Source organism: Cedecea davisae (assembly GCF_044095835.1).
Taxonomy (GTDB): Bacteria; Pseudomonadota; Gammaproteobacteria; order Enterobacterales; family Enterobacteriaceae; genus Cedecea; species Cedecea davisae.
Genome location: NZ_CP172054.1, coordinates 851411 through 1076490 on the forward strand (window position 1 = coordinate 851411; position 225080 = coordinate 1076490).

Genomic DNA, 225080 nt, shown 5'->3' on the forward strand with positions numbered 1-225080 from the left:
AAGCGTCACGCTGAAGTGACCCGTAGCGTCTGCCGTCGCGGTGCCAAGTACGGTGCCGCTGGCGTTGGTGATGGTCACTTTACTGTTGGCTTCTGCTGTCCCGGTGAGCGTTGTGCCGTCGTTGGAGACGCTAAGCCCGGTTGGCGGCAGAGGAGCCGCGGTATCAACCACTACGCCAAACGGTGAAGAGATGCCGCTGTCGCCCAGGCCGTTGTTGGCGCTCACGGTGAAGGAATGCGGACCATCAAGCAGCGGCAACGTTGGGGTGAAACTCCAGCTGCCGTCAGGATTAACCGCAGTAAAACCAATAGGCAGGCCGTTATCAAAGACAGCGATGATGGAACCCACTTCAGCTGTGCCGCTGAGGGTAGGGCGGTTGTCATCCGTTGCCTGGCCGTTGGTTAACGTCCCTTTAATTGCGCCGACATCATCGGTCACTGAAATAAGAACAGGGACGGTTGGGAAGCCGGAATTTGAGGCCTCGAATGGCGTATTCGGCCCCTGGTTTCCAGCTGCATCGCTAATCTTCGCGATAAGGTCTTCACCGTGGGTTTGCGCAGGCGTCAGGGTGACGGAGAAGTTGCCGCTGCCATCAACTTGAGCGGTGCCTAATACGACCCCAGAGAGGGTGGTAATGGTGACTGTTGCGCCAATTTCCCCTGTGCCGGTCACGGTTGTCCCGTCCGGGTCGCGCGGATTAAGCGTAACGGCGTTCGGTGGTGTGAAATCAATGGTAAAGGTTGGGCCGACGGTGACGGTACTGAGGTTACCTGCCGGATCGGTCTGTTGCAGCGTTATTGCATGTGAGCCTTCACCCATCGCGTTGGTTGGGGTAAATGTCCATTTACCGTCATTGCCGACGGTGACCATGCCAATTGGAAGGCCATTATCAAAGATGGTCAGCGAGCTGCCCGGTTCACCGGTGCCGCTGAAGACGGGTTTTGTCTCATCGGTAACGCCGTTGTTGCCGATAGGGCCAGTGATGGAGCCAGTATTATCTTCAACCAGGCTGAGTACCGGTGCATCGACAACGGTATCAACCGTAACGCTGTAGCCCGCAGAGCTGCCGCTGTCGCCGCGAATGTTAGAGGCGGTGGCGGTGAAGTTGTGCGGGCCGTCGAGCAGATTGGCACCGGGTGTAAAGCTCCATGTGCCACCGGCTCCCACTACCGTAGTGCCAATCTCAAGCCCGTTATCAAAGATATGAATAGTTTCGCCAATAATGCCCGTCCCCTGAATCGTCGGGGTCTGGTCATTGGTTGACTGGTTGTTCGGAACCGTGCCCACGTTGGGTAACGCGTTATCGATTATCGCCGTGATAACCGGAATAGTCGGCAGCGGGTAGAACGGCGCGGTTACTGCACCAGGATTCCCGGTATTGCCTGCCGGATCGCTGGCAACGGCGCTAAGGTTGGTGCCGTCCAGCTGCGGCGTGGTCAGGGTAACGGTGAATGCGCCGGTAGTTGGGTCGGCGGTAGCTGTACCAATAACGTTGCCATTAGCGTCTTTGATGGTGACGGTGCTGCCCGCTTCCGCTGTACCGGTTAAGGTTGTACCGTCAGGAGAAACCAGTAAGCCATTTGGTGCATCAGGCCCTGTGGTATCGACGGTAACGGTATAGCTGCCGGAAACGCTGCTATCGCCCCGGACGTTGGAGGCTGAAGCTGTAAAGGTGTAGGTGCCCTCACCCAACGGGGTGGATGGGGTAAAGCTCCACGTTCCGTTGACATCAACCTTCACGCTACCAATTTCCCCCCCGTTAGAGAGAATATGGATGGTGTCGCCGGGCTGGCCTGTCCCCTGAAGCGTTGGGGTGCTGTCATTGGTGGTGTGGTTATTCCCTATGTTCCCGGTGTTTGGGGCTACATCGTCAATGATTGCGGTGATGACTGGCTCTACTGGCGGCAGAACGTTGGGGGCGGTGACGGTTTCTGGAGGGCTGATGTTGCCCGCCGGATCGGTGACCACAGCGGTCAAGGTTTCGCCATCTACCTGAGGCGTTGTCAGAGTGATGGTGATGTTACCGTTGTTATCGGCAGTGCCGGTACCCACGATCGTGCCATTCGGATCTTTAATGGTTATCGAGCTACCGGCTTCTGCATGCCCGGTAAGAACTTCGCCATCCGGGCTGACGACCAGCCCGGTTGCTACAGCTGGTGGCACAGTATCAATGGTGACGGTGTACGCCGGGGAAGTGGCGCTTTCGCCTCTTTCATTGGTCGCGATGACGGTGAAGGCATGAGAGCCGTCCGGCAGAGCGCTGCCAGGCGTAAAGCTCCATGTACCGTTAGAGCCGACAACGACGGTGCCAATTTGCACGCCATTATCATAGATATGCACGGTTGTCCCGGCCTGGCCTTTACCCTGCAAGGTTGGGGTATTGTCATTGGTGGCCTGGTTATTATTTACGGTCCCGCCGTTTGTGGTATTGCCATTATCATTGGTCACGCCGGTAATGCTTGGTTCGCCCGGCAGCGGAATATTGGGGGCGATAACCGTAGTGCCTGGCCCGGTATTGCCGGACGGATCGGTGGCAGTTGCGGTGAGCGTTTCACCGCCGAGTTGTGGAGTGTTCAGGGGGATAGTGAAGCTGCCGTCGCTGCCTGCGGTGCCAGAGCCAATCACATTCCCGTTTGCGTCCTTGATGGTTACCGTACTGCCCGCTTCGGCGTTGCCGGTAATGGTTTTCCCGTCGGCCGATACGGTAAGGCCTGTTGGCGCGGCTGGTGGAGTAACATCTGGTCTGCCGGGATTGCCCGGATTACTACCGTTGTCTGAGCTTCCACCTCCGCCCCCGCTGGATGCTGCGGCAATCGCGCCCCCCGCGGCAACTGCCAGCCCGCCTAACACCCACGGCCACGCGGCTCCGCCCTCGGAATGTGCGCCGGTAGCGGCCATCACCTCATCAATATTGGCAATTTGCTCGTAGTGGAGAGCGGTTTCCGGATCCTGTACCCACCACAGCACGCCATCTTTGCCCTCCAGTACCAGCTGGTTTCCGCCCTGATCGGCGAAGGCATAGTAATTTTTAACGGTGATGGTTTCGCCGGAATTGAGCTTGATGACCAGGTCCTGTCCGGAGCGCGTGAAATTGGCAATCTCATCGCGCTCGATTTTTAGCTCGACAATTGATGGACCTTTTAACGTGATTTCAGAGGCTTCGACGTTGTTTTTTACGCCGGTTAATTTAGAAATAATTGTCATTGCACGCATTTTTATCACTCCATTCGCGATGAACGTGGTGGTAGTCTGATGCCCGGTATAATTAATTACCGAAAGCAAAAATTTAAGTAAGCGGGTTCCTTCGCGCTGAAAGCAGGCGAAAGGGGACCTTTCATCAAAAATTGATGGCAGTGATTATTAATAAGTAACGGTGTTTCCGTTGCGGAATCGAAAATTAGTTAATTCTCAGGCTCGTATACTCGTCGTTTATTGATAAGGGGCTATTGATGATATAGACAGGAAAAAATGAATGCGCAACTTAAGCCATATTTAACCCAATGTAAGTAGTTCTTAAGTACCAGTGAAATTTTATGACTCACCCGGACAATACAGGTAAACCCTTTGTCTTCCTGGAAGTTGACGGCTTGTTAATATAATTGATTTTAATATGTTTTTATTGATGCTATAGAAGCGGTTGGCTGTTTTTTGCAGAGATGAATAGTGACTAAAACCCTGTGTGGAGAAGGGTTGATGAGGCGTTAAGGCTGGCAGGATCTCTGCGCGTAGTGAAAAATTAACAGAATGTATTTTTGATTTTGTGAGAGCGGCAGGAATAATCGGCTGGAATAATAAAGAAATATTATATATCAGATGAAGGCGGTTTTTATCTTTTCGCGTAATGAATGTGGAGAAATTAACATATATCCTTTAGTGCTGCTTAATTAAGGCTGAAGTGACTTTTGGCGGAACACCATATTAGCTGATAAATAAAAAAGCGTGGATGTTTTTTTATGATGGCTCTCCCGAAGAAGAGCCACAGGCGGATAAATTATTGTTTGGCGCTTAACGGCCCGCGTGTTTCATAATTCGTGCCTTATCCAGCGCCCACTCGCGATCCTTCACGTCGGTACGCTTGTCGTGCTGCTTCTTACCTTTGGCAAGGCCAATTTTTACCTTGCACCAGGCGTTCTTCCAGTACAGCGATAAAGCCACAATGGTGTAACCGTCGCGGCTAACGCTGCCGTAGAGGTTATCCAGCTCGCGCTGGTTCAGCAGCAGTTTACGGGTACGGGTTGGGTCGCAAACGACGTGGCTGGAGGCCACGGCCAGCGGGGTAAAGTTGGCGCCGAACAAGTAGGCTTCACCATCTTTAAAAATGACATAGCTATCGCCAATGTTTGCTTTCCCGGCGCGCAGTGATTTTACTTCCCAGCCCTGTAGCGCAAGACCCGCTTCAATCTCATCTTCGATAAAGTATTCATGGCGGGCGCGCTTGTTTAGCGCAATGGTGGCTGAGCCTGGTTTGTGTGCTTTTTTCTTAGTCATAGTGCTGCTCAGTATACTTATTCCAGGAGTTCAAAGACACCCCGCATCCTACGCGAGGGAGAAGCGCTTATCTTAGCATGAGCGGTAGAGAGTTTTTCTTTGCGCGGTGATAAATGTTATTATTTGTCCGTTTTATGACTCCCAGGAATTGCTATGCCGCAGATCAGCCGTACTGCCCTGGTGCCTTACAGCGCCGAGCAGATGTATCAGTTAGTGAATGACGTAAAGTCCTATCCGGAATTTTTACCGGGCTGCACCGGCAGCCGGGTGATTGATGCTTCGGCCAATCAGATGACGGCGGCGGTAGATGTTTCAAAAGCCGGGATCAGCAAAACCTTCACCACCCGTAATATTCTCACCGATAACCAGAGCATTTTGATGCAGCTGGTGGACGGCCCGTTTAAATCTCTGATGGGCGGCTGGAAGTTTACTCCGCTTAGCGAAGATGCCTGCCGCATTGAGTTCCAGCTCGATTTTGAGTTTACCAATAAGCTGATTGAGCTGGCCTTCGGCCGCATCTTTAAAGAGCTGGCCGGGAGCATGGTTCAGGCATTCACTACCCGCGCCAAAGAGGTCTATCGTGTCGCGTGAGATTCAGGTCGAGGTGATTTACGCTTTGCCCCAGAAGCAATACTTGCGCAAGGTAAAGCTCGAGGAAGGCAGCACCGTTGAACAGGCGATCGTCGCTTCCGGTCTGCTGGAGCTGCGGGATGATATCGACCTGCGGAAGAATAAAGTGGGCATCTACAGCCGTCCCGTGAAGCTCGGTGACGCTGTGCAGGACGGTGACAGAGTGGAAATTTATCGCCCTTTAATTGCTGACCCTAAAGAGCTGAGGCGGCAGCGTGCCGAGCGTTCGGCGCAGAAATAACACAAAAAAAGAAAGGTGCTGAAAAGCACCTTTCTTTTTGTCCATCCCGACAGCCTTATTCCCCTTTGGTCAGGGCAGGCTTGTTGTCGATATTGGTCAGTACGCCGCTGCTGTTAAACGTCAGGGTCAGCGTTTGTTGAGTCACGTTTTCGTGGCCCGGCTGCTGGCGGAAGACGTAGAACCAGGTGTTGGTGCCAAACGGATCGCTCATCATCGGGGTGCCGAGAGTGTAGGCAACCTGCTGTTGTGTCATACCGACGCGGAGTTTGGAGATGTCATTCGGTGCCAGGTAGTTACCCTGGTTGATGTCAGGGCGGTAAACCACTCGCTCCAGAGTGGAACAGCCTGCGGTCAACATCAGAAGAACCGCTGCGGCAGCAGTCAGCATTTTACAACGCATAGTGATTTGATTCCTTTTCGGGCCCGAGTAGTGCGTGGCTTATTCGTATAATGCCGATGATAATAGACCTTTAAGCAGTTTAAAACCTTAAGGCGCTCAACTCAGACCGTGGGAGCGTAAAAAAGTTGGCTGAAAATATAACAGAATGGCCAATTAGCCGATGAGTGACTGTTTTTTATGCGATGCACGGCGTGAAAAAAATCCGTGCACCGCGAAGGATTTATGCCGCCAGCAACTCTTTGGCGTTTGCCAGCGTATTGCGGGTGACTTCACTGCCGCCCAGCAGGCGCGCCAGTTCTTGCAGGCGGGCGCGTTTGTCCAGCGGCTGCATATGGGTTTCCGTCATTTCACCGTCGGTCTCTTTGCTGACGAAGAAGTGATGATGGCCGCAGCCTGCAACCTGAGGCAGGTGGGTTACGCACATCACCTGAGTCGATTCACCCAACTGGCGCAGCAGTTTGCCCACCACCGCAGCGGTTGGGCCGCTGATGCCGACGTCTACTTCATCAAAAATTAGCGCCGGTGTTTCCATCTTACGTGCCGTAATGACCTGAATAGCCAGCGCAATACGCGACAGTTCCCCGCCGGAGGCCACTTTCGCCAGCGGCTGCAGCGGCTGTCCCGGGTTAGTGCTGACGCGAAAATCAATGCGGTCTGCGCCTTCAGCGGTTAGGTGGTTTTCGTTAAATTCGACTTCGATGGCAAGTTTGCCGTGCGGCATAGACAGAGAGTGCATGCTTTCGGTAATCAGCTGGCACAGCTCTTCGGCGTGTTTTACCCGGCTCTGGTGCAGCGCCGTGGCGATGGTCAGTGCCTGCTGATGATGCCGGGCGACGGCCTGCAACATTTCCTCCAGCGAGCCGGTTTGCTCATCCAGCAGCTGCTGTTCGTCCAGCAGTTTCTGGTGAAACATCGGCAGCTCTTCCGGGGAAATGTGGTGCTTGCGCGCAAGGGATATTTGCCGGGAAATGCGCTGCTCAAGCTCATGCAGGCGGTTGGGGTCAAGATCCAGCCGGTCGCAGTAGTGGCGCAGTTCATCGCTGGCCTCGGAAAGTTGAATCGCCGCTTCTTCCAGCATCCCCAGCACGCCGGATAGCTTATCGTCCATTCCCACCAGCTCCCCCATTAAATGGCGCACGGTATGCAGCTGGCTTTGCAGATTGCACTCTTCGCCATCGGCAAGGACGTCCAGCGCCTGCTGGCTGGTGGAAAGCAGCTGGCCGCTGTTGGCTAGCCGCTTGTACTCTTCGTCGATTAATTCAAACTCACCGGCTACCGGCGCAAATTCGTTAAGCTCTTTCAGCTGATATTGCAGCAGCTCGGCTTTTGCCGAGCGCTCCTGGGCAAGCTGCTGATGCTGAGCCAGAGACCGGCAGCTCTGGTGCCATTCACGGTAGCGCTCCGCCATCTGCTGACCCAGTGAGTGCTCACCCGCATAGCCATCAAGCAGGGTTTTTTGGTGTTCGGGCTTGAGTAACAGCTGGTGGGCGTGCTGGCCGTGGATCTGGATAAGTAACTGGCCGAGATCGCGCAGCTGAGAAAGCGGAACCGCCGTGCCGTTGATAAAGCCGCGGGAGCGGCCATCGCTGCTGATGACGCGGCGCAGCAGGCACTCTCGGCCGTCTTCAAGCTGGTTTTCTTCCAGCCAGCGCAGGGCGGCCGGCGTGTCTTTCAGGGAAAAGCGGGCGCAGAGATCCGCGCGATTTGCTCCCTGACGCACCATATCGGCTTCCGCGCGGCCGCCGAGGCACAGCCCCAGGGCATCTATAGCAATAGATTTACCGGCACCGGTTTCCCCGGTGATGGCCGTCATACCGTGATGAAAGTCGATTTCGAGTTCACGAACGATAGCGAAGTTACTGATGGTGAGTTGGGCAAGCATAGCCACCTTCCTGTATGTACCCGGCATACTCCAGGTTGCAGAGGTATTGGCTGCAACCTGAATTATTTAGAGTCCGATTTGGTTACTGTGTTTTCATACAGTATAAACTGGTTTTATATACAGTAAAGTGGCCTGAGGCTTTTTTAGAATAATTTTTTTGACCAGCCGAGTTTTGAGCTTAATGTATTGAAATAGCTGTAATCTTTCGGGTGTATCAGGTTGAGGTGGTAGTCGCACCGGCGGATAAGCACGTCTTCCCCTTCCTGAATAGGCAGCGCAATCTGGCTGTCGCAGCTGATTTCAAGGTCGCTACGCATATGGGAAAAGCGCAGGCGGATGGTGCTGCTGCTGTTGATCACCAGCGGGCGTGCCGAAAGGGTGTGCGGGAACATTGGCACCAGGGTTATCGCATCCAGGGAAGGCGTCAGAATCGGGCCTCCGGCAGAAAGCGAGTAGGCGGTTGAGCCGGTAGGCGTGGAGATAATCAGCCCGTCCGATCGCTGGGAGAAGGCAAATATTTCGTCGATATACACTTCAAACTCAATCATATGCGCGACTTTACCGGGGTGCAGCACCACTTCGTTAATGGCGGTGCTGAGGCGCGTCGGCGTATCGTGCTGGCATACCTGAGCCTCCAGCAGAAAACGGCGTTCCGTAATGTAATGGCCTTCAAGCACGTCGGCCAGCTGCTGCTGAGCATTGTCCGGGTCGAGATCGGTGAGGAAACCTAAGTTGCCACGGTTAATGCCGATAACTTTTATGTCGTAGCGCGCCAGAACGCGAGCCGCGCCCAGCATATTGCCATCCCCGCCCACAACCACGGCTAAATCCGCCTGCTGGCCAATCTCCGCCAGCGTGCCGGTTTTCACCTGCTTGAGGTTAAGTTCCTGCGCAATTTGCTGTTCCACCATCACTTCATAGCCTTTGGCGCACAGCCAGCGATACAGCATTTCATGCGTGGTCAGGGCGGTGGGGTGACGCGGGTGCCCGACAATACCGATGCAGTTGAAATGTTTGTTCATTATCCTGGTGGTCCTTATTCGCAGACGTTCCTGTGACAATATGACAGGTTCCCTTGAAACCCTGAAACTGATCCCCATAATAAGCGAACCAGCGAGATGAATGCTAAAAACGCGGAGAATTTCATGAGTAGTAAAGAACAGAAAACACCTGGCGAGCAAGCCCCGGAAGATATTGCAATGGACCAGCACGATGAAGTCGAGGCCGTAGAAGGTGCCGATGTCGTGGATCCGCGCGACGAACAGATTGCTAATTTGCAGGCTCAACTGGCCGAATTAAAACAGCGCGAACGTGAAGCCGAGCCGCGCCATCAGGCGGAACTGGCAAACCTGCGTCGCCGTACCGAGCAGGATGTTGAGAAGGCACACAAGTTCGCACTGGAGAAATTCGTGAACGAACTGTTGCCGGTTATCGACAGCCTGGACCGCGCTCTGGAAGTTGCCGATAAAGCTAATCCGGATTTAGCGCCGATGATTGAAGGCATCGAACTGACCCAGAAATCTATGCTCGACGTGGTGCGTAAGTTTGGTGTTGAAGTGGTTGGCGAGACTAACGTGCCGTTTAACCCGGACGTTCACCAGGCTATCGCCATGGTCGAGTCTGCTGACGTTGCGCCGAATCATGTGCTGATGGTGATGCAGAAGGGTTACACCCTGAATGGCCGTACTATCCGCGCCGCGATGGTTTCAGTAGCAAAAGCCTGATAGCCACGCAAATAACAAAAGCCAGCCCTGCGGCTGGCTTTTTTGTCTCTACTGCTCCACGCTCTGGCGCAGCGGCTTAACGGGCGTCACGCGGACCTGCTTAATCATATTGTCCTGCACGTCGAGAATGTCGATGTCGTATTGCCCGAGGCGTATACGGGTTCCGATAGCCGGGATCTCCTGAATCTCTTCCAGCAGCATGCCGTTGACCGTGCGCGCATCGTCTTCCGGCAGCGTCCAGTTGAACGCTTTATTGAGCTCACGCACGTTTGCGCTGCCCTCGATAATCACCGACCCATCGTTTTGCGGCGTGACCTCTTCGGCCAGCGTCGGCGACATTGACGTTGTGAAGTCGCCCACAATTTCTTCAAGAATATCTTCGACCGTCACCAGGCCCTGAATATCGCCATATTCATCCACCACCAGGCCCACTTTCTTCTTATTCCTCTGGAACTTCACCAGCTGAATGTTGAGCGGCGTGCCTTCCGGAACAAAGTAAATTTCATCGGCGGCGCGCAGCATCACCTCTTTGGTGAACTCTTTTTTCTCGGTCATCAGGCGGTAAGCTTCGCGCAGGCGCAGCATGCCGATGGCGTCGTCCAGCGTGTCGCGGTAGAGCACAATGCGCCCGTGCGGGGAGTGGGTAAGCTGGCGAACGATAGCTTTCCAGTCGTCGTTAATATTGATCCCGACGATTTCGTTACGCGGCACCATGATGTCGTCGACGCTGACTTTTTCGAGATCAAGCACCGAGAGCAGCATGTCCTGATTACGCCTGGACATTTGTGAGCGGGATTCATGCACGATGGTGCGCAGCTCGTCTTTACTCAGCGCGGTGCTGATAATATGGTCGACTTTAATGCCGACCATGCGCATCAGCAGGCGGGTAATGGTGTTCAGCAGCCACACCAGCGGCATCATCAGGATTTGCAGCGGGCCGAGCAGCAGGCTGCTGGGGTAAGCGACCTTTTCCGGATAGAGTGCGGCGATGGTTTTCGGCAGCACTTCGGCAAAGACCAGCACAACAAAGGTCAGTACGCCGGTGGCAATGGCGACACCCGCATTTCCGTAAAGGCGAATGCCGACGATAGTGGCGAGGGCGGAAGCAAGAATATTGACCAGGTTATTGCCAATCAACACCAGGCTTATCAGGCGGTCCGGCTTGCGCAGCAGTTTTTCGACGCGCCTTGCCGCACGGTTTCCCTGCTTGGCCAGATGGCGCAGGCGATAGCGGTTTAACGTCATCATGCCGGTTTCAGAGCCGGAGAAGTACGCGGACACCACCACCATGATGATCAGCGTCACGATCAGCGTGGTGGTTGAAATGTGTTCCAAAAGTGGTTTCCTTTAAAAAGAATAAATTAGCTAACGAACTGTTGCAGCACGCGGCTGCCAAAATAGGCGAGGGTTAAAATACCCGCCCCGGCAACGTTGAACCATACAACGCGACGGCCGCGCCACCCTTCATGATAGTGCCCCCACAGCAGAATGACGTAGACGAACCAGGCGAGGATAGACAATACCGCCTTGTCGACGTTCTCCATGCTGAACAGGTTTTTCATGTAAAACAGGCCGGTACACAGCGTCAGGGTCAGCAGCACAACGCCGACCTGGGTGATGTGGAACATCTTACGTTCGATAACCATCAGCGGCGGCATTTCGGCGCTGAAGGCCAGCTTTTTGTTTTTTAACTGGTAATCAATCCAGGCCAGCTGCAGGGCGTAAAGCGCCGCAATAATTAGCGTAGCGTAGGAGAACAGCGACAGGCCGATATGCACCATCATGCCCGGCGTCGCTTCCAGGTGGGTGATGAATTCGTTCGGCATAAAGGTGGCCAGCGCCAGATTTATCAGGGCAAAGGCGTAAACAATAGGTAACAGTAGCCAGCCGCGGTTGCGGGACGCAACGATGGTCATCACGGTACAAATCATCAGGCTGACCAGCGAGCCGACGTTAAGCAGGCTGAGGTTTTGCCCGCCGTCGACGGAGAAGAAGCGAGCTTCCAGCGCCAGCGCGTGGCAGATAAGCGCAATCGCCGCTGATAAAATGGCAAAACGACGCCACCCGCTGTTCTTCCGCAGAAGACCGGGAATGATCAGCCCCAGGCTGACGGAGTAAGCAACAAGCGCAAGAATGGCGAAAACGGGCATATTTAAGGTGTCGGTCAAATTGGCCAGGGAAGAAAAAAATCAGTATAACGTTACCTGCCGCCTGCTCCAACCGTTGGATCACACCCGAGGCGGCTTCATGATATAATCCGCCAAATTCAGTTTTGTGTCGCAAGCTGCGGCCCCAGTTACCACGTTAGGCAAAATACCATGTTTGATAATTTAACAGACCGTCTGTCGCGTACCCTGCGCAATATTAGCGGCCGTGGGCGGCTAACCGAAGAAAACGTTAAAGAAACGCTGCGCGAAGTGCGCATGGCGCTGCTGGAGGCGGACGTTGCGCTGCCGGTCGTGCGCGATTTTATCAACCGCGTGAAAGAGAAAGCGGTAGGTCATGAGGTCAACAAAAGTCTGACCCCGGGCCAGGAATTCGTCAAAATCGTTCGCGCCGAGCTGGTTGCGGCGATGGGCGAAGAAAACAGCGCCCTGAACCTTGCGGCACAGCCTCCGGCCGTAGTGCTGATGGCGGGCCTGCAGGGTGCTGGTAAAACTACCAGCGTCGCTAAGCTGGGTAAGTTCCTGCGCGAGAAGCAGAAGAAAAAAGTGCTTGTAGTTTCCGCCGACGTTTATCGCCCGGCGGCGATTAAACAGCTGGAAACGCTGGCGCAGCAGGTTGAAGTAGACTTCTTCCCGTCCGACGCTCAGCAAAAACCTCTCGATATCGTTAACGCGGCGCTGAAAGAGGCGAAGCTGAAGTTCTATGACGTGCTGCTGGTGGATACCGCCGGTCGTCTGCACGTAGACGAAGCGATGATGGACGAAATCAAACAGGTTCACGCCGCGATTAAGCCGGTAGAGACGCTGTTTGTTGTCGATGCCATGACCGGCCAGGATGCGGCGAATACCGCGAAGGCGTTCAACGAAGCGCTGCCGCTGACCGGCGTGGTGCTGACCAAAGTGGACGGCGACGCCCGCGGCGGTGCGGCTCTGTCGATTCGCCATATCACCGGTAAGCCAATTAAATTCCTCGGCGTGGGTGAAAAAACCGAGGCGCTTGAGCCGTTCCACCCGGACCGTATTGCCTCCCGTATTCTGGGCATGGGCGACGTGCTGTCGCTTATCGAAGATATCGAAAGCAAGGTTGACCGCGCGCAGGCGGAGAAACTCGCCAGCAAGCTGAAGAAGGGCGACGGTTTCGATCTGAACGACTTCCTCGAGCAGCTCAAGCAGATGAAAAACATGGGCGGCATGGCGAGCATGATGAGCAAGCTTCCGGGCATGGGCCAACTGCCGGATAACGTGAAGTCCCAGATGGATGACAAAGTGCTGGTGCGTATGGAGGCCATTATTAACTCCATGACTCTGAAAGAGCGCGCCCAGCCGGAAATAATTAAAGGTTCCCGCAAGCGCCGTATCGCGCAGGGTTCCGGTATGCAGGTGCAGGACGTTAACCGCCTGCTGAAGCAGTTCGACGACATGCAGCGCATGATGAAGAAAATGAAGAAAGGCGGCATGGCGAAAATGATGCGCGGCATGAAAGGCATGATGCCGCCAGGTTTCCCAGGGCGATAAGCTATTTCGATTGCTTTTTACGCCGAAATGAGTAAAATTTTCGGGCTTTTAATATGACACCTGGCTCCGTCCCTCGATGGGGCCGGGTGTTTTATTCACTAAAGAGGATGTTATGGTAACTATTCGTTTAGCACGTCACGGCGCTAAAAAGCGTCCGTTCTACCAGGTTGTCGTTACTGATAGCCGTAATGCACGTAACGGTCGCTTCATTGAGCGCGTTGGTTTCTTCAACCCTATCGCTAACGAGAAAGAAGAAGGCGTTCGCCTGGATCTGGATCGCGTAGCACATTGGGTTGGCCTGGGCGCAACCGTTTCTGATCGCGTAGCTACGCTGATCAAAGAAGCAAAGAAAGCAGCTTAATCTGTCACGGTGGTCATGATGAGCAAGCAACTCGCCGCACAGGCACCTGTTAACCCAATTGTATTGGGCAAGATGGGCTCCTCCTACGGTATTCGTGGTTGGCTCAGAGTGTTTTCCTCCACCGAAGACGCCGAAAGCATTTTTGACTACCAGCCCTGGTTTATCCAGCGCGGCGGTCAGTGGCAGCAAGTACAGCTGGAAGGCTGGAAGCACCACAATCAGGATCTGATCATCAAGCTGCAAGGCGTTGACGATCGGGATGCCGCGAACCTGCTGACCAATTGTGAAATTGTCGTGGATTCAACGCAACTGCCGGCTCTTGAAGCGGGTGACTACTACTGGAAAGACCTGATGGGCTGCCAGGTAGTGACGACTCAGGGGTATCAGCTCGGTAAAGTCATCGACATGATGGAAACCGGCTCTAATGACGTTCTCGTCATCAAGGCAAACCTGAAGGATGCATTTGGCATCAAGGAGCGGCTGGTTCCGTTCCTCGATGGGCAGGTTATCAAGAAAGTCGATCTCGCTACTCAAACCATTGAAGTAGATTGGGATCCTGGTTTTTAAACCTCCGGAATCATACGGTAATAGCTAGCGTAATGGGGATTGGCTTGTGTTTATTGGTGTAGTTAGCCTGTTTCCTGAGATGTTCCGCGCAATTACCGATTACGGGGTAACTGGCCGGGCAGTAAAAAATGGCCTGCTGAGCATTCAGAGCTGGAGTCCTCGTGACTTCACTTATGACCGACACCGTACCGTGGACGACCGTCCTTACGGCGGCGGACCGGGAATGCTCATGATGGTGAATCCTTTGCGGGAAGCCATCCACGCAGCGAAAGCGGCGGCAGGGGAAGGTGCTAAGGTTATCTATCTTTCACCTCAGGGGCGCAAGCTTGATCAAGCGGGCGTCAGTGAACTGGCAACAAACGAGAAGCTAATTCTGGTTTGCGGCCGTTACGAAGGGATCGATGAGCGCGTTATCCAAACCGAAATTGACGAAGAATGGTCAATCGGCGATTACGTTCTCAGCGGCGGTGAGCTACCAGCGATGACGCTGATTGACTCGGTATCCCGGTTTATTCCGGGCGTGCTGGGGCATGAAGCATCGGCAAGCGAAGATTCGTTTGCCGAAGGGTTGCTGGACTGCCCTCACTACACCCGTCCTGAAGTGCTGGACGGCATGGAAGTACCGGCGGTATTGCTGTCGGGGAACCATGCGGAGATTCGCCGTTGGCGCCTGAAACAGTCGCTGGGCCGTACCTGGCTTAGAAGACCTGAACTTCTGGAAAACCTGGCTCTGACTGAAGAGCAAGTAAGGTTGCTGGCTGAGTTCCAGCGGGAACATAAACAGCAGCAACATAAACATGATGGGAAGGCGTAAGCCCCCGAATATCAGTTTACCCAGGATAAGAGATTAAATTATGAGCAACATTATTAAGCAACTTGAACAAGAACAGATGAAACAGGATGTACCTTCCTTCCGTCCGGGCGACTCCGTGGAAGTGAAAGTATGGGTCGTTGAAGGTTCTAAAAAACGTCTGCAGGCATTTGAGGGCGTGGTTATCGCTATCCGTAACCGCGGTCTGCACTCTGCATTCACTGTTCGTAAAATTTCCAACGGCGAAGGTGTTGAGCGCGTATTCCAGACTCACTCCCCGGTAATCGACAGCATTACCGTTAAACGTCGTGGTGCCGTTCGTAAAGCTAAACTGTACTACCTGCGTGAGCGTACCGGTAAGTCTGCTCGTATCAAAGAGCGTCTTAACTAAGATTCGCTTAGGCGACATCCAAAAAGTTAAAGTGAAACAAGGGGTTGGCGATATGTCAGCCCCTTTTTATTTTTCTGTGTCCACATAATGCCCATGTGAGTTATCTTTATGTCCACGCACGTCCATTCCTCAGATATAAAAAAACCTGCTTTCGCAGGTCTTTTCTCACATCCATAGAATCTGTTGGCCGGTTCTGGTTGGGTGGGGTGGGGCGGGGTTAACTTCGCCAGGTTTCACTATGTATCTAGCGAGCGATTCATGGGTCACGAACGTGCATCCACAATTCAGGTTTTGGCATTGATGGTATCTTTCTTTTGTCTCACGGCTCAGATAACGACTCGATCTTGCGTGAGCTGAGTCCTGGCATAACGGGCAGTGCATCATTTTGTTTATTCCCCCTCGCGCTGATATGAAGTGGATAATAAACTCGAAACTTACATTTGCAAGTTATTGTTTGCTTTTTTAGCTTCGGCTCTCAGCCTCGTAATCAACGTCTTTTAACTTCACCTCAAGCTCTAAACCCGTCGTGTAGCCGTTATTGTTGAGAGAGTGTGTTACCTTCGTGATTGTCCAGTCCTGCTCGTCTATGACGCGCTTAAAGCCCGATACGCTTGCCGGGGTTTCCGGGTAAATGTCTGCCCGACCTACAGCCAGCGAGATGGAAAATTCCGCAACTCCGCGCTGCAACTTATCCCACTTCGCCTGGGCGGCGCGTATGGCCTGCGCCTTTGTCGCGTAGATGGTCGTCAGGGCGAGTACATTATCCTCAGTGCCGGTCATGTATTCCCCCTCTCGCGCCTCCTGCTCTTTTACCTTTTTCTCTTTTGCCTTGCTCACCGGCTTTGCTTTCGGATGCTCCAGTGCGCGCAGATGCCGCTCTTTAGGTTTGCGCTTAACCTTCACCGCCTGTTTTTGCTTTTCCGGTTTCGGGTCTTTGGTATGTAACCATTTGGCCGTAACGCCGGTGTATGCCCCCCGGTCAGCGATGGCAAAGCTATGCCGGTCGCCGGAGCTGCGCTTAATGGTGATTGCCGGGATAGCTTTACCGCTGGCTGTGGTTCCACTCCCGGCTTTGAGCATCAGCAGTCGGCCGGCTTTGACCATAATCTCCGCACCGTTACGCTCGGCAAGCCGGGTCAGGAATTTAGCGTCGGACTCCTGCGCCTGGTCGATATGTGGAATTTTAATATCCTGCAACTCATAAGCGACTGCTGGTTTCAGCTTGTTGCGCTCGGCGATGGTCGCCACAATCTCCCCGAGTGTGGTGTCGTGATATGAAGTCTCCCGACGTGAGTTAAGCGAGCCGCGAAAATCTGCACTACGCGCCCGAATAGTCACCTCATCCGGCGCGCCCCGGTGTTCAATCTCATCGACCGTAAACTGCCCCTTACCAATAAGCGCCTCACCTTTCCAGCCGAGAAACAGCGCCAGCACGGCACCGCGCAACGGGAGCTCAATCAGGCCGTCGCTGTCGTCGAGCTCAATATCGAGCTGGTCAGCCTCGAAACCGCGATTATCTGTCATTGTCAGGCTGATAAGCCGTTTACTGATATTCTGCGTGATATCGTTATTTTCCAGACGCAGCATAAAGGCGGGCGTGGCCGTTGCCCCGGCATCGGATAAAATAGTATTCAGCATCAGAATAATCCCCCCACAGTGTTTTTTAGTTTTGAAGCCATATCTCCGGTCATTTCCCCGGCCTTTCCGACCAGGCTTTCGGCCTGTTTTCCGATATCACCAAACATGCTCGCGAGTGACTCATCAACGCGCGTGAGCTCGAGCGTAAAGTCGATTTTCCTCGCGGTGCCGTCGCTGAAAAATTCGGTATTTGTTTTGCGCACTGAGTTAATGACAAACATCCCGTAAATGTTGCCGGTTCCCTCAATCAGCGACCAGGCTTTACCTTCTTCGGCCATCAGTTGCACGGCCAGCAGCGAGAGTCTGCCGCCGGTCAACTCCGGGTAAAGCGTACCGTTCAGCGTTATCTTTTCTTCATCCACGCCGAGAAACTGAAAAGCGGGTCGCTGGCCGACCCGGCTGTTTGACGGCCAGCGCCAGCTCGTTTCATGCTGCATTGACTGGTACGGCAGGGTCTGGCGCATAAACACAAAAAGACCGAGTGCGAGCATCATTGTTATTCCTCCTTAGCCGTCCGTCTGCATGTTTGAGCGCTGGCGCGCACGTTTTTCACGTTCTATCTTTTCTACCGCGTCGCGCATCTGACGGTCTAGGTCATGCCCCGGCATGCCGCCGCCCTGCAAAGTGATGTTGTATTCGCTTCGGCTGTTGTCGGTATATGAGCGGCCACCAGGCGCGGTAACAGGCTGGTATGCTGGCTGGCCGCTGCCCGGCAGGGGGATATTTGCACCACCGGTCGCCACCGAATAATTCCCGCTGCTACCTGGCACATTCGCCCCGCCGGTTGCGAGGTCTCCCGCCGTCTTGTTGATTTCTCCCGACTCTTTGTTAATCACACCGAGCTTTTCCAGCACCCAGGTGATTCCATCTTTCAGCAGTTTAAAAGCGTTGAGCGGTGCCAGCAGCGCGTTAGCCAGTGCCTCACCGAACATCACCCCGGCGCTTTTGCAGGAGTCGAGCGTTTCCTGAGTTGATTTCACCGGCGCAACAAGGTTTTTGAACCACTGCCACGCGGCCTGTAATTTCTCACCCAGCCAGTCGAATACCGGCTTTAGCGGCTCGAACAGCTCGGCAACCGGAGCAAATGCCGCTTTGAGCCCCTCCATCACCCCACCAAAGAAAGCACTGATGGGCTCCCAATATTTACGGATAAGCAGCGCCCCGGCGACAATAGCCGCCACCACGGCCACTACCGGCCAGGTGATCGCCCCGAGAATGGTCATGATTGCGCCCCCGGCCACCGTGAAAATGGTTCCCATCACGCTGACGGCGGCAATGATGGCATTGATACCGGCAATCACCGGCCAGGCAACCAGGCCGATAGCCCCAATCACGCCAATCAGTGCCAACGCGCCGGTTGTGATAGTAAACAGGGTTTTAGTCAGTTCCGGGTTGGCTTTTGTCCAGGCTCCGACCTTAGTCAGCCAGTCATTGGCAGCTACGGTCAGGCGACGCAGCGCAGAGTCCTGCTTCTCAAACACCTCAATCTGTAAATCTTCCCAGGCTGATGCGAGGTTTTTTAAATCGCCATCAAGGTTATCTGTCTGGATTTTGGCTATACGCTCGGTAGTGCCGCCGGAGTTTTTAATCTCTGCGCGCTTGTTGTCGAGTGATCCATTTCCGGCGGCGGCCACAAGTTTAATTGCACCCTTCATCGCCTCCTCGCCGAAGATAACTTTCAGGTATTCGCCTTTATCTGCCGTACCAAATTTATTTTTTATAAAGGAGCTGTTGATTGGTTTGAGTATTTTCTCGACCGGCAGCATGTTCCCTTTGTTGTCGCGGGTTTTGACGCCGAGCTCGCTGAGCGCGGATGTTGCCTTTCCGACGGGAGCCTGCAAACGGTTGAAAATGGCACTGGCACTTGTCCCTGCCATCGAGCCCTTGATGCCGTTATCCGCCAGAATGCCGAGCATGGCCGTCGTATCTTCAATGCTGGCTCCGGCAGCTTCTGCAATTGGGGCAACGTATTTCATCGCTTCGCCGAGCTCAACCAGCCCGGTGTTGGATGAGGTAAATCCCTTAGTCATTACGTCGGCGACACGGGTAATTTCCGTCGTACTGAGGTTAAAGGCCGACTGCATATTGGTGATGATGTCGGCCGCTTCGGCAATATCGACATCGGCGGCCAGGCTCAGGTTGACCGTTGAGCCCGTGGCGGCGAGCACGTCATCAGCTTTATAGCCTGAGCGGGCGAGCGTGGTCTGGGTGCGCGCTACGTCACCCGGTGAAAATGCCGTTGTCGCACCAATATCACGCGCCTGTTTGCGGATAAGCGCTAGCTTTTCATCATCTTTGTCCTGCCCGAGAATGGCCTGCGTGCCTGACATTTGTTTATCAAAGCCAATGCCCGGCGCAATAAAGCGCGCGGCACCATAAAGCCCGGAGGTTGCAACGCCTGCCCCGACCGCCCCGGCGTTCCTGACGCTGGCCGATAACTCTTTTCCTGATTCGTAACGTTTTTTCGCGGCGCTCAGTTTTGCCTGCTGCGCACTGACTCGCGCCAGTGCTTCACGCTGTCGGTTGAGCTGGGCGGTTGTCTCACCAATGGAGGTTTTGAGGCGACGCTCATCATTCGCCAGGGTACGGGTATTTATCCCGGCCTGAGCCAGCTCCTGCCGCTGGCGCTGCACCGATTGCCGGAGGCTGTTGTGTTTGAGCTGGAGCTCGGAGGCGCTTCGGCGCGCGGCCTCCATTGCGCGCGATTGCGCGAGGGTAGGCTGTTCGGTGTTTTTGAACTGCACCGCCAGCGCGGCCGCTTCCTGCTTTGCCTGTTTCAGAGCCTGACCGGTGACCGCCAGCTGTGCGCTGGCCTTGCGGAAGCCCTCAATTTTTGAGGCCTGGCCGTTTAGCTCGCGCAGTGATTTTTGAGAATCCCGGATATCCCCGGACAGCGATTTACTCGCTGTCTGGATGGATTTAAGCGGGCGGGTCGCCTGGTCAACTGCTTTGAGTAAAACCTGCAACTTAACGTTATTACTCATTCGTGTTTCCGCTTCGCTGGAGCGCTTTTTCGCGCCATGAAAGGAGCTCGGTCACGCTCATCGGGTAAAGCTCGGAGGGCGGCCAATGGAAAATGACCGCAATATCCGCGATAAGGTCGTCTACCGAGAATTTCTCAGGGAAATTTAAACCGCCGAACTCGGTGCCAAAAAACCAATCACCTTTCCGGCCAGGGCAACCATATCCGGCAACTCCAGCGCCGCGACCTCCTGCTCGGTCAGGTTCGGATAGGTCATGCGCGGCAGCACTTTAATCAGCGCGTTAACGTCCGAGTTAGCCACATCAGCCAGCGATACGCCGCGCAATGTGCCGGTATTGGGTTTAATCAGCGTGATGGATGCAATGACCTGTTCACCACGTTTAATCGGGTTTTCCAGGGTGACAATATTGTCGGTATTTTTTGCCGCTGCGGCGGCTTTGGCTGCTTTAGTCATAACGTTCTCTTTTTCGTCAAAGTGGGGTAAACCGGCGAGCACTGTTACCCGCCGGTAAAGGGGTTAAACCAGGCCGATATTGCGGCGATGCTGTTCCAGTCGGTCGACGCCGTTCACCTTTTCGATGGCGTTCAGTACGTCAATCTCAACGACTTCTTTCCCGTTGATGGTGAGCTTGAAGTAAGTGCAGATAACCGGCAGTTTCCCCTCGGTTTTCTCGCCCTGCTTGTTCTCGCCGGTGTCCATCTCTTTAATTTTGAAACGGGTCACGACTTCGACCGGCACCGTTTCGCCGGTATCGTCACGCTGATATGAGCCCGCATAGCGCAGCGGCTCACCGGCACCAACCGCGCCGTACAGCGACCAGATAGCCTCATCCGGGAAACCGCCGAATGTGAGCTCCATCGAGAGCGCATCGTCGTCGAGTCCAAAATCCATCGGGGCGGCGCCATTCATCCCGGCGCCGCGATACATCTCCAGCTTTCGGGTCAGCTTCGGCAGCGTTACGGCGCTGATAACGCCGAGGTAGCTGAAACCGTTGATGAAAACATTCATCATTTTTAACGTGCGGGGCATTGCCATTTAGTCGGCTCCTTAGCTGTTGACCGCTGAGACCAGGTTAACGAGATATTTGTCGGTAATGCGCTGGCGCAGGGTCAGGTTTTCGAGCGGCGGCACCGGTGTAAAGTCGTAATCGAGGATAAGCTTGCCGCCTTTCAGGCTTTCTTTATCGTTGGCGCTTTCGTCAAACCAGCAGGTTGCGCCGACGATGTAACCCGCCGTAGCCATCTCGCGGAATTTGGCGTTGATGCCCTCAATAATGTCTTTGATTAGCGTCGGCGTGACGGGCTTATCCACCGCCCACATATGCCCCTCGGCCATCGTATCGGCGATGACCTGCGCGGTGCGGGTGTAGTTCTCGAAGAGGAATAATGGGTCATCAGAGCAGCAGCGGTTACCCCAGAAACGAAATCCGTCTTTGCGGATTAACGTGGTAATCCCGGCCTCATTCAGCAGGTCGGCATCGGTGCCGGATTCCTGCAAATCCCAGAACACAGACGCGCTGATGCCGGTCACGCCCTGAACGCCAACGTTTGACAGGGTTTTATGCCAACCGACGGCCTGGTCGATGTAAGCGCGCAGGCCGAGGGCGCGTGCGGTTGCGTATGCCGTGGCGCTGACACTGGTAACCGTGTCCCAGGCAATAAAATCCGGCCAGATAAGCATTAATTCACGCTGGCTGAAATTCTCGCGGTACTTGATAACGTCTGAGATGGTTTTGCAGCCCCAGGCGCTGATATAACCGAATGCGCGGAGCTTCTTGCAGACCGATGCCAGCTCGACCGCCACCTCCTTTGTATCGAGCCCCGGCACGCCGAGAATACGTGGCTTAACGCCGGTTACCGCCTCGGCAGTCAGCAGTGCTTTTAGTCCGGTGTATTTGCCGTTCTCATCCGTAGTGCCGATGATGTTGGAAATGGTCTCAGCCCGTGCGGCCTCTTCGTCGTCGCCAGTTCCCTCGGCGACACGTACAACAACGATCACCGGTTTGGCCTGGTCGGCGATAGCCTGCAACGAAGCGGCAAGGGTGCCTGTTTTACCGGCTTTCGCAATGGCGCTCTGCACATTGGTAATCAGTACCGGCTCATTGAGCGGGAATGTTTTTTCGTCGGCATCGCTGGCCGTGCAGACCATACCGACAATCGCCGTTGAAACGGTGGAAATGACGCGCGTGCCGTCGTTAACTTCGACGACCTGGACGCCATGATGGTAATCACTCATCCGGTTTACTCCGTGGTGTTTGGGTGAGTGTTATTTTCTGATGTGAGGCGGGAGGGGGCGAGCTGTCAGGGTTTTGCTGTCGGTAGCACAACCGGGAAAAGAAAAACGCCCTCGGTTGAGGGCGCAGTTATCAGGCCGGGAGCTCCGGCCATGTGATTTGCGGTGCATTTTTCGCATCGATACGACTGAGCAGCACCCGGTATTTCATCCATTCAGTCAGGCGAGCAGCCTCCTCATCGGTCGCCATCCCCAGCTTGACCGCATCGCCCAGTGTCGCGATTGCTACCGAGGCATCGGTAAGGCGCTTTTCCCTTTCGCTTTCAGCCTGAAAAATCAATTCAGCGTCGCTGACCTTGCGAGCGACAATTCGCCCCCTGGCGAATATCCAGCCACCGCGAATGTCGAATCCCTCCGGTAGTGCCGCAGTTTCAACGATATCAAACCCAACCGGGTAAAGATGAGATGCATTCTCAGAGACTGAGCGCACAATCCGGGTCTCAGGCTCAACACAGCATTTATATTTCTTTGTGAATTTATTTACTGAGTCGTAAAAATCGAGACCGTTTTCATCAATGTAATACATCACATCCTTGCCGAATTTCTGTTCTTCCGGGACGTAGCGTTTTACGTTTTTAAGTTCCATATTTACCCTCCGATTTGCACCCACGCTCCACCTCTTGAAACAAGAATGGGCTTGTAATAAACACCGCCGATGTTATCCGCTGAATTACTCCCCGTATCCTGGACGGCAATGCCAGTAAACACGCATCCGGGGGGAGCGCCAAAAGTCCATGAGATGTTATTTGCAGCAGGACCATGAAAGCCTTGCGCACCCAACGTTACGTCAGAAACAAACGACTGAAACACCCATGAAGTTCCGGCAACCCATGACAGATCGAGCGGAGGAGGGTTGTTGGGCGAGTAAACCCGCACAGCCCCTCCTGATTCGAACACTCCACCGGTGGCCACAGTGTTATTCCCGGAAACAACATCTCCTGGGCTACTGAATTTCCCGTCATTTGGGTTAAATATCCACGTACTGTCTTTATATGTGCTGTTGCCCTGGTCGCAGAGAATATGCAGGCATGCACTCGGGAAATTTGCACCACCGGATACAAGCGCGCCGTAACTAATTGATGCCATATAGCCCAGATTTTTCGTTTGCACCGTGGCTTTTGTCATCGGCAAAAATACATTTCCTTCGGCCGTATACCCGGCTGAATAAAACAGCGCGCGGCGGTCGGCTATTTGCGCCCAGAAACCGCCTGCGCCCGGCCAGGCACCATCTTTTGTGCCGTAATGGTCGGAGTTCTCAAGATAACCAACGCTACCGCCCGCAGCCGAAACCGCGCCGACATCTGCGGAAGTGGGCTTATTCTCCGTTGTGTAGAAAGTCGTCCATTTACTCCATTTTTTAACATCACCATTTTGCGTTCGCAGGCGCACAAGTCCCGGAGTGTCGTAGCTTGCGGCAAGCTGGACGTCATAGCCTCCACTAAGCCCAGAGTAACCAAGTACCGAGGCGCTAAAACCTGGAGCATTTTTGGCGCTTGAATAAGTAAAACTCACCGCATTTGTCGGCAAATCGTTAGCGTCTAAAACATCGGCGGTGGCATTTTCCCCTGCCGCCCTGGTGCTCCTCACGGCAATAGCATTGCCCGTCAACATCGCTTTACCTGGCGTCACATCGTCTCTCGACGTCTGCGCATCAAGCAACGCCGCAGATTTGAGACCAAGCGCCCGCCGTGCCTTTGTTTTATCCGGCACGTCTTCAAGATTGTTGATTGTTAGCAGACGCGAATCAGCGTTTTTGTCAGCGGCGGCAGCAGCGTCCACCGCTACTTTTACGGCTTTTGGCGTGGCGGCCAGTTCTTCGCTGTCGCTGTCGGTCGCGCCACTCAGTTGCACAAAGCCTTTTTCTTTCAGCGTTGCGTCGGGGTGATTGCGTGATTTAGCGTGTTTGTCGAGCGCGTCGTCGACGTAATCTTTTGTTGCCGTCACTGTTGAGCTGTCAATCTGCAACTCGACCGAGGCCAGATTGCTGACCGCAATCACCATTCGTACGGTTGACGCACGCCCGGAGCCCTCTTCGAGCAGGGGCTTATAGCTCTCGGCCATGTTGGCTACTGCGATGAGCAAGCCCTCGCTGTCATAGAGCCCAAGCTCACGCATCCAGAAACCACCCCGGTTCGGGGGGATAATCATCTCGGCCACAACGCAGTTAGCATACTTAGGATGCGGCGTTATTGTGTTGATAAGTTCGCGGTATACTTCACGCACCAGGGCGGTTTGCTCCGGTTTCGGTTCGGGCAACGCGCCACCCCCGTCACCCACCGCCATTTCGGTAAAAATGACTTTATTCCCGTCAGGCGGCAAACCGGCGGCCAGCTTTTGCACCCCGGCATTGGTAAGAACAGTTTTAAATTTTTGGCTCATTTCAGTAGCTCCATTTCGGGGTAAACCGTCACAATCTCGCCGTCGTAATACGTGCCACCGACGTACAAATCACCCGCGATTTCCTGAATGATGTTCAGGCCAATCAGGTGACGGCTCGCAGCTTTGGCATCAGCGATAAGGCGCTCCATTTCCTGATACATTTCCTCCGTGATACCGCTTTCCAGTACGCCAATATCCAGGCGGAACGTGCCGGGCTCGTCGTCTGTCTCCCACCATTCAGTGACCTTAATCATGTAGCCCAACGGTTCGACCACGCGCCGGATAGCGCCGATAGTGCCTTTGCGCCGGTGGATGAAATACGCCGCGCTCACCACATTCCGCTTTACCGCTTCCGTCCAGCCCTCATCCCAGCGGTCAACGGAAAATGCCCAGGCTAAATACGGGAGCAGGCTTACCGGGCAGGTGTCCGGGTTCCAGAGCGTGCGCAGCTGTATCGGTGTCTTGTTGATATCAGCCAGCGCGCGCGCGGCGGCCACTTCCAGCGGCGAGGAGCCAACCGGCAGCAGGCGGTTATCATTCATCAGAGCCCCCGTCTTTCAGCGAGTATTCGGTGCAGAAAGAAGCCTGATGACGGGCGAGTACGATATCGGCCAGCGGAGAAGCCAGCTCGACACGCTGCACCCCTTCAACGTGCAGTGCGCCGTAAATGGCCGACAACCGGATATCCCGTCCGAGTCGATGCTGCGCCGAGATATAGCGCCGAATTTGCTTCTCGGCGGCGGCCTTAATCGGGGCGGCTTCGGGACCAGGGAAAAAGTAAAGTGTGGCGTCAATCTGGTAGGGAACAATCTCGGCAGCCTGCACGGTCACACGGTCAGCCACCGGGCGCACGTCCTCCCCGTTCAGCGCTTTCTCCACGACCGCAACCAGGTCTGCCCCTGCGGTGCCGTTCCCCTCGCGCGACAACACGGTAATCGTGACGCACGCCGGTGACGGGCTTTCGACCGAGATATCGGCGACCCGCCCGTCAGCGCTGAGGCCATGATACTCATACGCCCCGACCGGACCGGCCACGCTCATTCCCTCGAATGCCCGTTGTGCGCGCAACCGCAAATCGCTGTCGGACTCCATCACGGCAGGCTTCGGCGGAATGGTGGTGTTGTCTGCCGGGCTCAATACCAGGCGCGCGGTATTGTTGTTTGCTGCCATTACATCGAGATCGTCTCCGTTCGCGTAAGCCAGCATGACCGCCCGGGCGGCCTCATTCACACGCTGGCGCAGAATCACTTCGCGATAAGCGTTCTCCTGTAACAGCTTGACGATGGGCTCGGACTCCAGCTCAAGCGTCCGGGCAATAGCGTCCTGCTGCTCTTCCGGGTAAAGCGAGATTAACGTCGCTTTGCGCTCGGCAAGGATGGTTTCAAAATCAAGCTCCTCAACGATTTCAGGCGCAGGGAGCTGGCTCAGGTCGATAGTTGGCATGGTCTCAGCTCAAAGGAATAGAAAGGGATAGGCTTGCGCCCGAGTCGGTAAATTCGCCGGTAATATCAACGACCATTGCGCCGTTAAACCGGGTCTCAAAGGTGATGCCGGTGAGCCTGACGCGAGGCTCCCATTTCAGGATTGCCATATAGCAGGCAGCCATGATTTGCAGGCGCAGCGCGTCGTTCTGGGGCTGGTCAGTCAGGGCAGACAATAGCGAGCCATACTGGCGGCGCATCACGCGCGAGCCGACCGGCGTGATAAGAATGTCGCGGATGCTTTGCCGGATGTGCTCCGCATCGCTGACGCTCAGACCGGTGGTCTGATTCATGCCGAGATAACGGGCGGTCATTGGATGCCCTCCGTCATATCACCGCCGCGCTTAACGCCGCCGTGATCGTGTTTATCAACCTGCACGCCGTTGGAAGTGAACGAGCCGCCGGAATGCGCGATGTTGCCGCCCATCTTCCCGCCTTTCTGCACGTCCAGCGTGGCGCACGTCAGCTTATTGGTGCAGACCACTTCCGGCGTATCGAGCGTGACGCGGGTTTCGGCTTTGATAGTCACAATCGGCACAGAGGCGGTCAGTGATTCGGACGCAGTGATATCAGCGGTTTTAATCCCGCGCACGGTCAGGGTGCTGGTTTCGGGCTCGTACTCAATCACCGCGCCATCAGGAAAGGTAATGTGCAGTGCATCAGCCGAGGCAGAGGGGGCGGGATGGTCATCGGAATAAATGCCTGGCAGAACAAACGCCGTATCGAGCTCACCACCGACGGCCAGAATCATGACCTGCTCGCCGACCGAGGGAGCCCACCAGGTGCGGGAGCGTCCTGCGCGCGATGCCAGCCACTGGAGCCAGTCGGTTACGTTGCCGCCGGTCTGGACACGGCAGCGCCCCGTTTCCGTGTCGACTTCAACAACGACACCGGTACGGATGAGGTTGCGCAGCGTGCGCGCCAGTTCCTGGATATTTGCGAGAGTATTCATAGTGGAAAGGATGCCGCCGGGACTATCCGGCGGCAATCGGGCGGGGTTTTGTCAGGGCTGGTACAACGGTTATTCAGAAAGGTGATGGATTATCACACTCTCAACGAGCTGGCGGTCATCAGCACTGAAGCCGAGAAGTTGACGCGCCGGGTACTGGATTTCACGCGCCGCCGGATTGGGCTTGTCCTTTAACCCCTCCTGATGCACACGCGCCATGCGCTGCACCCGGCCAGCAAACTCCACCGCCGCAGCCTCATCGCTGCCGGTGGCTTTCATGTAGCGATTGGTGCGCAGCTTTGCGAACATTTCCCGTTTAATACGGCCTTTCTTGCTCTTCACCGGCTGGCGCTTTCGTGCCGCATATGGCTTGCCGTCGGGGTCTTTCTGCGTATTTATCCGCTGCTGCTGCCGGGTGCGCAGCTTTTTGGCTATTTCCCCGGCCATCCTGCGGCGGCCAGCCGGTGACAGGTTTGCAATCAGCGCGGCGAGTTTGTCATCAAACGCCCTGAGCTCATCCATTACCAGGCTTCCTCCTGCGGCTCAGGTGCGTAACTCACATGCAATGCGCCGTCATCTGTCTCCCGGACTATGGTGCGCTCGGTCAGGCGCAGGCTGATGCTGATATCAATGCTGCTGTCATTATTGATATCAGCGAACCAGGTGAACCCGCGCTTTTGCCCCTCGGTTGTGGTCATGATATCCGACTGATGGGTACGCACCCATTTCAGGACAGGCACCAGAATGTAATCAATATCGCCGGTGTAATCGGTCACGATCACATTGAGGGTGTATCGCTTCACAAATGACAGGGAAGCGGCAATGGTGGCATCAATTGACCCCTCATCGGCAAAAATGCGCATCATTGAGGGGTTGGTCGCCACCCCAGGCACTGCCTCAGTGAGGACTTTTTTCAGGCTGGCTTGTTTGTGCATCGAGATTATCCTGACAGTTTTTCACCGTTTCCACCTGGGCGGCGCAGCTCACCCAGGCGCTTTCGAGCTGGCGATTATCCGCGAGCAAATCGCCGTTAATGCGGGGCTGACTGGCCGGGAGTTTGCACAACGACACTTTCGGACAGCCATTGTAAATAATCGGCTGTGGTATCAAAGGCGGGGCGTTCTGACAGCCGGATAACATCAGCAGGTAAAGCAGTGTCATACCATTCGCGAAGTGTTTTATTTTCATTGAGTAGCCTCGTAATCGTGTTGCTTCTACGCCCGGCCAGTGCCTCAGCCGTTGCCAGTTTGTTTCTCAAGTCCACCTGCGCCCGCTCATTGCGGTCAGTCATTCGGGCGGCAACGTTGAGCTGGTTTTTCAGCATGATGTTTTGTGTTTTCTGCTCACCGGCTACCCGGTTTGCTTTCTCAAATGAGCGGGTCAGCGTGGTGTTTTCGTGGCGCATCCACAGCAGCCCGAGCACGGCCAGGGCAAGAAGTACAATCAGCGTTTTCATGCCATCACCCCGCCAGCCTTGCGATATACGGCAACCAGGGATTCGAGGTTGTGCTCGCGCTGGCCGTAACCGGCACCCGGCAACGACGCCCAGATATTACGGCAGCGGGAAATAGCACGCTCAACTCGCCCCTGCTTAATATCCTCCAGCGCGCCACGCTCACGGATAAGCTGAATAGCGAGCTTGTCCTGCGATGCAGGGCTAAAGTCAGGCAACCCGAGCTGCTGCTGGTAGTGCGGCCAGAATAAATAAAGCTGCTGATAACGCCCGGACGCCGTAGATTTTTCTCCGCGCCGGTTAAATACTTTCGCTGGCCTGCCACTGGCAAACGGATGATCGTGATAATCGGTAAAAATCTCCGGCTTGCCATCCATGCCGGTGACAATCACGTCATAACCGCGATTTTTCGTCAGCGAATGGGTGGCGGTTCCCTCGGCATATGCCAGCATATCGAGGAATGCTGCGATGTTTGGGTGCGTATTAATTACCGGCATCCTGCTCCCCCTTTTTGGATTTAAAGCGGCGCTGTATAGCAATTTCAACGACCTGATAACCGGCAATGCCAAGCATTGAGCCCACACCACATACCGCCGGAAGTGACATATCCGGGAACTGAACCAGTACGACACCGGCCACCATCGAGACGAAGCCACCCAGGAGCATGCGCCCGATGAACAGGCGCGGCGTGATGGGCTCACCCCCAGCCAGCACCTTACCCACAACAATCATCATTCCCATCACGAACAGCGTCAGTACGCTTTTTTCACCCTCAGACATAATTAATCCCACAGGTTGATAGTTTCTTTTACAGGGGCGCTCTCCGCGACCGGCAGCTCAATTTCTGTGCCGTGCGGCAATACTGCCCCGAGCTCGGCGAGCCCCGGATTAGCGACGAGTACCGCCTCGAATACCCCCTCAGTGCGCCCGTAATACCGGGCGCAAAGTGCGTCGAGGGTGTCGCCCTGCTGCGCGTAAACCTTCATCAGATTTGCCCGATGATGCAGCGGGACTTATCCTGAATACGGGATATCGCCCAGCGCATATCCCGCCACATTTCATCAATCACGCTCTCGATGCTGTCAGCTTTCTTGTCACCTTTTGCGCTCGCATCCACACCGCGATAACCCTCATAAAGCTTTGCGGTTGTCATGGCGCTGACGGCCTGCAAATAGTAAAAACAGCGCACACTCTCACCGTCGATTTTGTCGGCGGGAACGTCGGCCAGCGTCGCCCGACCAAGTAAGATTTGCTCCTCGCGGTACTCTCTTAATTCCGCGTTGGTTTCTGCCATGCCGTCGATAATCGCGGCGCGCAAACGCAGCGCGCTCACGGTGCTCTCGATGCGCAGCAGCTCACGAATGCGCACGGGCTCAATGTCCGGGAAAAACGCCGTGTTGGTGATAACGGCCTCCGGCACCGGTCGGGAGGGGATAACCACACCAGGCTCGACCGGTGCCGCTTCCGGCTTAGTGATAATCACTGTCATGACAACCTCTGTAATAGGTGGGCGGTGGGCGCCGGTCGCCGATTCGGTGAAACACCGACTTTGACCAGCGTGCCGCCCGGCGCGGGGCGCTTTCGGTTATGCGGTGACTTTCTTCGGGCGTCCTCGCCCTCGTTTCACCGCTGAATCTGGTTTTTTCGCCGGGGTCTTGCTGGCCGGAGCCTTAGCCGCTGCCGGTTTTTTCGGCGTAGCCGGTTTGGGATTGAGCAAACGTGTCAGGTTCTCAATGTCTTTGCGTACACCGGCGTAGCGGTCGAGCTGCACCGCACGACTCAGGTGCTCAAGCGCGGCGGCAGGGTTTCCGGCATCACGCAGCGTCAGCCCGATAACCTTGTGCAGACGGGCTTTCACCTCATCCGGCATATCGGCCTCCCGGACAAGCTCCAGCACGCCGAGCAGCAGCGACACGTCAACAGGCTGGCCGCCGTCACGGGCGCGCAGCGCAGACAGGGCAAATTCTTCTGCGAGCATGTACGGCGCGGTGCGCGCATGGCCGTCCGGGGTCGCAAGGTTGTAGCGCAGCGCGTAGCGGGCAATTTCCAGCGCGCCAGCCAGTTGACCGGCATCGAGACGCCAGAGCATGACGGTCATTAAAATGTCGTCCTGCGCGCCGGTGCCGCTCTCCAGCACACCCGTCACCCAGGGCAGATAAAACGGCAGCAACTCGGCCTTTTTCGCGGCCTTAGCCTCTTTGGAATGGATGCCTTTTAGTGTCCGACGGTCTGCGGCCAGCTTGACGAGCATTTGCTCGTAAGGGGTGGCGTGGCGCAGCGGGGCGTTTTCCCGCTGCGCTGCCTGGCTGGCCGAGACCCGCATCGCGTGACGTCGTGCGGGGCTCATCATGGCTTAGGCGTCCTTCTGGTCGGCTTCGGTGTCAGCAAACGGCGCGGACTGCGGTGCCGGAGCGGTCAGTTGCTGCATGGCCTTCACCATTTCAGCCGCAAACACGCTGGCGCTGGTCTGCTCGGCAGTACCTGGCTCTTCCGGGTCGAGGATCTCGATGTTTTCAATCAGGCAACCGGCGGCGTAGTCCTCAATAACGAAATCAACTTTCACCTGCTCGTAGTTTTCCACCTGGTCGAGTTTCGGGTTTTCCACGATGTGGCGGCGGTGGCCGTCTTCGTAGAGGTAGATGGAGATGTTATCCAGCGTGGTGATAAACACCGCATTAGCCGGGAAGAACGGCGCGCGCACCGCCTGGAGCTGGCCGATAGTTTTCTGACTGATAATCAGCTCCCCGGCCAGCGCCTCGCTGTTCGGCTGGAACTTATTAATCATCGGGAAATACTTGTCTGTCAGAATGCGGCGGCCACAGATGACAACCAGCTCCGGGTTTTCGCGGTGAATTTCATCAATCAGGGATTCGTGACCATCCATGACCAGCGCGTCCAGGTTAGCGTAATGGCCGCCTTTACCGACTTTGATCGTGTCGGAGATAACCTTCCCATCCTCGTCGACCACCTTGCTCATCACGCGCTCTGGCGCGTCGGTGCGGTACTTTTCCAGCCAGCCTACAGCCACATCCTGAAGCAGCGGGTTTTGCTTGCGGTCAGAGGTTGGCGCGCGGGTCACACCGTTAAAACCGATAGTGATGTAGTCCAGCGCCTGGCGCTTGATGATGGCGTCACGAATGCGGATCTGGAAATCCTGATAGCGCGCCCACAGGTCGAGTTTTGTGTATTTCAGGTTGTAGTCGAAGTTAACCGGCTTGCAGAAATAGCGGTAAGCATCGAGCTTTGAAAAATCTGCGGTCTTGCGCTCAACGCCGTTGTCGGTGTCTGCGGTGCTGGCAATAGAGCCATTCACATCAATGCCGACTTTCTCCTCGGTCAGCTCGCGCACCACAACCATATTAATCAGCGTCAGGAATGAGGATGACTGCTGCACTTTATCGAAAAGGGTTTGCGTCACCGACGGCTCGACGGTGAATTTATTGCCGAGGTCGCTCACGCTCAGGCCGTTTAATTCGGCAATGCGACTCAGGAACTTGTTGAACTGGAAACGGGTCTCTTTACGCATGGGTCTTTATTCCTGTTTTAAATATGTTTGGTTCTGAATCAACGTTGATTTAAAGGCGCTAATTAACAGTCGGTCAGCACTTCGGCCACGCTGTCACCGCCGCCGCCGGTGCTTAATTTGCGGCGCTTCTGCGTCTTGCTCTCGGTGTTGTCCAGGGTGTTCGTCAGGGCGCTGAATTGCTGGCTGGTTTCGGTGGCCTGCTCGGTCACGGTCTTTTTAAGTCCGGTGATTTCAGCCTCCAGCTTGCTGAATCGCGCGGCAGCATCGTCGCCGGTCTGCTGCACCTGTTCGGCAATGACGGTCACTGCCTCATGCACGTCGTTAAAACGCGCGTCGTCGCTGGCCTGTTTGCGGCTGAAAATGCCTTTCACCGTGTCGGTGATTTTGTTGAGCAGGGTTTCCGGCACCTCTTCAAACTCCATTTCGGCCAGAGTGGCGACAGAGAAAAGGTTGTCCGGGCTGGCTTTGAAGCGTTTGAGTGGGTTGTGCTCGGCCTTACGGCAGAACTGGAGGTACTCAGTGCCCAGGCTTGCCGGGTCGTCGGTCACGGCCAGGCCGACCAGATAGCATTTACCGGTGTTGGCAAAGTTCGGCTGGATCTCGATGGAGGTGTAAACCTTCTGGCCTTTGCCAACCATCTCAATCAGGGTATCGAGCGGGGCAATTTTGCCGTACAGCGCCAGCTTGCCGTTGAGCGCGGAATCGTCGTCGATGGTTTCGGCTTTCAGCTCCACCACGTCGCCGTAGCGCTTAAAGTCGCTATCCGGCAAATAGCCACGAATGTGTTCCAGATTGATACGGCAGCCATAAACGCGCGGGTCAAAAGTGTCGGCCATCTGCTGGATATCAACGGCGCTGAGGTCGCGGCCGTCGCAGGTATCGCCCTCTACAGCAATACGGAAAAACTTAGAGACTTTCTTAGCCATGTTCAGGAGTCCTGATTGTGGTTGATGGGTTCGGGCTTAGTTTCCCGACTCCGACCCACGCCAGCCACCCGTTACGGAAGTGCAACGCCTGACACAACAGGGGCTTAGCGAATAAGCCCACCCGTTTCTTTAGCCTTGCACTGTATCAACAACGGCGAGGCATTCATGACCATCACGACCGACACATCTATCCTCAGCGACCCACGACGACAGGCGGCTCTCTTGTACTGGCAAGGGTTCTCCGTGCCGCAAATCGCGGAGATGCTGAAAACCAAACGCCCCACGGTGCAGAGCTGGAAGCAGCGCGACCAGTGGGAGGAAACCGCGCCATTAAACCGGGTCGAAAGCACGCTTGAAGCGCGGCTGATTCAGCTTTACGCCAAGCCCGACCTGACCGCGCACGACTTCAAGGTCGCCGATTTTCTTGCGCGACAAATGGAGCGACTGGCGCGCGTAAACCGCTACGGCCAGACAGGGAACGAGGCCGACTTAAATCCGAAGGTAGCGAACAGGAATAAGGGGGATCGCAAGCAACCGAAGAAGAACTATTTCAGCGATGAAGCGATTGAGAAGCTGGAAGAACTTTTTCTCGACCAGTCTTTCGAGTATCAACTCGAATGGTACAGAGCTGGCCTGGCGCACCGCATTCGCGACATTCTCAAATCCCGCCAGATAGGCGCGACGTTCTACTTTGCGCGCGAGGCACTGCTGCGCGCGCTCAAAACCGGGAACAATCAAATTTTCCTTTCTGCCAGCAAGACGCAGGCGTATGTGTTCCGCGAATACATCGTTCAGTTTGCGCGCCTGGTCGAAGTCGACCTGACCGGCGACCCGGTAGTGATTGGCAATAATGGCGCAAAACTGATTTTCCTCGGCACCAATTCCAACACCGCGCAGAGCCATAACGGCGATTTATATGTCGATGAGATTTTCTGGATACCGAATTTCCAGCGGCTGCGCAAAGTCGCTTCGGGCATGGCCTCGCAAAAACACCTGCGCACAACCTACTTTTCGACACCATCCTCTCTTGGCCACGGCGCTTATCCGTTCTGGTCGGGCGAGCTGTTTAACCGCGGGCGCGCCAGTGCAAGCGAGCGCGTCGAGATTGATATCAGCCACACAGCGTTAGCGCGGGGTGTCGCCTGCGCCGATGGTCAGTGGCGGCAGATTGTCACTATCGAGGACGCACTTGCCGGGGGCTGCACCCTGTTTGACCTGGACACACTCAAACAGGAGAACAGCGCAGACGACTTCCGCAACCTGTTTATGTGCGAATTTGTCGACGATAAAGCCTCGGTGTTTCCGTTTGAGGAGCTGCAACGCTGCATGGTCGACAGCATGGAAGAGTGGGAGGACGTCGAGCCTTACGCCGACCGGCCATTCGGTCACCGTGTTGTGTGGATTGGCTACGACCCGTCACTGCGCGGGGATAGCGCCGGTTGCGTGGTCATCGCCCCGCCGGTTGTCGCCGGGGGCAAGTTCCGCATTCTTGAGCGTCACCAGTGGAAAGGCATGGACTTTGCCACGCAGGCCGAATCAATCCGCGCGCTCACGCAAAAATATAATGTGGAATACATCGGCATCGACGCCACCGGCCTCGGCCAGGGTGTTTACCAGCTCGTTCGCTCGTTCTATCCGGCAGCGCGAGAGATTCGCTACACCCCGGAAATGAAAACCGCAATGGTGCTCAAAGCAAAAGACACCATCCGCCGTGGCTGCCTGGAATACGACGTTGGCGCGACCGATATCACGCAGTCGTTTATGTCCATCCGCAAAACCATGACCAGCAGCGGGCGCAGTTCCACCTACGAGGCCAGCCGCACCGAAGAAGCGAGCCACGCCGATTTAGCCTGGGCAACCATGCACGTATTAATCAACGAGCCACTGACCGCCGCCAGCGGCCAGTCGTCATCCTCAATTCTGGAATTTTACTGATGAGCAAACGAAATAAGCGTAAGCCCTCAACAACAACGCAACAGCATACCGCCGCCCCTTCCCAGAACATGGAGGCGTTTACCTTCGGCGAGCCAACGCCGGTACTGGATCGCCGGGAAATTTTCGACTACCTGGAATGCGCCCATAACGGGAAATGGTACGAGCCGCCGGTGAGCTTCTCCGGGCTGGCGAAAACGATGCGCGCTGCCGTACATCACAGCTCACCGATTTACGTTAAGCGTAATATTCTGGTGTCGACCTACATCCCACACCCGAAGCTATCCAGTCAGGACTTTAGCCGCCTGGCGCTGGATTTTCTGGTGTTCGGCAATGGCTTTCTGGAAAAAAGGCAGAGTCTGAGCAACAAGGCGCTGCGCTTTGAGACGTCACCGGCCAAATATACCCGGCGCGGCGTGGAACAGGATACTTACTGGTTTTTGCAGGATTTTAATAAGCCTCACCAGTACGCCGCTGGTTCAGTGTTTCACCTGATGGAGCCCGATATTAATCAGGAGCTTTACGGGATGCCGGAATATCTCAGCGCATTAAATTCGGCCTGGCTGAATGAGTCGGCGACGCTGTTCCGTCGCAAGTATTATCAGAACGGCGCACACGCCGGTTACATCATGTATGTGACCGACGCCGCGCAGAGCAGCACCGATGTTGAGGCACTTCGAAAATCAATGCGTGACTCGAAAGGGCTCGGCAACTTTAAAAATCTGTTTTTCTATGCCCCGAATGGAAAGCCGGACGGCATTAAAATCGTGCCGCTCAGTGAGGTGGCAACCAAAGACGATTTTTTCAATATCAAAAAGGCGAGCGCCGCCGACCTGCTCGATGCGCACCGCATTCCCTTCCAGCTTATGGGCGGCAAGCCCGAGAATATCGGCTCGATGGGCGATATTGAGAAAGTGGCAAAGGTCTTTGTGCGTAACGAACTGTCCCCGTTACAGGCGCGATTTATGGAACTTAACGAGTGGGCGGGGGAGGAAATAATCAGATTCAAAAAATACTCACTTGATGAGGACTAAACCATCCACCACAGCCGCCTTCGGGCGGCTTTTTCACACCCCACACTCAGACCGCCTCAGACGCACGACACGCCGCCACAAATCAGCAGCACCTCACAACTCATCCGCACCCAACCCAACGCCATAGCGCCGCGCTCAGGCCGAAAAATAATAATAAAATACCAGTCTCAGCGCGCAATGCTTTCCCCGCCACGCCTGCCCGCTTTAGTGGGCGCTTTTAATGCAGTTGCATGAACAGGCCGGAGGCGCGCCAGGGCTGGCGCGGATGGCCTCGGAGATAATTCAGACGTGCATGCAAAAACATGCAGGTAATGCAGGCGCTGAATTATGGACGAGAAATTGCCTTGAGCCGAAAATAAAAAAAGCCCGATTAATCGGGCTTCTTGCAACACGCAGGAGGGGGGGTTAAGCGGCGGCTTGATGCTTTGCTCGCTGCTTACCATGAAGTTCATTTCCTTCAAACTTCCCTTCCTGGATCATGAGGGGAGCCGCTTGAAGTAATTCTTCCATTGCGACGCCCATACGGGTGAAAACGTCAGCCACTTGATAGTGTTTCTGAGCTTTCTTGTCACTCTGCGTCATTGTCATAATAATCCTCTTAGAGGTTCTAACCTCAGCATCCGGTGTATTATTGGGATGGTAGGCGCAGCATCTTATCACTGCGCAAAATTTTATCTACTGGTTTTTCATTCTATCAATGTAAGTCTTCACAACACCAGAAAGTGTAGCAAATGATGCGGAAAGCAACTCTATATCACCTGAAAAACCGTATTTTCTATAATAATCAGCAACTTTTTCGTTCAGGGTGTCGTGGATTTCTACTGTCTTACATCCTGCGGCTGCGCCAAAAAGGTAAGCTGCAAACAATGTAAATATGAACATGTTACCACTCAATGGGTGCCCGGTATCATCTCGAACAAACGACTCAACGAGATGAATCTGCAAGATATCAGCATCTTCATCATAAACACACAACGCCGCACCCGCTGGAATATGTTTTCGTGGTTCTGTGAGCAGCTTCAGACAAAACTCAAATTTGTCCGAACGGTTTCCGTAGCGTGAAAATCCGAAATCCCACTCTAACTCGGTATAGCCAGTTGTTAAAATGAAATAATCTTCTTCGCTGATGGGACCGACTGCTAACGGCACCTTCACACTCTCGAGTAGCATTTGAAGATTGCTGAGGGTTAGACTAGCAATCTGCTCTAAATTCAAGTTCACATCTCCGTGTGTGGCTGAAAAGTGGAGCTACTCTAAAATCATTTTCGGATAAATTCTATAATCCGTTAATACCAATATTGGTAGTCAGCTCTAAAGTTTCAAGCCCATCACGGATTTTTGAGGTTATTAACGAAGGAAGTTACGCCTCCTGGTCTTCATTTGAAAGGAAGATGGTGTGTCTGTATGTAATCAATCGTAATTGCTCCATACACCAAAAATTTCCTGGATAGCTGAACTCATAGCTCTCACATCAATCCGGCGTTATCTAACCTCGTAATAAATAGCATTGTCCTTTATTTTTTCTTCAGCAGTTCCGCTGGCGAGATCGGCGATAAGACTTAAAGCAAGCTTAAGGTCTGCCGGTTTGCAGTTCGCTATTAGTGAAATCTCTGCGATGAATTGCACGCAGGCCAGCTTATGCTGAGTTTGGCTGAATTGTTCCCCAACCATAGAAACTCCTTTCAAAATATAACTGTATGTTTATACAGTAGCACGGCTTCATTAAAAATTGAAAGTGAAAATAACTCTTTGTATGTGCATGATTTGACGCAGATTAATTTTTACGCTTCGCTCTGGGTCTGAGCCAGCCTTGAGGCGCGCGATAGAATATCCTTACTTTTCACTTCGTAAGGTGATGCAGCCGAGAACACTTCCCCGCCCGCAGAACCTCGACACCATTTATCTCCATAACGCCACCGACCACCGGCCATCAGGTGTAGGGCTTCGCCGTGGCTGATGGTTACGCCAGTTACCAGGTGTATTTCTTCAATGGTTCGCGTTATCGCTGCGGCCTGTTTTTCCGTTCCCGGGTCAAATTGCTGCCTCGATACTGTTTTTTTATCCCTAAGCCGGTTCGTTAGCCGCCGTCTTTCACTGCGACTTAGCGGTTTTGATAAATCTAGCTCTGGCGGCTCGCTATCGCCCCCCGTACAGTTATTGACAGAACTCCGAGAGGGCGCAGGAGCGCCCTTAACATCAAAATCCAATTCAACGGCCAAATCAGCGGCGCGTTTTGGGACAATCTTCCATTGTGTAAGGCGGGTTAAAATTGAAGTATCAGAACCGATAGCAACGTCATAGACGCCACGAATACAGACGGTTTCCTCTCCGTATTGATTCAGGTCTTCGCGCGCCTCATACAGTGCGCGCACCTGCAAATCGTCACGACGTACAAATGGACCACCCTGAGCATTGACGTAACCCGCCCAATCCCCGGCGTCGGCAGCATCATGTACAGCAGCAAATTCAACACTCAGTCCGTGAGCAGCATCAGTGTCAGCCAGGCGACGCAGCTCACGATAAACCGTCACCGGCGCACCACCGATAAACTGAAATTGACGGATATGCCAGCGCGCCGCCCAGGCTGAAACAGCGGGTGCCGTTTCTTTGAGCAACTCGCCGCTTTCATCGTCCTTCTCATCATCCAGCGCATAGCCATCAATGTTTTTAGAAATGTATTTAGCGATATAGCCTGTAGCGCTGCCTTTCTCCGGGTCGATTGCCTCGGCGTGGAAACGTGCCTTTCTGGCTTTGTCGCTTTTCAGCTCGCCAGAATCCTCCTGCCAGGCGTAATCCCGGATGATGCCGCGAACACGCTCAACATCCCCTGGCAACATAAACATGAGCATATGCCAGTGAGGAGTTGCATCGTGATGTGGCTCGGCCACACGGATGCCGAATATGCGAATTTCTTCCCGGTGCAGCTTGGCGCGAATGCGAGCCCACAGGCCTGTTAAATAACTTTGAGTGTCTGCCGGGCTGGCACCCTTCCATTTGGTGTTACGGTAGCCAGCTTTGGTTGTTGCGTGATATTTCGATGGGGCGGTGATGGTGTAGAACTCGCCGACGTAGCCGAGCTCATTGCATATATTTTCAAACCCACGAATGCGGGTCATTAGCTCACAACGTCGAATGGCCGGGTTAGCAACAGAACCATCATATTTTTCAATCAGGCTGATGCGGTTGCCGTCCTCGTCCTCAAGCTCAAGCCCTTTGAGAAATTCGCGGGTGCGGCGCTTTTGTTCTCGCCAGTCAGTCACGCAGTTTTTACTCGCATAAGCGTGCTTTTTCTTGCTCACGCTACCGACTGCGATTTGCAGGTGCTCACGCCAGGAGGCAGCAACACGGCGCAGGCGGCTACGCCACCACGTTTCGGTAAACATTTTGATGACTGCCGGGGCAATGTCATCCTGATCCACGCATTTCTTTGCCACTCGCTCCCAATGCGGAGGGGTAACATTGAACTGCATAGCAATTAATCCAGCGCGGGTGTACCAGGTGAAAAGGGTTTTAAGCTCACCGAAACCTGAGTCATCAATATTTGCTAACTCAGAGCGGGTAAAGTTCGCAATATCAGCGGCGAGCAGGTCAATGTCAGCACGAGACATATCCGGCAGGCGATTATACCGGCTTACCATGTTGACCAGGCGTGATGCGGTATAGCGAATAATATCGGTATCGAATTGACCGCCAAACGCAGCACTGGAAACATCGGCATTAATACCGGTCACCTGGTATTTTTGAGTAACAAGCTCAATGCGGGACAATGCCTTTTTGCAAAAACTGATTAAAAAGGCATTAGCTCGCGGGCTTCCCTGCTCACGCTCCAGCACGGCAGCGGTGCGGTAAACATCAAAGCGCACGCACTCAGGCAGAAGTGCCAGAGATTTTCTTGCATGCAACAACGCCGCAAACATACGATTGCGGCGATACTCTTCTGCGTAGGTAAGATAAGGACTGGCGATTGCTGGTTTTGGAACATTCCATGCATAGGCATAATGAATCTCTTTCGCAGCCTTTTTTATGACAGGAGTGTCTATGTCTTTATTCACTGAAGAAGATCCCACCCAGCGACGCTATGTCGATTTGATTACTCAGATGACGGCTTTTGAAGCCACAAAAGAACCAATGAAGTTCATTTCTGCATCCGACATGCTGGGCATTTGCGATGCTTTTCTTGGTGAGACTCAATGTCGCATAACAGACCGGCTACCTCTTTCAGTAGCTGGTCGGCGCGAGCTAGGTCGGAAAATGGAATGGAATTGTCCACATGACTGGAAACCACGCGAAGAATGGTCAACACATGTTCGGCTCGCCTTACAAATTTTAAATCAACGTTATTTGGATACCCCAGTATCTCCACTGGATGACTGGCAGACTTGGGCAGAACTATCGACAGATATTCATGTGTCTGCTCGTTGTACTCGCCAGGCTGTTGAGTTTTATCGCTCTGGAAATCCCCGACACTTGCCGATGGCGACGGAGCTTTTTGCTGTTCCCGTAGTTTTTTCAAAATTTTTAGCTTCGATTCTTTCGGGGGATATTTATCCTGTATGGATGTGGCGCGCTGATGCGGCAAGAACACCGGAGTGCTTCGACGGGCTTTATCCAAAATACGCGCCATTAGGTTAAATAGGTTGTTAGATTTAGCACTCATACAGCGTTCCCCTGATAATGTTTCTGTTTAAGTTCTTTAAGCTCTTTGCAGGTCACACAAAGCTCAACGCCCGGAAGCACAGCACGGCGCGCTTCCGGGATTGGTGCCTCACACTCTTCACAGGTAAATCGAGAAGGTGCCGTGGTACGGCTGCGAGCCTGATTGATGTGGCGCTCGCGCTCAGCCTGCTCGCGCTCCTGCACTCCGTCCATTGCGTCGGCCATCAGTGGAGCTCCTGCGATTCGTTTTCAAATCGAATAGCTTCGCGGCGCAGCAGGTCAGCAGCTTCTTTGCCATCCATGCCGGTATTTGTGATGTGAATTGCCAGCGCCTCAAGACGCAAAGAAACCGCAGCGGCGCGCGCTTTGCGTTCCTCGTTTTTGGCTTTGCTCAACATTGCGCCCAGCGCATCGTTATCAACTTGAAATGCACTAACCTGAATATTTCGCATTTATGCTTCTCCTGAATTTAGGCAAAAGAATGCCCGGCGGGTTTACGCCTTTGTTTTTGAGAGTGGTTAATTAATCAGCCAGATAAATATCGTGCTTCGAAAAGCGGCGCGGTAATATATTTCCCCAGCGCGTTATTTCATTCATTGAGTCAATAATGAGAAAACGACGTGACTTGTCGAAATACTCAAACGGCTTGCCGATTTCGTCCGATTTAAACGCCGCTGGCTCTTTACGGTTCGCCAGAGTCAGGACAACGAATTTAAAATTGTCGTCCAGCTTATTAAAATTACGCTGCGCGGAGTTGCTCGTCGCCTTTAATTGCTGGCGAAAACGCGCGAGACATTCGTCGCCGGTCATTTTTAACGGCTCATCAATACGAGTGTGCATAAAGTACACATTGTAAAATTCTTTTTTTGCTGCCGGAATGGATGAAGAGAGCACAGCACTTTTCATTTAATCCCCCAACATTTAATCAGCCTGGTTAACAAAGACGGCTTTTTAGCGCAAAGACCATTTAACAATGCAGACTGGTCGCGGCTTGGGTGCCAGCGCTTACCATCTTTCCCGGATATCCAACCATGCCCGAAGTGCATAGAGGGGCTTTGGTTTTTCAGCAGTGAAGCAAATGACGGCTCATTCCTCAGCATAGTCACCTCAAATAAGCCCAAACGATGCGCTGATACCGCTCACGCTATCGAGCACGCTCGACATGGCAGGGTTAGTCTGCAAGCGAGCCTGTAAAGCCATTGCAGAAAGAGACAGCATTCGGATACCCGAATTAATGCTCTCGACCATTGAGTTTTTACGTGCAGGGGTAAGTCGTTCCGTTGACACTGCGCCGCTGGCCAACTCGCCGAGTTTGCTCATTGCGTGCATGACATAAGACTGCAATTTGTCTTTCGCCAGTTCGTTAACCGGCACGCAAGGCAGACAATGGATCTGAGCCAGAAAACCATCGACGAGAGTCGAGTCTTCGGTCAGGTCAGTCAGCAACCACAATTCAGGCGGTGTGAGCTGGTGAGGTTGTTCCGGGTTGAGCTTGTTACGTAACGTTTGAACATTCATCCCCGCGCGCTCTGAGAGTTTCGCCATGTTGTGACGCTGCGCGAAAGCCCGGCACGCTTCGTCGTAGTGGGGATGTTTGGAAACTTGAAAATCAAACATGCGCTTTTCCTCGCTATCTTAAATAATCGAGTTTTTCAGGCGGCCACATAGCGACAATTGATGCCCTGGGCTAGGAGGCGGGCGCGGAAAGCAATCATGTTGATACGTGCGGCACCACCGTCTTTTTTACGAGGCATCAGGAGCAAATCGCCATCAGCAACCATCTGTTTTACAGTGCGAATGCTGTAGCCGTAGCGCTCAGCAAATTCGTCATAAGTCATGAGGTCTGCGCCAGACGGGATTGCAATTTGTGGAGTCATAAGTGATCATCCTCTGTTAATAGTCATTACTGTGCATTGGCGTGCATTTTTCAGGTTCAAGCGAAATCTAATCTTATTTATTTAAGGTGTCAAATTGGATTTTTGCGATTACTCGGATTTTTAAGATGAAACTAGATGAACTAGAAGGTGGAAAAGCAGTGTTGCAGCGCATGCTGGACGCTTATGGTTTCACTATGCAAAAGCAGCTTGGTGATATGCACGAGTTGTCATCCGGGACGATCAGCACATGGATAAGACGAGATTATTTCCCCGGTGATGTGGTGGTAGCTTGCGCTCTGGATACGGGGGTATCACTTCGCTGGTTAGCGACGGGGAAGGGAAGTAAGTTCGATACAGACCATACGCAAGGTAGGATGAAGACGTTAAACCGCTTCGATATTCTGGCTGGCAATCTGGTCGAAAATGATAAATGGATTGTTGATGATTCGCTTCTCTCAGATGCGGTAACTAGCCCGAAGTACGTTTGTAAAGGGTTAAGCTCCTGGATTGTCGATTTTGACACTACTGATATCTCTAATGGCCGCTGGCTTCTGAGCATCGATGGCGACCATGATATTTACGATGTCGCGAGAATTCCAGGCAATAAAATTAAGGTAAGCAATTCAGGCACTGATTTTCAGTGTGCAGTATCAGAGGTGGAATGCATTGGTTTGGTACACCTTACCCTGAGCAGAACTAGCTAAAAGAATTATGGCGATAAAAAAACTAGCCTCTAGTGAGTGGCTTTGCGATTTCCGCGTAGATGGCGCTGAAAGCCGCCGAGTGCGAAAGAAATTCACCACCAAAGGTGAAGCTGTTGCCTTTGAGCAGTATTACCGGGAAGAGGCGCAAAATAAGCCTTGGATGGGTGAGAAGGAAGACCGTCGACGCCTAAGTGAACTGATTGAGCTCTGGCATAACCTTCACGGCCAGTCGCTGGCCGCCAGCAAATCACGATTGGCGAAACTGCACATAGTTTGTCGTGGGCTTGGTGATCCAATTGCGAACCAGCTTACCGCCAAAGACTTTGCCCACTATCGAGATAAACGCCTCAAGGGTGAAATCGACAATGGCTATCATGCGAATCCCGAGAAGTGGGTCGCGAAACCTGTGACCGTGAATCGGGAGCAGCAGTATCTCGAAGCTGTTTTCAACGAGCTGAAGCGGTTGGGGGAGTGGAGTTTGCCAAACCCTCTCGAGGGCGTGCGTGTTTTCAAAGAAGCCGAAAAAGAAATGTCGTGGCTTACTCACCCGCAAATTCACGAAGTGCTCAACGCCTGTGAGTCATACGGGAAAATTTACTTAACCCGTATCGTCAAAGTGTGCTTAGCGACTGGCGCTCGATGGAGCGAGGCCGAGCGTCTTACACGTTCGCAGCTATCACCCCACAAGCTGACCTTCACAAAAACAAAAGGAAAGAAGAACCGCACGGTTCCTATCCCTCGGTGGCTCTATGACGAGCTGGCTCCCTTGCAGGGAAAAATGTTCCATCCTTGCTATCAGGAGTTCAAGAAAATGCTTGCCCTGACCGATATACAATTAGCCGACGGACAGAAAACGCATGTATTACGCCATACGTTTGCGAGCCATTTTATGATGAACGGTGGGAATATTTTGGTACTGCAACGAATTTTAGGTCATTCTAACATTAGGGAAACCATGAGATACGCTCATTTTGCACCAGATCATTTAGAAGAAGCTGTAACTCTTAACCCTATTTCTAATTTAACAGGATTATATGATGAGTGAGCCAACCATCGAAACACCTCAAGGAACGGGCGAAGCCAAAGTCAGGAGAGTACGTACTCGTGGCTATTATAACTTAGTAGAGATAGGGGCAGTCTTTCTAGTTTCAAATGTAATTTTTGCTACAGGGATATTGGACTCAACCTTTTATTTTTTATTTCCCAGTGCTAGGGCAGATCTTACACATTTGCCGAGCTTTATTAGGTCAATCTTCGCAGTGTCATTTGTGATCGTTTACACCATTATCTATGGTGTGTCTCCAATCCAAAGAATGTTTATGAGAATTGCAGGGAATGATTCAATCAATAAATCATCGATGTTTAACATTGTAGATATCATAAATGAAATAAAACTGCTCAAAAAGGCTCAAGAGGAGAGGGCTTCTGATGAAGATGATTCGCTGGATTTTTATCTTAAAGGCTTAATTTACAGCTCTGAAGGTCTTGCAAAAAATATATATTCTCGCGGTAGCCTTTATTTATTGGTTGGTGTTTGTTTTGCAATAGTAGGATTAGGTTTCTTCTATTCTCAATCACATATAATCGATGCTAAGGGGGATGCGGTAACTAAGGTAATGTATCTTCTGCCTAATTTTGGTGTATTGTTTTTTTTGGAGTTAATCGCATTTTTCTTTTTGAAGCAATACCGGGTTACAATGGATGAGTTTCGCTATTACGAGGCGATAAAACGCTCGCGAGAAGAAAGCTATGCCATTATAAAGCTTGTAATGGATAGCCAGAAAGATATTGATATGATAGAGCTACTGGATAAAATTAATTTTAGCTCAAGAGTTGGAAAACTAGAGTCAGGGCAGACTACTGAAATTATTGAAGCAAGAAAGTTAGACAAAAATGAACTTGATACCTTAGTAAAGCTGACCGAGGCGGTTGCGGGTAAGATTGGACAGGGAAACAAGTAGTGTCCATATTCTGACCATGCAGCATGTTTTCGACCGCATTCCACTGCACCAGTTACACATTCAACTAGCTGTTTATAATGAAAAATGTATTTATATCAATGATGTCGAGTAAAAGCGTCTTAACTAAGATTCGCTTAGGCGACATCCATATAAAAGGGCTGCCATCTGGCAGCCCTTTTTTTATGCGCTAAATTCGTTGCTGAATTATGGCGTGGTGATAACGACCGCGACGCGGCGGTTTTCGGCCCGGCCTTCGCCGGTGCTGTTGCTGGCAACCGGATATTTCTTGCCCAGACCCTGGGTGGTTAGATTGCTGCGCGGGATTTTAGCCCCTTCAGCCCAGGCGTCCGCCACGATATTAGCGCGCTTCAGGGAGAGCTGCTCGTTATAGCCATCTTCCCCGTAGTTATCTGTGTGGCCGTCCAGTCGGGCGTGCTTCAGGCCGGTGGCGGAGAGCTTTTCGGCCATGGACTGGATGTTCTGGTAGCTTTCAGGCTGCAATTTATACTGATTTTTACCGAACAGGATCTTGTCCGACAGGCCCAGCGACCAGACGTCGTTTGACTCGGAGAAACCGTAAGAGCGCATGGCGGCCTTCTGCTCCGGAGAGAACGTGGACTGCGGTGACTGGCAGCCTGTAAGCAGCAGGGAAAAGAGTATTGCCGGTGCCAATAAGCGAGAAGCGTTCATAATCAATCCTTGTGAAGCTGTTTATTAAGCAGCTGTCGCTGCTTGTGTTTTTGTATATACATATTGCGGTCGGCGGTTTCCATCAGGTTTTCCGCCGAATGAATGTTTTTTGCCAGCGCCACGCCTACGCTAAGCGTCATGGTTATCCAGTGATTACCCGGCAGAAGAATGGGCTGCTCAACGACTTCTTTTAGCTGGTTGAGTACCGTCGAGGCCTGAGCGTCGCTGTCCACGGCGTGGAGCAGCATGGCAAATTCATCGCCGCCCAGCCGGAATGCCAGATGCCGGGTACTGGCAAACGTCAGCAGGCGTTTAGCCACTTCGATAAGCACCGCATCGCCCGCGGCGTGACCCCACGTATCGTTGATGAACTTGAAGTTGTCGCCGTCCATAAATAGCAGGGCGGTGTTGTGCAGCGAGTCCGCATCTTCAATCAGCTTGTCCAAAGCGTTGCGAAATGCCGCGCGGTTTGCCAGCCCGGTAAGCGGGTCCTGAAGGGCGGTTTTTTGCAACGACGCGTTTTTCAGCTGAAGCTGGCGCTGCCACTCTTCCATTTCATCCAGCAGGCTGTTGAAGTCCTGGGCAAAAAGATGAAACTCTTCGATTCGTTCCGGCGGGACGCGGCGGGAAAAATTGCGGTTGCTGCGAACGTCGTGGACTACGTCGGTAATATTTTGCAGCGCAACGTCAATATCACGGTGCAGGTGGCGCGAGATACCAAGCGCAATAGCCGAAGCCAGCAAGGTACAGGCCGTTAAAACGGCTAAAGAGAGCCAGACAAACAGCGTAACGGTGGCATCCGCCCCAATCAGGCGCATTTCTCCGATGATTTTCCCGTTATGAAGGATCGGCTGCTTTATCGGATGAGGGTAGAGCCAGCGGGTGACCAGGCCACCAACCATATCGCGCTGAGTAGATTTTTCCATCTGCCAGTGGGTGAGCTCTTTACCTTCGGCATCTACTACTTTTGCCGCGGTAAACTGCCCCTGTTTGCCTAATACGGTGAGGGTTTCATTGGCGGCCGCGCCGTCCCGGAAAACAACGGCAGCTTCCAGGCTATGGCTAACGGTAACGGCCAGTAGCTCAAGATTTTTTTGGGCATATTGCCTGAGCGTCAGCATTGAGGCGACGGAAAGCAGCAGCCAGACGATTAACATGGCGATGACCACGCTAATTACGCTGATCCTGCGCAACGTGCCTTTAAACGTTGGACGTGACGACGTGGTCAAATCCTTATTCATGAATTCTATTCCCTGGCCGAGCCAGCAGTAATACATCGGGGCTTACCCTGACGCCGCTACGGGCTAATGCGTCAAGGTTCACCGAGAAAGAGACTGCGTCATTATGAATATTCAGGCAGAAAGCACTGCCAATTATGCATTGCGGATTCTGCTCAGCAATTAACAATAAAGGATGAGTTTGATAACGCTCTATTAATTGCAACTGCTGTTGCGGTGATTCATTACCAAAATAAAGACCGTCGCACTGCGAATTTAATGCCTCATCGGCGGATTTAACGATCTGCGGCTGAAAAGATATATCGCTATTTTTATCACCGAGCGCGGCGGCATAGGCGGCTGTTGAGAAGATGCACAGCTTTGGCAGGCCCTGAAGCTGGGGCCAGCGCGTATAGCTCACAATACCGGCAACAATGGTGCGTACCTGGCCGGAAAGCGCAGGGTCTGCCTGTGATACCGCCGGCGTTCGGGTGGTAAATACCAGGCAGGCGAAAAAAAACGCGGATAAGGTTAACCTGCGTGAAATAAACATGGCATTCAAGCCCCACCAGCCGAAAAACGTTGAGGCTCGTGAAACCAGCCATCATTATTTATGATTGTGCCATCGAGCATATCACTCCCGCTTTACCTCGTCATTAATTCCCGTCTGTGATGATATTCTTGATAATTAAAAATAATAACGAGAATAACCCTGAAATGAGGGCGCAAATCGTCTTCTATTGACCCCGGGTAATGCCAACATCATGGGCGAATATTATCAGCATAGAAGCAGAATGAATTTTTACTCGCCGTTTCAGGGATTACTGCATTTTTGCCCAAAAAAAACGCATTTTTATGGCTTATGTAATTTAATGTTTACGAAATTTGCTTTGAAAGCGCGATTTATTCGCTGGTGTAACGATAAATTTACGGACAATGGATTGCATTCTTTACTTGTGGCGGGTAAAGTAAGCGCTCCTCCATGAGGAAACGACTATCGCAAACGAGCTTATTACAGGACAGCCATCATGCAAAAAGACGCGCTTAACAACGTTCATATCTCTGACGAACAGATACTCATCACTCCGGATCAGCTGAAAGCGGAATTCCCACTCACTGCGGCTCAGGAAGCGCAAATTGAGCAGTCCCGTCAGACGATTTCTAATATCATCGCCGGTCGCGATCCGCGCCTGCTGGTGGTTTGTGGACCTTGCTCGATCCACGATCCGGAAGCTGCGATTGAATACGCTCGTCGTTTTAAAGCTCTGTCTGAACAAGTTAGCGATAGTCTGTACCTCGTTATGCGCGTCTATTTTGAAAAGCCTCGTACCACCGTCGGTTGGAAAGGGCTTATCAACGACCCGCATATGGATGGCTCGTTTGATGTGGAAGCTGGTCTGAAGATTGCACGTCGCCTGCTGGTTGAACTGGTCAGCCTTGGGCTGCCGCTGGCAACCGAAGCGCTGGACCCGAACAGCCCACAATACCTTGGCGACCTGTTTAGCTGGTCTGCGATCGGCGCGCGTACTACCGAGTCCCAGACTCACCGTGAAATGGCCTCCGGCCTTTCTATGCCGGTTGGTTTTAAAAATGGCACCGACGGAAGCCTCGGCACCGCAATCAACGCTATGCGAGCTGCCGCCATGCCGCACCGTTTTGTGGGAATTAACCAGGCTGGTCAGGTTTGCCTGCTGCAAACTCAGGGCAACCCGGACGGGCACGTTATTCTGCGCGGCGGCAAGGCGCCAAACTACAGCCCGGCAGATGTCGCCCAGTGCGAAGCCGAAATGGAAAAAGCAGGTTTGCGCCCGGCGCTGATGATCGATTGCAGCCACGGAAACTCAAATAAAGACTTCCGTCGCCAGCCTGGCGTGGCCGAATCCGCCATCGCCCAAATTAAAGACGGTAACCGCTCTATTATTGGCCTGATGATTGAAAGTAATATTCACGAAGGGAATCAATCTTCAGAGCAGCCGCGCAGCGAAATGAAATACGGCGTGTCCGTGACCGATGCCTGCATCGACTGGGAAACCACGGACAGTCTGCTGCGCGAGATCCATCAGGATCTGAGCGCTGCGCTGGCGGCTCGTCAGGCTTAAGAGGTTTACTATGGTTGCTGAATTGACCGCGCTGCGCGATCAAATCGATGAAGTGGATAAGGCCCTGCTGGATTTGCTGGCAAAGCGGCTGGAGCTGGTAGCGGAAGTGGGTGAAGTGAAAAGCCGCTACGGCTTGCCGATTTACGTGCCGGAGCGCGAAACGTCGATGCTGGCGTCACGCCGCAAAGAGGCCGAGGCGCTTGGTGTCCCGCCTGATTTGATTGAGGATGTTTTGCGCCGGGTAATGCGCGAGTCTTACTCCAGCGAGAATGATAAAGGCTTTAAAACGCTGCGCCCGGAGCTGCGCCCTGTGGTTATCGTAGGCGGTGGCGGCCAAATGGGGCGTCTGTTTGAAAAAATGCTGACGCTTTCCGGCTACCAGGTGCGCATTCTCGAAAAACAGGACTGGGATAACGCGCCCGAGCTGCTGGCCGACGCGGGCATGGTTATTGTCAGCGTGCCGATTCACATTACCGAGCAGGTCATTGCCAAACTGCCGCCGCTTCCGGCGGACTGCATTCTGGTTGATTTGGCTTCGGTAAAGAATGGCCCGCTGCAGGCGATGCTTGCCGTCCACTCTGGCCCGGTGCTGGGCTTACACCCGATGTTCGGGCCGGACAGCGGCAGCCTGGCGAAACAGGTCGTGGTTTACTGCGACGGTCGCCAGCCGGAAGCTTACCAGTGGCTGCTGGAGCAAATTCAGGTGTGGGGCGCTCGTTTGCACCGCTCCAGCGCCGTTGAGCATGACCAGAATATGGCGTTTATCCAGGCGCTGCGCCACTTCGCTACTTTCGCCTATGGCCTGCATCTGGCGGAAGAAAATGTGCAGCTGGAGCAGCTGCTGGCGCTGTCGTCGCCCATCTACCGGCTGGAGCTGGCGATGGTTGGCCGGCTGTTCGCCCAGGATCCTCAGCTTTATGCGGACATTATTATGTCTTCAGAAAGCAACCTGGCGCTGATTAAGCGCTACTACAAACGCTTTGGCGAGGCGATTGCTTTACTGGAGCACGGCGATAAGCAGGCGTTCATCGACAGCTTCCGCAAGGTCGAGCACTGGTTTGGGGATTACGCGCAGCGTTTCCAGAATGAGAGCCGCGTCCTGTTACGTCAGGCAAATGACAACCGCCAGTAATGGCCAAAAGGTTTTATAATCAAAAGCCAGTGGGAGCCCCCGCTGGCTTTTTTGTTTGCCAAAAGGATACCTGAAATGGCTGAGCCGCAGCTGCTGTTCGACTATACCGGTCACTTGCCCGAATGCCCTACGTGGAGCGCAGAAGAAGGTAGCCTCTACTGGACGGATATTCTTGAGAATGAGATCCACCATTACCATCTTGCCAGCGGCAAGCATGATGTTATTCAGTTTTCCGAAGAAGTGGGCTGCTTTGCGTTGCGGGAGTCCGGCGGCTTCATCGTTGCGATGCGCAGCGGAATTTGGCTAACCAATAAAACCGGGCTGATTATCGGCAAAGTTTGCGATAACCCGAGCAACCCAGCGCTGGCAAGGTTTAACGACGGCGGCACCGATCGCTTTGGTCGTTTTTACGCGGGCACTTTCTGGGGGCCGGGGGATTACAACGGTGCGCTGCTATGCCGTGTGGATAACGACCTGACTCCGCGCGTTATTCAGCATGACATTCGCGGCGCCAACGGCCTGGCTTTTAGCGCCGACGGCAAATGGATGTACACCTCTGATACGCCAAATGCCGTGATTTATCGTACGCCACTGGATGAGCAAGGCGAGCCGGGGCGGCGTGAAGTGTTTAAACGCTTTGCTAAAGGCGAGGGCATGCCGGATGGCGCGGCAATAGACAATGAAGGTTGCTACTGGACTGCGTTGTTTGACGGCTATCGAATAGCGCGTATTTCCCCGCAGGGTGACATTGTTGAAGAGCATCGCCTGCCGGTGCGCTGCCCGACGATGGTCTGTTTTGGGGGGGACGACATGAAAACGCTGTTTATCACCACCACGCGGGAAAACATGGACGATGAGGAAGTCGCAAGGTTACCGCTTTCCGGCGCGATATTCTCATTGCGGGTTGCCGTAGCGGGGATGGAGAAGCTGAAGTTTCGTGAACGCTGAGAGGCCAGCCCGTGCCGGGCTGGCCCGTATCTCATCAGGCAGGATTAACGGGAACGACGTTCTCGCTCGGGTAACTGCCGAGCACTTTGAGCGAGCGGGTAATTTCGCCCAGCTCGCGCAGGGCTTTGCCCATCTCTTCATCTTTCAGGTTGGCCTGAATATCAAGATAGAACATCTCTTCCCACGGATTACCGTAAATCGGGCGTGATTCCAGTTTGGTCATAATCAGATTGTGATTGCGAAGCACCAGAAGAGCCTCAACCAGTGCGCCAGCCTGCTGGCCGGTAGCCATCAGCAGAGTCGTTTTGGCCGGTACCTGGTCCGAAACTTCAACCGCCTTACGGGCCAGAACTACAAAGCGGGTAATGTTCTGCGTCTGGTTGGCCAGATTACGTTCCAGTACCTGAAGGTCGTATAGCGCCCCTCCAGCTTCGCTTCCCAGGGCTGCGACATGAGGAGAGTTAGCCTGAGCGACCTTTTCCATCGCCGCAGAAGTGCTTTCTGTGTATTCAATTTTCCAGTGCGGGTAGCGGTTGATGAACTGGCTGCACTGCTGGAACGGTTGAGGATGGCTGTAAACCGTCTGAATACTGTCGAGATCCGTGGAGCCGGAAACCAGCACGCAATGGTCGATAGGCACCGTCATCTCCGCCACGATGGAGAGGCTGGTGTGTTGTAGCAGATCGTAAACGTCGTTAATGGCACCGGAGCTGGTGTTTTCGATAGGCACTACCGCGTAATCGGCCTGGCCGGTTTCCACCTGGTTGAAGATATCGTGGAATTTAGCGCATCCGCTTTCTATAAATTGCTCGAAATGGCGGGCGGCATACTGGCGGGCGGCAAGATGCGAATAAGATCCTTTAGGGCCAAGGAAAGCTATGCGCGCCGAGTGCGGATTGGTTTTATTCAGATGCTGTTGCAGCAGGCTTTGTTGAGTAAGAACCGAGTCTTCAATAATCAGCTGGAACAGGCGGGTAATGTAATGGGCATCGAGATGGTGGTCTTTGCCGAGGGCAATCAGGCGCTCCAGTAAATCTCTTTCACGATCGATATCGCGTACCGGGCGATGCGAAGCCAGCTTAGCTTTACCCACCTCAACCGCCAACAGGCGGCGTTCTGCCAGCAGGGCCAACAGCTTTTCATCCAGCGCGCTGATTTTATCGCGCAGGGCCAGCAACGGATTAATTTCGGTCATAACGCTACCTTTTCGATGTCCATAAAAAAAGCCTCCCGTTTGGGAGGCTTGTTTGTTCGTCTTCGCATTCTTTATCACACGACGAATTGCCTCCCAATCAGGGGAAGGTAAAAAAGAATGCGAAGAAAAACGGGGTGAGTTTCATGTCTGATTCCTGAGAAGTCTGAGAGCTAAAGTACCCGCTCTGTTTTCGTTCTGTCAATAAAAAACGCGCCCGGAGGCGCGTTAGGGTAAGTGGAAGGAGAGTAACGGACTACTCTTCGTCGGCTTCTGCTTCTGCGAAGGACACGTCTTTCACTGAACCTGTTGTGCGACGTGCTTCACCTTTGTGCTGCACTTTGTTTAATTGTCGCTCCAGTTTGCTGATTAATTCGTTGATAGCCGTATACATATCTTCATGTCTGGCACTGGCTACAAGGTGCCCATTCGGTGTGTTAATCGTGGCGTCAGCCACAAAACCCTGAGGCTCTTTGGACAAAATGATATGTGGATTAATTAGATGAGTTTGCCACTTGTCCAGTTTGCTGAGACGGTCGGCGACATGCTGGCGAATAGCTGGGGTGATTTCCATTTGCTTGCTGGTAATGTTCATTGTCATAAATTTACCTCTTGTCTTTGCCGTCTTGGTAACTCCAGCATACCGTTCTTAATGTCAAAATGTGTGATTAAGATCACGTTATTTTGTCACTTTTTGTCAACGAAGACTTTTTGTGAGGCAAGACAGGATATCGGCTCTTAACGCTTGTAGTAATCGGGAATCACGTCCATATTTGATAGGATGACCTGACGCTAAACCGTTTCAGTTTTTGCGTCGGCAGATAAAAAAACGGCAGCCGAGGCTGCCGTTTTTCTTACCGTTTGACCTGTCAGGTGTTGCTGCTGTTGGCGGCGATAATCTTCGCTACCTTCTCAGCCTGGCCCGGCATCTGCATTTCGCGGTAGGCTTTTTCCATCAGTTTCAGCCCGTCGCGAGTTGCCTGAGTATCAGGGTAATCGCGCAGCATACCTTCAACGCGATTAACTACTGCCACCCATGCGCCGCGTTTCGTGTAATATTGCGCCACGGAAAGCTCATACTTCGCCAGACGATCCTTCAGGAACACCAGGCGTTTGGTCGCATCCGTAACGTACTGGCTGTTTGGATAGCCGCGCACCAGCTTCGAGAAGTCGTTGAATGCATCGCGCGCGTGCTGCGGATCGCGGTCGGAGCGATCGACGCCGAAGAAGCCCTGCAGTGCGCTATCGTCCAGCGCCATGTCGGTCAGGCCGCGCATGTAGAGCACGTAGTCGATATTTGGATGAGTCGGGTTAAGACGCATGAAGCGATCGATCGCCGCCTGAGCCAGCGGTAAGTCCGCATTCTTGTAGTAAGCGTAAATCAGATCCAACTGCACTTGCTGAGAGTACGGGCCGAACGGATAACGGTTATCCAGCGCTTCCAGTTGCGTTATCGCCGCTTTAAAGTTACCGTCCTGCAGCTTTTGCTGGGCAGTCGCATAGATCTCAGAAGGCGGATTATCAGGAACCTCATCCTTGGAACTGGAGCAACCAGCCAAAGCCAGGCTCAACGTGGCTGCTGCCACCAGATATTTCATGCGCGTCATGACGTTTGACTTTCCTAAGTAATGTTATTTCCGGGAGAGTTCGGTGTTCCGGCTCCCGATAAAGACCAGCTACAATAGCACATTATATTAAACGGCATTGCCGTAAAACCCAACGTTAACGAAAGAAGCTGTCTATGGCACAACTAGTACAACTCACCGAAACGGTGTCCGATTCACAACTGGGTCAACGCTTAGATCAGGCATTGGCCGAATTGTTCCCGGATTATTCGCGTTCGCGCATAAAAGAATGGATTCTTGACCAGCGGGTCACGGTCAACGGCGTTGTCTGGGACAAGCCGAAAGAAAAAGTGTTGGGCGGCGAAAGCGTGGCTATCAATGCTGAAATCGAAGAAGAAGTTCGCTGGGAGCCTCAGGACATCCCGCTGAATATCGTTTATGAAGATGAAGATATTCTGGTTATCAACAAGCCTCGCGACCTGGTGGTTCACCCGGGCGCAGGTAATCCTGATGGCACGGTGCTTAACGCATTACTTCATTATTATCCGCCAATTGCTGACGTGCCGCGTGCGGGGATCGTTCACCGTCTCGATAAAGACACGACTGGCCTGATGGTGGTGGCGAAAACCGTTCCGGCGCAAACTCGCCTGGTAGAAGCGCTGCAGCTGCGTGAAATTACCCGTGAGTATGAGGCTGTTGCCATTGGTCATATGACCGGCGGCGGCACGGTGGAAGAGCCGATTAGCCGTCACCCGACGAAGCGTACCCATATGTCGGTACATCCGATGGGCAAACCGGCGGTGACTCATTACCGCATTATGGAACACTTCCGTGTACACACCCGTCTGCGTCTGCGTCTGGAAACCGGCCGTACTCACCAGATTCGTGTGCATATGGCGCACATCACCCACCCGCTGGTGGGCGATCAGCTGTACGGTGGCCGTCCGCGTCCGCCAAAAGGCGCGTCGGATGAGTTTGTCAGCATTCTGCGCAAGTTCGATCGCCAGGCGCTGCACGCCACCATGCTGCGTCTTTACCACCCAATCAGCGGGATTCTGATGGAGTGGAGCGCGCCGATCCCGCAAGATATGGTTGACCTTATCGAAGCCCTGCGTGCCGATACCGAACTCCACAAGGATCAAATGGACTGGCTATGAGCAAAACGATTGTCCCGCAGTGGCCCCTGCCTCAGGGGGTTGCTTCCTGCAGCTCAACCCGCATCGGCGGCGTAAGTGTAGCGCCGTATGATTCACTCAACCTGGGCGCCCACTGCGGTGATAACCCAGAGCACGTTGAAGAGAATCGCCGGCTGTTTTATGCCGCTGCCGGTCTGCCGTCGAAGCCTGTCTGGCTTGAACAGGTACACGGTAAAGCGGTATTGAAGCTGGCGGGCGAACCGTATGCCTCAAAACGAGCGGATGCTTCTTATAGCAATACGCCCGGAACGGTTTGTGCGGTGATGACGGCGGATTGCCTGCCGGTATTGTTCTGTAATGCTGCCGGGACAGAAGTGGCGGCAGCTCATGCTGGCTGGCGTGGGCTGTGTGACGGCGTACTTGAAGAGACGGTCGCCTGTTTTCAGGATAACCCGGAAAATATCCGCGCCTGGCTGGGGCCCGCTATCGGCCCGCAAGCCTTTGAAGTCGGGCCGGAAGTGCGCGAAGCCTTTATGGCAAAGGACGAAAAAGCGGCCTCTGCTTTTCGCGCTGCCGGAGAAAAGTATTATGCTGATATCTACCAGCTGGCACGCCAGCGGCTGGCCAATGTGGGCGTCATGCAGGTGTACGGTGGCGATCGCTGTACCTGGACCGAAAGTGGCGATTTCTTCTCATATCGTCGCGACAGAACCACGGGGCGTATGGCAAGTTTCATTTGGCTGATATAACCTCTTGAATCAAGACGATCCAGTGCGGGTAGCTCACGCTTCATATATTTCAGGTCATTAACCTTGAATAATTGAGGGATGACCTCATTTAATCTCCAGTAGCAAATTTGACCTGTTTATGGGAGGAGTTATGCGTCTGGATCGTCTTACCAATAAATTCCAGCTTGCTCTCGCCGATGCCCAATCTCTTGCACTTGGGCACGACAATCAATTCATCGAACCCCTTCACCTGATGAGCGCCTTGCTCAATCAGGAGGGTGGCTCCGTGCGCCCGCTGCTGACCTCTGCCGGGGTTAATGCGGGCCAGCTGCGTACCGCAATCGAACAGGCACTAAGCCGCCTGCCACAGGTAGAAGGTACCGGCGGCGACGTCCAGCCTTCTCAGGATTTGGTGCGCGTGCTGAACCTGTGTGACAAGCTCGCACAAAAAAGAAACGATAACTTTATCTCGTCAGAACTCTTTGTTCTGGCCGTGCTTGAGTCGCGCGGTACGCTGACGGACCTGCTGAAATCGGCGGGCGCAACGACAGCAAATATTACCGCCGCTATTGAGCAGATGCGTGGAGGTGAGAGCGTGAATGACCAGGGTGCCGAAGACCAACGTCAGGCATTGAAGAAATATACCGTCGATTTAACCGAGCGTGCCGAACAGGGCAAACTGGACCCGGTTATCGGCCGCGACGAAGAAATTCGCCGTACTATTCAGGTATTGCAACGTCGTACCAAAAACAACCCGGTGCTTATCGGTGAGCCCGGCGTCGGTAAAACAGCCATTGTTGAAGGACTGGCTCAGCGCATTATCAATGGTGAAGTACCGGAGGGGCTAAAAGGTCGCCGGGTGCTGGCCCTTGATATGGGGGCGCTGGTGGCCGGTGCGAAATATCGCGGTGAGTTCGAAGAACGCCTGAAAGGGGTGTTGAACGATCTCTCAAAACAGGAAGGCAACGTCATCCTGTTTATTGATGAGCTGCATACTATGGTTGGCGCAGGTAAAGCAGACGGCGCGATGGACGCCGGTAACATGCTTAAACCGGCACTTGCCCGCGGCGAGCTGCACTGCGTAGGGGCGACTACGCTTGACGAATACCGTCAATATATAGAGAAGGATGCCGCGCTGGAGCGCCGTTTCCAGAAAGTGTTCGTCGCCGAGCCTTCTGTTGAAGACACCATTGCGATTCTGCGCGGGCTGAAAGAGCGCTATGAGCTGCACCACCATGTGCAAATCACTGACCCGGCGATCGTTGCGGCGGCTACGCTTTCTCATCGCTATATTGCGGACCGTCAACTGCCGGATAAAGCCATCGACCTTATTGATGAAGCTGCATCCAGTATCCGTATGCAGATTGACTCCAAGCCGGAAGAGCTTGACCGCCTTGACCGCCGCATCATCCAGCTGAAGCTGGAGCAGCAGGCGCTGAAGAAAGAGTCGGATGAAGCCAGCCAAAAACGCCTCAGCATGCTCAACGAAGAGCTGGAGCAGAAAGAGCGCGACTATTCAGTGCTGGAAGAAGAGTGGAAAGCAGAGAAAGCTTCGCTGTCCGGGACTCAAACTATTAAGGCCGAGCTGGAGCAGGCGAAAATCGCTATCGAGCAGGCCCGCCGGGTAGGCGACCTGGGACGGATGTCCGAGCTGCAGTACGGGAAAATCCCCGAGCTGGAAAAACAGCTAGCGGCGGCAACCCAAAGCGAAGGCAAAACTATGCGTCTGCTGCGTAATAAGGTGACGGATGCGGAAATTGCCGAAGTGCTGGCGCGCTGGACCGGGATACCGGTAGCGAGAATGCTGGAAGGTGAGCGTGACAAATTGCTGCGCATGGAAAAAGAACTTCATCAGCGAGTGATTGGTCAGGACGAAGCCGTGGAAGCCGTATCAAATGCTATTCGCCGTAGCCGTGCGGGGCTGTCCGATCCGAACCGTCCGATTGGTTCGTTCCTGTTCCTCGGGCCAACCGGGGTAGGGAAAACAGAACTGTGCAAAGCGCTGGCTAACTTTATGTTCGACAGCGACGATGCGATGGTGCGTATCGATATGTCGGAGTTTATGGAGAAACACTCCGTATCCCGTCTGGTGGGGGCACCTCCGGGCTATGTCGGTTATGAAGAAGGCGGTTACCTGACCGAAGCCGTGCGTCGCCGTCCTTATTCGGTGATTTTGCTGGATGAAGTCGAGAAGGCGCACCCGGATGTATTTAACATCCTGCTGCAGGTGCTGGATGATGGTCGTCTGACCGATGGGCAGGGCAGAACCGTCGATTTCCGCAATACGGTGGTGATTATGACCTCGAACCTTGGTTCGGACTTAATTCAGGAGCGCTTTGGCGATCTGGATTACGGTCATATGAAAGATCTGGTTCTCGGTGTGGTAAGCCAAAGCTTCCGTCCGGAATTCATTAACCGTATAGATGAAGTCGTTGTGTTCCATCCGCTGGGTGAGCGTCATATAGCTTCTATTGCGCAGATTCAGCTGCAGCGTTTGTACAAACGTCTCGAAGAGCGTGGTTATGGCGTGCATATTTCTGATGAAGCGCTGAAGCTGCTTAGCGAGAACGGTTATGACCCTGTATACGGTGCACGTCCGCTGAAACGAGCTATCCAGCAGCAAATTGAGAACCCGCTGGCTCAGCAAATCCTCTCCGGGGAGCTGATTCCAGGGAAAACAATTCAGCTGGAAGTGAAAAACGACCGCATTGTGGCAGTGCAGTAAGTCACATAAAGTAAAAAACGAGCCCATTCGGGCTCGTTTTTGTTTGTAAAACGACCAATCCTGGCCAGGATGTATACTCATTGCCTGGAAAGTGAGCATTCGATAATTATTTTGTATTTTATACTTGTCAGGCTCTGAGAACTCCCTATAATGCGCCTCCACTGACACGGCAAAGCGGCTTCGAAAGCGGCTTAACAACCCGGTAGTCAGTCAGACGAAAGCGAAAATAAACGCTTGACTCTGAAAGAGGAAAGCGTAATATACGCCACCTCGAGTTAGCAAGCGAAAGCGCGTAACTCACTGCTCTTTAACAATTTATCAGACAATCTGTGTGGGCACTCGCAGGATTGATATCTCAAGCATCTTCGGATGCAAAAAAATATCAAGTCTTGAAGAGTGACTACTGATTTTATAAACAGTTTTAATTCTTTGAGCATCAAACACTTTTAAATTGAAGAGTTTGATCATGGCTCAGATTGAACGCTGGCGGCAGGCCTAACACATGCAAGTCGAGCGGTAACAGGGAGTAGCTTGCTACTCCGCTGACGAGCGGCGGACGGGTGAGTAATGTCTGGGGATCTGCCTGATGGAGGGGGATAACTACTGGAAACGGTAGCTAATACCGCATAACGTCGCAAGACCAAAGAGGGGGACCTTCGGGCCTCTTGCCATCGGATGAACCCAGATGGGATTAGCTAGTAGGTGGGGTAATGGCTCACCTAGGCGACGATCCCTAGCTGGTCTGAGAGGATGACCAGCCACACTGGAACTGAGACACGGTCCAGACTCCTACGGGAGGCAGCAGTGGGGAATATTGCACAATGGGCGCAAGCCTGATGCAGCCATGCCGCGTGTGTGAAGAAGGCCTTCGGGTTGTAAAGCACTTTCAGCGAGGAGGAAGGCATTAAGGTTAATAACCTTAGTGATTGACGTTACTCGCAGAAGAAGCACCGGCTAACTCCGTGCCAGCAGCCGCGGTAATACGGAGGGTGCAAGCGTTAATCGGAATTACTGGGCGTAAAGCGCACGCAGGCGGTTTGTTAAGTCGGATGTGAAATCCCCGGGCTCAACCTGGGAACTGCATTCGAAACTGGCAAGCTTGAGTCTTGTAGAGGGGGGTAGAATTCCAGGTGTAGCGGTGAAATGCGTAGAGATCTGGAGGAATACCGGTGGCGAAGGCGGCCCCCTGGACAAAGACTGACGCTCAGGTGCGAAAGCGTGGGGAGCAAACAGGATTAGATACCCTGGTAGTCCACGCCGTAAACGATGTCGACTTGGAGGTTGTGCCCTTGAGGCGTGGCTTCCGGAGCTAACGCGTTAAGTCGACCGCCTGGGGAGTACGGCCGCAAGGTTAAAACTCAAATGAATTGACGGGGGCCCGCACAAGCGGTGGAGCATGTGGTTTAATTCGATGCAACGCGAAGAACCTTACCTACTCTTGACATCCAGAGAACTTTCCAGAGATGGATTGGTGCCTTCGGGAACTCTGAGACAGGTGCTGCATGGCTGTCGTCAGCTCGTGTTGTGAAATGTTGGGTTAAGTCCCGCAACGAGCGCAACCCTTATCCTTTGTTGCCAGCGGTTCGGCCGGGAACTCAAAGGAGACTGCCAGTGATAAACTGGAGGAAGGTGGGGATGACGTCAAGTCATCATGGCCCTTACGAGTAGGGCTACACACGTGCTACAATGGCGCATACAAAGAGAAGCGACCTCGCGAGAGCAAGCGGACCTCATAAAGTGCGTCGTAGTCCGGATTGGAGTCTGCAACTCGACTCCATGAAGTCGGAATCGCTAGTAATCGTAGATCAGAATGCTACGGTGAATACGTTCCCGGGCCTTGTACACACCGCCCGTCACACCATGGGAGTGGGTTGCAAAAGAAGTAGGTAGCTTAACCTTCGGGAGGGCGCTTACCACTTTGTGATTCATGACTGGGGTGAAGTCGTAACAAGGTAACCGTAGGGGAACCTGCGGTTGGATCACCTCCTTACCTAAAAGATACAAACCCGCGTAGTGCTCACACAGATTGTCTGATAGAAATTAACGAGCAACAGTAGTACCAGAGTCCCCATCGTCTAGAGGCCCAGGACACTGCCCTTTCACGGCTGTAACAGGGGTTCGAATCCCCTTGGGGACGCCATACCGATAATGAGTGAAAGACATTATCACTGAATATCTTAAAGATGACTTTCGAGTCGTGTTTAAGATATTGCTCTTTAACAATCCGGAACAAGCTGAAAATTGAAACGACACACTGTTTCTGTTCTCCGTAATAAGAACAGAATAGAGGTGTGTTCGAGTCTCTCAAATTTTCATAATCTGAAGCGAAACATCTTCGGGTTGTGAGGTTAAGCGACTAAGCGTACACGGTGGATGCCCTGGCAGTCAGAGGCGATGAAGGACGTGCTAATCTGCGATAAGCGTCGGTAAGGTGATATGAACCGTTATAGCCGGCGATTTCCGAATGGGGAAACCCAGTGTGATTCGTCACACTATCGTTAAGTGAATACATAGCTTAACGAAGCGAACCGGGGGAACTGAAACATCTAAGTACCCCGAGGAAAAGAAATCAACCGAGATTCCCCCAGTAGCGGCGAGCGAACGGGGAGCAGCCCAGAACCTGAATCAGTTTGTGTGTTAGTGGAAGCGTCTGGAAAGTCGCAGGGTACAGGGTGATACTCCCGTACACTAAAATGCACATACTGTGAGTTCGAAGAGTAGGGCGGGACACGTGGTATCCTGTCTGAATATGGGGGGACCATCCTCCAAGGCTAAATACTCCTGACTGACCGATAGTGAACCAGTACCGTGAGGGAAAGGCGAAAAGAACCCCGGCGAGGGGAGTGAAACAGAACCTGAAACCGTGTACGTACAAGCAGTGGGAGCCTCATTTATGGGGTGACTGCGTACCTTTTGTATAATGGGTCAGCGACTTATATTCTGTAGCAAGGTTAACCGTATAGGGGAGCCGCAGGGAAACCGAGTCTTAACTGGGCGTTAAGTTGCAGGGTATAGACCCGAAACCCGGTGATCTAGCCATGGGCAGGTTGAAGGTTGGGTAACACTAACTGGAGGACCGAACCGACTAATGTTGAAAAATTAGCGGATGACTTGTGGCTGGGGGTGAAAGGCCAATCAAACCGGGAGATAGCTGGTTCTCCCCGAAAGCTATTTAGGTAGCGCCTCGTGAACTCATCTTCGGGGGTAGAGCACTGTTTCGGCTAGGGGGCCATCCCGGCTTACCAACCCGATGCAAACTACGAATACCGAAGAATGTTATCACGGGAGACACACGGCGGGTGCTAACGTCCGTCGTGAAGAGGGAAACAACCCAGACCGCCAGCTAAGGTCCCAAAGTCATGGTTAAGTGGGAAACGATGTGGGAAGGCACAGACAGCCAGGATGTTGGCTTAGAAGCAGCCATCATTTAAAGAAAGCGTAATAGCTCACTGGTCGAGTCGGCCTGCGCGGAAGATGTAACGGGGCTAAACCATGCACCGAAGCTGCGGCAGCGACACTTAGGTGTTGTTGGGTAGGGGAGCGTTCTGTAAGCCGTCGAAGGTGGACTGTGAGGTCTGCTGGAGGTATCAGAAGTGCGAATGCTGACATAAGTAACGATAAAGCGGGTGAAAAGCCCGCTCGCCGGAAGACCAAGGGTTCCTGTCCAACGTTAATCGGGGCAGGGTGAGTCGACCCCTAAGGCGAGGCCGAAAGGCGTAGTCGATGGGAAACAGGTTAATATTCCTGTACTTGGTGTTACTGCGAAGGGGGGACGGAGAAGGCTATGTTAGCCGGGCGACGGTTGTCCCGGTTTAAGCATGTAGGCGGAGAGTTTAGGTAAATCCGGACTCTTGTTAACGCTGAGGTGTGATGACGAGGCACTACGGTGCTGAAGTAACAAATGCCCTGCTTCCAGGAAAAGCCTCTAAGCATCAGGTAACATTAAATCGTACCCCAAACCGACACAGGTGGTCAGGTAGAGAATACCAAGGCGCTTGAGAGAACTCGGGTGAAGGAACTAGGCAAAATGGTGCCGTAACTTCGGGAGAAGGCACGCTGTCGGTAGGTGAAACCCCTTGCGGGTGGAGCTGAAGGCAGTCGAAGATACCAGCTGGCTGCAACTGTTTATTAAAAACACAGCACTGTGCAAACACGAAAGTGGACGTATACGGTGTGACGCCTGCCCGGTGCCGGAAGGTTAATTGATGGGGTTATCCGCAAGGAGAAGCTCTTGATCGAAGCCCCGGTAAACGGCGGCCGTAACTATAACGGTCCTAAGGTAGCGAAATTCCTTGTCGGGTAAGTTCCGACCTGCACGAATGGCGTAATGATGGCCAGGCTGTCTCCACCCGAGACTCAGTGAAATTGAAATCGCTGTGAAGATGCAGTGTACCCGCGGCAAGACGGAAAGACCCCGTGAACCTTTACTATAGCTTGACACTGAACATTGAGCCTTGATGTGTAGGATAGGTGGGAGGCTTTGAAGCGTGGACGCCAGTCTGCGTGGAGCCAACCTTGAAATACCACCCTTTAATGTTTGATGTTCTAACGTAGACCCGTGATCCGGGTTGCGGACAGTGTCTGGTGGGTAGTTTGACTGGGGCGGTCTCCTCCTAAAGCGTAACGGAGGAGCACGAAGGTTAGCTAATCACGGTCGGACATCGTGAGGTTAGTGCAAAGGCATAAGCTAGCTTGACTGCGAGAGTGACGGCTCGAGCAGGTGCGAAAGCAGGTCTTAGTGATCCGGTGGTTCTGAATGGAAGGGCCATCGCTCAACGGATAAAAGGTACTCCGGGGATAACAGGCTGATACCGCCCAAGAGTTCATATCGACGGCGGTGTTTGGCACCTCGATGTCGGCTCATCACATCCTGGGGCTGAAGTAGGTCCCAAGGGTATGGCTGTTCGCCATTTAAAGTGGTACGCGAGCTGGGTTTAGAACGTCGTGAGACAGTTCGGTCCCTATCTGCCGTGGGCGCTGGAGAATTGAGGGGGGCTGCTCCTAGTACGAGAGGACCGGAGTGGACGCATCACTGGTGTTCGGGTTGTCATGCCAATGGCATTGCCCGGTAGCTAAATGCGGAAGAGATAAGCGCTGAAAGCATCTAAGCGCGAAACTTGCCCCGAGATGAATTCTCCCTGGGAACTTGATTCCCCTGAAGGGACGTTGAAGACTACGACGTTGATAGGCTGGGTGTGTAAGCGTAGCGATACGTTGAGCTAACCAGTACTAATGACCCGTGAGGCTTAACCTTACAACACCAAAGGTGTTTTGCGAGACAAATCGATTTTCAGCGAAGTTCAGGATTAGACTGATGGTCACGAAGTGACGGTCAGTAAACAGAATTTGCCTGGCGGCCGTAGCGCGGTGGTCCCACCTGACCCCATGCCGAACTCAGAAGTGAAACGCCGTAGCGCCGATGGTAGTGTGGGGTCTCCCCATGCGAGAGTAGGGAACTGCCAGGCATCAAATAAAGCATCAAGGCCACCCTTACGGGTGGCCTTTTTGTTTTTATCAGAACCCTGGAAATTTACTACACGAGCATGGCCATGCGACAAACGTGTCGGGAACACGTTTGAACGCCGCGAGCGGCGGCCCCGAAGGGGCGAGTATCAGGATGATACGAGTAGTGTGGGAACTGCCAGGCATCAAATTAGCAATAACCCCGACCGAAAGGCCGGGGTTTTTTGCTTTCTGTGACCTGGAAATATCACCAAAGAGATTGCCTCTATCTCATCTACAGCTATAAAAGCTTAGCCTGCTCACAAAAATCACTGTAACAACCCAGCAACAGAAAACTTCGCCTCACGAATTTTGTTTCTCCTGCTTTACTGTATCCGGGGTGGTTACGCCCATTAAGGAAGACAGGAGAAGAAAATAAAATGATCGAAACAACAAATGAAGCAAATGTTGCGCTGACGGCTGCGGATACTCGCCGGCGGGTCTGGGCTATTGTCGGCGCATCATCCGGGAACCTGGTTGAGTGGTTTGATTTCTATGTTTACTCATTCTGCTCGCTCTACTTTGCTCACATCTTTTTTCCGGCCGGGAATACCACAACCCAGCTTTTACAGACTGCCGGTGTTTTTGCCGCTGGCTTCCTGATGCGGCCTATTGGCGGTTGGCTGTTCGGGTATATTGCCGATAAGCATGGCCGTAAAAACTCGATGCTCATTTCCGTCTGCATGATGTGTTTTGGCTCACTGGTCATTGCTTGCCTGCCCGGTTACGCGACGATTGGCACCTGGGCTCCGGCGTTACTGCTTCTGGCTCGTTTATTTCAGGGCCTTTCCGTTGGGGGGGAATATGGCACTAGCGCGACTTATATGAGTGAGGTTGCCGTCGAAGGGCGCAAAGGTTTTTACGCCTCGTTCCAGTATGTCACGCTGATTGGCGGGCAGCTGGCCGCTCTTCTGGTTGTGGTGGTTTTGCAGCAGGCATTGAGCGATGAAGATCTTCGTAGCTGGGGATGGCGTATTCCGTTTGCCATCGGTGCCGTATTGGCCATTGTTGCACTCTATTTGCGGCGCTCGCTCGATGAAACGTCGGATAAAGCGACTCGGGCACATAAAGATGCCGGGACGTTATCCGGGCTGTGGAAAAATCGTAAAGCCTTCATCATGGTGCTTGGTTTTACCGCCGGCGGCTCGCTGGCTTTCTATACCTTTACCACCTATATGCAGAAATATCTGGTGAATACCGCCGGGATGCATGCCAATACGGCCAGTGCCCTGATGACCTTTGCTCTGTTCGTCTTTATGGTTATCCAGCCGTTCTTCGGCGCGCTGTCTGACAGAATTGGTCGTCGAACCTCTATGCTGTGTTTTGGCGGGCTGGCCGCAATACTCACTGTCCCCATTCTGACGGCTCTACAAAATGTTAATTCTCCGTGGGCGGCTTTTGCTCTGGTAATGGCGGCGATGGTGATTGTTAGTTTTTATACTTCAATCAGCGGCATTCTTAAGGCCGAGATGTTCCCACCGGAAGTGCGTGCCCTTGGCGTGGGGCTTTCTTATGCGGTCGCTAACGCAATATTTGGCGGCTCCGCAGAATATGTTGCCCTTTCGCTGAAATCTATGGGCAGCGAAACGGCCTTCTTCTGGTATGTATCCGGTATGGGGGCGGTGGCATTTCTTGTATCGCTGATGCTTCATCAGAAAGGAAAAGGGATTAAGCTTTAACCCGCTGCTGGCAATAAAAAGCCCTGCAATGCAGGGCTAATCTAGTCAGAGAATACGGCTGATAAGCCTGTCGATACGGATTCGACGCAATCTACGAATGAGTTTGCGAACTTTCACCGGATACTCGGCAATGCTTTGTAAATCACGATAATGCTGAACTACCGTGGTGTGGGTGCGAATCAGATCCAATTCTTTGGTTCGCAACGCCTCAAGTTCTCTTTTAGGATCGTGGATCAGCAGGGCATTTTCTAGATCCAGGCGCCACGCTCTTGGGTTCAGGTTGTTCCCGGTTAGCAGCATCCACTCGTCATCCACCCACATGCCTTTAAGGTGATAGCTGTTGTCGTCATCTTTCCACAGACGCACAATCAGCTGCCCGGTATTCACGTAATACTGCAGGCGGCTCAGGAAACGGCGTAGGTTAATTTCGTAGAGATACGGTAATGCACCGATTATTTTAAATGGCTGATCTTCCGGAATATAGAAGTCGTTCGCCGTCTTATCCCCGACGATAATTTCAACCTGCTTTCCGTTCCTCAGCAACTGAATAATATTGCGCACCAGCACTGCGGGAAGGTTGAAATAAGGCGTGCAGATGGTGAGTTTGCGCTCCGCACACGGCATCAGGTGGAAGATGGTTTTATTCAGCAGGCTGGATTTCCCCAGGCCAACCAGCGGCGTGACCGAAAGCTGGTCGTTATCCGCATCGCCCTGGAAGACGAAGCTGGCATCACGCAACTCCTGACGGAACAGGCGAATATCGTTTTTGATCTCAGGACTTTTGGGCCTGTCAGTGACATCGAGACGATGGACTGCACGGCCATGAACCAGATTCTGATTCACCCAGCCGTACATAATATCGGCCAGCTGCTGGTTGCGGACTACCTGATAACGGTCGTAGCGGTACTTGTCGTGTTGATGCAGATAAACATCATTGAGGCTGGCGCCGCTGTAGATAACGGAGTCATCGATGATGAAACCTTTAAAGTGCAACACGCCCAACGCTTCGCGGGTATTGACCGGAACGCCGTATACCGGGATTTTTACGTCGGGGAACTGTTCGCTCATGCGATGATACCAGTCCGCATTGGTGTTGGTTGCGGCAACACCAATACGTCCGCGCTGGGCACGGTGCCAGTCAACCAGTACGGAAACTTCCAGTTCCGGGCGTAGCTGTTTGGCCTGATAAAGGGCAGACAGAATACCGTTACCGCCATCATCCTGCTCGAGGTACAGCGCAATGATGCAAATACGCTGCTTCGCGCAGGCGATTTTATTCAGCAGAGTTTCACGAAAATCTGCCGGGGAGAACAGGGTCTCTACATCATCAACTGATTGAGAAAGCTTGGGTAACTGGGCAAGGTGTTGTTGATGTTTATTACGTTTAAATTTAGACAACATCACAGTGCTTATCTTCTCTATTCATTGGATGGCCTTCTGCAAAATCCAGACGTCAGAACCTGCTGATAATACCACTACTGCCCGGCAAAGTGAGTATGTTTTCCAGTACCTTACTCACGAATCTGCGCTTTCGTTTAGCTTCAGCGTCAGGCTTACGATACCGTCTTCAAGCTGAATATCAACGCTGAAACCCAGTTTCCGGGCCAGGGTTATCATCCCCTGATTGTTTGGCATGGTAATGCCATTCAGCCTCAGAAGGCCGTGCTGTCGGGTATAATCGATAAGTTTGGCCAGCAGCCGACGCCCCAGCCCAAGCCCTTTTAAGTCAGAACGTACCAGTACCGCGAACTCGGCATCAACATTATCCGCATCTGAAATCGCTCTGGTTACGCCCAGGATCTCATCGCAGCCGTTGACTCGCCGCACGGCCACAAACGCCATTTCCCGATCGTAGTCGATCTGCGTCATGTTGGCTAAATCTTCGTGGGTAAATTCGTTGATCTCGCTGAAGTAGCGGTAATAGAGATCTTCTTTGGTTACCTGGGCAATAAAACGCTGCAACTGGGGTTCGTCTTCCGGCAGGATCGGTCGGAACAGGCAGCGATCGCCATTTTTTAATTGCACAACTTCTTCAAGCTGATGGGGGTAGGGGCGCACGGCGAGCCTGGCGTCCGCATCGCCGGTAAACTCAGCCAGCTGGAGCGTCACGTCCAGCAGAGTGAACTCATTGCCCGAGGCCAGCAGCGGGTGAATATCAAGACGCTCGATTTCCGGGCAATCGATTATCAGGTTGGAAACCTGCACCAGCACCTGGCTTATCCCTGCCACATCCAGCGGACGTAGCGCGCTACGGCTGCGGATCTTGCCGCTCTTAATGGCCTGAATGACCAAATAGCGTGCCAGATTCATATTTAAAGGTGGAAGTGCGACGGCAGCCTGCCTTTCCGGGCGCCATTCGACACCGCCTTCTCCCAGCATAATCAGCGGGCCAAACACCGGATCGTGCTCGACTACGACCCGCAGCTCCTGAGCACCAGCGCGGTTTGCCATGCTTTGTACCAGCAGCCCGTGAATACGCGCCTGCGGCCAGGCTAACTTCACTCGATCGATAATCGCGTCTGCCGCCTGCTGCACTTCGCTGGCGGTGCGCAGATAAAGCATCACCCCCTGAACTTCTGATTTATGCGGAATATCAGGAGAGCGGAGCTTTAAAGCCACAGGGTAGCCAAGCTGCTCGGCGATATGCACTGCCTCGGCGCTGTCGCTGGCAATCCAGGTTGGCAGCGTTGTAAGCCCATAGGCATGAAGTATCGGACGGACTTCATGGGTATCCAGAGTCGTCACGCCCTGCTGTAGCGCCTGGCGGATAAGATGATGGGCCTCGCCGGTGTCGGCCGTCAGGTTAGCGGGCAGGGCCGGGGTTTCCCGCAGCTGTTTCTGATTGCGGCGATACTCCACCATATGCATAAAGGCGGTTACCGCTCCCTCCGGCGTGCGGTAGGTCGGAATGCCAGCATCGCTAAACAAACGCCTTGCTTCCTGGGAGGAAAATTCGCCGCACCAGTTGGTGATAATCGTCAGGTATTTACCGCGCGGATGGCGTTGTAATAAATCTATTAAGGCCAGAGCGCTGGCCGTGCCCGGAGCGGCTGCGCTGGGAGAATGAATCACCATTAGCGCATCCAAATCATGGCTATCCAGCAGTTTCTCTACCGCCAATAAATAGCGGCCTGGCGTGGCATCATCGCGTAAGTCAATGGGGTTACCCGGCTCTACTCCGGGAGGTAAAGCCGCCGCCAGCGATTGTGTGGCTTCCTCGCTTAAAACGGCGAGCTTGCCATTACGTAGCCATAACTCGTCCAACGCGAGCGCTGCCGGAGCCGCGCCGTTGCTGACTATCATTAAACGTTCTCCGCGCAGCGGGCGCATGTGGCTCAACGTTTCAACGGCGGAGAACAGTTCGTGAGTATCCTGAACCCGCAGCAGGCCAGCTCGTTGAATGGCCGCGTCCCAGGCAGCGTCGAGTCCGGGATGAGTCTTTAACAGCGTCTGGGCTTTAGCGCTACGCCCGCTTTTAATCACCAGAATGGGCTTATTACGCGAAGCGCTTCGCGCGGCGGAGACGAAACGGCGAGCATCGCTGAGGTGTTCAAGGTATAGCAGGATGGCGCTGGTTTTATTATCCCGCGCCAGGTAATCGAGCAACTCATCTACGTCAATATCGAGGCTGTCGCCGAGGGCGATAAACCAGGAGAAGCCCATCTCGCGCTGCTGCGCCCAGTCAAGGATGGTATTTGAAACGGCGGCTGACTGAGAGATAAAAGCCAGTTTGCCTTTCTGAATGGGGACCGGAGAGAAGCTGGCATTTAGCCCCTGCCACGGAGCAAGCAGCCCGAGGCTATTTGGGCCAAGCAGTCGTATTTGAAAGCGAGCTGCGCAGGCTAACAGATCGGACAACTGCTCAGGAGGAGCCGAAAGAATAATGCAGGCTTTGCAGCCTTTATTACCCAGGGCTTCAAGCAGTTCCAGATTACGACGGGAGTGGGTACAGATAACCGCGAGATCCGGGGCAAACGGCAGGCTTGCGATATCTGGCCAGGCCAGCACGCCGCACACGGCTTTATGAGTCGGAGTGACCGGCATAACCGGGCCATTGAAGCCTCCGGCAAGCAGGTTGCGCATCATTAAATAGCCGGCGCGATCGGTTTTTGCCGATGCGCCGATAACGGCAATGGATTTCGGACGCAGCAGCGCTTCCAGTCCTCGTTGGCTCACGACTCTCTCCCCTGAGTGATGTTGAGGAGAGTCTAAACGTTTTCCGTGGTTTCTGCTGTGATGCTGGATTGATGATGAGGTTTCCCCGCCAGATAGCGTTCGCGGAACAGCGTGAAATGGTCCGTTAACCCTTTAGAGGCCAGGCTATCTCCGGCCAGTTCCAGCAAGGCGGCCGCAACTTCGGCGGTGCAATACTGGCCGTCGGCATGCGCTTCACGCAATCGGTAGGCAGAGGTAATACTTAAATCCACGGAGATGACCGGCAGCGAGTCGAGATACGGGCTTTTGCGAAACATTTTTCGCGCTTCGGTCCAGGTGCCGTCCAGCATAATAAACAGCGGCGGTTTACCGTGCATGGGAGGAACCGAGAGCACTTCTCTCCCGGGATCTGCGTAAGAGGCCGGGAAAACCACCATTGGCTGGTAGTCTGGGTTGGCAACCAGATCCAAAAGCGCCTGAGGTGGCTCGGTACGCGACCACTGGAAAGCTTCGGTATCCGGTAAGATATCGGCAATTAAACGCCCTGTATTGCTGGGTTTCATCGGTTCGGTGTCGAACATCACCAGACAAAAACGGCTGCGTGCGCTTTGCGCCTGAAGTGTTTCACACAGGCACTGTTTTAGCGGCAAAAGGCAGCGCTGGCAGCGGCGAATACGGTTCCCACGAGCGAGAAAAGGGCGGGTAGCGCGGGCGAGACGAGCGGCACGGAGGCGAAGAACGGCGTTTTCGATCATTAAGCAGACTTGGTTAAAAACGCCATTCTAACGTAGATAGCGTAAAGGGGCATAAAGAAGATGCCCCTCAGCTTTAGAGATTTTCGTCCAGCCAGCTATCAAACGGTGCTTTTGGCATTGCGCCATTCAGCATATCGACAACCTGACCCTTCTTGAAAATCATAATGGTTGGAATGCTGCGAATGCGGAAGCGTGCGCTAAGCTCTTGTTCAGCTTCGGTGTTCACCTTAACAAAGCGAACTTTGCCGCTGCGTTCTTCGGCGACATCTTCAAAAATCGGGGCAAAGTTAACGCACGGGCCGCACCATGGCGCCCAGAAATCGATAACTACCGGCAAGTCGTCTTTCAGCAATTTATCCAGCGTGGCGCTGGTGGCGTTAATCACTTCGCCATCAAACAGTTCGTGACCGCAGCGGCCGCATTTTGCGCCGTCATCAATACGGTCGTCAGGAATGCGGTTGATGGCCTGGCAGTCGGCACAAACGGTATTCATAACTCACCTCAGAGAGAATGGGTTGTCGAAAATCGGCGTCAGGCGCCGAGGATGTTTCAAGTATGTTACATATTATCGGTGAAGATGTGTGGCTCAACAAAGCGATTTATTCAATGAGTACAATAGTTATTAGCTTTTAAGCAAAGTTAATGGCTAACCCATGCCACATCAGGTAATCTGCGCGCTTCGCGCTCAGCCAGGTGGAGGAACAATGAACGACGAATTTAAAGGTAAAAGCGGCAAGGTCAAAGTGATGTATGTCCGCGGTGACGACGAAAGCGAAAAACGCACCCAAAACCCGCGTACCGGGAAAGGTGGTGGGCGTCCTGCTGGTGCGTCGCGTGGTGAAGGCGGCGGTCGCCGTCCGGCTCGTCACGATGATAAACCTCGCGGCGGGCGCGATCGTAATGAACGTAACGACAGAGGCGATCGCGGTGAAGCGTCTTCCCCGTGGCGTACGGTTTCCCGTCCGCCAAGAGAAGAAGCTCCGTCAACGTTCGACAATGACGGTACCGGCACTAAAAATGTCATCGATCCGGAAGTGATTCGTCGCCAGCGCGCCGAAGAAACCCGCGTCTATGGTGAAAATGCGTGTAAGGCTCTGTTCCAGAGTCGCCCTGAGTGTATCGTGCGCGCCTGGTTTATCCAGAGCGTAACGCCGCGCTTCAAAGAGGCGCTGCGCTGGATGGCTGCGAACCGCAAGGCCTACCACGTAGTGGATGATGCGGAACTTGCAAAAGCTTCCGGAACAGAACATCACGGCGGCGTTTGCTTCATTATTAAAAAACGCAGCGGCATCAGCGTTCAGAGCTGGCTGAATAAAGCCGGTGAAGAAGATTGTGTGCTGGCGCTGGAAGATGTGGGTAACCCGCATAATCTCGGCGGCATCATGCGTAGCTGTGCGCACTTCGGCGTGAAGGGGCTGCTGATTCAGGATGCTTCTTTACTGGAGTCTGGCGCTGCGGTTCGTACCGCAGAAGGCGGCGCTGAGCACGTAGTTGCCATTAGTGGCGAAACGTTTGGTGACGGTCTGGAAGCCTTCCGTAAAGCGGGCTATACCATCGTAACCACCTCCAGCCACCAGGGAACTCCGCTGTACAAAGCCGAGTTGCCTAAGAAAATGGTGCTGGTGCTTGGTCAGGAGCGCGACGGTGTTTCCGATACCACTTTTGAAAACGCGGATATGAGCGTGGCAATTGAAGGTACGGGGAATGTTGAAAGCCTCAACGTTTCGGTAGCAACCGGCGTACTGCTGGGTGAATGGTGGCGTCAGAACAAGGCGTAACCACTTCCCTGTGATAAAAAAGCCAGCGTAATAGCTGGCTTTTTTTTGCATTGAATTCAGCTATTTTCAGCCGGCAGCTGTGGCATCCAGTCGATTGGTTGCTCTCCGCGCCCGGCAAGATACTCGTTAGCCTTCACAAAATGCCCGCAGCCGAGGAAACCGCGATGTGCCGAAAGCGGTGACGGGTGAGGCGCTGTTAAAACATGATGCCGCTGGCGATCGATAATACTGCCTTTACGCTGGGCATGTGCGCCCCACAGCAGGAATACCACGCCTTCACGGTGCTGATTAATTAATGCAATCACCTTATCGGTAAAGGTTTCCCAGCCGAAGTTAGCGTGGGAATGCGCCTTTCCGGCCTCTACGGTCAGCACCGTGTTGAGCAGGAGCACGCCCTGGCGCGCCCAGCTTTCCAGGTAACCGTGCGTCGGGCGAGTAAAGCCGGGAACGGAAGCGGCGAGTTCCTTATACATATTGACCAGCGAGGGTGGCGGCGTAATACCCGGGAGCACCGAGAAAGAAAGCCCGTGTGCCTGCCCCGGGCCGTGATAAGGATCCTGGCCCAAAATCACCACTTTAACGTCACCCAGCTCGGTAAAACGAAAAGCGTTAAATACGTCTTTCTGCACAGGATAAACAGTTACGCCCGCCGCCCGCTCTGCCGCAACAGCATTAAGCGTATTGATAAAGTAGGGCTGCTGCTTCTCTTCAGCCAGCACGTCGTGCCAGGTGAGTTGGGTTGTCATCTCGCTCTCCCGCGAATGTGTTTGTCCGATAGCTTAACTGCTTCTGCTTCATGAGCAAAATATTGCGTGGCATCAATGGGCTACGATGCAAAATAAAGTTGAAAATTTACAAACTTTTTAATATTACCGCATGTCGCTAAGTTGATGTAAAACAAATAAATCCTCTGATAGCCTTTTTTAGTGTGTGGATTTAATTGATTTAAGTCAAAGAATGAGGCCAGGCAGACTGATATAAGAACAACAAAGCAACAAAGGTTTTACCAATGAGCCAGATTGCTGGCCCAAAGAATCAGCACATTACCCTGAGGGAGAAATAAAATGATTACTGGTATCCAGATTACAAAAGCGGCAAATGATGAACTTCTGAACTCTTTCTGGCTGCTCGACAACGAAAAAGGCGAGGCGCGCTGCGTCTGTGCAAAAGCCGGTTTTGCTGAAGATGAAGTAGTTGCGGTGAGCAAACTGGGTCAGTTCGAATACCGTGAAATTCCAATGGAAGTAAAACCGGAAGTTCGCGTGGAAGGCGGTCAGCACCTGAACGTTAACGTTTTGCGTCGCGAAACGCTGGAAGATGCCGTTAAGCATCCGGAAAAATATCCGCAGCTGACCATCCGCGTTTCAGGTTATGCGGTTCGCTTTAACTCCCTGACTCCGGAGCAGCAGCGCGACGTTATTACCCGTACTTTCACCGAAAGCCTGTAATTTCTGTTACGTGATAAAAAGCCGGCCAGCGAGCCGGCTTTTTTACGCTTTCAGCAAAGAAGTGCTTCAAAGCGCCCATAATCAGATGAATTGCCACAAAAAAGCCGCCTCAGAAGGGCGGCTTTTTTGTTATGCAGAGTGATTATTCAGCAGTATCATCTTTCGTCGCGCTTGGCTTGCGGCGTTTACCGATGTTTTTCTGATCGCGGTGACGAACTTTCACACGCGGCTTCTCTTTGTCTTTCTCTTTTTTCTTCTCTTCGCGCTTGGCCAGCACTTTCTTGGAAGGCTTGCCGGTAAGCTTCTCGCTAGGTGCGCGAGTCGTTGGGCGAAGTTCATCAATCACGCGAGACTTCATCGGTTCTTTCATGTAGCGGGTAATTTTACCCAGCAGCAGATGATCGTGAGCCTCAACCAGAGAAATTGCGGTGCCTTTCATACCCGCACGCCCGGTACGACCGATGCGGTGCAGGTAGATATCAGCGGTGCGCGGCAGGTCAAAGTTGAACACATGGCTGACATCAGGAATATCAATCCCTCGGGCAGCAATATCGGTAGCAACCAGCACGTTAACGCGGCCATCGGTTAAACGCTTGATAGCTTCGTTACGCTTAGCCTGCACCATCTCGCCTTCCAGATAGCAGGTATTGATACCTGCTTCGCGCAGCCACGCAACCAGCTCATGCACACGCTCACGTTTACGCACGAAGACGATAGAGCGGGTGGTATCCGGCTGGTTCAGCAGGTTAACCAGCAATTTGGTTTTATGCTCGATATCATCAGCGCGATAATACCACTGATGAATTTTCTTGCGCTCACGCGTGGACGGGGTAGCCGAAACTTCAACCGGATCTTCCAGCAGGCGCTCAGCGAAGTTCTTGATAGCATCGCCTTCAAGCGTTGCGGAGAACAGCATCGTCTGCTTACGCCAGCGGGTTTCTGCGGCAATGGTTTCAATATCCTGCGCGAAGCCCATGTCCAGCATGCGGTCTGCTTCATCAAGGATCAGCGTTTCAACCGCACGGCAGTCGAAGTTTTCTTCCTTAATGTATTGCAGCAGGCGGCCGGTTGTCGCAACCACGATGTCCTGGTTCTCGCTGAAGACCTCGGCATGGTTCATATAAGCCACGCCGCCGGTAATGGTCGCGATATCCAGATGGGTATGTTTTGCCAGCTCGCGGGCGTGATCCGCTACCTGCATAGCCAGCTCACGGGTCGGCGTCACTATCAGGATGCGCGGCGGGCCAGATTTCTTACGCGGGAAGTCGACCAGATGCTGTAAAGCAGGCAGCAGGTAAGCTGCGGTTTTACCGGTACCCGTTGGTGCTGAACCCAGCACATCGCGCCCTTCAAGTGCAGGAGGAATGGCCGCAGCCTGGATTGCTGTCGGGCGAGTAAAGCCCTTCTCCTGGAGCGCGTCCAAAAGGCTTTCATCAAGTTCGAGTTCGGAAAAAGTGCTTACAGTCATGGTCTACCTCTATTTGGGACGCCGATTATAGACGTTATGACCGCGATCTTCATCTGTTTGTGTCTTTCCGTCGTTGCTCGTTTCACTTATGCTACGGCGGTTTCTTTGCAAGGTAGATAAGATGTCGGATCAAAAAGCGGTATTACGTCGGGACGGATTCACTTTCAAACAGTTTTTTGTCGCGCACGATCGCTGTGCCATGAAGGTGGGAACGGATGGAACGCTACTCGGCGCATGGGTGCCGGTTGCCAGGGTAAAAAGCGTGCTGGATATCGGCACCGGCAGCGGCCTGTTGGCGCTGATGTTGGCTCAGCGTACGCCGGAAGACGTCACTATTGAAGCCGTAGAGCTTGATCCGATTGCCGCTGAACAGGCTGCGGAAAACGCGGCTGCCTGCCGCTGGGCTTCGCGTATTAAGGTCCACTGTGCGGATATTCGCGACTGGGCGCAGCAGGCAACTCAGCGTTACTCCCTGATTGTCAGCAACCCGCCGTTCTTTGAGCAGGGCAGCAACTGTGCTTCGCCGGAACGTGCTCAGGCACGCTACACCACTACGCTGGATCACCGTGCGTTGTTGAGCAGCGCGGAGCAGCTTATAACCGAAGACGGTTTTTTCTGCGTGATTATGCCGGAAGCGGCCGGTACGGCTTTCAGCGAACTGGCTAAATCCGAGGGCTGGCACGTTCGCTATCGCACGGATGTTGCGGATAACGAAACCCGCTTGCCGCATCGCGTGATGCTGGCGCTCTCCCCAACTGGCGGGGAATACTTTAGCGAACGCCTGGTGATTCGTGGGCCAGACCAAACCTATTCCGAAGGCTATTGCGGCCTGACCCAGGATTTCTACCTGTTTATGTAGAGCGGCGACAGTACGCTTGGGCCTGAATCGCTTAGCTGCTCCGGGTAGTCGAGCGTGTAATGCAGGCCGCGGCTCTCTTTGCGCTGCATCGCACAGCGCACAATAAGCTCGGCCACCTGCACCAGGTTCCTCAGCTCAAGCAGATTGTTGGAAACGCGGAAGTTGGCGTAATACTCGTCAATTTCCTGCTGAAGCATGGTAATGCGGCGCAGCGCGCGTTCCAGCCTCCGGGTTGTGCGAACAATCCCCACGTAGTCCCACATAAAAAGCCGCAGCTCGTGCCAGTTATGCTGGATAACGACCTGCTCGTCGGGATTGTCGACGCGGCTGTCATCCCAGTCCGGCAGATTTTTGCTCTCGCGGGCGTAGGGCAGGCGTTTAAGAATATCCTCTGCGGCAGACCAGCCGTAAACCAGGCATTCAAGCAGAGAGTTAGAAGCCATACGGTTTGCGCCATGCAGGCCGGTATAAGTTACTTCTCCTATCGCATAAAGCCCGTCAACGTCAGTTCGCCCGTGCTCATCAACCATTACGCCGCCGCAGGTGTAATGCGCGGCCGGTACGATGGGAACGGCTTCTTTAGTCAAATCAATGCCTAACCCGAGCAGTTTTTCATAAATAGTCGGGAAGTGCTGGCGCACAAAAGTGTCCGGCTTATGGCTGATATCAAGATACATGCAGTCTGCGCCGAGACGCTTCATTTCATGATCGATTGCGCGAGCGACAATATCCCGCGGTGCAAGCTCCGCCCGTTCATCAAAGTCCGGCATAAAGCGGGAGCCATCCGGGCGCTTCAGGTAAGCGCCTTCGCCGCGCAGCGCCTCGGTAAGCAGGAAGTTTCGCGCCTGCGGGTGATACAACGCCGTCGGGTGGAATTGGTTGAATTCAAGGTTTGCTACCCGGCAGCCTGCGCGCCAGGCCATTGCAATTCCATCGCCGGATGAAATGTCCGGGTTGGTCGTATATTGATAAACCTTCGAAGCACCACCCGTTGCCAATACCACGGCTTTAGCCCGGCAGGTTTCTACTTTTTCGCGATTGCGGTTCCAGACCCAGGCTCCCACCACGCGACGGGTTCCCGGCAGCCCGATTTTATCGGAGATGATTAAATCCACGGCATTACTGCGTTCAATAACCTGAATATTCGGATGGCTGAGCGCTTTGCCAACTAATGTGGTTTCGACTTCTTTGCCGGTGGCGTCGGCCGCGTGAAGGATACGGCGGTGGCTATGGCCGCCTTCACGGGTTAAATGGTAGCTCTCCTCGCCGTTGGCAAGCGTCTGTGTGTCGAACATCACGCCCTGGTCTATCAGCCACTGTACGCAGTGTTTGGCGTTGCTGGCGACGAACTCTACCGCATCGCGGTCACAGATCCCCGCCCCGGCAACAAGCGTGTCGTCGATATGGGAGCCAATGCTGTCGGTTTCGTCGAACACCGCCGCAATGCCGCCCTGGGCATAAAAGGTTGACCCTTCGTTAATCGGCCCCTTACTCAGCACAATGACCTTGCTGTTGTGGGCAAGCCTGAGGGCCAGAGAGAGGCCGGCAGCGCCGCTACCGACGATAAGAACATCACAGACCAGATCGCTATTTATATTCATGATGTTTAATTTACTAAACAATGGTGGGCCGACAATAGCACCAGGTGCGCGTCAGAACACTCTTTTTTTATGAAATTGTTGGGCGCACTAAACAGTGGCACCCGGAGATCTTGCGGGGAGAAGTCGGTCAAAATATGTAAAAAAATCTCGTTTACAGGGGATAAACAGCAGATTAAATGATGAAAAGCCTCGATTCATGCGATACTCTGCTCGCTAACTTTTTAAGCGGTGATTCGGAAGAATCGGCGTTACCGTTTTGCGTAGCGGAACTTATAATGAAAAGATTCAATCCGCGAAACATGACAGAAAAACAAAGGCGTAACGGAACTTTGCTCACCTCGGGCGCTCCAACTCTAAGCTTGCTCAAAAATGCAGGGTTCGAGTGGCATTTCGATTACGCGTGGATATTAGGTTTGGGGAGACATTACCTCGGATGAGCGAGCAGTTAACGGATCAGGTCCTCGTCGAACGGGTCCAGAAGGGAGATCAGAAATCTTTCAACCTACTGGTGGTTCGCTACCAGCATAAAGTTGCGAGCCTGGTTTCCCGATATGTACCGTCAGGGGATGTCCCGGATGTGGTACAGGAATCATTCATTAAGGCTTATCGCGCGCTGGACTCATTCCGCGGCGATAGCGCGTTTTATACGTGGCTGTACCGCATCGCGGTCAACACGGCAAAAAATTATCTGGTTGCTCAGGGGCGCCGTCCACCTTCCAGCGATGTAGACGCAATTGATGCGGAAAACTACGAAAGTGGCAGCGCGCTGAAAGAAATTTCGAACCCTGAGAACTTAATGTTGTCTGAAGAGCTGAGACAGATAGTTTTCCGTACTATTGAGTCGCTCCCGGAAGATTTACGCATGGCAATTACGTTGCGGGAGCTGGATGGTTTGAGCTATGAAGAGATAGCCGCCATTATGGACTGCCCGGTAGGTACAGTGCGTTCACGTATCTTCCGTGCTCGGGAAGCTATCGATAATAAAGTTCAACCGCTAATCAGGCGTTGACGATAGCGGATTACTGGAAGGGTATTTAGGCATGCAGAAAGAACAACTTTCCGCTTTAATGGATGGCGAATCTCTCGATAGCGAGCTGCTTAACCGTTTGTCGCAAGACCAGACGCTACAGCAGAGCTGGGAGAGCTACCATCTCATCCGCGACACGATGCGCGGAGATACCAGTGACATTCTTCATTTCGATATTTCTGCCAAAGTGATGGCGGCTATCGCCGATGAACCAGTGCGCAAAGTCGCGCCGCTGATTGCCGAATCACAGCCGCAGCCGCAGCAATGGCAGAAAATGCCGTTCTGGCACAAGGTGCGTCCGTGGGCGAGCCAGCTAACCCAGATGGGCGTTGCCGCATGCGTATCGCTTGCGGTTATCGTCGGCGTACAGCACTATAACGGCCAGTCTGATGGTGCTGCTCAGCCGGAAACTCCGGTATTTAACACGCTGCCGATGATGGGCAAAGCCAGCCCGGTAAGCCTGGGCGTACCGTCTGATGCAACTGCCAGCAACGGCAGCAGCAGTCAGCAGGTACAGGAACAGCGTCGTCGTATTAACGCTATGCTGCAGGATTATGAATTGCAGCGTCGTTTACACTCCGAGCAGCTCCAGTTTGAACAGGCGCAAACTCAGCAGGCCGCTGTGCAAGTGCCAGGAAACCAAACTTTAGGAACGCAATCGCAGTAATGAAGCAACTTTGGTGTGCCCTGTCTTTAGTGGCAGGCAGCCTGTTGTTCACCTCCAGCGCCTCGGCGGACACTGTTTCGTCCGGGGCGTTGTTGCAGCAGATGAACCAGGCAAGTCAGTCACTCAACTATGAGCTGGCGTTTATCAATATCAGTAAACAAGGGATTGAGTCTCTTAGTTACCGCCACGCGCGTCTTGATAACCGCCCGCTTGCCCAGTTCCTGCAAATGGATGGCCCGCGCAGGGAAGTGGTTCAGCGCGGCAACGAGATAAGCTATTTTGAACCCGGGCTTGAGCCGTTCACGCTCACCGGGGACTACATCGTCGACTCCCTTCCGTCCATCGTCTATACCGACTTCAAGCGCTTAACGCCGTATTACGACTTTATCTCCGTCGGGCGCACGCGTATTGCCGATCGCCTGTGCGAGGTAATTCGCGTCGTTGCGCGAGACGGAACGCGTTATAACTATATTGTCTGGATCGATACTGAAACCAAGCTGCCGCTGCGCGTCGATCTGTTGGATCGCGATGGCGAAACGCTGGAACAATTCCGGGTGGTTTCGTTCTCCGTAGAGAACCAGGCCAGCAGCCTGATGCAGAACCTTGCGAAGGCTACTCTGCCGCCGCTGCTATCTGTGCCGGGCGCGGAGAAAGCTAACTTCTCATGGGCGCCGTCCTGGCTGCCGCAGGGGTTCAGTGAAGTTTCCAGCAGCCGCAGGCCGCTGCCGACCGTTGGCGTGCCGATTGAGTCTCGCCTCTATTCTGACGGTTTGTTCAGCTTCTCGGTGAACGTCAGCCAGGCGCCGGCTGCCAGCACAAATGGCGATCAGATGGTACGCACCGGCCGCCGCACCGTGAATACTGAAATTCGGGATAAAACGGAAATTACCGTTGTGGGTGAGTTACCTCCGCAAACGGCCAAACGTATTACCGACAGCATTAAATTCAACGGGGCGACGCCATGATTAAAGAGTGGGCGACCGTTGTCTCCTGGGAAAACGGCGAGGCTTTATTGCACTGCGACGTCAAGGCTTCTTGCAGCAGCTGCGCTTCGCGTTCGGGCTGCGGCACCCGGGTACTGAATAAGCTCGGGCCGCAAACCAGCCATTTGCTGTCGGTGCCAAGCGAACAGCCGCTGGTGGCGGGGCAGAAAGTTGAACTGGGCATTGCCGAAGGCAGCCTGTTGGGTTCCGCTCTGCTGGTTTATATGTCGCCTCTGGTCGGGTTATTCCTCTGTTCCGCGTTGTTCCAGACGCTGTTTAGCACCAACCTCGCTGCTATGGCCGGGGCGCTGCTGGGCGGCGTGGGCGGCTTCCTGATTGCGCGAGGCGTTTCACAGCGCTTCAGCAGCCGTGAAAGCTGGCAGCCGGTTATCCTGAGCGTTGCGCTTGGCCCGGATGCATTACGCGTCGACACCTCAACTCCCCCGGCTGAAAACCCGTAATTTCCCTCTGGTTGACATATCTTTGCACATCCTGCCTACGGCTTAACTAAGCTTGCAGGATGAGCAGTTTCCTCGCTTTCTGGTTGTAGTGTAGAATGCGGCGTTTCAGGCAGAAGACAGTCACTGACATCCTGCTCCGTACTGCGCGAAGCGCCGAGCTCACAGGCCATTTGTAAGGCATAAAAACCTCTAACTATGAAGAACATACGCAACTTTTCTATTATTGCCCACATCGACCACGGTAAATCGACGCTGTCTGACCGTATCATCCAGATTTGCGGCGGCCTGTCCGACCGCGAAATGGCGGCTCAGGTTCTGGACTCCATGGATCTGGAACGTGAACGTGGTATCACCATCAAAGCGCAGAGCGTCACGCTCGACTACAAAGCCAAAGACGGTGAGACCTATCAGCTAAACTTCATCGACACCCCGGGGCACGTTGACTTCTCCTATGAAGTTTCCCGCTCGCTGGCGGCCTGTGAAGGCGCGCTGCTGGTGGTGGATGCCGGGCAGGGCGTTGAAGCTCAGACCCTGGCAAACTGCTACACGGCCATGGAAATGGATCTGGAAGTAGTTCCGGTTCTCAACAAGATTGACCTGCCTGCCGCTGACCCTGAGCGCGTGGCTGAAGAGATTGAAGACATTGTTGGTATCGACGCGGCCGACGCGGTGCGCTGCTCTGCGAAAACCGGCGTGGGCGTGCCTGACGTTTTAGAGCGCCTGGTGCGCGACATCCCGGCACCTGAGGGCGACCCGGACGCGCCGCTGCAGGCGTTGATCATCGACTCCTGGTTCGATAATTACCTCGGCGTTGTCTCCCTGATCCGTGTGAAAAACGGCACCCTGCGTAAGGGCGATAAAGTAAAAGTAATGAGCACCGGCCAGGTCTATAACGCTGACCGTCTGGGCATCTTCACACCGAAGCAAATTGACCGTACCGAACTGAAGTGCGGGGAAGTTGGCTGGCTGGTTTGTGCGATTAAAGACATCCTGGGCGCGCCGGTAGGCGATACCCTGACGCTGTCCCGCAACCCGGCGGACAAAGCGCTGCCCGGCTTTAAGAAAGTTAAGCCTCAGGTTTATGCCGGTCTGTTCCCGGTCAGCTCTGACGATTACGAAAACTTCCGTGATGCGCTGGGCAAACTCAGCCTGAACGATGCCTCCCTGTTCTACGAGCCAGAAAGCTCCACGGCGCTGGGCTTCGGCTTCCGCTGCGGCTTCCTCGGCCTGTTGCACATGGAAATTATCCAGGAACGTCTGGAGCGTGAGTATGACCTCGACCTGATAACCACCGCGCCAACAGTAGTTTACGAAGTGCAGACGACCAACAAAGAGATTATCTACGTTGATAGCCCGTCCAAGCTGCCTGCGCTGAACAACATCGAAGAGCTGCGTGAACCTATCGCCGAATGTCACATGCTGCTGCCGCAGGAATTCCTCGGCAACGTGATCACGCTGTGCATCGAAAAACGTGGCGTGCAGACCAACATGGTTTACCACGGGAACCAGGTTGCCCTGACCTACGAAATCCCGATGGCGGAAGTGGTGCTCGACTTCTTCGACCGCCTGAAGTCGACTTCTCGTGGCTATGCGTCGCTGGATTACAATTTCAAACGTTTCCAGGCTTCCAACATGGTGCGCGTTGATGTACTGATAAACGGCGACCGCGTGGATGCCCTGGCGCTGATTACGCACAACGATAACGCCCCGTATCGCGGCCGTGAGTTGGTGGAGAAGATGAAAGATCTAATCCCTCGCCAGCAGTTCGATATCGCGATTCAGGCTGCCATCGGCAACCACATCATCGCGCGTTCGACGGTGAAACAGCTGCGTAAAAACGTACTGGCAAAATGCTACGGCGGTGACGTAAGCCGTAAGAAAAAGCTGTTGCAGAAACAGAAAGACGGTAAGAAGCGTATGAAGCAGGTCGGTAACGTCGAACTGCCTCAGGAAGCGTTCCTCGCCATCCTGCATGTCGGCAAAGACGGCAAATAATCTAAGGAGTTGGCATGGCGAATATGTTTGCTTTGATCCTCGTGGTAGCCACGCTGGTGACGGGCATTTTATGGTGTCTGGATAAATTTATCTTTGCGCCAAAACGTCGTGAAAAACAGGCGGCAGCTCAGGCTGCCACCGGTGACGCGCTGGACAAAAAGACGCTGAAAAAGGTCGGCCCTAAACCGGGCTGGCTGGAAACCGGCGCTTCGGTATTCCCGGTGCTGGCTATTGTTCTGGTGGTGCGCTCATTTATTTACGAGCCGTTCCAGATCCCATCAGGTTCGATGATGCCAACGCTGTTAATCGGTGATTTTATTCTGGTAGAGAAATTTGCCTACGGAATTAAAGATCCGATTTACCAGAAAACCTTGATTGAAACCGGGCACCCTAAACGCGGTGATATCGCGGTATTTAAATACCCTGAAGATCCGCGTCTGGATTATATCAAGCGCGTGGTGGGCTTACCTGGTGACCGCGTAAGCTACGATCCGCAGTCTAAGGAAGTGACCGTTCAGCCGAACTGCAGTTCCGGCCAGGCCTGTGACAATGCGCTGCCAATCACTTATTCCAATGTGGAAGCCAGTGATTTTGTGCAGACCTTTGCCCGCCGTAACGGCAGCGAAGCGACCTCCGGTTTCTTCCAGATGCCCAAAGACCAGACCCGTGATGACGGCGTGCGCCTGAGCGAGCGTAAAGAGACGCTGGGCGATGTCACTCACAATATTCTGACCGTGCCGATTGCTCAGGATCAGGTGGGAATGTATTACCAGCAGTCCGGCCTGCCGCTGGCAACGTGGATTGTGCCACCGGGTCATTATTTCATGATGGGTGACAACCGCGATAACAGCGCCGATAGCCGCTACTGGGGATTCGTTCCGGAGCAAAATCTGGTCGGTAAAGCGACAGCTATCTGGATGAGTTTCGAGAAACAGGAAGGCGAATGGCCAACGGGTGTTCGTTTGAATCGGATTGGCGGCATTCATTAAGCAATTAAATCCCACAAACTAACGACATCCCCTGTCGTTGTGTATAGAATAATCCCGCTTTTAAAGGTTGGCTCCCGAAAGGGAGCCACGGCACACGAAACAGCGTTGGTTTGTTTCTCAGGTCTGTTCCGTGTGCTGAATAGTTGACGCATTCATTAATTTTGGTATCGCATGAATCCCATCGTAATAAATAGGCTGCAGCGTAAGCTGGGCTACACTTTTCAACATCAGGATCTGTTGCAACAGGCATTAACCCACCGTAGTGCCAGCAGCAAACACAACGAGCGTCTTGAGTTTTTGGGTGACTCCATTCTCAGTTATGTTATCGCTAACGCGCTGTATCATCGCTTTCCTCGTGTAGACGAGGGCGATATGAGCCGTATGCGTGCGACGCTGGTTCGCGGTAATACGCTGGCTGAAATCGCTCGTGAATTCGAGCTTGGTGAGTGTCTGCGTCTTGGGCCGGGTGAGCTGAAAAGTGGCGGCTTCCGCCGTGAGTCGATTCTTGCCGATACCGTTGAAGCATTAATCGGCGGCATTTTCCTCGACAGCGATATCCAGAACATTGAGCGTCTGATCCTCTCCTGGTATCAGACCCGTCTCGACGAAATCAGTCCGGGCGACAAGCAAAAAGACCCTAAAACGCGTCTGCAGGAGTATCTGCAGGGTCGCCATCTGCCGCTGCCGTCTTATCTGGTGGTGCAGGTTCGTGGTGAAGCGCACGATCAGGAATTTACCATTCACTGTCAGGTGAGTGGCCTGCCTGAGCCGGTCGTTGGGACTGGTTCGAGCCGCCGTAAAGCGGAACAGGCTGCAGCTGAGCAGGCGCTTAAAAAGCTGGAGCTGGAATGAGCGAAGAAAAAACATATTGCGGCTTCGCGGCCATCGTTGGCCGTCCGAACGTCGGCAAATCCACGCTGCTGAACCAGCTGCTTGGGCAGAAAGTTTCCATTACCTCGCGTAAGGCGCAGACCACGCGTCACCGCATTATGGGTATCCATACCGAAGGGGCTTATCAGGCTATTTATGTCGATACCCCGGGGCTGCACATGGAAGAAAAGCGCGCCATCAACCGCTTGATGAACCGCGCGGCCAGCAGCTCCATCGGCGACGTTGAGCTGGTTATTTTCGTTGTTGAGGGCACCCGCTGGACGCCGGACGACGAGATGGTGCTTAACAAGCTGCGTGATAGCCGTGCGCCGGTTATTCTGGCGGTAAACAAGGTTGATAACGTTCAGGACAAGAGCATTCTGCTGCCGCACCTGCAGTTCCTCGGTAGCCAGATGAACTTCCTCGACATCGTGCCGATTTCTGCTGAAACCGGAATGAACGTTGACACCATCGCCGGAATCGTTCGTAAGCACCTGCCGGAAGCAATCCATCACTTCCCGGAAGAGTACATTACCGACCGTTCCCAGCGCTTTATGGCGTCAGAAATCATCCGTGAAAAACTGATGCGTTTCCTGGGGGCCGAACTGCCTTACTCCGTCACCGTTGAAATTGAACAGTTTGTTACCAACGAACGCGGCGGATACGACATCAACGGGCTGATCCTCGTTGAGCGTGAAGGGCAGAAAAAGATGGTCATTGGCAACAAAGGCGCCAAAATTAAAACCATCGGCATTGAAGCCCGTAAAGATATGGAAGAGATGTTCGAAGCCAAAGTTCACCTTGAGCTGTGGGTTAAAGTGAAATCAGGCTGGGCCGATGACGAGCGCGCGCTGCGTAGCCTCGGTTATACCGACGACCTGAGTTAATCACATGGAAGGCTGGCAACGGGCTTTTGTCCTGCATAGTCGCCCCTGGAGCGAAACCAGCCTTCTGCTCGACCTGTTTTCCGAAGAGTCCGGGCGCGTCCGCCTGATTGCCAAAGGCGCGCGTTCGAAACGCTCTAACCTCAAAGGGGCGTTACAGCCTTTTACCCCTCTGCTGGTTCGCTGGGGCGGGCGCGGCGAAGTCAAAACGCTGCGCAGCGCCGAAGCCGTCTCGCTGGCACTTCCCCTAAGCGGAATTTCTCTCTATAGCGGCCTGTACGTTAATGAGCTGGTGGCTCGCGTGCTGGAGCAGGAGACCCGTTTCTCTGAACTCTTCTTCGACTACCTTCACTGTATTCAGACGCTGGCTGGCACCATAGGCACGCCGGAGCCTGCGCTGCGTCGTTTTGAACTGGCTTTGCTGGGGCATCTTGGCTACGGCGTGGACTTTCTCCACTGCGCCGGTAGCGGGGAAGAGGTCAGCGACACCATGACCTACACTTATCGGGAAGAAAAAGGCTTTATCGCCAGCGTGGTCATTGGCCATAACAGTTTTACCGGCCGCCATCTGAGGGCGCTGGCCGAGCGTGAATTTCCGGACGGTGATACGCTCCGTGCCGCAAAACGCTTCACCCGTATGGCGCTCAAACCTTATTTGCAAGGTAAGCCGCTTAAAAGCCGCGAACTGTTCCGCCAGTTTGTGCCGAAAAAATCGCCACCTGAATCCCCGGATAGCTCACAGTAATCACCGCCTGTAGCCACGCTTTCCCCGGCAGGTGTAAACTGCCCGGCATCTGTCTGCGAACTCTGAGGATTGTCATGGCTGAATTACTGTTAGGCGTCAACATCGATCATATCGCTACCCTGCGTAACGCACGCGGCACGGCATACCCGGACCCGGTCCAGGCTGCGTTTATCGCAGAACAGGCCGGAGCGGACGGCATCACGGTACATTTGCGTGAAGATCGCCGCCATATCACCGACAGAGACGTCCGCGTTCTGCGCGAAACCCTCGACACCCGCATGAACCTCGAAATGGCCGTCACCGAAGAGATGCTTGCTATCGCCTGCGAGACGAAACCTCATTTTTGCTGCCTGGTGCCTGAAAAGCGTCAGGAAGTGACTACCGAAGGCGGGCTTGACGTGGCTGGCCAGCTGGACAAAATGCGCGATGCCTGTAAACGCCTGGCCGACGCGGGTATTCTGGTTTCGCTGTTTATTGACGCTGACCATGCGCAAATCGATGCTGCCGTTGCGGTTGGCGCGCCGTATATCGAAATTCACACCGGCTGCTATGCCGATGCGAAAGACGAAGCGACCCGGTCTAAAGAGCTGGCGCGTATTGCCGAAGCGGCTACTTATGCAGCTTCTAAAGGGCTGAAGGTTAACGCCGGGCACGGCCTGACTTACCACAACGTGCAGGCTATCGCCCGTATTCCTGAAATGTATGAGCTGAATATCGGCCACGCCATTATCGGGCGAGCGGTGATGAGCGGCCTGAAAGAAGCCGTGGCGGAAATGAAACGCCTGATGCTGGAAGCGCGTCGTTAATGGCGATCCTTGGCCTTGGTACCGATATCGTGGAGATTGAACGCATTGAAGGCGTCATCTCCCGCTCCGGCGACCGGCTGGCAAAGCGCGTGTTGAGCGAAAACGAATGGGCTCAATATCAGGCTCATCAGCAGCCCGTTCGTTTCCTCGCGAAGCGTTTTGCGGTGAAGGAGGCGGCAGCGAAAGCCTTCGGCACCGGGATCCGCAACGGGCTGGCGTTTAATCAGTTCGAGGTGTTTAACGACCCGCTGGGTAAACCGCAGCTGCGTTTCTGGGAAGAGGCCGAAAGGCTGGCGAAGGAAATGGGCGTGCGGTCGGTACACGTAACGCTTGCCGACGAGCGCCATTACGCCTGTGCGACGGTAATAATCGAAAGCTAAAGCTTATCGGCATGGTGGAGCAGCACAAATTTATCCCAAAGCTGCTCTTCATTTTCTTTATGCGCCGGATCGCCGATGATTGTGCCCGGGATAGGGCAAACTTTTTGGCAGGTCGGCGTTTCATAATGGCCAATGCATTCGGTGCAGCGGTCGGTATCTATCTGGTAGATAGCCTCCCCCATCGAAATAGCCTGGTTCGGGCACTCCGGCTCGCACATATCGCAGTTGATACACTTCTTCGTAATTAATAGTGCCATTTCAAAGCCTTGCCTTACCCGTCCTGCCGGTCAAAAAGATATTTTCAAGTTTCCCGCTGGTAAAATCAAAAATGCATGTATATTTAAACAGTGTTTTGTTCAATGAATGCATTCTCTACCGCACGGAAATTTCGATGGCGCGCACTTTACCACAAAAGCAAAACATCCCCAATGATGCTGAGCCTTTACGTTTTCTGCTTCCCGTACTTTCAGTACGTGGTAGACTTGAACTATTGGTCATGACAATCTCACCGGGATCGTACTTATGGTACAGAGAGAACAACTGCGCGAAGCTTTTTCCCGCAGGCTGGCGCAGGCCTGCAGCGAAGCAAACCTCGATGAATTTGGGCGCGGTATGGCAATAGCGCGCGCGCTGGGCGTCTCCTCTAAGGCGGTAAGTAAATGGCTCAACGCCGAGTCGATCCCGAGGCAGGATAAGATGTACGAGCTGGCAACCTTCCTCCATGCCGACGTGCTGTGGTTACAACACGGCAGCGAAGGCGCTTATTCGCCGGAGGCTCGCGATCTTGCCGTTCATGCTGAGGATGCGGTGGTTTACGAATTTCGGCAGCCGGAAGAGCAGGGCTTTCGTATCGACGTGCTGGATATCGAAGCCAGCGCGGGGCCGGGGCGGCTTATCTCCAGTGAAGTTACCGAAACCATCAATCATATTGTTTACGACAGCCAGGAGGCGCTGGAGCTGTTCGGCCATCGTCCTGCCTCGACAATCAAGGTGATTACCGTCACCGGCGATAGTATGTCCGGCACCATCGAGCTGGGTGACTATATCTTTGTCGATATCGCGAAAGACTATTTCGACGGCGACGGAATTTATGTCTTCCTCTATAAAGGCCAACTGCTGGTCAAGCGTCTGCAAATGACCCACGACAGCCTGCTGGTTCGCTCCGACAACCCCAAATATGCGGACTGGCGAATTAGCGAAGAGAATGAACAGCATCTCAAAATCATCGGCCGCGTGATGTATAGCCACGCGATACGCCGCCACGCCTGAAACAACTCATGCTTTCAAGATGCAGCCATGTTGGCTGCACTCTCCAACTCCGGTCACTGGCCTGAGTAAACTTCTGAAGCGTGCTCTCTTGCCGCCACTCGAATACAGAGCCATCTAAAAATAATCTTATTATTAATCAATAGTTAATTGCTAAATCCGTTTTTTTTGAAATATTCGTACTTTTGGTTCTTGACGAATTCGTACCTTTGGTTCAATATCAATTCATCGGCAGGACGCACCGACTCACAGGTAAGTGAACGCTCCTTAACATCAGGCCCTGAAAAAGGGCGCATACACCAAAGCAATAAGCTTTGGGATATCAATAAGGTATCACCAAAGTTGATTGACAGGAGGTTGTATGGACGCACAGACACGTCGCCGCCAGCGGCGCGAGGCAAAGCAGGCCGTCTGGAAAGCCGCAAACCCGCTTCTGGTGGGGGTGAGGGCAAAACCCGATGCGCGACCCATTCTCACTTTAAATCGCAAGCCCGGCAGCCGCCCCGATAAGGCGCTGGAGGTGATTAACATTTACGGCCTGCATATCATCCAGCAGGCGGAGCATTACCAGCTACTGCGCAATCAGCTGGATGCGAAACAAAGAAAACTTTATCAGGCTGGTCCCGCTAATGAGGCCGGTTTACCGAGCGCGACCGGGAAGCAAACCCGGCGCGGTAAATCGATAGCGCTTATTTAACTCCGCATTTCATTCTTACTTGTCCGGTAGTTCGACACTTCAACCGAAGGTTTACCCCCATGAATGACCAACCAGCGAATCTGGTCACGCAATGTTCTGCGTGGCTTGCGGCGCTTGCCGCCGGTCTGGGTATCACGACACAGGATATGGTCTACATGATATTCGGGCTGATTAGCGTACTGATTTCTATGGCTTCGTGGCTGGGCGGCAGGCTGGACGCGCACCGCCAGCATCTTGAAGACCAGAAGCGCACCCGCATCCTCCAGGAGCTGGTGGATGACTTGCATACCCTTAACCGAGCCGAGCAGATTGAAATTATCAGGGCAGTCAGCGAGGTAGTGAAAAAGGCAGGTAATTAATGGCTCTCTCTCCCGGACTGAGAAAGGCACTTTTGGGTTTATCGGGGGCGGGCGCTCTGACGATAGCCAGCGTGATGCTGCCCGAGCTTGAGGGCGTACGTTATACGCCTTACTACGACGTGGCGGGCGTGCTTACCGTTTGCTACGGGCATACCGGGAAAGACATCTCTCCCGCTAAAACCTATTCCCCCGCTGAATGCAAAACGCTGCTTGATAGAGATTTGCAGCCCGCCGCTCGCGCAGTAGAGCAGGCAATCAAGGTTCCCGTTAACGAATACCAGAAAGCGGCGCTGATTAGCTTTACCTACAACGTAGGCACCGCCGCTTTTCTGCGCTCATCTCTGCTGCGGGCTTTAAACGCCGGTGACTACACGCGGGCTTGTGCCGGGCTGAAAAGTTGGACGCTGGCCGGTGGCAGGCAGTGGCGGGGGCTCGTTAATCGCCGCGAGGTGGAATACCAGGTCTGCAACTGGCAGGAGGGGAAAAAGTGAAAGGATTAAAGACCATGCTCTCGGCTGCATTTGCCCTGCTTATCGTCAGCTGTTGGTTTTTTCAGCAGCAATATGGCGCTCAAAAACAGAAAGCAAACGAAGCCCTGAAGCAGCTTGCTCAGCAGCAGGCCGCTTTACAAAGTCTGCGCATGCGGCAGCAGGAAATCAGCCAACTGGATGCCCGCTATAGCGAGGAGATGATACATGCCCGCCTCACGATTGAAAATTTGCAGCGTGATGTGGCTGCTGGCAGTCAGCGGCTGCGGCTCAACGGCACCTGTAAAACAATGCCTGGCTCCGCCAGCGCCACCGGGCTGGATGATGCAGCCTCCCCCGGACTTACTGACGCCGCTCAACGGGATTATTTCCGTCTCAGGGAGCGGATCGAAACGAGCAACAAGCAGCTAGCGGGGCTGCAAGAGTACATCCGCAATCAGTGCCTTCGATAAGCCTCGCAGTGCGAGGCTTTTTTATTTCAACGTCAAAGAGGTTATTCATATGTCAGCTTCATCCTTAAAGTTCCCTATCGTTCTGGTTCACGGCCTGCTTGGTTTCGACAAAATCGGTGGGATCTATCCCTATTTTTACGGCATCAAAGAGGCGCTGGAAAAGGCAGGAGCGAAGGTTTATATCGCCACGCTTTCCGCGCTAAACAGCAACGAACTTCGTGGCGAACAGCTGCTAGAGTTTGTCCGCAAAGTTCAGGCAGAGACCGGTGCGGCGAAAGTTAACCTGATTGGCCACAGCCAGGGGCCGCTGGCCTGCCGTTACGTTGCGGCTACCCATCCGGAACTGATTGCCTCTGTGACCTCGGTCAACGGGGTAAACCACGGCTCTGAAGTTGCCGACCTGGTGCGTCTGGCGTTGACGCCGGGCCGCCTGCCGGAGTCTATCGCTAATGCGGCGATGTCCGCCTTTGGGCAGCTACTTTCCGCGCTGGCCGGTTCTCCGCGCCTGCCGCAGTCCGGCATTGAGGCGCTGGAGGCATTAACCAGCGAGGGCGTCGCGGCCTTTAACAAAAAATATCCGCAGGGTCTGCCGGCGGAGTGGGGCGGCGAGGGTAAAGAGCTGGTTAACGGCGTCTATTACTACTCCTGGAGCGGCATCATCGACTACAACCCGCTGCATCAGGGCGCCAACAACCTCGATCCGCTGCACGTCGCGATGCTGGCTTTCTCCATCCTCTTCACCAACGAACGCTTCCAGAACGACGGTCTGGTCGGCCGCTACAGCAGCCACCTCGGCAAAGTGATTGGGTCCGACTATTCGATGGATCACGTTGACGCCATTAACCAACTGGCGGGCGTGGTGGCGAACAACACCGATCCGGTTGAATTGTTCGTCGAGCATGTTGCCCGCCTCAAAAGCAAAGGGCTGTAAGCCCTGTTTCAGCCGCCTGCGGGCGGCTTTTCTTTGGAGAAATAAATGAACGATAGCACTCGTTCGGGTTATCTGACTCCCCTCGGAACTGCACCCCATTATGACGAGGCGCTGGACTCTGATTTAGCCGCATGGATAGTCGGCGTGTCGGGTTTGCCTCCAGAAATGGTGATGGCGAAGTGGAGCGATCCTCCTCCGGCTACCCCGGAAGCCGGTATTACCTGGTGCGACTTTTTTACCACAGTAAAGCTGGCCGATGCTCCGGGTTTTCAGACTCACGATGAGCAGCAGGACGTTCTCCGGCAAACGGAGTCCGTCGATGTTACCTGCGGTTTTTATGGCCCAGGCGCTCAGGCCGTTGCCGCTCTGTTCCGTGATGGGCTTTGCGTTGCACAAAACAATGCTGAGTTGAACCTGCTGAACCTGACTTTTTGCCACTGCGGTGAATTAACGCCGGACCCTGAATTTATCAACAACCAGTGGCTACGCCGCTACACCCTTACCGTGGCGCTGAAGCGCGATATCGCAAGGCGTTACGGTATTCGTTCCCTTCTTTCATCAACAGTAAACATCATTGGAGAATAAGCTATGTCACAGGGTTTACCTGTATCAAACATTGTCAGCGTGACGGTGAATATGGCGCCGCGTGCCGCACAGTCCCGCAATTACGGCGCCCTGCTTGTTATCGGCGGCAGCGACGTTATCGACATCAAAGAGCGTATGCGCGCCTACTCAAGTCTCAGCGCAGTCGCTGCCGATTTTGGCCTCGATGCACCTGAGTACAAAGCGGCAAGCCTTTACTATCAGCAGTCACCTCAGCCCGCCGATTTGTTCATTGGCCGCTGGGTTAAAGACGGCGGCGAAGGCAAGGCTGGCGAAACCATCGCCGAGTGTGTGTCTGCACTGAGCGGGCATTCCACCGACTGGTATGGCCTGGTCATTGCCGACGACGCCCTCACCGACGAACAGGTTCTGGCTGTCGCTGCCGTCATTGAAGGCGATAATGTTTCGCGCATTTTCGGCCACACCTCTGCCAACGCCAAAGCGCTGGATGCTAACGACAGCACCGACATCTTTAGCAAGCTGAAAGCGGCGAAATTTGCCCGTACTTTTAGCCAGTATTCCAGCGCCACGCCGTTTGCTGCAGCTTCGCTGTTTGGCCGCGCGTTCACCGTTAACTTCAACGGCAATAACACCACCATTACCCTGAAATTTAAGCAGGAACCGGGTATTACTTCGGAATCCCTGACGCAAAGCCAGGCGAATGCGCTCGGCACGAAAAATGCCAACGTCTTTGTTAACTACAACAACGACACCGCCATTATCCAGGAAGGCGTGATGAGCAACGGCAGCTTTATTGACGAGCGGCACGGGCTCGACTGGCTGCAAAATTATGTGCAGACCAACCTCTATAACCTGCTTTACACCAGCACCACCAAAATCCCGCAAACCGATGCAGGCGTCACCCGTCTTGTGAGCAACGTCGAGCATTCTATGGCTCAGGCGGTAACCAACGGCCTTATTGCACCGGGTATCTGGAATGGCTCCGATATCGGCCAACTGGCCGCGGGCGACACGCTGAGCAAAGGCTACTACGTGTATGCGCCGGCGATTGCCTCTCAGGCTCAGTCCGACCGTGAAGCGCGTAAAGCCCCGGTGATTCAGGTGGCCTGCAAACTGGCGGGTGCCGTGCACTTCGCCGATGTTGAAATCAATGTTGTTCGTTAAGGAGATTTAAATGGGTACTTATTCTTTTATGGATGTGACGGCCTCTCTTGTTGGGCCGACCGGCGTTATTGATTTGGGCGCGGGCAGCGCCAACGGGGATGCCGGGATTAAAGTAGACATGGCCGGGCCTAAAAACAGCATGACGGTTGGGATTGACGGGGAGGTTATGCACAACCTCTCTCCGGCTAAAAACGGCACTATCACCGTTACGTTGATGAAAACCTCACCGGTGAATAAAAAGCTGATGCAGGCCTATAACGCACAGACGCTTTCCGCTTCTCTGTGGGGAAATAACACCATTGTGGTGCGTAATAGCGCCTCCGGCGATGTATTGACAGCGCGCAGCGTGGCGTTCTCTCAGCTGCCTGGCAACAGCAACGGCAAAGATGCTGGCAGCATGGACTGGAAGTTTGACTGCGGCAAAATCGACCAATTCCTCGGGGAGTTCTGACGCATGGAAATTACCCTGAAAGCGGTGAATTACCGCATTGGCAAACTGAGTGTGTTCGAGCAGCTAAACGTGGCGCGCAAACTGCTGCCGGTATTAGCTGGCGTGGTTAGCGATTTTCGCAGCTTACAGGGTAAGGAGGGCGGTAACGCCCTTGAAACCGTGCTGCCAAAAATAGCCCGCATGCTTGCCGACCTCAGCGAGGATGACTGCAATGCCATTCTCTATCCGTGCCTTGCGGTCGTCACCCGTGAGCATATGAAAGGTTGGGTTACGGTCTTTAATCAGGGATCGCTGTCGTTTGATGATATCGATCTGATGACGCTGTTGCAGCTGGTAGCCCGGGTGGTGGCGGACTCTCTGGGAAATTTTTTGCAAGAACTCCCCGGCGGCCAAAGCCCGGACCCGGCAGCAGCCTGACGCTCGACACCCTTCCGGGAGGGGAAGATTACATTCTCCGCCCGGCGGAGGTCTTTGCACTCAACTGGCAGGATCTCAAAAGTGGTGCAGTAGATCTCTACGACATCGCGTTAATGAACGATTACCTCGAGATGCAGGCCGAAAACAAGGCCAGCGTCATGCGCTGGAGAGAGGAAAATGAGCGATAGTACGCAACCTTTTGACTCACTCGGGAAGCTTATTGAGAAACTTCCCGGCGTGGGAGCAAAAATAACCTCGGCCATTGAAAAGGTGGCCGATTTTTTTGACGGACTGACAAGCGATCTCAAAGCCGACAGTATCCTTGCGAAAGCCCAGGGAATTGACCTTAAACAGTTTCGTGCCCAGAGCTATGCCACTCAGCAAGCAGGTGCGACGGCGGAACTAAAGCCGTTCTATGCCGAAGAGTACCAACAACTAAGCGGTGGCCTGAATTTTGACGCCGATGCAGCAGCTAAGCAGTCGGAACATTACCAGGCTTCGCTTTACCGGCTGGAAACCGTGTTCGATGTGCTGCGGGAAAAAGCCGGTGCCGGGCTTGCCGAAAAACTTGCTGCTCCGTTTGACACCCTCACCAACACCATTTTGGTTAGCTTCCCGAAAATTGAACCTACGTTTAATCAAGTTATCGCCGTGGTGGGAGACGTGGCCAACGTGGTTGGCAGCGCAATTAACGGCACTATCGGCTGGATCACACAAATTATTGAGTGGTGGCAGCTGTTGGACGACTCAACCCAAACGGTGATTGGCGCTGTTGGCGGAATGATTGCTATTTGGTACGGCCTGAATACCGCTTTTATGGCCTCGCCTATAGGCTTAGTGCTGGCGCTTGCCGCTTCTATCGGGCTGCTCTATGACGACTATATGAAGTGGCGGGATGGCGGGGAAAGCCTGATTGATTGGGGGGCATGGAAACCGGTTCTTGACCTTGCAACCTCAATGATTAGCTCTCTCGGCAACACCATTAAAACACTGGGCAGTTCGCTGGGTGATTTGCTGGGTATCGACTTTAGTAAATGGTCAATTAGCACCATTTTTGAAGGGCTAATGAAGGAGTTTAAGGCGCTGGAAGAAATGTTCCGGCAGATGGGCATGTTGATCAATGCCCTGAAGGAGGGGAAATGGTCCGAGGCAATGACCATTGGCAAAGAGCTGGTAGTCAGTAGTGTCACCCGAACTCCTGCCTACAAAATGGTCGACAGTACGTTCAGCTATCTGGATGAAAAAGCGGTTGCCGGGGCTTCTTTTGTAAAAGACTGGTTCAATAACCAGGAAAAGAAAGATACCCGCCGTCGGCTCCCTGCCGCGGTTAACAACCTGAGTCAGCCCGACCCGCTATCGATGATGCTACCGGGGGATGTGGCTAATACGGTGCGCGATGCCACATTCAGCGACTTCTCTACGGCGAATGTCAGCACGACACATTCACCCATCATTAACAGTAATACACATATTGTTGTTAATGGCGTATCAGACCCTCACCTTGCGGCAGAAGAGACGCAGAACCGGCAGTTTAACGTCAACTCTCAACTAGCGCAGGGTTACTCTCCGAGGATGAGCTAATGGATATTTTGGGCGCTTACTTTCAGCCTCGCACGAATCTCGCCGGATTTTTAATCCCGGATGTTGTCGTCAATGAACTTCATACCGATACGCTGCAAATAGCTTCTCATCCCGTCGAATTTGGCCCTGACATCAGCGATCATGCCTGGAAACAGCCTTCTGAATTGAATATTGATTGTTTTTTCAGAGCCGGTGGCTCGTTCGTCGACTTTGCCAACACAACTGCCTTTAATCTCGGCATTGGGTCGAGCCCGGCACAAATCTACCAGCAATTGCTCGACTTGCAGGCTAAAGCCGAGCCTTTCCGGGTTATGACCCGCCGCCGCTCCTATTCCAACATGCTACTCAAGACGATTACGGTGACTACGGCCGGTAAATCTGAAAACGTTCTTGGCTGCAAGCTGGTACTCAGTGAGGTCTCAATGACCGCAACGGAAGCTTTGCCAGCGGCAGGGAAAAATGAAATGGAGAAAGGAGTAACGACGGCTTCGGTGGGGAATAAAGGTGAAAAAGTCGTTACTACTCCTATGGGTAGCGGAAAGATCACGCCTGTACCGCCGTCCGCCAGCAAGTAAGGAGAAGCTATGTCGATTGTAGAAATTCCCCTGAGCGCGGATAACCAGATTTTTTCCATCCAGCTCGCCGGCCAGTCACTGCGTATGCGTTTGCTCTACCGGGATAGCGCTGGTTGGGTATTAGATATCCTGAACAGTAATAGTCAGCCTCTGGTAAATGGCATTCCGCTGGTGACTGGCGTTGATTTACTTGCGCCTTATGCGTGGCTTGGTTTTAACGGTGGGTTATGGGTGGTATCTGATGATGAAGCTCAGACTTGTCCGGGCAAGACGACTCTTGGAAATACCAGCCATCTTTACTTCATAACTGCAGACTAGGAGGGGGTAATGAGTGATAACTGGTCACGGCACTTTGAACTGCAACTACTGAAGGAAGATGGAAGCGGTATTGCTCTTTCGAATTTTAAAGTGACATTTAAAGTGGAATGGCACACCGGGAGCTCGCCAAAAACGGCTGAAGTCAAAATCTACAACCTCGCTCCGGATAGCGTAAACCGTATTGCGCAGAAGGAGTTCACCAAAATTCGGCTGATAGCGGGGTATAACGGTTTAGAGCCAATAGTAAACAGTAGCGAAGTGGGAAAAGTCAGGATCGTTGACCCGGCCGAGTGGGGGGCGCGAGACGGCATGAACTTTGGGGTTATTTTCAGCGGCGATATTCGCATTTGGATGACGGGGCGAGAAACGTCCGTTGATGACTGGCTATTAATTCAGGCGATGGATGGACATGAAGCGCTAACCTCGGCGGTACTGAGTGCCACTCTCGCAAAAGGGTATACGGTCAAGGATATGTACCAGCTTGCTGCGGGGGCGCTGAAACCCTTTGGTATCTTTCCTGGCAGGCTGCCGCCTTTGCCGGAAACAAAGTTTCCCAGAGGATATACCTTTCACGGCAAGGTCAGCAGCTATCTCGATCAAATCGGAGAACTTTGCAAAGCTAGCTGGAAGCTGTCTAACGACAGGCTGGATTACTACAGCAATACCGAGAAAGCGCATCCACCGATAAACCTTAACAGCCAAAATGGCCTGATTGGCCGCCCCCAGACATCGACTAACGCAGGGGTGACTCTGAAATGTTTGATTAACCCAAATATTTTGCTTAACGGTCAGGTGAAATTGGATCAGAACACGCTGTATAAGCCTGCTCTGGTGGAAAACGATAAATATACCCACCCCTCCCCGGACGGTATTTATGATGTTTATGGCATCGCCTACAGCGGCGATACCCGCGCGCAAAATTGGTATATGACCATGATGTGTTTCCCTGCGGGCCAGCCGGTCGAAAAGGTCGATGAAAAGTGGACAAAGAGTCCGGCATCTCAAGAAAAAGTCTGAACCCGCGCTGGCGGGTTTTTTTATCCCTGGAGGAATGATGGCTCTCACAACTACGGCCCTCAGCGGTGAGCTGGCCGATACGCTTGCGGCGAGCCGGGCCGCATTAAGTAACGATCTACGGGTCGCATTACCCGGCATTATTCAGTCTTTCGATCCTGTTTCACTAACCTGTGAAGTTGCTCCCGCTATTCGTGGAGCCCAAATGGCTAGCGACGGGGCGGTCTCCTCGGTGGCTTATCCGCTGCTGGTGGATGTGCCGGTTATTTTCCCTCATGGCGGCGGCTGTTCGCTGACCTTCCCGCTTAAAAAGGGGGATGAATGTCTGGTGATTTTCGCCGACCGGGCGATCGATTTCTGGTGGCAAAACGGCGGCATTCAGGAACCGGTAGATGCACGTCAGCACTCTCTTTCTGACGCTTTTTTGCTGCCCGGCCCGCAATCTCAGGCAAAAAAAATCGGCGGTATTAGCACCACGGCGGTTCAACTTCGAAGTGAAGACGGTAAGGCTTTTGTTGAGCTCGATCCTACCAGCCACGGCATCACCTTGAATACGCCAGGCGCGCTGAACGCAACTGCTGCAACCGTCACGCTCACCGGAGAGGTGAATATCAAAGGCAATGTCACCGTGAGCGGCGACGTTACCGCATCCGGCATCAGCCTGGCAAAACATCGCCACGGCGGCGTGCAGTCCGGCGGATCTAATACGGGAGCGCCAGTATGAAATACCGCAGAGAGAGTAACAGCGGTGATTACACCTTTGGGCAGGGAGAAAACACCTTCCTGGAAAACTCGCCGGAGTGTGTGGCGCAGGCGGTTAATACCCGGCTTCAGCTCTGGCAGGGGGAATGGTTTCTCGACAGCCAGCAGGGCACACCATACCGGCAGTCGGTTCTGGGCAAGCAGTATAACGATGCCTGGCCGCTCCTCCTGATTGACCGCATTAGCCAGACGGCAGGCGTTAGCTCCGTAATCGACGTGACCAGCCTGAATACGGAAAAGCGTGGCGTTACCTTTAGCGCCACCATCGACACCGTTTACGGTCCGACCAAAATAACAAGCGAGGCATAAATGGCTCTCAATCTTGAGGCGCTGGGGTTATCGGCAACGGTAACGGCCCAGGGGATAACCGCGCCTGATTACCAGACTATCTTGCGCACTTTGATGGACTCATTCAGGCAAATATACGGCAGCGATGCTTATCTTGAGCCGGACGGCAAAGACGGGCAATTGATCTCGATTGTTGCGCTGGCTATTCATGACGCCAATAACTCGGCGATTGCCGTCTACAACAGTTTTTCTCCGACAACCGCTATGGGGCGGGCGCTGTCGAGCAACGTCAAAATCAACGGTATTGCCAGGCGGGCGGCAACCCGCTCAACCGTTGACTTGCTACTGACGGGAACCGCAGGCACCGGCATCGTTAACGGCTCCGTCAGGGATGAAAATAACGTTGCCTGGCTTCTGCCGGAGGCGGTAACCATTGGTGTCGACGGCACGGTGACGGTGACGGCTACTTGTGCCAACAGCGGCGTTGTTGTGGCGCAGGCGGGTACCATCATTGCTATTGGTACGCCAACCCGCGGGTGGACATCTGTGACCAACCCGCAGGCCGCAACGCCGGGTGTAGCGGCTGAAACTGATGCGGAACTTCGCCTCCGCCAGGGACAAAGCGTTGCGCTGCCAGCGTTGACTCCGTTTGAGGCAGTTGAAGGCGCTCTTGCCAATATCACCGGCGTGACTCGTCATAAACTGTATGAGAACGATACCGGGGCTGTAAACCGCAATGGCCTCCCGCCACACTCGATCGCAGCCATTGTTGACGGCGGCGATGTGGAGGACATTGCCCGGACGTTGCGCGGTAAAAAAGGGCAGGGAGTGGCAACCTTTGGCAGCACATCCATCGTGGTGCCCGATATGTACGGTAATCCGCATACCGTCTCATTTTCTCGCCCGCAAGACGTGCCTGTTCACGTCGGGATCGTACTCAAAGTGTTTACCGGCTACACCTCGCAGATTGGCGAGCAGATAAAGCAGGAAATCGCCGACTACATTAACGGTCTGGCAATCGGCGACAGCGTGTTGCTCAGCCGGGTTTATTCTCCTGCTAACCTCGGCGTTGTTAGCGGCGGAAAGGCTCGCTATTACGACATCAATGAGCTGTTGCTCGGCAAGTCAGCCAATGCACTGAACGCGGGGAATATCGGCATCGCCTATAACGAAGCAGCCTCCTGCGGCGTGGACAACATCGCTATAACGGTGAGCTCATGAGTAAATATACCGAGCTAATTACCAGCTACCACGCCAGCAAACCTCTGTTTTTTGCCCATGTCGATGTGAGTTCCCGCCCGTTTACTGATGTGTCCAACAGCGTGGATAGCTTTGTCAGCGCGTTTGACATCGACACCGGCGTTGGCGCCCAGTTGGACACGCTTGGGCAATGGATTGGACGCAGCCGCATCGTCAGCCAGCCCATTTCCAATGTCTACTTTAGCTGGGACTCAACCGGCCTGGGCTATGACCAGGGCGTGTGGCAGGGACCTTACGATCCGGACTCGGGCTACACCTCGCTGAGCGACGAAACTTACCGTGTCATTCTGAAAGCAAAAATCGCCATCAACAACTGGAACGGGCAGAACGACACGCTGCCCGCGATCCTCGACGCCGCAACGATGGGCTCCGGCCTGAGAATGCAAATCGTCGATAACCAGGACATGACCATTTCGGTATGGGTCCTGCCGGAAACGGATATCTCGGACGTCTCGCTCGAACTCATTGCGGCCATTAAGCAGGGCTACCTGACGGTAAAGGCAGCGGGGGTTTGGGCGGGAGACATTCAGACTCCATCGGTAGAAGCGCCGTCGCAGGGCGGCAAGTTTTTTGGTTTTGATATCAACAATCACTATATCGCCGGGTTTGATGACGGCGCATGGGAGAGGAAACTTTAATGGCTACAAATGATTTTAAACCCTTTGCAACCGGGGCAGGCGCCAACGTCATGCCCCAGCAGGAGTGGCAGGATTTACCCGCGCTGTTAACCGGCTTTGCCGGAGGCAAGGCCAGCAGCGCTCAGGTAAATAAAGTCCTGCGTCAAACCTCGTTTATCGCCGCCGCACTGGCGCAGTTTGTGAGCGATAAAAGCGGTCAGGATGTATTGGACGACGGTGATATTGCCGCATTCCTGGCAAAACTCACCGGCGGATTTGGCAAGCAGTATCTCAGCCGCCAGAACCCTTTCGCCGATATTAAAGCGGACGGTGCTGCTGCGGTTTCTTCGGCTCTCGCAAACCTTGGTTTGGGAGAGGCAAAGTATGTGACTAACCGGGGGAGCAACGTTAATGGGGATTGGACCATCTGGTCCGATGGTACTATTGAGCTGAATGGCTATAGGTCAACGATTGTTGATGGCCTCGCAACCGTTATTTTTCCTATAAATTTACCTAAAGTGGCAGTAAACATATCCATAGCTGAGCATTTAAGTGTAGATCTCGGTTCATCAGTTCAACAATTGCATGTCTCTATGGTGCTTGATGACACGATAACAACCAGCGGATTTAAAGCCCGCTGCCAGTTTATAAATGGTTTCCCATCAGCATATGGTTTTTCCTGGCGTGTTCACTGTTCATCTAATTAATAAAGAGGTCACGATGCGTTACTTTAACCCTACGACAATGACTGAAGTTTTGCCGGGCATACATGATACTGCGGGAACAATTTCTCTGCCGGATGACAATTGGTTCTTCACATTAGCATATATGCCACAAGGGAAAATTCTCGCAGTTAATGAAAACGGCGAGCCAATATTAGTTGAGGTTACTGACTCGGAGCGGTAGGCCAATCAATTTCAGGAGCGGTAGAGTTATCTATCGCTTTCACCGCTTTGGTATATTCCATCCATGCAATAAGCTTTTCTCTATCAGCACTGCTGATAATCCCGAGGGTGAGTTCTGTACGCCAATCAGCAGTAATTCTATTTGCTTCACTCAGAAATGCTTGCCGTTTTAGTTCGGCTTCAGAGATATCACCTTTTTTCTGAGCCGCGATATCCGTGACCCATTTATCTCCATCCCATTTATCATATGATGATGTAGGAGCGTCCGGGGTAAAATCTGCGGGACAATCTCCCAAAATTGCTACTTCAATCGGCTGCAATGTGCCCGTGTTAAAAACAGTCTTACCTCTATGGTCAGTAACATATTCCCATGAGGAAAAATCGTCTGTCCGGCAAATGGCAAAGCCATCTTTGTTGCCACCAGGTACATCGATACAGGATAAGCCAGGAATACCAACCCCCACAGCCAAATACTCAACGGATGAAGACAGATATTCGCGTGTCTCGCCATCGTAGTTGTAGACGGTGATTTCCCCGGCCACAGTGGCGATCATGTCCTGATTTAATTCAGATTTAGCCATTATGCAGCCCTCACTATGTAGTTAAATGCGATATTTCGGGGTCGGACGCCGATGTAGTTGGTAATTCCATTTGTCCGTAATTCAGTTGAACCAAACGCAGTAAATCCAGGCCCTGCATAGCTGATAAAGTCCTGGTTGTTGTAATAGTTCCTTGGCGGTTGCCCTGACGCCCCATCTCCATGATATTCAGTCAACGCGGTCGCACCTTGCTGGCTCAATATTCCTCGCCCCGGATCAACCCCTCGTCCATCATCCCAACCACGAATAAACTCTCCACGTAAATCAGGTAGTACAAGCGCTGGATATACCAGTGCCAGTTTTGGATATTGAACAGCCGAAAACGCCGCACCATTACATTTCAACCATCCGGCCGGCGGAATCGAAAGCGGCCACGGTACCGGCACACCGACAGGCAAAGCAGACCCTTCTCCCAAACCAACCTTTTAGAAAATGCACATCCAGCCTCTCCGTGGCATGCTTTCAGCCTTTTATGAGGTAAAAAGCCATGCTGATAGGCTACGTCAGGGTGTCAACAAATGAGCAAAACACTGCGCTACAGAAAAATGCGCTGGAGTGCGCAGGATGTGAGCTGATTTTTGAGGATAAAATCAGTGGTAAAACGTCAGAAAGACCCGGTTTAAAAAAGGTGCTCAAAACGCTTAGCGAAGGCGACACGCTGGTGGTCTGGAAGCTCGATAGGCTGGGACGCAGCATGCGTCATCTGGTCTCTCTTATTGAAGATCTGCGTTCTCGCGAAATCAATTTTCGCAGCCTTACGGACAGCATTGATACCTCCACGCCGATGGGACGTTTTTTCTTTCATGTTATGGGGGCGCTGGCGGAAATGGAGCGTGAGCTTATTGTCGAACGCACCAGAGCAGGGTTAGCCGCTGCGCGGCTCGAAGGGCGAATAGGCGGCAGGCCTCCAAAGCTTGAGCCGGAGCAGTGGGCGCAGGTGGGCAGATTAATTGCCGCCGGGGAAACGAGGCAGAAGGTCGCTATTCTTTTCGACGTGGGAGTTTCAACGCTTTATAAGAAATTCCCAGCCGCGCTTACGCAGCAGAAGCCTTCTCTTCACTGTGGCCAGAACTAAACCAGCTTCTTAACCAAAGCCTCGCTCTGGCGAATTCTATCCGGGGCGTTTTCCAGATCCTGCTGAACCAAAGCCATAAACAGCAGGTCGGTGAGCATCATCTGGGCGCTGGTGGAGGAGATTGCCGCGCTGCGGGTAGCCTGCTCCTCCGCGATGGTATACAGACACAGGCTGGCGCGCTGCTGTAGCGCATTGGGGGTGAACCCGGTGATGGCGAGAATTTTTGCCCCGGCGTTCAGGGCTTCATCGGCCGCCAGATTAATTTCGCGGCGCTCACCAGAGTAGGAGACTGCAAGCAGCACATCTTCCGGCGTCATGGCTTGTACTGTCGCCAGCAGGGCATGCATATCCTGTTCTGCTACGGCATGGATGCCGATCTTCATCAACTTCCACGAAAAATTCTTCGCAACCAGGCCAGATGCGCCTATTCCCACCAGCAGCACGCGCCGCGCGTTACGCAGCAGCGCTACGCTCGCCAGCAGCTTCTCTTCCGCATTGATATCCAGCGTGGCATGCATCGCCGCGATATTCTCCTTGATCAGTTTTTCCCCAACCAGGCGCAGCGGATCGTCACCCAAAATATGGTTATGTACCGGCACGGAGTTAGGATTCTGGCCGCTGGCTAAGGCTTCGCTAATCGCGAGCTTCATCGCCGGAAAGCCTTTGAACCCCAGTTTCTGCGCAAATTTTACTACGCTGGACTGACTGACACCGGCTTCCTCCGCCAGCTGCTGAGAGCTAAGATGGCGTGCACGGTCGGGTTCAGAGAGCAGGAAGTCGGCCAGCTTGCGGTCACTCTGAGCCAGCATGGCGTAACGACTTCTGATGCGCAGTAAACAGTTCATTTCACCTCCGAAACGGCAATTTCGATGACAGGTCGCCATTATAAGCGTTTGAGCGAATTATAAATTCCATTATAGAGCAATGTTACCGAATTAAATATTCTGGTTTTTTTTCAACTGCCGCCAGGCCACCGGGCGGATTGGGCGCGGAAAAGCGCCACGCTATCTGTTAGGCTTTGACGAGGACTATGTCGGGAACCAGAACATTAAAGGAGCCAGCTTTGACGATCCACAACTCGCGCCGCGTCGTTTTTTTCGATTTGGATGGCACCTTACATCAGCAGGACATGTTTGGCAGCTTTCTGATCTATCTTCTGCGGCGGCTGCCGCTGAATATTCTGCTGGTTACGCTGTTATTGCCGATAGTCGGCGTGGGAATGCTGGTTAAAGGAAGCGCGGCGCGCTGGCCGATGAGCGTGCTGCTGTGGGGAGCGACTTTTGGCCGCAGCGAAGCTCGCCTCCAGCGGTTACAAAAGGAGTTCGTTGCCTGGTTTCGCAATAAGGTCACGGCATTTCCCGTCGTTCAGCAGCGGCTTACCGGCTATCTCAGCAGCCCGGATGCCGATGTCTGGCTGATAACCGGCTCGCCGCAGCCGCTGGTGGAGCAGGTTTATTTCGATACGCCGTGGCTGCCGAGAGTAAAGATTATCGCCAGCCAGATTGCGCGGGCTAACGGCGGCTGGGTGCTAACGCTGCGCTGCCTCGGCCACGAAAAAGTGGTGCAGCTGGAGCAGAAAATTGGCGCTCCACTGTGCCTCTATAGCGGCTACAGCGACAGCCACCAGGACAACCCGCTGCTCTATTTTTGCCAGCATCGCTGGCGCGTCACCCCGCAGGGGCAGCTACAGCAGCTCGAGTGAGGTCGTTTCGCATCCGGTATGCGGTGTGTATAATGCGCCGCCCACTTATCCCGCGGAGAGCCTTGTGTCTGAGACAGAATTTACCCATGAACACTGGATGCGCCATGCTTTAACGCTGGCACAGCGCGCCTGGGATGAGGGCGAAGTGCCGGTTGGTGCGGTATTGGTGCATAACAATCAGGTGATTGGTGAAGGCTGGAACCGACCGATTGGCCGCCACGATCCTACCGCACACGCCGAGATAATGGCGCTGCGGCAGGGAGGGCTGGTGTTGCAAAACTACCGCCTGCTCGACACCACGCTTTATGTCACTCTCGAACCCTGCGTGATGTGCGCGGGCGCGATGGTACATAGCCGTATCGGCAGGCTGGTGTTTGGCGCGCGTGACGCAAAAACTGGCGCTATTGGCTCGCTGATGGACGTTCTCGGCCACCCCGGTATGAACCATCAGGTTGAGGTTACTGAGGGCGTACTGGCGTCAGAGTGCTCGGCCATGCTGAGTGATTTTTTTCGCGCCCGTCGTCTTGAGAAAAAGGCCCTAAAGGAAAAGGACCGTAAGGCGGAGTAGACAGCTCCACCGGGGCTACCACCGGGTAAGCCTCGGCAAACTTCTCTTCCTGCGCCGCCTGCCGCTCTTTTTCCTGCAAATACCCTTCCAGACTTAACTGATACTTGCGGATATTTTCCACGTACGCATAAGCCTCGTGTCCACGAGCATAACCATAGGTCGTTTTGCTGTAATAAGGTTTCAGGCTTAGCAGGGGCAGGCGGGTTTTAACATCCGCCCAGCTGTCCGGGTTGCCTTTTTGCTTCGCCGTCAGCTGGCGGGCATCGAGCATATGGGCATAGCCCATGTTGTAGGCCGCCAGCGCAAACCAGATGCGTTCATATTCAGGCACCGTGTCCGGCACTTTGCTCATCATATCTTTCAAATACCGGCTGCCGCCGCTTATGCTCTGCTCAGCATCCAGTCGGTCGGTGATACCGAGGCTTTGGGCGGTATTTTTGGTCAGCATCATTAAGCCGCGCACCCCGGTCGGCGAAGTGGCGTGGGTGTCCCAGTGTGATTCCTGGTAAGAGATTGCCGCCAGCAGAGGCCAGTCTATTTCGTCGGCGTACTTTTCAAATAGCAGCTGCAGGTCTGGTAAGACGGAGTCCACCGCGTTAAGGAAAGTACGGGTATCGACATAATCAAAATCGCCGACGTGGCCGAGGTATTTTTCCTCAAGCCGCGCCAGCGTGCCGTCGCTGCTGATTTGATTATAAAAATCGAGCAGGGCGGCGCTCATGCTGTCGTCGCTGTCGCGGGTTGAAAACCAGGTGACGGGTTGCTCGTCGGTAACGTCCAGCGCAACGGCCAGCTGCGGATGGACGCGCTGGAAAATACTGATAGCGATGGAGTCAGAAATAGTAAAAGCGATGGTGCCGTCAACGACCTGCTGCAACAGCTGGTTGCTGGTCTGTTTGGCCGCAATGCTCCAGCTAAGGTCAGGATACTGGCTCTCTTTCAGTTTCTGAAGATCGCTTACCACGGCCTGGCCCGAAGAGAGCACCAGCTGATTGTCCTTCACGCCAGCCAGCGTTTTTGGGCGCGGGCTGCCCACGCGATACACCATCTGCTGAGAGACGGAATAGTAAGTAGGCCCTGCCTGGTAATTGCTGCTGCGGCGCGAGTTGTACACCAGCCCGGCGGCAAGCAGGTCGGCTTTATCGTTGTCCAGGTCATCAAACAGCACGTTGATATCCGGGCGTACGGTAATTTTGAGCTTTACGCCCAGGTAATCGGCAAATTGGCTCGCCAGCTCATAATCCAGCCCGGACGCCTTACCGTTAATCAATGTATAGGTCAGCGGAGATGAGATTGTACTGGCGCGCAAAACCCCCCGCGCTTTAATCGCGGCGATGCGGTTTTCGGTCTGATTGAAACCTGGAATGGAGGGCCATAATGCCACTGCCAGCAACAAGGTGACGATACCGATAAGCAGATAATTAATCTTTATTCTTTTCAAATAGATAACATTCTGCAGCGGGTTAAGTCTCAGCCAACAATAAACATGATTTATATGAACCTCGTGTGTTGATGAGGCGCATTTTGCGTAAGAAAACGCCAGTAAGCAACTTTTAAGAATATATCGTTTAGTTTTCGCACAATAAAAACTTCTGCTGTTATTTATACGCAAACGGTTTCGTCAGGGCGGAGGATTCTCTATAATACCGCCCGTTTTCCCCCCTTCGCCCTGAAGACGAGAGATCTTTAATGATGGAAATTCTGCGTGGTTCGCCTGCTCTTTCGGCATTTCGTATCAACAAACTCCTGGCCCGTTTTAACGATGCTAACCTTCCGGTAAGCGATATTTATGCCGAGTATGTTCATTTTGCCGACCTCGATGCGCCGCTGAACTCGGATGAGCTCGCGCGTCTGCAACGGCTGTTGAAGTATGGCCCAACCCTCGCAGAACACGCGCCGACCGGCACCCTGCTGCTGGTTACGCCACGCCCGGGCACTATCTCCCCGTGGTCTTCTAAAGCGACCGACATCGCCCATAACTGTGACTTGCCTCAGGTAAAACGCCTCGAGCGCGGCGTGGCCTGGTATGTTACCGGCAGCACGCTGACCGCCGCACAGTGGCAGGATGTTGCCGCTCTGCTGCACGACCGCATGATGGAGAGCGTATTCGGTTCTCTGGACGACGCGCAACAGCTGTTCGCCCAACATCAGCCGGCTCCGGTTCAGAGCGTTGACCTGCTGGGGCAGGGGCGTGAAGCGCTGGTGGAGGCTAACCTACGCCTTGGCCTGGCGCTGGCGGAAGACGAAATCGACTATTTACAGGCTGCGTTCAACAAGCTTGGCCGCAACCCGAACGACATCGAGCTTTATATGTTTGCTCAGGCAAACTCCGAGCACTGTCGTCATAAAATTTTTAACGCCGATTGGGTTATCGACGGTGAAAAACAGCCGAAGTCGCTGTTTAAGATGATCAAAAATACCTTCGAGAAAACGCCGGATTACGTGCTGTCTGCCTACAAAGACAACGCCGCGGTAATGGAAGGTTCCGCCGTTGGCCGCTTCTTTGCCGACCGCGAAGCAGGGCGCTACGACTTCCATCAGGAAGAAGCGCATATCCTGATGAAGGTAGAAACCCACAATCACCCGACCGCCATTTCTCCATGGCCGGGGGCCGCAACCGGCTCCGGTGGCGAAATCCGTGATGAAGGCGCAACAGGGCGCGGCGCTAAGCCAAAAGCAGGTCTGGTGGGCTTCTCCGTATCCAACCTTCGTATTCCCGGCTTTGAACAGCCGTGGGAGCAGGATTTTGGCAAACCTGACCGTATCGTCACCGCGCTGGATATTATGACCGAAGGCCCGCTTGGCGGAGCCGCGTTTAACAACGAATTCGGTCGCCCGGCGCTAACCGGCTACTTCCGTACCTACGAAGAGCAGGTCAATAGCCATAACGGCGTGGAGCTGCGTGGCTACCACAAACCTATTATGTTGGCTGGCGGCATCGGCAATATCCGCGCCGACCACGTTCAGAAAGGTGAAATCACTCCGGGCGCCAAACTTATTGTCCTCGGCGGCCCGGCAATGAATATCGGCCTCGGCGGCGGGGCGGCTTCTTCTATGGCATCCGGCCAGTCCGACGCGGATCTGGACTTTGCCTCAGTACAGCGCGACAACCCGGAAATGGAACGTCGTTGCCAGGAAGTTATCGACCGCTGCTGGCAGCTGGGCGAAGACAACCCGATTCTCTTCATCCACGATGTGGGCGCGGGCGGTTTGTCCAACGCCATGCCGGAACTGGTGAGCGACGGCGGTCGCGGGGGCCGCTTTGAGCTGCGTGATATCCTTAACGACGAGCCGGGTATGAGCCCGCTGGAAGTCTGGTGTAACGAATCCCAGGAACGTTATGTGCTGGCCGTTGCGCCTGAACAGCTGCCATTGTTCGATGAACTGTGCCGCCGCGAACGTGCGCCTTATGCGGTTATCGGCGAAGCCACAACCGAACAGCATCTGACCCTCAACGACAGCCATTTCGACAACCAGCCAATCGACATGCCGCTGGACGTGCTGCTGGGTAAAACGCCGAAAATGGAGCGTAACGTTGAGACGCTAAAAGCGAAGGGTGATGCCTTCGACAGCAGCGCTATTTCCATTGCCGACGCGGTAAACCGCGTACTGCACTTGCCAACCGTGGCGGAAAAAACCTTCCTGGTTACCATTGGCGACCGCACCGTTACCGGCATGGTTTCCCGTGACCAGATGGTTGGCCCGTGGCAGATTCCTGTCGCGAACTGCGCGGTGACTACCGCCAGCCTCGACAGCTACTACGGTGAGGCAATGTCTCTCGGCGAACGTGCTCCTGTGGCTCTGCTGGACTTTGCCGCCTCCGCCCGCCTGGCGGTTGGCGAAGCGCTGACCAACATCGCAGCGACCCAAATCGGTTCCCTGAAACGCATTAAACTGTCCGCCAACTGGATGGCCGCCGCAGGCCACCCTGGCGAAGATGCTGGCCTGTATGAAGCCGTTAAAGCCGTAGGCGAAGAGCTTTGCCCGGCGCTGGGTATCACTATTCCGGTGGGTAAAGACTCTATGTCGATGAAAACCCGCTGGCAGGAAGGTAACGAGCAGCGCGAGATGACCTCTCCGCTGTCGCTAGTTATTACCGCCTTTGCCCGCGTGGAAGACGTGCGTGCTACCGTGACTCCTCAGTTGAGCACCGAAGACAACGCCCTGCTGCTGATCGACTTAGGCGCTGGCCACAATGCTCTGGGCGCTACCGCGCTGGCCCAGGTTTACCGCCAACTGGGTGATAAACCTGCTGATGTCCGCAGCGTTGAGCAACTGAAAGGCTTCTGGAATGCGATGCAGGCGCTGGTAGCCGAACGCAAACTGCTGGCCTGGCACGACCGCTCTGACGGTGGCCTGCTGGTTACGCTGGCTGAAATGGCCTTTACCGGCCACTGCGGCGTGGATGTTGATATCGCGAGCCTGGGTGCGGACCGTCTGGCTGCGTTGTTCAATGAAGAACTGGGCGGGGTTATCCAGGTTCGCGCCGAAGATCGCGCGGCGGTGGAAGCGCTGCTGGCGGAGAACGGCCTGGCAAACTGCGTGCATTACCTCGGCAAAGCCGTTGCGGGTGACCGCTTCAACATTAGTGCCGACGGCCATGCGGTGTTTAGCGAAAGCCGCAGCACGCTGCGTATGTGGTGGGCGGAAACAACCTGGCAGATGCAGCGCCTGCGTGATAACCCGGACTGCGCGGATGAAGAACATAAAGCCAAGGCGAATGAAAACGATCCTGGCCTGAACGTGAAGCTGAGCTTCGATATTAAAGAAGACATCGCCGCACCGTACATCGCCACCGGCGCACGGCCTAAAGTCGCGATTCTGCGCGAGCAGGGCGTTAACTCCCACGTTGAGATGGCTGCCGCTTTCCATCGCGCGGGCTTCGACGCCATCGACGTTCATATGAGCGACCTACTGGCTGGCCGTACCGGCCTTGAGGACTTCCATACGCTGGTAGCGTGCGGCGGCTTCTCTTACGGAGACGTGCTGGGCGCGGGTGAAGGCTGGGCGAAGTCCATTCTGTTTAACCAGCGCGTTCGCGACGAGTTTGAAACCTTCTTCCACCGCCCTGAAACCCTGGCGCTGGGCGTGTGCAACGGCTGCCAGATGATGTCCAACCTGCGTGAGCTGATCCCGGGTAGCAGCCTCTGGCCTCGCTTTGTACGCAACCTCTCAGACCGTTTCGAGGCGCGTTTCAGCCTGGTAGAGGTCACCTCCAGCCCGTCGCTGCTGTTGCAGGGCATGGCCGGTTCCCATATGCCGATTGCCGTTTCTCACGGAGAGGGGCATGTGGAGGTTCGTGATGCCGCGCATCTGGCCGCGCTGGAGAGCAAAGGCCTGGTAGCGCTGCGCTTTGTGGACAACTTCGGCAACGCGACCGAAACCTACCCGGCAAACCCGAACGGGTCGCCAAACGGGATAACCGCGGTGAGCAGCGAAAACGGGCGCGTCACCATTATGATGCCGCACCCTGAGCGCGTATTCCGCACCGTGAGCAACTCCTGGCATCCGGCTGAGTGGGGCGAAGATAGCCCGTGGATGCGTATTTTCCGCAACGCACGTAAGCAACTGGGCTGATTACCCTCACCCCGACCCTCTCCCTGAAAGGGAGAGGGGGGAAAAGAAGGGGAACAAGCTAAAGCTCCAATCCAGTTCCCTCGCCCCTTGTACATACCGGAGACATGGTGAACACTTGTTCGGGGACATGGTAGACACTTACAACTACGGCATAAGAACCCTCTTCCGGAGTCGCTTATGCCCTGGGATGCGAGAGATACCATGTCATTACGTCACGAGTTTGTTCACTTTGCCTCGCAGGACGGGGCTAACATCCGGGCGCTCTGTCGCCACTTCGGCATCGCGCCCGCCACCGGATATAAGTGGCTTTGCCGCTTTCTCGAGGCCGGACTTCCCGGCCTCGCTGACCGCTCACGGGCTCCCCATCATTCTCCCAACGCCACCGCCGCTCAGGTGGCTGACCTGTTACAGCAGGCACACCTGGCCCATCCCCGCTGGGGAGCCCGCAAGATTAAGGCCTGGCTGGAAGCGCAGGGGCACCACCTTCCTGCCGTCAGTACCGTGCACAACCTGATGCACCGTCACGGCCTGCTACCCGGTGTACCGCCGGGTATCCCCTCTGCCGGTCGCTTCGAACACGGCAGGCCGAACGCCCTCTGGCAGATGGATTTTAAGGGACACTTTCCCTTCGCCGGTGGGCGCAGCCATCCCCTCACGCTGCTGGACGACCACTCCCGGTTTTCACTCTGCCTGACGCACTGCGACAACGAGCGGCGTGAGACCGTGCAGTCACATCTGACAAAGGTGTTTGAGCGCTATGGCCTGCCGGAGAGGATGACCATGGATAACGGGGCGCCCTGGGGAGACACCACCGGGACCTGGACCGCGCTGGAGCTGTGGCTGATGCGTCAGGGTATCCGGGTGGGGCACTCGCGGCCTTATCATCCCCAGACGCAGGGCAAGCTCGAGCGTTTTCACCGCAGTCTGAAGGCGGAGGTTCTGCAGGGGAAATGGTTCACGGACAGCGACCAGCTCCAGCGGGTATTTGACCACTGGCGGGAGGTCTATAACTTTGAACGCCCGCATGAGGGACTGAATATGGCGGTCCCGGGTTCGCGCTATCAGCCTTCGGCCAGACAGTACAGAAGCGATGCTCCCGGGCCGGAGTACGATGACGGCGTGGCGGTAAGAAAAGTGGATATCAGTGGAAGCCTGAGCATCAGAGGTATCAGCCTGAAAGCGGGCAAAGCGTTCAGGGGAGAGCGAGTGGGGCTGAAGGAAAGCGGTGAGGACGGTTGTTATGAGGTGTGGTGGTACAGCACGAAAGTGGGAATGATCGACCTGAAGAACCGGTCGATCATCATGGGTAAAAGATGTTAAAAGGTGTTCACTATGTCCCCGAACATCTGTCTACTATGTCCCCGGAACGTACACCCCTTTGGGGAGAGGGTTAGGGTGAGGGGCTTTTTTTGTCACTAAATCCCGACACCTGCGCTTTTATTGTGTCTCCAATTAGAGACATTTAACTTGTTGATTTTAAATGCTATAAAAAATCAATCATTAAGGTGTTGTGGATTGGCGACATTGAGGTGAAAAAAACACCAGAATATATTTTCGATTTAAATCTTTAATTGCATTTAAAAACAATGCATTAATGTACATCCATCAATGTTGGCATAATTCCTGCTATATAACGACCAGTGGCTCATTCAATTTCTTATGTCAGCGTCTTTTCAGACAGACTACATAAACCGCCGAATGACGCACAAAAAGGTGCCTGCCGTCCGACTTTTGATAAATGCCTTCTGGCTTATCATGCTCCGGGCGAAACGTTGAGTAAGGCGCCGCCTAATTTCACAGCAAAGGCAGGGTTTTTTACCCTGCCTTTGTCGTTTCTGATAAACGAGCCTTCCAACCATTCGCAATCGCGGCTAGCATCGTGTCATACAGGTAATGTGAGATGAAGCTATTGAACCAGTGGCATTTTTTCCCGCGCTCTCTGCGCCAGCTCGTCATGATGGCCTTTTTACTGGTGCTCGTGCCGCTGCTGGTCCTCGCCTGGCAGGCGTGGCAGAGTCTGAACGCCCTTAGCGCCCAGGCCGCGCTCACCAACCGCACCACGCTGATTGATGCCCGCCGCAGCGAAGCAATGACCAATATCGCGTTGGAAATGGAACGCAGCTACAGACAATACTGCGTGCTTGACGATGCTCGCCTGGCGCAGCTTTACCAGGAGCAGCGGCAGCGCTATGCCCAGATGCTGGAAGCCCACTCCTCGGTATTACCTGACCCAAAACTTTATCAGTCACTCAGCCAGTCATTGAGCGACCTCGCTACGCTGAAGTGCAAAAACAGCGGACCGGAGGCTCAGGCGGCAGGCCAGCTTGAACAGTTCGCCGCCGCTAACGCAGAAATGGTGCAGGCTACCCGTACCGTCGTGTTCTCACGCGGGCAGCAGCTACAGCAGGAAATTGCCGAACGCGGGCAGTTCTTCGGCTGGCAGGCGCTGGTGCTTTTCCTACTCAGCCTCGGGCTGGTGATTATCTTTACCCGTATGATTATCGGCCCGGTTAAGGGTATTGAGCGGATGATCAACCGCCTCGGTGAGGGACGAACGCTCGGCAATAGCGAAGTGTTCAAGGGGCCAAAAGAGCTGCGCTCGGTCGGGCAGCGTATTGTCTGGCTTAGCGAGCGCCTTGCGTGGCTTGAGTCCCAGCGGCACGAATTTTTGCGCCACCTTTCTCACGAGTTAAAAACCCCGCTTGCCAGTATGCGGGAGGGAACCGAGCTGCTGGCAGACCAGGTCGCCGGGCCGCTTAATGCCGACCAAAAAGAAGTGGTCGAAATCCTCGATAACAGCAGCCGTCATCTGCAAAAATTGATTGAGCAACTGTTGGATTACAACCGCAAGCTGGCGGACGGGGCGGTTACGCTCGACAGGGTTGATGTGGGGCCGATAGCGGAAATGGTTATTGCCGCTCACAGTCTTCCGGCGCGAGCTAAAATGATGCATACCGAGTTAAATCTCAGCCCTAAAGCCTGCCTTGCCGAACCAACGTTGCTGATGAGCGTGCTGGACAATCTCTACTCCAATGCGGTGCACTATGGGAGTGAATCCGGTAACATTTATCTAAGAAGCTCGCAGTCAGGAGCGATGCTTTATATCGAAGTGGCGAATACCGGCCAGCCGATCCCCGAGACGGAGCGCGAAATGATCTTTGAGCCGTTCTACCAGGGCAGCCATCAGCGTAAGGGGTCGGTAAAAGGCAGCGGGTTGGGGTTGAGCATCGCCAGAGATTGCATCCGGCGCATGAACGGCCAGCTTAGCCTGATTAGCGATAACAGCGCGGAAGTCTGCTTCCGCATCGAATTACCGGTTTTCCCTGAGAATGATTAAAACGATGAAAACACTTTTATTGCGTGAGCCGCGCCGCGGGGCTTTGCCTCGCCTTATTTATTGGGTTTCCGGCATGCTGGCAGGTGCGGCATTATTAACCGGATGTGCCCCGGCGAAGGTGTCGAACAGCCACGACGAGGTTCACAATGCGCATATCCCGGAACAACAAATCCCCGACTACCTGTCCACGGATTGCAGTGAAATCTGGGAACTGACGGGGCATGATGTCATTACCAACCCGCTTTATTGGCTGCGTGGCATGGATTGTGCCCAGCGTCTGCCCCCGGCTGAAGCGCGAGCCGAAGCCCGGCGTTGGCCTGCGGAAACCTGGCAGGATACCTTTAAGCGCGGCATCCTGCTTTCAACCGCGAAAATTACCCCCACCGAACGCCGTCGTTATATGACGCAGCTCGACACCATGACTCACGAAGTGCCGCTCCAGGTTCGTTCCTTGTATGAAATCTGGCGCGACGGCCAGTCCTCATTGCTGAAGCTTTCCGATGAGCGCACCCGCTACAGCAAGCTACAACAGTCCACCGACGGCGAACTGGATACGTTGCGCGAGCAGCAGCAGCGCCTGCGAGGCCAGCTGGACCTGACCACCCGCAAGCTGGAAAATCTGACCGACATAGAACGTCAGCTTTCCAGCCGCAAGCCGGGTAGCAGCCTCGCGCCGGACACTCACAGCAGCGATGACAATGACGACGGCAGCAGCGCAACAGACAAACCGCAGCAGGAGGCAAAACCATGACGCAGAGGAAACCCGCGCGCTTATTGCTGGTGGACGACGACCCCGGCCTGTTAAAGCTTCTGGGCATGCGCCTTTCCAGCGAGGGCTACACCGTTACAACCGCTGAAAGCGGAGCCGAAGGCCTGAAAGTGCTGGGGCGTGAAAAAATAGACCTGGTGATAAGCGACCTGAGGATGGACGAAATGGACGGCATGGCGCTGTTCGCGGAGATCCAAAAGGGGCAGCCCGGCATGCCGGTTATCATTCTCACCGCTCACGGTTCGATTCCTGACGCAGTAGCCGCCACGCAGCAGGGCGTGTTCAGCTTCCTCACCAAACCGGTGGATAAAGACGCGCTTTACCAGGCGATAGACAATGCTCTGGAGCACACGGTCATCGCCGGGGATGACATGTGGCGCGACACCATCGTCACCCGCAGCCCGATTATGCAGCGGCTGCTGGAGCAGGCGCGCATGGTGGCGCAGTCCGACGTTAGCGTGCTGATTAACGGCCAGAGCGGCACCGGGAAAGAGATCCTCGCCCAGGCAATACACAATGCCAGCCCGCGCAGCAAAAAAGCCTTTATCGCTATTAACTGCGGAGCGCTGCCGGAGCAATTACTGGAGTCCGAGCTTTTCGGCCATGCCCGTGGCGCCTTTACCGGCGCGGTCAGCAGCCGTGAAGGGCTGTTCCAGGCTGCTGAAGGCGGTACGCTGTTCCTCGACGAAATTGGTGATATGCCGATCCCGCTACAGGTCAAACTGCTGCGCGTTCTACAGGAGCGCAAGGTTCGCCCGCTGGGCAGCAACCGCGACCTGGATATCGACGTGCGAATTATTTCTGCAACCCATCGTGATTTGCCGAAGGCGATGGAACGTGGCGAATTCCGTGAAGATTTGTTCTACCGCCTGAACGTGGTGAACCTGAAAATACCGGCGCTGCACGAGCGTGGGGAAGACATCCCGCTGCTGGCTAACCATCTATTGCGCCAGTCGGCGGACAGACATAAGCCGTTTGTTCGCAGCTTTTCCACCGATGCGATGAAGCGCCTGATGGCGGCAAGCTGGCCCGGTAACGTGCGCCAGCTGGTCAACGTGATTGAGCAGTGCGTGGCGCTGACCTCGGCTCCCGTCATCAGCGAAGCGCTGGTGGAACAGGCGCTGGAAGGCGAAAACACCGCGCTCCCGACCTTTGTCGAGGCGCGTAACCAGTTCGAGCTAAACTATCTGCGTAAGCTGCTGCAAATCACCAGGGGCAACGTGACCCATGCGGCGAGAATGGCAGGCCGTAACCGGACCGAATTTTATAAATTACTGGCCAGGCATGAACTAGAGGCCAATGACTTTAAAGAGTAGGCTGTGATAGTGTGAGCAACCGATTACTAACACGATAAGACCGGCGCGGGGAAACCAGTAATACCATGAAAAAAATTGATGCGATTATTAAACCGTTCAAACTGGACGATGTACGTGAAGCGCTGGCTGAAGTTGGCATTACCGGCATGACGGTAACCGAAGTTAAAGGCTTTGGCCGTCAGAAAGGGCACACCGAGCTGTACCGCGGTGCCGAGTATATGGTGGACTTCCTGCCGAAAGTAAAAATTGAAATCGTGGTCACCGACGATATCGTCGATACCTGCGTGGACACCATTATCCGTACCGCGCAGACCGGCAAAATTGGCGACGGTAAGATTTTTGTGTTCGACGTGGCGCGCGTGGTGCGTATTCGTACCGGCGAAGAAGACGACGCGGCGATTTGATGTGAATTTTTACCCTTACTCCTGGACAGATCCTGTCCTTTGCCCCCTCGCCCCTTTGGGGAGAGGGGGCTGTAAGGGTAGGGTTACATCACTTTATGCGGGCCAAAACATTCATAGTGAATGCGGTCTTTATCCACGCCAATTTTCACCAGCTGTTCAGCGGCAAAACGCATAAAGTTGATCGGGCCGCAGAGGTAAAACTGCATTGCCGGGTCGCTTAGTTTTCCTTCCTCGGCCAGCAAATCCATTAAGCCTTCGCGGGTAAAACGGGCCTGTTCGCGGTCTTTATCCGACGGCTCGCGATACCAAACGTGGCTTTCAAAACGCGGCAGTTTTGCACCCAGCGCCGCTACCTCGTCGCTAAAAGCATGTATGTCGCCATGTTCGGCGGCATGCAGCCAGTTAACCTGCGCCTGATGGCCGCTACCCGCCAGCGTGTCGAGCATTGCCAGCATCGGCGTTTGGCCCACACCCGCGGAAATCAGCGTCACCGGCGTGCCGCTCTCCACGCTCATAAAGAAATCACCGGCCGGGGCGGCCAGATGAACTTTATCGCCGGGCTGAGCATGATTGTGCAGCCAGTTAGAAACCATGCCTTTGTCTTCGCGCTTAACGGCGATGCGATAACTTTTACCGTTCGGCTGGCGGGTTAATGAATACTGGCGAATTTCCTGATGCGGGAAACCTTCCGGCTTCAGCCAGATGCCCAGATACTGGCCCGGTTTATAATCCGCCACCGGGCCGCCGTCTGCCGGAGCCAGCTCAAAGCTGGTGATAAGCGAGCTTTGCGGCTCCTTAGCCACGATGGTAAACGGACGAGTGCCTTCCCAACCGCCTTTTTTAGCAGCGTTATCCTGATAAATCTCTGACTCGCGGGTAATAAACACCCCGGCCAGCACGCCGTAAGCTTTGCCCCAAGCGTCCAGCACTTCCTGGCCCGGGCTGAACAGCTCGTCCAGCGTTGCCAGCAGGTGGCCGCCAACAATGTCGTATTGCTCAGGTTTAATCTGGAATGTGGTGTGCTTCTGGGCGATTTTTTCTACCGCAGGCAGCAGGGTGGCAAGATTCTCAATATTTGCAGCGTAGGCGCAAATAGCGTTGAACAGCGCTTCACGCTGGTCGCCGTTGCGCTGGTTGCTCATGTTAAAAATCTCTTTCAGCTCCGGGTTATGGCTGAACATCCGGTCGTAAAAATGTGCGGTAAGTTTCGGCCCGGTTGCGGCCAGCAATGGGATAGTAGATTTAACAACGGCGATGGTTTGTGCATCTAGCATGGCGTTCTCCATAAACAGCGGGATTTATAAATTGCATTTAAAATGCATGTTATAGAAATAGACCTATGTTGTAAATGGGTTATCGTTGTTAACGACTGGCGTCACAGAACATGAAAAATGCGCATCTTGCTGATGAAGAAATATCCGGCTAAATGGCGCTTATTTTATTGCCTGAAACCCTTATTTCATGCCTGGGTAATCGTTTGCGTAAAAACCTCAACCAAGCCCTATCACCGGGAAGGGTTTCGGTTTACACTGTTGCCCGTCGCCCAAAAGGGCACCCTCATTGCCGTAAAAATTTTTACCGTTAGCTGAGTCAGGAGATGCGAATGTTAAAGCGTGAAATGAACATTGCCGATTACGATCCAGAATTGTGGCAGGCCATGGAGCAAGAAAAAGTACGTCAGGAAGAGCACATTGAACTGATCGCCTCCGAAAACTACACCAGCCCGCGCGTTATGCAGGCGCAGGGTTCTCAGCTGACCAACAAGTACGCTGAAGGCTATCCGGGTAAACGTTACTACGGCGGCTGCGAATACGTTGATATCGTTGAGCAACTGGCCATTGACCGTGCGAAAGAGCTGTTTGGCGCCGATTACGCCAACGTACAGCCGCACTCTGGCTCCCAGGCTAACTTCGCGGTGTACACCGCGCTGCTGCAACCGGGCGATACCGTTCTGGGTATGAACCTGGCGCAGGGCGGCCACCTGACTCACGGCTCCCCGGTTAACTTCTCCGGCAAGCTGTACAACATCATCCCTTACGGTATTGATGAGTCCGGTAAAATTGACTATGAAGACATGGCGAAGCAGGCTAAAGAGCACAAACCGAAGATGATCATCGGCGGCTTCTCGGCTTATTCCGGCATTGTTGACTGGGCAAAAATGCGTGAAATCGCAGACAGCATTGGTGCTTACCTGTTCGTTGATATGGCGCACGTTGCGGGTCTGATTGCCGCAGACGTTTACCCGAACCCGGTTCCACACGCTCACGTTGTGACCACGACCACCCACAAAACCCTGGCGGGCCCACGCGGTGGCCTGATCCTGGCGAAGGGCGGCGACGAAGATCTCTACAAAAAACTGAACTCTGCCGTATTCCCAAGCGCGCAGGGCGGCCCGCTGATGCACGTTATCGCGGCGAAAGCCGTAGCGCTGAAAGAAGCGATGGAGCCAGAGTTCAAAGTTTACCAGCAGCAGGTTGCTAAGAACGCTAAAGCTATGGTTGAAGTGTTCCTCGACCGTGGCTACAAAGTGGTCTCCGGCGGCACTGAAAACCACCTGTTCCTGCTGGATCTGGTTGATAAAAACCTGACCGGTAAAGAAGCTGACGCTGCCCTGGGCCGCGCCAACATCACCGTGAACAAAAACAGCGTGCCGAACGATCCTAAGAGCCCGTTTGTGACCTCCGGTATCCGTATCGGCAGCCCGTCCGTCACCCGCCGCGGCTTCAAAGAAGCGGAAGTGAAAGAGCTGGCTGGCTGGATGTGTGACATCCTGGACAGCATCAACGACGAAGCCGTGATTGAACGCACCAAACAGAAAGTGCTGGATATCTGCGCTCGTTTCCCGGTTTACGCGTAATCGCTAAACTGGATTGAGAAAAGGCTTCCTTCGGGAAGCCTTTTTTATTTACTGCTGCTTTCGCAGCGTCAGCCCGACGTCTCCGCCGGGATGCACCGCCAGCAACCTCTCCTTGGAATAGCCGCTCTCGCTCATCAGGCAGGCGCAGGCCGCATCAAAAATGGCCAGCACCAGAATAATCGAGGTCGTCGCCAGCATGTTAAGCGGGTCCATTTCGTTCTTTACCCCGGTGGAGATAACCAGCCTGGACGCTTTGGCTATAGCTGAACCCGGGTTTTCGGTCACGCTAACAAGCGGCACATTTCTGGAAGCCAGCCCCGGCAATAGGCGGGTCAGCTCGTCTGAATTCCCGCCGCGGGAAAGCATTATCATCAGGTCATCTTCACGTAAAAACCCGAGATCGCCGTGGGCCGCGTCGGTGGCGTTGAGGTAAATAGCCGGGCGCTCAACGCAGGCCAGCATATGGGCAATTTTTCGCGCCGCAATGCCGGACGTGCCGACGCCGGTGACCACTATCTTGCCTTTGCAGTTTCTGATTTCCGCCAGCAAAGCCTGCCATAGCGACTCACTCAGATGCTGCTCCAGCGCCGCCAGCTCCCGGCTGCAAACGCTCCAGGCCTGGGTTGCCTGCTGCCAGGACTCGCTCATGCTTCCTCCTGCATCAGCTGGCGGTATTTCATATGGTCGAGATACATCTCGTGGAACACCTTATATTTGCGGTCGTAATATTGCTTGATGCGGTTGGTCTGCGGCGTAACCGTTTTGCCGATGCGGCTCATCACCGACATGGCTTCAGGGAACGAGTCGAACACGCCCGCAGCCACGGTGCCCATCATGGCGCTGCCCAGCAGCATGGCCTCGCTCTCTTCCGGCAGTAACATGGCGCAGCCGGTCGCATTGGCGTGTTCCTGGACGAAAATTGGGTTTTTAGTGCCGCCGCCGCTCGCCATAATGGTGTCGATGGTGTAACCGCTTTGGTTCATGGTCTCAATAATATGGCGCGTGCCGAGCGCGATGGCCTGAATGGTTGCCAGATACTGAAGCGCCATGTCCTCCGGCGTGCGGGAAAGCTTAAGCCCGCTGATAACGCCGGTCAGCGTTGGGTTGGCGCGCGGCGAACGGTTGCCGTGGAAGTAGGGCAGAATATGCATATCGCGGGTCAGAAAGGCGATGTTCTCCGGCTCTCCGGCCATTTTCCGCAGCAGGGCGTTCAGTTGCTCATAAATGGTATGCCCCTGGGCTTTGGCCTGCGCCTGCATTGCGTCATAGCAAGGGTGTGACTGAATAATATGGTCGATAAGCGCCCCGGTTGCCGACTGGCCGCCTTCGTTAAGCCAGTAGCCCGGCAGCACTGCCGAATAGTAAGGGCCCCAGACGCCGTTGATAAAACGCGCCTCTTTTGAGATAGCCATATGGCCGGTTGACGTTCCGCCAATCAGCGCGACGCGGCGATCAAAATCAGCCACTTCACCCGTTACGCCGCAGGCGCCCAGCGTGCCGAGCGTGCCCGCGTGGGCATCAATAATCGAGACGCTGACGGCGGTTCCGGCAATCAGGCCCATTTCGCTGGCGGCGCGTTGGGTCAGACCGTGGCCCAGCGGCTCACCCATGGTTTTGACGTAGCGGCCAATTTTTTCCGCATCGTGCTCCAGCAGGTCTTCCAGCCCGATCTGGCGGAAATAGCTGCTGTCCCATTTATCTTCGTGGCCCATATAGGTCCATTTGCAGACCGTCGAGCAGAGCGAACGGGTGTCGTCCCCGGTGGCTCGCCAGGTCAGAAAGTCCGGCAGGTCAAAATAGTAACCGGCATTCGACCAGCTGTTCGGCATATGCTGCTTCAGCCACAGTAGCTTCGGCGTCTGCATTTCCGGCGAGATAATGCCGCCAACGTAGTCCAGCACCCGGTGGTGTAGGGCATTAATGCGATCGGCCTGGGCGATCGCGCGGTGATCCATCCAGACGATGATGTTCTGCTCGCTGCGCCCGGACGGGCTAACGGTCAGCGGTTTACCTTCTTTATCCAGCACCACCAGCGAACAGGTGGCGTCGAAGCCAAGGCCTTTAACCTGAATCGGGTTGATGTCCGCCTGGTTCACCGCGTCGCGGACTGCGTTACACACAGCCTGCCAGATGTTGTCTGAGGATTGCTCAACAAAATCAGCCTGCGGGCGGAAAATTTCGATGCTCCGGCTTGCCTCGCCCACCATTCTGCCGTTCAGGTCAAACACGCCCGCCCGGGCGCTTCCCGTTCCAACGTCCACCCCAATGAAGTAACTCGCCATAATGATTCTCCTGAATTCAGGCTTTACGATTCTGTAATGCGATAAAGAGGATCAGCACCGCGCCCCAGAGCGCCATGGTCAGATAGCTGCTGATCCCCAGCAAGTTAAAGCCGCTTTCCAGCATTTGCAGCACAATCAGCGCCAGCACCAGGCCGATGATGCGGCCAAAGCCGCCGTCCGGATTGATGCCGCCCAGCACCGAAGCAAGGATGGTCACCAGCAGGTAAGATTCGCCGTACCCGGCCTTAGCCGAGTTGAATTTTGCCATCATCAAAATGGCGGCCACCCAGCCGAGCAGCGCGGAAATGATGTACACAGAAATCTGCACCCGCACGGTGTTCACGCCGCTAAAGCGCGTAGCCTGTTCGTTTGAGCCGACAAGATAGAGGCTGCGGCCGAGCGTGGTGTGCTCAAGCAGCACCCAAAGCAGAACCGCAACCAGCAGGAACAACAACAGGGCGACGGGAATACCAAGAATTGAGGCGTTGCCAAGATACTGAATCGCCGCCGGGAAGCCGGAAATCACCGTCCCGTTAGAGAGCAAAATATTGAGGCCGGAAATCAGCGTCATGGTCCCCAGCGTGGCGAGGATAGGCGAGACGCCAACCCACGCAATCAGCGCCCCGTTCAGCGTGCCGATAGCCACGGCGACCGCTATACCGGCCAGCATTGCCAGAGCAAAAAACAGAGGATTATCAGGATGGCTGACGATAACCGCCGCCATTGCCAGCGAGCAGGCGTTAGCCCCGGCGATAATCGACAGGTTAATGCCGCCGGTGAGCATCGTCATTCCCATGCCCAGCGCCAGCATCCCGAGGATCGGCAATTGTGAGCCGATGGACTGGAAGTTAGCGAGGCTAAAGAAGCGCCCGCCAAGCAGCAGGGAGAAGGCCAGGGCCACCACAATAATGATTGCGCACTGCAGCCGGATGATGGCGTCACCGGGTAAAAATCTGGCGAAGGTCTTCATCTTAAAGCTCCCTTGCGAGTTTGCGTTTTTCATTCCAGGCCGTTGCGCTGATGCTGACCAGGATAATTACGCCGCTGAATACGGCATGCCAGTATGAAGAGACGCTAAGCAGCGTCAGGCCGTTTTGCAGGAAGGCCAGCAGGATAACGCCCAACAGGGTGCCGGTTAGCGTGCCGCGCCCGCCCGTCATGCTGGTTCCGCCCAGCACGACCGCCGCCAGTACGGTCAGCTCAAAACCGAGCAGCGAATTAGGCGCAACGGACTGGGTAATCTGCGCCTGAACCACCGCGGCAACCCCGGCGAGAATGCCCATATATCCGTAGACATAAAAATGCAGTTTCAGCAGGTTCATCCCCAGGCGAGAAGCCGCCTCGCGGTTACCGCCCATGGCATAAATCTGGCGGCCAAGGCGCGTGTAGTTCATCAATATGGCGGTAAAGATAATCACCGCTGCGAGGCACAAGAGCGGCAGAGTAAGCCCGTACTGATAGCCGTCTTTGGCGGTGAAGGAGAACCAGTTGATGCCGTTCATAAACCAGTCCGGGAAGCCGTACAGCCACGTCCCTTTCGTGAGATAAACCAGCAGGCCGTAATAGAGGTTCAGCGTGGCGATGGTAATAATAATCGCCGGCACACGGAGCCAGTAAACCAGGAAGCCGTTGATAAGCCCGAGCAGCAGCCCGACGGCAATCGAGAGGACCAGCGCCAGCGCAAAGTTACCGCCGTGGGCGATAACCCAACTCGCCATCACGTACTGCGCGATTGCGGTCATCGCCGGGAAGGAAATATCAATCCCCCCGGAGATAAGCACCACAAACAGGCCGCAGGCCAGAATGCCGAGAATGGCGTAGCTGGTGGCAACGTCCGTCAGGTTACCCAGCGATAAAAATTCGTCGGTACTGATGCTAAGACCCACGGCCAGGGCGACGACCAGAAGCCCCAGCCAGAATTCATGTTGCCCGGCCAGGCGGGAGAGACGAGGGCTATTCATTGACTACCTCAGCAATTTCCTGTTCGCTACAGCGGTGAGGATTAAACTCCGCTACCAGCTCGCCCCGGCGCATCACCAGCACGCGGTGGCTGTTGTAGTAAGCTTCCGGGATCTCATCGCAAATCATTAATACCGCCAACCCCTGTTCTGCGAGGTCACGGGCAATCTGGTAAATGCCCTCTTTGTTGGCGATATCGACCCCAACCGTTGGCGAGTCGAGAATTAATATCTGCGGGCGAGTGGCTACCCATTTAGCAATGGCGATCCTTTGGGCGTTACCGCCTGAAAGGGTTTTTACCGGTAAATCGGGATCGGACACTTTGATGTTGAGTTCGCGGATCAGCGTGGCGACCAACCCGCGCGCTTTGGCATGATCCAGCAGGCCGCTGCGGGTATGGAGCTGGTCGAAAACGGTGACGATAGTGTTGTCGTAGATCGACTGCTCCATGATAAGCCCCTGGGTCAGGCGATCTTCCGAGACATAGCCAATACCCTGTTTGATAGCATCATGGTTACTGCGCAGCTTCACCGGTTTGCCATCGATCAGCATCTCTCCGCTTTGCGGCTGGGTCATACCGAACAGGCTCATGCATAGCTCGGTACGGCCGGAACCAAGCAGGCCGACTATCGAGACAATTTCGCCGCCGCGCAGCGCCAGGTTTACGTTGTGGTATTTCCCCTTGCGGCTTAAACCGCGCAGCTCCAGCATTGGCTGCCTGTCGAGCGGTGGTTTTTCCGGCAGCGGGCTGTAGTGGAAGCGCTGGCCGGTCATCAGGTAAGCCAGCTCGTTGCTGTCCAGCTCGCTGGCCTGCCAGGTGCCGACCAGCTTGCCGTCGCGCATCACGCTGATTCGGTCGGCGACTTCCATTACTTCGTCCAGGCGGTGGCTGACAAACACCACGCAGATGCCGTCTGCTTTGAGTTCATTAACCACGCGCAGCAGGCCATTCACCTCCTGACGTGTCAGCGAGGCGGTGGGTTCATCCATAATCACCAGCCTGGCGTCGGCGGCAATGGCGCGGCAAATGGCAACCAGCTGGCGGTCGGCTATCGAGAGCTTTTCGACCTTTTTGTCGGGATCGAGCGCCACGCCGATACGCTGCATGGCCGCCATGGCCTGCTCTCTCATCGCGCTACGGTTTACCCACAGGCTGCCGCCCGGCTGGTAGCGGTGAATGGTAATGTTCTCGGCCACGCTGAAGTTCGGGAATAGCGAAAGATCCTGGTAAATAACCTGGATGCCGTAATGCGCCGACAGCGTCGGCGTCAGGTGATGAAACAGCTTGCCGTCGAGGGCAATTTGCGCTCCTTTTTCCGGGTGGTAAACGCCTGAAATCACTTTAATCATCGTGCTCTTACCGCAGCCGTTTTGCCCGGCCAGACAGTGGACTTCGCCTTTTTTGAGCGTCAGATTGACGTTATCCAGCGCCCGCACGCCCGGGAATTGCTTGCTGATATTCTCAAGAGTGATAAATGCGGAAGTGTCGGTCATGGGTCATACCCCTGCCGGCGCCCGGAATGGGCACCAGAAAATAATCTTTACGAGAAAGCCGGCCGAATGACCGGCGTTCCTATTCCGTGGTGTTGGCTTAAGTGCCTTAGAAACCGAGAGACTGAGCGTTATCTTTGGTGACTTCGAGGATCTTATTAAAACGGATCACTTTCTTATCCATGTCGACATCTGCCTTGCCCAAACCGTCAATGGTCAGATCTTTAGTCACGGCTTTACCCTGTAACAGCTGGTCTGCCACCGTTACCAGAGCGTAACCGGCATCTTTAGGATCCCAGAGCAGCGCTTTCTTGATGTCACCGCGCATCAGGTAAGGCGCTGCCTGGCCCGGCATTGCGATACCGACAACCGCCAGCTTATCCTTCGCACGTTTTTTCTGTACCGCCTGCCCTGCGCCGATCGGGCCGAGCGAACCAAAGCCGATCACGCCTTTCATCTGCGGATAGGTTTTCATCAGATCAAGCGTCGTGGAGTAGGATTTATCAATGCTTTCCGCCACCGGCAGGCGCGAGGTCACCTCGAACATGTCCGGGTATTTCTCTTTCTGGTACTTGATGGCGGAGTCTGCCCAGGCGTTGTGCAGCGGCACGGTCAGCGAGCCGACGTAAATGGCATAGCCGCCTTTCCCGCCCATATCTTTTGCCAGCTCGTCCATATTGGCCTGAGCATATTTTTCGCTGTCGATGGTTTCGATATCCCACTGGCCAATTTGCTGGTCAGGCGATTCGTGAGTTAGCACCACTATGCCCTGGTCGCGCGCTTTCTTCAGCACGGGCTCCAGCACTTTAGCGTCGTTAGGGACTACGATAATGGCGTTCACTTTTTTGGCGATCAGATCCTCAATCACCTTAACCTGCTGGGCAGGATCCGGCGTTGCAGCGCCGGTCTGGTAGGCGTTAACGTTCAGTTTTTTAGCGGCTTCATTGACGCCGGTTTCCATGCGGTTGAACCACGGAATGCCGGTGACTTTCGCCACCACCGCGATTTCATATTTTTCCGCCGCGGCGGCTGTTCCGGACAACATGCATGCAGAAATCAGGGTTGCACTGAGTAAGGCGAGTTTGAATTTCATAGGTGTACCTTTTTTATTAGGGACTGAGGCATGTCACGCACAGCAGACTAGCAACGAAGGGAAGAGGGAATGAATCGCAGTTTTTTTAATTGTGATTTACGCCCATTATTGTTTGTTTTTAGATCTAATTTAGTTAATTTTGTGTTAAATATATGATGTTTTTTAACTTTATCAGGAATGGTAGTGTTAATTTTTGTTGTTTTTACATACAAATAAATAACAATTAATAAACAATTTGCGTTGAGCGAAGCTTTTGGAGGTGAGTCTGGGTGGGAATGTGCCGAAAAAATGTTATGAAATTGTGAGCTGAAGCGAGTCAGGGGTTATTGCTGAAAGAGGGGGAGCAATAAAAAAGCCGCACATCTGAACTGCGGCCTTTTTAGCAGGGAAATGTTTAGCGTTTATCGAGTGAGATAGCGCCCGGGCCGACCACCGCCAGCAGCAGGAACCCTGCGGCAATACTGACGTTTTTGTAGAAGTTAATCATGTTCGGCAGCACGGCATCGCCGGTCAAATTCCAGAAATGGTGGCCGATAACCGCGGTGCCGAGGGTATAAAACACAAACAAAATGGCCAGCGGACGGGTAAAGAAGCCAAGCACAACTAACAGCGCAGCCACCACTTCCATCAGCACCGCAATAATCGCGGACAGCATCGGCAGCGGCGCACCAAGATGGGCCATATACTCAACGGTGCCGCTAAAGCCGCTGATTTTGGGAAAGCCGAAAATAATAAACAGCAGCACCAGCGCAATACGGGCAATGAGCAAAACCAAAGAACGTGACTGACCGAACTCAAAATAGCGTAGTGTGTTCATAGCGGGCTCGTTTGATGGGGGACTCAGGTTAAAGTTAATACACAAAACCTGAGCTTGCCATTGCCGCCGGGCGGGCTGCCGCTTCGTTTTTGTTAGCGAATGTTTTTTATTCTGCTTCTTACTCTTTCAGGTCTTCTTCCACATATAAATAGCCAATCCCCATGACCTGCTGGGCGCGCGTGAGCTGGCCGAAGTTTATTTGCGTGGCATTGCTTTTTAACGCATCGCCGTGGTCGAAGGGATTAAAGCCGATGCGCTGTTTAATGGCGTTCAGCCAGTTATCGCCAAATTCGCAGCTGCGGCCATAGAACCAGATTTGGTTGATGTTGAGGATATTAAGGAAGTTATACAGGCTAAGCCCAATGGCATTGGCCGAGTCTTCAACCCAGCGAGCGACCCTTTCATCACCCGCATGTAGCGCCTGCACAAGCTGGCGCGAGGTGAGTTTTTCCGGGTCATGATGCTGCGCCTCCGGGTGCGTTTTTAGCCAGATACGGGCCTGCTTTTTTAGCGCACTTAATGAGGCAACGGTTTCCAGGCAGCCGTAGCGGCCGCAGTCGCAGACCATGCCGTCGGGGTTGACGATGGTGTGGCCAATTTGCCCGCTGCCGTAGAGATTGCCGCGATAAATTTGCCCGTTGATGACGAACGAAGAGCCGATGCCATAATCGACGTTGAGTACGCAAAAATCCTCGCGGTTTCCGGCGTTTTGCCACTTCTCCGCCAGGGCCAGCATTACGCAGTCGTTATCCAGCAGTACTTCGACGTCCAGCTTCTCTTCCAGCAGATATTTAATCTCAACCGCCTCGCGCCACGGGGCCTGAGGCATGGTCTGCGACACGCCGGTAACCGGGTCGACCTGGCCGTGAATGCCGAGCGCCAGATTGATTTTCTTCTGCGGCCAGCTTTTGCGCTGCTGGTGCCAGATGGCTTCTATTGCCGAGAGCAGGGCCTGCGGCGTGGGGGCGACAATCGACCGCCGTTCAAAATCGCCCTGCGGCGTGAGCTGCGCGCTGCATAGCTGGCTTTCAATGCTGGTGGGCGTCACGTTCATGCAGAGAATGTAGTCGCCGTCCGGCGGTATCTGATAGCTGCCGCTATTTAGCCCGCGGCTGCTGAGGTTTTCGCTGGAGTGGCTGAGTTTGCCCTCATCCACCAGCTCCTCAAGAATATTGCTGACTGCCGGAATAGACAGCCCGGTATGCTGGGCAAACTGCGATTTACTCAGCCGCTTGTGCCGCCATACCAGCTTCATCAGGGTTTGCCGGTTGAGCTGGCGCACCCGCTGATTGTTGAGACCCGACTCCTGCATTTCACTAAACCTCGTTAACTATATTGCGTGAGCATTAAGCGATTAAATCATAAGCGGCTGTTTCAAACTGTCGGCAACACCCCATTCACTATTATTTGTTTACTGGAGAGTTGCTATGTACGGAGCCGTTAAAGTCTGGCAGGAAACGATCTCACTTCCCACCTGGACCACCGGAGCAGAAGATCCGAACCCGATGTTCCTGGAAAATCGCGTGTATCAGGGATCTTCCGGCGCGGTTTATCCCTACGGCGTGATAGACACCCTGACCGGCAAACGTGAAATTTGTGAGTACCAGGCGGTATGGCTGGAGAATGATTTTATTCGCGTCATGCTGCTGCCGGAGCTGGGCGGGCGCATCCACCGCGCCTGGGACAAAGTGATGCAGCGTGACTTCGTTTACTACAACGAGGTCGTTAAGCCCGCGCTGGTTGGTCTGGTTGGGCCGTGGATCTCAGGCGGGATTGAATTTAACTGGCCGCAGCATCACCGCCCGACCACGTTTATGCCGGTGGATGTGACCTTCCAGCAGCACGAAAGCGGGGCACAAACCGTCTGGCTGGGTGAAGTTGAGCCGATGCGTGGCCTGCAGGTGATGACCGGATTTACGCTCTACCCGGAAAAAGCGCTGATCGAAATCACCGGCAAAGTGTTTAACGGCAACGCCACGCCGCGTCATTTCCTGTGGTGGGCCAATCCGGCGGTGAAGGGCGGCGACGAGCATCAAAGCGTATTCCCGCCTGACGTAACGGCGGTGTTCGACCACGGCAAACGCGATGTTTCGGCTTTCCCGATTGCCCACGGCACCTACTACAAAGTGGATTATTCCGCCGGGGTTGATATCTCGCGCTACAAAAATATCCCGGTGCCGACTTCTTATATGGCGGACAAGTCTGATTATGACTTCGTTGGTGCTTACCACCACGGCGAGCAGGGCGGGCTGCTGCATATTGCCGATCACCACGTTTCGCCGGGCAAAAAGCAGTGGACCTGGGGCAACTGTGATTTTGGCCTGGCCTGGGACCGCAACCTGACCGACAGCAACGGCCCTTATATCGAGCTAATGACCGGCGTGTTCACCGACAACCAGCCGGACTTCACCTGGATTGCGCCGTACGAAGAGAAAGTATTTGTGCAGAACTTCCTGCCTTATAGCGGGCTGGGCACTGTGCAAAATGCTAATACTCAGGCGGCAATCAAGCTGGAGCGGGATGGCGATGCGCTGGCGCTCGGCGTATATGCGATTGCCCCGCTGGCCGATATGACGCTGGTAATTAGCGATGGCAATAATCCACTCTGGCAGACATCTCTTTCTCTGGCTCCGGCGGAAGTCTGGCAGCAGCGGCTGGAAGAAAGCTGGCCGCAACGCCTGACGCTTTCGCTGATTGATGCTTCCGGCGCGCTGGTGCTTGATTACTGCGAGCACATTGCAAAAGAGCTGCCTCTGCCTCAGGCCGCGCAGGCTCCGGCCGGGCCGCAGCAGATTGATAATTGCGACGAGCTGTACTTCATCGGCCAGCATCTGGAACAGTATCTGCACGCCAGCCGCTCCGCCTTCGATTATTACCTGCGCGCGCTGGAAATTGACCCGCTCGACTACCGCTGCAACGTTGCGCTCGGAACGCTCGAATTTAACCGCGGCAACTGGCAAAAAGCTCAGGAATATGCGGATGCGGCTCTGCTGAGAGCCCATCGCCTGAATAAAAACCCGCAGAACGGCGATGCCAGCCAGCTGCGCGGGGCGGCAAAAGAGCGTCTCGGCGATTATGACGGCGCTTTCGACGACTATTACAAGGCAAGCTGGAGCGGCAATTGCCGGGATGCGGCGTTCTATGCTCTGGCCCGGCTGGCGATGCGTAAAGGCGACACGGGCCGAGCGCTGACTCTGGTTTCACAAAGTCTGCAATTCAATGCTTCCAACAATCTGGCGATGGGGCTGAAGGCGCTGGTCCTGCAACAAAGCGGAGAGCGGGGGCAGGCGCTGGAGTGGGTAACGCAGCAGCTTGCAAGCTGGCCGCTAAGTTACGCCCTGCATTACGCCCGCTGGGCAATCACCGGCGAGGAGCAAGACAAACTGGAACTGCTGCGGGTCACCGGGCAGCGCGGCACCAACGCCAGCGTGCTGGCGGGCTGGCTGATGAGCTTTGGCGCAGAGCATGCCGCCCGCGAGCTGCTTGAGGTGCTGGCTTCAAAAGAGTCAATGCCGCTGCTTTGGCAGGCCTCGCTGGAAACCGACCCTCAGCGGCAGGCCCGCTATCTTTCCCTGGCTCAGCAGCAATTTGCCCTGCGGGTTCGCTTCCCCAACACGCTTGATGAGGTGCAGATGCTGATGCGTCTGCCGCAGGACGGCTTTGCTCAATATCTGCTGGGCTGCTTCTGGTACAGCAAACGCCGCTACGGTGAAGCGCTGGCTTGCTGGGAGTTCTGCGCTCGGGAGATGCCTGAATTTGCTGCGGTACAGCGCGTCCTGGCGATCCATGCCTGGAATAAGCAGCAGGACGCCCGGCGTGCCGAAGCCCTGCTCCAGCGCGCCGTTGAGCTTGAGCCGGACAACGCCCGCTTCCTGTTTGAACTCGACTTCCTGTTAAAGCTGAATGCCCGCCCAACGGCAGAACGTCTTGCCCGGCTTGAAGCGCAGCGTGACGTAGCCCTGAAGCGCGACGATCTCACCGCCGAACTGCTTAGCCTCTGGCATCAGCATGGCAAACATGAGCAGGCAGCTCGCGTGCTGGCCGAACGTAAGTTCCACCCGTGGGAAGGTGGGGAAGGGAAAGTGACCGGACAGTATCTGATTAACCAGCAGCTGCGTGCTCTGGCGCATATCGAAAAAGGCGAACCGGGCCTTGCTGAAGAGTTGCTCCAGCAGGCGCTGCGCTACCCGGAAAACCTCGGGGAAGGCCGTCTGGTGGGCCAGAGCGATAACGATATCTGGTATCTGCTTGGCCGTTGCGCCCAACAACAGCAGCGTGCCGATGCCGCTAAGGCTTGCTATCGCGAGGCTCTGAAGGGCGGCTCTACGCTTGAGGCCGGGCGCTATTACAACGACCAGCCGGTGGATTATCTCTTTTACCAGGCCATGGCACAAAAGCAGCTTGGCGAGCCTGAAGCGGCGCAGCAGAAGTTCAGCGCCTTTATCGAGTGGGCGCGGCAGCACCGCGACGATGCGGTAGAACCTGATTTCTTTGCCGTCTCGCTGCCTGACCTGATTGCGCTGGATGGTAACCCACGCAGGGCGCATCTCCAGCACTGCCTTTTTGTCGAGGCGCTTGGTCATCTCGGCCTCGGCGATACCCTCGCGTTCAACCGGCTTATTGATGAGTTACTGGCGCTTAACCCGGCCCACGACAAAGCGCATCTGCTTCGTCAGGCCCTGAGCATCGGCATGTTGTGAAAATAACCAGCGGGCGACGATGAGCGCCCGCTCTCTTACCCTACAAATGCAAGATGAGGATCGACCATGGATCGTATGCAATCGCAATTACGCATGGGCTACGTCTGGACCATCTGTCTGGTCGCGGCCTGCGGCGGACTGCTGTTCGGCTATGACTGGGTGGTTATCGGCGGGGCAAAACCCTTCTACGAAGCTTATTTCTCGATTACTGACCCGGCCATTTCCGGCTGGGCGATGAGTTCCGCGCTGGTGGGCTGCGTGGTTGGTGCGCTGCTCTCCGGCTGGTGTGCCGACAAATATGGCCGCAAGATTCCGCTTATTATCGCGGCGTTATTGTTTACCTTATCGGCCTGGGGAACAGCGATGGCGAGTCATTTCGATCTGTTCGTAGCCTGGCGCATTGTCGGCGGAGTGGGGATTGGACTTGCCTCCGCCCTTAGCCCGATGTACATCGCAGAAATCAGCCCGGCGGCCCAGCGTGGGCGTTTTGTGGCGGTAAACCAGCTGACTATCGTTATCGGGGTGCTGGCCGCCCAACTTGTTAACCTGATGATTGCTGAACCCGTCGCCAGCCACGCCACTTTGCAGGAGATTAGCACCAGCTGGAACGGGCAGGTTGGCTGGCGCTGGATGTTTGGCTCCGGCGTGGTACCGGCCGCGGCGTTTTTGATTCTGATGTTCTTTGTGCCTGAATCTCCGCGCTGGCTGGTTCGCGCCGGGAAGAGCGAACGGGCTCACCAGATGCTCAGCCGCATCGGCAGCAAAAGCTACGCCGACGAAACGCTGAAGGATATTCAGAAAACCCTAAGCCAGGATACTCAGAAAGTGTCGTGGTCGGCGCTGTGGGAGCCGAAGGTTCGTCCGATAATTATCATCGGCATGGTGCTGGCGGTGTTCCAGCAGTGGTGCGGGATCAACGTCATTTTCAACTACGCGCAGGAGATTTTTGCCTCCGCCGGGTTCGATATCAACAGCACATTAAAATCCATTGTGGCTACGGGTCTTATCAACCTGGTGTTCACCATCGCTGCATTGCCGCTGGTGGATAAAATCGGCCGCCGCAAGCTGATGCTGTTTGGCGCGGCCGGGCTGACCATTATCTATGCGTTGATTGGCGCAGCCTATGGGTTGGGCATACTCGGCCTGCCGGTTCTCATTCTGGTGCTGGCCGCGATTGCTACTTATGCGCTGACGCTTGCTCCGGTGACCTGGGTTCTGCTGTCGGAAATTTTCCCTAACCGCGTGCGCGGTCTGGCGATGTCGCTGGGGACGCTGGCGCTTTGGGTGGCCTGTTTCCTGCTGACCTACACCTTCCCGCTGCTGAACGCCGGGCTGGGTGCTGCCGGGAGCTTCCTGCTGTATGGCGCTATCTGTGCCGCAGGCTTTATCTATGTGCGCCGCTTCGTGCCTGAAACCAAAGGCGTTAGCCTGGAGGCTCTGGAACAGCAGCTGGCGTCCGGGCGTATTCATTCTGCTCCCGCATCTGCTGCAAAGGCGCTGCGCTGATGGATATTTTGCGACTGCAAAATGCCTCTCTGAGTTTAACTGTTGCCCCTCAGGGGGCTTCAGTCTTCAGCTTCGAGTCGCTTAAACACAACAAGCCGGTTTTCTATCCTGCCGAACCGGCGCTGTTCCCGATGTTGCCCCTGGCTAACCGGGTGGAAGAGAATCAATTTCGGCTGGGCGGCGAGCAGATAGCTTTGCCCCAAAGCCCCGTCGATGAGCGCTTTTTCCTGCACGGCGACGGCTGGATAAAGCATTGGAAGGTTGAGAAGCATCATCCGCAGCAACTGACCCTGAGCCTGGAAAGCCGCCATGCCTGCGGGTTTGATTACCTTGCGCGCTTAACCTACAGGCTGGTGGAAAACCAGCTTCGGGTAAGTCTAGAGCTAACGCATCTGGGCGATAAAGCCATGGTATACGGTCTGGGACTGCATCCATACTTCGCGCTTGAACCGCAAAGCCGGGTGCAGTTTCTCGCCAGCGGCTATTGGCCGGAAGGCGAGCTCCATCTGCCTCTCGAGTGGCAAGGGGAGCTAACGGAGCAAACGGATTTTTCTTCGGGACAGGTTCCTGCCGATGGATGGCTGAACGTGGGTTATTCGGGCTGGAGCGGGAATGCGCTGATTGAAAGCGGCGCCATGCGGGTGCGCCTTTCATGCCCAACGCCTTATCTGATGGTGTTCCGAATGCAGAACCAACCGTTTATCTGCCTGGAGCCGCAAACGCATCCGGTCAACGCCCATAACCTGCCGGGGATGCCGGGTTTAGTGAGGCTGGGGCGAGCAGAGACAACTCGTCTGGAAATGGTAGTTGAGGTTGATTAACCTTTATTTTGATGTGTGTTATTGCTCTGTTAATGTTTACTTGCATGCCGGCCGGCTATCCCCGACACTAACGCCTCCAAAACGGGAGGGATCATGGTTTTGCATTCCACGCGCTGGCTGGCGCTCAGCTACTTTACCTATTTCTTTAGTTATGGCGTGTTTTTGCCTTTCTGGAGCGTCTGGCTCAAAGGCGTAGGGCTCCCCCCCGAAACCATCGGGCTGCTGCTGGGGTCTGGTTTAATCGCCCGTTTCCTCGGTAGTTTATTGTTAGCCCCCCGCGTGACCGATCCTTCCCGCCTTGTTTTTGCTCTCCGCCTGTTAGCCCTCGTTACCCTTATCTTTGCCGCCGGTTTCTGGCTGGGCCATGCTTCGCTCTGGCTGCTGCTGACGATGGTCGGTTTTAACCTGTTCTTTTCGCCGCTGGTGCCGCTGACCGACGCATTAGCCGGAACCTGGCAGCGGCAAATCACCATGGACTACGGGCGCGTGCGGCTCTGGGGTTCGCTGGCGTTTGTGATTGGCTCGGCTCTTACCGGGAAGCTGGTGAGCGAGTTTAGCTATCAGGCGATTCTGGTGCTGCTGACTATCGGTGCGGCGTCGATGTTAATCGGCATGATGCTGCGGCCTTCTATTATGCCCCAGGGCGAAGCCCGGCATCAGGAGTCGGCGGGCTGGCCTGCCTGGAAAGGGTTGATAATCAGCGCCTGGCGTTTTCTGGCCTGCGTTTCTCTGCTCCAGGGGGCGCATGCTGCTTATTACGGTTTCAGCGCCATTTACTGGCAGGGGGCGGGGTATTCCGCTTCGGTGGTCGGCTATCTGTGGTCGCTTGGCGTAGTGGCCGAAATCGTTATCTTTGCGCTTAGCAATAAGCTGTTCCGCCGCTGGAGCGCCCGCGATTTACTGCTGCTCTCTACCGTCACCGGAGTGATCCGCTGGGGCCTGATGGCCTCAACCACCGAACTGCCGTGGCTTATTGTCGCCCAGATCCTGCACTGCGGCAGCTTTACTATTTGCCACCTTGCGGCGATGCGTTATATCTCCGCCCGCAAAGGTGGGGAAGTGATTCGGCTTCAGGCCGTCTATTCTGCGGTGGCAATGGGCGGTGGAATAGCCGTGATGACGATTTTCTCCGGCTTCCTGTACCAGCATTTGCAGGGCGGGATGTTCTGGGTAATGGCTCTGGTGGCACTCCCGGCTCTGTTCCTGAGGCCGAAAGTCGCCGCCAGCAGCTAGGATTCGAGCAGCTGTTTTATCCGCATTTGCTGATGCTCGCCCAGCGGCAGCGTGGCGTGGATAAGCGGCGGCGAGAACAGCGGCAAAGAGGTGGCGTAGGGCGTGATAACCAGCACCACCTCGCGCGGCGCGCCCCGGCTCTGAAACTCCTGAACCGCAAGGTGTTTAATATTGAGGGGCAGCAACGTTAGCTCACGCAGCTGCTGCTCTATTTGCTGCTCCAGCGCTTTGTCGTCGCCGGTAAGCAGAAGTACCTGTTTTTCCTGAATATCGCTTTCCTGCATCAGCCAGGCGCCAAATATCACCGCGACCAGACCGGCTTCCGCATCAGAAAAACGAACCTCGTAATGCTGTTCTAAACCGGCCAGCGCCTCCCGTGAGGTGCGCATCAGGCGCGGGTAGAGGCGGGTTATCTCCTCCGGGAGGCTATGGTCGATACCGATATCAAACTGGCAGCGGTTCAGCGCCTGGGCCAGGTGAATATAAAGCTGGTCGCTTAGCCCTTGTTCGTCGCTAAAAGAGAGCCCGGCGAGGCGGTGAAAACGCTCAATCATCAGGCCAATTTCGCCGCGCAGGCGCGTGTCCTGGGGATGCTGGTCATTGAGCGGGTCGGGGATCCTTAACAGCTGGAATAATAGCGCCAGAAAGTGCTGCTCGTCCTGGTCTGCGGGCTGCATAACGCGCCGCTGCCAGTGGCGGGCAATTTCCCGGGCCACGGAAAACTCCGGGCGCAATTGGCTCCATTCCCGCTGGCGCGCCGAGAGTTGCGGGGAATAACCGGAATGATGTTGATAAAGACAGTACTGCAAGAACAGCGTCAGAAACTGGCTGTCACGGCTGTCGTACTGCCTTTGCAGGCGGCGAGCGCAGAGGTTGACCAGCGCACGTAAGTTGGTTTCATCATACAGGGCTTTGATTATCCCGAGCTCTTTGAGCTGAGCCTTCAGCGCCGGGCTGAAATGGTGCAGCACAAACTGCGGGCAAAGACGCAGCGACCTGCGCAGCCAGTGCAGCAGGCAGAGACGGCGGTCGAGCGCCGTGCCTTCAATCCGATAGCTGCCGTCCTGCTGCTGAGCCAGAGAGAGACGGTGATAACTCTGGATCTCGAGGCCCGTGTCGGCTATATCTTGCAGGGTTTGCGTCTGGTCCACGCCGTTGATGCTGGCAATCGCCTCCGGCGTAACGTCCTGCTCCGGAAGGTAAAGCATCAAAAGCAGGTGGCAGCGGCGCTGCGAACTGGAAAGCACAGATGGCGGCGGAGTCAGCAGTGTCATCATCTGGCAGTCCTGAATTTGGTGTCAGATGATAAGAATAGCTAAAGCTTTCGGCGAATATATCGCCATTTTTAGTTTTTCATCACGGAATTACGGCTGGCTCACAGAATTTAAATCTTGAGGGAAGCATGGGCGACAAAAGAATCAGCCTGATGGGAGTAGTTGCACTGTTAGCAGGGTTTTATGCCGCATGCGTGCAGGCTCATCCCCACAGTTTTATCTCTCTCGTCACGACGCCGGTGGCGGCAGACGGGCAGTTAACCGGCCTTAAAATGCAGTGGACGATGGACGATATTACTTCAGCAGATCTGTTGTATGACGCAGGAGACGCTAAACCCGGCTCGCCGGTCTGGAAAAAGCTGGCGGCAGAGGTCATGGCTAATGTGCTCGGCCAGCACTATTTCACCGAGTTCTGGCACAACGGTGAAAAAGTGAAGTTCAACAATTTACCGCCGGAATACGGCCTTAGCCGGGCTAATCACCAGGCCGTTTTAACCTTTATTCTGCCGCTGGCGCACCCGCAGCCGCTGAAAGGGCAGACCTACCGTTTCTCAACCTTCGACCCGACTTATTTTGTCGATATGAGCTACGACCACCCTCAGGATGTTCACCTGCCGCAGGAGCTGGCTGCGAGCTGCAAAGTTTCCGTTCACACGCCAAAACCGAACGAAGAGACGCTGCTGTTTGCGCAGTCGCTGGATAAAGCCGACGCGCCGCCGGAAGATATGGATCTCGGGAAGCAGTTTGCCCAGGAGGTGACGTTAGCATGTCAGTAATTGCCTCTTCTTCCGCCGCTTCCCGCCGATGGGTTCACCTCTGGCCGCTGGCGCTGTTTCTTTTATTCGCCGCTGCCGGGCTCTATAGCCTGTGGATTTACTGGCCGCAGATTTTACTAAATTCCGCCAGCTGGCAGCGTGCAATCAACCAGGAGCTGAGCGGGCTGCTGCGGCAGGTAGCGGAAAACCCGACCCGCGCCGGCTGGTCGTTGCTTTCATTTAGCTTTGTGTACGGCGTGCTGCATGCCCTGGGACCGGGGCACGGCAAGATTGTGATAACCACCTGGCTTGCCACTCATCCTTCAAAGATAGCAAGCAGCCTGCGGTTGACGTTTGCCGCCTCTCTGCTCCAGGGGCTGGTGGCAATATTGCTGGTGGTGGTTGTGCTGGTCGTCCTGACGCTGCCCTCACGCCAGCTGCACCTGAGCAGCTTCTGGCTGGAAAAAGGCAGCTATTTACTGGTGGGCGTGCTCGGGGGAATGCTGAGCTGGCGGGCTCTGCGAAGGCTGCGCGTGTTGCTGAAACGCAAACCCAAATTCACCTCGTTTACCCCGCACCATGTTCATCATGCTCATTGCGGCTGCGGGCATCAGCATATGCCGGACGAAAAGCAGCTGGCTGCCGGGAGCGACTGGCGTGCGCGGCTGATGATTGTGCTTTCGATGGGAATGAGGCCGTGTTCGGGCGCGATTATGGTGCTGCTGTTCAGCAAAGTTATCGGCGTGTTTGGCTGGGGCGTGCTGTCGGCGCTGGCAATGGCGGCGGGTACCTCAATAACGATTTCAGGGCTGGCGTTGCTGGTGCATAGCTTCCGTACGCTGGCCGTAAGATTGAGCGGCAATCAGGCGCCGGTATTATGGCGGCAGGTTGGCTGGTCAACGCTTGCTCTGGCTGGGGGCGTTATTTTGATAGCTGCGGCGGTGATTATGTGGCTGAGCGTGCAGCCGATGGCGCGAGGAATTCGGCCTTTTTGATGTTTGAAAATTAACCCTCCCTCGCTTGCGGTAAGCGGGGGAGGGTACAGCAAAACTTAGCGCTTCAGCGCGTCGCTCAGCTCTTCACGCATAGTAGACAGCATCGCCTTAACTACGCGTGGGTTACCCGCAACGATGTTACCGGTCAGCAGGTAGTTGTGGCCGCCGGTGAAATCGCAAACCAGGCTGCCCGCTTCACGAGCCAGCAGTTCGCCAGCGGCAAAATCCCACGGCTTCAGGCCAATTTCGAAGAAACCGTCTACGCGGCCAGCGGCAACGTAGGCCAGGTCCAGCGCGGCAGAACCGGTACGGCGGAAGTCCGCGCACTGGGTGAACAGCTTGCCAACGAGATTGATGTAGGTGGTTGCGTGTTGTTTCTGTTTGAACGGGAAGCCGGTCGCCAGGATGGTGCCATCCAGGTCGCGAGCGGTGCTGCCGCGCAGACGGTAGCCGTTGAGCTGTGCGCCCTGGCCACGAGTAGCGGTAAACAGTTCATTACGCATTGGATCGTAGACCACGGCAACTTCGGTGCGGCCTTTAATGCGAACAGCGATAGAGACGGCGAAGTGTGGCAGACGTTTGATGAAGTTGGTGGTGCCATCCAGCGGATCGATAACCCATTGCACATCCGTATCTTCGCCTGCATGTTCACCGCTTTCTTCGGTGATGATGGTGTGCTGCGGGTAAGATTTGCGGATTGTTTCGATAATCATCGCTTCGGCGGCTTTATCGACGTTGGTCACAAAGTCATTACTGCCTTTCTGACTGGTTTCTACGGAATCAGGAGTTTCGTAGTGTTTGGCAATTACATTACCCGCCTTGCGCGCAGCACGCACGGCGATGGTCAACATAGGATGTTGCATCGGTCTCTCTCGCTGGATGTTAAAGAACGGAAATCGCGGCGGAGTATAGCAGAGCGTTCGGAATATGTCTCAGGGATATGATAAGATATTGCGATATTCTTCCCAGGCTGTGAATGATAATGCTGCAAAACGTACGAATCGTGCTGGTCGAAACTTCGCATACCGGCAACATGGGCTCCGTGGCCCGTGCTATGAAAACCATGGGCTTAACTAACCTGTGGCTGGTGAATCCGCTGGTAAAACCTGACTCTCAGGCTATTGCCCTGGCGGCCGGTGCCAGCGATGTTATCGGCGACGCTAAAATCGTCGATACGCTTGATGAAGCCCTGGCAGGATGCAGCCTGGTGGTTGGCACCAGCGCCCGCTCCCGCACATTACCGTGGCCGATGCTCGACCCGCGTGAATGCGGCCTGAAAAGCATCAGCGAAGCGCAGCATGCGCCGGTTGCTATCGTCTTTGGCCGCGAGCGCGTTGGCCTGACCAACGAAGAGCTGCAAAAGTGCCACTATCATGTGGCTATTCAGGCTAACCCGGAATACAGCTCCCTTAACCTCGCGATGGCGGTGCAAATCCTCGCCTATGAAGTGCGCATTGCCTGGCTTGCCACTCAGGAACAGCCAGAAGCCTCTAAAGAAGAGGAAGATGCGCCGTACCCGCTGGTGGATGATTTAGAGCGCTTCTATGGTCACCTCGAAAAGGCGCTGCAGGAAAGCGGCTTTATCCGCCCGACTCACCCAGGCCAGGTGATGAACAGACTGCGCCGCTTATTCACCCGCGCCCGCCCGGAAAGTCAGGAATTAAACATCCTGCGCGGCATGCTGGCGTCGCTGGAAAACCCCAAAAAATCGGGCCAATAATACTTGAGTAAATTGGTAGGTTAAATAGTTGACCAATTTACTCAGGAATGTCAGACTTGCGACCTGCTATGTGACAATCACACTTTTAAAAAACCCCCGGCTCGAGGGGCTATTTGAGGTTAAGTAAGACATGAGACTGACATCAAAAGGGCGCTATGCCGTAACCGCGATGCTTGACGTTGCGCTGAACTCTGAATCTGGCCCGGTTCCGCTGGCCGATATTTCTGAACGTCAGGGTATTTCGCTCTCCTATCTGGAGCAGCTGTTCTCCCGCCTGCGTAAAAATGGCCTGGTTGCCAGCGTGCGCGGTCCTGGCGGTGGTTATCTGCTGGGTAAAGATGCGAGCAGCATCGCCGTTGGCGAAGTGATCAGCGCCGTTGATGAGTCCGTGGACGCGACCCGATGCCAGGGTAAAGGCGGCTGCCAGGGCGGCGATAAATGCCTGACCCATGCGCTGTGGCGCGACCTGAGCGATCGTCTGACCGGCTTCCTGAACAACATTACCCTCGGTGAACTGGTGAACAACCAGGAAGTTCTGGACGTGGCCGACCGTCAGCACAACGAAAACCATCGCAGCACCCGTTCTCAGGACGCTATTGACGTCAAACTGCGCGCATAAGCAGAAGAACACGAATTTTTAGAATCAGGTTGGGGGAGCGACGCTCCCTGTCTATAACGGCAGCATATTTTAAGCCTGATTCTTCGTATTGAAGTGATGTACGGAGCTTAAGAGCAATGAAATTACCGATTTACCTCGACTACTCTGCTACTACGCCGGTTGACCCGCGTGTTGCCGAGAAGATGATGCAGTTTTTGACAATGGACGGAACCTTCGGTAACCCGGCCTCCCGTTCCCACCGCTTTGGCTGGCAGGCTGAAGAAGCAGTTGATATCGCCCGTAACCAAATCGCAGAGCTGGTTGGCGCTGACCCGCGTGAAATTGTTTTCACCTCCGGCGCGACCGAGTCTGACAACCTGGCGATTAAAGGTGCCGCTAACTTCTACCAGAAGAAAGGCAAGCACATCATCACCGTCAAAACCGAACACAAAGCCGTGCTGGACACCTGTCGTCAGCTGGAACGTGAAGGTTTCGACGTGACTTATCTGGCCCCGCAGAGCAACGGCATCGTTGACCTGAAGGCGCTGGAAGCCGCCATGCGTGATGACACAATCCTGGTTTCCATCATGCACGTGAACAACGAAATCGGCGTGGTGCAGGATATCGCTGCTATCGGCGAAATGTGCCGTTCCCGCGGTATTATCTTCCACGTTGATGCGACCCAGAGCGTGGGCAAACTGCCTATCGATCTGAGCCAGCTGAAAGTTGACCTGATGTCCTTCTCCGGCCACAAAATTTATGGCCCGAAAGGCATTGGTGCGCTTTACGTGCGCCGTAAGCCACGTATCCGCATTGAAGCCCAGATCCACGGCGGCGGCCACGAGCGCGGCATGCGTTCTGGTACTCTGCCTGTTCACCAGATTGTCGGCATGGGTGAAGCTTACCGTATCGCGAAAGTGGAGATGGAGACCGAAATGGCCCGTCTGCGCACGCTGCGTAACCGTTTGTGGAACGGCGTGAAGGATATGGAAGAGGTTTACCTGAACGGCGACCTGGAACACGGCGCGCCTAACATCCTCAACGTAAGCTTCAACTATGTTGAAGGTGAGTCACTGATTATGGCGCTGAAAGACCTCGCGGTTTCTTCAGGTTCCGCCTGTACTTCTGCCAGCCTTGAGCCGTCTTACGTGCTGCGCGCGCTGGGGATGAGTGACGAACTGGCTCACAGCTCCATCCGTTTCTCTCTGGGTCGTTTTACCACTGAAGAAGAGATCGACTACACCATCGAGCTGGTACGTAAGTCCATCGGCCGTCTGCGCGACCTTTCTCCGCTGTGGGAAATGTTCAAGCAGGGCGTGGATATTAATTCCATCGAATGGGCTCACCATTAATCGTCTGTAGAGACGTCGATTTCAGATTCTGGAGAAGTAAAATGGCTTACAGCGAAAAAGTAATTGATCACTACGAAAACCCGCGCAACGTCGGTTCTTTCGACAACAGCGACGACAGCGTTGGCTCCGGCATGGTGGGTGCACCTGCGTGCGGCGACGTGATGAAGTTGCAGATCAAAGTCAACAATGACGGTATTATTGAAGACGCGCGTTTCAAAACCTATGGCTGCGGCTCGGCGATTGCTTCCAGCTCGCTGGTAACCGAGTGGGTGAAGGGCAAGTCTCTGGACGAAGCGCAGGCGATTAAAAACACCGACATCGCAGACGAGCTCGAACTGCCGCCGGTGAAAATTCACTGCTCAATCCTTGCTGAGGACGCTATTAAGGCGGCTATCGCGGATTACAAAAGCAAACGTGAAACAAAACAACTCTAAATAATTCGAGCCTGCTGCCCGGCAGCGGCTCGAAGTATGACGAGTTAATATTCTGATTGAGGTTGTTGTATGTCGATTACCCTTAGCGACAGCGCTGCTGCCCGCGTAAATGCCTTCCTGACCAACCGCGGTAAAGGGTTTGGTTTGCGTCTGGGCGTGCGTACTTCAGGCTGCTCCGGGATGGCTTACGTTCTGGAATTTGTTGACGAACCGATGGCGGATGACACCGTGTTCGAAGACAAAGGTGTGAAGGTAGTTATCGATGGTAAAAGCCTGCAATTCTTAAACGGGACCGAGCTCGACTTCGTCAAAGAAGGTCTTAACGAAGGGTTTAAATTCACCAACCCTAACGTTAAGGACGAGTGTGGCTGCGGCGAAAGCTTCCACGTCTGATCCCGCTTATCACCCCCACCGGCTTCGGCCCGTGGGGGATTTTGCTTTACCACACAGCACTAACCTGACATGTACCCGAGTCTGTTATGGATTACTTTACCCTGTTTGGGCTAACGCCAGGCTATACCCTTGACCTTCAGCATCTGGCTACCCGTTACCAGGAGCTGCAGCGCCAGTTCCATCCGGACAAATACGCCAGCCGCCCTCAGGCGGAGCAATTGCTGGCGGTAAGTCAATCCGCAACCATCAACCAGGCCTGGCAGACGCTGCGTCACCCGCTTGCCCGCGCCGAATATCTCCTCTCCCTGAACGGCTTCGATCTGGCTAATGAACAGCATACCGTGCGTGATACCGCGTTCCTGATGGAACAACTTGAGCTGCGCGAAGAGCTGGACGAAATCGAGCAGAAAAAAGACGGTGACGGGCTGGAAAGCTTTGCCGGGCGCGTAAAAACGATGGTGAAAAACCGCAGCGCGCAGATGGTACAGCAGCTGGATGACCAGCAGTGGGAACAGGCTGCGGACACCGTTCGCAAGCTGCGTTTCCTCGACAAATTACAGAGCCAAATAGAACAACTAGAAGAAAAACTGCTCGACTTTTAACGCCTGAACTCAGGCCCGATTTTTGGAAGCGAAACATGGCCTTATTACAAATTAGTGAGCCCGGCATGATGGCTGCGCCGCACCAGCGCAGGCTGGCCGCAGGTATCGATCTTGGCACCACCAACTCGCTGGTTGCCACCGTGCGCAGCGGGCAGGCACAAGCCCTGGTCGACCACGAAGGCCGCGCGCTGCTGCCTTCCGTTGTCCATTACCAGCAGCAGGGTCACCTGGTTGGCTGGGAAGCTCGTGCGCAGGCAGCACAGAACCCCGCGAACACTATTAGCTCGGTAAAACGCATGATGGGCCGCTCTCTGGCGGACATTCAGGCGCGCTACCCGCATCTTCCTTACCATTTGCAGGCGAGTGAAAACGGTCTGCCGATGATTAACACCCCGGCGGGGCTGTTAAACCCCGTTCGCGTTTCTGCCGATATCCTCAAAACGCTGGCTGCCCGCGCGACCGAAGCGCTGGCCGGAGAGCTGGACGGCGTGGTGATTACCGTTCCTGCCTATTTTGACGACGCGCAGCGCCAGGGTACTAAAGATGCCGCTCGCCTCGCGGGCCTGCACGTTTTGCGCCTGCTCAACGAGCCAACGGCGGCGGCAATTGCCTACGGCCTGGACTCGGGTAAAGAAGGCGTAATTGCCGTTTACGACCTGGGCGGCGGCACCTTTGACATTTCTATCCTGCGCCTTAGCCGCGGCGTGTTTGAAGTGCTGGCGACCGGCGGTGACTCTGCCCTGGGCGGCGACGACTTCGATCACCTGCTTGCCGACTGGCTGCGCGAACAGGCCGGTATTGCCGACCGCAGCGACGACCGGGTACAGCGCCAGCTGCTGGATGCCGCTATTGCTGCAAAAATTGCGCTGAGCGATGCCGCAACTGCCAGCGTAGAAGTGGCTGGCTGGAAAGGCGAAGTCACCCGTGACCAGTTCAACGAGATGATTGCTTCCCTGGTTAAGCGCACGCTGCTGGCCTGCCGTCGCGCGTTGAAAGATGCGGGCGTGGAAGCAGAAGAAGTGCTGGAAGTGGTGATGGTCGGCGGCTCAACCCGCGTACCTCTGGTGCGTGAGCGCGTAGGCGAATTCTTCGGCCGCACCCCGCTGACCTCCATCGACCCGGATAAAGTTGTGGCGATTGGGGCGGCTATTCAGGCCGATATCCTGGTTGGCAACAAGCCTGACAGCGAAATGCTGCTGCTGGACGTTATCCCGCTGTCGCTTGGCCTGGAAACCATGGGCGGCCTGGTCGAGAAGGTTATTCCGCGTAATACCACGATCCCGGTGGCGCGTGCTCAGGAATTCACCACTTTCAAAGATGGGCAGACCGCGATGTCTATCCACGTATTGCAGGGCGAGCGCGAGCTGGTGCAGGATTGCCGCTCTCTGGCTCGTTTTACCCTGCGCGGTATTCCGGCAATGTCCGCCGGCGGGGCGCATATTCGCGTAACCTTCCAGGTAGATGCCGATGGCCTGTTGAGCGTAACGGCGATGGAGAAATCCACCGGCGTGGAATCCTCTATCCAGGTTAAACCTTCTTATGGCCTGAGCGACGGCGAAATTGCCGGTATGATTCAGGACTCCATGAGTTACGCCGAGCATGACGTGCAGGCACGTATGCTGGCGGAGCAAAAAGTCGAAGCTGCCCGCGTGCTGGAGAGTTTGAACAGCGCACTGACGGCGGATGCCGCGCTGCTAAGCGCCGCAGAGCGTTCCGACATCGACAACGCCATGGCTGCCTTAAGCGCTGCCGCGGCCGGTGACGATGCCGACGCTATTCAAAATGAAATCAAAAACGTAGACAAGCAAACCCAGGAGTTTGCCGCACGCCGCATGGATCAATCGATCCGTACCGCGCTGACCGGTCACTCCGTGGACGAGGTTTAATATGCCAAAGATTGTTTTTCTGCCTCATCAGGACCTCTGTCCGGATGGCGCAGTTCTGGAAGCGCAAAAAGGTGAAACCATTCTCGACGTTGCCCTGCGCAACGGTATCGAAATTGAGCACGCCTGTGAGAAGTCCTGTGCCTGCACCACCTGCCACTGTGTGGTGCGTGAAGGCTTCGATTCCCTTGCGGAAAGCACCGAGGATGAAGACGACATGCTGGATAAAGCATGGGGTCTGGAGCCTGAGAGCCGCCTGAGCTGCCAGGCTCGCGTCAGCGATGAAGACCTGGTGGTTGAGATGCCGCGTTATACCATCAACCACGCACGCGAACACTAACGGGAGCCGCATGGGACTGAAGTGGACTGACAGCCGTGAAATCGGCGAAGCGCTGTATGACAGCCGCCCGGATCTCGATCCTAAGACGGTGCGTTTCACCGATATGCACCAGTGGATCTGCGAACTGGAAGAGTTTGATGACGATCCAAACGCTTCTAACGAAAAAGTGCTGGAAGCGATTTTGCTTGTCTGGTTAGATGAAGCAGAATAACAGACGGGCCGCCCTGAGCGGCCCGTTTTTGCATTTTGCCTGTGCTGAACAATGAAGGATTGGAAAATGACTGAAGCCATGAAAATCACCCTTTCCACGCAGCCAGCGGACGCACGCTGGGGCGAAAAGGCGACGTATAGCATCAATAACGACGGCATTACCCTACACCTGACCGGTAAAGACGACCTCGGTCTTATTCAGCGCGCGGCGCGCAAAATTGACGGCCAGGGGCTGAAACATGTTCAGCTGGCCGGTGAAGGCTGGGACGTTGAGAAGAGCTGGGCCTTCTGGCAGGGCTATCGCGCTCCGAAAGGCAGCCGCAAAGTTGACTGGGCGGTACTGAGCGAGTCTGAGCAGAAAGAGCTGGATACGCGCCTGAAAGTCATCGACTGGGTTCGCCACACTATTAACACTCCGGCAGAAGAGCTGGGCCCTGAGCAGCTGGCTTCCCGCGCTGTCGATCTTCTGTGTGACGTAGCCTGCGACCATGTTTCCTACCGTATTACCAAAGGCGAAGACCTGCGCGAGCAAAACTACGCCGGGATCCATACCGTTGGCCGTGGTTCTGACCGCGCGCCGGTTCTGCTGGCGCTGGACTACAACCCAACCGGCAACCCTGAAGCACCGGTGTATGCATGTCTTGTCGGGAAGGGTATCACCTTTGATTCCGGCGGCTACAGCATCAAACAGACCGCTTTCATGGACTCGATGAAATCAGATATGGGCGGCGCGGCCACCATTACCGGCGCGCTGGCCTTTGCTATCGCTCGCGGTCTGGACAAACGCGTGAAGCTCTACCTGTGCTGCGCGGACAATATGATCAGCGGCAACGCCATGAAACTCGGCGACATCATCACCTACCGCAACGGCAAAACCGTTGAAGTGATGAACACCGATGCAGAAGGGCGCCTGGTGCTGGCCGACGGCCTGATTGACGCTGCGGCTCAGAAACCAGAGCTGATTATCGACTGCGCCACCCTGACCGGCGCGGCGAAGACCGCTCTGGGCAATGATTATCATGCCGTGTTCAGCTTCGACGACAAGCTGGCTGCTCGCCTGCTGGCAAGCGCCGCTGAAGAAAACGAGCCGTTCTGGCGCCTGCCGCTGGCCGAATTCCACCGCAGCCAGCTGCCCTCTAACTTTGCCGAGCTGAACAACACCGCCAATGCCTCTTATCCGGCTGGCGCAAGCACCGCTGCGGGCTTCCTGTCCCACTTCGTTGAAAACTACCACCAGGGTTGGGTGCACGTAGACTGCTCCGCAACCTACCGTAAAGGTGCGGTTGAGCAGTGGTCTGCGGGTGCGACCGGTTTGGGCGTTCGTGCGATCGCCAATCTGTTACTGGCTAAGTAATACTGCCCCTCACCCCGGCCCTCTCCCCACAGCGGAGAGGGGGAAAAGAGTTCGGATAGAGCGAACGCCGAGCGGTCCTCTCTCTTGCAGGGAGAGCGAACGCCGAGCGGTCCTCTCTCTTGCAGGGAGAGCGAATGCCGAACGGTCCTCTCTCTTGCAGGGAGAGCGAACGCCGAACAGTCCCCTCTCCCTTCCAGGGAGAGGGTTAGGGTGAGGGTAAAACCTCTTTAGCTTTATCCCGGAACCACAATGTCAGAACCAAAAAACGAACTAGAAACCCTGCTTGAGCAGGCGGCAAACGAACCGGCGCATCGCCCGGCCTTTTTCCGTACCCTGCTGGAGTCCACCGTTTGGGTGCCAGGTAATGCCGCAGAAGGTGAAGCCATCGACGCCGATAGCGCGGTCGAATTACAGCACTGGGAAAAAGAAGATGGCACTTCGGTTATTCCATTCTTTACGTCTCTGGAAGCTTTGCAGGAAGCCGTTAGCCACGAGCAGGCGTTTGTGGTCATGCCCGTGCGCACCCTGTTTGAAATGACGCTGGGTGAAGCGCTGTTCCTTAATGCCAAACTGCCGACCGGCAAAGAGTTTACCCCGAACGAGATAAGCCATCTGGTGAGCGCGGAAAGCGATCCGCTGAGCCAGCAGGAAGTCCTGGAAGGTGGGACTTCGCTGCTGCTTTCCGAAGTTGCCGAACCCCCGGCGCAGATGGTTGACTCCCTGACCACGCTGTTTAAAAACCTGAAAACGGTGAAGCGGGCGTTTATCTGCTCCATCAAAGAGCAGGCGGATGAAGAGCCAAACTTGCTGATCGGTATCGAGGCCGAGGGCGGTGAGATTGAAGCGATTATTCGCCAGGCCGGAAGCGTGGCTACGGATACCTTACCGGGCGACGAGCCGGTCGATATCTGCCAGGTGGTGGAAGGCGAGAAGGGCATCAGCCACTTTATGATTGCCCACATCACGCCGTTTTATGAGCGCCGCTGGGGCAGTTTCCTGCGCGATTTCAAACAAAACCGCATTATCTGATGAGTTCCCCCTCCGCCGGGAGGGGCTACTCTGTTGCCTGCAATAACAGCAAATCTATCAGCATCACCAGATTTGATTCAAATGACGTAATGTCCGCCGCTTCGGCTGCGTAGTGCACTGCTTCGTCATAGAGTGGGAAATGCAGCTCGGCCATTTCCGCCAGCGGGTTTGGCGAGGCGCGGGTAAAGGCGACTATTGTCATCCCCACGTTTTGGGCAATTCTTGCTTTGTCCAGAACCTGTTCCGTCTCACCGCTGCGTGAAATAGCGATAAAAACCTGATATTTAGCGGCATTGCTGAGAAAGATGCCTCTGCTGTCTCCCGGGCCTGAGATAAACGCCGTCTTTCCCAGAACTTGCAGTTTTTTAGTCAGGTACTCGGCAAAAAGATAGGAAAAACCGGCCCCGTAGAGATAAAAGCTCTCTTTTTCCCGCAGAAGCTCGGTAAAACGGGCCATTAGCTCGGGCGTCACCCAGCGAAAGGTTTGCTGATAGTTGGCGATAAAGCGTTCGAAGAGCTGCGGCAGAGCGGCCTGTGGATTTACCGGCTGGCTGGCGATGCGTGGCGTGCCGGACAGCAGCTGTTTGCAATGCCAGATAAATTCGCTATAGCCGCTAAACCCCAGCTTATGGCACAGCCGCATAATGGTCGCGCTGGAGACAAAGGTGGCCTGCGCAAGGGCGCGTACCGTAATGTTGCCCACCAGCAGCGGATGGGCAGTCAGATGCGAGAGAACCCGATATTCAGCGCGGGTCAATGCTTCCCCGCGCTCCAGCAATCCGGCCAGCCGGTTATCCATTATTGCGCGGGTTCAACCGGCAAATCGGCGCGTGCGCCCCATTCACTCCACGAGCCGTCGTAAAGCGAAACTCCGTTCACCCCGAGAGTGGTTAATGCCAGCACCACGACCGCCGCCGTTACGCCGGAACCGCAGCTGGCAATAATAGGTTGCTCGAAGCTCACGCCCTGGCGTTCAAAAATTGCGCTCAGCTCTTCGGTTGTTTTCAACTGGCCGTTTTCAACCAGCTCCACCCAGGGGACGTTAAGCGCTCCGGGAATATGGCCGCGTTTCAGACCCGGGCGTGGCTCATCGGCCTCGGCATTGAAACGTGGTGCCGGGCGGGCATCCACAATCTGCGCCGTGCCTTCGTGGCTGACCAGCAGCACGTCGGTCAGACGTTTGATGACCATAGGATCGAAGTTCACCTCGAACTCGCCTTCCGGCAAAACAACATCGCCCTGTTCCAGCGGCAGCTCTTCGCGCTGCCAGTCTGCGAGGCCTCCGGCAAGAATTGATACTTTTTGCACGCCAAAAGTACGCAGCATCCACCACGCGCGCGGGGCGGAGAACAGGTTACCTTCGTCGTAAACCACCAGATGTTTGTCGCTGCTGACGCCCAGCTCGCGCATTGCCACGGCGAACGCTTCGGCGCGCGGCATCATGTGGGGCAGCGGGCTGGTGTGATCGGAGAGCGCCTCAATATCAAAATAAACGGCACCGGGCAGATGCCCTGAACGGTACTCGCCCGGCAGGTCACGGTGTTCCTGCCCCGGAGGAGCCATGCGGGCATCCAGAATCTGGATATCGTCATCGTTAATATGTTCTGCGAGCCAGTCGCCCGCGACGAAGAAAGAGGTAGACATGTTAGGTCTCCGATTCATCAAGGAAAATCGGATTGTCGGTGTTTTTCCGCCAGCCAGCAAGCAACCTTCTTTCACGCCGCGAGTTACTTCTTAAAACTGATTTAATCCACGGACTCACCGTTGCGCCACGCTTGCTGGAGCTGCGGCCAGTAATCCCGGTTTGCCTCAATCATTTCATCGAGAATGGCTTTGGCGTGCTGCATGGTGGGCACGGTGCGGTTGAGGGTAAAGGCCTGAAGCGCCTTTTCGTAGCTCCCCTCAATTGTCGCCTCCACCAGCAGCTGTTCGCTGGCGAGCTGCTGCATCAGAAGCGTCTGCTGGAATAGCGGTGCGGCTCCCATACGAACCGGCTCCGGCCCTTCGCTGGTGATATAGGCGGGGACTTCAACCATTGCGTCATAAGGCAGGTTGGCGATAGCCCCTTTGTTCTCCACGATAACCAAATGGCGCTGGCGCAGGTCGAAGGCCAGCGAGCAGGCGACATCGACAATAAATGCGCCGTGTACTCCGACGTGGAAAGCATCCGGCAATATTCCCGTGCGCTGGTACTCAGCGGCTGCGGCGAACAGTTTTTTCTCCCGGCCATCCATCACCTCGTTGGCGCGGGTATAGTCAGGATCCTGATGCCCGACAATGTCATTGGGCATCAGGTAATACTGCAAATAAGGGTTCGGCAGGTAATCCGGGAAGTGATCCATTATCGGTTTGATATTACGCCAGGTTTTAACCCATGACGGATCGGAATGCTGAGGATCGGTTTGCGCGGCATCTTCGGTCAGCAGGCCAAATTTCGCTATATGCCGACGAAGCTCCGGCAGACGATCTTCGCCGTCAACCAGTACGCGGGTAAACCAGCCGAAGTGGTTGAGGCCGAAGTAGTCAACCTCAAGCTTATGACGATCGACGCCCAAAATGGCGCCCATATTACGCATCGCCGCCACCGGCATATCGCAGATATTCAGCACTCTGGCATTCGGGCGCAGGCGGCGCACGCCTTCGGCGACGATAGCTGCCGGGTTGGAGTAGTTCACTATCCAGGCCTTGCGGTGAGCGTAGCGCTCAACGAGATCGCACAGCTCGACCATCGGCAGAATTGTACGCAGCCCGTAGGCCAGCCCGCCAGGGCCGCAGGTCTCCTGGCCAACAACGCCGTGGCGCAGGGGGATTTTTTCGTCCTGCTCACGCATTTTATACTGGCCGACGCGCATCTGGGCGAAGACAAAATGCGCTCCGCTGAAGGCCACTTCCGGGTCGGTGGTAACGGTGAATTTGATGCTTTGACTGTGGTCACGAATGACTTTCTCTACCACCGGAGCAATGATGGCCTGGCGCTCGCCGTCAATATCGTACAGACGAATTTCGGCCAGCGGGAAATCCTCCAGGCGCACCATCAGGCTCTTAACGATGCCGGGGGTATAGGTGCTGCCGCCACCGGCGATGGACAAAATAAACGGGGGTTTAAACATTTTTGGCTCCTTTAGAGAAAGGCTTCTACGGCTTCACGCATTTTTTTGACATGCAGCCCGTAGACCACCTGAACATTATTGCCTTGCTTGAGCACCCCTTTGGCTCCAGTGGCCTTCAGGCGTGGCTCATCTATCGTGGTTACGTCGAGAACCGTGACGCGCAGGCGGGTGTAGCAGTTATCGACCACCTCAATATTGGCGCGGCCGCCTAATCCTTCGATAATGGCTTCACCCAGCCCGCTGTTATTGCCCTGAGCCTGATATTCCTGCTTGCTGTAGAGGCGGGTTTCCTGGCTTTCATCCTCGCGGCCCGGCGTTTTCATATCGAACTTGCGGATCAGGAAACGGAACACCAGGAAGTAGATGACCGACATCGTGAGCCCGACCACGATGTACATCGGCCAGTTGGATTTGGTCGTGCCTAGAGGCAGGTTGTAAAGAATGAAGTCAATCAGGCCGTTAGCGCCGATAGCGTGAACGCCCAGCAGATAAAACAGCATCATCCCCAGACCGGTCAGCACGGCATGAACGCCGAACAGCATCGGGGCGACGAACAGGAAAGAGAACTCCAGCGGCTCGGTCACGCCAACTAATAATGAGGTGAGAGCTGCCGGGATCAGAATGGCTTTCGCGGCGGCCTTGCGCTCGGGTTTGGCCGTCATGTACATAGCGAGGGCGGCGGCGGGCAGGCCGAACATTTTGCTGATGCCGCGCGCATCCCAGACTACCGTGTCGCTTAGCTGGCGCACGGTTGGGCAGGCCATTTCGGCGAAATAAATATTGCGTGCACCCTGGTAGACGTTCCCGCAGACGTCGGCGGTGCCGCCCAGCTCGGTATAAAGGAACGGGGTGTAGACAAGATGATGCAGACCGGTCGGGACTAAAATACGCTCAAGAAAGCCGTAAATAGCCACGCCAAATGCTCCTGCCCCTTTTATCGCCAGCGCGAGGGCGCTGATACCCTGCTGAGCAAAAGGCCACAGCTCGCTCATTATTACGCCCAGCAGCATGGATACAGGCAGCATGATGATGGCTACGAAACAGTGCCCGGAATAGATAGCCATGGCCCCGGAAAATTGCACGCCTGAATAGCGATTGTATAAATAGCCGGAAAGCGCGCCGGTGAGGATCCCGGCGAACACGCCCATCTCCAGCACCTGAACGCCCAGCACCATGCTTTGACCGGCCGTACGCATCTGCTCTACGGGCACCAGCTTGCCCTGTAGCTGAAGCACCACGCTCATGGCGTTGATAAAGACGATAAACGTCACCAGGCCGATAAGCGCGGCGTAGCCCTTGTCGCGGCTGGCAAGCCCGATGGGAATACCGACGGCAAAAACCAGCGCCAGGTTAGCCAGTACCGAAACCGCCGACTTAGCAATCAGCTGGCCTGAGTGCTGAATGGCGGAGTGGCCGAGAAACGGCAGGTATTCAGCCAGGTTACCGTTGCCTAAGACGTTACCGAAGGCAATAAACAGCCCAACGATGGGCAGAATGAGCACCGGGCCGTAGAGTGATTTTCCGAAATTTTGTAGGGCATTGACGGCATTCTTCATTTGGCTGTCTCTTATTATTGATTTCACAGACATCGCATTACCGCTGCGGCAGGCTTAAAAGGTAACAGCAGTTCCCCGGCGTTTGCTAACTATGCGATTGTTTTAAAAACAAATAACCCGGAAGGTTACATGTAACCTTTTAGAGTGTGATCTGCGGCAAATCAGGAGCGTGGTGAAGATGATTTTTTCCCGGAGCCGGGCGAAATTTTCGAGGTGCCACGCAAGACTGGAGGTTGGACTTTCGCTTTTCTGGCTAATCCGCATAATACTTGCTCTACGTAATGTTTAGCGGGCCTTGTTGGCCAGGGATGAAACAATGAATTCACTACGTTTTGCTGGCCTTGCTGCGCTGGTGTGCGGCATGCTGGCACTCTGGGGTTGTGACGATAAAAGCAAGCAGCAGACGGCAGCACCAGACTCTGCTGCTGCGGTGGCGAAAAACGGCGCACCTGAAGCAAAGCCGGATGCCTCGCAGCTTGAGAAGCTGGCGCAGCAGTCCGCCGGTAAACCGCTTAAGCTGCTGGATGCCTCTGAAGTGCAGCTGGACGGTGCCAGCACGCTGGTTTTAACCTTTTCTATTCCCCTGGACCCCAATCAGGACTTCAATAAAGTCGCCCATCTGGTGGATAAAACCAGCGGTAAAGTGGACGGTGCCTGGGAGCTTTCCGGCTCGTTAAAAGAGCTGCGCCTGCGCCATCTTGAGCCGAAACGAAGCCTGATTGTCTCCGTAGACAGCGGCCTGGTCGCGCTAAACAAAGCGACGCTTGAGGCTAACTTTGAAAAGCAAATTACCACTCGTGATATACAGCCGAGCGTGGGCTTTGCCAGCCGTGGTTCGCTCCTGCCAACCAAAGTGATTGCCGGTCTGCCGGTGATGGCGCTTAACGTCGATAAGGTGGACGTTAACTTCTATCGCGTAAAAGAAAGCTCGTTAAGCTCGTTTGTTAGCCAGTGGCAGTACCGCAATTCAGTCTCTAACTGGGAGTCCGACAACCTGCTGAAGCTGGCGGACCTGGTGTATACCGGCCGGTTCGACCTTAATCCTGCCCGCAACACGCGTGAAAAGCTGCTGCTGCCGCTGGGGGATATCAAGCCGCTTCAGCAGCCAGGCGTTTATCTTGCCGTGATGAATCAGGCGGGCCACTACGCCTACAGCAATGCCGCAACGCTGTTCACGCTTAGCGATATTGGCCTCTCCGTTCACCGCTACCACGACAGGCTGGATGTTTTTACCCAGAGCCTTGAAAACGGCGCGGCTCAGGCCGGCGTAGAGATCGTGCTGCTAAATGAGAAAGGGCAGGCGGTTGGCCAGGGTAAGAGCGACGGTGACGGCCACGCAACGCTGGAGAAACTCAATAAAGGAACGCTGCTGCTCGCCCGTAACGGAGAGCAAACCTCTTTGCTCGACCTTAGCCGCCCTGCGCTGGATCTGGCCGAATTTGATATTGCCGGAGAGCAGGGTTACAGCAAGCAGTTCTTTATGTTCGGCCCGCGCGATCTCTATCGCCCGGGAGAGTCCGTTATCGTCAACGCCCTGCTCAGAGACAGCGATGGAAAACCGCTGCCGCCGCAGCCGGTGAAGCTGGAAGTCGTGAAACCGGACGGGCAGGTCGCGCGCACCGAAGTCTGGCAATCAGAGAACGGCCTGTACCAGTTTACTTATCCGTTAAGCGAGAATGCCGCTACGGGTAACTGGCAGGTCAGGGTCAACACCGGAGATAATCAGCCGCGCAGCTGGTCGTTTAAAGTTGAAGACTTTATGCCGGAACGCATGGCGCTGAATCTGACGGCGCAAAGCGTGCCGGTAGCGCCTGAAGATACCGTCAGTTTTGACGTGGCAGGCCGTTATCTTTACGGCGCACCGGCCGCCGGTAATAGCCTACAGGGGCAGCTGTTCCTGCGCCCGCTGCGTGAGGCAGTTTCCGGGCTTCCGGGCTTCCAGTTTGGTGATATCAACGAAGAAAACCTCTCGCGCAGCCTTGACGCGGTTGAGCTAACGCTGGATGAGCAGGGGCATACTACGGTCAGCACCGAAAGCCAGTGGGGCGACGTACATTCCCCGCTGCGCCTGGTGTTGCAGGCGAGCCTGCTGGAGTCCGGCGGGCGTCCGGTCACCCGGCGAGTTGAACAACCTATCTGGCCTGCGGAGGCGCTGCCGGGGATTCGCCCGCAGTTTGCCAGCAAAGATGTGTATGACTACCGCACCGATACCACGCGTACTCAGCCGATTGTTGACGAAGACAGCAGCGCCGGGTTCGATATTGTTTATGCCAATGCGAAAGGCGAGAAACTAGCGGTAAGCGGCCTGGATGTGCGCCTGATACGTGAGCGCCGTGACTACTACTGGAGCTGGGAAGATGGCGCCGGGTGGCAGTCTCAGTTTGACCAGAAAGACCTGGTAGAAGCCGAGCAGAAATTAACCCTGGCCGCCGGGGAAACCGGAAAAGTAGCTTTCCCTGTGGAATGGGGCTCTTACCGGCTGGAAGTTCGTGACCCGCAAAGCAATATCGTCAGCAGCGTGCGCTTCTGGGCGGGCTACAGCTGGCAGGATAACAGCGACGGTACCGGTGCCGTACGCCCGGACCGCGTGACACTCAAAATTGATAAGCCGTCTTATAAAGCAGGCGACACCATTAACCTGCATATCGCTGCCCCTGCGGCAGGCAAAGGTTACGCCCTGGTGGAGTCCAGCGATGGCCCGCTGTGGTGGAAGGAGATTGATGTCCCCGAAGGCGGCATGGACCTGGCTATTCCGGTCGATAAGAGCTGGCAGCGCCATGACCTCTACCTGAGCACCGTGGTTATCCGCCCCGGAGACAAAGCGCGCTCCGCCACGCCAAAACGCGCCGTAGGCATTCTGCACCTGCCGCTGGGGGATGAAAGCCGCCGCCTGGGCCTGGCTTTAGAAAGCCCGGCTAAAATGCGCCCGAACCAGAACCTGACGGTAAAAGTGAAGGCCAGCGTGAAAAACGGTGAACTGCCGAAGCAGATTAACGTTCTGCTGTCGGCGGTGGACAGCGGCGTACTCAGCATTACCGATTATAAAACCCCGGACCCGTGGGATGCCTTCTTTGGCCGTAAACGCTACGGGGCGGACATCTATGATGTTTATGGGCAAGTAATAGAAGGTGAGGGCAGGCTGGCCGCGCTGCGCTTTGGCGGGGACGGCGATGAAGGCGATGAGCTTAGCCGCGGCGGTAAAAAACCGGTCAATCACGTCACTATTATTGCCCAGCAGGCTCAGCCGGTTCAGCTGGATGAAAAAGGCGAGGGAACGGTGACGCTGCCGATTGGTGATTTCAACGGCGAGCTGAGAGTAATGGCGCAGGCCTGGACCGACGAGAGTTTTGGCAACAGCGAACAGAAGGTGACGGTAGCCGCCCCACTGGTTAGTGAGCTTGCCGCGCCGAGATTTATGGCCGGGGGAGACACCAGCCGCCTGGCGCTTGATCTCACCAACCTGACCGACCAGCCCCAACAGCTTAACGTTGTGCTTAGCGCTGGCGGGCTTTTGGCGCTTAACGGTGCTTCAACCATCGACGTGAAGCTGGCGCCCGGCGCTCGCGGTACGTTGTTTATCCCGGTTCGCGCGCTTGAAGGTTTTGGCGATGGAGAACTCAACGCGGTTATCAACGGGCTGGCCCTGCCGGGAGAGAGCGTTACCGCTCCTCATAAGCAGTGGAAGATTGGCGTTCGCCCGGCCTTCCCTGCGCAGACGGTAAACAGCGGCTCGGTGGTTAAACCCGGCGAAAGCTGGAATATACCGCTGTCTCATCGCTCAGGCTTGCTTCCGGCAACGCTGGAAGGGCAGTTGCTGTTAAGCGGCCGTCCGCCTTTGAACCTTGCGCGCTATATCCGTGAGCTGAAAGCCTACCCTTATGGTTGCCTGGAGCAGACGACCAGCGGGCTGTTCCCGTCGCTGTATACCAACGAGGCCGAACTGGCTGCGCTGGGTATTAAGGGAATTAGCGACCAGCAGCGCCGTTCGGCTATAGATATCGGCATTGCTCGCCTGCTGGAAATGCAGAGCGATAACGGCGGCTTTGGCCTGTGGGATAAATCCGGGCCGGAGGAATACTGGCTGACGGCTTACGTTACGGACTTCCTGGCTCGCGCCAGCGAACAGGGCTACAGCGTGAACGGCGATGCGCTGAATAACGCTAACCAGCGCCTGCTGCGCTATCTCCAGGACCCGGGGCTAATTGCCCTGCGCTACAGCGATGACGCAGCGGCAAGCCGGTTTGCGGTTCAGGCCTATGCCGGGCTGGTTCTTGCCCGCCAGCAAAAAGCACCTCTGGGGGCTTTACGCGAGCTTTGGCAGCGGCACCAACAGGCGCGTGCTGGCCTGCCGATAGTACAGCTTGGCGTAGCGCTGAAGTTGATGGGGGATGAAGCCCGTGGGCAGCAGGCTATTGCCCTGGGTCTGAAAACCCCGCGTAGCGAGAAGCAAATTTGGATGGCCGACTACGGTAGCGAACTGCGGGATAAAGCAATGATGCTGAGCCTGCTGGAAGAGAACAAGCTGCTGCCGGATAGCCAGAACCAGCTGCTGCTTGAGCTTTCTGACATGGCCTGGAGCCAGCGCTGGCTCTCCACTCAGGAAAGCAATGCGCTGTTCCTTGCCGGGCATGGGCTACAAAATGTAAAAGGCGACTGGCAGGCTCAAACTTCGCTGAGTGCTGAGGCCCTGGCCTCCAGCCAGGCGGTGACCCGCAACCTGACGGCAGAGCAGCTTTCCGGCCTGCAGGTTACCAACACCGGTACGGCCAGCCTTTATCTGCGTGTCGATAGCTCGGGTTACCCGCAGCAGGCTCCTGCCGCATACAGCAATGTGCTGCATATTGAACGTCACTTCCTTGACGCTAAGGGCGATAGCAGGCCGCTCTCCTCCCTGAAAAGCGGCGAACTGGTGATGGTCTGGCTGGATGTCTGGGCCGATAAAAACGTTCCGGATGCGCTGGTGGTCGATTTACTGCCTGCGGGTCTGGAGCTTGAGAACCAGAACCTTGCCAACAGCAGCGCCAGCCTGGGCGACAGCGCGAGCAGCGCGCAAACGTTGCTGAACCAGATGCAGCAGCAGGACATTCAGCATATTGAATTCCGTGACGATCGCTTTGTTGCCGCGCTTCCGCTCAATGAAGGCCAGCATGCCACGCTTATCTATCTGGCCCGTGCGGTAACGCCGGGTAGCTACAGCGTGCCGGTGCCGCAGGTTGAATCAATGTATGTACCGCAGTGGCGGGCAACCGGTAGCTCTACCGGTACCTTGACCGTTGTGCCGTAAGCAGAAAGTCGGTGCTTAACGGGTCAAGGCCGCGCTGGCGGCGGCGCTATCTGTGGTTGATGGTGCCGCTGCTGGCCGTTTGTTTAGTCTGGCTTGCGGACAGAATCTGGCCGCTGCCTCTGCATGAGGTCAATCCGGCGCGCGTTGTGGTTGCTGCGGATGGAACGCCGCTCTGGCGCTTTGCCGACAATGAAGGGATCTGGCGCTACCCGGTCACCGTGGAGCAGGTTTCTCCCCGTTACCTTGAAGCGTTGATCGGCTACGAAGATCGCTGGTTTTGGGATCATCCTGGTATTAACCCTTTCTCGATCCTGCGTGCGGCGTGGCAGGACTTGCGAAGCGGGGAGATCGTTTCCGGTGGCAGCACGCTGACCATGCAGGTTGCCCGTTTGCTCGATCCTCATCCCCGCACCTTCGGCGGTAAGGTTCGCCAGGTTTGGCGGGCTTTACAGCTTGAATGGCACCTTTCTAAAACTGAGATCCTGACGCTGTACCTAAATCGTGCCCCATTCGGCGGTACGCTACAGGGCATTGGCGCGGCAAGCTGGGCTTATCTTGGTAAATCCCCGGAGCAATTAAGCTATTCAGAAGCTGCGCTGCTGGCGGTGCTTCCGCAGGCTCCCAGCCGTTTGCGCCCGGACCGCTGGCCACAGAGAACACAGCAAGCGCGGGATAAAGTATTGCGCCGTATGGCGGAGCAGGGTATTTGGTCGCAGCGGCAGGTTAATGAGTCTTTACAGGAACCCATCTGGCTTGCGCCACGGCAGATGCCGCAGCTGGCTCCGCTACTGTCTCGCTATCTGGCATCACGTACCAGAGATACGCTTATCTCTACCACGCTGAATGCTTCTTTGCAGCGCCAGCTTGAAGACCTGGCTCTGGGGTGGAAGGCGCGGTTACCCGCCCGCTCTTCTCTTGCGATGCTGGTAGTTGACCACACCACGATGCAGGTTCGTGCCTGGGTTGGCTCCGCCGATATCAACGATGACACCCGGTTCGGGCATGTTGATATGGTTACCGCAGTTCGCTCGCCCGGCTCTGTGCTAAAGCCTTTTGTTTACGGCCTGGCGCTGGATGAGGGGTTGATACATCCAGCTTCACTGTTGCAGGACGTGCCGCGCCGCTTTGGCGACTATCGGCCCGGTAACTTCGACACTGGTTTTCATGGCCCGGTGAGCATGGGCGATGCGCTGGTGCGTTCTTTGAATTTACCGGCAGTGCAGGTACTTGAGGCCTATGGCCCGAAACGGTTTGCCGGGCAGCTGGCAAACGCCGGGTTGAATCTTCGGTTCCCACAGGGCAGCGAGCCTAACCTGTCGATTATTCTTGGCGGCGGCGGGGCAAGGCTTGACCAGATAGTTGCCGCCTACGGCGCTTTTGCCCGGCACGGCAAGGCTGCACACCTGCGTTTACTCCGCACGGATGAACTACGTGAACGGCCGCTGATGTCGCCGGGAGCGGCATGGATTATTCGCCGTATTCTGGCGGGTGAGGCACAGCCTCAGCCGGATTCATCATTGCCCCCCGTTGTCCCCCTGGCATGGAAAACGGGAACCAGCTACGGCTACCGCGATGCATGGGCCATCGGCATGAATTCCCGCTACCTGATAGGCATCTGGACCGGCAGGCCGGACAGTACGCCGGTGGCAGGGCAGTTTGGGCTTGGCAGCGCGGTGCCGCTGCTAAACCAGGTCAACAATCTATTGCAGGCCAATTCCCGGGTTCAGCAGCTTCATTTGCCGACTGACCCGCGGCCAGCCAGCGTTAGCTCCGGTGAAATCTGCTGGCCGGGCGGGCAGGCACTGCCGCAAGGTGATATCAACTGCCGTCGCAGAATAAATACCTGGTTGTTGGACGGCAGCCAGCCGCCAACCTTGCAGGCGGCGGGGCAGGAAGGTGTTCAGGGAACGCGGCAGCTTATCTGGCTGGACGATGCAGGGAAAAGAGTCGCGCCTGACTGCCCTGGCGCCCGGCAGCAGGTTGTCGCATTATGGCCGCTCCCTCTCGAGCCCTGGCTGCCGCAGGCTGAACGCAGGGCGGAGCGCCTCCCGCCGCCGTCTGCAACCTGCCCACCTTTGCAAAAAGAGAGCGCAACGCCGTTATTATTGCTGGGGGTACGCAACGGCACGATTCTGAAACGCCTGCCGGGGCAAACGCAGTTGCTCCTGAGGCTTACCAGCCAGGGTGGGCTGGGGCAGCGCTGGTGGTTTGTTAACGGCGAGAATGAAGATACCGGCGGCGCGGGGCTGGCGCTAACGCTTAATAAACCGGGTGAATACCAGGTGCTGGTGATGGATGAGTCCGGGCAGATAGCCAGCGCAAACTTCACGCTCCAGTAGGTGGAAAGTGAAATTTAGCGCCTCAAAAGCGCTGTGTTGCTAAAACTCATCTTATTTTAAAAAAATGTTATCTCCATCCATAGGCAACGGCACACTTGCTCTTTATAATCTGCGCCAATTTCATAACCGGGTTTCCCGGACACACAGAACATTTACAGAGGTAATCATGGCTATTGAACGTACTTTTTCCATCATCAAACCAAACGCGGTGGCAAAAAACGTTGTTGGTAACATTTATGCTCGTTTTGAATCTGCAGGGTTTAAAATTGTTGGCGCAAAAATGCTGCACCTGACCGTTGAGCAGGCTCGTGGTTTCTACGCCGAGCACGAAGGCAAACCTTTCTTCGACGGTCTGGTTGAGTTCATGACCTCCGGCCCGCTTGTTGTTTCCGTGCTGGAAAGCGAAAACGCGGTACAGCGTCACCGTGATCTGATGGGTGCAACTAACCCGGCTAACGCGCTGGCAGGGACTCTGCGTGCAGACTACGCTGACAGCTTCACCGAGAACGGCACCCACGGTTCTGACTCCGTAGAATCCGCCGCTCGCGAAATCGCCTATTTCTTCGGCGAAGGCGAAGTGTGCCCGCGCACGCGCTAAAATTTCCTAATCTGTAAGTAAACTTACACTTAATTTTTTGTAGTTTGCTTTCAGTCGTGGCATCCGAGCCATAGAATTTGTACAATGCCACGCCCCGGACGAGCCAGCTCACCGGGGCGTTTCTCTTTCTAACCCTCCAGGGGCCATAACGTGTAACAACGAGGCCGGAAAACATTATGTCTGATATGAACACGCCTGAAGCGTCACCTGTTGTCGTTTCCAATAAAGCCGAAAAAATTAACCTGCTGGATCTCAATCGTCAGCAGCTGCGCGAGTTTTTTGCCGAACTCGGCGAGAAGCCGTTCCGCGCCGACCAGGTCATGAAGTGGATGTATCACTATTGCAGTGATGACTTCGAGGAGATGACGGATATCAACAAGGTTCTGCGCAACAAGCTGAAAGAAATTGCTGAAATCCGCGCGCCGGAAGTTGCAGAAGAGCAGCGTTCCGCCGACGGCACCATTAAATGGGCCATCAAGATTGCCGACCAGCTGGTTGAAACCGTATACATCCCGGAAGAAGACCGCGCCACGCTGTGCGTCTCCTCTCAGGTTGGCTGCGCGCTGGAGTGTAAATTCTGTTCTACCGCGCAGCAGGGCTTTAACCGCAACCTGCGCGTATCGGAAATTATCGGCCAGGTCTGGCGCGCCGCGAAGATTATCGGCGCTCAGAAGAAAACCGGCGTGCGTCCTATCACCAACGTGGTGATGATGGGCATGGGCGAGCCGCTGCTGAACCTGAACAACGTGGTTCCGGCGATGGAAATCATGCTGGATGACTTCGGTTTTGGCCTGTCTAAACGTCGCGTAACCCTTTCCACCTCTGGCGTCGTGCCGGCGTTGGATAAGCTTGGCGATATGATTGACGTTGCGCTGGCAATTTCCCTGCACGCGCCGACCGACGACATCCGCGACGAAATCATGCCTATCAACAAGAAGTACAACATCGAAACCTTCCTGGCGGCGGTACGTCGTTACCTGGAGAAATCCAACGCTAACCAGGGCCGCGTAACGGTGGAATATGTCCTGCTCGATCATGTCAACGACGGCACCGAGCATGCGCATCAGCTGGCAGAATGCCTGAAAGATACGCCGTGCAAAATCAACCTGATCCCATGGAACCCGTTCCCGGGCGCGCCGTATGGCCGCAGCTCCAACAGCCGTATTGACCGTTTCTCTAAAGTGCTGATGAGCTATGGTTTTACTACCATCGTGCGTAAGACTCGCGGCGATGATATCGACGCGGCATGTGGTCAGTTGGCGGGCGAAGTTATCGACCGTACCAAGCGCACCATGCGTAAGCGTATGCAGGGCGAAGCTATTGCCGTGAAAGCGGTCTGATAGCCGACAGCCGGTTACCGTGCGGGGCGAGGGTTGCTCCGCACGGTATAAAAAACGGCCAAAAGTGCATGAACAGTCAATAACGTGTCCTAATACACTCTTCTGCACAATAATTACGGTGCGTTTCCGGCGGCTTTGAGGCAGTATGTAGCCGCACAACAACAGTTTAGTTGTTTCAATTTCGTAAAGTTAACAGACAGCCCGCCGAAGGGTGTCTATGGTTAACTAACCGGCTGGTCCGGTAGCCCGGAAAAATGCGCGCCGAGCGTGAAGCGTGCGGCAGAAACCGGGTATTTTTGCTGAGGGTTAGCCTTCCTTCAGGTATCAGATTTGTTTCGCGGTGCGAGTCAATCTGACGTAGCGGAGACGTTGCGGTACAGGACTCGTGCCAAATTCTTTAATTTGAACAGTACCAGCAGTTGTAGCTAATGAATACTGAAGCCACTAACGAATCAAATGCAGCACAAACCACGGGCGAGCGTTTACGCAACGCGCGTGAACAACTTGGTCTCAGCCAACAAGCCGTGGCTGAACGACTGTGCCTGAAGGTTTCCACCGTCAGGGACATCGAAGACGATAAGGCGCCAGCCGATTTGGCGTCGACCTTCCTGCGTGGCTATATCCGCTCTTATGCGCGACTGGTTCATATCCCGGAAGAAGAGTTGTTGCCGATGATGGCCAAACAGGCGCCTATCAAGGCCGCTAAAGTTGAGCCAATGCAAAGCTTCTCCCTGGGCAAGCGCCGTAAAAAGCGCGACGGCTGGCTGATGAGTTTTACCTGGCTGGTTCTGTTTGTTGTGGTTGGCCTGACGGGCGCATGGTGGTGGCAAAACCACAAAGCGCAGCAGGAAGAAATTTCGACCATGGCCGATCAGTCCACAACCGATCTCTCTACCAGCAGCGGCCAGTCCGTACCGCTGAACACCGGTAGCGATGCAACAGCGCCTGCTGATGCATCACCTGCGCCTTCCACGGCTCAGCCTTTGGCTTCTGACAGCGCGGCTCCGGCCGCGACAGCACAGCAAACTGCCCCGGCTGATAACGCCCAGCAGTCTGCCGTTGTCTCCCCAAGCCAGGCGCCGATTGATAACGCACAAACCGCTCCAGCGCCAACCGCTGGCCAGCTGCCAACTGACCCGGCCAGCACCACCGCGCCTGCGCAGAATGCTGAAGGTCTGGCGATGAACTTTAGCGCCGACTGCTGGCTGGAAGTAACGGACGCCGCCGGTAAAAAACTGTTTAGCGGCATCCAACGCAAAGGCGCTAGCCTGAATTTAGCCGGCAAGGCACCTTATAAGTTAAAAATTGGTGCACCGGCCGCAGTACAGGTTCAATACCAGGGTAAACCTGTGGACCTGAGTCGTTTTATCAGAACTAACCAGGTTGCGCGTCTGACCGTGGGTGCTGAATAATCAGCGCCAACCCGGACGGGTAATTGTGGAGATTTACCATGCATAATGCCGCACCAATCCAACGTCGCAAATCCAAACGGATCTACGTCGGTAATGTGCCAATCGGCGATGGTGCACCTATCGCCGTTCAGTCGATGACCAACACGCGCACCACTGATGTGGAAGCGACTGTTAATCAAATCAAAGCATTAGAACGCGTTGGTGCCGATATCGTACGCGTATCCGTGCCGACGATGGACGCTGCAGAAGCGTTCAAGCTGATTAAGCAGCAGGTTAACGTTCCGCTGGTTGCCGATATTCACTTCGATTACCGCATCGCCCTTAAAGTCGCCGAATACGGCGTGGACTGCCTGCGCATTAACCCGGGCAACATCGGTAACGAAGAGCGTATTCGCAGCGTTGTTGACTGCGCGCGTGACAAAAATATTCCTATCCGCATCGGCGTTAACGCCGGTTCTCTGGAAAAAGATCTGCAGGAAAAATACGGAGAGCCAACGCCGCAGGCGCTGCTCGAATCCGCTATGCGCCATGTAGATCATCTCGATCGTCTCAACTTTGATCAATTCAAAGTCAGCGTAAAAGCCTCTGATGTCTTCCTGGCAGTTGAGTCTTACCGCCTGTTAGCTAAGCAGATCGATCAGCCGCTGCACCTCGGGATAACCGAAGCAGGCGGGGCACGTGCCGGTGCGGTAAAATCTGCGATCGGCCTCGGGCTGTTGCTTTCTGAAGGGATCGGCGACACGCTGCGTATTTCGCTGGCGGCGGATCCGGTAGAAGAGATCAAGGTGGGCTTCGATATCCTGAAGTCGCTGCGTATTCGCTCCCGCGGGATCAACTTCATCGCCTGCCCAACCTGTTCGCGTCAGGAGTTTGACGTTATCGGGACGGTTAACGCGCTCGAACAGCGTCTGGAAGACATTATTACCCCGATGGACGTTTCTATCATCGGCTGCGTGGTTAACGGTCCTGGCGAAGCACTGGTCTCAACCCTTGGGGTCACCGGCGGTAATAAGAAAAGCGGTTTCTACGAAGATGGCGTGCGCCAGAGAGATCGTATGGACAACGATGACATGATTGCGCAGCTCGAAGCGCGCATTCGTGCCAAGGCCAGCATGCTGGATGAAAAGCAGCGTATCGATATCCAACAGCTGGAAAAATAATGCGAAGCATGGGAAGCACAAGGCTTCCCGTGTATGATTGAACCCGCACGGCCGTTTACCTGAGTGAATGGCCTGATTTCGGGTTCATTTTTTGTATATAAAGCAGAGAAAAAACGTGGCAAAAAACATTCAAGCCATTCGCGGCATGAACGATTACCTGCCGGGCGAAACCGCCATCTGGCAGCGTATTGAAGGCATTCTTAAGCAGGTGCTCGCGAGCTACGGTTACAGCGAAATCCGTTTGCCGATTGTAGAGCAGACCCCGTTATTCAAACGCGCTATCGGCGAAGTGACCGACGTGGTTGAAAAAGAAATGTATACCTTCGAGGACCGCAACGGCGACAGCCTGACCCTGCGTCCTGAAGGCACCGCGGGCTGCGTGCGTGCCGGTATCGAACATGGTCTTCTGTACAATCAGGAACAACGTTTGTGGTACATCGGGCCGATGTTCCGCCACGAGCGTCCTCAGAAAGGGCGTTACCGCCAGTTTAACCAGCTGGGTGTGGAAGTCTTTGGCCTGAACGGCCCGGACATCGACGCCGAGCTAATCATGCTGACCGCCCGCTGGTGGCGTGCGCTGGGTATCGACCAGCACGTCAGCCTTGAGCTGAACTCCATCGGTTCTCTTGAAGCTCGCGCAAACTACCGCGATGCGCTGGTTGCTTTCCTTGAGCAGCACAAAGAGAAGCTGGATGAAGATTGCCAGCGCCGCATGTACAGCAACCCGCTGCGCGTGCTGGACTCTAAAAATCAGGATGTTCAGACTCTGCTGAACGATGCGCCTCAGCTTGGCGATTACCTCGACGAAGCGTCCCGCGAACACTTTGCTGGCCTGTGCCAGTACCTGGACGCCGCCGGTATCAGCTACACCGTGAACCAGCGTCTGGTGCGCGGCCTGGACTACTACAACCGCACCGTATTCGAATGGGTTACCAACAGCCTTGGCTCGCAGGGAACCGTTTGTGCCGGCGGCCGCTACGATGGCCTGGTAGAGCAACTTGGCGGGCGCGCTGCACCGGCCGTTGGCTTTGCTATGGGTCTTGAGCGTCTTGTTTTACTGGTTCAGGCGATTAATCCGGAATTTAAAGCAGAATCCGTTGTCGATATGTACCTGATCTCTTCCGGTCAGGGAACTCAGGGCGCGGCGATGCTGCTGGCAGAAAAACTGCGTGACCAGGTTCCGGCGCTGAAGTTAATGACTAACTATGGCGGCGGTAACTTTAAGAAGCAGTTCGCTCGTGCCGACAAGTGGGGCGCTCGCGTTGCGCTGGTACTGGGTGAAGACGAAGTCGCTAAAGGCGAAGTCGTGGTTAAGGATTTACGCACAGGTGAGCAACAAAACGTGGCGCAAGCCGATGCTGCCGCCCACCTGCAGGCGTTACTGGGTTAATCACCCGGTGATTATTGGTTAAGGAGAAGGACTGCGTGGAAGTTTACGAGAACGAAAACGATCAGATGGAAGCGGTAAAGCGCTTCTTTGCAGAAAACGGCAAAGCGCTGGTAGTCGGGGTTGTGCTGGGTATCGGCGCTCTGGTGGGCTGGCGTTACTGGAACGGCCATCAGGACGACTCCATGCGTGAAGCTTCTCTGGCTTACCAGAACGTCACCAGCGCGGTCAAAGCCGACCAGCCGCAGACTCTGGAAGCGGTAGAGAAATTCGCAGCCGACAATAAAAACACCTACGGCGCACTGGCTGCGCTGGAGCTGGCGCAGCAGTTCGTTGATAAAAACGATTTAGACAAAGCGGCTACCCAGCTACAAACCGGCCTTAGCAGCACCAAAGACGAAAACATGCAGGCGCTGATTAACCTGCGCCTGGCCCGCGTTCAGATCCAGCAAAAGCAGGCTGACGTGGCGCTGAAAACGCTTGATGGCGTTAAAGGCGAAGGCTGGGCGGCCATTGTTGCTGACCTGCGCGGCGAAGCGCTGCTCAGTAAAGGGGATAAGCAAGGCGCCCGTGATGCGTGGAGCAAAGGTTCCCAGACCAATGCTTCTCCGGCGCTGCGTGAAATGATGCAGATGAAAATCAATAATTTGTCCAGCTAAGAGGGACCCGATGCAATTGCGTAAACTATTTGTACCAGGGCTGCTCTCTTTGACGCTGCTCAGCGGCTGTTCCCTGTTCAGTGGCGAAGAAGATGTCGTTAAAATGTCCCCGCTGCCGACCGTGGAAAACCAGTTCACCCCGGAAAAAGCGTGGAACACCTCCGTAGGTAACGGAATCGGTGATTTCTACTCCAACCTTCATCCGGCATGGCAGGACAGCACCATTTTCGCCGCTGACCGCCACGGCGTGGTTAAAGCTGTGAGTGCGGACGACGGAAGAGAAGTGTGGAAGGTCGATCTCTCTGAGAAAACCGGCTTCTTCTCCAGCAATATTCCGGCGCTGCTCTCAGGCGGCCTGACCGTTGACGGAGCGCACCTCTACGTGGGTAGCGAGAAGGCGAAAGTCTTCGCTCTGAATACTTCTGACGGTAGCATTGCCTGGCAGGCAAAAGTGGCCGGTGAAGCGCTGTCTCGTCCGGTCATCAGCGACGGTCTGGTGCTTATTCATACCAGCAACGGTATGCTGCAGGCGCTGAACGAAGCCGATGGTGCGGTGAAATGGACCGTTAACCTCGACATGCCTTCTCTGTCACTGCGCGGCGAATCTGCTCCGGCTACCGCATTTGGCGCAGCGATTGTTGGCGGCGATAACGGCCGCGTAAGCGCGGTACTGATGCAGCAGGGCCAAATTATCTGGCAGCAGCGCATCTCCCAGGCGACCGGTGCGACTGAAATCGACCGTCTGAGCGACGTGGACACCACGCCGGTTATCGTGAATGGCGTGGTTTACGCCCTGGCTTATAACGGCAACCTGACGGCGCTGGATCTGCGCTCCGGCCAGATCATGTGGAAACGTGAAATGGGCTCGGTTAATGATTTCATCGTTGATGCAAACCGCATCTACCTGGTGGATCAGAACGACCGCGTTGTTGCCCTCAACGCCGATGGCGGCGTAACCCTGTGGACGCAGAGCGATCTGCTGCACCGCAACCTGACCGCTCCGGTGCTGTATAACGGCTACCTGGTGGTTGGTGATAGCGAAGGCTATATGCACTGGATCAATGCCGATGATGGGCGCTTTGTCGCTCAGCAAAAAGTGGACAGCTCCGGCTTCCAGACCACCCCGGTGGTTGCCAGTGACAAACTGCTTATCCAGGCAAAAGACGGCACGCTGTACGCCATCAAACGCTAGATTTGCCTGATAGCTAAAATGTTTGAAACGGTTCCCGAAGTACGGGAGCCGTTTTGGTTTTTTAAAAACAGCGTAAATTTCCGCTGTTTTACTAATAAATTTTGAGTAGTGAGGCTTTTATAATGGTACCTGTGGTCGCGCTGGTTGGGCGCCCTAACGTCGGTAAATCCACCTTGTTTAACCGCTTAACGCGTACCCGTGATGCGCTTGTTGCGGATTTCCCGGGGCTGACACGCGACCGCAAATATGGTCGTGCGGAAGTGGAAGGGCGTGAATTTATCTGCATCGATACCGGCGGTATCGACGGCACGGAAGACGGCGTTGAAACGCGCATGGCGGAGCAGTCTCTGCTGGCAATCGAAGAAGCAGACGTCGTGCTGTTTATGGTGGACGCTCGAGCGGGCCTGATGCCTGCGGATGAAGCCATTGCTCAGCACCTGCGCTCCCGTCAGAAGCCGACTTTCCTGGTGGCGAACAAGACCGACGGTCTTGATCCGGACCAGGCGGTGATCGACTTCTATTCCCTCGGCCTTGGCGAAATCCACCCGATTGCTGCCTCCCATGGCCGCGGCGTAACCAGCCTGCTGGAACACGTTTTGGTGCCGTGGATGGACGATGTCGACCCGCGTGAAAAACCGGAAGAAATTGACGAAGACGAAGCCTACTGGGCGGCGTTCAATGCCAAAAATGGCATCATTTCTGAAGACGAAGAGCTTGCCGAAGAAGAGGAAGAAGAAGCCTTCAACCCTCAGGATCTGCCGATTAAGCTCGCTATCGTTGGCCGCCCTAACGTGGGTAAGTCAACGCTAACTAACCGTATCCTCGGCGAAGAACGCGTGGTGGTTTACGACATGCCGGGCACCACCCGCGACAGTATCTACATTCCGATGGAGCGCGATGAGCGTGAATTCGTTCTGATTGATACCGCAGGCGTTCGTAAGCGTGGGAAAATCACCGACACGGTAGAAAAATTCTCGGTAATCAAAACCCTGCAGGCGATTGAAGACGCTAACGTTGTGCTGCTGGTGATTGATGCCCGCGAAGGCATTTCCGATCAGGACCTCTCGCTGCTGGGCTTTATCCTGAATAGTGGGCGCTCACTGGTTATCGTGGTTAACAAGTGGGACGGCCTGAGCAACGAAGTCCGCGAGCAGGTGAAAGAGACGCTGGACTACCGTCTGGGCTTTATCGACTTCGCCCGCGTACACTTCATCTCCGCCCTGCACGGCAGCGGCGTTGGCAACCTGTTTGAGTCCGTTCGCGAAGCTTACGACAGCTCCACGCGTCGCGTAAGCACCGCGCTGCTGACCCGCATCATGAACATGGCGGCGGAAGACCATCAGCCACCGCTGGTTCGCGGCCGTCGCGTTAAGCTCAAATACGCTCATGCCGGGGGTTATAACCCGCCAATCGTGGTTATCCACGGCAACCAGGTGAAAGACCTGCCGGACTCCTACAAGCGTTATCTGATGAACTACTTCCGTAAATCGCTGGACGTGATGGGCACGCCTATCCGCATTCAGTTCAAGGAAGGGGATAACCCGTTTGCCGGTAAGCGTAACACCCTGACGCCAAACCAGATGCGTAAGCGTAAGCGTCTGATTAAGCATATCAAAAAGGGTAAATAATCCCTGATTGATAGCCAATGTGCTCCTCGCCAGAAGGGGAGCACACTGGTTTAAGCGTTAAACGGCCAGCGCCGTTGTTGTTTTGCCCGCAAGCCCTTCCAGTAAAGTTTCTGAACTCGCCACAGCCCCAAAAATCCCCCCTTGCATATGAATCATGCTTAACGCCGCCTCGTGGTGCTTCAGCTCCGTTGCTGCACAGCAGTCGGTCAGTACCAGGCACTCAAACCCTCGGTCATTAGCTTCGCGCAGCGTGGTATGCACGCAGACGTCGGTTGTAATGCCGGTCAGGATCAGATTACGGATTTCCCGGCTGCGCAAAATCAGCTCCAGATCGGTAGCATAAAAAGAACCTTTCCCCGGTTTGTCGATAATCACTTCTCCCGGAAGCGGTGCCAGCTCGGGAATGATTTCCCAGCCCGGCTCTCCGCGAACCAGAATGCGGCCGCAGGGACCCTGAGCGCCTATTTCGGCGTTCATCCGTTTTGAGCGCCAGCGCTTATTTTCCGGCAGGTCGCTTAAGTCAGGGCGATGCCCCTCGCGGGTATGAATAATCGGGAAGCCCAGCTCACGCATGCGGGCCAGCACACGTTGCAGGGGTTTTATCGGCGCGCGAGTCAGCGCGATGTCGTAGCCCATGCTGTCGACGTAGCCCCCTTTACCGCAGAAATCAGTTTGCATATCTATGACCATAAGTGCGGTATCGCTGGTGCTGTAGCTGCCGTCAAACGGCCAGGCGTAGGGCGTTGAGTGAATAGCGTAATCAGGCATTTTTTTCCTCCAGCACGGTGACCGACGTTTCGCGTTTTAGCTTCATTATCAGGGTGTAGCTGACGGCGGCGGTGACCAGGCCAATAACCGCTTCGCCAAACTGCGGGAACAGCAGGTGAGCTACCACGGCACAGAGGCTACCGATAGCCCATGCCGCAAAGGCGCCACCGCGCATGCGGCTTGTTTTACGGTTTTGGCTAATTTTGGCCATAAAGATCAAATCAACGATCATTACTGCGCCAAACGGAGGAACTACAACCCCCAGCAGGCTCAGCCATTCCAGGAAATATGACCAGACGCCCGCAAGTGCTAACGCCCCGCCGATTGCGCCCAGAATCAGCGTCCACAGGCGCATTTTGCTGTGGAACAGATGGCTGTAGCCTACCGCGCCGTTGTACAGGCAGTGGGTACAGACAGAACCGAGGTTGATAAAGACAAACAGGCAGGCGATGGCCGACAGAATTTCACCGTGGCCCATCAGCATTGGCAGGAAGTTGCCGCCGTTGCTTGCCGGATCAACGGCCGCCCCCACGGCAACGATAGCGACGCCGAAAAGATAAGAGATGACATTGGCTACGGGGAAAGCAGAGAAGGCCGCAATGACCGCTGATTTGCCGTTTTTTGACCAGCGGGTGAAGTCTGCCGTCATCGTGCCCGAGTCGGCAAAACCGGCGATAACCATTGTTACCGCCGTGCCCATGCTCATGGTGCCGACGGCGGCAGGGCTGCCGCGCCACTGGGTCATGGTGCTGAAATCGTGGGTCTGGCTAATCAGCCATAAGGCGACAAGCCCAAGCACCACGAACAGCGGAGCGGCAATCATGCCGAGCACGGACAGGGCACGCACCCCAAGGAAAGTTATGGCGGTGTAAAGCACGATGGCGAATGCGGTCACCGCCATGGCGTTCCAGCCGAAGGTCTGGTTAATCACGGTTCCGGTCAGGCCGGTCTGGAATGCGTACCAGCCAATCACCACGGTGGACAGAAATCCCGAAACCAAAATGTAGCCTTTGGTGCCGAAGGTTCGTTTTGCCTGTAAGGCGAAGTTCATGCCGGTATGCCCGGCGAACCAGCTTAGCGAGCCAACGTAGGCAAACAGCACCAGGTTGCCCAGCAGAATCGCAATGATGGCGGGCCAGAACCCGAGGGACCAGCTGATAATGCCGCCAAACAGCGCGTTAGTGAGGATCATCGGGAAGCCAAACCATACCGCCGAGACGGAGCCGGTGGAGTGGCGATGGCTGAGCGGTACCGGCTCGTGTTCAAATTCCTGCTCCAGAGCAGGGGTGGACTTGTTATTCATGGGCAACTCCAGGCAAGGCGGGATAGAGATGATTCCATGGTTGAATGCGCTCGAAAGCGGCGCTTGCCGCGAGCACCAGGCCGTCGTCCAGGTGACGACCTACAATTTGCAGCCCAATCGGCAATCCGCTGGCGGTGAAACCTGCGGGAACGGAAGCGGCGGGCTGGCCGGTAAAATTGAAGGGGAAACAGAACGACAGCCAGTGGTCGCTCCTCACCATGCGGCCATCGATCATTTCCGGGCCTTGCATATTCAGCGGGAAAGGCGGCACGGCCAGCGTTGGCGTCAACAGCAGGTCGTAGCGCTGCATAAAGCGCCAAAGCTGGTTGCAGACTTTTTTGCGCGTGGTGTTGGCGTCGGTAAAAGTTTCTGCACGCCATTTGTGTTGCAGCATGGCGCTGAGGTGCGGCGACATTTTTGGCCCCAATTCGGCCTGTATTTTGCGCATGCCTGAAAGGTCGCTTTCAAAGGCGACCAGCGCAGCGAAGGAGGCCACCTCATCGGCGATACCGGGGTCTACTTCGTCCAGCTCTGCCCCTGATTCCCGCGCGAAACGGCGGGCTGCCTCGGTGGTAACCTGACGTACTTCGGGATCGACGGCGATGTAGCCGAAATCGGCGCTAAACGCGATACGCAGACCGCTCAGAGGTTTTTCTAACGCCGCCAGCCAGTCAACATCCGCGCTGGGGATAGAATGCCTGTCACGCATGTCCGGGCCAGCGATAACGGACATCATCAATGCGGCGTCCCTTACCGTGCGCGTCATCGGCCCCACGTGCTCGAGCGACTCCCAGCTGGAAACTCCCGGATAGCGCTCGTCGCGGCAGCCGGGCCACAGCGGTACCCGGCCCATAGACGCCTTCAGGCCATATACGCCGCAGTGTGCGGCAGGAATGCGAACCGAACCTCCGCCGTCGCTGCCTAAAGCTATCGGGCAGAGCCGGGCGGCGAGCGCTGCGCCTGAACCCGCGCTGGAGCCGCCGGGCGTTTTACTTAGATCCCAGGGATTTCGGGGCGAGGGAAATAGCGGATTATGCCCAACGCCGCTGTAGCCAAACTCGGGCGCGGTGGTTTTACCCAGCAGGATGGCATCGGCGGCGAGCAGGCGCTCAACGCAGATATCGTCGTCTTCCGGGATAAAATCCTTATAGGCAGCGGAACCCGAGGTTGTTCGTACCCCGGCAGTAGAGATCAGGTCTTTAACTGCTAAAGGCACACCCGCCAGCGGGCCCAATACTTGCCCATCAGAACGTTTAGCATCGACGGCATCAGCCTGCGCCAGGGCGAGCTCCGGCGTGGCGGTGCAAAATGCCTGAATATAAGGCTCCCGCTGCTCCAGCCGGTTAATTGCCGCCTGGGTTAATTCCCGCGCGGAAACCTCGCCGCAGCGAACTAAGGCTGCAAGAGTGGTCGCATCTTTATCCAACAATTCATCAAACATCGGGGGGCTCCCAGTTTAGCTGCACAAGGGAGCCATTCAATTACCATGCCAAAGGGTTCAAAAAACTGAAGGCTAAGGCGCACCGCCGTCTGGGATACCAGGCTGGATACAAGCGCGCGTAAACGGAAGGTGAGGTTGGGCAAAAATGGTGCATTAATGCGCTAAATTTGCCTGTCCTTTGCACAGTGCCGGAGTGAGTCCATTTTAACGCTATGGGTATATAATGGTTCCCATTAATGACTTAGCGGGAGGGAAGAATGATGGTGAATTGCCCGGCGTGTAAAAACGAACTGAAACAAACGGACGGGGGCGCTCGCTGTGATATCTGCGCCAAAGATTTCCGCCTGGAGGCGCTCTGCCCGGACTGCCATAAACCTTTACAGGTGCTGAAAGCGTGTGGTGCGGTGGATTATTTCTGCCAGAACGGCCATGGGCTGATTTCTAAAAAGCGCGTGGAGTTTGTTCCCGTCGCGCTCTGAGTTCTTACTCGTCTTTCGCCGCTGGCTTACGCTTACGCGGCGCTTTCACCGGTTTGATGCCCGTAACCTGACTCTCGACCCAGCCGTCGTCCAGGCGCGTGGTTAGCGTGTCTCCGGACTTCACCTGTTTGGTTTTCTTCAGCACTTTGCCGTCTTCGGCCGTAGTGACGCTATAGCCACGCGCCAGAGTTGCCAGCGGGCTAACCGCCTCAAGCTGCGCCAGGGCGGTGCCAAAGCGTTGTTTTGTCTGGCTGAGCTGAGCGCTTACTAACTGCGACAGGCGGTATTCAAGCTGCTGTAAGCGAGACTGGGCGCGATGAATGCGCGGCTGAGGTTGCTGCTGATTAAGACGCTGAGCCAGGCGCTGCTGCTGCTGGTTGGCACGGCGAACTTTCCCGTCTATTGCCACATTCAGCCGCTGGCGCAGGCGCTCAAGTGTGGTTTGCTGGCGGGCCAGACGGAGCTGAGGGTGCTGCTGTTGCAGGCGATGGTGCAGGCGCGTAAAGCGCTGAGTGCGCTGCGCCAGATAATAATCCATCGCCATTTCCATGCGCTGCTGCTGGGACTGGATTTGGCGCAGTAATTCGACCTGATTACGGCTAACAATCTCCGCCGCGGCGGAAGGCGTTGGCGCACGTAAATCAGCGACAAAATCGGCGATTGTGAGGTCAGTTTCATGCCCTACGGCGCTAACGACCGGGATCTTGCTTGCGAAAATTGCCCGTGCAACCCGCTCATCATTGAAGCTCCACAAATCTTCCAGCGAGCCGCCGCCGCGCCCGACAATCAGCACGTCGCATTCATTACGCAGGTTAGCAAGTTCAATAGCTCGCACGATTTGCAGCGGGGCGTCTGCGCCCTGAACGGCGGTTGGATAGATAATGACCGGCAGGGACGGATCGCGGCGCTGTAATACGTGCAGCACGTCGTGCAGCGCCGCGCCGGTTTTAGAGGTAATAACCCCGACCTGACGAGCGGGAATGGGCAGCGGCTGCTTGTGTACCTGGTCGAACAGCCCCTCGGCGCTCAGCTTCTGCTTGAGCTGCTCGTACTGCTGCTGCAACAGCCCTTCACCGGCAGGCTGCATGCTTTCGACGATGATTTGGTAATCGCCGCGCGGTTCGTAAAGCGTGATGTTGGCGCGAACTAAAACCTGCTGCCCGTGCTGCGGGCGGAACGTTACCCTGCGGTTACTGTTGCGGAACATCGCGCAGCGAACCTGGGCGGTATCGTCTTTCAGCGTGAAGTACCAGTGGCCGGAAGAGGGCTGGCTGAAGTTGGAAATTTCACCGCTGATCCAGACCTGACCCATCTCCTGCTCCAGCAGCAGACGCACCGTCTGATTCAGGCGTGAAACGGTATAAATTGAGGGAGAATTTTGTGTCGGCATGTGAGCTGGATCAAATTTTAAATCAGCAGGTTAATAGGTCGATACTACCTTCCGTTTCGCCATTAGCAAGGAGTTTTGCGAAAAAAGTGTGGATGCAATCGCTTACGCTCTGTATAATGCCGCGGCAATATTTTATCTGTTCTCATTCACCCCAGGTTGAGATATTGCCATGCTACGTATCGCTAAAGAAGCACTGACGTTTGACGACGTTCTCCTCGTTCCAGCTCACTCTACTGTTCTGCCGAACACGGCCGATCTCGGCACCCAACTGACCAAAACTATTCGTCTGAATATCCCTATGCTGTCCGCAGCGATGGATACCGTGACGGAAGCGCGTCTGGCTATCGCCCTGGCGCAGGAAGGCGGTCTTGGTTTCATCCACAAAAATATGTCGATTGAACGCCAGGCAGAAGAAGTAAAGCGCGTTAAGAAACACGAAAGTGGCGTGGTAACCGACCCGCAAACCGTGCTGCCAACCACCACCCTGCGTGAAGTGAAAGAGTTAACCGAGCGTAACGGCTTTGCCGGTTACCCGGTAGTGACCGAAGAAAACGAACTGGTCGGCATCATCACCGGCCGCGACGTGCGCTTCGTAACCGACCTGAGCCAGCCTGTTAGCGTGTATATGACTCCGAAAGAGCGTCTGGTTACCGTTAAAGAAGGCGAAGCCCGCGACGTTGTGCTGTCTAAAATGCACGAAAAACGCGTTGAGAAAGCGCTGGTTGTTGACGGCGGGTTCCACCTGCTGGGCATGATCACCGTTAAAGACTTCCAGAAAGCAGAGCGTAAACCTAACGCCTGTAAAGACGAGCAGGGCCGTCTGCGTGTTGGGGCTGCGGTTGGCGCAGGCGCAGGCAACGAAGAGCGTGTTGACGCTCTGGTCGCCGCTGGCGTTGATATTCTGCTGATTGACTCCTCTCACGGCCATTCCGAAGGCGTTCTGCAACGTATTCGTGAAACCCGTGCTAAATACCCGGACCTGCAAATCATCGGCGGTAACGTAGCAACCGCCGCTGGCGCTCGCGCCCTGGCAGAAGCTGGCTGTAGCGCTGTTAAGGTCGGCATCGGTCCTGGCTCCATCTGTACTACTCGTATCGTAACCGGCGTTGGCGTTCCGCAGATTACTGCCGTGGCTGATGCGGTTGAAGCGCTGGAAGGCACCGGTATTCCAGTTATCGCCGACGGCGGTATCCGTTTCTCCGGCGATATCGCCAAAGCTATCGCCGCTGGCGCAGCTGCGGTAATGGTTGGCGGCATGCTGGCAGGTACCGAAGAGTCTCCGGGCGAAATCGAACTCTACCAGGGCCGTGCTTTCAAATCCTACCGCGGCATGGGTTCTCTGGGCGCGATGTCCAAAGGCTCTTCCGACCGTTACTTCCAAACCGACAACGCAGCAGACAAACTGGTGCCGGAAGGTATCGAAGGCCGCGTGGCTTATAAAGGCCGCCTGAAAGAGATCGTTCACCAGCAGATGGGCGGCCTGCGTTCCTGTATGGGCCTGACCGGCTGTGGTACTATCGACGCGCTGCGTACCAAAGCGGAATTCGTACGCATCAGCGGTGCGGGTATTCAGGAAAGTCACGTACACGACGTGACCATCACTAAAGAGTCTCCGAACTACCGCATGGGCTCCTGATTTCACTAGCCCGGCCACGCGCCGGGCTCTTTATATTCTCGTTTCACTTGCCTCGGAATTAACGTCAATGACGGAAAACATTCATAAACATCGCATCCTGATCCTCGACTTCGGTTCTCAGTACACTCAGCTGGTGGCGCGCCGCGTCCGTGAGCTGGGCGTTTACTGCGAACTGTGGGCATGGGATGTTACCGAAGCTCAAATTCGTGAGTTCAACCCAAGCGGCATCATTCTCTCCGGCGGCCCGGAAAGCACCACCGAAGAAAACAGCCCGCGTGCGCCTGAGTATGTGTTTACAGCTGGCGTGCCGGTGTTTGGCGTGTGCTACGGCATGCAGACTATGGCAATGCAGCTTGGCGGCCACGTTGAAAGTTCTACCGAGCGTGAATTTGGCTATGCGCAGGTTGAGGTTAAAACCGACAGCGCGCTGGTTCGCGGCATCGAAGACTCCCTGAGCGCTGCTGGCCAGCCGCTGCTGGACGTGTGGATGAGCCACGGTGATAAAGTTACCGCTATCCCGTCCGACTTCGTGACCGTTGCCAGCACCGAGACCTGCCCGTTTGCCATTATGGCCAACGAAGAAAAACGCTTCTATGGCGTGCAGTTCCACCCGGAAGTGACCCATACCCGTCAGGGCCAGCGTCTGCTGGAGCGTTTTGTTCTGGAGATCTGCGGCTGCGAAGCGCTGTGGACCCCGGCAAAAATCATCGAAGATGCGATCGTCCGCATCCGTGAGCAGGTCGGTAACGACAAAGTTATCCTCGGCCTGTCCGGCGGCGTTGACTCCTCCGTGACGGCGATGCTGCTGCACCGCGCCATCGGCAAAAACCTGACCTGCGTATTCGTGGACAACGGCCTGCTGCGCCTGAACGAAGCCGCTCAGGTAATGGACATGTTCGGCGACCACTTCGGCCTGAACATCGTTCACGTTGAAGGCGAAGAGCGCTTCCTGACCGCGCTGGCGGGCGAGAACGACCCGGAAGCCAAGCGTAAAATCATCGGCCGCGTGTTCGTTGAAGTGTTCGACGAAGAAGCGCTGAAGCTGGAAGACGTTAAATGGCTGGCGCAGGGCACCATCTACCCTGACGTTATCGAGTCTGCGGCCTCCGCGACCGGTAAAGCGCACGTCATCAAATCTCACCACAACGTGGGTGGCCTGCCGAAAGAGATGAAGATGGGCCTGGTCGAGCCGCTGCGTGAGCTGTTCAAAGACGAAGTGCGTAAAATCGGCCTCGAGCTGGGCCTGCCGTACGACATGCTTTACCGCCACCCGTTCCCGGGCCCGGGCCTTGGCGTCCGCGTGTTGGGCGAAGTGAAGAAAGAGTACTGCGACCTGCTGCGCCGCGCCGATGCTATCTTCATCGAAGAGCTGCACAAAGCCGACCTGTACAACAAAGTGAGCCAGGCGTTCACCGTGTTCCTGCCGGTCCGTTCCGTGGGCGTAATGGGCGATGGCCGCAAGTACGACTGGGTTGTTTCCCTGCGTGCGGTAGAAACCATCGACTTTATGACCGCGCACTGGGCGCACCTGCCGTACGACTTCCTCGGCCGCGTGTCCAACCGCATCATCAACGAAGTGAACGGCATCTCCCGCGTGGTTTACGATATTTCTGGTAAACCGCCTGCTACGATTGAGTGGGAATAATTACTCTCTTAGTTGTGTAAAGTGCTTAGAGGCCCGCTTAAGTAAAGTGGGCCTCTAAATTTAGACAAGACTCAAATTAATATATTTTGCTCTTTTCTTTATTTTAAAGGAGGGGCAACGGATTATTATACGTCCTCCTCCATTTCCGCCATTTAGCTTTACCCAGCCCAATGTCGTATCAATAATTTGAAGTTATCGCTCATTTATTCTGGTGGTTTATTTCGCTTGATGTAAATCAATTGGTTGCGCGGTTTCTTCTGTAAGTTTAATTATCTGATTCTATATCGAGGTTTAATAACATGGCAATTCCAGCTTATCTTTGGTTAAAGGACGATGGCGGCGCGGATATTAAAGGCTCTGTTGATGTTCAGGACAGAGAGGGAAGTATTGAAATACTTAGTTTCATGCATGGCCTAAGCATACCTACTGATTCCCATACGGGAAAGCTCACAGGAACTCGCGTTCACAGCGCATTGGAATTTGAAAAAGAGTTTGACTCTTCCAGCCCGTATCTTTATAAGGCAGTTTCTTCTGGGCAAACCCTCAAGTCAGCCGAAATAAAATGGTACAGGATTAACTATGCTGGTCAGGAAGAAGAATACTTCAATATGTTGCTTGAAGCCGTTAAAGTAGTTTCTGTTAATCCTCTCATGCATAATATTAAATCAATTGAAAACATGAATCATCTTGAGTCAGTAACGCTCAGGTATGAAAAAATCACATGGAAGTATTGTGATGGAAATATTCAGCATTCCGATTCATGGAAGGAGCGAGCCTAATTTAATGGGTTTATGACACAGGCTTTTATCGGTATATTAAAAGGAGGTAATGTGACCTGGGTTTATGATGTAAGAAAAAAATCATTCTCGCAAAATGGAGAGTATAAGTTTAATGCTCTATATGCCGGTGCTGATGGCTATAAAGACGACCCGGCATTAGAGTGCGAACAAAATAAAGGGCCTTTACCCAGAGGTAAGTATAGGATTGGAAATCCTATCGCGAAACATCCGACTGCCGGACGATTTGTTATTCGATTAACGCCTTATGCTGGAAATAATATGTGTGGGCGTGCAGGATTCCTTATTCACGGAGATAATGGCTATGGTACAGCTTCTAATGGATGTATTGTGGCCTCCTTTGAAGTCAGAAGAAAAATTGCAGATAGTCTGGATAAGGAGCTGATAGTGAGATGAAAAAACATATTCCAACGGCTTTGTTATTTATTGTGTCATCGTGCACTTCAAATAATGTGAATCCCACAGAGCAAGTATTATTTAATAAAGTCGTTTTCGCAATAAAATCCGGTGATATCAAAAAGCTTTCAGAGCCTGATTATGATGATGTATCTACATACCTCTCTAATGGTGAGGCGCGCTGGGTAGAGTTATACCCTAAATTAAATAAAGAGCCATTTCTTGGTATAACTTCCTTTCAGGAAGGGTTGAATATAGCAATGGCTTATGCACTTTCTGTTAATCCATCTGAGATATTGAAGTTTGTTAATAGTAGTAACGTTGACTATATATGTGGTATTCCATTCATCGAGCCCACGCAGGACGAAATTGATTCCTATTATTTGAAGGCTAGTGCTGCGCTTAAAAAATTAACATCTGAAAGTCATTGGAAAGAAAAATGTCTCTCTACATTAACGAGTGCGATGAACAAATGAGTTAACTTTTTTGCGGACTGTCATTTTGCTTATTTAATAATACCTGGCATATGTATCTTGTGATCTGTTAAAACCATATCTAATACATGGAAACTCTCTCATATCCTTCTTCGTGGTTATTTCCTTTTAACGTGATCTGTAGCGTAAAAAACTTACTTATGTGACTCATAGTCCGTGGAGTATGCCGCAAACAAAGGCGATGCTTATCCGTGTTGAAACATTAAATACGGAGGGAAAAGTATGAAGGCTCAGGACTGGCACCCAGCAGATATCATTGCCGGAGTGAAGAAGAAAGGAACGTCGCTGGCGGCAATTTCAAGGCGGGCAGGGCTGGCGTCATCTACGCTGGCAAATGCGTTAACCCGACGCTGGCCGAAGGGGGAGAGGCTTATTACCGAAGTGTTGGACAAGCCGCCGGAAGAGATCTGGCCTTCGCGTTACCCAACCCTGAATATGGGAGCGGTGGAAGAGGGTGGGCAGGGGAATATTTAGCCTGACTATGATTGAACTCTGCTATTCGAAGTTTGTTCCTGCAACCTAAGGGCAATAGCTATGTTATTGCTCTTATTCATTATTAAAATCAATAAGTGATCTTTGGGTTTTTTGTTCAAAATGGTCATTTATGGCCTTTTTTATGCATTTAAATGCCATTATGGCTCACATGTGACCATTTTATTGTAAAGGCAAAAAATGTCTTTTATGCATCTGCTTTATACCCCGGCAGAAGTGACTCAGCAGGTGGGGAGTAACGCAAAAACGCTTCGTCTTACAAAAAATCTTTCCCGAAAGACGCTTGCTGAAAAAGCGGGAGTCTCAGAGTCTACTATCAAGCGATTCGAAACTACCGGGGTGATTACTCTGGAAGCGATGATCCTGCTGGCTACCGCGCTGGATGAGTTGCCATCCGTGACAAGACTTTTCAAACCAGAGCATCCGCATTCTATTGAAGAACTCAAGAATGCCAGGCGTAAGCGGGGGATGAAATAATAGCTAAAGCATTGACGCACGTAGAAGCGTTGACCGTGCAGGAAGAAGGCATAAAGTCGGGGAGTTCTATATCGAACAGACCCTTGCTGCGTCACGCCGACAAGTACTTCGTCGTGATCGTGCGCGTCATAAGCGTGGCCGGAGAAATGGGCGTTAATGCTTTCTATACCGCTCTCTTTATCGCGGTTGATATCAACCCAGTCTCTGCTCGTTTTGCCGCGCGTTGTCATCAGTCTGGTCTCGCTTTAAAGCGGATTCTGTTTCCGAAGGGGGAGCTATTCGATGCCATAGAAAAGGAAGTTAAGGGCTGCTTTTATTGTATTTTCATGTTCAGCTGCGCTGCAATGTTCAGAGCCCAGGACCCGTTCCGGGATACTCGCGAGTTCGTGAGTCATAACAATAAAATTTTCACCGGCCAGATTAATGGATGGGGTAAGTTTGTCCGTGCGCGGCCCTTTATAGTTTTCAGCAGGGAATAAAGGAATGACGACTCGGGTGTTTCTGCGCCCAATGATGTTGCTCTGAACATTCAATAAATAGGGGTAAGCCGTGGGCTTTCCGGTATTTTTATAGACGGTGAATTGCATGATTAGAACGTCCTGTAGGTGTCGGATAACAGCCCGTTTTCTTCCGTGAGCTGATTCAGATAGTCGATTGCGGCTTCGTTTTCTTTCTTCCAGCGAGCGGCTTCAATCGCCTTGATTTCGGCCTTTAGAGCATTACGCAACGTTTGTGACATGTTGATTCCAGCTGCTCTTGCTTCCTGAATCAGCTCTGGCTCTAGTGTGACAGTGACTGTTTTTTTCACTCGTATACTTGCTGATGCGGGCATGGCTCCTCCTCAAGATCTGCGCTTTTCTATGTGTAATTAACACATACACTAGCACAGATATCATTTGGCGAAAATATAGCCAAAATTCTTTAACTAAAAAACCAGAAATCGACAAAGGCCGAATCTTCAGCGAAGGATGTTTGTAGGAGGGCCTGGGTAGGTAATGCTCGGGCTCTATAGCGCACGACATACCCGTTTTAGCACTACGCGCTGCTGAGATATCGAGTTTTAAACTTACTCACTCCCAGCGTCATACAGCTTCTGGCTGCGCTGGATGGTCTCTATATTTTCCAGCGTCCAGTTAAACAGGAGTGAGAAAGGCTCCTGCAAGGATTGCCCTAGCGGCGTCAGAGAATATTCCACGCCGAGCACCCGGCCATCCAGCACTTTACGTTTGACCATGCCGTTGCGTTCCAGCTTGCGCAGCGTCTGCGTCAGGACTCGCTGCGTCACGCCATCCAGCCTTCGCTTAATGGCGTTAAAACGCTGCGGTTCTCGCAGCACTTCCAGCACCATCATTGACCATTTATCGGCTATCTGATCGAGCACGATACGGCTTGGGCAGTCTGCCCGGTAAACAGTTTCAGTCTTAATCATAGGTATCCTCCAGCATCCCTGGGATGTTTAAGGTGCGTAATTGACGCCAGGTATCCAAAATATACTATCCGGGGGATGGCTAAAATACGACCTCGCTCTTTCCAGATGATAAAGGAAACCCCGATGATAAAGACAAATTACAGCAAGCTCCTGATCTCTCAGCGTAATGGCGTGTTGACGGTGACGATCGATAATCCTCCTGTGAATGTTCTTGATGTCGCGCTAATGTCCGAGCTCACTCACGTTCTGCTTTCTGTGCGGAACGATCCGGCCGTCCACGTTTTGGTTTTTGAGAGTGCTATTCCAGAATTCTTTATTGCTCATGTTGATATGACGCTGATTGATGAGCCTCACGCCTTCGATGAACTGGCAAATGCTGCTCCTGATGGGCTTAATCCTTTCCAGGCCTTTGGTGAGCTCTTACGCAGCCAGCCGCAGGTTACCATCGTTAAGCTGGCCGGCCTGGCCCGAGGCGGTGGCGCTGAGTTTGTTGCCGCAGCGGATATGGCATTTGCCGCAGAAAAACGGGCAGGGCTTGCTCAGTGTGAAGCGTTGATGGGTATCGTTCCTGGCGGCGGGGCGACGCAATATTTGTCCGACAGAATGACGCGAGGAAGAGCGCTTGAAGTGGTGCTGGGCGCGGATCTTATTGAGGCCAAACTGGCGGAGCGATATGGCTGGATCAACCGGGCCTTACCTGATGATGAACTGGATTCTTTTGTTGAGAAACTGGCGAACAACATTGCCAGCTTGCCTGAAGGCGTGATTGAGGCGGCGAAAAAAGCCATCCCGGCCTCCGATCTTCGGGAAGGGTTTCACCGCGAACACGATGCCTGGGCTGGACTCTTCGCCCGGCCTGCGGCGGAGAGGTTGATCCGTGGCGGGCTGAAGGCCGGAGCACAAACCGTAGAGGGAGAAACAAGGCTCGAAAGCCTGCTGCGCGACCTCAGTATCTAACTAAAAAGCCCGCTATATAAATCCCGGTTGATCTGTTAAAACATTTGGCGATCCGGGCACGGCAAAAGTTAAACAAGACTGAGGTAAAGAGCACCATGAATAAAGCAGATCATCTCCAGGCGGTAACGGCCAAAGCCAGAGCAATCATGGCCCGGAATAATATAGAGGCTTTGGTGGTGACCACCCCGGACAACTTTTGCCATGTCACCGGTTTTGCCAGTTTCTTTATGTACACCTTCCGCCATACCGGTGCGGCGCTGGCGGTCATTTTCCGTGATGAAAACTTGCCATCTTTGGTTGTGATGAACGAGTTCGAGGCGGCAGGCTTGCAGTTTGAGCTGGTGAACTATGAGCTGAAAACCTTCCCGGTTTGGGTGGATGTCGATGAGCCTTTTAACCCGCAGCGGGTGGTGAAAGAACGGCCAATTGGCCCGCCGGTTGAAGCTGTTTTCACGCTGCTCAAGTCCACTTTAGCGGATGCAGGCGTGCTGGATAAAAACATCGCTATTGAGCTGAATGCGATGAGCAACGGCGGCAAGCAGACCCTGGATAAGACGATCCCGAATTTACGGCTGGTGGATTCAACGGCAATCTTCAACGAACTGCGGATGGTCAAAAGCCCGTGGGAGATAGCCTTCCTGCGTAAAAGCGCGCAGATCACCAAATATGGCATCAGTGAGGCCTTTAAGGCGATTGGCGAGGGTTGTTCGGCTTGGGATCTCACCGCCGCCTATAAAGCGGCCGTGATGCAGCACCCGGAGACGAACCTTTCGCGCTTTCATTTGATCTCGGTGGGCGATGATTTTGCGCCCAAACTCATTCCGAGCCGTGAACCCGTTAAATCGGGGGATTTAATCAAATTTGACTGCGGCGTGGATGTGGCCGGTTATGGCGCGGATTTGGCGCGTACAGTGGTGTTCGGGCAGCCAACGGCCATGGCCGAACGAATCTACCAAACGATTTTGCAGGGCCACGAGCATATGCTCAGCCTGATTGGCCCGGGCGTTAAGCTCAGCCATGTGTTTAACGACACGATGAGCAAAATCAAAGCTAATGGCTTACCGCACTATAATCGGGGTCATTTAGGGCATGGCGATGGGCTGTTCTTAGGCCTGGAGGAGGCACCTTTTATTAGCGCAGCGGCCACCGAAACCTTTGAGCCAGGCATGGTCTTTAGCGTGGAAACGCCTTACTACGGCATCGGGGTTGGGGCTATCATGCTGGAAGATATGTTGCTGATAACCGACGACGGCTATGAGCTATTTAGCCAGCTACCCCGGGAGTTGCGGCGTTTTGAATAAGCTCAATGCGGGGTGTTAATCAGCCCCGCTATTTTCGCTTAGTCATGAGCATCAGCTAAAAAATGCCAGCTTAAAGGCAAACAGCGCCAGGAACAGGCCGGTGGCTTTCTCCAGCAGGTAGACCATGCCGGGGCGAGTACGGACCTTTTCGGCAAGCGACGTGGTCAGAAAAATCATTATCGAACAATAGATAAAGGTCAGCGCGGCGGCGGTACCTGCAAGAATCGCGAACGTTGGGATCCCCAAACTGCTTGCCGGGTCGATAAACAGCGGCAGGAACATCACGTAAAACAAAATGGGTTTGGGGTTCATCAGGGTGATGACCAGGCCCTGTAGAAACGGCGTTCTTTTGCCTGTCACCGGCGGCGGTGGCGCGCCGGTTTTTGCCTTCATCAGCAGTTGCGCACCCATCCACAGCAGGTAGGCGGCACCCAGCCATTTAATCACCTGGAAAACGTGAGGCGAGGACTCAAGCAGCGCCGCCACGCCCGCAATGGCAAGCCACAGCAGCACCTGGTCGCCCAGTATAATCCCCATCAGGCAGAGATAACCGCTGCGCGCGCCGCCTTTGCTGGCGCTGGTGATCAGGATCAGATTGCCGGGGCCGGGAATGATTAACAGCAGGATGAAAGAGACAACAAAGGTGCCGTAATGGATGATGCCGGGCATGCTCAGGTTTTCCTTAAAAGTGCTTGGTTCGGGTGGTGCGTTTTTGCTTTTATGCGCCGTACTGGCTGGCTTTATGATGGGAAAGAAGGCCGATAGGCGGCAACCGAAAACCGTGATATGTTTTCCTTATCTATGAAGAAATTCGATTCGTCGAAGCATGCCCCTTCCAATAACTGACTGAAAACATGGCAGGAATAAAGCTGAATCAGCTAGAAATGCTGATAGCCGTAGTTGAAAACAATGGTTTTAGCGCCGCAGCCGCAGCATTGGGCTGTACTCAGTCGCGCATCAGCCATGCCATTGCCGAGCTGGAACAGCACCTGAACGTTCGTCTGTTGCACCGTTCGCGCAGCGGCTGTATTCCGACTGCTGCCTGCTCGCAAATCCTCAAAGATGCTAAAAAAATCATGCACCTGCTGGATGGCATTGAGCAGACGGCGGCAGAAGCGCCGCAGCTCGCCGGGCGCGTGCGCGTGGCCTGCTTTCGCAGCGCGACGGCCAACCTGCTGCCGCCGTATTTTGAGGCGCTCGCCACGGCCCTGCCCGATATCCATCTGGACATTGATGACAGCGCGACGGAATACCATCACCTTAACGACGCCGTGGTGTCCGGGCGGGCGGACATCGGCATTACCATTCAGGGCTATCCGGGCTCGCTGCACGGCGTGCCGTACATCAGCGACCCGTATGTGCTTATGCTGCCGCGCAGTTTTCGGTTACAGCAGCCCTTTAACTGGCATCAACTGGAAAAGCTGCCGTTTATTCAACCGAGCGCAAATACTCTGAATCCCGCGGTTGAACGTTGCCGCGAAATGGGGCTGCGTAACGAGGTTGTGCATAAACTTGCCAGCGATAGCGGCATCGTAGGGCTGGTAAATCAGGGGCTGGGGTTCTCTATTATGCCGTGGCTTTCCGTGCTGCCGGTGCCGGATAATATGCGTATTCTGGATTTGCCTCAGCCTCTGCGCCGCCACCTGTTCATCGTTACGCGCCCTGAGCTACGTCATGACAAAGTGATCGCCACGCTGATTAACTTCCTGCGTGATAAGGCGCTGATCCGCACGACCAGCGTCTGGCGCTCGGGCATGCTGGCTTTCGATTATTGAGCGGCTTCCAGCCACTTACTGGTCAGCGATATCTCCCGGCTGTCAAAGTCGATGCGCATCCGCACGCCGAGCGGGAGCGTCAGCATTGGGTGCGTGTGGCAGCAGTCAAAATCAGAGACTATGGGGATCTCGCGGTCGTTCAGCACTTCCCTCAGGATCTGCAGCGGCGTTTTTCCGCTGTCCTGGTCGTCAAACAGCTCGTGTCTGCCGAGCACAATGGCGGCGATGCGGTCGAACACGCCGCACAGCAAAAGATGGGAAAACTCTCGCTCCAATTCCGCCGCGCTGTGCAGGCTGTCTTCAATAAACAGAATATCGCCCCGGTTGATATCGGGCATGTATTCGCTGCCCCAGATGCCGTAAAGCGTATTCAGGTTGCCGCCAATCACGCGGCCTTCTACCTTGCCTTCACCCTCGAAGCACCAGCTGCCTGGCTGCAGGGTCTTCGCCCGGGACTGCGTTTCCCAGTCGAGCATCTCCTCGGTCCATTCTGCGGGCTGGCTCAGGGTGTACGGCAACGCTTGCGGTCGGCTGAGGATATTGAGGAAATAGTCAAACGTGCTGTCGACCAGCGGAGGGAATTCACCCAAAGAAGCCACCACCGCCGGGCCATAAAAGGTAATCAGCCCAATTTTCTGATAGATACCCGCCAGCAGGGCGGTCACGTCCGAATAGCCGATGATAATTTTGGGATCTTTCATCAGCTGTGCGTAGTCGATATAAGGCAGCAGCGAGTTGCTGTTTAAGCCGCCGATGGCCGAGATAATGCAGCGCACGTTGGGGTCGTGTAAAAGGGCATTAAACTCATCCGCCCGCTCGCGAATGGAGCCTGAACGCCAGAAATCCTTTTTGCCCGTCAGGCTGCCTTCCTGCAGAAAAAATCCCTGTGACTCAATAAACGCTTTTGCCCTTTGGTAGCGCTGCGGGGCAAACGCGGTAGCCGCCGATGAGGGGGAAAACACGGCGATCGTGTCTCCCGCCGTTAATGGGCGAGCATAAATCTGTGGCATAGCGGCTTCTCCCTGTTGATCATCGCTTTGGCGTGTATTCCCGATAGTAGCGGGAGAAATGGCTTTTAAATAGCTACCTTATTTGTTGTTTTTATAAGAAATAACCCGATGATTGCTGATAGTTATTTTCCGGCAATTCTTAGCATCATGTTGAATTTGTGAACGCATTTGACTCTGCAATACTGCCCCGAAGTGTGCTGAAACGTATAAGCCCGTCAGGCTTCGGTTGCGCGGTATGAGGAAGTTCAGAAGCATCATGATTCAACTAGAAAACATCAATAAGATCTATCCGGGCAATGTGCAGCACGCAATCAATTCGCTGAATATGACGATTAACGAAGGGGAGTTTTGCACCTTCGTTGGCCCCAGCGGCTGCGGGAAAACCACCACCCTGAGGATGATTAACCGGCTGGACATTCCGGACAGCGGCGAGGTCTATATCCAGGGTCAGCCGCTCTCCAGCGCCGACATTATTCAGATTCGCCGCAAGATTGGCTTTGTGATGCAAAGCCCGGCGCTGTTCCCCCATCGTACCGTAGCGGAAAATATTGCCACCGTGCCGCGCCTGTTGGGCTGGGACAAACGTGCGATTGCCCGGCGCATTGACGAGCTGGTGGCGCTGATGTCGCTCAATCCTTTAGTGCTCAAGCGTTACCCGCACCAGCTTTCCGGCGGGCAGCAAAGCCGCGTCTCTATTGCCCGCGCGCTGGCGGCGGACCCGCCAATTTTGCTGATGGACGAGCCTTTTGCCGCCATCGACCCGGTGGTACGGGACAAGTTGCAGGGCGACCTGCTGGAGCTTCAGGCCCGGCTGCACAAAACCATTATTCTGGTCACTCACGACATCAACGAAGCCATTCGGCTCGGCGACCGCATCGCTATCTTCCGCGAGGGCGGGCATCTGGCTCAGTTTGATACCCCGGACAATATTCTCTCCTGGCCCGCCAGCGACTTTGTGCGCGACTTCATCGGCCCGGAACCTAACCTCAAACGCCTCGGCATGATGCGGGTCGGCGACCTGCCGCGCCACGACGTGCCGGTTCTCACTCACGATGGCGTGCCGCTATCCGGCGAGCATCCGCTGCTCGGGCAGCAGCGAGCTTTGGTGCTGGACGCTGAAAAGCGGCCGCTGCACTGGCAGGAAAACGGGCAGCAGGCGGCGGTGCGTATTGCCGAAGAAGGGCAGTCGCTGCGCCATGTTTACAGCACATTGCTGGACGTGCCGCAGGGCGTGCTGGTGCGCGTGACGGCGGAAGGCCACTACGCGGGCGCTATCGATAGCGGCGTTCTGAGCGACGCGCTTAACCGCCACCAGGAGCTGCACCGCAATGATTGACTGGCAATGGGTGACCGACAATCTGGACATGATCGGCGAGTTGATGCTGCAACATTTGCAGATGGTGCTGCTGTCGCTGGCGATGGGCACGGTGCTGACCGCGATTATGCTGCTGCTTTCCATTGCCTGGCCCGCGCTTGCCGGGCCGCTGATCTCGCTGAGCGGCGTGCTGTTTACCATCCCTTCGCTGGCGCTTTTTATTTTGCTGCTGCCGTGGACCGGGCTGTCGATTACCACGGCGGTAATTGGCCTTACGCTCTATTCCCTGCTGATCCTGCTGCGTAACGTGCTGGCGGGTATGCAGAAGCTGCCTGCGGACGTGCTGGAATCCGGAAGGGCGCTCGGCTATACGCGCTTTGGCCGCTTTATTGAAGTTGAACTGTTTCTGATCCTGCCCGCGCTGTTTGCCGGGCTGCGTATTGCTTCGGTCACGCTGGTGGGGCTGGTTATCGTTACCGCGCTTATCGGCCAGGGCGGGCTGGGGCAGTTGATGATCCTCGGGTTTAACCAAAACTTTTTGACGCCGATCCTCGTCAGCCTGGCGCTGAGCCTGGTGCTGTCGCTGTTTCTTGACCTGCTGATAACCCGCCTTGGGTACAGCCTGACCGGGTGGACGCGCTGATGAATATTCTCCATGAGACCTGGCTGTGGTTCCTGCAGGCCGACCACTGGAGCGGCGATCTGGGCATCTGGCATCGCTTCGCGGAGCATCTTTATTACGTGCTGATTAGCCTCGTTATTGGGGCGCTCATCGCCCAGCCGCTCGGCATCCTGTTCGGCTACTGGCGGCGCGGCGGCTTCCTGGCGATCAACCTGTTTAACATCGGGCAGGCGTTCCCTTCGCTGGGGATTATTTTGCTGTGCATCATGCTGCTCGGTTTTAACGATGTGCCGGTGTTTATCGCCCTGGTGGCGCTGGCTATCCCGCCGATGCTGACCAATACCTACGTCGGCATTAGCCATGCGGATCAAACGCTGTGCGATGCCGCCAAAGCTATGGGCATGACGCCGCTGCAAAGCCTGCTGAAAGTGCGCATTCCGCTGGCGATGCCGCTGATCTTTGCCGGCATTCGTACCTCGCTATTGCAGCTTATCGCCACTGCGGTGGTGGCGGCCTATGCCGGGCTGGATGGCTTAGGGCGCTTTCTTATCGATGGCCTGGGCCAGCGTGATTATCCCCAGGTTATCGCCGGTTCGCTTGTTATCTCGCTGCTGGCGATTGGCTGTGAACTGCTGATGTCGCAGGCGGCGAAGCGCTGGTTCAATTTTGCAGTGCCAACGGCAGGCTAAGACCTGCGCACAACACAACATAAAAGAGAGAAGGGTTATGATGATAAAAAACTGGTTATCCACAGCAGGCAGGGGCTTCCGGGTTACTTTACTGGCCGCGGGGCTGGCAAGCGCAGGCTTCGCCGCTCATGCGGAAACCGTCACCATCGGCGGGGCGAACTACTCTGAGCAAACGGTGTTGGCCAATATCTACGCCAGCGCGCTGAAGCACCAGGGCATAGATGTGAAAACCCGCCTGAACCTCGGCAACCGCGAAATCATTATTCCGGCGCTGAAAACCGGCGAACTGGACGTGGTGCCGGAATACCTTGGCGCGTTGCTTAACTACTATCACGGCGGCAGCAAGGCGACCACCGAGCAGGAAGTTTCGGACGAGCTGAAGCAGGCGCTGCCAGCTGACCTGGTGCTGCTGAATCCTTCTCCGGCCGCGTCTATTACCGCGTGGGGCGTGCGTGAAGAAACGGCTAAAAAATATAATCTGAAAACGCTGTCCGACCTGGCGAAAGTCGCACCTGAGCTGGTGGTTGGCGGCCCGCCAGAAGTCGCCACTCGAGCCCTCGGCCTGCCGGGCCTGGAGCGCGTGTACGGCATTAAATTCAAATCCTTCAAGTCGCTGGATATCGGTGGCCCGCTGAGCCGCCTGGCGCTGAACTCCGGCAAGATTGACGTCGCCACGCTGGTTTCTACCCAGGGCGACCTGCTGAAGGAAAAATGGGTTGTGCTGGAAGATGACAAGCACGAACAGCCTGCGCAAAACCTGGTGCCGCTGATCCATAAAGGCTCCGTTTCGCCGAAGGTCGAAGAAATTCTTAATAACATCTCCGCTAAGTTAACCACCCAAGATTTAATCCAGCTGAACAAGCTGGTGGATGTCGATCATAAAGATCCGGCTAAAGTTGCCGACCAGTGGGTAAAAGAAAAACTGGCCGCTAAATAAAGAGTCCCCGGCCAGGGAGGGCCATTTCACTACGAGTATCCCGACATGTCGCAAGCTACCGCCATTTTTAACCTGTTCTTTTTTAACCCTCAGGGCGACTACCGCTTTTCATGGCGGCACCCGGAGGCTCCCGGCAAAGAAATTTACAGCCTGAAGTATTACGCCGAGCTGGCGCGTAAAGCCGAGGCCGCAACGCTCGACAATATTTTCATTGCCGATCACGTAGCCATCTGGGATACGGTGCCGAGCGGCATCCCGCATTATGCCAATCCGCGCCTGGAGCCGATTACGCTGCTGGCAGCGCTGGCGGCCACGACCGAAAACATCGGCCTGATGGCTACCGCCTCAACTTCCTATACCGAGCCGTATAACCTGGCGCGCTATTTTGCCTCGCTGGACTTTCTTAGCGAGGGGCGTGCCAGCTGGAACGTCGTCACGTCCTGGCTGCCGGAAGAGGCCGCTAACTATGGTCTGGATACGCTGCCGGAGCACGGCAGGCGCTACGAGCGGGCGGCCGAGTTTATCGACGTGGTGCGCAAGCTGTGGGATTCCTGGGAAGATGATGCGGTGTTGATAGACAAGCAGACCGGCTATTTTGCGAACCCCGAGCGTGTACATCCCCTGAACCACGAAGGCAAATTCTTTAAGGTACGCGGGCCGCTTAACGTGCCGCGCCCGCCCCAGGGTCACCCGATTGTGGTGCAGGCGGGGTCTTCCGAGTCCGGCAAGCAGCTGGCTGCCGCCCAAGCAGATATCCACTTTGTCTTTATGAGCAATATTGAGAAGGGCCTGGCGTACCGCGCGGATATGGACAGGCGGCTGCGCGAGCTGGGGCGCTCTCCGGAGCACTTCAAGATCCTCGGCGGCGTGTTGCCGGTGGTGGTGAATAGCCCGGAAGAAAAAGAAGAGCGGCAGCAGCTTATTCAGCAACTGATGAACGACGGCATGGCGTTGGATCTGCTGGGGACTTACCTGAGGATGGATCTCAGCGAGTACGATCCGCATTCCCCGCTGCCGCCGCTGCCGGAAGAGAACGGCTTCGACGGGTTGCGAACCGCTTTGCAGATAATCAAAGGCTACGATCCGAAGCTGACGGTGCTGGAACTGGGAAGATTGCTGCTTCAAAGCTCGGACAGCTGGCTGGTTATCGGCACGGCGGAAGAAGTTGCCGCCACGCTAAGCGAGGCATTCCACGCCGGAGCGGTTGACGGCTATAACCTGATGTTCCCGTTCCTGCCGGTCGATTTTGATAACTTTATCGACCAGGTTGCGCCACTCCTGAAGAAAAGCGGCGTGATGCAGCAGGCCTACCGCCCGGGAACGCTGCGTGAGAAGCTGGGATTGCCGCCGGTGGTGAATCAGTTCAGGCATGGGTGATAAGGACTCTGGTTCTTAGTCACAAATATTGTCTATGAAGGATTGGATGAGGTTCCGTTCACCTCAAGTCCATATTTATATGTAGTCACCGGGCCGGTGAACGTGTCAGGTGGCATTACGCCATGCCCCCTGACAACCCCCGGCGCCCGGCGAGCTCATCGCCGCTGAAGCGGTAAACCCGCCGGTTATCACCCAAACATTCGGGGTCGTTCGCGATCCGTTCCCGACGATCGCTCTCTTTCGCTGCTCCCGGCAGCTCAACCCCGCCTGAGTTGGGTCATAACCGGGGGCGATGAGAGCCGGGAACAAGGGCGTGGCTGTGAGACGGAAGCAACAGTGATGTTCAGCGTGACTGTGGTTTTGAAGCGCGGCACGGTTCTCTGGGGGAAAAGGTAAAGCCCAATAACCTAAAGCGTCACTAATCCACTCGCGGCAGCCTTCTGCGCGGCATCGCTAATAGGCTGATAGTCATCGCGATGGGTCACGCTAAAGTCTGTAATCAGCAGCGCTTCGCGGATCTCACGCCATTCTGGCTCGCTCACCAGCCGCTTCAGCGCCCGGCGTAACGCAGCCAAATCCTCCGCGGAAGTCTGCGCCGAAGTTATCATCGGCAGGCCAGGAACCCTTGATGTCGTGCCGATGACGGCAAGACCCTGAACTCGTTCTGGTTCGTGCTGGCTGACCAGTGCCCAGGTGACCGCGTCAATAGCTGCGATATCCCCCGCACCGGCTTTCACTTCGGCCATAGACTGCCGGTGGCTGCCGCTAAACGTAATTTCTGAGAAGAATCGCCCATCCTTTTGTAGCGGAGCCACCAGGCTACGCAGCGTGTGATAGCCGGACTGCGAGTCTTCGCTGTTGCAAATAACCCGCTTGTTGCGGAAGTCCTGAAGCGTTTTGTCGGCGTCAGCCTCCCGAACGACCAGCAGACTGCTGTAGTTGAAGCCTTCGCAGCCCGTGGCGCGGTAATGAAACGTGCCAACGACCTGAACATCCGGGAGCAGGGCGCGCAGCGGGTAGCCGCAGGTCTGGCTTAGCAGCAGCTCCGGTCTCTGCCAGTGGGCAAGGCGGTCTTCCGGCTCGCTATAGAGCAGCTTGCTGCCTTCCAGCCCCTCCTCGTTCAGTAACTGGCGCAATGCCCCCAGCAACGCTTCCGTATCCGGGTGATGCACATCGTACATCGGCAGGGAAATCAGCTTACTCATGGGCTTTCTCCTGCTGCAAAGTATCCTGCGCCAGGCGTCCGTCCGGGAAGAACGGGTTGATTTCAACCTTGATCGGTTTAATCAGATGCTCGCGCATCAGCTCGCCGTAGCCGTTCACAAAGAAGCCCTGATTACGTTTCAGGTATTCCTCTTTATAGGCGCGGTAAACCGTCGGCAGGCCGTACCACGGCACGCGCGGCAGGTCGTGGTGTACCGAGTGATAATTGAGATTCAGGAACAGCAGTCTCCAGAACATCCCGGCTTCGTTAATTACGGTGCGCGCTTCCGGGTCTTCAGCGGCGCGGTGTTCGAAGAAGGAGCGAACTTTGGTCATCGCCAGCATGGGCCAGGTGACGGCCAGTAGATAATAGATGACCGAAAAATCGTGCTGTACCAGCCAGCCGAGTACCGGAACCAGCAGAACCAGGTGTACTACCCACATGGCGATGGCCGGGCGGTTGCCGCTGCGAAATGATTCCAGGATATTGAGCACCGTCCAGCGCATGGTGAGTATCGGCGTTAATAACAGGCGGCCGGGGAAGGTGTTGCGCAGGCGCACAAGCACGCGCTGAACGCCGCTAAAGTGCTGCCAGCGGCGGCGGGTAAAGTAATAACTCTCCGGGTCGGTTTCCGGCACGGTTAAATCTTCATCCTGGTGATGCTTGAGATGCAGGTCGCGGTAGGTGCCGTAAGGATACCAGATAGAAAACGGCAGCAGCCCAAACAGCTGGTTCAGCCGTTTGAAACGAGTCGGATGGCCGTGCAGCAGCTCGTGCTGCAATGACATGTACCAGGTGCTGAACCAGATGAGCAGCAGCGTGGCCGGGAATAAACCGAGGGTTTTCCACCAGGCTACCGTGGCAAACCAGCCGCCATAAATAGTAATAATCAGCAGCCAGGTCGGTAGCTCCGTGCGCCATAGCCAGGAGCGCTGCAATTTATGCACGAATTCCCGCTGCTCTTCATTTAAATAAACTGAGGATCTTCCACTCATTTAGCCAACCACTGATGCCAATTTGCCGATTAATTTGGCAGAGAGTAAATCGTCGCCGCTAAAGCTGGTAGGAATATAAATTGCTATGCTTAGAACAGAAAATGATTTAGCGAGAAGGGCGTTCAGCGGCCGAAGTTGGGCGGCTAAAAGAGCAGGATTTGGGCGGTACAGTTACCGCCCTGAATAGGCTACATAGACTCAATGCCCACGCGCTGGCCGTAAGAGAGTTCGAGCGTGTTGCCGTCGGGGTCGGCGAAGAAAACAAAATAGCCAACCGGGTCGCCGAGCTGTTCAGGCTCTCTGCGCAGGACACCTTCGGCTCTCGCCATTTCGGTTTTCTGGTCAATCTCTTGTTGGGTGGCGCAGGCTACGCCCAGGTGGCCAAATCCGCCGAGCGGCGTGTCGGTGTGGTTATCCGCCTGAACCAGTACCAGCGCAAAGGGGCGGGTACGGTCGCTCAGCCAGGCGACTTTACGTGCGTCCGGCAGGTCTGGCTCGCGCTGGTGGATAACCTTCATTGCGGTGTAGCGGAGGTAAAAATCGATGCTCTTATCAAGATCTTTCACCATAAAGGCGACGTGGGTGAAGCCGACATCAATATTTTTCATAAATCGCTCATGTTGCTGTTTTCAATGGCGCAACTTTACGACCTCAAGTTAACCTTAGGTCAAGCCGATGGGGCCGTCGGTCGCCGGAATAAGCATTTTTGAACAACTGAGCGTCGGGTATCTTTTGCCGGGCATGTGCCGCAAAGGGAGGGGGTAACAGCTAGCGGTTAGCGCTATCAACCTGCTGGCTGCTTTGCTGTGCCTCTACTTTTTTATCCTGATGGTGATACCAGGCGCCAATAGAGGAATAAATAAAGCGACCAAAAAAGAACAGAAAACTGATGAGCAGAATGATGCGGGTCATGCGATTATTAAAACGGTTTCGTCTTTGCATAGTCGTAACCTGTGTCACGCAAGGGTCCTTAGGATTGGCCCGGCAACTGCGGGCGACGCGGTTATTTAGTCACACTGAGCAAGCGAGGTCAATTCTTCAGCGCGTAAAAGTAGGTCAACCGCTAAATTCCGGGCAGTTAATGGGCATTGGCAGGCGCTATTGTAAGCTAAGCTGATGGGGCTTTAGTTCAAATTTTTCCTTCACGCGTTGTTCGAGTGTTCGATACTGATATGCATCAATTATCATTGATGTTAGCTAACTAAAATTTGCTCTCCGCGCCGTAGCAATATGGCAATAACATCCCGGGTTGGATCTCCGGGGAGAGACCCGAAGAGGAACAGGAATTCTGGCGAAGAAGTATGCAATTAGCGACCTGGTATAACAAAACGAAAAATAAATGGTGGGCGTTGCCCTTAATTCTACCGAGCCTGCTGCTGCCCCTGGCCGCAACATTCAACGCGCAAACGGTGATGGACGGTGCGCGGGTGTTCCTGCTGTATATGTCATTGCCGCTGCTGACCGCATTTGTCGTGCTGTTTGGGCGTGCGGCATTTCCCGGCATTATCCTTGCGCTAATAATTCGCTACTTCCCTTCTCAGGGAAGCTGGATAGCGCTGCTGGCGGTATTACATTTTTTGGTGCCGATAGTGATTAGCTGGCGCTGCTACCTCTATTTTGTGCCACGGCGCAGTTCGGTAGCCTTTGGCACGCTGCAATTTACCGCTCAGCGTATGTTTTGGCTGGTGCTGGTTAATGCTTCTCTGTTCCTCATACTTTATGAATTTGGGTTATTTTTAGGCTGGTATGACACGGCATTTTCTATTCTTTCAGCCACGCCGTGGAGCGCACGAACATTAATTAATTTTCAGGCTGTATTAGTCGGGGGATTAACCGGGCTGCCGTTCTTCTATTTTATTTTGCGGATGATTGTTAACCCGCGATTTATCAAAAGTTTCTGGTCACGAATGATGGCTCAGCGGCAAAAGGGCGTTACCCGGAGCGAAACAGTGCTTTGGGTGGCGGCCGTCAGCCTGCTTATTTGGCTGCTGCTGTTCCCTATTAGCCAAAGCAAAACGATATTTAATACCGACTATACCCTGACGCTGATCCTGCCGGTTATGTTGTGGGGTGCGATGCGCTTTGGCTTCCTGTTTATTACCAATATCTGGACAATTGTCCTGATTATTCTGTGCAGCGGGTTCCATAATTATCTCCCGCCAGATATGGGGTTCCAGCTGCATCTGGCTATAGCCTCATCCTGCTATGCGGTCTTCTCCATCACTATTTATTTGATGGCTGCGGTGACTACTCGCCAGCGTTTTTTGCATCATAAAGCCCGGCGCGTTGCCTTTATTGACCCGATGATGCAAATGCCGAACCTGCGCGCCCTGTGTCGCGACCTTGGGAATTACCCCTGGTCGGCGCTGGGCCTTATCTCTATCCCCGAACTGGAGCTGCTTGGGCGCAATTATGGCGTGCTGCTGCGCATTCAGTATAAGCAGCAGCTGGCGGAGTTTCTGCGCAACGAACTGGCGCCGGGCGAGAAGGTTTATAACCTTTCCGGGCACGATCTTGCCCTGCGGCTCAACTATGAGTCTCATCAGGATAAAATCGAGTCCATTTATGAGCATGTAAAGCGGTTCCGCTTTATCTGGGATGGTATGCCGCTTCAGCCACAGGTCGGCCTTAGCTATTGCTTTGTGCGCCACCCGGTGTCCCATCTCTACCTGCTGCTCGGCGAGCTCAGCACGATGGCGGGGCTTTCGCTCTCCACCCAGCACCCTGAAAGCCTGCAACAGAAAGGCTCGAATCATGTGCAGAATGCGGTGAAGCGCAAAGTAGAGATGATGAACCGGCTGCAAAGCGCGCTGGATAACAATCTCTTTGTGCTGATGGCGCAGCGCATCGAAGGGCTGCGCGGCGATGTCTATCACGAAGTGCTGTTGAGAATGCGTGGGGATAAAGGCGAGCTGCTTTCCCCGGATCTGTTCCTGCCGGTTGCCCACGAATTTGGCCTTTCATCGCGCATTGACCAGTGGGTGCTTAACTCCGCGCTGCAGTTTATGGACCTGCATCGGTCAAGCCTGCCGGGCTGCAGGCTTGCCATTAACCTGACTCCGGCTTCGGTTTGCCAGGCTCAACTGCCTACAGAAATCCAGCATCTGCTGACGAAGTACCAAATTGAGCCGTGGCAATTGGTGTTTGAGATAACCGAAAGCCACTCGTTAACCAACCTCGAGCAGGCGAACCTGACGCTAAAAATGCTGCAAAGAATGGGCTGCCGGGTGGCTATAGACGACTTCGGCACCGGCTACGCTAGCTATGCGCGCCTCAAGGAGCTGAGCGCGGATATCCTGAAAATTGACGGTAGCTTTATCCGCAATATTTTGACCAGCAGCCTCGACTATCAGGTGGTCAGTTCGATATGCCAGCTGGCGCGAATGAAGAAGATGCAGGTGGTGGCCGAGTACGTCGAAACCGAGGAGCTTAAAGAGGCGGTGCGGGCGATGGGCATTGATTACGTTCAGGGCTATTTAATTGGCCGCCCACAGACGCTGGAAAGTCTGGTGGAAGAAGCAGCGCCCTCCGCACCGTCTGGCGCGAAGGGGCTGGAGTAATTATCAGGCGGAGAGGGCCGGAGCGGCCTCTTCTTCAATAATGAGCTTCCATCCGGTCATGCTTTCCCAGTACTGCTGCTCACGCTCCAGGTCGAGCTGCACCAGCGTGTTCTGGCTAAACCAGTCGTGCGGGAAGCGCAGCGTCCAGTGGTTGTCGTCGGTTTCCAGCACCAGCGTTGGCGGCGTGGTCGTTGCCTGGCGCTGGTTATTGAGCAGCGTGGCAAGACGGATAACCTGGATTAGCGGCAGGAACTGTTTCTTTTTAAACAGCGTAAAGCGCGGCAAATCGTCAAGCTTAATCGCCTTGCGGTGATAGCGAACCAGGGAAGCCATCAGCATCTGCTGCTCCTGGTTGAAGCCGGGCAGGTTGCTGTTTTGCAGAATATAGGCCGAGTGGCGGTGCATGCCGCTGTGGTTGATGCTCAACCCAACCTCGTGCAGCATCGCGGCCCATTTCAGCAGGGCGGTCATCTGCGGGTTAGCCAGCTTCTTGTTCTGCGTTTCCCACTGCTGGTAAAGCAGTTCGACGGTTTCCAGCACCCGGCGGGCCTGGTCGCTGTCGATGTGGTACTGCTCCGCCAGGCTTTGCGCGGTGCGAATACGGATATCCTGGTGGCGGAAGCGGCCTTCCATTTCGTACAGCACGCCTTCGCGCAGCGCGCCGTCTGAAAGACGCAGCTCGCGGATAGCCAGCGCGTCAAACACGCCGCATAAAATCGCCAGCCCCGGCACAAACACCGCTTTACGCTCTTCGGAGAGTCCCGGCAGGCTTAGCGAGTCGAAGGTTTTAAACTTCAGCACTTCCTGTTGCAGCATCTCCAGGCGTTCCGGGGTGATCATCCCGTCTTTTTCACCCATTTCGATAAGCACTTCATGCGCGGCTTTAATCGAGCCGGACGCGCCAAGCGCCACTTTCCAGCCCTGCAGGCGATACTGCCAGGAGAGGGTTTCCAGCTTCTGGATGGCCGCCAGACGCGCGCGCTTAAAGCTTTCCGGGCTGATAGCGCCGCCCGGGAAGAAGTTTTGCGCAAAGCTGACGCAGCCCATACGGCGGCTTTCGACCAGCATTGGCTCAAAATCTTCGCCGATAACCAGCTCGGTAGAGCCGCCGCCGATATCAATAACCAGCTTGCGGCCGCGCTCCGGCTGAGTGTGTTCCACGCCCATAAAAATCAGGCGCGCTTCCTCGTTCCCGGGAATGATTTCAATTGGGTAGGGGATAACTTTCTCAGCACGTTTCAGAAACTCGGCGGCATTGGTGGCCTCGCGCAGCGAGTGGGTGCCCACAATGCACACGTTGTCGGCTGCAAATCCCTGCAGACGTTCGGCAAACAGCGCCAGACAGGAAAGCCCACGCTCCATGGCCTCCTCACTTAACTTATTATCAGGGCCGAGGCCGTCCGCGAGGTGCACGCGTTGTTTCAGGCGGCCAATGATTTGCATGGCGCCATCCACCACACGGGCTATTACCATGTGGAAACTGTTCGAGCCGAGGTCGACCGCAGCGAACTCCTGCGGCCGTGGAGCATGGTTTGATATCGGCATAATTTATCTTCGCCTGAGAGCGTTAGTCAGGTTGTTCCAGAGATTTAATATAATCGTAGATCGCTAATTGAGAACGCACCTTACGGCGGTTGCCGCGCGGCACATAGCGATTACTCAGTTCTTTGTCGATGATGCGCGCTTTTACAGTGTCATTTAGCTGGATATCAATGATATCAAGCATACGCTGCTTAAGACGCGGATCGAGGACCGGGACGGCTACTTCAATACGATAATCGATGTTACGGGTCATCCAGTCGGCGGAAGACAGGAATACTTTTTTGTCGCCGCCGTTTTCAAAGATATACACCCGGTCGTGCTCGAGATAACGGTCAACGATACTTATCACGCGGATATTATCGCTGATGCCTTCCAGTTCTGGAATCAGAGAACACATGCCGCGCACCAGCAGGTTTACCTTCACGCCGGAACTGGACGCCGCATACAGCCGGTCAACCAGTCCTTTATCGACCAGGTTGTTCAGCTTCAGCGTTATTCCCGCCGGCTGACCTTTCTGGGCGTTAGCTATCTCACGGTCAACCAAATCATACAGCAGGCGACGCGAGTTTTGCGGCGAAACCAGCAGATAATCGAAGGTCACCGGGCGATAAGGGTTTTCGATAAAGTTAAATACCCGACGCACTTCATTGGTAATGCGCGCATCGGCGGTTAACAGCGAGTAGTCGGTATAAAGCCGCGCGGTTTTCTCGTTAAAGTTGCCGGTGCCGATGTGCGCATAACGCACGATCTCTTCACCTTCCATACGCGAGATAAGGAACAGCTTGGCGTGAATTTTCAGCCCCGGCGCGGAGAAGATAACGTGTACTCCGGCGGCAGTCAGGCGCTTGGCCCAATGGATGTTGGCCTCTTCGTCAAAACGCGCCTGTAGCTCAACGACCACGGTCACTTTCTTGCCGTTATGGGCGGCGTGGATCATCGAATCAATAATGCGCGAGTCTTTCGCCACGCGGTAAATATTGATTTTAATCGCCAGCACGCTTGGGTCGAACGAAGCCTGACGCAGCAGTTCGAGGACGTGTTCAAACGTGTGGTACGGGTAATAAAGCAGCACGTCGCGTTCACGAATTGCGTCGAACCCGTTGCGGAATTTATCGAACCCGATGTGGCGCAGGCGCGGCAGCGGCTTGTTCACCAGGTTAGCTTTGCCGACGTTCGGGAAGCCAATAAAGTCTTTAAAGTTGTGGTAACGGCCGCCGGGGATAATCGAGTCGTAGTTTGAAATGGTCAGCTTATCGCGCAGCATTTCAACCATCGCATCCGGCATGTCGCGCTGGTAAACGAAACGCACCGGCTCGGCGGTCAGGCGCTGCTTCAGGCTCGAAGACATCAGCTCCAGCAGGCTGGACTCCATCTCGGTGACCAGGTCGTACTCGGCGTCGCGCGTCATCTTCATCGAGTAGGCGTTGAGCGCATCGTAGTCGAAGAAGCCTTTAAAGATATCGTCGAGGCAATAGCGCAGGATGTTATCCAGCAGGATCATCGGCTTGCGGCGGCGCGGTGCTTCCGGCGGCAGGTTCACGAAGCGAGGGACTTTGTCCGACGGAATTTCCAGCAGCGCATAGCGAAGGGTGTCGCCGCGAATAATCTCTACCGCCAGATAGGTGTAATCGTCCTTCAGGAACTGCACCAGGTCGGTGTCGCGGTTAATCAGAATCGGCGTGATGTGCGGGCGAAGCTGGTGTTTGAAGTAGCTGCGTAGCCAGCTTTGCTGGTTTTCTGAAAGCTGGCGCTCGTTAATCAGGAAGATTTGATTGCGTGCCATCTCCAGCAGCAAATCATTGTACAGGCCGTCGAACTCCTGGTCGGCTTTCAGCACCCGGGACTGGATCTTGTTCAGCAGGTGGCGCTGGTTGGAGGGAGAACCTTGTTCTTCACTGATCAAAATACGCCGTTTCAGTTCGGCGAAGCGGACTTTATAGAATTCATCGAGGTTATTGGAATAGATGCCGAGAAAACGCATCCTTTCAATCAACGGGTTGAGCTTGTCCGCCGCTTCCTGCAGAACGCGTTCGTTAAAAGACAACCAGCTCAGTTCTTTTTCGATATACAGCTTATCCTGACCCATTAGTCCTCACACTCCGTTTTCGTGGACGTGGCAATGCCGTCACCGTCACGTCAGTTATTATGGCGAGCTTTAGCGGAGAATGTCCAACTATGCAGATGAAAGTCTCTCATCTGACCATGACAACTTTATGAGAGATAAATACAAAAAAAGGGCCGAAGCCCTTTTTACCGTCATTATTCTGCTGCGTATCCCTGCGGGGGCAGCTGTACGCCGTCCAGCCAGGCAGCGTTGTGGCGCATTTTCAGGCGGTCTTCAAGGAACCAACTGACGACCAGAGGGTAGATAGCGTGCTCCTGGTGCTGAACGCGGGCGGTAACATCATCTTCGTCATCGCCCTCAAACACCGGCACCTTGGCCTGCAAAATAACCGGCCCGCCGTCAAGCTCATCGGTAACAAAGTGCACCGACGTGCCGTGTTCTTCATCGCCGTTTTCCAGCACCTGGCGGTGCGTATGCAGGCCGGGGTATTTCGGCAGCAGTGAAGGGTGGATGTTGAGCAGGCGGCCGCTGTAGCGAGCCACAAAAGCCGGGCTAAGAATGCGCATATAGCCCGCCAGCACCACAACGTCCGGTGCGTAAGCGTCTATTTCCTGCATCAACTGGCGGTCGAACGCTTCGCGACTGGCGAACTCGCTGGCCGCCAGAGCATGGGCAGCAATGCCGGCTTCGCGGGCGCGTTCAAGGCCGAAGGCTTCGGCCTTGTTACTGAACACCGCGCTGATGGTGCCGTTTATCTTCTTCTGCTTGCAGGCGTCAATAATGGCCTGCAGGTTACTTCCGTTGCCGGAAATCAGCACCACGATGTGTTTCATTACTCGATGACCACGCGCTCTTCGGAATCAGATGCTTTGATAATACCGATTTTCCACGCCTTTTCACCTTTGGCCTGCATCAACTCAACCGCTTTATCCGCTTCGGCGGCAGGCAGCGCAATAAGCATGCCCACGCCGCAGTTAAAGGTGCGGTACATCTCGTGACGGCTGATGTTTCCGGCCTGCTGTAACCAGCTGAATACCGCCGGCCACTGCCAGGAGGATTCGGTGATAACGGCCTGAGTATTGTCCGGCAGCACGCGCGGAATGTTTTCCCAGAAACCGCCGCCGGTGAGGTGGGCGATGGCGTGCACGTCTACCTGCTCAATCAGCTCAAGAATGTTTTTCACGTAAATACGGGTAGGCTCCAGCAGGTGGTCCGCCAGCGGTTTACCTTCCAGCTCTGTCGCCAGAGGATCGGTACCGCTGACTTCCAGCACTTTGCGCACCAGAGAGTAGCCGTTAGAGTGCGGGCCGCTTGAACCCAGAGCAATCAGCACGTCGCCGTCGGCCACTTTGGAGCCGTCGATGATTTCAGACTTCTCAACCACGCCTACGCAGAACCCTGCGACGTCGTAATCTTCACCGTGGTACATGCCTGGCATTTCGGCAGTTTCGCCGCCTACCAGCGAGCAGCCAGACTGTAAGCAGCCCTCGGCGATGCCGGTGATAACGCTGGCGGCGGTATCCACGTCCAGCTTGCCGGTAGCGTAGTAGTCGAGGAAGAACAGCGGCTCGGCGCCCTGAACCACCAGGTCGTTAACACACATCGCCACAAGATCGATGCCGATAGCGTCGTGACGCTTTAAATCCATTGCCAGACGCAGCTTGGTGCCCACACCGTCGGTGCCGGAAACCAGAACCGGTTCGCGATATTTTTGAGGCAACGCGCACAGCGCACCGAAACCGCCCAGTCCACCCATCACTTCCGGGCGGCGGGTCTTTTTCACTACGCCTTTAATTCTGTCGACCAGAGCGTTACCAGCATCAATATCTACACCGGCATCTTTATAGCTGAGAGAGGTTTTATCGGTCACTGCGGGTTCCCCACGGATGGCATGAAATAAAAAACGCGGCAATTCTAACAGTGCAGGCAAACGTTTGCGAGCCTCTTATCATCGGCAAGAAAAGAATTCCTGAGATAGACTCATTCCAGTCCGGTTGATCTCGATCATCCCATTAGCTGTAGCGCAGCGGCAAAAAAGCGGTATAATCCGGCGATTTTTTTTGTGGTAGCCAACTATCTCGGGGGAGAAAGAGTATGAAGATCGTGGAAGTGAAACACCCACTCGTCAAACACAAGCTGGGCCTGATGCGTGAGCAAGACATCAGCACCAAGCGCTTTCGTGAACTCGCCTCAGAAGTTGGCAGCCTGCTGACTTACGAAGCCACCGCGGATCTGGAAACCGAGAAGGTCACCATCGAAGGCTGGAACGGCCCGGTGGAAGTTGACCAGATCAAAGGTAAGAAAATTACCGTTGTGCCAATTCTGCGTGCCGGTCTTGGCATGATGGAAGGGGTGCTGGAAAACGTACCAAGCGCGCGTATCAGCGTGGTGGGCGTTTACCGTGACGAAGAGACCCTGCAGCCGGTTCCTTACTTCCAGAAGCTGGTTTCTAATATAGAAGAGCGCATGGCGCTGGTGGTTGACCCGATGCTGGCGACCGGCGGTTCCATGATTGCCACTATCGACCTGCTGAAAAAAGCGGGCTGCACCAGCATTAAAGTGCTGGTTCTGGTTGCCGCGCCGGAAGGCATCGCGGCGCTGGAAAAAGCCCACCCGGATGTGGAGCTGTTCACCGCTTCTATCGACCAGGGGCTGAACGAGCACGGATACATCATTCCCGGCCTCGGTGACGCGGGCGACAAGATATTTGGTACTAAATAATAAAAGCAGCCGACTTCGAAAGTCGGCTTTTTTTTGATTTCAGCAAACACCGTACGTCTAAAATCATACTCAGAGGAAAACCAACATGACACGCCGTGCTATCGGGGTCAGTGAAAGACCACCTTTATTGCAAACGATTCCGTTAAGTCTTCAGCATCTGTTTGCCATGTTCGGCGCAACGGTCCTGGTGCCGATTCTGTTCCACATTAACCCGGCCACGGTGCTGCTGTTTAACGGTATCGGCACGCTGCTGTATCTGTTTATCTGTAAAGGTAAAATCCCGGCTTACCTGGGCTCAAGCTTCGCGTTTATCTCTCCCGTGCTGCTGCTGTTGCCGCTGGGTTATGAAGTGGCGCTGGGCGGCTTTATTATGTGCGGCGTGCTGTTCTGCATCGTGGCGCTGATTGTGAAAAAAGCCGGCACCGGATGGCTGGACGTGATGTTCCCGCCTGCGGCAATGGGCGCGATTGTTGCCGTCATCGGTCTGGAGCTGGCTGGCGTAGCAGCCAACATGGCTGGCCTGTTACCGGCCGAAGGCAGTTCGCCTGATTCCACCACCATTATCATTTCTCTGGTGACGCTGGCGGTAACGGTATTCGGCTCGGTGCTGTTCCGCGGCTTTATGGCGATTATCCCGATCCTTATCGGCGTACTGGCGGGCTACGCGCTCTCCTTCGCGATGGGCGTGGTTGATGTTACGCCAATTCGCGAAGCGCACTGGTTCGCGCTGCCAACCTTCTACACGCCGCGTTTTGAATGGTTCGCTATCTTCACCATCCTGCCTGCCGCGCTGGTGGTGATTGCCGAGCACGTTGGCCACCTGGTGGTGACCGCCAACATCGTTAAAAAAGACCTGATTCGCGACCCGGGCCTGCACCGCTCGATGTTTGCTAACGGCATCTCGACCATTTTCTCCGGCTTCTTCGGCTCCACGCCAAACACTACCTACGGCGAGAACATCGGCGTAATGGCCATCACCCGCGTTTACTCCACCTGGGTTATCGGCGGCGCGGCGATCATCGCGATTCTGCTTTCCTGCGTGGGCAAGCTGGCGGCGGCTATCCAAATTATCCCGGTGCCGGTTATGGGCGGCGTTTCCCTGCTGCTTTACGGAGTGATCGGCGCGTCCGGTATTCGTGTGCTGATCGAGTCCAAAGTGGATTACAGCAAAGCGCAAAACCTGATCCTGACTTCAGTTATCCTGATTATCGGCGTGAGCGGCGCGAAAGTTCACATCGGCGCGGCCGAACTGAAGGGCATGGCGCTGGCGACCATCGTTGGCGTGGGCCTGAGCCTGATTTTCAAGCTGATTAGCATCCTGCGCCCGGAAGAAGTTGTTCTGGACGCCAAAGAGAACGACGCCCAGTCGTAATCCTCTTAAAACCGGGCGGATCCTCGCCCGGTTCTATCCACCCCCAAAACTGTGGTAGACTCATCGCGATTTTCTGCCTGTTATGGTTGAGGTACTTCTGAATACGCCGGCACAGCTCTCACTGCCACTCTATCTTCCCGACGATGAAACCTTTGCGAGTTTCTGGCCGGGCGACAACCCTTCTTTGTTAGCCGCGCTGCAAGCGGTTCTCCGTCAGGATCACAGCGGGTATATCTATTTCTGGTCGCGCGAAGGCGGCGGGCGAAGCCATCTGCTTCATGCCGCGTGCGCGGAGCTTTCCCAGCGTGGTGAAGCCGTGGGCTATGTGCCGCTGGATAAGCGCACCTGGTTCGTACCGGAAGTGCTCGACGGCATGGAACAGCTTTCTCTGGTGTGCATCGATAACATTGAATGCGTGGCGGGGGATGAACCGTGGGAAATGGCGATCTTCAATCTTTATAACCGCATTCTCGAGTCCGGCAAAACGCGCCTGCTGATCACCGGCGATCGCCCTCCGCGTCAGTTAAATCTGCAATTACCGGATCTGGCTTCGCGGCTCGACTGGGGGCAAATCTACAAGCTACAGCCGCTTTCCGATAACGACAAATTACAGGCGCTCCAGCTGCGTGCCCGCCTGCGCGGTTTTGAACTGCCGGAAGACGTGGGTCGTTTTCTGCTTAAACGCCTCGACCGCGAAATGCGCACTCTGTTTATGACGCTCGATCAGCTCGATCGCGCTTCAATCACCGCCCAGCGCAAGCTCACCATTCCGTTCGTCAAAGAAATTCTCGGGCTTTAATCTTCCCCGTCCTGCGACGGGGAATTCAGGCTCAAACCCTGCACAACCTCTCGGCCGCTGCATCAAGCGTGGCTTCTTGTTTGGCAAAGCACAGGCGAATCAGCTTGTGCGGGAACGCGTCCGCGCAGAATACCGAAAGCGGGATTGCCGCCACGCCCACTTCCTTCGTCAGCCACTGGCAGAAACTCACGTCATCCAGGTCGGAGATTGCGCTGTAGTCCGCCAGCAGGAAGTAGGTGCCTTCGCACGGCAGAATTTCAAAACGGCTGTCGGCTAACGCTTCAATAAAGCGGTCGCGGCGGGCGCGATAGAACTCAGGCAATTCCTGATAGTGCTCCGGCTCGGCGTTCAGCATATCCGCAATGGCGAGCTGCGCCGGGGTGTTAACTGCGAACGTCAGGTACTGGTGCACTTTGCGCAGCTCGGCGCTAAGCGCCGCCGGAGCCACGCAATAACCCACCTTCCAGCCGGTCATATGGAAGGTTTTCCCGAACGAAGAGACGGCGATAGCGCGCTCGCGCAGCTGCGGATGAGCAAGCACGCTGGCGTGGCCTTCTTCATCGAAGCAAATATGCTCATAAACCTCGTCGCTGAGAACATAAACCTCATGCTGCTCAATGGCCTGCCACAGCGCGGCAAAATCACTTTTATGCCACACGGTAGCGGACGGGTTATGCGGTGTGTTAAGAATAACCAGGCGAGTACGCGGGCTAAGCAGCGCCGCAAACTCCTGCCAGTCAACGCGGAAGTGCGGCGGCTGGAGCGCAATACGTTTGAGTACGCCGCCGGAAAGCGTTACGGCCGGGGCGTAGCTGTCGTAACTCGGATCAAAACAGATAACTTCGTCGCCAGGGCGAACCAGAGCGGTTATCGCGGCATAAAGCGCTTCGGTTGCGCCAGCGGTAACGGTGATGTCGCTGTTGGCATCAGGTTTGTGGCCGTGTAGTTTTTGAGTTTTATCGGCAATGGCTTCGCGCAGCGCCTGCACGCCGGTCATCGGCGCGTACTGGTTGGCGCCCTGGCTAACGTGATACGCCAGGCGCTCTTGCAAATAGCGTGGGCCGTCAAAATCCGGGAAGCCCTGCGAAAGGTTGATAGCCTTATGTTGCTGCGCCAGCGCGCTCATCTGACTAAAGATAGTGGTGCCGAGTGCCGGCAGTTTGCTTTCTGGAATCAAAGGGGAGTGGCTCATTATTCTACGACCTTAAACGTGATGCGTGTGTTTCCCTGTGTTGCCGGGACTATAACACGATGTTAAGATTTAGCAATCAAGACGCTTAGACGTCTAAATAATAATGACACTCGTTGCCAACATAAAGCCGAGCTAACGGCTGGAGAGAGAATGATCCGCGCCATTGTTACCGATATTGAAGGCACCACCAGCGACATCCGCTTCGTGCATAACATCCTTTTTCCCTACGCCCGCGAGCGGCTGGCCGGGTATGTGCGCGAGCACCACAACGAGATTAGCGAAATCCTCAACGACCTGCGGACGGAAATTAATGAACCGCAGGCGGATATTGACCGGCTGATTGAGACATTATTTAGCTTCATGGATGTAGATCGTAAATCTACCGCGCTGAAGGCGCTGCAGGGCTTAATCTGGCGGGATGGCTACGTGAATGGTGACTTCACCGGCCATCTCTATGATGACGTTCTGCCCGCGCTGGAGGCCTGGAAACAGCAGGGTGTTGATTTGTACGTTTATTCGTCCGGCTCGGTGGCGGCGCAGAAGCTGTTATTTGGCTACAGCGACGCCGGCGATATCACCGGCTTGTTTAGCGGATACTTTGATACCCATGTCGGCGCCAAGCGTGAAGTGCAGTCCTATCGCAACATCGCGCAGCAGACCGGGATTGCGCCCGAAGCGCTGCTGTTCTTGTCTGATATTCACCAGGAGCTGGATGCCGCACGGGAAGCGGGCTGGAATACCGTACAGCTGATTCGCGGCGAGGCCGACGAAGCCAGCAGTCATCGCCAGGTCAACCGTTTCGACCACATTAATCCGGAGTCGTTTTCTTCATGAGCGCATTAACCATTTTTACCGATACCGAAGCAAAGGAGCCGGTATGGCACAGCACGGATGCGGAGCAAATTCGCGAGCAGCTAAACGCTAAAGACGTGCGTTTTGAGCGCTGGGAAGCTAACCAGGATTTAGGAGCCAACCCTACGCCTGAAACGGTCATCAACGCCTATCAGCACGCTATCGATAAGCTGGTGGAAGAGAAGGGCTATCAAAGCTGGGATGTTATCAGCCTTCGTGCCGATAACCCGCAAAAAGACGTGCTGCGCACCAAATTCCTCTCCGAGCATACCCACGGCGAAGATGAAGTGCGTTTCTTTGTTGAGGGTGCAGGGCTGTTCTGCCTGCATCTGGATGGCCGTGTCTATCAGATCCTGTGCGAGAAAAACGATTTGATCTCCGTTCCGGCCGGTACGCCGCACTGGTTTGATATGGGTTCCGAGCCGCACTTTACCGCGATCCGCATTTTCGATAACCCGGAAGGCTGGGTGGCTCACTTTACCGGTGATGCGATTGCGGATGCTTACCCGCGCCTGCCGTAGTTGTTGAGTTGAGTTTCTCCCTGGAAGGGCTGTAACTTAGTCACAAATTCCCGCAACTATGTAGGAGCGGAAAATATTCCGTTCACTTCCAGTTCTGTTTTATATGCACCCACCGTACCGGTGAACGTCTCGGGAGAATCACCGTCATTCCCCCGAGACCCCGGACTCCCGGCCAAATAAATCGGCCGCTGAAGCGGCAGACCTCCGTTTTATCTCCCAGTCCTGGGTCGGCTGAGATGCGTTCCCGACGCTCACAGCCTCCGTCCGTTCCCGACGGCCGGACCCTGGCCAGTCGGAGAGAAAATGGAGGCGATTTAAGCCGGGATTCAGCCTCGCTTTTAACCCACAGCACGTTGAGCGTCACAGTCGCTGCAAGTCTCACAGCCACGCCCTTGTTCCCGGCTCTCATCGCCCCCGGTTATGACCCAACTCAGGCGGGGTTGAGCTGTCGGGAGCAGCGAAAGAGAGCGATCGTCGGGAACGAATCGCGAACGACCCCGAATGTTTGGGTGATAACCGGCGGGTTTACCGCTTCAGCGGCGATGAGCCTGCCGGGCGCCGGGGGTCGTCAGGGGGCATGGCGTAATGCCACCTGACACGTTCACTGTTTTCGGAATGTGCAGGGGAAACAGATCTATGGGTGAACGGAATAACGACTGATTTAAAGAGCCACCCTTGAATTTTTTGAAAGAAAGATAGGTAAAAGGCTACCCCTGCACGGGTAACATCACCCTTCTTTTATCCCTTCTCCCCTTTGGGGAGAAGGCCAGGATGAGGGGGGGTTATTTCAGCGGTAAAAATACCCCATCCCGAACCTGTTCCGGCGTCACCACGCCGGTGTCCAGGATCCAGCCGCTAATCAATTCAGCCGGAGTGACATCAAACGCCGGATTATAAACCGTCGCATTTTCCGGCGCCCACTGCACGCTGCCAAAACTTCCCGTCACGCCCGTGACTTCGCTTGCCGCACGCTGTTCGATGGGAATCGCTTCGCCGTTCGGGCAGCTTCTGTCCAGCGTAGTATGCGGGGCAGCAACGTAAAACGGAATGCCGTGGTAATGCGCCAGCACCGCCAGACTGTAGGTGCCGATTTTATTTGCCACGTCGCCATTCGCCGCGATGCGGTCCGCGCCCACCCAAATAGCATCAACCTGTTTTTTCCCCATCAGGCTGGCAGCCATCGAGTCGCAGATCAGCTGATACGGGATACCCAGCTCGCCAAGCTCCCAGGCGGTAAGCCTGCCGCCCTGTAACAGCGGGCGAGTCTCATCCACCCAAACATTGGCAACATTGCCTTCGCTGAAGGCGCGCTGGATAACGCCGAGCGCGGTGCCGACACCTGCGGTAGCCAGGCCGCCGGTGTTGCAGTGAGTCAGCAGACGGCTGCCGGGCTTCACAAGCGTTGCGCCTGTGGTAGCGATGTTGTCGCACAGCACTTTATCTTCCGCCACCAGGCGCAGCGCTTCCTCACCCAGCGCCGCAACAAAGTCGTCCTGCGCCAGGGCCTGCTTCATGCGGTCGAGGTTGTTCATCAGGTTTACGGCGGTCGGGCGGGAGGCTCTGAGGGTTTCCAGCGCTTCAGCAAGCTGCGGCTTGGAAAAACCTTGTTCCGCCAGCAGCGCCAGCAGCAGGCTGGCAGACAGCCCGATAAGCGGCGCGCCGCGCACGCTCAGGGTATGAATATGGGCAACCAACTGCTCTACAGTGTGGGCGGCCAGCCAGTTTTTTTGCTGCGGCAGCGCCTGCTGGTCGAGGATCCAGAGCTGGCTATCCTTCACTTCAAGGCTGGTGGTTTTTAAATTCTGCATGTGTGTTAATTCCATGTTGCGTTGTTGCAGCATATTGTGCCAACATGGCTTCCAGATGTATAGACGTCCAAACGTCTTGTTTAATTTTATTTTCTGAGAGGCTCGCCATGTCGCAATACCGCACTTTTAACGCCGCAGATGCAGTGGCATACGCTCAACAGTTTGGCGGGCTGGCTTCGCCCTCAGAGCTGGTGGACGCGCAGGAAGTGGGCGACGGCAACCTCAACCTGGTCTTTAAAATCTTTGATACCCAGGGCGTTAGCCGGATTATCGTCAAGCAGGCGCTGCCGTATGTGCGCTGCGTGGGCGAGTCCTGGCCGCTGACTCTCGACCGGGCGCGTATTGAAGCGCAGACCCTGGTTGAACACTATCGGCACAGCCCGGAGCACACGGTAAACGTGGTGCATTACGACGCGGAGCTGGCGGTGATGGTGATGGAAGATCTCTCCAGCCATCGTATCTGGCGCGGCGAGCTGGTTAAGGGCGCTTACTACCCCCAGGCGGCGAGCCAGCTTGGCGACTATCTCGCAAAAACGCTGTTCCACACCTCCGACTTTTACCTGCATCCGCACGCGAAAAAAGCGCTGGTAGGGCGTTTTATTAACCCGGAAATGTGCGAGATCACCGAGGATCTGTTCTTCAACGATCCGTATCAGGTTCATGAGCGTAATAATTATCCGGCGGATCTGGAGCCGCAGGTCGCGGCCCTGCGCAACGACCGTGAGCTCAGGCTTGCGGTAGCCCAGCTGAAACATAAATTCTTCTCCAGCGCCGAGGCACTGCTGCACGGCGATATTCACAGCGGCTCGATTTTTGTCGCCGAAGGCAGCCTGAAGGCGATTGATGCCGAATTCGGATACGTTGGCCCGATTGGCTTCGACATCGGCACCGCCGTTGGCAACCTGCTGCTGAACTACTGCGCGCTGCCGGGACATTTTGGCCCGCGCGATGCGGCAAGCCATCGCGAGCAGCGCCTGAAAGATATTCAGGAACTGTGGCTCACCTTCACAGAGCGTTTCACCGTTCTGGCCCGCAGTGAAACCCGCGACGCCGCGCTGGCAACCGAAGGCTACGTCGAGCAATTCCTGCAAAAAGTGTGGATTGATGCGGTAGGTTTCTGCGGCACCGAGCTTATCCGCCGCTCTGTCGGCCTGTCTCACGTTAGCGATCTTGAAAGCATTGAAGATGAAGCGACCCGTCTGGCCTGCATCAGCCACGCAATCGAGCTGGGTAAATTCCTGATTCTGATTGCCGGGCAGGTGGATTCGGTGGAGGAGTTTATTGCCAGAGTTCGTCAGAAAGGTTGAGTTTTTCCCTTACGGGCCCTCACCCTAACCCGCTCCCGGCGTGCGGACCCTGGTCAGTCGGAGAGAAAACGGAGGCGATTTAAGCCGGAACAAGTGCCGCGCTTCAGGCTTGCAGCCACTCTGAAACTCTATGTCGCGTTAAGTCCAAAAGCCACTCCCTTGTCCCCGGCTCTCAACGCCCCCGGCTTTGACCCAACTCAGACGGGGTGGAGCTGCCGGGAGCAGCGAAAGAGAGCGATCGTCGGGAACGGATCGCGAACGACCCCGAATGTTTGGGTGATAGACGGGGGTTTACCGCTTGCGGCGATGAGTTTGCCGGCGCCGGGGGTTGTCAGGGGGAATGGCGTAATTTCCCCTGACACGTTCACCGTTCTCTGGGCGTGCAGGGAAAACAGATTTACGGGTGAACGGAACATAGCCGAGCTTATAGAGGTTATCTCTACTGGTTACAGCCGTCTATGTCAGTTCGGAGAGGATTCCGTTCACGCAATAATCCGCTGCTTAAGAGTTGCTTTAAGTCCCGCAGCGAGGTCCTTCCTTTTCCCCCTCTCCCCCGTGGGGAGAGGGTCGGGGTGAGGGGCAAGCTATCCCAAATACTCAATAATCGACAGTCCGCCGTTATAATCGGTGCTGTAAATAATTCCTTCTGCATCCACAAACACATCGCAGGACTGGATAATGCGCGGTCGTCCTGGCCGGGTATCCATCATTTTCTCTGGCGCGGCCGGAACCAGCGCTCCGGTTTCTACCGGGCGATACGGATTGGAAATATCGTAAGCCCTGACGCCCGCGTTTTGATACGTCGCGAAAATCAGCGTGTCGCTGATAAAGCTCCCCGGTCGGTTTTCGTGAAGGTTGTGCGGCCCAAAGTGCGCGCCTTTTGCCACATAATCAACTTCGTCCGGCTGCGGGAAGGTCGAGATGCTGACCGGATTCGCCGGGTCGCGAATATCAAACAGCCAGATAAGCTTCTCGCCGTCTTCCTGATTGTCCAGCACCGCTTCGTCCAGCACCACCAGCAAGTCTCTGTTCGGCAGCGGCAGCGCGGTATGGGTGCCGCCGCCAAACGGCGGGCTCCAGTTGCGGTGGCTGATGAGTTGAGGCTGCGAGCGGTCTGAAACGTCCAGCAGCGTCAGGCCGCCGTCGCGCCAGCTGGCATACGCCGTGTCGCCGCTGATTATTGCGTGGTGCAGCGCATAGCGCTTGCCTTCCGGCCAGGTCGGCTGCTCGCCCGCGGCGGTATTCATCCCCGGTAACCACCAGTTGCCCGCCACCTGCGGGTTGCGAGGGTCGGCAAGATCGATAGTCAGGAAAATATAGTCGCTAAAACCGTCGATCAGCGCCGAAACATAAGCCCAGCGCCCGCCAACGTACCAGCAGCGGTGAATGCCGATGCCGCTAAGCGACAGGAAGCTGATTTCTTTCGGTTTATCCGGCGTGGAGATATCAAAAATACGCAGCCCGGCGCTCCAGCCCTTGTCCTGAACGTCACGCACCGTTTCACCCACCGATTTGGTGTAGTAAACCTTTTCATCGGCAAAGCGAACGTCGGCAAACAGGTCGCGGGCGTTGATAACCAGCAGCAGGTCATCATGCGCCTGCAAATGGATGTTCCAGGTGCCCGGTGGGGCAGGCACAAAGCCCGCCGCCTTCGGGTGCTTCGGGTCTCGGACGTCAACAATTGAGAAGCCCTGGGAAACCATATGGCCGATGTAGGCGTAACCGCGATGCACCATCAACTGCACGCCGTCCGGTTTTCCTCCCTGATCGCTGTGGCCGATAAGCCGCATATTGCGGCTGTATTCGGGTTGTGGCAGTGCCATCGGCCCTCCTTATTTGTTTTTAGCTTCGAGGGTGGCAAACCACGGCGCAATAAAGTCGTCGGTCTGGCCCCAGCCCGGAATGATTTTGCCCAGAGAAGACACGTTTACCGGCCCCGGCTGGCTTGCCAGCAGCGCCTGAGGAATGGCTGCGGCTTTAAAATCATAGGTAGCAGGCGTTGTCTCCCCGGCAATTTTGTAGGCTACCAGGCGCACGTTGGTGGCACCGATAAGCTTAGGATCGACCGCCACGCTCACTTTCCACGGGCTGTTTGTTTCGCGCATCAGTTGAATATCCTGGTTGGAAACGTCGATGCTGTAGAGTTTGATTTCGGTGCGGCCGTTCTCCTGCAACGCTTTATAAGCGCCCTGGCTGAAAGCGTCCCACGTGCCCCAGATAGCGTCGATTTTTCCTTTTGGATATTTAGCCAGTACCGCGCCGACTTTGTTGGCGGTATCGCCCTGTACGTCGGAAGAAACGGCTCCGATGGACTCCAGCTCTTTGATGCCAGGGTTAGCTTTTAGCAACGCCTGGTAAGCGGTCTGGCGGCGTTCCATTGGCGGGAAACCGGCCACCCACAGTTTGATGATATTGGCTTTGCCGTTGAAGTCTTTTACCAGCTGGCCGAAGGAGAGGTCGGTCAGCGAGGCATCGTCCTGCTGGGTCACGGTCACGCCGGGAATAGCGCTGTTAACGGCAGTATCAAAGACCGAGACGGCAATACCGGCGGCAACGGCTTTTTTCACCAGCTCGGTTGAGTACGGGTCGCGGCCCTGAGAAAGAATGATCCCGTCATATTTCTGGCTGATGGCCTGGTTCACAAAGTCCTGGAAGCGGGCATCGTCGCCGTTGCTCAGGAAAGTGCTGACCTTAAAGCCCAGTTTTTTAGCCTGCTGAACCGCGCCGGCAACAAACTGAGTGGTGTTGTCGTCTGAACCCAGGTTGCGGATAACGGCAATGCGAATAGGGCCGTCATGAGCGGCGATCTTTTCCGGCACCGGAGTCACGGTTGCCGCGTAGCCCGGCAGAGCGGAAAACAGGCTCAGCGCCAGCAAAGAGGTGGTTAATTTTTTCATCGTCGTTACCCTGTGTGAATGTTGTTTTAGCGTCGTTGTATGTAAGTAATCGCCAGCGCTGCGGCCAGCACCAGGCCTTTAATTATGTCCATCGCGTAGTAGGGCACGGAGAGCATCACCAGCCCGTTTTGCAGCACGCCCAGAATCACCGCGCCAACCAGCGTGCCGAGGGCGTTTGGTTTACCGGAACCTGCAAGAGAAAAGCCAATCCATGCGGCGGCCACGGCATCCATCAGGTAGCCGCCACCGGCATTGACCTGCGACGAGCCAATGCGCGACGCAAGCAGAATGCCGCCCAGCCCCGCGAGTAAAGATGCCAGCACGTAGGCCGCCACGCGGTAGCGGGTGGTTCGAATACCGGAAAGGCGCGCCGCTTCCGGGTTGCCGCCGATGGCATACATGCGTCGGCCGTGTTTGGTCAGGGAAAGTGCGAGCTGTGCCACCAGGGTTACCACCAGCATGATGATGACGATAGTCGGCACCTGGCCCAGAAGTCCGAAGCTTGCAGGAATAGTGCCTTCGGCCATGTCGCCGCTCGGCAGCACCATATTTTCTGTAATCGAGCCGCCGTAGCTGTAGGTCATCGCCACGCCCTGGATAACAAACAGGCTGGCGAGGGTGGCGAGCATATCGGGAATTTTCAGGACCACTATCAGGAAGGCGTTAAACAGCCCGACCAGAGTGCAAAGCACCAGCGTCGTGATAATCGCTTCCGTGGTGCCGAAGCCGTGCCAGACGAACAGTGAAATGACCAGCGCGTTTGCCAGAGAAGCGGTGGAGCCAACGGACAAATCAAACCCGCCGACGGTGAGCGAAATCGATACGCCGACGGCAATGACCGTGACGATGGCGATTGAGCGCAGGATGTTGATGATGTTGTTTGGCTCAAGGAAGCTGTCTGAAGCGATGCCGAACAGCGCCACCAGGGCAACAACGGTAAGCAACATCCCCCATTTGTAGAGAAAGTCAAAAAACTGCTGGCGGCCGGAAACGCCGGCCTTAAGGGATAATGCTTTGCTCACGCGGGCGTTCCTCCGGTGGAGTAGAGTAAAAGTGTTTCTTCGGTGGCCTGGTGGCCGTCAAGCTCGGCGACGATGCGCCCGTCCCACAGCACGCAGATGCGGTCGCATAGCCCGACCAGTTCGGCAAACTCGCCGGAGGCGTAAATCACCCCTTTACCCTGGCGAGCCAGCTGGTCTATCAGCACGAAGAGGTCGGTTTTGGCTTTGATGTCCACGCCCTTGGTCGGCTCGTCAAAAATCAGCACTTCGGCTTCGCTGCGCAGCCACTTGCCGATGGCGACTTTTTGCTGATTGCCGCCCGAAAGACGGCGCAGCGTTTGCGCCGGGCCGCTGGTGCGGATCCCCAGCCGCTGAATAGTTTCCTCCGCCCAGCGCTTCGCTTTGCGGTGGTCGAATAATCCCCAGCGGGAGAACTGATTGTCGGCGCTGACCGCAAGGTTCATGGTGACCGACTCGTCGATAAAAATGCCTTCTTTACGGCGTTCTTCCGGCACCAGCACCACGCCGTGCGTCACGGAATCCGCGGGGTCTTTTGGCCGCCAGTTTTTCCCCTTCAATTCGCCGCGCGCGACGGTACTGCGCGTAGCGCCGAACAGCGCCTTGCACAGCTCGGTTTTGCCCGCGCCCGCCAGCCCGGCAATGCCGAGAATTTCGCCCTTATTCAGCCGCAAAGAAATATCTCGCAGCAGCACATCGTCATGAAGCCCTTCCACCTCAAGCAGCGTGTTGTTCGCAACCGGCGGGCGGTGCGGAGGATAAATATCGTCGAGCTGGTGGCCGAGCATTTTTTCAACAATTTCTTCGCCGCTGAGATGCCCCATCGGGCCGGTGTCCACCAGTTTGCCGTCGCGCAGGACCGTCATCTGGTCGCAAATCGCCTTCAGCTCGTGAATGCGGTGGGAGATAAACACCACGCCGATGCCGCTTTGCTGTAGCCGCTGCACCACGCGGAACAGGTGCTCGCTCTCCTGGCTGTCCAGCGGAGCCGTAGGCTCGTCGAGGACAAGAAAACGGCAGCGATGGGAGAGGGCGCGCGCCAGCAGAATTTGCTGCTTTTCCGCCAGCGAACACTGCTCGATACGCTTTTTCACATCGATTGCTACTTCCAGCTGCGCCAGCGCGGCGCGCGCCTGCCGGTAAATCTGCGGCCAGCTGTAGAGGTGGCCCGCTTCTGCCAGCTTGTCGAGCATGATGTTTTCCCCGACGCTCAGGCCGGGGATCAGCGCCACGTCAACTTCCTGCTGCACGAGGTGAATACCGAGCAGTTTGGCATCTCGCGGGCTGCGGATAGCGACCGTTTCGCCGTTAATCAGGATTTCGCCCTGATAATCAGCGTGCGCCCCTGAAAGCACCGCCATCAGCGTTGATTTACCCGCTCCGTTTGCGCCGGTCAGGGCGTGTACCGAGCCACCATCTAGCTGAAAATCAACCTGGCTCAGGGCGTTGAAGCCGCCGAAGGCGATGGATATCTGCCGCATCTCGAGCTGGTTAAGCGTTGTCATGGCGGAGCCTGCATCCGTGTTTAATAAATTGATCTGTCGAATTTTTAACGGCCTTCTGGGTTGCGGGCAATGAACGAAAAGACATAAGATAAAGCAAAATGATATTAGCCGTCCAGATGTCTGGACATATCATCGGCATAGAATATATCCCGTCAGCGCATGAAAGGAAATGAATCATGACCAGCACCGCTATCCGCGTGGTTACCGGCCCCGCCAATTACTTCTCCCATCCCGGTAGTCTTGCCCGCCTGAGCGAGTTTTACAGCGAAGAGGAGCTAAACAACGCGGTGTGGATCTACGGTGAGCGCGCTTTTGAGGCCGCGCATCCTTTCCTGCCGGCGTCATTTAATCTCCCGGGCGCAAAGCATATTGCCTTTGGCGGCCACTGTAGCGAGAGCGAAGTGCAGAAGCTGGTTGCCCGGTCCGGCGAGCGGCAGGTGGTGATTGGCATTGGCGGCGGCGCGCTGCTGGATACGGCCAAAGTGGTGGCAAGAAGGCTGAACGCTCCTGTGGTGGCGATTCCGACTATCGCCGCGACCTGCGCGGCCTGGACGCCGCTGTCGGTCTGGTATAACGATGCCGGGCAGGCGCTGCGCTATGAAATCTTCAACGATGCTAACCATCTGGTGCTGGTGGAGCCGGAAATTATTCTGCGTGCGCCACAGGAATACCTGCTGGCGGGCATCGGCGATACGCTGGCGAAGTGGTATGAGGCGGTGGTGCTCAGTCCTGAGCCGGAGAATCTTCCGCTAACCGTTCGCCTGGGTATTGGTGCGGCGCTGGCTATCCGCGACGTATTGCTGGAGAGCAGCGAGCAGGCGCTGGAAGACCAGAATAACGGCGAATTAAGCCAGGCGTTTCTGGATGTGGTTGAGGCGATCGTTGCCGGAGGCGGCATGGTCGGCGGCCTGGGTGACCGCTATACCCGCGTTGCCGCCGCTCATGCGGTACACAACGGACTGACGACGCTGCCGCAAACTGACCGCTTCCTGCACGGGACTAAAGTGGCCTATGGAATTCTGGTGCAGAGCGCATTGCTGGGGCAGGATGACGTGCTGGCTCAGCTTACCCAGGCGTACAAGCGTTTCAACCTGCCCACTCGCCTGGCGCAGCTGGATGTGGATATTAATCATCGCGCCGAGCTGGATAAGGTGATTGCCCGCACTTTGCAGGCCGGGGAGTCTATACACGCTTTGCCTTTGGCGCTTTCGCCGGAGGTTTTAAGAGCGGCTTTTGAGAAGGTTGAGGCGCTGTAAATATTTGCCCCTCTCCCCACAGGGGGAGAGGATAAAACCAGGTACAGAAACTTACTTTTTTCCACCCTCTTCCTCCCGGAGAGGGCCGGGGTGAGGGCATTTCACCCTAACTGCAATTCCCGCACTAAAGCAAACGCCTGCTTCATATGCTCCTCGCTAACGATAAACGCCTTCAACTGCTGTTCGGCGTTCAGCCCTTTGGCAATCAGCCCTTCGCCGCTGGCGGTAATATGCCAGCATAAATCCTCGCGCTGGGTTTCCCCGGCCAGATGCAGCGGCATTTCGGGCGTTTTCACTTTTACCAGCATTGCCGGAAGCTTCAGCGGTTGCTCCGCGCCGAGCAGGTTTTTCGCCAGCGTCATGGCGCTTAGCTGTATCGGTTGCAGGAACGGCAGCACTTTTCCGTCGATTTCCGCGCAGTCGCCCAGGGCATAGATATCCGGATCGGAAGTTTGCAGCTGGCTGCTCACCTTGATCCCTCGGTTTACCTCCAGCCCTGCGTGCTGAGCCAGGCCGATGTTCGGGCGCAGGCCAATAGCCGCGACAACCGCATCAGCATAGATTTTTCGCCCGTTGTTGAGCGTGGCGCACAATCCCGGCTCCGTTTCGCTTACCGACTCCAGGCGCTGATTAAACAGCAGTTCGACGCCCATTCGGCTGAGTTTTGACTGCAACCTTCCGCTCACTTCAGGCGGCAGCAGAGAAGCCATCAGGTGACCGGCGTTGTCCACCAGAGCGACTTGCTTGCCCGCCCGGCAAAAATCCATCGCCAGCTCGCTGCCTATCAGCCCGCCGCCGAGGATAAGCACGCGTTTAGCATCGCGCAGTCTGGACTCGCAGGCCTGATACTCCTGCTGGCTATTGAGCGTCAGCATCAGCTCCTTGCCCACAATGGGCGGGAGCAGGGCGGAAGAGCCGGTCGCCAGCACCAGCTTGTCGTACTGCCACTCTCGCCCTGAAGACTTCACCCGCTTGTTTTTCGGGTCGATGCTACTGACCCAGCTGTTGGCGTGTAGCGTCAGGTTGTACTGTTCGGCAAAATCTCCTGCCGGCTGACGGGTCATCTCTTCGGCACGCTGATTCAGGCTGATGACGTGGCTGAGATCGGGTTTGTTGTATTCATCGACGCTGTCGGCGGCAATCAGCCGAATCGGCACCTCTGCATTGTGTTTACGGATATTTTTAACCAGCTGGCGGGCGGCAAAGCCCGAGCCGATAATCACGATGCCGTGGTTCATTTGACCTCCGTAGCCAGTTCGTCGAAGACGTCTTTGCCCAGCGAGCATTCAGGGCAGAGGAAATTATCCGGCACTTCGCTCCACGGCGTATTCGGCTCAACGTTTTGCATAGGTTCACCTTTCGCCGGATCGTAAATCCACTGGCAGACGCTGCACTGCATGCAAGGGCCGAGATCGGTGTTTGCCGCTGGCTCTGCGGCTGCCGGAGCGGCTTCTGTAACGCTATTCTGCGCCGCAGGCAGCGGGGTGAGCGCCCACTGGCGTGCGATTTCGCGACCGTGCTCGCGGCATAACTCCAGCGCATTACCGTCCGGGCGCCATTTTGCTTTCAGGCTTAAAGACATTTCAAAACCGGCGTCCTGCAGGCGAGTAGAAAGGCGGTCTACCGCGCCGCCGCTCCAGCCGTGGGAGCCGAAGGCGCTGGCGCGTTTATTGCGAAAGCGCAGGCCGGTTATCTCTTCTACCAGCCCGGCGATTTTCGGCATCATCACGTTGTTCATGGTCGAGGTGCCGACCAGCACGCCTTTGGAGCGGAAAACGTTGGTCAGAATTTCGTTTTTATCGCTGCGGGCAACGTTGAAGATTTTCACCGCCACGCGAGGGTCGGTTTCGGTAATGCCCTGGGCGATGGCATCCGCCATCATGCGGGTGTTGTTCGACATGGTGTCGTAGAACAAGGTGATGCGGTCTTCCTGGTAGTCGGCTGCCCACTTCAGGTACAGCTCGACGATTTGCGTCGGGTTGTCGCGCCATACCACGCCGTGAGAAGTGGCGATCATATCCACCGGCAGGTTAAAGCCGAGGATCTCGGTAATCTTCGGCGTGACCAGGCGGCTGAACGGCGTCAGGATGTTGGCGTAGTAGCGCTGGCACTGTTCGAACAGTTCGGTCTGGTCCACTTCATCATTGAACAGATGTTCGTCGCAGTAATGCTGGCCGAAGGCGTCGTTGCTGAACAGCACCGCGTCGCCGGTCATGTAGGTCATCATGCTGTCCGGCCAGTGCAGCATTGGCGTTTCGACGAAGATAAGCTGTTTGCCGTTGCCGATATCAAGCGTATCGCCGGTTTTCACCACGTTGAAGTTCCATTCCGGGTGATGGTGGTGCCCGTTGATGGAGTCGATGCCGTTTGCCGTGCAGTAAATTGGCGTGTTCGGGATGCGGGACATAAGTTCGGTCAGCGCGCCCGCGTGGTCTTCTTCCGCGTGGTTGATGATGATGTAGTCGAGCGTGTTGAGGTCGATTTCACGCTCCAGGTTCTGCACAAACTCGCGGCTGAATTTATGGTCCACGGTGTCAATAAGCACGTTTTTTTCTTCACGGATCAGATAGCTGTTGTAGCTGCTGCCGCGCAGGGTTTTATATTCGGTGCCGTGAAAATCGCGAACTTCCCAGTCACGCTGGCCAACCCACTGAATGTTGTTTTTAACCTGAATAGCCATGTAAAACCTCACTGATGTAATAGCGTTATTTGTCCTGATACAGGCTCTATTACAGTTTTCATGCCAGTTTTGTATTGATTTGATTTTTAATGTTTAATTATTTTTATTGATTTTGTATGTTGTCAAAATGACAATTATAAAAATAGTCTTTATGACTGCTCTATTTGTCATTATGACTATGCGGGCGTAAGCTTGGCTCATTGTCTTTTCCGGAGCCTGACCATGAGCCTGTCGTTATCTTCTCTGGCGGCTATTGCCATTGAGCTGCAAAGCGGTATTAGCCATTCCGACCGTTTTTCCCGCGTCATCCGCACGCTGCGAACCCTGCTGGGGGGCGATGCCACCGCGCTCCTGCGCTATGAAGCACGCCATTTCTACCCGCTCGCTATCGACGGCCTTGCGCCGGATGTTCTGGGGAGGCGCTTTGCGCTTGATGCCCACCCGCGTCTTGAAGCCATTGCCAGAGCCGGGGACGTGGTGCGCTTCCCGGCGGACAGCGAGCTCCCGGACCCTTATGATGGTTTGATTCCCGAGCATGAAGACTTGAAGGTGCATGCCTGCCTTGGGCTGCCGCTGTTTGCCGACCAGAGCCTGATTGGCGCATTGACCGTGGACGGAATGGATCCCCTACAGTTCGACAGCTTCAGCGATGAAGAACTGAGGCTGATTGGCGTCCTGGCTTCCGGGGCGCTGAATAATGCGCTGCTGCTGGAGCGGCTGGAAAAGCAGACGCCGGAAGGCGCGCCGAAGCCTGCGGCGGGCGGCGGCAAGGCTGGCGAGATGATCGGCCTGTCGGCGGGGATTACTCAGCTGAAAAAAGAGATCAATATCGTTGCCGCTTCTGATTTAAACGTGCTGATCACCGGGGAAACCGGGGTGGGAAAAGAGCTGGTGGCCAGGGCAATTCATGCCGGATCGGCCCGTTCGGCAAGCCCGCTGGTTTATCTGAACTGCGCCGCGCTGCCGGAAAGCGTCGCCGAAAGCGAACTGTTCGGGCATGTGAAAGGGGCATTTACCGGCGCGATTCACCACCGCACCGGCAAGTTTGAAATGGCGGACAACGGCACTCTGTTCCTGGATGAGATTGGCGAGCTGCCTCTGGCTTTGCAGGCCAAGCTGCTGCGGGTGCTGCAATATGGCGATATTCAGCGGGTAGGCGATGACCGCAGCCAGCGCGTTGACGTCCGGGTGCTGGCCGCGACTAATCGTGACCTTAAACAGCATGTGCTGGCCGGAGAATTTCGTGCCGACCTGTTCCACCGCCTGAGCGTGTTCCCGCTGCATGTTCCGCCGCTGCGCGAGCGCGGAGAGGATATTGCCCTGCTCGCCGGTTTTTTCTGCGAGCAAAGCCGGGTAAAAATGGGGCTGCGGCAGGTTGTCTTGAGCGAGGCTGCCCGCCGGCAGTTGATGCATTACGGCTGGCCGGGAAACATTCGCGAGCTGGAGCACGCTATTTATCGTGCCATTGTGCTGGCCCGCGCCAACCATCCCGAAGGGGAACTGGTTCTGCTGCCTCATCATTTCCAGCTTTCCGGGCAGCCAGAGGCTGTTCCCAATCAGCCAGATTTAGCGCCGCTGCCGCAGGTCGAAAATTTAAGAGAGGCGACCGACGCCTTTCAGCGAGCTATGGTTATTGAAGCGCTGGCAAACAATGGACATAACTGGGCGGCAAGCGCCAGGCAATTGAGCGTGGATGTGGCAAATTTGCACCGGCTGGCAAAGCGGCTCGGGGTAAAATAATCAGCACAAAGCCCGCGCCAGCCCCGGATGACAGGCGGTGTCAGTTTGCTGTCAGGCTGGTGTCGCGTCGGCGTCGTGTTGGCTTTGCTCATGCCGGGCCATAGTAAGGGCGGGTTCAATCATTTGAGGATGTCCAGCCATGAGTAACAAGATTAAAGCATTGCGCTTATCCCGCGCCTGGTCTCAGGAACAGCTCGCCGAGCTCTCTTCCCTGAGCGTCAGAACTATTCAGAGAATTGAAAACGGCGGCCAGGCCAGCCTGGAAACGCTGAGCGCCATCGCCGCGGCATTTGACCTTAATGTCACCGATTTGTACGACGACGGCGGCGACCCGGGGGCAGAGCCAGAAGAGGCGCTGGATATGCGCATTCAGGAGGCTAAACGGCGCGTTGCCCGCGAATATCGCTACTACCGTTCCGTGCTGGTATGGGCGATTGTCTGCGCCGGTTTAGCCGCAATTAACCTGCTGACTTCTCCGGGAAGCTACTGGTTTCTGTGGCCGACGCTTATCTGGGGCGCGCTGCTGGTGATGGGCGGGCTGCGCTTATTTGTCCTTAAAGGCTGGCTTGAGCGCCGCCAGCAGCAGCGCCTCCAGCAGCTTTTGCGTAAATAATTAACGGCGGCAAATGGCGTGATTACGCGCTATCCAGTCGATAAATGCCTGCTTCGGCAGGGCTTTGCTGTAAAGCCAGCCCTGCCCGTAAGTCACCCCGTGCTCCCGTAGCCATGCCGCCTGAGCCGCGGTTTCAATCCCTTCAGCTACGGTATCGAGACTCAACGTTTTCGCCATTTCGATGATGTAAGGCGTGACGTTTTTATACTCCAGCGCGTCAACGAAGGATTTGTCGATTTTCAAAATATCGACGGCCAGATCCTGCAAGTAGCTCAGGCTGGAGTAGCCGGTCCCGAAGTCATCAAGGTAGATTGGGTGCCCAGCCTGGCGGTATTGCGCCACAATCGGCGCGCTGGTGGCCGGGTCGGCAAAGCCGCGCTCGGTTATCTCCAGCGCAATTTGCTCCGGCTTAATTTGATACTTGAGCAGCAG

The 225080-nt window shown here is 54.9% G+C and carries 221 protein-coding genes, 1 tRNA gene, 3 rRNA genes, 1 pseudogene and 1 other annotated feature (2 of these 227 running past the window's edge); of the genes and pseudogenes, 123 read left to right on the plus strand and 103 right to left on the minus strand.

Annotated elements, in window-relative coordinates; all coding sequences use genetic code 11:
* Both ACG1VR_RS04515 and smpB read right to left on the minus strand, forming a co-directional pair.
* On the minus strand, nucleotides 1-3213 hold the beginning of the coding sequence (locus tag ACG1VR_RS04515) for a BapA/Bap/LapF family large adhesin (RefSeq protein WP_395490312.1). The gene continues 9357 nt to the left of window position 1, outside the view; only the first 3213 of its 12570 coding nucleotides appear in the window; the start codon lies at nucleotides 3211-3213; the stop codon falls past the left edge of the window.
* Between the two features lie 792 nt (nucleotides 3214-4005).
* On the minus strand, nucleotides 4006-4488 hold the full coding sequence (gene smpB, locus ACG1VR_RS04520; RefSeq protein ID WP_016537896.1) for an SsrA-binding protein SmpB: 483 nt from the start codon (nucleotides 4486-4488) through the stop codon (nucleotides 4006-4008).
* Nucleotides 4489-4641: 153 nt separating this feature from the next.
* Between smpB and ACG1VR_RS04525 the strand changes: the two genes are divergently transcribed.
* Entirely contained in the window at nucleotides 4642-5079 is a 438-nt protein-coding gene (locus ACG1VR_RS04525) for a type II toxin-antitoxin system RatA family toxin (RefSeq protein WP_016537895.1), read from the plus strand.
* A complete protein-coding gene (locus tag ACG1VR_RS04530) occupies nucleotides 5069-5359 on the plus strand; it encodes an RnfH family protein (RefSeq protein WP_395490313.1) in 291 nt (96 codons plus the stop codon). The genes ACG1VR_RS04525 and ACG1VR_RS04530 overlap by 11 nt, the downstream gene beginning before the upstream one ends.
* Before the next feature lie 55 nt (nucleotides 5360-5414).
* Here the strand turns inward: ACG1VR_RS04530 and bamE are convergent, their stop codons facing one another.
* From bamE to nadK, 3 genes are all read right to left on the minus strand, one after another.
* Nucleotides 5415-5759, minus strand: a complete 345-nt coding sequence (gene bamE, locus ACG1VR_RS04535) for an outer membrane protein assembly factor BamE (protein ID WP_039898700.1) — start codon at nucleotides 5757-5759, stop codon at nucleotides 5415-5417.
* A gap of 220 nt (nucleotides 5760-5979) precedes the next feature.
* Complete coding sequence (gene recN / locus ACG1VR_RS04540) at nucleotides 5980-7641, minus strand: DNA repair protein RecN (RefSeq protein ID WP_395490314.1); 1662 nt, start codon at nucleotides 7639-7641, stop codon at nucleotides 5980-5982.
* A gap of 143 nt (nucleotides 7642-7784) precedes the next feature.
* Entirely contained in the window at nucleotides 7785-8663 is an 879-nt protein-coding gene (gene nadK / locus ACG1VR_RS04545) for an NAD(+) kinase (protein ID WP_008458177.1), read from the minus strand.
* A 123-nt stretch (nucleotides 8664-8786) separates the two neighbouring features.
* On the opposite strand from nadK, the gene grpE reads away from it, so the two are divergent.
* Nucleotides 8787-9365, plus strand: a complete 579-nt coding sequence (gene grpE, locus ACG1VR_RS04550; protein ID WP_039898695.1) for a nucleotide exchange factor GrpE — start codon at nucleotides 8787-8789, stop codon at nucleotides 9363-9365.
* A gap of 48 nt (nucleotides 9366-9413) precedes the next feature.
* Here the strand turns inward: grpE and ACG1VR_RS04555 are convergent, their stop codons facing one another.
* A complete protein-coding gene (locus ACG1VR_RS04555; protein ID WP_016537889.1) occupies nucleotides 9414-10700 on the minus strand; it encodes an HlyC/CorC family transporter in 1287 nt (428 codons plus the stop codon).
* 26 nt (nucleotides 10701-10726) lie between these two features.
* Nucleotides 10727-11515 carry an inner membrane protein YpjD gene (locus tag ACG1VR_RS04560; RefSeq protein WP_016537888.1) on the minus strand — a complete coding sequence of 263 codons (789 nt, stop codon included), beginning with the start codon at nucleotides 11513-11515 and terminating at the stop codon, nucleotides 10727-10729.
* A 168-nt stretch (nucleotides 11516-11683) separates the two neighbouring features.
* On the opposite strand from ACG1VR_RS04560, the gene ffh reads away from it, so the two are divergent.
* From ffh to rplS, 5 genes are all read left to right on the plus strand, one after another.
* The gene (gene ffh, locus ACG1VR_RS04565) at nucleotides 11684-13045 is read left to right on the plus strand and encodes a signal recognition particle protein (protein WP_016537887.1); all 1362 of its coding nucleotides are present in this window, start codon (nucleotides 11684-11686) and stop codon (nucleotides 13043-13045) included.
* A 112-nt stretch (nucleotides 13046-13157) separates the two neighbouring features.
* Nucleotides 13158-13406 (plus strand): 30S ribosomal protein S16, encoded by a 249-nt coding sequence (rpsP, locus tag ACG1VR_RS04570; protein ID WP_039899404.1) that lies wholly within the window; start codon nucleotides 13158-13160, stop codon nucleotides 13404-13406.
* A gap of 18 nt (nucleotides 13407-13424) precedes the next feature.
* Nucleotides 13425-13973: a ribosome maturation factor RimM gene (gene rimM, locus ACG1VR_RS04575; RefSeq protein WP_039898692.1), complete on the plus strand. Its 549-nt coding sequence runs from the start codon at nucleotides 13425-13427 to the stop codon at nucleotides 13971-13973.
* Between the two features lie 46 nt (nucleotides 13974-14019).
* Nucleotides 14020-14787, plus strand: a complete 768-nt coding sequence (gene trmD / locus ACG1VR_RS04580) for a tRNA (guanosine(37)-N1)-methyltransferase TrmD (RefSeq protein ID WP_279051239.1) — start codon at nucleotides 14020-14022, stop codon at nucleotides 14785-14787.
* A 40-nt stretch (nucleotides 14788-14827) separates the two neighbouring features.
* Nucleotides 14828-15175: a 50S ribosomal protein L19 gene (gene rplS / locus ACG1VR_RS04585; RefSeq protein ID WP_008458168.1), complete on the plus strand. Its 348-nt coding sequence runs from the start codon at nucleotides 14828-14830 to the stop codon at nucleotides 15173-15175.
* A gap of 165 nt (nucleotides 15176-15340) precedes the next feature.
* Here rplS and ACG1VR_RS04590 read toward each other — a convergent pair whose 3' ends face one another.
* The 25 genes from ACG1VR_RS04590 to ACG1VR_RS04710 form a co-directional block, all read right to left on the minus strand.
* Nucleotides 15341-15559 carry a DNA-binding transcriptional regulator gene (locus ACG1VR_RS04590; protein WP_216374182.1) on the minus strand — a complete coding sequence of 73 codons (219 nt, stop codon included), beginning with the start codon at nucleotides 15557-15559 and terminating at the stop codon, nucleotides 15341-15343.
* 78 nt (nucleotides 15560-15637) lie between these two features.
* A complete protein-coding gene (locus ACG1VR_RS04595; RefSeq protein WP_395490315.1) occupies nucleotides 15638-16813 on the minus strand; it encodes a phage late control D family protein in 1176 nt (391 codons plus the stop codon).
* A complete protein-coding gene (locus tag ACG1VR_RS04600) occupies nucleotides 16813-17307 on the minus strand; it encodes a phage tail protein (RefSeq protein ID WP_395490316.1) in 495 nt (164 codons plus the stop codon). The genes ACG1VR_RS04595 and ACG1VR_RS04600 overlap by 1 nt, the downstream gene beginning before the upstream one ends.
* Before the next feature lie 12 nt (nucleotides 17308-17319).
* Nucleotides 17320-19797 (minus strand): phage tail tape measure protein, encoded by a 2478-nt coding sequence (locus tag ACG1VR_RS04605; protein ID WP_395490317.1) that lies wholly within the window; start codon nucleotides 19795-19797, stop codon nucleotides 17320-17322.
* Nucleotides 19790-19909 carry a GpE family phage tail protein gene (locus ACG1VR_RS04610; protein WP_216374371.1) on the minus strand — a complete coding sequence of 40 codons (120 nt, stop codon included), beginning with the start codon at nucleotides 19907-19909 and terminating at the stop codon, nucleotides 19790-19792. The genes ACG1VR_RS04605 and ACG1VR_RS04610 overlap by 8 nt, the downstream gene beginning before the upstream one ends.
* A gap of 32 nt (nucleotides 19910-19941) precedes the next feature.
* Nucleotides 19942-20250 (minus strand): phage tail assembly protein, encoded by a 309-nt coding sequence (locus ACG1VR_RS04615; protein WP_395490318.1) that lies wholly within the window; start codon nucleotides 20248-20250, stop codon nucleotides 19942-19944.
* Nucleotides 20251-20313: 63 nt separating this feature from the next.
* A complete protein-coding gene (locus ACG1VR_RS04620; RefSeq protein WP_395490319.1) occupies nucleotides 20314-20832 on the minus strand; it encodes a phage major tail tube protein in 519 nt (172 codons plus the stop codon).
* 12 nt (nucleotides 20833-20844) lie between these two features.
* Nucleotides 20845-22032, minus strand: coding sequence for a phage tail sheath protein (locus tag ACG1VR_RS04625; RefSeq protein WP_395490320.1), 1188 nt, complete (start codon nucleotides 22030-22032; stop codon nucleotides 20845-20847).
* A 130-nt stretch (nucleotides 22033-22162) separates the two neighbouring features.
* Nucleotides 22163-22675 carry a tail fiber assembly protein gene (locus ACG1VR_RS04630; protein ID WP_395490321.1) on the minus strand — a complete coding sequence of 171 codons (513 nt, stop codon included), beginning with the start codon at nucleotides 22673-22675 and terminating at the stop codon, nucleotides 22163-22165.
* A 2-nt stretch (nucleotides 22676-22677) separates the two neighbouring features.
* On the minus strand, nucleotides 22678-24468 hold the full coding sequence (locus ACG1VR_RS04635) for a phage tail protein (RefSeq protein WP_395490322.1): 1791 nt from the start codon (nucleotides 24466-24468) through the stop codon (nucleotides 22678-22680).
* Entirely contained in the window at nucleotides 24465-25010 is a 546-nt protein-coding gene (locus ACG1VR_RS04640; RefSeq protein ID WP_395490323.1) for a phage tail protein I, read from the minus strand. Before ACG1VR_RS04640 ends, ACG1VR_RS04635 begins: the two co-directional genes overlap by 4 nt.
* Nucleotides 25003-25911 carry a baseplate assembly protein gene (locus ACG1VR_RS04645; protein WP_395490324.1) on the minus strand — a complete coding sequence of 303 codons (909 nt, stop codon included), beginning with the start codon at nucleotides 25909-25911 and terminating at the stop codon, nucleotides 25003-25005. The genes ACG1VR_RS04640 and ACG1VR_RS04645 overlap by 8 nt, the downstream gene beginning before the upstream one ends.
* Before the next feature lie 4 nt (nucleotides 25912-25915).
* A complete protein-coding gene (locus ACG1VR_RS04650) occupies nucleotides 25916-26263 on the minus strand; it encodes a GPW/gp25 family protein (RefSeq protein WP_395490325.1) in 348 nt (115 codons plus the stop codon).
* On the minus strand, nucleotides 26260-26901 hold the full coding sequence (locus ACG1VR_RS04655; protein WP_395490326.1) for a phage baseplate assembly protein V: 642 nt from the start codon (nucleotides 26899-26901) through the stop codon (nucleotides 26260-26262). Before ACG1VR_RS04655 ends, ACG1VR_RS04650 begins: the two co-directional genes overlap by 4 nt.
* A 69-nt stretch (nucleotides 26902-26970) precedes the next feature.
* The gene (locus ACG1VR_RS04660; protein WP_395490327.1) at nucleotides 26971-27420 is read right to left on the minus strand and encodes a phage virion morphogenesis protein; all 450 of its coding nucleotides are present in this window, start codon (nucleotides 27418-27420) and stop codon (nucleotides 26971-26973) included.
* A complete protein-coding gene (locus ACG1VR_RS04665; RefSeq protein WP_395490328.1) occupies nucleotides 27420-27833 on the minus strand; it encodes a phage tail protein in 414 nt (137 codons plus the stop codon). Before ACG1VR_RS04665 ends, ACG1VR_RS04660 begins: the two co-directional genes overlap by 1 nt.
* Nucleotides 27796-28038, minus strand: coding sequence for an Rz1-like lysis system protein LysC (gene lysC, locus ACG1VR_RS04670; RefSeq protein WP_395490329.1), 243 nt, complete (start codon nucleotides 28036-28038; stop codon nucleotides 27796-27798). Before lysC ends, ACG1VR_RS04665 begins: the two co-directional genes overlap by 38 nt.
* Nucleotides 27929-28354 carry an Rz-like lysis system protein LysB gene (gene lysB / locus ACG1VR_RS04675; RefSeq protein WP_395490330.1) on the minus strand — a complete coding sequence of 142 codons (426 nt, stop codon included), beginning with the start codon at nucleotides 28352-28354 and terminating at the stop codon, nucleotides 27929-27931. Before lysB ends, lysC begins: the two co-directional genes overlap by 110 nt.
* On the minus strand, nucleotides 28351-28848 hold the full coding sequence (locus ACG1VR_RS04680) for a glycoside hydrolase family protein (protein ID WP_216374167.1): 498 nt from the start codon (nucleotides 28846-28848) through the stop codon (nucleotides 28351-28353). The genes lysB and ACG1VR_RS04680 overlap by 4 nt, the downstream gene beginning before the upstream one ends.
* Nucleotides 28835-29131 carry a phage holin family protein gene (locus tag ACG1VR_RS04685; protein ID WP_216374166.1) on the minus strand — a complete coding sequence of 99 codons (297 nt, stop codon included), beginning with the start codon at nucleotides 29129-29131 and terminating at the stop codon, nucleotides 28835-28837. Before ACG1VR_RS04685 ends, ACG1VR_RS04680 begins: the two co-directional genes overlap by 14 nt.
* Before the next feature lie 2 nt (nucleotides 29132-29133).
* On the minus strand, nucleotides 29134-29337 hold the full coding sequence (locus ACG1VR_RS04690) for a tail protein X (protein ID WP_395490331.1): 204 nt from the start codon (nucleotides 29335-29337) through the stop codon (nucleotides 29134-29136).
* Complete coding sequence (locus ACG1VR_RS04695) at nucleotides 29337-29840, minus strand: head completion/stabilization protein (RefSeq protein ID WP_395490332.1); 504 nt, start codon at nucleotides 29838-29840, stop codon at nucleotides 29337-29339. Before ACG1VR_RS04695 ends, ACG1VR_RS04690 begins: the two co-directional genes overlap by 1 nt.
* A gap of 96 nt (nucleotides 29841-29936) precedes the next feature.
* On the minus strand, nucleotides 29937-30701 hold the full coding sequence (locus ACG1VR_RS04700) for a terminase endonuclease subunit (protein ID WP_395490333.1): 765 nt from the start codon (nucleotides 30699-30701) through the stop codon (nucleotides 29937-29939).
* 3 nt (nucleotides 30702-30704) lie between these two features.
* Entirely contained in the window at nucleotides 30705-31877 is a 1173-nt protein-coding gene (locus ACG1VR_RS04705) for a phage major capsid protein, P2 family (protein WP_395490334.1), read from the minus strand.
* 62 nt (nucleotides 31878-31939) lie between these two features.
* Nucleotides 31940-32803 carry a GPO family capsid scaffolding protein gene (locus tag ACG1VR_RS04710; RefSeq protein ID WP_395490335.1) on the minus strand — a complete coding sequence of 288 codons (864 nt, stop codon included), beginning with the start codon at nucleotides 32801-32803 and terminating at the stop codon, nucleotides 31940-31942.
* Between the two features lie 165 nt (nucleotides 32804-32968).
* On the opposite strand from ACG1VR_RS04710, the gene ACG1VR_RS04715 reads away from it, so the two are divergent.
* Both ACG1VR_RS04715 and ACG1VR_RS04720 read left to right on the plus strand, forming a co-directional pair.
* Nucleotides 32969-34738, plus strand: coding sequence for a terminase ATPase subunit family protein (locus ACG1VR_RS04715; RefSeq protein WP_395490336.1), 1770 nt, complete (start codon nucleotides 32969-32971; stop codon nucleotides 34736-34738).
* Entirely contained in the window at nucleotides 34738-35769 is a 1032-nt protein-coding gene (locus ACG1VR_RS04720) for a phage portal protein (RefSeq protein WP_395490337.1), read from the plus strand. Before ACG1VR_RS04715 ends, ACG1VR_RS04720 begins: the two co-directional genes overlap by 1 nt.
* Before the next feature lie 405 nt (nucleotides 35770-36174).
* Here ACG1VR_RS04720 and ACG1VR_RS04725 read toward each other — a convergent pair whose 3' ends face one another.
* From ACG1VR_RS04725 to ACG1VR_RS04740, 4 genes are all read right to left on the minus strand, one after another.
* The gene (locus ACG1VR_RS04725; protein ID WP_395490338.1) at nucleotides 36175-36357 is read right to left on the minus strand and encodes a hypothetical protein; all 183 of its coding nucleotides are present in this window, start codon (nucleotides 36355-36357) and stop codon (nucleotides 36175-36177) included.
* 87 nt (nucleotides 36358-36444) lie between these two features.
* The gene (locus ACG1VR_RS04730) at nucleotides 36445-36990 is read right to left on the minus strand and encodes a hypothetical protein (RefSeq protein WP_395490339.1); all 546 of its coding nucleotides are present in this window, start codon (nucleotides 36988-36990) and stop codon (nucleotides 36445-36447) included.
* A 261-nt stretch (nucleotides 36991-37251) separates the two neighbouring features.
* Complete coding sequence (locus tag ACG1VR_RS04735) at nucleotides 37252-37440, minus strand: hypothetical protein (RefSeq protein ID WP_395490340.1); 189 nt, start codon at nucleotides 37438-37440, stop codon at nucleotides 37252-37254.
* A 110-nt stretch (nucleotides 37441-37550) separates the two neighbouring features.
* Nucleotides 37551-39821 carry a replication endonuclease gene (locus ACG1VR_RS04740; RefSeq protein WP_395490341.1) on the minus strand — a complete coding sequence of 757 codons (2271 nt, stop codon included), beginning with the start codon at nucleotides 39819-39821 and terminating at the stop codon, nucleotides 37551-37553.
* Here ACG1VR_RS04740 and ACG1VR_RS04745 point away from each other — a divergent pair.
* A complete protein-coding gene (locus ACG1VR_RS04745; RefSeq protein WP_395490342.1) occupies nucleotides 39808-40401 on the plus strand; it encodes a hypothetical protein in 594 nt (197 codons plus the stop codon). The two genes, ACG1VR_RS04740 and ACG1VR_RS04745, sit on opposite strands and share 14 nt — an antisense overlap.
* 21 nt (nucleotides 40402-40422) lie before the next feature.
* On the opposite strand, the gene ACG1VR_RS04750 is transcribed toward ACG1VR_RS04745, so the two are convergent.
* The 6 genes from ACG1VR_RS04750 to ACG1VR_RS04775 form a co-directional block, all read right to left on the minus strand.
* Nucleotides 40423-40650 carry a TraR/DksA family transcriptional regulator gene (locus tag ACG1VR_RS04750; protein ID WP_395490343.1) on the minus strand — a complete coding sequence of 76 codons (228 nt, stop codon included), beginning with the start codon at nucleotides 40648-40650 and terminating at the stop codon, nucleotides 40423-40425.
* Nucleotides 40650-40877: a DUF2732 family protein gene (locus ACG1VR_RS04755; protein ID WP_395490344.1), complete on the minus strand. Its 228-nt coding sequence runs from the start codon at nucleotides 40875-40877 to the stop codon at nucleotides 40650-40652. Before ACG1VR_RS04755 ends, ACG1VR_RS04750 begins: the two co-directional genes overlap by 1 nt.
* A 70-nt stretch (nucleotides 40878-40947) precedes the next feature.
* Nucleotides 40948-41265 (minus strand): hypothetical protein, encoded by a 318-nt coding sequence (locus tag ACG1VR_RS04760; RefSeq protein WP_395490345.1) that lies wholly within the window; start codon nucleotides 41263-41265, stop codon nucleotides 40948-40950.
* 62 nt (nucleotides 41266-41327) lie between these two features.
* Nucleotides 41328-41525 carry a phage filamentation protein Fil family protein gene (locus ACG1VR_RS04765; RefSeq protein ID WP_395490346.1) on the minus strand — a complete coding sequence of 66 codons (198 nt, stop codon included), beginning with the start codon at nucleotides 41523-41525 and terminating at the stop codon, nucleotides 41328-41330.
* Between the two features lie 7 nt (nucleotides 41526-41532).
* Entirely contained in the window at nucleotides 41533-42042 is a 510-nt protein-coding gene (locus tag ACG1VR_RS04770; protein WP_395490347.1) for a phage regulatory CII family protein, read from the minus strand.
* Between the two features lie 35 nt (nucleotides 42043-42077).
* Nucleotides 42078-42302 (minus strand): hypothetical protein, encoded by a 225-nt coding sequence (locus ACG1VR_RS04775; RefSeq protein ID WP_395490348.1) that lies wholly within the window; start codon nucleotides 42300-42302, stop codon nucleotides 42078-42080.
* A gap of 125 nt (nucleotides 42303-42427) precedes the next feature.
* Here ACG1VR_RS04775 and ACG1VR_RS04780 point away from each other — a divergent pair, with 125 nt between their 5' ends.
* From ACG1VR_RS04780 to ACG1VR_RS04790, 3 genes are read left to right on the plus strand one after another with little or no spacing between them, the layout of a single operon-like run.
* Entirely contained in the window at nucleotides 42428-43006 is a 579-nt protein-coding gene (locus ACG1VR_RS04780; RefSeq protein WP_395490349.1) for a phage repressor protein CI, read from the plus strand.
* 7 nt (nucleotides 43007-43013) lie between these two features.
* Entirely contained in the window at nucleotides 43014-44051 is a 1038-nt protein-coding gene (locus ACG1VR_RS04785; RefSeq protein ID WP_395490350.1) for a site-specific integrase, read from the plus strand.
* Nucleotides 44044-44967 (plus strand): hypothetical protein, encoded by a 924-nt coding sequence (locus ACG1VR_RS04790; RefSeq protein ID WP_395490351.1) that lies wholly within the window; start codon nucleotides 44044-44046, stop codon nucleotides 44965-44967. The genes ACG1VR_RS04785 and ACG1VR_RS04790 overlap by 8 nt, the downstream gene beginning before the upstream one ends.
* A gap of 204 nt (nucleotides 44968-45171) precedes the next feature.
* On the opposite strand, the gene ACG1VR_RS04795 is transcribed toward ACG1VR_RS04790, so the two are convergent.
* The 3 genes from ACG1VR_RS04795 to ACG1VR_RS04805 are packed head-to-tail and all read right to left on the minus strand — an operon-like array spanning nucleotide 45172 to nucleotide 47427.
* On the minus strand, nucleotides 45172-45657 hold the full coding sequence (locus ACG1VR_RS04795; RefSeq protein ID WP_016537883.1) for an OmpA family protein: 486 nt from the start codon (nucleotides 45655-45657) through the stop codon (nucleotides 45172-45174).
* Nucleotides 45658-45659: 2 nt separating this feature from the next.
* Nucleotides 45660-46898, minus strand: a complete 1239-nt coding sequence (dgcN, locus tag ACG1VR_RS04800) for a diguanylate cyclase DgcN (protein WP_395490352.1) — start codon at nucleotides 46896-46898, stop codon at nucleotides 45660-45662.
* Complete coding sequence (locus ACG1VR_RS04805) at nucleotides 46891-47427, minus strand: YfiR family protein (protein ID WP_016537881.1); 537 nt, start codon at nucleotides 47425-47427, stop codon at nucleotides 46891-46893. The genes dgcN and ACG1VR_RS04805 overlap by 8 nt, the downstream gene beginning before the upstream one ends.
* Nucleotides 47428-47902: 475 nt before the next feature.
* Here ACG1VR_RS04805 and aroF point away from each other — a divergent pair, with 475 nt between their 5' ends.
* The 3 genes from aroF (at nucleotide 47903) to ACG1VR_RS04820 (ending at nucleotide 51053) form a co-directional block, all read left to right on the plus strand.
* Nucleotides 47903-48973 carry a 3-deoxy-7-phosphoheptulonate synthase AroF gene (gene aroF / locus ACG1VR_RS04810; protein WP_016537879.1) on the plus strand — a complete coding sequence of 357 codons (1071 nt, stop codon included), beginning with the start codon at nucleotides 47903-47905 and terminating at the stop codon, nucleotides 48971-48973.
* A gap of 10 nt (nucleotides 48974-48983) precedes the next feature.
* The gene (gene tyrA, locus ACG1VR_RS04815; RefSeq protein WP_279051243.1) at nucleotides 48984-50105 is read left to right on the plus strand and encodes a bifunctional chorismate mutase/prephenate dehydrogenase; all 1122 of its coding nucleotides are present in this window, start codon (nucleotides 48984-48986) and stop codon (nucleotides 50103-50105) included.
* A gap of 75 nt (nucleotides 50106-50180) precedes the next feature.
* The gene (locus tag ACG1VR_RS04820; RefSeq protein WP_395490353.1) at nucleotides 50181-51053 is read left to right on the plus strand and encodes an SMP-30/gluconolactonase/LRE family protein; all 873 of its coding nucleotides are present in this window, start codon (nucleotides 50181-50183) and stop codon (nucleotides 51051-51053) included.
* Nucleotides 51054-51087: 34 nt separating this feature from the next.
* Here ACG1VR_RS04820 and pheA read toward each other — a convergent pair whose 3' ends face one another.
* The 4 genes from pheA to bamD form a co-directional block, all read right to left on the minus strand.
* Nucleotides 51088-52248: a bifunctional chorismate mutase/prephenate dehydratase gene (pheA, locus tag ACG1VR_RS04825; protein WP_039898688.1), complete on the minus strand. Its 1161-nt coding sequence runs from the start codon at nucleotides 52246-52248 to the stop codon at nucleotides 51088-51090.
* Between the two features lie 21 nt (nucleotides 52249-52269).
* Nucleotides 52270-52394, minus strand: a sequence feature (Phe leader region).
* Nucleotides 52346-52393, minus strand: a complete 48-nt coding sequence (pheL, locus tag ACG1VR_RS04830; RefSeq protein ID WP_100249759.1) for a pheA operon leader peptide PheL — start codon at nucleotides 52391-52393, stop codon at nucleotides 52346-52348. (Overlaps the previous feature by 48 nt.)
* A gap of 107 nt (nucleotides 52395-52501) precedes the next feature.
* Nucleotides 52502-52846, minus strand: coding sequence for a ribosome-associated translation inhibitor RaiA (raiA, locus tag ACG1VR_RS04835; RefSeq protein ID WP_016537842.1), 345 nt, complete (start codon nucleotides 52844-52846; stop codon nucleotides 52502-52504).
* Between the two features lie 268 nt (nucleotides 52847-53114).
* Nucleotides 53115-53852, minus strand: a complete 738-nt coding sequence (gene bamD, locus ACG1VR_RS04840) for an outer membrane protein assembly factor BamD (RefSeq protein WP_016537841.1) — start codon at nucleotides 53850-53852, stop codon at nucleotides 53115-53117.
* A gap of 134 nt (nucleotides 53853-53986) precedes the next feature.
* Between bamD and rluD the strand changes: the two genes are divergently transcribed.
* The 8 genes from rluD (at nucleotide 53987) to ACG1VR_RS04880 (ending at nucleotide 65580) form a co-directional block, all read left to right on the plus strand.
* Nucleotides 53987-54967 (plus strand): 23S rRNA pseudouridine(1911/1915/1917) synthase RluD, encoded by a 981-nt coding sequence (rluD, locus tag ACG1VR_RS04845; protein ID WP_016537840.1) that lies wholly within the window; start codon nucleotides 53987-53989, stop codon nucleotides 54965-54967.
* On the plus strand, nucleotides 54964-55695 hold the full coding sequence (gene yfiH, locus ACG1VR_RS04850) for a purine nucleoside phosphorylase YfiH (protein WP_395490354.1): 732 nt from the start codon (nucleotides 54964-54966) through the stop codon (nucleotides 55693-55695). Before rluD ends, yfiH begins: the two co-directional genes overlap by 4 nt.
* A 130-nt stretch (nucleotides 55696-55825) precedes the next feature.
* Entirely contained in the window at nucleotides 55826-58399 is a 2574-nt protein-coding gene (clpB, locus tag ACG1VR_RS04855; RefSeq protein ID WP_172569155.1) for an ATP-dependent chaperone ClpB, read from the plus strand.
* Between the two features lie 448 nt (nucleotides 58400-58847).
* Nucleotides 58848-60389: ribosomal RNA gene (locus tag ACG1VR_RS04860) — 16S ribosomal RNA — on the plus strand.
* 74 nt (nucleotides 60390-60463) lie between these two features.
* Nucleotides 60464-60539: transfer RNA gene (locus ACG1VR_RS04865), tRNA-Glu, on the plus strand.
* Nucleotides 60540-60745: 206 nt separating this feature from the next.
* Nucleotides 60746-63653 (plus strand): 23S ribosomal RNA (locus ACG1VR_RS04870).
* Between the two features lie 95 nt (nucleotides 63654-63748).
* Nucleotides 63749-63864, plus strand: a 5S ribosomal RNA gene (rrf, locus tag ACG1VR_RS04875).
* The 16S, 23S and 5S rRNA genes sit together here with 1 tRNA gene alongside, the layout of an rRNA operon.
* 417 nt (nucleotides 63865-64281) lie before the next feature.
* Entirely contained in the window at nucleotides 64282-65580 is a 1299-nt protein-coding gene (locus ACG1VR_RS04880; protein WP_395490355.1) for an MFS transporter, read from the plus strand.
* 45 nt (nucleotides 65581-65625) lie between these two features.
* Here the strand turns inward: ACG1VR_RS04880 and pssA are convergent, their stop codons facing one another.
* From pssA to trxC, 4 genes are all read right to left on the minus strand, one after another.
* Nucleotides 65626-66981 (minus strand): CDP-diacylglycerol--serine O-phosphatidyltransferase, encoded by a 1356-nt coding sequence (gene pssA / locus ACG1VR_RS04885; protein WP_016537836.1) that lies wholly within the window; start codon nucleotides 66979-66981, stop codon nucleotides 65626-65628.
* A 114-nt stretch (nucleotides 66982-67095) separates the two neighbouring features.
* Nucleotides 67096-69756, minus strand: coding sequence for a protein lysine acetyltransferase (gene pat, locus ACG1VR_RS04890; protein ID WP_395490356.1), 2661 nt, complete (start codon nucleotides 69754-69756; stop codon nucleotides 67096-67098).
* A gap of 32 nt (nucleotides 69757-69788) precedes the next feature.
* On the minus strand, nucleotides 69789-70490 hold the full coding sequence (locus tag ACG1VR_RS04895) for a tRNA-uridine aminocarboxypropyltransferase (RefSeq protein ID WP_395490357.1): 702 nt from the start codon (nucleotides 70488-70490) through the stop codon (nucleotides 69789-69791).
* Between the two features lie 73 nt (nucleotides 70491-70563).
* Complete coding sequence (trxC, locus tag ACG1VR_RS04900) at nucleotides 70564-70983, minus strand: thioredoxin TrxC (protein ID WP_172569159.1); 420 nt, start codon at nucleotides 70981-70983, stop codon at nucleotides 70564-70566.
* A 211-nt stretch (nucleotides 70984-71194) separates the two neighbouring features.
* Here trxC and ACG1VR_RS04905 point away from each other — a divergent pair, with 211 nt between their 5' ends.
* Complete coding sequence (locus ACG1VR_RS04905; RefSeq protein ID WP_039898668.1) at nucleotides 71195-72268, plus strand: tRNA/rRNA methyltransferase; 1074 nt, start codon at nucleotides 71195-71197, stop codon at nucleotides 72266-72268.
* Nucleotides 72269-72324: 56 nt separating this feature from the next.
* On the opposite strand, the gene ung is transcribed toward ACG1VR_RS04905, so the two are convergent.
* Nucleotides 72325-73014, minus strand: coding sequence for a uracil-DNA glycosylase (gene ung, locus ACG1VR_RS04910; RefSeq protein ID WP_216374966.1), 690 nt, complete (start codon nucleotides 73012-73014; stop codon nucleotides 72325-72327).
* 318 nt (nucleotides 73015-73332) lie between these two features.
* Here ung and grcA point away from each other — a divergent pair, with 318 nt between their 5' ends.
* The gene (grcA, locus tag ACG1VR_RS04915; RefSeq protein WP_016537828.1) at nucleotides 73333-73716 is read left to right on the plus strand and encodes an autonomous glycyl radical cofactor GrcA; all 384 of its coding nucleotides are present in this window, start codon (nucleotides 73333-73335) and stop codon (nucleotides 73714-73716) included.
* A 142-nt stretch (nucleotides 73717-73858) separates the two neighbouring features.
* On the opposite strand, the gene srmB is transcribed toward grcA, so the two are convergent.
* Complete coding sequence (srmB, locus tag ACG1VR_RS04920) at nucleotides 73859-75184, minus strand: ATP-dependent RNA helicase SrmB (RefSeq protein WP_395490358.1); 1326 nt, start codon at nucleotides 75182-75184, stop codon at nucleotides 73859-73861.
* 121 nt (nucleotides 75185-75305) lie between these two features.
* Here srmB and ACG1VR_RS04925 point away from each other — a divergent pair, with 121 nt between their 5' ends.
* Nucleotides 75306-76043, plus strand: a complete 738-nt coding sequence (locus tag ACG1VR_RS04925) for a tRNA1(Val) (adenine(37)-N6)-methyltransferase (RefSeq protein ID WP_172569163.1) — start codon at nucleotides 75306-75308, stop codon at nucleotides 76041-76043.
* On the opposite strand, the gene nadB is transcribed toward ACG1VR_RS04925, so the two are convergent.
* Nucleotides 76028-77644, minus strand: coding sequence for an L-aspartate oxidase (gene nadB, locus ACG1VR_RS04930; protein WP_395490359.1), 1617 nt, complete (start codon nucleotides 77642-77644; stop codon nucleotides 76028-76030). The two genes, ACG1VR_RS04925 and nadB, sit on opposite strands and share 16 nt — an antisense overlap.
* Nucleotides 77645-77943: 299 nt before the next feature.
* Here nadB and rseD point away from each other — a divergent pair, with 299 nt between their 5' ends.
* The 12 genes from rseD (at nucleotide 77944) to acpS (ending at nucleotide 87451) form a co-directional block, all read left to right on the plus strand.
* On the plus strand, nucleotides 77944-78081 hold the full coding sequence (gene rseD / locus ACG1VR_RS04935; RefSeq protein ID WP_147293951.1) for a rpoE leader peptide RseD: 138 nt from the start codon (nucleotides 77944-77946) through the stop codon (nucleotides 78079-78081).
* On the plus strand, nucleotides 78078-78653 hold the full coding sequence (rpoE, locus tag ACG1VR_RS04940) for an RNA polymerase sigma factor RpoE (protein WP_016537822.1): 576 nt from the start codon (nucleotides 78078-78080) through the stop codon (nucleotides 78651-78653). The genes rseD and rpoE overlap by 4 nt, the downstream gene beginning before the upstream one ends.
* A gap of 31 nt (nucleotides 78654-78684) precedes the next feature.
* Complete coding sequence (gene rseA / locus ACG1VR_RS04945; protein WP_016537821.1) at nucleotides 78685-79338, plus strand: anti-sigma-E factor RseA; 654 nt, start codon at nucleotides 78685-78687, stop codon at nucleotides 79336-79338.
* Nucleotides 79338-80303: a sigma-E factor regulatory protein RseB gene (gene rseB / locus ACG1VR_RS04950; protein WP_172569165.1), complete on the plus strand. Its 966-nt coding sequence runs from the start codon at nucleotides 79338-79340 to the stop codon at nucleotides 80301-80303. The genes rseA and rseB overlap by 1 nt, the downstream gene beginning before the upstream one ends.
* Complete coding sequence (rseC, locus tag ACG1VR_RS04955; protein ID WP_016537819.1) at nucleotides 80300-80782, plus strand: SoxR-reducing system protein RseC; 483 nt, start codon at nucleotides 80300-80302, stop codon at nucleotides 80780-80782. The genes rseB and rseC overlap by 4 nt, the downstream gene beginning before the upstream one ends.
* A gap of 195 nt (nucleotides 80783-80977) precedes the next feature.
* Nucleotides 80978-82777 (plus strand): translation elongation factor 4, encoded by a 1800-nt coding sequence (gene lepA / locus ACG1VR_RS04960; RefSeq protein ID WP_016537818.1) that lies wholly within the window; start codon nucleotides 80978-80980, stop codon nucleotides 82775-82777.
* 14 nt (nucleotides 82778-82791) lie between these two features.
* Nucleotides 82792-83766: a signal peptidase I gene (gene lepB, locus ACG1VR_RS04965; protein WP_016537817.1), complete on the plus strand. Its 975-nt coding sequence runs from the start codon at nucleotides 82792-82794 to the stop codon at nucleotides 83764-83766.
* 171 nt (nucleotides 83767-83937) lie between these two features.
* Nucleotides 83938-84618 carry a ribonuclease III gene (rnc, locus tag ACG1VR_RS04970; RefSeq protein ID WP_039898663.1) on the plus strand — a complete coding sequence of 227 codons (681 nt, stop codon included), beginning with the start codon at nucleotides 83938-83940 and terminating at the stop codon, nucleotides 84616-84618.
* Nucleotides 84615-85523, plus strand: coding sequence for a GTPase Era (gene era, locus ACG1VR_RS04975; protein WP_016537816.1), 909 nt, complete (start codon nucleotides 84615-84617; stop codon nucleotides 85521-85523). The genes rnc and era overlap by 4 nt, the downstream gene beginning before the upstream one ends.
* Before the next feature lie 4 nt (nucleotides 85524-85527).
* Nucleotides 85528-86265 carry a DNA repair protein RecO gene (recO, locus tag ACG1VR_RS04980; protein WP_395490360.1) on the plus strand — a complete coding sequence of 246 codons (738 nt, stop codon included), beginning with the start codon at nucleotides 85528-85530 and terminating at the stop codon, nucleotides 86263-86265.
* Nucleotides 86266-86339: 74 nt separating this feature from the next.
* Nucleotides 86340-87071 carry a pyridoxine 5'-phosphate synthase gene (gene pdxJ / locus ACG1VR_RS04985; RefSeq protein ID WP_172569167.1) on the plus strand — a complete coding sequence of 244 codons (732 nt, stop codon included), beginning with the start codon at nucleotides 86340-86342 and terminating at the stop codon, nucleotides 87069-87071.
* Nucleotides 87071-87451 carry a holo-ACP synthase gene (gene acpS, locus ACG1VR_RS04990; protein WP_016537813.1) on the plus strand — a complete coding sequence of 127 codons (381 nt, stop codon included), beginning with the start codon at nucleotides 87071-87073 and terminating at the stop codon, nucleotides 87449-87451. The genes pdxJ and acpS overlap by 1 nt, the downstream gene beginning before the upstream one ends.
* Here acpS and ACG1VR_RS04995 read toward each other — a convergent pair.
* Nucleotides 87448-87708, minus strand: coding sequence for a YfhL family 4Fe-4S dicluster ferredoxin (locus ACG1VR_RS04995; RefSeq protein WP_016537812.1), 261 nt, complete (start codon nucleotides 87706-87708; stop codon nucleotides 87448-87450). The two genes, acpS and ACG1VR_RS04995, sit on opposite strands and share 4 nt — an antisense overlap.
* Before the next feature lie 265 nt (nucleotides 87709-87973).
* Here ACG1VR_RS04995 and ACG1VR_RS05000 point away from each other — a divergent pair, with 265 nt between their 5' ends.
* The 20 genes from ACG1VR_RS05000 (at nucleotide 87974) to ACG1VR_RS05095 (ending at nucleotide 101362) form a co-directional block, all read left to right on the plus strand.
* Nucleotides 87974-88720 (plus strand): helix-turn-helix transcriptional regulator, encoded by a 747-nt coding sequence (locus tag ACG1VR_RS05000; protein WP_016537810.1) that lies wholly within the window; start codon nucleotides 87974-87976, stop codon nucleotides 88718-88720.
* A gap of 358 nt (nucleotides 88721-89078) precedes the next feature.
* Nucleotides 89079-89414, plus strand: a complete 336-nt coding sequence (locus ACG1VR_RS05005) for an antitermination protein N (RefSeq protein ID WP_016537809.1) — start codon at nucleotides 89079-89081, stop codon at nucleotides 89412-89414.
* A gap of 59 nt (nucleotides 89415-89473) precedes the next feature.
* Nucleotides 89474-89773, plus strand: coding sequence for a hypothetical protein (locus tag ACG1VR_RS05010; protein WP_395490361.1), 300 nt, complete (start codon nucleotides 89474-89476; stop codon nucleotides 89771-89773).
* On the plus strand, nucleotides 89773-90264 hold the full coding sequence (locus ACG1VR_RS05015; protein WP_395490362.1) for a lysozyme: 492 nt from the start codon (nucleotides 89773-89775) through the stop codon (nucleotides 90262-90264). Before ACG1VR_RS05010 ends, ACG1VR_RS05015 begins: the two co-directional genes overlap by 1 nt.
* Complete coding sequence (locus ACG1VR_RS05020; RefSeq protein WP_279048196.1) at nucleotides 90261-90713, plus strand: lysis protein; 453 nt, start codon at nucleotides 90261-90263, stop codon at nucleotides 90711-90713. Before ACG1VR_RS05015 ends, ACG1VR_RS05020 begins: the two co-directional genes overlap by 4 nt.
* Before the next feature lie 49 nt (nucleotides 90714-90762).
* Nucleotides 90763-91644, plus strand: coding sequence for an esterase/lipase family protein (locus tag ACG1VR_RS05025; protein WP_395490363.1), 882 nt, complete (start codon nucleotides 90763-90765; stop codon nucleotides 91642-91644).
* A gap of 45 nt (nucleotides 91645-91689) precedes the next feature.
* Nucleotides 91690-92229 (plus strand): hypothetical protein, encoded by a 540-nt coding sequence (locus tag ACG1VR_RS05030; RefSeq protein WP_395490364.1) that lies wholly within the window; start codon nucleotides 91690-91692, stop codon nucleotides 92227-92229.
* 3 nt (nucleotides 92230-92232) lie between these two features.
* Nucleotides 92233-93372 carry a DUF3383 domain-containing protein gene (locus ACG1VR_RS05035; RefSeq protein WP_039898661.1) on the plus strand — a complete coding sequence of 380 codons (1140 nt, stop codon included), beginning with the start codon at nucleotides 92233-92235 and terminating at the stop codon, nucleotides 93370-93372.
* Nucleotides 93373-93382: 10 nt separating this feature from the next.
* Nucleotides 93383-93823 carry a phage structural protein gene (locus ACG1VR_RS05040; protein ID WP_039898659.1) on the plus strand — a complete coding sequence of 147 codons (441 nt, stop codon included), beginning with the start codon at nucleotides 93383-93385 and terminating at the stop codon, nucleotides 93821-93823.
* A gap of 3 nt (nucleotides 93824-93826) precedes the next feature.
* Nucleotides 93827-94240 carry a phage tail assembly chaperone gene (locus ACG1VR_RS05045; RefSeq protein ID WP_395490365.1) on the plus strand — a complete coding sequence of 138 codons (414 nt, stop codon included), beginning with the start codon at nucleotides 93827-93829 and terminating at the stop codon, nucleotides 94238-94240.
* Between the two features lie 113 nt (nucleotides 94241-94353).
* Nucleotides 94354-94428, plus strand: coding sequence for a DUF6889 family protein (locus tag ACG1VR_RS05050; RefSeq protein ID WP_392397300.1), 75 nt, complete (start codon nucleotides 94354-94356; stop codon nucleotides 94426-94428).
* Nucleotides 94418-95821 (plus strand): hypothetical protein, encoded by a 1404-nt coding sequence (locus ACG1VR_RS05055; RefSeq protein ID WP_395490366.1) that lies wholly within the window; start codon nucleotides 94418-94420, stop codon nucleotides 95819-95821. The genes ACG1VR_RS05050 and ACG1VR_RS05055 overlap by 11 nt, the downstream gene beginning before the upstream one ends.
* Complete coding sequence (locus tag ACG1VR_RS05060) at nucleotides 95821-96396, plus strand: phage baseplate protein (RefSeq protein WP_395490367.1); 576 nt, start codon at nucleotides 95821-95823, stop codon at nucleotides 96394-96396. Before ACG1VR_RS05055 ends, ACG1VR_RS05060 begins: the two co-directional genes overlap by 1 nt.
* A 9-nt stretch (nucleotides 96397-96405) precedes the next feature.
* Nucleotides 96406-96714, plus strand: coding sequence for a phage baseplate plug protein (locus ACG1VR_RS05065; protein WP_395490368.1), 309 nt, complete (start codon nucleotides 96406-96408; stop codon nucleotides 96712-96714).
* A gap of 9 nt (nucleotides 96715-96723) precedes the next feature.
* Complete coding sequence (locus ACG1VR_RS05070; protein ID WP_395490369.1) at nucleotides 96724-97731, plus strand: hypothetical protein; 1008 nt, start codon at nucleotides 96724-96726, stop codon at nucleotides 97729-97731.
* Nucleotides 97732-97768: 37 nt separating this feature from the next.
* A complete protein-coding gene (locus ACG1VR_RS05075; RefSeq protein ID WP_395491059.1) occupies nucleotides 97769-98452 on the plus strand; it encodes a Gp138 family membrane-puncturing spike protein in 684 nt (227 codons plus the stop codon).
* A complete protein-coding gene (locus ACG1VR_RS05080; RefSeq protein WP_016537795.1) occupies nucleotides 98449-98799 on the plus strand; it encodes a hypothetical protein in 351 nt (116 codons plus the stop codon). Before ACG1VR_RS05075 ends, ACG1VR_RS05080 begins: the two co-directional genes overlap by 4 nt.
* Complete coding sequence (locus ACG1VR_RS05085; protein ID WP_395490370.1) at nucleotides 98800-99999, plus strand: baseplate J/gp47 family protein; 1200 nt, start codon at nucleotides 98800-98802, stop codon at nucleotides 99997-99999.
* The gene (locus ACG1VR_RS05090) at nucleotides 99996-100676 is read left to right on the plus strand and encodes a DUF2612 domain-containing protein (protein ID WP_395490371.1); all 681 of its coding nucleotides are present in this window, start codon (nucleotides 99996-99998) and stop codon (nucleotides 100674-100676) included. Before ACG1VR_RS05085 ends, ACG1VR_RS05090 begins: the two co-directional genes overlap by 4 nt.
* Nucleotides 100676-101362 (plus strand): hypothetical protein, encoded by a 687-nt coding sequence (locus ACG1VR_RS05095; RefSeq protein WP_395490372.1) that lies wholly within the window; start codon nucleotides 100676-100678, stop codon nucleotides 101360-101362. Before ACG1VR_RS05090 ends, ACG1VR_RS05095 begins: the two co-directional genes overlap by 1 nt.
* 179 nt (nucleotides 101363-101541) lie before the next feature.
* On the opposite strand, the gene ACG1VR_RS05100 is transcribed toward ACG1VR_RS05095, so the two are convergent.
* Together ACG1VR_RS05100 and ACG1VR_RS05105 are read right to left on the minus strand one after the other, a co-directional pair.
* The gene (locus ACG1VR_RS05100) at nucleotides 101542-102141 is read right to left on the minus strand and encodes a tail fiber assembly protein (RefSeq protein WP_395490373.1); all 600 of its coding nucleotides are present in this window, start codon (nucleotides 102139-102141) and stop codon (nucleotides 101542-101544) included.
* The gene (locus ACG1VR_RS05105; protein ID WP_395491060.1) at nucleotides 102141-102545 is read right to left on the minus strand and encodes a phage tail protein; all 405 of its coding nucleotides are present in this window, start codon (nucleotides 102543-102545) and stop codon (nucleotides 102141-102143) included. The genes ACG1VR_RS05100 and ACG1VR_RS05105 overlap by 1 nt, the downstream gene beginning before the upstream one ends.
* Nucleotides 102546-102646: 101 nt before the next feature.
* Here ACG1VR_RS05105 and ACG1VR_RS05110 point away from each other — a divergent pair, with 101 nt between their 5' ends.
* Nucleotides 102647-103234, plus strand: a complete 588-nt coding sequence (locus tag ACG1VR_RS05110) for a recombinase family protein (RefSeq protein ID WP_395490374.1) — start codon at nucleotides 102647-102649, stop codon at nucleotides 103232-103234.
* Here the strand turns inward: ACG1VR_RS05110 and ACG1VR_RS05115 are convergent.
* On the minus strand, nucleotides 103231-104079 hold the full coding sequence (locus tag ACG1VR_RS05115) for a MurR/RpiR family transcriptional regulator (protein ID WP_395490375.1): 849 nt from the start codon (nucleotides 104077-104079) through the stop codon (nucleotides 103231-103233). The two genes, ACG1VR_RS05110 and ACG1VR_RS05115, sit on opposite strands and share 4 nt — an antisense overlap.
* Nucleotides 104080-104264: 185 nt before the next feature.
* On the opposite strand from ACG1VR_RS05115, the gene yfhb reads away from it, so the two are divergent.
* Together yfhb and tadA are read left to right on the plus strand one after the other, a co-directional pair.
* Entirely contained in the window at nucleotides 104265-104936 is a 672-nt protein-coding gene (yfhb, locus tag ACG1VR_RS05120) for a phosphatidylglycerophosphatase C (protein WP_016537789.1), read from the plus strand.
* Between the two features lie 64 nt (nucleotides 104937-105000).
* Nucleotides 105001-105504, plus strand: coding sequence for a tRNA adenosine(34) deaminase TadA (tadA, locus tag ACG1VR_RS05125; RefSeq protein ID WP_071704108.1), 504 nt, complete (start codon nucleotides 105001-105003; stop codon nucleotides 105502-105504).
* Here tadA and mltF read toward each other — a convergent pair.
* On the minus strand, nucleotides 105395-106945 hold the full coding sequence (gene mltF / locus ACG1VR_RS05130) for a membrane-bound lytic murein transglycosylase MltF (RefSeq protein ID WP_395490376.1): 1551 nt from the start codon (nucleotides 106943-106945) through the stop codon (nucleotides 105395-105397). The two genes, tadA and mltF, sit on opposite strands and share 110 nt — an antisense overlap.
* Before the next feature lie 248 nt (nucleotides 106946-107193).
* On the opposite strand from mltF, the gene purL reads away from it, so the two are divergent.
* The 6 genes from purL to glnB all read left to right on the plus strand — a co-directional run bounded on the left by purL (nucleotide 107194) and on the right by glnB (nucleotide 116907).
* Complete coding sequence (purL, locus tag ACG1VR_RS05135; RefSeq protein ID WP_016537786.1) at nucleotides 107194-111081, plus strand: phosphoribosylformylglycinamidine synthase; 3888 nt, start codon at nucleotides 107194-107196, stop codon at nucleotides 111079-111081.
* 177 nt (nucleotides 111082-111258) lie between these two features.
* On the plus strand, nucleotides 111259-112401 hold the full coding sequence (locus tag ACG1VR_RS05140; protein ID WP_395488908.1) for an IS481 family transposase: 1143 nt from the start codon (nucleotides 111259-111261) through the stop codon (nucleotides 112399-112401).
* Between the two features lie 580 nt (nucleotides 112402-112981).
* Nucleotides 112982-114418, plus strand: coding sequence for a sensor histidine kinase (locus ACG1VR_RS05145; RefSeq protein WP_395490377.1), 1437 nt, complete (start codon nucleotides 112982-112984; stop codon nucleotides 114416-114418).
* Nucleotides 114411-115169, plus strand: coding sequence for a two-component system QseEF-associated lipoprotein QseG (gene qseG, locus ACG1VR_RS05150; RefSeq protein ID WP_227319178.1), 759 nt, complete (start codon nucleotides 114411-114413; stop codon nucleotides 115167-115169). Before ACG1VR_RS05145 ends, qseG begins: the two co-directional genes overlap by 8 nt.
* Complete coding sequence (gene glrR, locus ACG1VR_RS05155) at nucleotides 115166-116503, plus strand: two-component system response regulator GlrR (protein ID WP_016537783.1); 1338 nt, start codon at nucleotides 115166-115168, stop codon at nucleotides 116501-116503. Before qseG ends, glrR begins: the two co-directional genes overlap by 4 nt.
* A 65-nt stretch (nucleotides 116504-116568) precedes the next feature.
* Nucleotides 116569-116907 (plus strand): nitrogen regulatory protein P-II, encoded by a 339-nt coding sequence (gene glnB / locus ACG1VR_RS05160; RefSeq protein WP_002438074.1) that lies wholly within the window; start codon nucleotides 116569-116571, stop codon nucleotides 116905-116907.
* 83 nt (nucleotides 116908-116990) lie between these two features.
* Here glnB and hmpA read toward each other — a convergent pair whose 3' ends face one another.
* Complete coding sequence (gene hmpA, locus ACG1VR_RS05165) at nucleotides 116991-118181, minus strand: NO-inducible flavohemoprotein (protein WP_395490378.1); 1191 nt, start codon at nucleotides 118179-118181, stop codon at nucleotides 116991-116993.
* 329 nt (nucleotides 118182-118510) lie between these two features.
* Here hmpA and glyA point away from each other — a divergent pair, with 329 nt between their 5' ends.
* Entirely contained in the window at nucleotides 118511-119764 is a 1254-nt protein-coding gene (glyA, locus tag ACG1VR_RS05170) for a serine hydroxymethyltransferase (protein WP_016537780.1), read from the plus strand.
* A 48-nt stretch (nucleotides 119765-119812) separates the two neighbouring features.
* Here glyA and ACG1VR_RS05175 read toward each other — a convergent pair whose 3' ends face one another.
* The 8 genes from ACG1VR_RS05175 to ACG1VR_RS05210 form a co-directional block, all read right to left on the minus strand.
* Nucleotides 119813-120412, minus strand: a complete 600-nt coding sequence (locus ACG1VR_RS05175; protein ID WP_016537779.1) for an SIS domain-containing protein — start codon at nucleotides 120410-120412, stop codon at nucleotides 119813-119815.
* The gene (locus tag ACG1VR_RS05180; RefSeq protein WP_016537778.1) at nucleotides 120409-122046 is read right to left on the minus strand and encodes an FGGY-family carbohydrate kinase; all 1638 of its coding nucleotides are present in this window, start codon (nucleotides 122044-122046) and stop codon (nucleotides 120409-120411) included. Before ACG1VR_RS05180 ends, ACG1VR_RS05175 begins: the two co-directional genes overlap by 4 nt.
* 16 nt (nucleotides 122047-122062) lie before the next feature.
* A complete protein-coding gene (locus ACG1VR_RS05185) occupies nucleotides 122063-123016 on the minus strand; it encodes an ABC transporter permease (protein ID WP_216374945.1) in 954 nt (317 codons plus the stop codon).
* 1 nt (nucleotide 123017) lies between these two features.
* Entirely contained in the window at nucleotides 123018-124007 is a 990-nt protein-coding gene (locus ACG1VR_RS05190) for an ABC transporter permease (protein ID WP_395490379.1), read from the minus strand.
* Nucleotides 124000-125499 carry a sugar ABC transporter ATP-binding protein gene (locus ACG1VR_RS05195; protein WP_395490380.1) on the minus strand — a complete coding sequence of 500 codons (1500 nt, stop codon included), beginning with the start codon at nucleotides 125497-125499 and terminating at the stop codon, nucleotides 124000-124002. The genes ACG1VR_RS05190 and ACG1VR_RS05195 overlap by 8 nt, the downstream gene beginning before the upstream one ends.
* Before the next feature lie 106 nt (nucleotides 125500-125605).
* Nucleotides 125606-126589 (minus strand): autoinducer 2 ABC transporter substrate-binding protein, encoded by a 984-nt coding sequence (locus ACG1VR_RS05200; protein WP_016537774.1) that lies wholly within the window; start codon nucleotides 126587-126589, stop codon nucleotides 125606-125608.
* A gap of 394 nt (nucleotides 126590-126983) precedes the next feature.
* Nucleotides 126984-127406, minus strand: coding sequence for a DoxX family protein (locus ACG1VR_RS05205; RefSeq protein ID WP_039898637.1), 423 nt, complete (start codon nucleotides 127404-127406; stop codon nucleotides 126984-126986).
* A gap of 118 nt (nucleotides 127407-127524) precedes the next feature.
* On the minus strand, nucleotides 127525-128718 hold the full coding sequence (locus tag ACG1VR_RS05210) for an ROK family protein (RefSeq protein ID WP_395490381.1): 1194 nt from the start codon (nucleotides 128716-128718) through the stop codon (nucleotides 127525-127527).
* A gap of 115 nt (nucleotides 128719-128833) precedes the next feature.
* Here ACG1VR_RS05210 and ACG1VR_RS05215 point away from each other — a divergent pair, with 115 nt between their 5' ends.
* From ACG1VR_RS05215 to ACG1VR_RS05230, 4 genes are all read left to right on the plus strand, one after another.
* On the plus strand, nucleotides 128834-132106 hold the full coding sequence (locus tag ACG1VR_RS05215; RefSeq protein WP_395490382.1) for a DUF5107 domain-containing protein: 3273 nt from the start codon (nucleotides 128834-128836) through the stop codon (nucleotides 132104-132106).
* Nucleotides 132107-132172: 66 nt separating this feature from the next.
* Nucleotides 132173-133612, plus strand: a complete 1440-nt coding sequence (locus tag ACG1VR_RS05220; protein WP_395490383.1) for a sugar porter family MFS transporter — start codon at nucleotides 132173-132175, stop codon at nucleotides 133610-133612.
* Nucleotides 133612-134433, plus strand: coding sequence for an aldose 1-epimerase (locus ACG1VR_RS05225; protein WP_395490384.1), 822 nt, complete (start codon nucleotides 133612-133614; stop codon nucleotides 134431-134433). The genes ACG1VR_RS05220 and ACG1VR_RS05225 overlap by 1 nt, the downstream gene beginning before the upstream one ends.
* Before the next feature lie 93 nt (nucleotides 134434-134526).
* Entirely contained in the window at nucleotides 134527-135666 is a 1140-nt protein-coding gene (locus ACG1VR_RS05230) for a 3-phenylpropionate MFS transporter (RefSeq protein ID WP_265439466.1), read from the plus strand.
* On the opposite strand, the gene csiE is transcribed toward ACG1VR_RS05230, so the two are convergent.
* On the minus strand, nucleotides 135663-136943 hold the full coding sequence (csiE, locus tag ACG1VR_RS05235) for a stationary phase inducible protein CsiE (protein WP_395490385.1): 1281 nt from the start codon (nucleotides 136941-136943) through the stop codon (nucleotides 135663-135665). The genes ACG1VR_RS05230 and csiE overlap by 4 nt on opposite strands.
* A 149-nt stretch (nucleotides 136944-137092) precedes the next feature.
* Between csiE and ACG1VR_RS05240 the strand changes: the two genes are divergently transcribed.
* Nucleotides 137093-137716, plus strand: coding sequence for a DUF1007 family protein (locus tag ACG1VR_RS05240; protein ID WP_395491061.1), 624 nt, complete (start codon nucleotides 137093-137095; stop codon nucleotides 137714-137716).
* Nucleotides 137707-138690 carry a nickel/cobalt transporter gene (locus tag ACG1VR_RS05245; protein ID WP_395490386.1) on the plus strand — a complete coding sequence of 328 codons (984 nt, stop codon included), beginning with the start codon at nucleotides 137707-137709 and terminating at the stop codon, nucleotides 138688-138690. The genes ACG1VR_RS05240 and ACG1VR_RS05245 overlap by 10 nt, the downstream gene beginning before the upstream one ends.
* 56 nt (nucleotides 138691-138746) lie before the next feature.
* On the opposite strand, the gene suhB is transcribed toward ACG1VR_RS05245, so the two are convergent.
* Complete coding sequence (gene suhB / locus ACG1VR_RS05250; protein WP_115586338.1) at nucleotides 138747-139553, minus strand: inositol-1-monophosphatase; 807 nt, start codon at nucleotides 139551-139553, stop codon at nucleotides 138747-138749.
* A 119-nt stretch (nucleotides 139554-139672) separates the two neighbouring features.
* Between suhB and trmJ the strand changes: the two genes are divergently transcribed.
* The 11 genes from trmJ (at nucleotide 139673) to sseB (ending at nucleotide 148605) form a co-directional block, all read left to right on the plus strand.
* Entirely contained in the window at nucleotides 139673-140410 is a 738-nt protein-coding gene (gene trmJ / locus ACG1VR_RS05255) for a tRNA (cytosine(32)/uridine(32)-2'-O)-methyltransferase TrmJ (protein WP_039899389.1), read from the plus strand.
* A gap of 130 nt (nucleotides 140411-140540) precedes the next feature.
* On the plus strand, nucleotides 140541-141029 hold the full coding sequence (iscR, locus tag ACG1VR_RS05260) for a Fe-S cluster assembly transcriptional regulator IscR (protein WP_016537759.1): 489 nt from the start codon (nucleotides 140541-140543) through the stop codon (nucleotides 141027-141029).
* Nucleotides 141030-141145: 116 nt separating this feature from the next.
* Nucleotides 141146-142360 (plus strand): cysteine desulfurase, encoded by a 1215-nt coding sequence (gene iscS / locus ACG1VR_RS05265; RefSeq protein WP_016537758.1) that lies wholly within the window; start codon nucleotides 141146-141148, stop codon nucleotides 142358-142360.
* Nucleotides 142361-142401: 41 nt separating this feature from the next.
* Nucleotides 142402-142794 (plus strand): Fe-S cluster assembly scaffold IscU, encoded by a 393-nt coding sequence (iscU, locus tag ACG1VR_RS05270; RefSeq protein ID WP_016537757.1) that lies wholly within the window; start codon nucleotides 142402-142404, stop codon nucleotides 142792-142794.
* 69 nt (nucleotides 142795-142863) lie between these two features.
* Nucleotides 142864-143187, plus strand: coding sequence for an iron-sulfur cluster assembly protein IscA (gene iscA, locus ACG1VR_RS05275; protein WP_016537756.1), 324 nt, complete (start codon nucleotides 142864-142866; stop codon nucleotides 143185-143187).
* 86 nt (nucleotides 143188-143273) lie between these two features.
* Nucleotides 143274-143789, plus strand: coding sequence for a co-chaperone HscB (gene hscB, locus ACG1VR_RS05280; protein ID WP_016537755.1), 516 nt, complete (start codon nucleotides 143274-143276; stop codon nucleotides 143787-143789).
* A 35-nt stretch (nucleotides 143790-143824) separates the two neighbouring features.
* Nucleotides 143825-145675, plus strand: coding sequence for a Fe-S protein assembly chaperone HscA (gene hscA, locus ACG1VR_RS05285; protein ID WP_395490387.1), 1851 nt, complete (start codon nucleotides 143825-143827; stop codon nucleotides 145673-145675).
* A 1-nt stretch (nucleotide 145676) separates the two neighbouring features.
* The gene (gene fdx / locus ACG1VR_RS05290; RefSeq protein WP_016537753.1) at nucleotides 145677-146012 is read left to right on the plus strand and encodes an ISC system 2Fe-2S type ferredoxin; all 336 of its coding nucleotides are present in this window, start codon (nucleotides 145677-145679) and stop codon (nucleotides 146010-146012) included.
* Between the two features lie 10 nt (nucleotides 146013-146022).
* Entirely contained in the window at nucleotides 146023-146223 is a 201-nt protein-coding gene (gene iscX, locus ACG1VR_RS05295; RefSeq protein WP_016537752.1) for a Fe-S cluster assembly protein IscX, read from the plus strand.
* A gap of 66 nt (nucleotides 146224-146289) precedes the next feature.
* Nucleotides 146290-147576: an aminopeptidase PepB gene (gene pepB / locus ACG1VR_RS05300; RefSeq protein WP_279048076.1), complete on the plus strand. Its 1287-nt coding sequence runs from the start codon at nucleotides 146290-146292 to the stop codon at nucleotides 147574-147576.
* Nucleotides 147577-147825: 249 nt separating this feature from the next.
* Nucleotides 147826-148605 (plus strand): enhanced serine sensitivity protein SseB, encoded by a 780-nt coding sequence (gene sseB, locus ACG1VR_RS05305; protein ID WP_172569192.1) that lies wholly within the window; start codon nucleotides 147826-147828, stop codon nucleotides 148603-148605.
* Nucleotides 148606-148630: 25 nt separating this feature from the next.
* Here the strand turns inward: sseB and ACG1VR_RS05310 are convergent, their stop codons facing one another.
* From ACG1VR_RS05310 to ACG1VR_RS05325, 4 genes are all read right to left on the minus strand, one after another.
* The gene (locus ACG1VR_RS05310; protein ID WP_172569193.1) at nucleotides 148631-149404 is read right to left on the minus strand and encodes a MurR/RpiR family transcriptional regulator; all 774 of its coding nucleotides are present in this window, start codon (nucleotides 149402-149404) and stop codon (nucleotides 148631-148633) included.
* Complete coding sequence (sseA, locus tag ACG1VR_RS05315) at nucleotides 149404-150249, minus strand: 3-mercaptopyruvate sulfurtransferase (RefSeq protein WP_016537748.1); 846 nt, start codon at nucleotides 150247-150249, stop codon at nucleotides 149404-149406. The genes ACG1VR_RS05310 and sseA overlap by 1 nt, the downstream gene beginning before the upstream one ends.
* 101 nt (nucleotides 150250-150350) lie before the next feature.
* On the minus strand, nucleotides 150351-151715 hold the full coding sequence (locus tag ACG1VR_RS05320) for a 6-phospho-alpha-glucosidase (protein WP_279048067.1): 1365 nt from the start codon (nucleotides 151713-151715) through the stop codon (nucleotides 150351-150353).
* Between the two features lie 11 nt (nucleotides 151716-151726).
* Nucleotides 151727-153271 (minus strand): PTS transporter subunit EIIC, encoded by a 1545-nt coding sequence (locus ACG1VR_RS05325; RefSeq protein ID WP_395490388.1) that lies wholly within the window; start codon nucleotides 153269-153271, stop codon nucleotides 151727-151729.
* Nucleotides 153272-153587: 316 nt separating this feature from the next.
* Between ACG1VR_RS05325 and ACG1VR_RS05330 the strand changes: the two genes are divergently transcribed.
* From ACG1VR_RS05330 to der, 10 genes are all read left to right on the plus strand, one after another.
* On the plus strand, nucleotides 153588-158555 hold the full coding sequence (locus tag ACG1VR_RS05330; RefSeq protein WP_395490389.1) for an alpha-2-macroglobulin family protein: 4968 nt from the start codon (nucleotides 153588-153590) through the stop codon (nucleotides 158553-158555).
* A gap of 59 nt (nucleotides 158556-158614) precedes the next feature.
* On the plus strand, nucleotides 158615-160894 hold the full coding sequence (gene pbpC / locus ACG1VR_RS05335; RefSeq protein WP_395491062.1) for a peptidoglycan glycosyltransferase PbpC: 2280 nt from the start codon (nucleotides 158615-158617) through the stop codon (nucleotides 160892-160894).
* A 166-nt stretch (nucleotides 160895-161060) separates the two neighbouring features.
* On the plus strand, nucleotides 161061-161492 hold the full coding sequence (gene ndk / locus ACG1VR_RS05340; RefSeq protein WP_395490390.1) for a nucleoside-diphosphate kinase: 432 nt from the start codon (nucleotides 161061-161063) through the stop codon (nucleotides 161490-161492).
* 176 nt (nucleotides 161493-161668) lie between these two features.
* Nucleotides 161669-162832, plus strand: a complete 1164-nt coding sequence (locus ACG1VR_RS05345; protein ID WP_395490391.1) for a bifunctional tRNA (adenosine(37)-C2)-methyltransferase TrmG/ribosomal RNA large subunit methyltransferase RlmN — start codon at nucleotides 161669-161671, stop codon at nucleotides 162830-162832.
* A 428-nt stretch (nucleotides 162833-163260) separates the two neighbouring features.
* Nucleotides 163261-164244: a cytoskeleton protein RodZ gene (rodZ, locus tag ACG1VR_RS05350; protein ID WP_016537740.1), complete on the plus strand. Its 984-nt coding sequence runs from the start codon at nucleotides 163261-163263 to the stop codon at nucleotides 164242-164244.
* A 38-nt stretch (nucleotides 164245-164282) separates the two neighbouring features.
* Nucleotides 164283-165404, plus strand: a complete 1122-nt coding sequence (gene ispG, locus ACG1VR_RS05355; RefSeq protein ID WP_016537739.1) for a flavodoxin-dependent (E)-4-hydroxy-3-methylbut-2-enyl-diphosphate synthase — start codon at nucleotides 164283-164285, stop codon at nucleotides 165402-165404.
* Between the two features lie 115 nt (nucleotides 165405-165519).
* Complete coding sequence (gene hisS, locus ACG1VR_RS05360) at nucleotides 165520-166794, plus strand: histidine--tRNA ligase (protein ID WP_279048044.1); 1275 nt, start codon at nucleotides 165520-165522, stop codon at nucleotides 166792-166794.
* A gap of 35 nt (nucleotides 166795-166829) precedes the next feature.
* Complete coding sequence (locus ACG1VR_RS05365) at nucleotides 166830-167450, plus strand: YfgM family protein (protein ID WP_172569199.1); 621 nt, start codon at nucleotides 166830-166832, stop codon at nucleotides 167448-167450.
* Between the two features lie 10 nt (nucleotides 167451-167460).
* A complete protein-coding gene (bamB, locus tag ACG1VR_RS05370; RefSeq protein ID WP_016537736.1) occupies nucleotides 167461-168642 on the plus strand; it encodes an outer membrane protein assembly factor BamB in 1182 nt (393 codons plus the stop codon).
* 122 nt (nucleotides 168643-168764) lie between these two features.
* Nucleotides 168765-170270: a ribosome biogenesis GTPase Der gene (gene der / locus ACG1VR_RS05375; RefSeq protein ID WP_016537735.1), complete on the plus strand. Its 1506-nt coding sequence runs from the start codon at nucleotides 168765-168767 to the stop codon at nucleotides 170268-170270.
* Between the two features lie 57 nt (nucleotides 170271-170327).
* Here der and ACG1VR_RS05380 read toward each other — a convergent pair whose 3' ends face one another.
* The 3 genes from ACG1VR_RS05380 to ACG1VR_RS05390 are packed head-to-tail and all read right to left on the minus strand — an operon-like array spanning nucleotide 170328 to nucleotide 173782.
* Complete coding sequence (locus tag ACG1VR_RS05380; protein WP_395490392.1) at nucleotides 170328-171038, minus strand: cysteine hydrolase family protein; 711 nt, start codon at nucleotides 171036-171038, stop codon at nucleotides 170328-170330.
* On the minus strand, nucleotides 171031-172341 hold the full coding sequence (locus ACG1VR_RS05385) for a purine-cytosine permease family protein (protein WP_395490393.1): 1311 nt from the start codon (nucleotides 172339-172341) through the stop codon (nucleotides 171031-171033). Before ACG1VR_RS05385 ends, ACG1VR_RS05380 begins: the two co-directional genes overlap by 8 nt.
* Entirely contained in the window at nucleotides 172334-173782 is a 1449-nt protein-coding gene (locus tag ACG1VR_RS05390) for an amidase (protein ID WP_395490394.1), read from the minus strand. The genes ACG1VR_RS05385 and ACG1VR_RS05390 overlap by 8 nt, the downstream gene beginning before the upstream one ends.
* A gap of 257 nt (nucleotides 173783-174039) precedes the next feature.
* Between ACG1VR_RS05390 and ACG1VR_RS05395 the strand changes: the two genes are divergently transcribed.
* Entirely contained in the window at nucleotides 174040-174261 is a 222-nt protein-coding gene (locus ACG1VR_RS05395) for a zinc ribbon domain-containing protein (protein ID WP_395490395.1), read from the plus strand.
* A gap of 4 nt (nucleotides 174262-174265) precedes the next feature.
* Here the strand turns inward: ACG1VR_RS05395 and xseA are convergent, their stop codons facing one another.
* Complete coding sequence (gene xseA / locus ACG1VR_RS05400) at nucleotides 174266-175651, minus strand: exodeoxyribonuclease VII large subunit (RefSeq protein WP_395490396.1); 1386 nt, start codon at nucleotides 175649-175651, stop codon at nucleotides 174266-174268.
* A 169-nt stretch (nucleotides 175652-175820) separates the two neighbouring features.
* Between xseA and guaB the strand changes: the two genes are divergently transcribed.
* The 7 genes from guaB to ACG1VR_RS05435 all read left to right on the plus strand — a co-directional run bounded on the left by guaB (nucleotide 175821) and on the right by ACG1VR_RS05435 (nucleotide 181588).
* Nucleotides 175821-177287 carry an IMP dehydrogenase gene (gene guaB, locus ACG1VR_RS05405; RefSeq protein WP_016537729.1) on the plus strand — a complete coding sequence of 489 codons (1467 nt, stop codon included), beginning with the start codon at nucleotides 175821-175823 and terminating at the stop codon, nucleotides 177285-177287.
* A 67-nt stretch (nucleotides 177288-177354) separates the two neighbouring features.
* Nucleotides 177355-178932 carry a glutamine-hydrolyzing GMP synthase gene (guaA, locus tag ACG1VR_RS05410; RefSeq protein WP_172569206.1) on the plus strand — a complete coding sequence of 526 codons (1578 nt, stop codon included), beginning with the start codon at nucleotides 177355-177357 and terminating at the stop codon, nucleotides 178930-178932.
* 299 nt (nucleotides 178933-179231) lie between these two features.
* Nucleotides 179232-179711 (plus strand): Hcp family type VI secretion system effector, encoded by a 480-nt coding sequence (locus ACG1VR_RS05415; protein ID WP_395490397.1) that lies wholly within the window; start codon nucleotides 179232-179234, stop codon nucleotides 179709-179711.
* Nucleotides 179712-179723: 12 nt separating this feature from the next.
* A complete protein-coding gene (locus ACG1VR_RS05420) occupies nucleotides 179724-180125 on the plus strand; it encodes a tlde1 domain-containing protein (protein ID WP_395490398.1) in 402 nt (133 codons plus the stop codon).
* The gene (locus ACG1VR_RS05425) at nucleotides 180122-180601 is read left to right on the plus strand and encodes a hypothetical protein (RefSeq protein ID WP_395490399.1); all 480 of its coding nucleotides are present in this window, start codon (nucleotides 180122-180124) and stop codon (nucleotides 180599-180601) included. Before ACG1VR_RS05420 ends, ACG1VR_RS05425 begins: the two co-directional genes overlap by 4 nt.
* A gap of 240 nt (nucleotides 180602-180841) precedes the next feature.
* Nucleotides 180842-181093, plus strand: a complete 252-nt coding sequence (locus tag ACG1VR_RS05430) for a helix-turn-helix domain-containing protein (RefSeq protein WP_395490400.1) — start codon at nucleotides 180842-180844, stop codon at nucleotides 181091-181093.
* Between the two features lie 198 nt (nucleotides 181094-181291).
* Complete coding sequence (locus tag ACG1VR_RS05435) at nucleotides 181292-181588, plus strand: helix-turn-helix domain-containing protein (RefSeq protein WP_395490401.1); 297 nt, start codon at nucleotides 181292-181294, stop codon at nucleotides 181586-181588.
* Between the two features lie 56 nt (nucleotides 181589-181644).
* On the opposite strand, the pseudogene ACG1VR_RS05440 reads toward ACG1VR_RS05435, so the two are convergent.
* From ACG1VR_RS05440 to ACG1VR_RS05455, 4 genes and pseudogenes are all read right to left on the minus strand, one after another.
* A pseudogene (locus ACG1VR_RS05440) lies at nucleotides 181645-181818 on the minus strand (AraC family ligand binding domain-containing protein); the annotation flags it as partial.
* 45 nt (nucleotides 181819-181863) lie between these two features.
* A complete protein-coding gene (locus ACG1VR_RS05445; protein ID WP_395490402.1) occupies nucleotides 181864-182175 on the minus strand; it encodes a CcdB family protein in 312 nt (103 codons plus the stop codon).
* A 2-nt stretch (nucleotides 182176-182177) separates the two neighbouring features.
* Nucleotides 182178-182420 (minus strand): type II toxin-antitoxin system CcdA family antitoxin, encoded by a 243-nt coding sequence (locus tag ACG1VR_RS05450; RefSeq protein WP_395490403.1) that lies wholly within the window; start codon nucleotides 182418-182420, stop codon nucleotides 182178-182180.
* A 234-nt stretch (nucleotides 182421-182654) separates the two neighbouring features.
* Nucleotides 182655-183017 (minus strand): winged helix-turn-helix transcriptional regulator, encoded by a 363-nt coding sequence (locus ACG1VR_RS05455; protein ID WP_395490404.1) that lies wholly within the window; start codon nucleotides 183015-183017, stop codon nucleotides 182655-182657.
* Between the two features lie 123 nt (nucleotides 183018-183140).
* Between ACG1VR_RS05455 and ACG1VR_RS05460 the strand changes: the two genes are divergently transcribed.
* Both ACG1VR_RS05460 and ACG1VR_RS05465 read left to right on the plus strand, forming a co-directional pair.
* Nucleotides 183141-183974: an enoyl-CoA hydratase/isomerase family protein gene (locus ACG1VR_RS05460; protein ID WP_395490405.1), complete on the plus strand. Its 834-nt coding sequence runs from the start codon at nucleotides 183141-183143 to the stop codon at nucleotides 183972-183974.
* 95 nt (nucleotides 183975-184069) lie between these two features.
* Nucleotides 184070-185275 (plus strand): M24 family metallopeptidase, encoded by a 1206-nt coding sequence (locus ACG1VR_RS05465; RefSeq protein WP_395490406.1) that lies wholly within the window; start codon nucleotides 184070-184072, stop codon nucleotides 185273-185275.
* A 51-nt stretch (nucleotides 185276-185326) separates the two neighbouring features.
* On the opposite strand, the gene ACG1VR_RS05470 is transcribed toward ACG1VR_RS05465, so the two are convergent.
* Nucleotides 185327-185944, minus strand: a complete 618-nt coding sequence (locus ACG1VR_RS05470; RefSeq protein WP_395490407.1) for a LysE family transporter — start codon at nucleotides 185942-185944, stop codon at nucleotides 185327-185329.
* Between the two features lie 185 nt (nucleotides 185945-186129).
* Here ACG1VR_RS05470 and ACG1VR_RS05475 point away from each other — a divergent pair, with 185 nt between their 5' ends.
* The gene (locus tag ACG1VR_RS05475) at nucleotides 186130-187050 is read left to right on the plus strand and encodes a LysR family transcriptional regulator (RefSeq protein WP_395490408.1); all 921 of its coding nucleotides are present in this window, start codon (nucleotides 186130-186132) and stop codon (nucleotides 187048-187050) included.
* Here the strand turns inward: ACG1VR_RS05475 and ACG1VR_RS05480 are convergent.
* Entirely contained in the window at nucleotides 187044-188060 is a 1017-nt protein-coding gene (locus ACG1VR_RS05480) for a S66 peptidase family protein (RefSeq protein WP_395490409.1), read from the minus strand. The two genes, ACG1VR_RS05475 and ACG1VR_RS05480, sit on opposite strands and share 7 nt — an antisense overlap.
* Before the next feature lie 256 nt (nucleotides 188061-188316).
* Here ACG1VR_RS05480 and ACG1VR_RS05485 point away from each other — a divergent pair, with 256 nt between their 5' ends.
* From ACG1VR_RS05485 to ACG1VR_RS05505, 5 genes are read left to right on the plus strand one after another with little or no spacing between them, the layout of a single operon-like run.
* Nucleotides 188317-189396 carry an ABC transporter ATP-binding protein gene (locus ACG1VR_RS05485; RefSeq protein WP_039898610.1) on the plus strand — a complete coding sequence of 360 codons (1080 nt, stop codon included), beginning with the start codon at nucleotides 188317-188319 and terminating at the stop codon, nucleotides 189394-189396.
* Nucleotides 189389-190018 carry an ABC transporter permease gene (locus ACG1VR_RS05490; protein ID WP_016537713.1) on the plus strand — a complete coding sequence of 210 codons (630 nt, stop codon included), beginning with the start codon at nucleotides 189389-189391 and terminating at the stop codon, nucleotides 190016-190018. Before ACG1VR_RS05485 ends, ACG1VR_RS05490 begins: the two co-directional genes overlap by 8 nt.
* Nucleotides 190018-190686 (plus strand): ABC transporter permease, encoded by a 669-nt coding sequence (locus tag ACG1VR_RS05495; RefSeq protein WP_395490410.1) that lies wholly within the window; start codon nucleotides 190018-190020, stop codon nucleotides 190684-190686. Before ACG1VR_RS05490 ends, ACG1VR_RS05495 begins: the two co-directional genes overlap by 1 nt.
* A 37-nt stretch (nucleotides 190687-190723) precedes the next feature.
* On the plus strand, nucleotides 190724-191623 hold the full coding sequence (locus ACG1VR_RS05500) for an ABC transporter substrate-binding protein (RefSeq protein ID WP_395490411.1): 900 nt from the start codon (nucleotides 190724-190726) through the stop codon (nucleotides 191621-191623).
* A 45-nt stretch (nucleotides 191624-191668) separates the two neighbouring features.
* Nucleotides 191669-193000 (plus strand): NtaA/DmoA family FMN-dependent monooxygenase, encoded by a 1332-nt coding sequence (locus ACG1VR_RS05505; protein WP_395490412.1) that lies wholly within the window; start codon nucleotides 191669-191671, stop codon nucleotides 192998-193000.
* A gap of 407 nt (nucleotides 193001-193407) precedes the next feature.
* On the opposite strand, the gene ACG1VR_RS05510 is transcribed toward ACG1VR_RS05505, so the two are convergent.
* The 4 genes from ACG1VR_RS05510 to ACG1VR_RS05525 form a co-directional block, all read right to left on the minus strand.
* Nucleotides 193408-194205 (minus strand): phosphate/phosphite/phosphonate ABC transporter substrate-binding protein, encoded by a 798-nt coding sequence (locus ACG1VR_RS05510; protein ID WP_395490413.1) that lies wholly within the window; start codon nucleotides 194203-194205, stop codon nucleotides 193408-193410.
* A complete protein-coding gene (locus ACG1VR_RS05515; protein ID WP_395490414.1) occupies nucleotides 194198-195199 on the minus strand; it encodes a fatty acid desaturase in 1002 nt (333 codons plus the stop codon). The genes ACG1VR_RS05510 and ACG1VR_RS05515 overlap by 8 nt, the downstream gene beginning before the upstream one ends.
* 188 nt (nucleotides 195200-195387) lie before the next feature.
* Entirely contained in the window at nucleotides 195388-195807 is a 420-nt protein-coding gene (locus ACG1VR_RS05520; protein WP_172569223.1) for a VOC family protein, read from the minus strand.
* A 160-nt stretch (nucleotides 195808-195967) separates the two neighbouring features.
* On the minus strand, nucleotides 195968-196159 hold the full coding sequence (locus tag ACG1VR_RS05525; RefSeq protein ID WP_071704107.1) for a YfgG family protein: 192 nt from the start codon (nucleotides 196157-196159) through the stop codon (nucleotides 195968-195970).
* 341 nt (nucleotides 196160-196500) lie between these two features.
* Between ACG1VR_RS05525 and ACG1VR_RS05530 the strand changes: the two genes are divergently transcribed.
* Nucleotides 196501-198759, plus strand: coding sequence for an EAL domain-containing protein (locus ACG1VR_RS05530; RefSeq protein WP_395490415.1), 2259 nt, complete (start codon nucleotides 196501-196503; stop codon nucleotides 198757-198759).
* A gap of 3 nt (nucleotides 198760-198762) precedes the next feature.
* Here the strand turns inward: ACG1VR_RS05530 and ppx are convergent, their stop codons facing one another.
* The 4 genes from ppx to purM form a co-directional block, all read right to left on the minus strand.
* Nucleotides 198763-200304: an exopolyphosphatase gene (gene ppx / locus ACG1VR_RS05535; protein ID WP_016537703.1), complete on the minus strand. Its 1542-nt coding sequence runs from the start codon at nucleotides 200302-200304 to the stop codon at nucleotides 198763-198765.
* 22 nt (nucleotides 200305-200326) lie between these two features.
* On the minus strand, nucleotides 200327-202387 hold the full coding sequence (gene ppk1, locus ACG1VR_RS05540) for a polyphosphate kinase 1 (protein ID WP_016537702.1): 2061 nt from the start codon (nucleotides 202385-202387) through the stop codon (nucleotides 200327-200329).
* 173 nt (nucleotides 202388-202560) lie between these two features.
* Nucleotides 202561-203199 (minus strand): phosphoribosylglycinamide formyltransferase, encoded by a 639-nt coding sequence (purN, locus tag ACG1VR_RS05545; RefSeq protein WP_016537701.1) that lies wholly within the window; start codon nucleotides 203197-203199, stop codon nucleotides 202561-202563.
* The gene (gene purM / locus ACG1VR_RS05550) at nucleotides 203199-204236 is read right to left on the minus strand and encodes a phosphoribosylformylglycinamidine cyclo-ligase (RefSeq protein ID WP_016537700.1); all 1038 of its coding nucleotides are present in this window, start codon (nucleotides 204234-204236) and stop codon (nucleotides 203199-203201) included. The genes purN and purM overlap by 1 nt, the downstream gene beginning before the upstream one ends.
* 224 nt (nucleotides 204237-204460) lie before the next feature.
* Here purM and upp point away from each other — a divergent pair, with 224 nt between their 5' ends.
* From upp to ACG1VR_RS05565, 3 genes are all read left to right on the plus strand, one after another.
* Entirely contained in the window at nucleotides 204461-205087 is a 627-nt protein-coding gene (upp, locus tag ACG1VR_RS05555) for a uracil phosphoribosyltransferase (RefSeq protein ID WP_395490416.1), read from the plus strand.
* Between the two features lie 85 nt (nucleotides 205088-205172).
* Nucleotides 205173-206459, plus strand: a complete 1287-nt coding sequence (uraA, locus tag ACG1VR_RS05560; protein WP_216374899.1) for a uracil permease — start codon at nucleotides 205173-205175, stop codon at nucleotides 206457-206459.
* A gap of 97 nt (nucleotides 206460-206556) precedes the next feature.
* A complete protein-coding gene (locus ACG1VR_RS05565; RefSeq protein WP_216845789.1) occupies nucleotides 206557-207258 on the plus strand; it encodes a DnaA inactivator Hda in 702 nt (233 codons plus the stop codon).
* 31 nt (nucleotides 207259-207289) lie between these two features.
* Here the strand turns inward: ACG1VR_RS05565 and ACG1VR_RS05570 are convergent, their stop codons facing one another.
* Nucleotides 207290-208450, minus strand: a complete 1161-nt coding sequence (locus ACG1VR_RS05570) for a pyridoxal phosphate-dependent aminotransferase (protein ID WP_395490417.1) — start codon at nucleotides 208448-208450, stop codon at nucleotides 207290-207292.
* Between the two features lie 150 nt (nucleotides 208451-208600).
* Here ACG1VR_RS05570 and mtnC point away from each other — a divergent pair, with 150 nt between their 5' ends.
* Together mtnC and ACG1VR_RS05580 are read left to right on the plus strand one after the other, a co-directional pair.
* Nucleotides 208601-209284 carry an acireductone synthase gene (gene mtnC, locus ACG1VR_RS05575; protein WP_016537695.1) on the plus strand — a complete coding sequence of 228 codons (684 nt, stop codon included), beginning with the start codon at nucleotides 208601-208603 and terminating at the stop codon, nucleotides 209282-209284.
* Nucleotides 209281-209823, plus strand: coding sequence for an acireductone dioxygenase (locus ACG1VR_RS05580; RefSeq protein ID WP_016537694.1), 543 nt, complete (start codon nucleotides 209281-209283; stop codon nucleotides 209821-209823). The genes mtnC and ACG1VR_RS05580 overlap by 4 nt, the downstream gene beginning before the upstream one ends.
* 782 nt (nucleotides 209824-210605) lie before the next feature.
* Here the strand turns inward: ACG1VR_RS05580 and mtnA are convergent.
* Entirely contained in the window at nucleotides 210606-211631 is a 1026-nt protein-coding gene (gene mtnA, locus ACG1VR_RS05585) for an S-methyl-5-thioribose-1-phosphate isomerase (protein ID WP_395490418.1), read from the minus strand.
* A gap of 107 nt (nucleotides 211632-211738) precedes the next feature.
* Between mtnA and mtnK the strand changes: the two genes are divergently transcribed.
* A complete protein-coding gene (gene mtnK, locus ACG1VR_RS05590; protein WP_395490419.1) occupies nucleotides 211739-212938 on the plus strand; it encodes an S-methyl-5-thioribose kinase in 1200 nt (399 codons plus the stop codon).
* 584 nt (nucleotides 212939-213522) lie between these two features.
* Here mtnK and ACG1VR_RS05595 read toward each other — a convergent pair.
* Genes ACG1VR_RS05595 through ACG1VR_RS05610 form a run of 4 tightly spaced genes read right to left on the minus strand, consistent with a single transcriptional unit; the run spans nucleotide 213523 to nucleotide 218359 of the window.
* Nucleotides 213523-214761: an LVIVD repeat-containing protein gene (locus ACG1VR_RS05595; protein WP_395490420.1), complete on the minus strand. Its 1239-nt coding sequence runs from the start codon at nucleotides 214759-214761 to the stop codon at nucleotides 213523-213525.
* A gap of 9 nt (nucleotides 214762-214770) precedes the next feature.
* Nucleotides 214771-215835, minus strand: a complete 1065-nt coding sequence (locus ACG1VR_RS05600; RefSeq protein WP_395490421.1) for a sugar ABC transporter substrate-binding protein — start codon at nucleotides 215833-215835, stop codon at nucleotides 214771-214773.
* Nucleotides 215836-215861: 26 nt separating this feature from the next.
* Nucleotides 215862-216857, minus strand: coding sequence for an ABC transporter permease (locus ACG1VR_RS05605; protein ID WP_172569233.1), 996 nt, complete (start codon nucleotides 216855-216857; stop codon nucleotides 215862-215864).
* Nucleotides 216854-218359, minus strand: coding sequence for a sugar ABC transporter ATP-binding protein (locus tag ACG1VR_RS05610; RefSeq protein WP_395490422.1), 1506 nt, complete (start codon nucleotides 218357-218359; stop codon nucleotides 216854-216856). The genes ACG1VR_RS05605 and ACG1VR_RS05610 overlap by 4 nt, the downstream gene beginning before the upstream one ends.
* Before the next feature lie 176 nt (nucleotides 218360-218535).
* Here ACG1VR_RS05610 and ACG1VR_RS05615 point away from each other — a divergent pair, with 176 nt between their 5' ends.
* Nucleotides 218536-219615, plus strand: coding sequence for an oxidoreductase (locus ACG1VR_RS05615; RefSeq protein WP_395490423.1), 1080 nt, complete (start codon nucleotides 218536-218538; stop codon nucleotides 219613-219615).
* A gap of 101 nt (nucleotides 219616-219716) precedes the next feature.
* Here the strand turns inward: ACG1VR_RS05615 and norW are convergent, their stop codons facing one another.
* Together norW and norV are read right to left on the minus strand one after the other, a co-directional pair.
* Entirely contained in the window at nucleotides 219717-220853 is a 1137-nt protein-coding gene (gene norW / locus ACG1VR_RS05620) for an NADH:flavorubredoxin reductase NorW (RefSeq protein ID WP_395490424.1), read from the minus strand.
* Entirely contained in the window at nucleotides 220850-222295 is a 1446-nt protein-coding gene (norV, locus tag ACG1VR_RS05625) for an anaerobic nitric oxide reductase flavorubredoxin (RefSeq protein ID WP_172569237.1), read from the minus strand. The genes norW and norV overlap by 4 nt, the downstream gene beginning before the upstream one ends.
* Nucleotides 222296-222517: 222 nt before the next feature.
* On the opposite strand from norV, the gene norR reads away from it, so the two are divergent.
* Both norR and ACG1VR_RS05635 read left to right on the plus strand, forming a co-directional pair.
* A complete protein-coding gene (gene norR, locus ACG1VR_RS05630) occupies nucleotides 222518-224035 on the plus strand; it encodes a nitric oxide reductase transcriptional regulator NorR (protein ID WP_395490425.1) in 1518 nt (505 codons plus the stop codon).
* Nucleotides 224036-224174: 139 nt separating this feature from the next.
* Nucleotides 224175-224648, plus strand: coding sequence for a helix-turn-helix domain-containing protein (locus ACG1VR_RS05635; protein ID WP_172569239.1), 474 nt, complete (start codon nucleotides 224175-224177; stop codon nucleotides 224646-224648).
* On the opposite strand, the gene ACG1VR_RS05640 is transcribed toward ACG1VR_RS05635, so the two are convergent.
* Nucleotides 224649-225080 carry the final stretch of an EAL domain-containing protein gene (locus ACG1VR_RS05640; RefSeq protein ID WP_016537681.1) on the minus strand. 1134 nt of this gene lie beyond the right edge of the window, so only the last 432 of its 1566 coding nucleotides appear in the window; the start codon falls outside the window, past its right edge — the gene reads right to left on this strand; it ends in the stop codon at nucleotides 224649-224651.

Excerpts from the sequence above, each read along its gene's own strand:
- ACG1VR_RS04710 (WP_395490335.1), bottom strand. The coding sequence starts at position 32,803 with ATGGCTAAGAAAGTCTCTAAGTTTTTCCGTATTGCTGTAGAGGGCGAT.
- srmB (WP_395490358.1), bottom strand. The coding sequence starts at position 75,184 with ATGACTGTAAGCACTTTTTCCGAACTCGAACTTGATGAAAGCCTTTTG.
- ACG1VR_RS05065 (WP_395490368.1), top strand. The coding sequence starts at position 96,406 with ATGTCGATTGTAGAAATTCCCCTGAGCGCGGATAACCAGATTTTTTCC.
- lepA (WP_016537818.1), top strand. The coding sequence starts at position 80,978 with ATGAAGAACATACGCAACTTTTCTATTATTGCCCACATCGACCACGGT.
- ACG1VR_RS05180 (WP_016537778.1), bottom strand. The coding sequence starts at position 122,046 with ATGGCGAGTTACTTCATTGGGGTGGACGTTGGAACGGGAAGCGCCCGG.
- ACG1VR_RS04620 (WP_395490319.1), bottom strand. The coding sequence starts at position 20,832 with ATGGCAATGCCCCGCACGTTAAAAATGATGAATGTTTTCATCAACGGT.
- ACG1VR_RS05210 (WP_395490381.1), bottom strand. The coding sequence starts at position 128,718 with ATGCAGGAGTCGGGTCTCAACAATCAGCGGGTGCGCCAGCTCAACCGG.
- ACG1VR_RS05140 (WP_395488908.1), top strand. The coding sequence starts at position 111,259 with ATGCCCTGGGATGCGAGAGATACCATGTCATTACGTCACGAGTTTGTT.
- ACG1VR_RS05185 (WP_216374945.1), bottom strand. The coding sequence starts at position 123,016 with ATGAAGACCTTCGCCAGATTTTTACCCGGTGACGCCATCATCCGGCTG.
- pbpC (WP_395491062.1), top strand. The coding sequence starts at position 158,615 with ATGGTGCCGCTGCTGGCCGTTTGTTTAGTCTGGCTTGCGGACAGAATC.
- ACG1VR_RS05245 (WP_395490386.1), top strand. The coding sequence starts at position 137,707 with ATGTCAGTAATTGCCTCTTCTTCCGCCGCTTCCCGCCGATGGGTTCAC.
- guaB (WP_016537729.1), top strand. The coding sequence starts at position 175,821 with ATGCTACGTATCGCTAAAGAAGCACTGACGTTTGACGACGTTCTCCTC.
- ACG1VR_RS05110 (WP_395490374.1), top strand. The coding sequence starts at position 102,647 with ATGCTGATAGGCTACGTCAGGGTGTCAACAAATGAGCAAAACACTGCG.
- ACG1VR_RS04605 (WP_395490317.1), bottom strand. The coding sequence starts at position 19,797 with ATGAGTAATAACGTTAAGTTGCAGGTTTTACTCAAAGCAGTTGACCAG.
- clpB (WP_172569155.1), top strand. The coding sequence starts at position 55,826 with ATGCGTCTGGATCGTCTTACCAATAAATTCCAGCTTGCTCTCGCCGAT.
- ACG1VR_RS04805 (WP_016537881.1), bottom strand. The coding sequence starts at position 47,427 with ATGTTTATTTCACGCAGGTTAACCTTATCCGCGTTTTTTTTCGCCTGC.
- sseB (WP_172569192.1), top strand. The coding sequence starts at position 147,826 with ATGTCAGAACCAAAAAACGAACTAGAAACCCTGCTTGAGCAGGCGGCA.
- norV (WP_172569237.1), bottom strand. The coding sequence starts at position 222,295 with ATGGCTATTCAGGTTAAAAACAACATTCAGTGGGTTGGCCAGCGTGAC.
- ACG1VR_RS05010 (WP_395490361.1), top strand. The coding sequence starts at position 89,474 with ATGAATGACCAACCAGCGAATCTGGTCACGCAATGTTCTGCGTGGCTT.
- iscA (WP_016537756.1), top strand. The coding sequence starts at position 142,864 with ATGTCGATTACCCTTAGCGACAGCGCTGCTGCCCGCGTAAATGCCTTC.
- dgcN (WP_395490352.1), bottom strand. The coding sequence starts at position 46,898 with ATGAATAAGGATTTGACCACGTCGTCACGTCCAACGTTTAAAGGCACG.
- ACG1VR_RS04795 (WP_016537883.1), bottom strand. The coding sequence starts at position 45,657 with ATGAACGCTTCTCGCTTATTGGCACCGGCAATACTCTTTTCCCTGCTG.
- iscX (WP_016537752.1), top strand. The coding sequence starts at position 146,023 with ATGGGACTGAAGTGGACTGACAGCCGTGAAATCGGCGAAGCGCTGTAT.
- ACG1VR_RS05530 (WP_395490415.1), top strand. The coding sequence starts at position 196,501 with ATGCAATTAGCGACCTGGTATAACAAAACGAAAAATAAATGGTGGGCG.
- ACG1VR_RS05465 (WP_395490406.1), top strand. The coding sequence starts at position 184,070 with ATGAATAAAGCAGATCATCTCCAGGCGGTAACGGCCAAAGCCAGAGCA.
- bamB (WP_016537736.1), top strand. The coding sequence starts at position 167,461 with ATGCAATTGCGTAAACTATTTGTACCAGGGCTGCTCTCTTTGACGCTG.
- ACG1VR_RS04640 (WP_395490323.1), bottom strand. The coding sequence starts at position 25,010 with ATGAATGATAACCGCCTGCTGCCGGTTGGCTCCTCGCCGCTGGAAGTG.
- ACG1VR_RS04760 (WP_395490345.1), bottom strand. The coding sequence starts at position 41,265 with ATGCACACTCGTATTGATGAGCCGTTAAAAATGACCGGCGACGAATGT.
- ACG1VR_RS04895 (WP_395490357.1), bottom strand. The coding sequence starts at position 70,490 with ATGATCGAAAACGCCGTTCTTCGCCTCCGTGCCGCTCGTCTCGCCCGC.
- ACG1VR_RS04690 (WP_395490331.1), bottom strand. The coding sequence starts at position 29,337 with ATGAAGGTTTACGCGCAGCAGGGCGACACCCTCGACGCACTTTGCGCC.
- ACG1VR_RS04525 (WP_016537895.1), top strand. The coding sequence starts at position 4,642 with ATGCCGCAGATCAGCCGTACTGCCCTGGTGCCTTACAGCGCCGAGCAG.
- ACG1VR_RS05505 (WP_395490412.1), top strand. The coding sequence starts at position 191,669 with ATGTCGCAAGCTACCGCCATTTTTAACCTGTTCTTTTTTAACCCTCAG.
- pheA (WP_039898688.1), bottom strand. The coding sequence starts at position 52,248 with ATGACCGAAATTAATCCGTTGCTGGCCCTGCGCGATAAAATCAGCGCG.
- aroF (WP_016537879.1), top strand. The coding sequence starts at position 47,903 with ATGCAAAAAGACGCGCTTAACAACGTTCATATCTCTGACGAACAGATA.
- yfhb (WP_016537789.1), top strand. The coding sequence starts at position 104,265 with ATGTCGGGAACCAGAACATTAAAGGAGCCAGCTTTGACGATCCACAAC.
- ung (WP_216374966.1), bottom strand. The coding sequence starts at position 73,014 with ATGACAACCCAACTCACCTGGCACGACGTGCTGGCTGAAGAGAAGCAG.
- mtnC (WP_016537695.1), top strand. The coding sequence starts at position 208,601 with ATGATCCGCGCCATTGTTACCGATATTGAAGGCACCACCAGCGACATC.
- ACG1VR_RS05475 (WP_395490408.1), top strand. The coding sequence starts at position 186,130 with ATGGCAGGAATAAAGCTGAATCAGCTAGAAATGCTGATAGCCGTAGTT.
- mtnA (WP_395490418.1), bottom strand. The coding sequence starts at position 211,631 with ATGCAGAATTTAAAAACCACCAGCCTTGAAGTGAAGGATAGCCAGCTC.
- trxC (WP_172569159.1), bottom strand. The coding sequence starts at position 70,983 with ATGAATACCGTTTGTGCCGACTGCCAGGCCATCAACCGCATTCCTGAC.
- ACG1VR_RS04715 (WP_395490336.1), top strand. The coding sequence starts at position 32,969 with ATGACCATCACGACCGACACATCTATCCTCAGCGACCCACGACGACAG.
- ACG1VR_RS04680 (WP_216374167.1), bottom strand. The coding sequence starts at position 28,848 with ATGCCGGTAATTAATACGCACCCAAACATCGCAGCATTCCTCGATATG.
- xseA (WP_395490396.1), bottom strand. The coding sequence starts at position 175,651 with ATGCCGACACAAAATTCTCCCTCAATTTATACCGTTTCACGCCTGAAT.
- ACG1VR_RS04600 (WP_395490316.1), bottom strand. The coding sequence starts at position 17,307 with ATGATGCTCGCACTCGGTCTTTTTGTGTTTATGCGCCAGACCCTGCCG.
- recN (WP_395490314.1), bottom strand. The coding sequence starts at position 7,641 with ATGCTTGCCCAACTCACCATCAGTAACTTCGCTATCGTTCGTGAACTC.
- ACG1VR_RS04755 (WP_395490344.1), bottom strand. The coding sequence starts at position 40,877 with ATGCGAAATATTCAGGTTAGTGCATTTCAAGTTGATAACGATGCGCTG.
- ppk1 (WP_016537702.1), bottom strand. The coding sequence starts at position 202,387 with ATGGGTCAGGATAAGCTGTATATCGAAAAAGAACTGAGCTGGTTGTCT.
- ndk (WP_395490390.1), top strand. The coding sequence starts at position 161,061 with ATGGCTATTGAACGTACTTTTTCCATCATCAAACCAAACGCGGTGGCA.
- ACG1VR_RS04650 (WP_395490325.1), bottom strand. The coding sequence starts at position 26,263 with ATGACCGCCCGTTATCTCGGCATGAATCAGACCACCGGTCTGAGCGTC.
- rseB (WP_172569165.1), top strand. The coding sequence starts at position 79,338 with ATGAAGCAACTTTGGTGTGCCCTGTCTTTAGTGGCAGGCAGCCTGTTG.
- ACG1VR_RS05240 (WP_395491061.1), top strand. The coding sequence starts at position 137,093 with ATGGGAGTAGTTGCACTGTTAGCAGGGTTTTATGCCGCATGCGTGCAG.
- ACG1VR_RS05015 (WP_395490362.1), top strand. The coding sequence starts at position 89,773 with ATGGCTCTCTCTCCCGGACTGAGAAAGGCACTTTTGGGTTTATCGGGG.
- ACG1VR_RS05070 (WP_395490369.1), top strand. The coding sequence starts at position 96,724 with ATGAGTGATAACTGGTCACGGCACTTTGAACTGCAACTACTGAAGGAA.
- norR (WP_395490425.1), top strand. The coding sequence starts at position 222,518 with ATGAGCCTGTCGTTATCTTCTCTGGCGGCTATTGCCATTGAGCTGCAA.
- iscU (WP_016537757.1), top strand. The coding sequence starts at position 142,402 with ATGGCTTACAGCGAAAAAGTAATTGATCACTACGAAAACCCGCGCAAC.
- hmpA (WP_395490378.1), bottom strand. The coding sequence starts at position 118,181 with ATGCTAGATGCACAAACCATCGCCGTTGTTAAATCTACTATCCCATTG.
- ACG1VR_RS05045 (WP_395490365.1), top strand. The coding sequence starts at position 93,827 with ATGGAAATTACCCTGAAAGCGGTGAATTACCGCATTGGCAAACTGAGT.
- ACG1VR_RS04695 (WP_395490332.1), bottom strand. The coding sequence starts at position 29,840 with ATGACAGTGATTATCACTAAGCCGGAAGCGGCACCGGTCGAGCCTGGT.
- rplS (WP_008458168.1), top strand. The coding sequence starts at position 14,828 with ATGAGCAACATTATTAAGCAACTTGAACAAGAACAGATGAAACAGGAT.
- ACG1VR_RS05495 (WP_395490410.1), top strand. The coding sequence starts at position 190,018 with ATGAATATTCTCCATGAGACCTGGCTGTGGTTCCTGCAGGCCGACCAC.
- ACG1VR_RS05395 (WP_395490395.1), top strand. The coding sequence starts at position 174,040 with ATGATGGTGAATTGCCCGGCGTGTAAAAACGAACTGAAACAAACGGAC.
- ACG1VR_RS05145 (WP_395490377.1), top strand. The coding sequence starts at position 112,982 with ATGAAGCTATTGAACCAGTGGCATTTTTTCCCGCGCTCTCTGCGCCAG.
- ACG1VR_RS05445 (WP_395490402.1), bottom strand. The coding sequence starts at position 182,175 with ATGCAATTCACCGTCTATAAAAATACCGGAAAGCCCACGGCTTACCCC.
- era (WP_016537816.1), top strand. The coding sequence starts at position 84,615 with ATGAGCGAAGAAAAAACATATTGCGGCTTCGCGGCCATCGTTGGCCGT.
- bamD (WP_016537841.1), bottom strand. The coding sequence starts at position 53,852 with ATGACGCGCATGAAATATCTGGTGGCAGCAGCCACGTTGAGCCTGGCT.
- ACG1VR_RS05175 (WP_016537779.1), bottom strand. The coding sequence starts at position 120,412 with ATGAGCGAGTCCTGGCAGCAGGCAACCCAGGCCTGGAGCGTTTGCAGC.
- rimM (WP_039898692.1), top strand. The coding sequence starts at position 13,425 with ATGAGCAAGCAACTCGCCGCACAGGCACCTGTTAACCCAATTGTATTG.
- acpS (WP_016537813.1), top strand. The coding sequence starts at position 87,071 with ATGGCGATCCTTGGCCTTGGTACCGATATCGTGGAGATTGAACGCATT.
- bamE (WP_039898700.1), bottom strand. The coding sequence starts at position 5,759 with ATGCGTTGTAAAATGCTGACTGCTGCCGCAGCGGTTCTTCTGATGTTG.
- ACG1VR_RS05515 (WP_395490414.1), bottom strand. The coding sequence starts at position 195,199 with ATGAGTGGAAGATCCTCAGTTTATTTAAATGAAGAGCAGCGGGAATTC.
- ACG1VR_RS04625 (WP_395490320.1), bottom strand. The coding sequence starts at position 22,032 with ATGAGTGATTACCATCATGGCGTCCAGGTCGTCGAAGTTAACGACGGC.
- ACG1VR_RS04645 (WP_395490324.1), bottom strand. The coding sequence starts at position 25,911 with ATGCCAACTATCGACCTGAGCCAGCTCCCTGCGCCTGAAATCGTTGAG.
- ACG1VR_RS04775 (WP_395490348.1), bottom strand. The coding sequence starts at position 42,302 with ATGACTCCACAAATTGCAATCCCGTCTGGCGCAGACCTCATGACTTAT.
- suhB (WP_115586338.1), bottom strand. The coding sequence starts at position 139,553 with ATGCAACATCCTATGTTGACCATCGCCGTGCGTGCTGCGCGCAAGGCG.
- ACG1VR_RS04995 (WP_016537812.1), bottom strand. The coding sequence starts at position 87,708 with ATGGCACTATTAATTACGAAGAAGTGTATCAACTGCGATATGTGCGAG.
- ACG1VR_RS04770 (WP_395490347.1), bottom strand. The coding sequence starts at position 42,042 with ATGTTTGATTTTCAAGTTTCCAAACATCCCCACTACGACGAAGCGTGC.
- ACG1VR_RS04725 (WP_395490338.1), bottom strand. The coding sequence starts at position 36,357 with ATGACAATGACGCAGAGTGACAAGAAAGCTCAGAAACACTATCAAGTG.
- ACG1VR_RS04560 (WP_016537888.1), bottom strand. The coding sequence starts at position 11,515 with ATGCCCGTTTTCGCCATTCTTGCGCTTGTTGCTTACTCCGTCAGCCTG.
- ACG1VR_RS05610 (WP_395490422.1), bottom strand. The coding sequence starts at position 218,359 with ATGACAACGCTTAACCAGCTCGAGATGCGGCAGATATCCATCGCCTTC.
- ACG1VR_RS04745 (WP_395490342.1), top strand. The coding sequence starts at position 39,808 with ATGTCTTTATTCACTGAAGAAGATCCCACCCAGCGACGCTATGTCGAT.
- purN (WP_016537701.1), bottom strand. The coding sequence starts at position 203,199 with ATGAAACACATCGTGGTGCTGATTTCCGGCAACGGAAGTAACCTGCAG.
- ACG1VR_RS05230 (WP_265439466.1), top strand. The coding sequence starts at position 134,527 with ATGGTTTTGCATTCCACGCGCTGGCTGGCGCTCAGCTACTTTACCTAT.
- rseD (WP_147293951.1), top strand. The coding sequence starts at position 77,944 with ATGACAGAAAAACAAAGGCGTAACGGAACTTTGCTCACCTCGGGCGCT.
- glyA (WP_016537780.1), top strand. The coding sequence starts at position 118,511 with ATGTTAAAGCGTGAAATGAACATTGCCGATTACGATCCAGAATTGTGG.
- ACG1VR_RS05600 (WP_395490421.1), bottom strand. The coding sequence starts at position 215,835 with ATGAAAAAATTAACCACCTCTTTGCTGGCGCTGAGCCTGTTTTCCGCT.
- purL (WP_016537786.1), top strand. The coding sequence starts at position 107,194 with ATGATGGAAATTCTGCGTGGTTCGCCTGCTCTTTCGGCATTTCGTATC.
- ACG1VR_RS05080 (WP_016537795.1), top strand. The coding sequence starts at position 98,449 with ATGAAATACCGCAGAGAGAGTAACAGCGGTGATTACACCTTTGGGCAG.
- ACG1VR_RS05435 (WP_395490401.1), top strand. The coding sequence starts at position 181,292 with ATGTCTTTTATGCATCTGCTTTATACCCCGGCAGAAGTGACTCAGCAG.
- ACG1VR_RS04685 (WP_216374166.1), bottom strand. The coding sequence starts at position 29,131 with ATGTCTGAGGGTGAAAAAAGCGTACTGACGCTGTTCGTGATGGGAATG.
- rpoE (WP_016537822.1), top strand. The coding sequence starts at position 78,078 with ATGAGCGAGCAGTTAACGGATCAGGTCCTCGTCGAACGGGTCCAGAAG.
- rpsP (WP_039899404.1), top strand. The coding sequence starts at position 13,158 with ATGGTAACTATTCGTTTAGCACGTCACGGCGCTAAAAAGCGTCCGTTC.
- ACG1VR_RS04735 (WP_395490340.1), bottom strand. The coding sequence starts at position 37,440 with ATGGTTGGGGAACAATTCAGCCAAACTCAGCATAAGCTGGCCTGCGTG.
- ACG1VR_RS04660 (WP_395490327.1), bottom strand. The coding sequence starts at position 27,420 with ATGGATGAGCTCAGGGCGTTTGATGACAAACTCGCCGCGCTGATTGCA.
- ACG1VR_RS04790 (WP_395490351.1), top strand. The coding sequence starts at position 44,044 with ATGAGTGAGCCAACCATCGAAACACCTCAAGGAACGGGCGAAGCCAAA.
- ACG1VR_RS04705 (WP_395490334.1), bottom strand. The coding sequence starts at position 31,877 with ATGCGTAAAGAGACCCGTTTCCAGTTCAACAAGTTCCTGAGTCGCATT.
- ACG1VR_RS05075 (WP_395491059.1), top strand. The coding sequence starts at position 97,769 with ATGGCTCTCACAACTACGGCCCTCAGCGGTGAGCTGGCCGATACGCTT.
- norW (WP_395490424.1), bottom strand. The coding sequence starts at position 220,853 with ATGAACCACGGCATCGTGATTATCGGCTCGGGCTTTGCCGCCCGCCAG.
- ACG1VR_RS05040 (WP_039898659.1), top strand. The coding sequence starts at position 93,383 with ATGGGTACTTATTCTTTTATGGATGTGACGGCCTCTCTTGTTGGGCCG.
- ACG1VR_RS05385 (WP_395490393.1), bottom strand. The coding sequence starts at position 172,341 with ATGAATAACAAGTCCACCCCTGCTCTGGAGCAGGAATTTGAACACGAG.
- ACG1VR_RS05060 (WP_395490367.1), top strand. The coding sequence starts at position 95,821 with ATGGATATTTTGGGCGCTTACTTTCAGCCTCGCACGAATCTCGCCGGA.
- nadB (WP_395490359.1), bottom strand. The coding sequence starts at position 77,644 with ATGAATATAAATAGCGATCTGGTCTGTGATGTTCTTATCGTCGGTAGC.
- ACG1VR_RS05330 (WP_395490389.1), top strand. The coding sequence starts at position 153,588 with ATGAATTCACTACGTTTTGCTGGCCTTGCTGCGCTGGTGTGCGGCATG.
- ACG1VR_RS05595 (WP_395490420.1), bottom strand. The coding sequence starts at position 214,761 with ATGGCACTGCCACAACCCGAATACAGCCGCAATATGCGGCTTATCGGC.
- ACG1VR_RS05520 (WP_172569223.1), bottom strand. The coding sequence starts at position 195,807 with ATGAAAAATATTGATGTCGGCTTCACCCACGTCGCCTTTATGGTGAAA.
- grcA (WP_016537828.1), top strand. The coding sequence starts at position 73,333 with ATGATTACTGGTATCCAGATTACAAAAGCGGCAAATGATGAACTTCTG.
- ACG1VR_RS05030 (WP_395490364.1), top strand. The coding sequence starts at position 91,690 with ATGAACGATAGCACTCGTTCGGGTTATCTGACTCCCCTCGGAACTGCA.
- ACG1VR_RS05390 (WP_395490394.1), bottom strand. The coding sequence starts at position 173,782 with ATGTTTGATGAATTGTTGGATAAAGATGCGACCACTCTTGCAGCCTTA.
- rluD (WP_016537840.1), top strand. The coding sequence starts at position 53,987 with ATGGCACAACTAGTACAACTCACCGAAACGGTGTCCGATTCACAACTG.
- iscS (WP_016537758.1), top strand. The coding sequence starts at position 141,146 with ATGAAATTACCGATTTACCTCGACTACTCTGCTACTACGCCGGTTGAC.
- lysB (WP_395490330.1), bottom strand. The coding sequence starts at position 28,354 with ATGAAAACGCTGATTGTACTTCTTGCCCTGGCCGTGCTCGGGCTGCTG.
- raiA (WP_016537842.1), bottom strand. The coding sequence starts at position 52,846 with ATGACAATGAACATTACCAGCAAGCAAATGGAAATCACCCCAGCTATT.
- mtnK (WP_395490419.1), top strand. The coding sequence starts at position 211,739 with ATGTCGCAATACCGCACTTTTAACGCCGCAGATGCAGTGGCATACGCT.
- upp (WP_395490416.1), top strand. The coding sequence starts at position 204,461 with ATGAAGATCGTGGAAGTGAAACACCCACTCGTCAAACACAAGCTGGGC.
- lepB (WP_016537817.1), top strand. The coding sequence starts at position 82,792 with ATGGCGAATATGTTTGCTTTGATCCTCGTGGTAGCCACGCTGGTGACG.
- ACG1VR_RS05460 (WP_395490405.1), top strand. The coding sequence starts at position 183,141 with ATGATAAAGACAAATTACAGCAAGCTCCTGATCTCTCAGCGTAATGGC.
- uraA (WP_216374899.1), top strand. The coding sequence starts at position 205,173 with ATGACACGCCGTGCTATCGGGGTCAGTGAAAGACCACCTTTATTGCAA.
- ACG1VR_RS04780 (WP_395490349.1), top strand. The coding sequence starts at position 42,428 with ATGAAACTAGATGAACTAGAAGGTGGAAAAGCAGTGTTGCAGCGCATG.
- rnc (WP_039898663.1), top strand. The coding sequence starts at position 83,938 with ATGAATCCCATCGTAATAAATAGGCTGCAGCGTAAGCTGGGCTACACT.
- csiE (WP_395490385.1), bottom strand. The coding sequence starts at position 136,943 with ATGATGACACTGCTGACTCCGCCGCCATCTGTGCTTTCCAGTTCGCAG.
- rodZ (WP_016537740.1), top strand. The coding sequence starts at position 163,261 with ATGAATACTGAAGCCACTAACGAATCAAATGCAGCACAAACCACGGGC.
- ACG1VR_RS05450 (WP_395490403.1), bottom strand. The coding sequence starts at position 182,420 with ATGCCCGCATCAGCAAGTATACGAGTGAAAAAAACAGTCACTGTCACA.
- ACG1VR_RS05430 (WP_395490400.1), top strand. The coding sequence starts at position 180,842 with ATGAAGGCTCAGGACTGGCACCCAGCAGATATCATTGCCGGAGTGAAG.
- ACG1VR_RS05190 (WP_395490379.1), bottom strand. The coding sequence starts at position 124,007 with ATGAATAGCCCTCGTCTCTCCCGCCTGGCCGGGCAACATGAATTCTGG.
- lysC (WP_395490329.1), bottom strand. The coding sequence starts at position 28,038 with ATGTTATCCGGCTGTCAGAACGCCCCGCCTTTGATACCACAGCCGATT.
- ACG1VR_RS05005 (WP_016537809.1), top strand. The coding sequence starts at position 89,079 with ATGGACGCACAGACACGTCGCCGCCAGCGGCGCGAGGCAAAGCAGGCC.
- ACG1VR_RS05205 (WP_039898637.1), bottom strand. The coding sequence starts at position 127,406 with ATGAACACACTACGCTATTTTGAGTTCGGTCAGTCACGTTCTTTGGTT.
- ACG1VR_RS05200 (WP_016537774.1), bottom strand. The coding sequence starts at position 126,589 with ATGAAATTCAAACTCGCCTTACTCAGTGCAACCCTGATTTCTGCATGC.
- ACG1VR_RS05035 (WP_039898661.1), top strand. The coding sequence starts at position 92,233 with ATGTCACAGGGTTTACCTGTATCAAACATTGTCAGCGTGACGGTGAAT.
- ACG1VR_RS05000 (WP_016537810.1), top strand. The coding sequence starts at position 87,974 with ATGGTACAGAGAGAACAACTGCGCGAAGCTTTTTCCCGCAGGCTGGCG.
- ispG (WP_016537739.1), top strand. The coding sequence starts at position 164,283 with ATGCATAATGCCGCACCAATCCAACGTCGCAAATCCAAACGGATCTAC.
- ACG1VR_RS05420 (WP_395490398.1), top strand. The coding sequence starts at position 179,724 with ATGACACAGGCTTTTATCGGTATATTAAAAGGAGGTAATGTGACCTGG.
- ACG1VR_RS05580 (WP_016537694.1), top strand. The coding sequence starts at position 209,281 with ATGAGCGCATTAACCATTTTTACCGATACCGAAGCAAAGGAGCCGGTA.
- ACG1VR_RS05490 (WP_016537713.1), top strand. The coding sequence starts at position 189,389 with ATGATTGACTGGCAATGGGTGACCGACAATCTGGACATGATCGGCGAG.
- ACG1VR_RS04635 (WP_395490322.1), bottom strand. The coding sequence starts at position 24,468 with ATGAGCCAAAAATTTAAAACTGTTCTTACCAATGCCGGGGTGCAAAAG.
- ACG1VR_RS05320 (WP_279048067.1), bottom strand. The coding sequence starts at position 151,715 with ATGTTTAAACCCCCGTTTATTTTGTCCATCGCCGGTGGCGGCAGCACC.
- ACG1VR_RS05225 (WP_395490384.1), top strand. The coding sequence starts at position 133,612 with ATGGATATTTTGCGACTGCAAAATGCCTCTCTGAGTTTAACTGTTGCC.
- ppx (WP_016537703.1), bottom strand. The coding sequence starts at position 200,304 with ATGCCGATATCAAACCATGCTCCACGGCCGCAGGAGTTCGCTGCGGTC.
- ACG1VR_RS04785 (WP_395490350.1), top strand. The coding sequence starts at position 43,014 with ATGGCGATAAAAAAACTAGCCTCTAGTGAGTGGCTTTGCGATTTCCGC.
- fdx (WP_016537753.1), top strand. The coding sequence starts at position 145,677 with ATGCCAAAGATTGTTTTTCTGCCTCATCAGGACCTCTGTCCGGATGGC.
- ACG1VR_RS04720 (WP_395490337.1), top strand. The coding sequence starts at position 34,738 with ATGAGCAAACGAAATAAGCGTAAGCCCTCAACAACAACGCAACAGCAT.
- ACG1VR_RS05025 (WP_395490363.1), top strand. The coding sequence starts at position 90,763 with ATGTCAGCTTCATCCTTAAAGTTCCCTATCGTTCTGGTTCACGGCCTG.
- ffh (WP_016537887.1), top strand. The coding sequence starts at position 11,684 with ATGTTTGATAATTTAACAGACCGTCTGTCGCGTACCCTGCGCAATATT.
- smpB (WP_016537896.1), bottom strand. The coding sequence starts at position 4,488 with ATGACTAAGAAAAAAGCACACAAACCAGGCTCAGCCACCATTGCGCTA.
- ACG1VR_RS04820 (WP_395490353.1), top strand. The coding sequence starts at position 50,181 with ATGGCTGAGCCGCAGCTGCTGTTCGACTATACCGGTCACTTGCCCGAA.
- recO (WP_395490360.1), top strand. The coding sequence starts at position 85,528 with ATGGAAGGCTGGCAACGGGCTTTTGTCCTGCATAGTCGCCCCTGGAGC.
- ACG1VR_RS04615 (WP_395490318.1), bottom strand. The coding sequence starts at position 20,250 with ATGACTAAAGCAGCCAAAGCCGCCGCAGCGGCAAAAAATACCGACAAT.
- ACG1VR_RS04665 (WP_395490328.1), bottom strand. The coding sequence starts at position 27,833 with ATGCACAAACAAGCCAGCCTGAAAAAAGTCCTCACTGAGGCAGTGCCT.
- guaA (WP_172569206.1), top strand. The coding sequence starts at position 177,355 with ATGACGGAAAACATTCATAAACATCGCATCCTGATCCTCGACTTCGGT.
- ACG1VR_RS04655 (WP_395490326.1), bottom strand. The coding sequence starts at position 26,901 with ATGAATACTCTCGCAAATATCCAGGAACTGGCGCGCACGCTGCGCAAC.
- iscR (WP_016537759.1), top strand. The coding sequence starts at position 140,541 with ATGAGACTGACATCAAAAGGGCGCTATGCCGTAACCGCGATGCTTGAC.
- glrR (WP_016537783.1), top strand. The coding sequence starts at position 115,166 with ATGACGCAGAGGAAACCCGCGCGCTTATTGCTGGTGGACGACGACCCC.
- ACG1VR_RS05425 (WP_395490399.1), top strand. The coding sequence starts at position 180,122 with ATGAAAAAACATATTCCAACGGCTTTGTTATTTATTGTGTCATCGTGC.
- pdxJ (WP_172569167.1), top strand. The coding sequence starts at position 86,340 with ATGGCTGAATTACTGTTAGGCGTCAACATCGATCATATCGCTACCCTG.
- grpE (WP_039898695.1), top strand. The coding sequence starts at position 8,787 with ATGAGTAGTAAAGAACAGAAAACACCTGGCGAGCAAGCCCCGGAAGAT.
- pepB (WP_279048076.1), top strand. The coding sequence starts at position 146,290 with ATGACTGAAGCCATGAAAATCACCCTTTCCACGCAGCCAGCGGACGCA.
- nadK (WP_008458177.1), bottom strand. The coding sequence starts at position 8,663 with ATGAACAAACATTTCAACTGCATCGGTATTGTCGGGCACCCGCGTCAC.
- ACG1VR_RS05215 (WP_395490382.1), top strand. The coding sequence starts at position 128,834 with ATGTACGGAGCCGTTAAAGTCTGGCAGGAAACGATCTCACTTCCCACC.
- ACG1VR_RS04905 (WP_039898668.1), top strand. The coding sequence starts at position 71,195 with ATGAACGACGAATTTAAAGGTAAAAGCGGCAAGGTCAAAGTGATGTAT.
- tyrA (WP_279051243.1), top strand. The coding sequence starts at position 48,984 with ATGGTTGCTGAATTGACCGCGCTGCGCGATCAAATCGATGAAGTGGAT.
- ACG1VR_RS05090 (WP_395490371.1), top strand. The coding sequence starts at position 99,996 with ATGAGTAAATATACCGAGCTAATTACCAGCTACCACGCCAGCAAACCT.
- ACG1VR_RS05095 (WP_395490372.1), top strand. The coding sequence starts at position 100,676 with ATGGCTACAAATGATTTTAAACCCTTTGCAACCGGGGCAGGCGCCAAC.
- hscA (WP_395490387.1), top strand. The coding sequence starts at position 143,825 with ATGGCCTTATTACAAATTAGTGAGCCCGGCATGATGGCTGCGCCGCAC.
- ACG1VR_RS05345 (WP_395490391.1), top strand. The coding sequence starts at position 161,669 with ATGTCTGATATGAACACGCCTGAAGCGTCACCTGTTGTCGTTTCCAAT.
- der (WP_016537735.1), top strand. The coding sequence starts at position 168,765 with ATGGTACCTGTGGTCGCGCTGGTTGGGCGCCCTAACGTCGGTAAATCC.
- ACG1VR_RS04595 (WP_395490315.1), bottom strand. The coding sequence starts at position 16,813 with ATGCTGAATACTATTTTATCCGATGCCGGGGCAACGGCCACGCCCGCC.
- rseA (WP_016537821.1), top strand. The coding sequence starts at position 78,685 with ATGCAGAAAGAACAACTTTCCGCTTTAATGGATGGCGAATCTCTCGAT.
- ACG1VR_RS05325 (WP_395490388.1), bottom strand. The coding sequence starts at position 153,271 with ATGAAGAATGCCGTCAATGCCCTACAAAATTTCGGAAAATCACTCTAC.
- ACG1VR_RS04765 (WP_395490346.1), bottom strand. The coding sequence starts at position 41,525 with ATGCTGAGGAATGAGCCGTCATTTGCTTCACTGCTGAAAAACCAAAGC.
- ACG1VR_RS05570 (WP_395490417.1), bottom strand. The coding sequence starts at position 208,450 with ATGAGCCACTCCCCTTTGATTCCAGAAAGCAAACTGCCGGCACTCGGC.
- ACG1VR_RS05480 (WP_395490409.1), bottom strand. The coding sequence starts at position 188,060 with ATGCCACAGATTTATGCTCGCCCATTAACGGCGGGAGACACGATCGCC.
- ACG1VR_RS05615 (WP_395490423.1), top strand. The coding sequence starts at position 218,536 with ATGACCAGCACCGCTATCCGCGTGGTTACCGGCCCCGCCAATTACTTC.
- ACG1VR_RS04700 (WP_395490333.1), bottom strand. The coding sequence starts at position 30,701 with ATGATGAGCCCCGCACGACGTCACGCGATGCGGGTCTCGGCCAGCCAG.
- ACG1VR_RS04630 (WP_395490321.1), bottom strand. The coding sequence starts at position 22,675 with ATGGAACTTAAAAACGTAAAACGCTACGTCCCGGAAGAACAGAAATTC.
- ACG1VR_RS05500 (WP_395490411.1), top strand. The coding sequence starts at position 190,724 with ATGATGATAAAAAACTGGTTATCCACAGCAGGCAGGGGCTTCCGGGTT.
- ACG1VR_RS05055 (WP_395490366.1), top strand. The coding sequence starts at position 94,418 with ATGAGCGATAGTACGCAACCTTTTGACTCACTCGGGAAGCTTATTGAG.
- ACG1VR_RS05100 (WP_395490373.1), bottom strand. The coding sequence starts at position 102,141 with ATGGCTAAATCTGAATTAAATCAGGACATGATCGCCACTGTGGCCGGG.
- glnB (WP_002438074.1), top strand. The coding sequence starts at position 116,569 with ATGAAAAAAATTGATGCGATTATTAAACCGTTCAAACTGGACGATGTA.
- qseG (WP_227319178.1), top strand. The coding sequence starts at position 114,411 with ATGATTAAAACGATGAAAACACTTTTATTGCGTGAGCCGCGCCGCGGG.
- ACG1VR_RS05085 (WP_395490370.1), top strand. The coding sequence starts at position 98,800 with ATGGCTCTCAATCTTGAGGCGCTGGGGTTATCGGCAACGGTAACGGCC.
- ACG1VR_RS05455 (WP_395490404.1), bottom strand. The coding sequence starts at position 183,017 with ATGATTAAGACTGAAACTGTTTACCGGGCAGACTGCCCAAGCCGTATC.
- pssA (WP_016537836.1), bottom strand. The coding sequence starts at position 66,981 with ATGTTGTCTAAATTTAAACGTAATAAACATCAACAACACCTTGCCCAG.
- ACG1VR_RS05510 (WP_395490413.1), bottom strand. The coding sequence starts at position 194,205 with ATGAGTAAGCTGATTTCCCTGCCGATGTACGATGTGCATCACCCGGAT.
- ACG1VR_RS04880 (WP_395490355.1), top strand. The coding sequence starts at position 64,282 with ATGATCGAAACAACAAATGAAGCAAATGTTGCGCTGACGGCTGCGGAT.
- rseC (WP_016537819.1), top strand. The coding sequence starts at position 80,300 with ATGATTAAAGAGTGGGCGACCGTTGTCTCCTGGGAAAACGGCGAGGCT.
- ACG1VR_RS05195 (WP_395490380.1), bottom strand. The coding sequence starts at position 125,499 with ATGACCGACACTTCCGCATTTATCACTCTTGAGAATATCAGCAAGCAA.
- yfiH (WP_395490354.1), top strand. The coding sequence starts at position 54,964 with ATGAGCAAAACGATTGTCCCGCAGTGGCCCCTGCCTCAGGGGGTTGCT.
- trmJ (WP_039899389.1), top strand. The coding sequence starts at position 139,673 with ATGCTGCAAAACGTACGAATCGTGCTGGTCGAAACTTCGCATACCGGC.
- ACG1VR_RS05310 (WP_172569193.1), bottom strand. The coding sequence starts at position 149,404 with ATGGATAACCGGCTGGCCGGATTGCTGGAGCGCGGGGAAGCATTGACC.
- hscB (WP_016537755.1), top strand. The coding sequence starts at position 143,274 with ATGGATTACTTTACCCTGTTTGGGCTAACGCCAGGCTATACCCTTGAC.
- ACG1VR_RS04750 (WP_395490343.1), bottom strand. The coding sequence starts at position 40,650 with ATGGCCGACGCAATGGACGGAGTGCAGGAGCGCGAGCAGGCTGAGCGC.
- ACG1VR_RS05470 (WP_395490407.1), bottom strand. The coding sequence starts at position 185,944 with ATGCCCGGCATCATCCATTACGGCACCTTTGTTGTCTCTTTCATCCTG.
- ACG1VR_RS05635 (WP_172569239.1), top strand. The coding sequence starts at position 224,175 with ATGAGTAACAAGATTAAAGCATTGCGCTTATCCCGCGCCTGGTCTCAG.
- ACG1VR_RS05485 (WP_039898610.1), top strand. The coding sequence starts at position 188,317 with ATGATTCAACTAGAAAACATCAATAAGATCTATCCGGGCAATGTGCAG.
- sseA (WP_016537748.1), bottom strand. The coding sequence starts at position 150,249 with ATGTCTACCTCTTTCTTCGTCGCGGGCGACTGGCTCGCAGAACATATT.
- ACG1VR_RS05415 (WP_395490397.1), top strand. The coding sequence starts at position 179,232 with ATGGCAATTCCAGCTTATCTTTGGTTAAAGGACGATGGCGGCGCGGAT.
- ACG1VR_RS04925 (WP_172569163.1), top strand. The coding sequence starts at position 75,306 with ATGTCGGATCAAAAAGCGGTATTACGTCGGGACGGATTCACTTTCAAA.
- ACG1VR_RS05115 (WP_395490375.1), bottom strand. The coding sequence starts at position 104,079 with ATGAACTGTTTACTGCGCATCAGAAGTCGTTACGCCATGCTGGCTCAG.
- ACG1VR_RS05220 (WP_395490383.1), top strand. The coding sequence starts at position 132,173 with ATGGATCGTATGCAATCGCAATTACGCATGGGCTACGTCTGGACCATC.
- ACG1VR_RS05380 (WP_395490392.1), bottom strand. The coding sequence starts at position 171,038 with ATGCCTGATTACGCTATTCACTCAACGCCCTACGCCTGGCCGTTTGAC.
- ACG1VR_RS04590 (WP_216374182.1), bottom strand. The coding sequence starts at position 15,559 with ATGATGCACTGCCCGTTATGCCAGGACTCAGCTCACGCAAGATCGAGT.